At 64.9% G+C, this 230686-nt stretch carries 174 protein-coding genes (2 of these 174 only partly in view); 108 read left to right on the top strand and 66 right to left on the bottom strand.

Annotated features, from left to right (window positions below):
• Positions 1-107: the beginning of a glutaminase A gene (gene glsA, locus H292_RS0109620; RefSeq protein WP_020111251.1), read on the bottom strand. 1087 nt of this gene lie to the left of the window's left edge; 107 of the gene's 1194 nt are visible here — the first part of the coding sequence; it begins with the start codon at positions 105-107; its stop codon lies beyond the left edge, outside the window.
• Between the two features lie 83 nt (positions 108-190).
• Here glsA and dapA point away from each other — a divergent pair, with 83 nt between their 5' ends.
• Positions 191-1090 carry a 4-hydroxy-tetrahydrodipicolinate synthase gene (dapA, locus tag H292_RS0109615; RefSeq protein WP_020111250.1) on the top strand — a complete coding sequence of 300 codons (900 nt, stop codon included), beginning with the start codon at positions 191-193 and terminating at the stop codon, positions 1088-1090.
• A 4-nt stretch (positions 1091-1094) separates the two neighbouring features.
• On the opposite strand, the gene H292_RS0109610 is transcribed toward dapA, so the two are convergent.
• A complete protein-coding gene (locus H292_RS0109610) occupies positions 1095-1778 on the bottom strand; it encodes a DedA family protein (protein ID WP_020111249.1) in 684 nt (227 codons plus the stop codon).
• A gap of 96 nt (positions 1779-1874) precedes the next feature.
• Between H292_RS0109610 and thiD the strand changes: the two genes are divergently transcribed.
• Complete coding sequence (gene thiD, locus H292_RS0109605; protein WP_020111248.1) at positions 1875-2666, top strand: bifunctional hydroxymethylpyrimidine kinase/phosphomethylpyrimidine kinase; 792 nt, start codon at positions 1875-1877, stop codon at positions 2664-2666.
• Positions 2667-2677: 11 nt separating this feature from the next.
• On the opposite strand, the gene H292_RS26945 is transcribed toward thiD, so the two are convergent.
• Positions 2678-3700 (bottom strand): Rv1355c family protein, encoded by a 1023-nt coding sequence (locus H292_RS26945; protein WP_020111247.1) that lies wholly within the window; start codon positions 3698-3700, stop codon positions 2678-2680.
• A 320-nt stretch (positions 3701-4020) separates the two neighbouring features.
• Here H292_RS26945 and H292_RS0109595 point away from each other — a divergent pair, with 320 nt between their 5' ends.
• Positions 4021-4827: a hypothetical protein gene (locus H292_RS0109595; protein WP_020111246.1), complete on the top strand. Its 807-nt coding sequence runs from the start codon at positions 4021-4023 to the stop codon at positions 4825-4827.
• Between the two features lie 11 nt (positions 4828-4838).
• Here H292_RS0109595 and H292_RS0109590 read toward each other — a convergent pair whose 3' ends face one another.
• Both H292_RS0109590 and H292_RS0109585 read right to left on the bottom strand, forming a co-directional pair.
• A complete protein-coding gene (locus H292_RS0109590) occupies positions 4839-6011 on the bottom strand; it encodes a GGDEF domain-containing protein (protein ID WP_020111245.1) in 1173 nt (390 codons plus the stop codon).
• A gap of 166 nt (positions 6012-6177) precedes the next feature.
• Entirely contained in the window at positions 6178-6969 is a 792-nt protein-coding gene (locus H292_RS0109585; RefSeq protein WP_019663423.1) for a sugar phosphate isomerase/epimerase family protein, read from the bottom strand.
• A gap of 96 nt (positions 6970-7065) precedes the next feature.
• Here H292_RS0109585 and H292_RS0109580 point away from each other — a divergent pair, with 96 nt between their 5' ends.
• The 3 genes from H292_RS0109580 to H292_RS0109570 are packed head-to-tail and all read left to right on the top strand — an operon-like array spanning position 7066 to position 10100.
• Entirely contained in the window at positions 7066-7803 is a 738-nt protein-coding gene (locus H292_RS0109580; protein WP_020111244.1) for a GntR family transcriptional regulator, read from the top strand.
• Between the two features lie 17 nt (positions 7804-7820).
• The gene (locus H292_RS0109575) at positions 7821-8879 is read left to right on the top strand and encodes an FUSC family protein (protein ID WP_231383801.1); all 1059 of its coding nucleotides are present in this window, start codon (positions 7821-7823) and stop codon (positions 8877-8879) included.
• Positions 8880-8924: 45 nt separating this feature from the next.
• Complete coding sequence (locus H292_RS0109570; protein WP_027498712.1) at positions 8925-10100, top strand: 4-hydroxybenzoate 3-monooxygenase; 1176 nt, start codon at positions 8925-8927, stop codon at positions 10098-10100.
• Between the two features lie 23 nt (positions 10101-10123).
• On the opposite strand, the gene H292_RS0109565 is transcribed toward H292_RS0109570, so the two are convergent.
• The gene (locus tag H292_RS0109565; RefSeq protein WP_020111241.1) at positions 10124-11578 is read right to left on the bottom strand and encodes a GAF domain-containing protein; all 1455 of its coding nucleotides are present in this window, start codon (positions 11576-11578) and stop codon (positions 10124-10126) included.
• Between the two features lie 176 nt (positions 11579-11754).
• Here H292_RS0109565 and H292_RS0109560 point away from each other — a divergent pair, with 176 nt between their 5' ends.
• Genes H292_RS0109560 through H292_RS0109545 form a run of 4 tightly spaced genes read left to right on the top strand, consistent with a single transcriptional unit; the run spans position 11755 to position 14921 of the window.
• Positions 11755-12807, top strand: coding sequence for an amidohydrolase family protein (locus tag H292_RS0109560; protein WP_020111240.1), 1053 nt, complete (start codon positions 11755-11757; stop codon positions 12805-12807).
• A gap of 2 nt (positions 12808-12809) precedes the next feature.
• Positions 12810-13517, top strand: coding sequence for an iron-sulfur cluster assembly protein (locus tag H292_RS0109555; RefSeq protein WP_019663429.1), 708 nt, complete (start codon positions 12810-12812; stop codon positions 13515-13517).
• Between the two features lie 30 nt (positions 13518-13547).
• Positions 13548-14573 carry an NAD(P)-dependent alcohol dehydrogenase gene (locus tag H292_RS0109550; RefSeq protein ID WP_026347489.1) on the top strand — a complete coding sequence of 342 codons (1026 nt, stop codon included), beginning with the start codon at positions 13548-13550 and terminating at the stop codon, positions 14571-14573.
• 24 nt (positions 14574-14597) lie between these two features.
• Entirely contained in the window at positions 14598-14921 is a 324-nt protein-coding gene (locus tag H292_RS0109545; RefSeq protein ID WP_019663431.1) for a putative quinol monooxygenase, read from the top strand.
• A gap of 56 nt (positions 14922-14977) precedes the next feature.
• Here H292_RS0109545 and H292_RS0109540 read toward each other — a convergent pair whose 3' ends face one another.
• The 8 genes from H292_RS0109540 to H292_RS0109505 all read right to left on the bottom strand — a co-directional run bounded on the left by H292_RS0109540 (position 14978) and on the right by H292_RS0109505 (position 22384).
• Positions 14978-15466 (bottom strand): flavin reductase family protein, encoded by a 489-nt coding sequence (locus H292_RS0109540; protein ID WP_020111239.1) that lies wholly within the window; start codon positions 15464-15466, stop codon positions 14978-14980.
• Positions 15463-15810: a hypothetical protein gene (locus H292_RS0109535; protein ID WP_020111238.1), complete on the bottom strand. Its 348-nt coding sequence runs from the start codon at positions 15808-15810 to the stop codon at positions 15463-15465. Before H292_RS0109535 ends, H292_RS0109540 begins: the two co-directional genes overlap by 4 nt.
• Positions 15807-16223: an SRPBCC family protein gene (locus H292_RS0109530; protein WP_019663434.1), complete on the bottom strand. Its 417-nt coding sequence runs from the start codon at positions 16221-16223 to the stop codon at positions 15807-15809. The genes H292_RS0109535 and H292_RS0109530 overlap by 4 nt, the downstream gene beginning before the upstream one ends.
• Before the next feature lie 6 nt (positions 16224-16229).
• Positions 16230-17396: an LLM class flavin-dependent oxidoreductase gene (locus tag H292_RS0109525; RefSeq protein ID WP_027498711.1), complete on the bottom strand. Its 1167-nt coding sequence runs from the start codon at positions 17394-17396 to the stop codon at positions 16230-16232.
• An 85-nt stretch (positions 17397-17481) separates the two neighbouring features.
• The gene (locus H292_RS0109520; protein ID WP_020111236.1) at positions 17482-18261 is read right to left on the bottom strand and encodes a helix-turn-helix transcriptional regulator; all 780 of its coding nucleotides are present in this window, start codon (positions 18259-18261) and stop codon (positions 17482-17484) included.
• Between the two features lie 83 nt (positions 18262-18344).
• Complete coding sequence (locus tag H292_RS0109515; protein WP_027498710.1) at positions 18345-19601, bottom strand: acyl-CoA dehydrogenase family protein; 1257 nt, start codon at positions 19599-19601, stop codon at positions 18345-18347.
• 19 nt (positions 19602-19620) lie between these two features.
• On the bottom strand, positions 19621-20670 hold the full coding sequence (locus H292_RS0109510) for a phosphotransferase family protein (protein WP_019663438.1): 1050 nt from the start codon (positions 20668-20670) through the stop codon (positions 19621-19623).
• Between the two features lie 34 nt (positions 20671-20704).
• Positions 20705-22384 carry an AMP-binding protein gene (locus H292_RS0109505; RefSeq protein WP_020111234.1) on the bottom strand — a complete coding sequence of 560 codons (1680 nt, stop codon included), beginning with the start codon at positions 22382-22384 and terminating at the stop codon, positions 20705-20707.
• Positions 22385-22606: 222 nt separating this feature from the next.
• On the opposite strand from H292_RS0109505, the gene H292_RS0109500 reads away from it, so the two are divergent.
• Positions 22607-23962 (top strand): MFS transporter, encoded by a 1356-nt coding sequence (locus tag H292_RS0109500; RefSeq protein ID WP_231383800.1) that lies wholly within the window; start codon positions 22607-22609, stop codon positions 23960-23962.
• Here the strand turns inward: H292_RS0109500 and H292_RS0109495 are convergent.
• Entirely contained in the window at positions 23920-25008 is a 1089-nt protein-coding gene (locus tag H292_RS0109495) for an NAD(P)-dependent alcohol dehydrogenase (protein ID WP_027498709.1), read from the bottom strand. The genes H292_RS0109500 and H292_RS0109495 overlap by 43 nt on opposite strands.
• Positions 25009-25010: 2 nt before the next feature.
• Positions 25011-25484, bottom strand: a complete 474-nt coding sequence (locus H292_RS0109490) for a DUF4334 domain-containing protein (protein WP_020111231.1) — start codon at positions 25482-25484, stop codon at positions 25011-25013.
• Positions 25485-25593: 109 nt separating this feature from the next.
• On the opposite strand from H292_RS0109490, the gene H292_RS0109485 reads away from it, so the two are divergent.
• Positions 25594-26157: a TetR family transcriptional regulator gene (locus H292_RS0109485; protein WP_020111230.1), complete on the top strand. Its 564-nt coding sequence runs from the start codon at positions 25594-25596 to the stop codon at positions 26155-26157.
• A gap of 11 nt (positions 26158-26168) precedes the next feature.
• Here the strand turns inward: H292_RS0109485 and H292_RS0109480 are convergent, their stop codons facing one another.
• A complete protein-coding gene (locus H292_RS0109480; protein WP_020111229.1) occupies positions 26169-27491 on the bottom strand; it encodes a glycosyltransferase family protein in 1323 nt (440 codons plus the stop codon).
• A gap of 172 nt (positions 27492-27663) precedes the next feature.
• Here H292_RS0109480 and H292_RS0109475 point away from each other — a divergent pair, with 172 nt between their 5' ends.
• From H292_RS0109475 to H292_RS0109460, 4 genes are all read left to right on the top strand, one after another.
• The gene (locus H292_RS0109475) at positions 27664-28059 is read left to right on the top strand and encodes an acyl-CoA thioesterase (RefSeq protein WP_231383799.1); all 396 of its coding nucleotides are present in this window, start codon (positions 27664-27666) and stop codon (positions 28057-28059) included.
• Positions 28060-28138: 79 nt separating this feature from the next.
• Positions 28139-28825, top strand: coding sequence for an isopentenyl-diphosphate Delta-isomerase (idi, locus tag H292_RS0109470; RefSeq protein WP_020111227.1), 687 nt, complete (start codon positions 28139-28141; stop codon positions 28823-28825).
• 64 nt (positions 28826-28889) lie between these two features.
• Positions 28890-29555, top strand: a complete 666-nt coding sequence (locus H292_RS0109465; protein ID WP_080734070.1) for a ScbR family autoregulator-binding transcription factor — start codon at positions 28890-28892, stop codon at positions 29553-29555.
• Positions 29556-29612: 57 nt separating this feature from the next.
• Positions 29613-31388 (top strand): acyl-CoA dehydrogenase, encoded by a 1776-nt coding sequence (locus H292_RS0109460; protein ID WP_020111225.1) that lies wholly within the window; start codon positions 29613-29615, stop codon positions 31386-31388.
• A gap of 50 nt (positions 31389-31438) precedes the next feature.
• On the opposite strand, the gene glgX is transcribed toward H292_RS0109460, so the two are convergent.
• The gene (gene glgX, locus H292_RS0109455) at positions 31439-33466 is read right to left on the bottom strand and encodes a glycogen debranching protein GlgX (protein ID WP_020111224.1); all 2028 of its coding nucleotides are present in this window, start codon (positions 33464-33466) and stop codon (positions 31439-31441) included.
• 73 nt (positions 33467-33539) lie between these two features.
• Here glgX and H292_RS0109450 point away from each other — a divergent pair, with 73 nt between their 5' ends.
• A complete protein-coding gene (locus H292_RS0109450; protein WP_019663450.1) occupies positions 33540-33734 on the top strand; it encodes a hypothetical protein in 195 nt (64 codons plus the stop codon).
• A gap of 6 nt (positions 33735-33740) precedes the next feature.
• On the opposite strand, the gene H292_RS0109445 is transcribed toward H292_RS0109450, so the two are convergent.
• From H292_RS0109445 to H292_RS0109430, 4 genes are read right to left on the bottom strand one after another with little or no spacing between them, the layout of a single operon-like run.
• Entirely contained in the window at positions 33741-34583 is an 843-nt protein-coding gene (locus tag H292_RS0109445) for a glycosyltransferase family 2 protein (RefSeq protein WP_020111223.1), read from the bottom strand.
• Positions 34580-35584 (bottom strand): glycosyltransferase, encoded by a 1005-nt coding sequence (locus H292_RS0109440; RefSeq protein ID WP_020111222.1) that lies wholly within the window; start codon positions 35582-35584, stop codon positions 34580-34582. Before H292_RS0109440 ends, H292_RS0109445 begins: the two co-directional genes overlap by 4 nt.
• Positions 35581-36660 (bottom strand): glycosyltransferase, encoded by a 1080-nt coding sequence (locus tag H292_RS0109435; RefSeq protein WP_020111221.1) that lies wholly within the window; start codon positions 36658-36660, stop codon positions 35581-35583. The genes H292_RS0109440 and H292_RS0109435 overlap by 4 nt, the downstream gene beginning before the upstream one ends.
• Positions 36657-37766 carry a glycosyltransferase gene (locus H292_RS0109430; RefSeq protein WP_020111220.1) on the bottom strand — a complete coding sequence of 370 codons (1110 nt, stop codon included), beginning with the start codon at positions 37764-37766 and terminating at the stop codon, positions 36657-36659. Before H292_RS0109430 ends, H292_RS0109435 begins: the two co-directional genes overlap by 4 nt.
• Positions 37767-37874: 108 nt before the next feature.
• Here H292_RS0109430 and H292_RS0109425 point away from each other — a divergent pair, with 108 nt between their 5' ends.
• The 3 genes from H292_RS0109425 to H292_RS0109415 are packed head-to-tail and all read left to right on the top strand — an operon-like array spanning position 37875 to position 41175.
• A complete protein-coding gene (locus H292_RS0109425; RefSeq protein ID WP_020111219.1) occupies positions 37875-38810 on the top strand; it encodes a WcbI family polysaccharide biosynthesis putative acetyltransferase in 936 nt (311 codons plus the stop codon).
• Positions 38807-39826, top strand: coding sequence for a hypothetical protein (locus H292_RS0109420; protein WP_027498707.1), 1020 nt, complete (start codon positions 38807-38809; stop codon positions 39824-39826). The genes H292_RS0109425 and H292_RS0109420 overlap by 4 nt, the downstream gene beginning before the upstream one ends.
• Complete coding sequence (locus tag H292_RS0109415) at positions 39823-41175, top strand: glycosyltransferase (RefSeq protein WP_020111217.1); 1353 nt, start codon at positions 39823-39825, stop codon at positions 41173-41175. The genes H292_RS0109420 and H292_RS0109415 overlap by 4 nt, the downstream gene beginning before the upstream one ends.
• A gap of 61 nt (positions 41176-41236) precedes the next feature.
• On the opposite strand, the gene H292_RS0109410 is transcribed toward H292_RS0109415, so the two are convergent.
• Complete coding sequence (locus H292_RS0109410; protein WP_020111216.1) at positions 41237-42229, bottom strand: sugar phosphate isomerase/epimerase family protein; 993 nt, start codon at positions 42227-42229, stop codon at positions 41237-41239.
• 29 nt (positions 42230-42258) lie between these two features.
• Complete coding sequence (locus H292_RS0109405) at positions 42259-43434, bottom strand: Gfo/Idh/MocA family protein (RefSeq protein ID WP_019663459.1); 1176 nt, start codon at positions 43432-43434, stop codon at positions 42259-42261.
• A 154-nt stretch (positions 43435-43588) separates the two neighbouring features.
• On the opposite strand from H292_RS0109405, the gene H292_RS0109400 reads away from it, so the two are divergent.
• The 5 genes from H292_RS0109400 to H292_RS0109380 all read left to right on the top strand — a co-directional run bounded on the left by H292_RS0109400 (position 43589) and on the right by H292_RS0109380 (position 49990).
• A complete protein-coding gene (locus tag H292_RS0109400; RefSeq protein WP_020111215.1) occupies positions 43589-44590 on the top strand; it encodes a LacI family DNA-binding transcriptional regulator in 1002 nt (333 codons plus the stop codon).
• Positions 44591-44594: 4 nt separating this feature from the next.
• Positions 44595-45509 carry a LysR family transcriptional regulator gene (locus H292_RS0109395; protein WP_020111214.1) on the top strand — a complete coding sequence of 305 codons (915 nt, stop codon included), beginning with the start codon at positions 44595-44597 and terminating at the stop codon, positions 45507-45509.
• A 29-nt stretch (positions 45510-45538) separates the two neighbouring features.
• Entirely contained in the window at positions 45539-47863 is a 2325-nt protein-coding gene (locus tag H292_RS0109390; protein WP_037188164.1) for an FdhF/YdeP family oxidoreductase, read from the top strand.
• A gap of 9 nt (positions 47864-47872) precedes the next feature.
• Entirely contained in the window at positions 47873-48505 is a 633-nt protein-coding gene (locus H292_RS0109385) for a TetR/AcrR family transcriptional regulator (protein ID WP_020111212.1), read from the top strand.
• 123 nt (positions 48506-48628) lie between these two features.
• Positions 48629-49990 carry a lipase family protein gene (locus H292_RS0109380; RefSeq protein WP_170947556.1) on the top strand — a complete coding sequence of 454 codons (1362 nt, stop codon included), beginning with the start codon at positions 48629-48631 and terminating at the stop codon, positions 49988-49990.
• A gap of 22 nt (positions 49991-50012) precedes the next feature.
• On the opposite strand, the gene H292_RS0109375 is transcribed toward H292_RS0109380, so the two are convergent.
• Positions 50013-50978, bottom strand: a complete 966-nt coding sequence (locus tag H292_RS0109375) for a DICT sensory domain-containing protein (RefSeq protein ID WP_230593808.1) — start codon at positions 50976-50978, stop codon at positions 50013-50015.
• Positions 50979-51012: 34 nt separating this feature from the next.
• Entirely contained in the window at positions 51013-51342 is a 330-nt protein-coding gene (locus H292_RS0109370) for an STAS domain-containing protein (protein WP_019663466.1), read from the bottom strand.
• Between the two features lie 257 nt (positions 51343-51599).
• Between H292_RS0109370 and H292_RS0109365 the strand changes: the two genes are divergently transcribed.
• Together H292_RS0109365 and H292_RS0109360 are read left to right on the top strand one after the other, a co-directional pair.
• The gene (locus H292_RS0109365) at positions 51600-52184 is read left to right on the top strand and encodes a DinB family protein (RefSeq protein ID WP_020111210.1); all 585 of its coding nucleotides are present in this window, start codon (positions 51600-51602) and stop codon (positions 52182-52184) included.
• 21 nt (positions 52185-52205) lie between these two features.
• Positions 52206-52958, top strand: coding sequence for an SIR2 family NAD-dependent protein deacylase (locus tag H292_RS0109360; RefSeq protein WP_020111209.1), 753 nt, complete (start codon positions 52206-52208; stop codon positions 52956-52958).
• A gap of 10 nt (positions 52959-52968) precedes the next feature.
• Here H292_RS0109360 and H292_RS0109355 read toward each other — a convergent pair whose 3' ends face one another.
• Entirely contained in the window at positions 52969-53553 is a 585-nt protein-coding gene (locus H292_RS0109355; RefSeq protein ID WP_019663469.1) for a hypothetical protein, read from the bottom strand.
• A 217-nt stretch (positions 53554-53770) separates the two neighbouring features.
• Between H292_RS0109355 and H292_RS0109350 the strand changes: the two genes are divergently transcribed.
• The 4 genes from H292_RS0109350 (at position 53771) to H292_RS0109335 (ending at position 57097) form a co-directional block, all read left to right on the top strand.
• Complete coding sequence (locus H292_RS0109350) at positions 53771-54490, top strand: SDR family oxidoreductase (protein WP_027498706.1); 720 nt, start codon at positions 53771-53773, stop codon at positions 54488-54490.
• 39 nt (positions 54491-54529) lie between these two features.
• Positions 54530-55552, top strand: a complete 1023-nt coding sequence (locus H292_RS0109345) for a Gfo/Idh/MocA family protein (protein WP_020111207.1) — start codon at positions 54530-54532, stop codon at positions 55550-55552.
• 10 nt (positions 55553-55562) lie between these two features.
• The gene (locus tag H292_RS0109340) at positions 55563-56585 is read left to right on the top strand and encodes an LLM class flavin-dependent oxidoreductase (protein ID WP_020111206.1); all 1023 of its coding nucleotides are present in this window, start codon (positions 55563-55565) and stop codon (positions 56583-56585) included.
• A gap of 77 nt (positions 56586-56662) precedes the next feature.
• Complete coding sequence (locus tag H292_RS0109335) at positions 56663-57097, top strand: SRPBCC family protein (protein WP_026347496.1); 435 nt, start codon at positions 56663-56665, stop codon at positions 57095-57097.
• A gap of 64 nt (positions 57098-57161) precedes the next feature.
• Here the strand turns inward: H292_RS0109335 and H292_RS28385 are convergent, their stop codons facing one another.
• From H292_RS28385 to speB, 6 genes are all read right to left on the bottom strand, one after another.
• Positions 57162-57317 carry a DUF6131 family protein gene (locus tag H292_RS28385; protein ID WP_094653298.1) on the bottom strand — a complete coding sequence of 52 codons (156 nt, stop codon included), beginning with the start codon at positions 57315-57317 and terminating at the stop codon, positions 57162-57164.
• Positions 57318-57597: 280 nt separating this feature from the next.
• Positions 57598-58146 carry a Dps family protein gene (locus tag H292_RS0109325; RefSeq protein WP_019663475.1) on the bottom strand — a complete coding sequence of 183 codons (549 nt, stop codon included), beginning with the start codon at positions 58144-58146 and terminating at the stop codon, positions 57598-57600.
• A gap of 60 nt (positions 58147-58206) precedes the next feature.
• On the bottom strand, positions 58207-59277 hold the full coding sequence (locus H292_RS0109320; RefSeq protein WP_020111203.1) for a TerC family protein: 1071 nt from the start codon (positions 59275-59277) through the stop codon (positions 58207-58209).
• Complete coding sequence (locus H292_RS28380) at positions 59274-59429, bottom strand: hypothetical protein (RefSeq protein ID WP_019663477.1); 156 nt, start codon at positions 59427-59429, stop codon at positions 59274-59276. Before H292_RS28380 ends, H292_RS0109320 begins: the two co-directional genes overlap by 4 nt.
• A 176-nt stretch (positions 59430-59605) precedes the next feature.
• On the bottom strand, positions 59606-60790 hold the full coding sequence (locus H292_RS0109310; RefSeq protein WP_020111202.1) for a PucR family transcriptional regulator: 1185 nt from the start codon (positions 60788-60790) through the stop codon (positions 59606-59608).
• A 60-nt stretch (positions 60791-60850) separates the two neighbouring features.
• Entirely contained in the window at positions 60851-61810 is a 960-nt protein-coding gene (speB, locus tag H292_RS0109305) for an agmatinase (RefSeq protein ID WP_019663479.1), read from the bottom strand.
• Between the two features lie 107 nt (positions 61811-61917).
• On the opposite strand from speB, the gene H292_RS0109300 reads away from it, so the two are divergent.
• Positions 61918-62733: a carbon-nitrogen hydrolase family protein gene (locus H292_RS0109300; RefSeq protein WP_020111201.1), complete on the top strand. Its 816-nt coding sequence runs from the start codon at positions 61918-61920 to the stop codon at positions 62731-62733.
• Complete coding sequence (locus H292_RS0109295) at positions 62730-64415, top strand: flavin monoamine oxidase family protein (RefSeq protein ID WP_020111200.1); 1686 nt, start codon at positions 62730-62732, stop codon at positions 64413-64415. The genes H292_RS0109300 and H292_RS0109295 overlap by 4 nt, the downstream gene beginning before the upstream one ends.
• A 40-nt stretch (positions 64416-64455) precedes the next feature.
• Here H292_RS0109295 and H292_RS0109290 read toward each other — a convergent pair whose 3' ends face one another.
• On the bottom strand, positions 64456-65019 hold the full coding sequence (locus H292_RS0109290) for an Lrp/AsnC family transcriptional regulator (protein WP_019663482.1): 564 nt from the start codon (positions 65017-65019) through the stop codon (positions 64456-64458).
• 88 nt (positions 65020-65107) lie between these two features.
• On the opposite strand from H292_RS0109290, the gene H292_RS0109285 reads away from it, so the two are divergent.
• The 3 genes from H292_RS0109285 to H292_RS0109270 all read left to right on the top strand — a co-directional run bounded on the left by H292_RS0109285 (position 65108) and on the right by H292_RS0109270 (position 67826).
• The gene (locus H292_RS0109285) at positions 65108-65914 is read left to right on the top strand and encodes a tyrosine-protein phosphatase (RefSeq protein WP_020111199.1); all 807 of its coding nucleotides are present in this window, start codon (positions 65108-65110) and stop codon (positions 65912-65914) included.
• Positions 65915-65937: 23 nt separating this feature from the next.
• Positions 65938-66462, top strand: coding sequence for a peroxiredoxin (locus H292_RS0109280; RefSeq protein WP_026347498.1), 525 nt, complete (start codon positions 65938-65940; stop codon positions 66460-66462).
• A gap of 242 nt (positions 66463-66704) precedes the next feature.
• Positions 66705-67826 carry a class I SAM-dependent methyltransferase gene (locus H292_RS0109270; RefSeq protein WP_019663486.1) on the top strand — a complete coding sequence of 374 codons (1122 nt, stop codon included), beginning with the start codon at positions 66705-66707 and terminating at the stop codon, positions 67824-67826.
• A gap of 9 nt (positions 67827-67835) precedes the next feature.
• Here H292_RS0109270 and H292_RS0109265 read toward each other — a convergent pair whose 3' ends face one another.
• The gene (locus H292_RS0109265; RefSeq protein WP_026347499.1) at positions 67836-68258 is read right to left on the bottom strand and encodes a hypothetical protein; all 423 of its coding nucleotides are present in this window, start codon (positions 68256-68258) and stop codon (positions 67836-67838) included.
• A 233-nt stretch (positions 68259-68491) separates the two neighbouring features.
• On the opposite strand from H292_RS0109265, the gene H292_RS0109260 reads away from it, so the two are divergent.
• Positions 68492-69337, top strand: coding sequence for a Bax inhibitor-1/YccA family protein (locus H292_RS0109260; RefSeq protein ID WP_026347500.1), 846 nt, complete (start codon positions 68492-68494; stop codon positions 69335-69337).
• A 76-nt stretch (positions 69338-69413) separates the two neighbouring features.
• Here the strand turns inward: H292_RS0109260 and H292_RS0109255 are convergent, their stop codons facing one another.
• Entirely contained in the window at positions 69414-70634 is a 1221-nt protein-coding gene (locus tag H292_RS0109255) for an acetyl-CoA C-acetyltransferase (protein WP_019663489.1), read from the bottom strand.
• A 30-nt stretch (positions 70635-70664) separates the two neighbouring features.
• Positions 70665-71645, bottom strand: coding sequence for an SGNH/GDSL hydrolase family protein (locus tag H292_RS0109250; RefSeq protein WP_020111197.1), 981 nt, complete (start codon positions 71643-71645; stop codon positions 70665-70667).
• 139 nt (positions 71646-71784) lie between these two features.
• Here H292_RS0109250 and H292_RS0109245 point away from each other — a divergent pair, with 139 nt between their 5' ends.
• Positions 71785-73170, top strand: coding sequence for a cystathionine beta-synthase (locus H292_RS0109245; RefSeq protein ID WP_027498704.1), 1386 nt, complete (start codon positions 71785-71787; stop codon positions 73168-73170).
• Positions 73171-73225: 55 nt separating this feature from the next.
• Here the strand turns inward: H292_RS0109245 and H292_RS0109240 are convergent, their stop codons facing one another.
• Positions 73226-74398 (bottom strand): acyl-CoA dehydrogenase family protein, encoded by a 1173-nt coding sequence (locus H292_RS0109240; protein ID WP_020111195.1) that lies wholly within the window; start codon positions 74396-74398, stop codon positions 73226-73228.
• A 142-nt stretch (positions 74399-74540) separates the two neighbouring features.
• Here H292_RS0109240 and H292_RS0109235 point away from each other — a divergent pair, with 142 nt between their 5' ends.
• Both H292_RS0109235 and H292_RS0109230 read left to right on the top strand, forming a co-directional pair.
• Positions 74541-75713 (top strand): cystathionine gamma-synthase, encoded by a 1173-nt coding sequence (locus H292_RS0109235; protein ID WP_019663493.1) that lies wholly within the window; start codon positions 74541-74543, stop codon positions 75711-75713.
• A gap of 5 nt (positions 75714-75718) precedes the next feature.
• Entirely contained in the window at positions 75719-76489 is a 771-nt protein-coding gene (locus H292_RS0109230; protein WP_020111194.1) for a glutamate racemase, read from the top strand.
• Here H292_RS0109230 and H292_RS0109225 read toward each other — a convergent pair.
• The gene (locus H292_RS0109225; RefSeq protein ID WP_019663495.1) at positions 76421-77020 is read right to left on the bottom strand and encodes a TetR-like C-terminal domain-containing protein; all 600 of its coding nucleotides are present in this window, start codon (positions 77018-77020) and stop codon (positions 76421-76423) included. The genes H292_RS0109230 and H292_RS0109225 overlap by 69 nt on opposite strands.
• Before the next feature lie 99 nt (positions 77021-77119).
• On the opposite strand from H292_RS0109225, the gene H292_RS0109220 reads away from it, so the two are divergent.
• The 4 genes from H292_RS0109220 to H292_RS0109205 all read left to right on the top strand — a co-directional run bounded on the left by H292_RS0109220 (position 77120) and on the right by H292_RS0109205 (position 81758).
• A complete protein-coding gene (locus tag H292_RS0109220) occupies positions 77120-78370 on the top strand; it encodes an MFS transporter (protein ID WP_020111193.1) in 1251 nt (416 codons plus the stop codon).
• Positions 78371-78549: 179 nt separating this feature from the next.
• On the top strand, positions 78550-79767 hold the full coding sequence (locus tag H292_RS0109215) for an iron-containing alcohol dehydrogenase (protein ID WP_019663497.1): 1218 nt from the start codon (positions 78550-78552) through the stop codon (positions 79765-79767).
• Positions 79764-81101 (top strand): MadS family sensor histidine kinase, encoded by a 1338-nt coding sequence (locus tag H292_RS0109210; protein ID WP_019663498.1) that lies wholly within the window; start codon positions 79764-79766, stop codon positions 81099-81101. Before H292_RS0109215 ends, H292_RS0109210 begins: the two co-directional genes overlap by 4 nt.
• A 6-nt stretch (positions 81102-81107) precedes the next feature.
• A complete protein-coding gene (locus H292_RS0109205; RefSeq protein WP_026347503.1) occupies positions 81108-81758 on the top strand; it encodes a MadR family response regulator transcription factor in 651 nt (216 codons plus the stop codon).
• Here the strand turns inward: H292_RS0109205 and mftM are convergent.
• Both mftM and mftR read right to left on the bottom strand, forming a co-directional pair.
• Positions 81751-82584 (bottom strand): mycofactocin oligosaccharide methyltransferase MftM, encoded by an 834-nt coding sequence (gene mftM / locus H292_RS0109200; RefSeq protein WP_020111192.1) that lies wholly within the window; start codon positions 82582-82584, stop codon positions 81751-81753. The two genes, H292_RS0109205 and mftM, sit on opposite strands and share 8 nt — an antisense overlap.
• A 12-nt stretch (positions 82585-82596) precedes the next feature.
• Complete coding sequence (gene mftR, locus H292_RS0109195) at positions 82597-83226, bottom strand: mycofactocin system transcriptional regulator (protein WP_019663501.1); 630 nt, start codon at positions 83224-83226, stop codon at positions 82597-82599.
• Positions 83227-83341: 115 nt separating this feature from the next.
• Here mftR and mftA point away from each other — a divergent pair, with 115 nt between their 5' ends.
• The 5 genes from mftA to mftD (H292_RS0109170) are packed head-to-tail and all read left to right on the top strand — an operon-like array spanning position 83342 to position 87392.
• Positions 83342-83455 (top strand): mycofactocin precursor MftA, encoded by a 114-nt coding sequence (mftA, locus tag H292_RS27845; RefSeq protein ID WP_019663502.1) that lies wholly within the window; start codon positions 83342-83344, stop codon positions 83453-83455.
• A gap of 1 nt (position 83456) precedes the next feature.
• Positions 83457-83747 carry a mycofactocin biosynthesis chaperone MftB gene (mftB, locus tag H292_RS0109185; protein WP_020111191.1) on the top strand — a complete coding sequence of 97 codons (291 nt, stop codon included), beginning with the start codon at positions 83457-83459 and terminating at the stop codon, positions 83745-83747.
• A 56-nt stretch (positions 83748-83803) separates the two neighbouring features.
• Positions 83804-85036 carry a mycofactocin radical SAM maturase gene (mftC, locus tag H292_RS0109180; RefSeq protein WP_026347504.1) on the top strand — a complete coding sequence of 411 codons (1233 nt, stop codon included), beginning with the start codon at positions 83804-83806 and terminating at the stop codon, positions 85034-85036.
• A 13-nt stretch (positions 85037-85049) separates the two neighbouring features.
• Positions 85050-86228, top strand: a complete 1179-nt coding sequence (gene mftD / locus H292_RS0109175) for a pre-mycofactocin synthase MftD (RefSeq protein WP_020111190.1) — start codon at positions 85050-85052, stop codon at positions 86226-86228.
• 6 nt (positions 86229-86234) lie between these two features.
• Positions 86235-87392, top strand: a complete 1158-nt coding sequence (mftD, locus tag H292_RS0109170) for a pre-mycofactocin synthase MftD (protein WP_019663506.1) — start codon at positions 86235-86237, stop codon at positions 87390-87392.
• On the opposite strand, the gene H292_RS0109165 is transcribed toward mftD (H292_RS0109170), so the two are convergent.
• Together H292_RS0109165 and H292_RS0109160 are read right to left on the bottom strand one after the other, a co-directional pair.
• Entirely contained in the window at positions 87376-88122 is a 747-nt protein-coding gene (locus H292_RS0109165) for an IclR family transcriptional regulator (RefSeq protein WP_019663507.1), read from the bottom strand. The genes mftD (H292_RS0109170) and H292_RS0109165 overlap by 17 nt on opposite strands.
• Positions 88122-89645, bottom strand: a complete 1524-nt coding sequence (locus tag H292_RS0109160; RefSeq protein ID WP_019663508.1) for an APC family permease — start codon at positions 89643-89645, stop codon at positions 88122-88124. Before H292_RS0109160 ends, H292_RS0109165 begins: the two co-directional genes overlap by 1 nt.
• 259 nt (positions 89646-89904) lie before the next feature.
• On the opposite strand from H292_RS0109160, the gene H292_RS0109155 reads away from it, so the two are divergent.
• A complete protein-coding gene (locus tag H292_RS0109155) occupies positions 89905-91482 on the top strand; it encodes a flavin monoamine oxidase family protein (RefSeq protein WP_020111189.1) in 1578 nt (525 codons plus the stop codon).
• Positions 91483-91509: 27 nt separating this feature from the next.
• Entirely contained in the window at positions 91510-92160 is a 651-nt protein-coding gene (locus H292_RS0109150; RefSeq protein WP_019663510.1) for a Rid family hydrolase, read from the top strand.
• 3 nt (positions 92161-92163) lie between these two features.
• On the opposite strand, the gene H292_RS0109145 is transcribed toward H292_RS0109150, so the two are convergent.
• The 4 genes from H292_RS0109145 to H292_RS0109130 all read right to left on the bottom strand — a co-directional run bounded on the left by H292_RS0109145 (position 92164) and on the right by H292_RS0109130 (position 96000).
• Positions 92164-92805 carry a nucleoside/nucleotide kinase family protein gene (locus H292_RS0109145; protein ID WP_254924973.1) on the bottom strand — a complete coding sequence of 214 codons (642 nt, stop codon included), beginning with the start codon at positions 92803-92805 and terminating at the stop codon, positions 92164-92166.
• A gap of 39 nt (positions 92806-92844) precedes the next feature.
• Positions 92845-93576, bottom strand: coding sequence for an aspartate/glutamate racemase family protein (locus H292_RS0109140; protein ID WP_020111188.1), 732 nt, complete (start codon positions 93574-93576; stop codon positions 92845-92847).
• A gap of 10 nt (positions 93577-93586) precedes the next feature.
• A complete protein-coding gene (locus H292_RS0109135) occupies positions 93587-95146 on the bottom strand; it encodes an NCS1 family nucleobase:cation symporter-1 (RefSeq protein WP_027498703.1) in 1560 nt (519 codons plus the stop codon).
• Positions 95147-95283: 137 nt separating this feature from the next.
• Positions 95284-96000: a GntR family transcriptional regulator gene (locus H292_RS0109130; RefSeq protein ID WP_019663514.1), complete on the bottom strand. Its 717-nt coding sequence runs from the start codon at positions 95998-96000 to the stop codon at positions 95284-95286.
• Between the two features lie 113 nt (positions 96001-96113).
• Between H292_RS0109130 and mftE the strand changes: the two genes are divergently transcribed.
• From mftE to H292_RS0109070, 12 genes are all read left to right on the top strand, one after another.
• Complete coding sequence (gene mftE, locus H292_RS0109125) at positions 96114-96824, top strand: mycofactocin biosynthesis peptidyl-dipeptidase MftE (protein ID WP_020111186.1); 711 nt, start codon at positions 96114-96116, stop codon at positions 96822-96824.
• Between the two features lie 103 nt (positions 96825-96927).
• Positions 96928-98325 carry a mycofactocin biosynthesis glycosyltransferase MftF gene (gene mftF, locus H292_RS0109120; RefSeq protein WP_027498702.1) on the top strand — a complete coding sequence of 466 codons (1398 nt, stop codon included), beginning with the start codon at positions 96928-96930 and terminating at the stop codon, positions 98323-98325.
• Positions 98322-99770 (top strand): mycofactocin dehydrogenase MftG, encoded by a 1449-nt coding sequence (gene mftG / locus H292_RS0109115; protein ID WP_020111184.1) that lies wholly within the window; start codon positions 98322-98324, stop codon positions 99768-99770. The genes mftF and mftG overlap by 4 nt, the downstream gene beginning before the upstream one ends.
• A 52-nt stretch (positions 99771-99822) precedes the next feature.
• A complete protein-coding gene (locus H292_RS28730) occupies positions 99823-99957 on the top strand; it encodes a hypothetical protein (protein ID WP_019663518.1) in 135 nt (44 codons plus the stop codon).
• 162 nt (positions 99958-100119) lie between these two features.
• Positions 100120-101412 carry a transcriptional regulator gene (locus H292_RS0109105; protein ID WP_026347506.1) on the top strand — a complete coding sequence of 431 codons (1293 nt, stop codon included), beginning with the start codon at positions 100120-100122 and terminating at the stop codon, positions 101410-101412.
• A 115-nt stretch (positions 101413-101527) separates the two neighbouring features.
• Positions 101528-103051, top strand: a complete 1524-nt coding sequence (gene adh / locus H292_RS0109100; RefSeq protein WP_019663520.1) for an aldehyde dehydrogenase — start codon at positions 101528-101530, stop codon at positions 103049-103051.
• 86 nt (positions 103052-103137) lie between these two features.
• Positions 103138-103629: a DUF779 domain-containing protein gene (locus tag H292_RS0109095; protein ID WP_020111182.1), complete on the top strand. Its 492-nt coding sequence runs from the start codon at positions 103138-103140 to the stop codon at positions 103627-103629.
• A 37-nt stretch (positions 103630-103666) separates the two neighbouring features.
• Positions 103667-104638 carry a cation diffusion facilitator family transporter gene (locus tag H292_RS0109090; RefSeq protein WP_020111181.1) on the top strand — a complete coding sequence of 324 codons (972 nt, stop codon included), beginning with the start codon at positions 103667-103669 and terminating at the stop codon, positions 104636-104638.
• Positions 104639-104748: 110 nt separating this feature from the next.
• Positions 104749-106188, top strand: a complete 1440-nt coding sequence (gene eat, locus H292_RS0109085; protein ID WP_019663523.1) for an ethanolamine permease — start codon at positions 104749-104751, stop codon at positions 106186-106188.
• The gene (locus H292_RS0109080) at positions 106185-107597 is read left to right on the top strand and encodes an ethanolamine ammonia-lyase subunit EutB (protein WP_019663524.1); all 1413 of its coding nucleotides are present in this window, start codon (positions 106185-106187) and stop codon (positions 107595-107597) included. Before eat ends, H292_RS0109080 begins: the two co-directional genes overlap by 4 nt.
• Positions 107594-108367, top strand: coding sequence for an ethanolamine ammonia-lyase subunit EutC (gene eutC, locus H292_RS0109075; protein WP_020111180.1), 774 nt, complete (start codon positions 107594-107596; stop codon positions 108365-108367). Before H292_RS0109080 ends, eutC begins: the two co-directional genes overlap by 4 nt.
• A gap of 53 nt (positions 108368-108420) precedes the next feature.
• Positions 108421-110037, top strand: a complete 1617-nt coding sequence (locus H292_RS0109070) for an AMP-binding protein (protein ID WP_037188195.1) — start codon at positions 108421-108423, stop codon at positions 110035-110037.
• 57 nt (positions 110038-110094) lie between these two features.
• Here the strand turns inward: H292_RS0109070 and H292_RS0109065 are convergent, their stop codons facing one another.
• Positions 110095-110988 carry a type IV toxin-antitoxin system AbiEi family antitoxin domain-containing protein gene (locus H292_RS0109065; RefSeq protein ID WP_020111178.1) on the bottom strand — a complete coding sequence of 298 codons (894 nt, stop codon included), beginning with the start codon at positions 110986-110988 and terminating at the stop codon, positions 110095-110097.
• A 206-nt stretch (positions 110989-111194) separates the two neighbouring features.
• Here H292_RS0109065 and H292_RS0109060 point away from each other — a divergent pair, with 206 nt between their 5' ends.
• Positions 111195-113135 (top strand): acetoacetate--CoA ligase, encoded by a 1941-nt coding sequence (locus H292_RS0109060; protein ID WP_019663528.1) that lies wholly within the window; start codon positions 111195-111197, stop codon positions 113133-113135.
• Here H292_RS0109060 and H292_RS0109055 read toward each other — a convergent pair.
• Positions 113126-113593, bottom strand: coding sequence for an acyl-CoA thioesterase (locus H292_RS0109055; RefSeq protein WP_019663529.1), 468 nt, complete (start codon positions 113591-113593; stop codon positions 113126-113128). The genes H292_RS0109060 and H292_RS0109055 overlap by 10 nt on opposite strands.
• Before the next feature lie 42 nt (positions 113594-113635).
• Here H292_RS0109055 and H292_RS0109050 point away from each other — a divergent pair, with 42 nt between their 5' ends.
• The 8 genes from H292_RS0109050 (at position 113636) to H292_RS26930 (ending at position 184588) form a co-directional block, all read left to right on the top strand.
• Complete coding sequence (locus H292_RS0109050; protein WP_020111177.1) at positions 113636-115084, top strand: amidohydrolase; 1449 nt, start codon at positions 113636-113638, stop codon at positions 115082-115084.
• Entirely contained in the window at positions 115081-115698 is a 618-nt protein-coding gene (locus H292_RS0109045; protein ID WP_020111176.1) for a TetR/AcrR family transcriptional regulator, read from the top strand. The genes H292_RS0109050 and H292_RS0109045 overlap by 4 nt, the downstream gene beginning before the upstream one ends.
• A 130-nt stretch (positions 115699-115828) precedes the next feature.
• Complete coding sequence (locus H292_RS0109040; protein ID WP_019663532.1) at positions 115829-116254, top strand: PPOX class F420-dependent oxidoreductase; 426 nt, start codon at positions 115829-115831, stop codon at positions 116252-116254.
• Between the two features lie 422 nt (positions 116255-116676).
• Complete coding sequence (locus H292_RS26935; protein WP_155949781.1) at positions 116677-146754, top strand: non-ribosomal peptide synthase/polyketide synthase; 30078 nt, start codon at positions 116677-116679, stop codon at positions 146752-146754.
• A 145-nt stretch (positions 146755-146899) separates the two neighbouring features.
• Positions 146900-160834 (top strand): non-ribosomal peptide synthetase, encoded by a 13935-nt coding sequence (locus tag H292_RS0109030; RefSeq protein ID WP_020111174.1) that lies wholly within the window; start codon positions 146900-146902, stop codon positions 160832-160834.
• Positions 160835-161097: 263 nt separating this feature from the next.
• Positions 161098-166917, top strand: coding sequence for an amino acid adenylation domain-containing protein (locus H292_RS0109020; RefSeq protein ID WP_081631857.1), 5820 nt, complete (start codon positions 161098-161100; stop codon positions 166915-166917).
• Positions 166918-167221: 304 nt separating this feature from the next.
• Positions 167222-170593 (top strand): non-ribosomal peptide synthetase, encoded by a 3372-nt coding sequence (locus H292_RS0109015; protein ID WP_155949780.1) that lies wholly within the window; start codon positions 167222-167224, stop codon positions 170591-170593.
• Between the two features lie 150 nt (positions 170594-170743).
• On the top strand, positions 170744-184588 hold the full coding sequence (locus H292_RS26930) for a non-ribosomal peptide synthetase (protein WP_020111170.1): 13845 nt from the start codon (positions 170744-170746) through the stop codon (positions 184586-184588).
• Positions 184589-184595: 7 nt separating this feature from the next.
• Here the strand turns inward: H292_RS26930 and H292_RS0109005 are convergent, their stop codons facing one another.
• The 8 genes from H292_RS0109005 to H292_RS0108965 form a co-directional block, all read right to left on the bottom strand.
• Positions 184596-185516, bottom strand: coding sequence for a lipase family alpha/beta hydrolase (locus H292_RS0109005; protein WP_020111169.1), 921 nt, complete (start codon positions 185514-185516; stop codon positions 184596-184598).
• 254 nt (positions 185517-185770) lie between these two features.
• A complete protein-coding gene (locus tag H292_RS26925) occupies positions 185771-186667 on the bottom strand; it encodes a glycosyltransferase (RefSeq protein WP_020111167.1) in 897 nt (298 codons plus the stop codon).
• Positions 186668-186691: 24 nt separating this feature from the next.
• Positions 186692-187540: an ABC transporter permease gene (locus H292_RS0108990; RefSeq protein ID WP_027498700.1), complete on the bottom strand. Its 849-nt coding sequence runs from the start codon at positions 187538-187540 to the stop codon at positions 186692-186694.
• Between the two features lie 2 nt (positions 187541-187542).
• On the bottom strand, positions 187543-188388 hold the full coding sequence (locus H292_RS0108985) for an ABC transporter permease (protein WP_027498699.1): 846 nt from the start codon (positions 188386-188388) through the stop codon (positions 187543-187545).
• Positions 188385-189356 (bottom strand): daunorubicin resistance protein DrrA family ABC transporter ATP-binding protein, encoded by a 972-nt coding sequence (locus H292_RS0108980; protein WP_020111164.1) that lies wholly within the window; start codon positions 189354-189356, stop codon positions 188385-188387. Before H292_RS0108980 ends, H292_RS0108985 begins: the two co-directional genes overlap by 4 nt.
• Before the next feature lie 132 nt (positions 189357-189488).
• The gene (locus H292_RS0108975) at positions 189489-190442 is read right to left on the bottom strand and encodes an AurF N-oxygenase family protein (RefSeq protein ID WP_020111163.1); all 954 of its coding nucleotides are present in this window, start codon (positions 190440-190442) and stop codon (positions 189489-189491) included.
• Positions 190439-191335 carry a prephenate dehydrogenase dimerization domain-containing protein gene (locus tag H292_RS0108970; protein WP_020111162.1) on the bottom strand — a complete coding sequence of 299 codons (897 nt, stop codon included), beginning with the start codon at positions 191333-191335 and terminating at the stop codon, positions 190439-190441. The genes H292_RS0108975 and H292_RS0108970 overlap by 4 nt, the downstream gene beginning before the upstream one ends.
• 10 nt (positions 191336-191345) lie before the next feature.
• Positions 191346-191831, bottom strand: a complete 486-nt coding sequence (locus tag H292_RS0108965; protein ID WP_020111161.1) for a hotdog fold domain-containing protein — start codon at positions 191829-191831, stop codon at positions 191346-191348.
• Positions 191832-192303: 472 nt separating this feature from the next.
• Between H292_RS0108965 and rpsJ the strand changes: the two genes are divergently transcribed.
• The 11 genes from rpsJ to rpsQ are packed head-to-tail and all read left to right on the top strand — an operon-like array spanning position 192304 to position 197587.
• Positions 192304-192609 carry a 30S ribosomal protein S10 gene (gene rpsJ / locus H292_RS0108960; RefSeq protein ID WP_003938093.1) on the top strand — a complete coding sequence of 102 codons (306 nt, stop codon included), beginning with the start codon at positions 192304-192306 and terminating at the stop codon, positions 192607-192609.
• 14 nt (positions 192610-192623) lie between these two features.
• Positions 192624-193289 (top strand): 50S ribosomal protein L3, encoded by a 666-nt coding sequence (gene rplC / locus H292_RS0108955; protein WP_026347512.1) that lies wholly within the window; start codon positions 192624-192626, stop codon positions 193287-193289.
• Positions 193286-193957 (top strand): 50S ribosomal protein L4, encoded by a 672-nt coding sequence (gene rplD, locus H292_RS0108950; protein WP_019663545.1) that lies wholly within the window; start codon positions 193286-193288, stop codon positions 193955-193957. Before rplC ends, rplD begins: the two co-directional genes overlap by 4 nt.
• The gene (gene rplW, locus H292_RS0108945; protein ID WP_019663546.1) at positions 193954-194259 is read left to right on the top strand and encodes a 50S ribosomal protein L23; all 306 of its coding nucleotides are present in this window, start codon (positions 193954-193956) and stop codon (positions 194257-194259) included. The genes rplD and rplW overlap by 4 nt, the downstream gene beginning before the upstream one ends.
• A 38-nt stretch (positions 194260-194297) precedes the next feature.
• On the top strand, positions 194298-195134 hold the full coding sequence (gene rplB / locus H292_RS0108940) for a 50S ribosomal protein L2 (RefSeq protein WP_019663547.1): 837 nt from the start codon (positions 194298-194300) through the stop codon (positions 195132-195134).
• 13 nt (positions 195135-195147) lie between these two features.
• Positions 195148-195429, top strand: a complete 282-nt coding sequence (gene rpsS / locus H292_RS0108935; protein WP_008718309.1) for a 30S ribosomal protein S19 — start codon at positions 195148-195150, stop codon at positions 195427-195429.
• The gene (rplV, locus tag H292_RS0108930) at positions 195426-195845 is read left to right on the top strand and encodes a 50S ribosomal protein L22 (RefSeq protein ID WP_019663548.1); all 420 of its coding nucleotides are present in this window, start codon (positions 195426-195428) and stop codon (positions 195843-195845) included. The genes rpsS and rplV overlap by 4 nt, the downstream gene beginning before the upstream one ends.
• Positions 195845-196648, top strand: coding sequence for a 30S ribosomal protein S3 (gene rpsC, locus H292_RS0108925; protein WP_019663549.1), 804 nt, complete (start codon positions 195845-195847; stop codon positions 196646-196648). The genes rplV and rpsC overlap by 1 nt, the downstream gene beginning before the upstream one ends.
• 2 nt (positions 196649-196650) lie before the next feature.
• On the top strand, positions 196651-197067 hold the full coding sequence (gene rplP, locus H292_RS0108920; RefSeq protein WP_019663550.1) for a 50S ribosomal protein L16: 417 nt from the start codon (positions 196651-196653) through the stop codon (positions 197065-197067).
• Entirely contained in the window at positions 197067-197312 is a 246-nt protein-coding gene (gene rpmC, locus H292_RS0108915) for a 50S ribosomal protein L29 (RefSeq protein WP_019663551.1), read from the top strand. The genes rplP and rpmC overlap by 1 nt, the downstream gene beginning before the upstream one ends.
• The gene (rpsQ, locus tag H292_RS0108910; RefSeq protein ID WP_019663552.1) at positions 197309-197587 is read left to right on the top strand and encodes a 30S ribosomal protein S17; all 279 of its coding nucleotides are present in this window, start codon (positions 197309-197311) and stop codon (positions 197585-197587) included. The genes rpmC and rpsQ overlap by 4 nt, the downstream gene beginning before the upstream one ends.
• A gap of 75 nt (positions 197588-197662) precedes the next feature.
• Here rpsQ and H292_RS0108905 read toward each other — a convergent pair whose 3' ends face one another.
• From H292_RS0108905 to H292_RS0108890, 4 genes are all read right to left on the bottom strand, one after another.
• Complete coding sequence (locus H292_RS0108905; protein ID WP_020111160.1) at positions 197663-200827, bottom strand: helicase HerA domain-containing protein; 3165 nt, start codon at positions 200825-200827, stop codon at positions 197663-197665.
• Positions 200824-201471 (bottom strand): hypothetical protein, encoded by a 648-nt coding sequence (locus H292_RS0108900; RefSeq protein WP_020111159.1) that lies wholly within the window; start codon positions 201469-201471, stop codon positions 200824-200826. Before H292_RS0108900 ends, H292_RS0108905 begins: the two co-directional genes overlap by 4 nt.
• Before the next feature lie 3 nt (positions 201472-201474).
• Positions 201475-202521, bottom strand: coding sequence for an endonuclease domain-containing protein (locus H292_RS0108895; RefSeq protein ID WP_020111158.1), 1047 nt, complete (start codon positions 202519-202521; stop codon positions 201475-201477).
• 82 nt (positions 202522-202603) lie between these two features.
• A complete protein-coding gene (locus H292_RS0108890) occupies positions 202604-203935 on the bottom strand; it encodes an AIM24 family protein (protein ID WP_027498698.1) in 1332 nt (443 codons plus the stop codon).
• Between the two features lie 248 nt (positions 203936-204183).
• Between H292_RS0108890 and rplN the strand changes: the two genes are divergently transcribed.
• The 14 genes from rplN (at position 204184) to map (ending at position 213308) form a co-directional block, all read left to right on the top strand.
• A complete protein-coding gene (gene rplN / locus H292_RS0108885) occupies positions 204184-204552 on the top strand; it encodes a 50S ribosomal protein L14 (protein ID WP_008718280.1) in 369 nt (122 codons plus the stop codon).
• Complete coding sequence (rplX, locus tag H292_RS0108880; RefSeq protein WP_019663557.1) at positions 204553-204870, top strand: 50S ribosomal protein L24; 318 nt, start codon at positions 204553-204555, stop codon at positions 204868-204870.
• A 1-nt stretch (position 204871) separates the two neighbouring features.
• The gene (rplE, locus tag H292_RS0108875) at positions 204872-205435 is read left to right on the top strand and encodes a 50S ribosomal protein L5 (RefSeq protein WP_019663558.1); all 564 of its coding nucleotides are present in this window, start codon (positions 204872-204874) and stop codon (positions 205433-205435) included.
• 4 nt (positions 205436-205439) lie between these two features.
• Positions 205440-205625: a type Z 30S ribosomal protein S14 gene (locus tag H292_RS0108870; RefSeq protein WP_019663559.1), complete on the top strand. Its 186-nt coding sequence runs from the start codon at positions 205440-205442 to the stop codon at positions 205623-205625.
• Positions 205626-205854: 229 nt separating this feature from the next.
• Complete coding sequence (locus H292_RS0108865) at positions 205855-207321, top strand: APC family permease (RefSeq protein WP_019663560.1); 1467 nt, start codon at positions 205855-205857, stop codon at positions 207319-207321.
• A gap of 330 nt (positions 207322-207651) precedes the next feature.
• Positions 207652-208050, top strand: a complete 399-nt coding sequence (gene rpsH / locus H292_RS0108860; RefSeq protein WP_019663561.1) for a 30S ribosomal protein S8 — start codon at positions 207652-207654, stop codon at positions 208048-208050.
• Positions 208051-208064: 14 nt separating this feature from the next.
• Positions 208065-208604, top strand: a complete 540-nt coding sequence (gene rplF, locus H292_RS0108855; protein ID WP_026347514.1) for a 50S ribosomal protein L6 — start codon at positions 208065-208067, stop codon at positions 208602-208604.
• Between the two features lies 1 nt (position 208605).
• The gene (rplR, locus tag H292_RS0108850) at positions 208606-209019 is read left to right on the top strand and encodes a 50S ribosomal protein L18 (protein WP_020111156.1); all 414 of its coding nucleotides are present in this window, start codon (positions 208606-208608) and stop codon (positions 209017-209019) included.
• 34 nt (positions 209020-209053) lie between these two features.
• A complete protein-coding gene (gene rpsE, locus H292_RS0108845; protein WP_019663564.1) occupies positions 209054-209716 on the top strand; it encodes a 30S ribosomal protein S5 in 663 nt (220 codons plus the stop codon).
• Complete coding sequence (rpmD, locus tag H292_RS0108840; protein ID WP_019663565.1) at positions 209716-209895, top strand: 50S ribosomal protein L30; 180 nt, start codon at positions 209716-209718, stop codon at positions 209893-209895. Before rpsE ends, rpmD begins: the two co-directional genes overlap by 1 nt.
• A gap of 2 nt (positions 209896-209897) precedes the next feature.
• A complete protein-coding gene (gene rplO, locus H292_RS0108835; protein WP_019663566.1) occupies positions 209898-210341 on the top strand; it encodes a 50S ribosomal protein L15 in 444 nt (147 codons plus the stop codon).
• Between the two features lie 296 nt (positions 210342-210637).
• Positions 210638-211960: a preprotein translocase subunit SecY gene (secY, locus tag H292_RS0108830; protein ID WP_019663567.1), complete on the top strand. Its 1323-nt coding sequence runs from the start codon at positions 210638-210640 to the stop codon at positions 211958-211960.
• Complete coding sequence (locus tag H292_RS0108825; RefSeq protein WP_019663568.1) at positions 211957-212511, top strand: adenylate kinase; 555 nt, start codon at positions 211957-211959, stop codon at positions 212509-212511. Before secY ends, H292_RS0108825 begins: the two co-directional genes overlap by 4 nt.
• Positions 212511-213308 (top strand): type I methionyl aminopeptidase, encoded by a 798-nt coding sequence (gene map / locus H292_RS0108820; protein WP_020111155.1) that lies wholly within the window; start codon positions 212511-212513, stop codon positions 213306-213308. The genes H292_RS0108825 and map overlap by 1 nt, the downstream gene beginning before the upstream one ends.
• Before the next feature lie 65 nt (positions 213309-213373).
• Here the strand turns inward: map and dtd are convergent, their stop codons facing one another.
• Positions 213374-213811 carry a D-aminoacyl-tRNA deacylase gene (gene dtd, locus H292_RS0108815; protein WP_020111154.1) on the bottom strand — a complete coding sequence of 146 codons (438 nt, stop codon included), beginning with the start codon at positions 213809-213811 and terminating at the stop codon, positions 213374-213376.
• Positions 213812-214033: 222 nt separating this feature from the next.
• Here dtd and infA point away from each other — a divergent pair, with 222 nt between their 5' ends.
• The 9 genes from infA (at position 214034) to H292_RS0108770 (ending at position 219365) form a co-directional block, all read left to right on the top strand.
• Positions 214034-214255 carry a translation initiation factor IF-1 gene (gene infA / locus H292_RS0108810; protein WP_005140011.1) on the top strand — a complete coding sequence of 74 codons (222 nt, stop codon included), beginning with the start codon at positions 214034-214036 and terminating at the stop codon, positions 214253-214255.
• 92 nt (positions 214256-214347) lie between these two features.
• Positions 214348-214461 (top strand): 50S ribosomal protein L36, encoded by a 114-nt coding sequence (gene rpmJ / locus H292_RS0108805; RefSeq protein ID WP_025347279.1) that lies wholly within the window; start codon positions 214348-214350, stop codon positions 214459-214461.
• 200 nt (positions 214462-214661) lie between these two features.
• The gene (gene rpsM / locus H292_RS0108800; protein WP_019663573.1) at positions 214662-215036 is read left to right on the top strand and encodes a 30S ribosomal protein S13; all 375 of its coding nucleotides are present in this window, start codon (positions 214662-214664) and stop codon (positions 215034-215036) included.
• A complete protein-coding gene (gene rpsK, locus H292_RS0108795) occupies positions 215036-215449 on the top strand; it encodes a 30S ribosomal protein S11 (protein WP_019663574.1) in 414 nt (137 codons plus the stop codon). The genes rpsM and rpsK overlap by 1 nt, the downstream gene beginning before the upstream one ends.
• A 20-nt stretch (positions 215450-215469) precedes the next feature.
• A complete protein-coding gene (rpsD, locus tag H292_RS0108790; protein ID WP_019663575.1) occupies positions 215470-216075 on the top strand; it encodes a 30S ribosomal protein S4 in 606 nt (201 codons plus the stop codon).
• Positions 216076-216172: 97 nt separating this feature from the next.
• Entirely contained in the window at positions 216173-217237 is a 1065-nt protein-coding gene (locus H292_RS0108785) for a DNA-directed RNA polymerase subunit alpha (RefSeq protein ID WP_019663576.1), read from the top strand.
• Positions 217238-217272: 35 nt separating this feature from the next.
• Positions 217273-217881, top strand: a complete 609-nt coding sequence (rplQ, locus tag H292_RS0108780; RefSeq protein WP_019663577.1) for a 50S ribosomal protein L17 — start codon at positions 217273-217275, stop codon at positions 217879-217881.
• Positions 217882-217887: 6 nt separating this feature from the next.
• Positions 217888-218775 (top strand): tRNA pseudouridine(38-40) synthase TruA, encoded by an 888-nt coding sequence (truA, locus tag H292_RS0108775; protein ID WP_019663578.1) that lies wholly within the window; start codon positions 217888-217890, stop codon positions 218773-218775.
• A gap of 23 nt (positions 218776-218798) precedes the next feature.
• The gene (locus H292_RS0108770; protein ID WP_020111153.1) at positions 218799-219365 is read left to right on the top strand and encodes an NADPH-dependent FMN reductase; all 567 of its coding nucleotides are present in this window, start codon (positions 218799-218801) and stop codon (positions 219363-219365) included.
• 7 nt (positions 219366-219372) lie between these two features.
• Here the strand turns inward: H292_RS0108770 and eccE are convergent, their stop codons facing one another.
• Positions 219373-221043: a type VII secretion protein EccE gene (gene eccE / locus H292_RS0108765; protein WP_231383798.1), complete on the bottom strand. Its 1671-nt coding sequence runs from the start codon at positions 221041-221043 to the stop codon at positions 219373-219375.
• A gap of 213 nt (positions 221044-221256) precedes the next feature.
• On the opposite strand from eccE, the gene eccB reads away from it, so the two are divergent.
• A complete protein-coding gene (gene eccB / locus H292_RS0108760; protein WP_020111151.1) occupies positions 221257-222708 on the top strand; it encodes a type VII secretion protein EccB in 1452 nt (483 codons plus the stop codon).
• On the opposite strand, the gene mycP is transcribed toward eccB, so the two are convergent.
• From mycP to H292_RS0108745, 3 genes are all read right to left on the bottom strand, one after another.
• Complete coding sequence (gene mycP / locus H292_RS0108755; protein ID WP_020111150.1) at positions 222657-224153, bottom strand: type VII secretion-associated serine protease mycosin; 1497 nt, start codon at positions 224151-224153, stop codon at positions 222657-222659. The two genes, eccB and mycP, sit on opposite strands and share 52 nt — an antisense overlap.
• Positions 224111-225658 carry a type VII secretion integral membrane protein EccD gene (gene eccD, locus H292_RS0108750; RefSeq protein ID WP_231383797.1) on the bottom strand — a complete coding sequence of 516 codons (1548 nt, stop codon included), beginning with the start codon at positions 225656-225658 and terminating at the stop codon, positions 224111-224113. Before eccD ends, mycP begins: the two co-directional genes overlap by 43 nt.
• A gap of 125 nt (positions 225659-225783) precedes the next feature.
• Complete coding sequence (locus H292_RS0108745; protein WP_020111148.1) at positions 225784-226818, bottom strand: LLM class flavin-dependent oxidoreductase; 1035 nt, start codon at positions 226816-226818, stop codon at positions 225784-225786.
• Between the two features lie 220 nt (positions 226819-227038).
• Here H292_RS0108745 and eccCa point away from each other — a divergent pair, with 220 nt between their 5' ends.
• Positions 227039-230686: the 5' portion of a type VII secretion protein EccCa gene (eccCa, locus tag H292_RS0108740; RefSeq protein ID WP_027498696.1), read on the top strand. The gene runs 372 nt beyond the window's last position; only the first 3648 of its 4020 coding nucleotides appear in the window; it begins with the start codon at positions 227039-227041; its stop codon lies beyond the right edge, outside the window.

Here is a 230686-nt window from a genome sequence, read left to right as displayed (position 1 = left end):
GTGTCCGCCCGTGCCAGTTCCGCATTGCCCTGCGGGATGGATCCGCCGTCGGACCCGCGACACTCGTCGAGCACAGTGCGGAGATAGATCGAGATCGGAGATTCCACACCTAACCGTAGACGACCCATCACTGTGCCTGTTCTCGGCTATTCACCACGTTCGTCTACGATTCCGAGCGGAATTCGAACACATGACGGAAGGCGTCAGAAGCGTGATCACCGGCAGCGTCGTTGCAATTGTCACCCCGATGAAGACCTCGGGCGAAGTCGACTTCTCCGCGCTCGACGCACTGGTGGAACGGCAGGTGGCGGAAGGCACGTCCGCGATCGTGTCCGTCGGCACCAGCGGCGAGGCATCGACGCTGTCGGTGTCCGAGCACACCGAGGTGATCAGGCGGACAATCGGCGTCGTGGCAGGCCGGGTGCCCGTCATCGCCGGTACCGGCGCGAACTCGACGTCCGAGGCCATCCACCTGACCAAGTCCGCGCTCGCCGCGGGTGCCGACGGTGCCCTGCTGGTGACGCCTTACTACGTCAAGCCGCCGCAGGAAGGCCTGTACCGGCACTTCCGCGCGATCGCCGAGGCCGTGGACATCCCGCAGTACCTCTACAACGTGCCGTCTCGTACGGGGTGCGACATGCTGCCGTCCACCGTCGCGCGGCTCGCCGAGATCCCGAACATCGTGGGTTTGAAGGAAGCCGCCGGTGACCTGGACCGGGTCCGCGATCTCGTCGCGCTCGAGTTGGACGATTTCGCGCTGTACTCCGGTGACGACGGCACCGCCCGCGCCAGCATGCTCGCAGGATTCCACGGCAACATCTCCGTGACCGCCAACGTCGCACCGGCGGCGATGGCCCGGATGTGTGCTGCCGCGCTCGCAGGTGACGCCGAGTCGGCGTCGGAGATCGACGCGATGCTCGCGGGTCTGCACAGCGCCCTGTTCGCCGAGCCCAACCCGATCCCGGTCAAGTGGGCGCTGGCGGAGATGGGTCTGATGGCCGGCGGTATTCGCCTCCCGCTCGTCGAACTCGACGAGTGGCATCACGAGGACGTGCGCGCGGCGCTGCGCACCGCCGAGCTGCTGGACTGAGCGCTCATCCCTCGGGTCGATCGGTGCCCGAACCGGTCGACTGCTCGGTGGACTTACGTGCCCGGATCTTCTTCGTCACGAACCATCCGACGAGGAGGACTGCGGCGCCGATTGCGACGTACTGGAAGATCGACGCGTAGGTCTCGACATAGTGCCAGTTCTCACCGAGGAAGAATCCGGCGAGGACGAAGATCGAGTTCCAGAGCAGGCTTCCGAGCGTCGTGTACAGGGTGAACTGGGCCAGCGGCATTCGTGACACGCCAGCCGGTATGGAGATGCCGGATCTGACGACGGGGATCATCCGGCCGAAGAACACCGCCGAGCGGCCGTGCCGAGTGAACCAGTCCTCGGCCTTGGCGAGGTCGCCGGTGTCGACGAACGGGATTCGGTCGACGATCGCGTACATCCGATCCCGGCCCAGTTTCATACCGAGCCAGTACAGGACCAGTGCGCCGACGACGGATCCCGCGGTGGTCCAGAACAAGGCTTCGGCGAGCGACATTCCGCCGCGCGACGCGGTGAAGCCGGCCAGCGGAAGAATGATCTCACTGGGCAACGGTGGAAAGAAGTTCTCGGCGGCGACGGCGATGCCTGCCCCCGGTCCGCCGATGGTCTCCATCAGGCCGACTGCCCACCCGGCGATTCCGCCGAGTTCGGTGCTGGTTGCGGCAAGGTACGCGTCGTTCATTGCATCGACTGTATCGAATCGGACAAAAGGAAGACGGTGACCACGAGGGCAGCGTCCGATTCGAGTGGGCATCGGGTACTCCGCAATAATGGCCGCATGTCGAAGATCGCGTACGTCATCGCAGGCTCGGAAGGGACCGGAGGTGCCGGCTTGCAGGCCGACCTCAAGACGTTCGAGAAACTGGGTGTCTACGGCGTCGGCACCATCACATGCATCGTGTCGTTCGACCCCAAGTCGGGCTGGGGTCACCGATTCGTCCCGATCGCCGGCCAGGTCATCGCCGACCAGATCGAGGCAGCCACGTCCGCGCACGCTCTCGACGTCGTCAAGATCGGGATGCTCGGAACTCCGGAAACCGTGGAGACCGTCGCGACCTCGCTCAGGCAGCAGCCGTGGCGGCACGTCGTCGTCGACCCGGTTCTGATCTGCAAGGGGCAGGAGCCTGGCGCCGCCCTGGACACCGACAATGCGCTGCGCAGCGACATACTTCCACTCGCGACCGTCGTCACCCCCAACCTCTTCGAAGCGCAGACGCTGTCCGGCATGGAGTCGCTCGAGACGGTCGACGACCTCGCGGAGGCAGCCCGGCGCATCGCCGATCTCGGCCCGCGCTACGTCGCGGTCAAGGGCGGCGCCGGTCTGCCCGGTGACGAAGCCGTCGACGTGTTCTTCGACGGAACCGACGTCACGGTGCTACGCGCGCCGAAGATCGGTAACGAGCGGGTGTCCGGCGCGGGATGTGTGTTCGCCGCCGCGATCACCGCGGAACTCGCCAAGGGCACCGACGTCGCCGACGCAGTGTCCGTGGCCAAGGAGTTCGCTCACGCGGGCATCGCAGGCCGAATCACCACCGAGGCGCCGTTCACCGCTGTGGACTGGCACAGCTGAGGGGCGCGCTCTCACGCTTCGGTGCGTAGGTCCTCGATCGCCGCGATGTGCGCATCGAGGTTGATGCGGACTCGGCCCGAGCTCGGTGGGTTTCCGAGGCCGAAGGATCGGACGACGGCCGCGACGGATGCTCCACCGAGCGCGACGTCGCTGCCGAGCTGAGGCCACGTCGACAACGTCTTGCCGATCTCCGGCACCGATGCGAGCATCCGCGGAGTGAGCTTGGCGGGATCGAGAATTCGTGCCGCCAGCGGCGCCTTCTGCGCCGGTGTGATGTCGCGGAGCGCCGAGGCGTCGAGGTCGCCCAGCAGCCCGTGCAGCAGGGGACGATCCGGCTCCACGTCGAACCTCTCGACGTCGAGTATTCCGCCGTCGCTGGTCTCCATGATCACCGGTATGCCCCGGCGGCGTGCGTTCTCGCGAAGCGTCAATTTCGCGTCGAGTGAATCGCATTCGTCGATGACGATGTCGAGACCGTCCAGAAACGAGTCGATCGTCTCGGGCGTCAACCCGTCCTGGAACTCGACCACCGACAGGTACGGGTCGAGCTCTGCGATTCGACGGGATGCGACGACACTCTTGTTGACGTCCAGATCGAAGAGCGACGCCGGGACTCGGTTGAGGTTGGACAGGTCGAGCTCGTCGAAGTCCGCGAGACGTAGTTCACCGCACAGGCCTTCGATGGCCAGAGTGTGCGCGACGGCGTGTCCGACGCTCAGCCCGACCACGCCTACGCGCAGATCGGACAGGGCGTTCTGCTCCGACGCGGTGATCTTGTTTCGGTTCCGATCCAACCGGAGCAACCGAAATGCAGCGGGACCGAGGACCCGAAGCAGCGCGTGGCGCCACGGGTAGTGCACCCACCGCAGAGGTTCCTCGAGCACGTCCGCCGCCGGTGCCGGACGAAGCTCGCGGAGCGATTCACGTTGTGTGCCAGTGGTGTCGAAGACATGGATTCCGCTTCGCGCGGCAATCTCGTCGTACAGTTCGCGGTCGTCCGTCTCGGCCACATTCAACACAACGTGCTCTGCCACGTCACCCTCGTTCTTCGCTGCTTAGTCCGATGCGGCCGGAAGTCGTGCCGCTGCCGTCAAGGTAGCGGAACACTGCCCCGGACGCTGTGGCGAGCGGCATCGGTGGTGGTCGTGACCTGACACAAAGATTCAACCGCAAATCTGGAAAGCGGCCTGCTCGCGTGTGTGCGATCTCATCACCTGCGGGCTTTCTGCAGGTCATCGGAGTGGCTAGCTGGGCAAACGACCCCAACTACCAGGAAGAATGAGTGGACTGCCGTCCGGCAGTGCCCTCGTCCGGTTCCATTCGGGGATCTGGACCGTTCTCAAGGAGTCAAGACGTGGTTGCACACACCTCAGGATCAGCGCGCACTTCGGCCGTCCACCACTCGGCCGTTCAGTACAAGGGCCGGGACATCCGCGGCATCAGGCCTCGCCTCACCTCGGTGAACAGCCTGCTCGGATCGTCCTTCGGACCGCGATCGAGCGTGACGACAGATGGCACGATGGAACTCGTGGTCGCAACACCCGCGGCCGCACCCGAACTGTGGGATCGATACGTCGACGGTGCCTGGTCGTCGTACTCGCGGCACGGGGTGACCCGGGCGCTGGACATCGACGAGGTCGCGTCCGGTGCGACGACCACTCTCTTCTACGTGGTTCTCGACTCGTCCGGAGAGATGCTCGGGGGAGTGCGCGCGCAGGGACCGTACACCCTCGTCGAACAGTCGCATGTCCTCGTCGAGTGGGAGAACTCGCCCGGACTCGACGTGGTCACCGGGCAACTCCGAGCGCGGTTGCCCTACGGCATCGTGGAGATGAAGAGCGCCTGGGTGGGCAAGGGAAGCCCGGGTCGCGAGGTCTCGGCCCTGTTGGCGCGTACGGCACTGCCGACCATCGAGCTGACCGGAAGTCGCTACTTGTTCGCCAGCGCCGCCGACCACGTTCTCCGTCAGTGGGAGTCGTCGGGTGGTCGTATCGACGTCGACGTGCCTGCGGCGGCGTACCCCAGCGATCAGTACCGGACTCGGCTGATGTGGTGGGACCGCGAGACGTTCTCGCGCGAGGCTCAGCCCGCGGTGTGGGAGGACATGGTTCGGGACGCGCACGCTCTGTGCGGTTCCAGCTCGTCTTCGGCCGTGGCCTGAGGACGTTCTTCTCACGGCATCGCGCGCCGCGCGACCTCGGCTGCCAGGTCACTTCGTTGTTCGGGAGTGTGCGCTTCCCAGGTGACCAGGACAGCACCTGCATGCGCGGACTGGTCACGCCCGCTGGACTTCGCGTCGTACAGCGCGTTGTCCGCGGCGTGCATGATGGTGTCGACGACGTGCTCGACGTGCGAACTCTCACTCGCGGCACCGAAGTTGAGCCGGGGATCGAGCGCAGCTCGGACGTCCACCGTCACCGAGCCCACGCTGACGGTGACCTCGCATTCCGCGCGAACACTGTCCAGGATTGCGTTCTCGAGTGGAGTGCGTGGCTGAAGTTCGGTGAGGATCAGAAATTCTTCGCCGCCGATGCGCGAGACGATTGCTTCCTGCGATCCGGTTCGAGCGGTTGCGTGGCGGAGCGCTTCGGCGATGGTGACGAGCACTCGGTCTCCGGCCGCGTGACCGAGCGTGTCGTTGACGGACTTGAAGTGGTCGATGTCCACCACGTACGCCCACAACCTGCCGCGGCTGATGCACGCCTTGTCCAGGAGGGCCTCGACCTGGGACAACATTCCCCGTCGGTTCAGCAAGCGGGTGAGCGGGTCGGTGTTGGCCAGCACACTCAAGCGTCCGTTGACCGCTAGGAGCGAGCGACGCAATGCCGCGATCAGCACGACGGGCACCAGGACAGTGGTTGCCGCTGCACCGACGGCGACGACGGTGACGGCCAGTCCGGAATCGGACAGTGTGATCGACGACAGCCACGTCGCGAGAATTACGGATCCAGCGGTGACGGCGGCGGTGATCTTCGGCGGCGACCCAGCAGCGGCGATGGCGGGAACGACTGCCAACATCGACGTGACTGCGCGTGTGCCCGACGGATCGGCGATGAGATAGGCGGAGATCGCGACTCCGACCATGCCGCCACTGCCGAGTATCGCGAATTGCAGGTCGGTCAGGCGGCCGATCTTCAGTGCGAACACCACGGTGAGTGCCGTGAAGCCCACGATCGCGCACAGAAGAGGGAACGCTCCGGGCTTGAGGAACGTGGGCGAGATCATCGCGATGGCGAGCAGAGGCAGCGCGCCGGTAGCGCTGGCGATCACCATCGCCGTGCGCGTGTCGAACCGCGCAGTCGAGCGCTGCGGCTCCACACCGGATCGACGCGTCAACACGCTCATAGGTCAGTGCCTCGGGTCGAGTAGGGACAGGTCCCGGCCAGCATAGCGCCCATGATGGTCGAAGTTGGCGATCCAGAGTCCAACTGGAACCGACCTTCCGGTCGGAAAGTTGGTGGTCGGGACGTCTTTCGATAGTTCGGGTCCGTTTGCCGGGAGGTTGCTGTGGTCAGGTCAGTCCGATCGACCGTAGGTATCGGAGGCTGTCCATTCGGTCGGTGGGGTCGTGCAGTTCGATGCCGATCAATCCGTCGTATCCGGCTCGGCCGAGGACGTCGAATGTAGCCGCGACATCCAGGGTTCCTCGTCCGAGCGCCAGGTGATCGTCCACGACCCCGTCGTTGTCGGTGAGTTGTACATAGGCGATGCGTGGTCCGAGTACCTCGACGAACTCGGACACTCCACCCGGGAGCAGATGGGCGTGGCCCACATCGAGGCACGCCTCGAGTGCCGGTGAATCGACGGAATCGAGAATTGCCAGAACCTCCGCGGCCGTGCATCCGAGGTAGCGAATCTCGGCCTCGACGGGAAGAACGTTCATGTTCTCGAGAACCATCGTGATACCACGGTCGTGCGCCCGGACCGCGACCTCACCGAGAGTTCGCGCGAGGGCGTCGAGCGGTTCGTCGAGACCGAGTCCGAAGTGATAGCCCGCATGAACGATCAGAGTGTCGAGGCCGAGGCGATCGGTGAGATCGACGTACTCGAGCAAATGCGCGACGACGGCGGGCCGGACCGTCGGATCGGTCTCCGCGCAGTTGACCGCGGACGCGGAGTGCACCACGCACGTCATTCCGAAGTGCTCGACGAGTCCACGGACGGTCGCGATACGCGTGTCGTCGAACGAGCCCGGCCTGTTCTCCGGCTCTTGGCACGCGAGTTCCAAAGCCGAGACGCCCGCGGCGGCCGCGAACTCGAAACCTGGTTCGAGCCGTCCGCGTCCGGTGGACAGTGCAATCATCGGTCAACCTCCGGGCTATTGTAGACAACAAGAGGTTAACCTAATTATTAGGGCAGAACGGCGTCGCGTCATGTGGGCGGTACCGTAACGGCTGATATGAGCAAACCACTCCCACGTGCAGGCAGACTCATTACTGACCCGCCCAGCCTCACCGCTCTGGCTGCGGACGCACTGCGGTCGAAGATTCTCCGCGGCGAGCTGCGTCCGGGCGATCGCGTCGTCGAGAACAGGTTGACGGGCGAGCTCGGAGTCAGTCGGCCACCGCTCAGGGAAGCAATGCGCATCCTCGAGCAGGAGGGGTTGCTGGTCCAGACTCCGCGCGTGGGTGCGGTGGTGACTCCCCTCACGATGCAGGACGTCTACGAAATCGTCACTCTGCGAGAGAATTTGGAGGCGATGGCTGTACGTCTGGGTGTACCGGTGAAGTCGGAGTCCGCACTCGCGGCGTTGCGCGAGACGCTCGAACTCATGACGTCGCACGCGGCCTCGGGTCGAGAAGACGTGGCCGTCGAGGATTCCTACCGGTTCCACGCCGCGCTGGTGGCGCTCGCAGATCATCGTCGACTGGAAGAGTCCTATCGTTCGTTGTCCATCCAGCTGCAGTTGTGCATGAGCATGAACCGCTCGGCCCGGGCAGCCGAGGAGACTCTCGTCGAACGAGCGGAACGGCACCGACGGTTGTTCGATCTCGTTGTCGCCGGCGATCCGGACGCTGTCCTGCGCGCGATGCACGACGAGAACTCGCGCAGCTTCGTGCGAACGATCGAGACCGAACTCGCCGACGGGTCGCCGTCTGCGCAGGCATGGGCGGCGGAGTTTCGGGGTCCCGCGTAGCGGGGTAGCACCCGAATGTGTCGGGTACAGCAATTTTCCGTTCCATAGGGCGGCCGTGGATCGTCGCGGCCACGAAGTCGACGATTGCAGCGATGGCCGCGTGGTGGTTGGCCGATCGCGTCATCGGTAGTCCGCAGAGCTTCCTCGCGCCGTACACCGCGCTGTTCATGATCGGTGTGACCGTGCGTGCGAGTGGGACTGCGGCCCTTCGTCAAGTCGCCGTCGTCACCGTCGGCGTCGCGATTGCAGCCATAGCGGGCAGCGTAGCGCCGGTGGTGCCGGCTCTGGCTGCGGCGGTTGCCGTCGGGACGGTCGTCGGCAGAATGAAAGTGTTTGCGCCGGATGGTATGTGGGTGGCCATCACCGCGCTCCTGGTGCTGCTGTACGGAACTGCGACCGACGAGGTGATGGTGCTCTACCGCATCGGGGACGTCGCGCTCGGTGCCGTCGTCGGGCTTGCTGTCAACGCCGTCGTGGTGCCCCCCGAATTCCTCTCCGAGGCACGTGACCTCATCGTCGTACGATCCAGAGGCCAGGCCGAGCTGCTGCGTAACCTGGCCCGCGCGGTGCGGGACGGGACTCAGGTGCATCGGGAACGTCGGACCGAGCTGTGGGAGTTGTTCAAAGCCTCCGGTGTCACGGCAGCGCTCGATCGAGGCAGAGACAGCTTGCGGGGCAATGTGCGACGCCGCGCGTGGAGCCGGGTCGGCGGCGATCGTATCTATCGGCCCGCGGCGAGCACACTCGATCGAACGCTGATTTCGCTGGCAGCCGTGGTTGTCGGAGTGGAAGGGCTGTCGAGCAGGTCCGAGGACTCGAGTGACGGACTGCGCGACGATGTCGCGGACCTACTCGACACCGTCGCCGACGCGTTGGACGAACTGGGTCACGACCCCGCGCGTCACCACAGTCCTTACTCGCGCATGCTCGGCAAACACCTGCCGGAAGCCATGCGATTGAGCGAAGTTGTGCACGAGGGACTTTCCGACGCAGGCGCCGACGCGGCCGCGATATCCACCATCGTCGTCGCCGTGGACGCCATCGACGCCACGCTGTATCGACTCGGTGAGCAGTGAGGGGGCTACTTGTTGCGGTGCCGAGCACGTTGTCTACTGAACGGTATGCGTATGGAGGTAGCCATCATCGGCGCAGGCCCGGCCGGTCTGCTCTTGTCCCACTTGCTCGCCGAGCAGGGCGTGGAGTCCATCATCGTCGAGACGCGGAGTCAGGAGTACGTGCTCTCGCGTATTCGCGCCGGAATTCTCGAGCACTCGACGGTTCAGCTGCTCGACGACATCGGCCTCGGCGCTCGGTTGCACGCCGAAGGCCAGGAACATCGGGGCATCTATCTTCAGTGGCCGGAGGAGCGTCACCACATCGACTTCACCGATCTCGTGGGCCGTAGCGTCTGGGTGTACGGCCAGACCGAGGTGACGAAGGATCTGGTCGCGGCCCGCGAAGCAGCGGGTCAGCAGATCTACTACGAGGTGTCAGACACTGCACTGCACGACATCGAATCCGACTCTCCCTACGTCACGTTCACCGATGCTTCCGGCGCGGAGGTGCGCGTCGACGTCGCAGTGATCGCCGGATGCGACGGGTCGTTCGGCCCGAGTCGCGCGGCAATGCCGGGCCGGGTTCGGCAGACCTGGGAACGGACGTATCCGTACTCGTGGCTCGGTGTCCTGGCCGACGTCGCCCCGTCGACCGACGAACTGATCTACGCCTGGCACCAGGACGGATTTGCGATGCACTCGATGCGCTCGGACACCGTCAGCCGGTTGTACCTGCAGGTTCCCAATGGAACCGATGTGAACACCTGGTCCGACGATCGGATATGGGATTCGTTGGCCGCCAGGCTCGGTCACGGCCAGAACGGGTGGGAGCTGACGCCGGGTCCGATCACGGAGAAGAGCGTGCTGCCGATGCGTAGCTACGTTCAGACTCCGATGCGGCACGGCAACCTCTTCCTCGCCGGCGATGCGGCGCACATCGTCCCACCGACCGGTGCCAAAGGCCTCAACCTTGCCGTCGCCGACGTCGCACTGCTCGCACCGGCCCTCGTGGCACTGGTGCGTAGGAACAACGAAGAGGCAGCAGCGGAGTACAGCGACAACGCTTTACGCAGAGTCTGGCGCTGCACCCACTTTTCGTGGTGGATGACCACGATGCTGCACACCAGCGCAGATCCGTTCGACGCTCAACTTCAGCTGTCCCAGCTGCGCTGGGTGGCGTCGAGCGAAGCCGGCGCCACCGGCTTGGCGGAGAACTACGCCGGACTGCCCATCGGGTTCTGACTCGCGGCGACAACGAATGCCGATCAGCGAGAACTCTTCATGTCGATTTTGTAGTAGGCAATTTTGCGATACAGAGTTGCCCTGCTCATTCCGAGGCGTTCGGCGGCGTGCTGCATCGTCATCGGGCCGGTGGAGAGAAGGCGCACGATTTCGCCGCGCTCGAAGGCCTCGATGCTGGACAGTCGACGGGTGGGGCCGGCCAGGATTTCGGTGGGTAGTACGTGTGTGTCGACCACATCGGAACGCCCGACCGCCCGAGTGATCGTCGACTTCAGTTCGGCGACGTCGTGCGGCCAGTCGTAGTTGCGTAAAGCGCGTTCCGCTGCGTCCGTGAACTGGACGTCGCGGCCGCGCATCTCGCGGGCGAAGTGCCGGGCGAGGGGGAGGACGTCGTCGGGACGGTCCTGAAGGGCCGCGACGGAGACGACCGATCGGACGCGCCTGCGGAGAGCCGTCGGCACCGACTCGAGCCGTTCGGCCGTCATCGAAACAGGCATGCGCAGTATGTCGGATGCGAACAGCAGGCCGTCGAGATGCTCGGCGGCGTATGCGGGCAGGGCGTCGACGTCCCGGACGACGATTGCGGTGTCCGGTCGACCGGCTTCGAACGACCACAGGTCGAGCCAGGTCTGCAGATCGTTCGGTTCCGGCGCGGATGCGATGAGGATGCGGTGCCGAGGAAACGCTGCTCGAGCGGATTGTTCGAGCAGCGTCGAACGTCCGCTGCTCGCACTGCCGATCGCGGCGACGGCCATGCCGTCGTCCATCGCGGATCGTGCCTCGGCCACTGCCGTGGTCCACTCGGAACCGAGATCTGCGACGGCGCGGCCCGCGGCGTGCACGATCCTGAAGAGGCCGCGCCGCGTCGTCGGACGCGGCGTGTTCCCCGAACCGCGTGCCAGCATCGACGTGCGGATGGTGCTGGCCGCCGACCTGGCGAGCGTCAGCAGCAGATCACTCGACGTTCGCGCCCACGTCGTCAGGTTCACTGCGCCTTCCAGCCTGCCCGTGGCAGGGTCGACGACCGGTGCAGCGGCACAGGTGAAACCGGTCAGACTGTGCGAGTAGTGCTGCTCGGCTCTGACGAGGGTGGGTGCGATGTCCGCGAGCGCCAGACCGAGGCCGTTGGTGCCCACCTCCCGCTCGGAGTAACCGAAGCCGGGAGCAAGATGCACTGCGTCGAGTGCACGCAGCAGAGAGTGGTCGCCGCTGACCCTGCTCAGGACAACACCGTCGGCGTCCGTCAGCATCATGCCGACGGGTTCGCTGGACAACGTTCGGTGCAGATCGGCGAGTACCTCGTTGCCGCACTCGTGGAACAGGGACTCCGGCGGTTCGGTGCCCGCGAACACCGGCTCCACGGCGTCGATCGAGATGCCGTACCGCTCACTACGCAACCACGACGCACGTAGACGACCGGGCACCAGGGTGCCTGGTACGTCGTCGCGGCGGTTCAGGGCGGGGTGGTCGTCGATCACCGAAGTCCTCGTGGTCGGGAGTGCGCACCGTCTCCGATGCATGTGATCCAGATTACATAACAGAATGACGATGCGACGTCTCAGATTGAGACAGCCAGGGCCTCGGCAGCCGGGGCGAGCGGACCTACCGTCGAACTACGAACTGTGGCGCCAGTCACACGACGGAAGGGATCGACATGTACAAAAAGGGTGACGACAGCTTCTTCATCGTCGACGCGCACGTGGCGTTGTGGGATGCGCGCAAGGAGAACCAGCGCAACATCCACGGCAAGCAGTTCATCGACTGCTTCTACGACTACCACCGCAACCTGTCACCGGAATCCGAGCTCTGGACGTACGACGAGTACCTCTACCAGGGCGGTGAACGCCTGATCAAAGACCTGTTCATCGACGGTTACGTCGACCACGCGATCTTTCAGCCGGCTCATCTGGGCGAGTTCTACGTGAACGGATTCGGCCAGACCGAGGAAGCGTGGGCGCTGACCCAGAAGCATTCCGACATCTTGACGTACAACCACAATTTCGATCCTCGCAACGGCGAGGCGGGTCTCGATCAGCTACGGGCCGATGCCGAGCGATTCGGCCTCAAAGGCGTGAAGCTCTACACCGCCGAGTGGAACGGTGATTCCCGCGGATACAAGCTCGACGACGACTGGACGCGCCGCTACCTCGAGGTGTGCCGTGAACTCGGAATCACCAACATCCACGTCCACAAAGGTCCGACGATCAGGCCGCTCGACCGCGACGCCTTCGATGTCGCCGATGTCGACCACATCGCGACCGACTTCACCGATCTGAACTTCGTCGTCGAACACTGCGGGCTTCCGCGGCTGGAGGACTTCTGCTGGATCGCGACCCAGGAACCGAACGTGCATGCCGGACTCGCCGTCGCCATGCCCTTCATGCACACCAGGCCGAAGTACTTCGCTCAGATCATCGGAGAACTTCTGTACTGGCTCGGCGAAGATCGCATCCAGTTCTCCTCCGACTACGCCTTGTGGACCCCGAGGTGGCTGATCGAGGCATTCGTCGAATTCCAGATCCCCGACGAGTTGAGCGAGTATCCGCAGATCACCCTGGACCAGAAGAAGAAGATCCTCGGCCTGAACGCCGCGAAGATGTACGACATTCCGGTCCCGGAGGATCTCCGTCTAGCCGACGCCGATGAGACGGAGACTGGACCCCGCGGCGCAGAACAAGCCGCCGACGAGCATCTGGTGGGTGCGTAGCCGTGCCGGACATCAGAGAAGCTGCGGCGCTGGAGGCACTCGGGGCGGTCGTCGATCCCGAGCTCGACCAGCCCATCACCGATCTCGATTTCGTACAGTCCGTCACCGTGTCGGGCGAGGGTGACGTAGTGGTGCACTTGCGGCTTCCGACGTCGTTCTGCGCGCCCAACTTCGCGTATCTGATGGCCTCGGATGCGAAAGACGTTCTGACGACGCTCGAGTGGACCGCGCAGGTCACCGTCGAACTCGACGATCACCATGATTCGGCGATCATCAACGCCGGTCTCGCCGCCGATGCGGGCTATCGCGGTACGTTCGCCCACGAAGCCGAGGACGATCTGGAAGAGCTCCGGACGACCTTTCAGCGGAAGGCCCACGTCGCGGCGATGGAGCGGTGCCTGACGGCGCTTCTGCGGAGGGATCCGTCACGCGACATGCGTGAGATGGGCACTGTTCTGCTGGGTGAGCTGCCCGAAGACGAGACGACCCATGCATTGCTGCGGCGACGAAGCACCATCGGACTGCCGACGACTCCGGACAGCCTGGTGATGGTCGATCACGAGGGAAACGACTATGCCCAGATCGACGTACCGCTTGCCTTGCGACGTGCACGGTCGACGCGCATCTCGATCGACGGCAATGCGCACTTCTGCCGAGGGTTGCTTCGGACCCGCTACGACGACCCCGATCGCACCACTGTCAACGCTTGAAACCCCGTTAAGGACGAGAACATGAGCACGATGAGAGCTGTACAGGTTGTGGGATACCACGACAAACTGCAGATGACGGAGCTCCCGATTCCAACGCCCACAGGACCTTTCGACGTCATCGTGAAGATCGGCGGCGCCGGGGTGTGCCGAACCGACCTGCACATCCTCGAAGGGCAGTGGGCAGAGAAATCGAACGTACAGCTGCCGTACACGATCGGTCACGAGAACGCGGGATGGGTGCACGCGGTCGGGTCCGCCGTCACCAACGTCGCCGAAGGCGACAAGGTGATCGTCCACCCGCTGATCACGTGCGGACTGTGCCGCGCCTGCCGATCCGGGGACGACGTGCACTGCGAATTCAATCAGTTCCCCGGAATCGACACCAACGGTGGATACGCCGAGTACCTGAAGACGTCCGCGCGAAGCGTCGTCAAGATCGACGACTCTCTCGAACCCGCCGACGTCGCGGCCCTCGCCGACGCAGGCCTGACGGCATATCACGCGGCAGCCAAGGCGTCGAAGCACCTGACGCCACGTGACAAGGTGGTTGTCATCGGTGCAGGAGGCCTGGGGCACATCGGTATTCAGGTACTGAAATCGCTGACGGCCGCGGAGATCGTCGTCGTCGACCGCAACCAGGCGGCAGTCGGACTGGCCACATCTATCGGGGCCGATCACGGCATCGTCGCCGACGGCACCCATATCGAGCAGGTGCTGGACCTGACGAACGGCAACGGCGGAGAAGCCGTCATCGACTTCGTCGGCGAAGGCGGCGCGACGAAGGAAGGCGTGGCGATGCTGCGCGGCGCCGGCAACTACTACGTCGTCGGATACGGCGAGAACATCGACGTCCCCACCATCGACATCGTGTCCTCCGAGATCAACATCATCGGTAACCTGGTGGGGTCCTACAACGACCTGTGCGACCTGATGGCCTTGGCTGCTCGGGGATCGGTGGTGTTGCACACCGCGAAGTACACGCTCGACGACTTCCAAAGTGCCATCGACGATCTCGATGCCGGTGCCATCCGCGGCCGTGCGATCCTCACCCCCTGACCTCGTCAACGCATAGGAGCTTTCATGATCTTCATCGTCGTCAAGTTCGAGACCAAGCCCGATTGGACCGAGCGCTGGCCGGAGCACGTGGCCGAGTTCACCGCAGCAACACGCGCCGAGGAAGGCAATCTGTGGTTCGAATGGTCACGCAGCCTGGAAGAGCCGAACGTCTACGTCCTCGTCGAGGCATTCCGCGACGGTGACGCAGGTGGAGCGCACGTGAACAGCGATCACTTCAAGAAGGCCGTCGAAGAACTGCCGAAGGGACTCGCCTCCACTCCGAAGATCATCAGCGAAACCATCGGCGCCACCGGCTGGGGCGAGATGGGTGAAATGAAGGTCGGCTGACCGAGACCCTCGGTGGTGCACACGGTCGTGCATCACCGAGGGGTGGTCGTACCGAATCAGCGCAGCGCGTGAAACCCGGAGCGGTAGAACACCAACGGCGAGCGATCACCGACCGCTGCGTCGAGCTGGTGAACCTCTCCGACCACCAGATCATGATCGCCCAGCCGCTGCACCGATGTGATCGTGCAGTCGATCCATCCGTGCACCCCGTCGAGAACGGGACTTCCACTCGGCGACGGTTCCCATGCGACTCCGTCGAACTTGTCGCCTCCGGAACGGGAGAACGCCCGGCACACATCGACTTGATCGTGGGACAGGATGTTCGCGCAGAATCGTCCTGTAGCAGCGATTCTCGGGAATGTCGTGGAGGTGTGCGCGACGAAGAACGCCACCAGTGGTGGGTCCAGCGACACCGAAGCGAACGATCCGACGGCCAGCCCGATGGGAGTGTTCTCGGACTCGAGCGAGGTCACGACCACCACCCCGGTGCTGAATTCGCCGAGCACCGTGCGGAAGTGGGTGGGGTCGACAGCGGTGTCGTTCATGAGAGTCCCTGGCTGGTAGAGGAATATGCGACGACGGTGAGGCCCGCCGGCGTGGTCAACGGAAGGCGCGCCTCGTGCCCGCCGACCGTGGGTTCGCCGACCGCCCACCCCAGACGTGCCGCCTCCCGTGCGACGGCGTCGAGATCGCCGGTCTTGGCGAGCAGGGACCACGAAGGCCCCTGCTCGTCGGACAGACTGAGTCCGGGAAACACCGCCCACGCAGCGCCGTCGGAGAACGAGGCCGGGCCGAAGATGTCGGTCAGGTCGCGGTGAGCATCTGCCCAGTGATCGGCCGAGTGCATCACCGTGACCTTCTCGAACAAATTCGTCAACGATTTGCTCACGGTGCGGCCACGCGAGCGACTTCGTCGAGTGCGCCCTGGTAGATCTCGCCGATTCCGGTCTCGAGCTGCGATTCGAGGGCAGCCGGATCGTCACCGGCAGCGGTGAACTCGGCGTCCCACGAGACGACGGATCCGTTCGCGGTGGCGTCGACGCGGATGGTGGAGGTGTACTTCGCGAGCGGAAGTGGCCCGTCGATGTATTCGTAGGTGTACGTACGGGAGTCGTCGTCGTGGGACACGATCCGCTCCCGGGCGGGATTACCGTCGGTGAAGACGACGTGTCGTACCTCGCCGTCGAGCCTCGACGTGTCCAGTGACGGAATCCAGTTCGCGGCGCCGGCCGGGTCACCGACCACGGCCCACACCGATTCCGCGGACTGCGAGTACTCCTGGCGCACAGACACCGATGCCATGTCCGATCACCGCCCGAGTTCTGCGTTGTACTTCTTGGTCATGTGGTCGACGGCCTTGCGGTGCTCGTCGGCCTGCCCTTCTCGGACGGCCTGCGCACGCTCGGCGGCGTCGAGCATCGGCTGCGCCTGGCCCTGGAAATACGGCATGACGTCCTGGGCGAACAGTTCGTAGGAACGCTTGGTGGCCTGTGGATTCGCCCAGTCGTGGCCCTGGACCAGCAGAGTCCCGAAACCGCCCGACTGATCGATAAGGCGCTGTACCTGAGCGCGGGCCTGCTCGGCGGTACCGATGACGCCGATGCCGGAGGTGTTGATGAAGTCGATCATTTCCTTCTTGTTGGTACCGCGAACATCCATCTGCGGGAACGCAGCAACATGCTGAAGGTAGTTGAACCAGTATTCGATTCCGTGTTCGACGTCCTCGTAGGCCTGCTCGACGGTCTCGGCGATGTGGAACGGTCCGACGAGACGCCACGTCGAACGATCCACCTCGTCGGCGCGGCCTGCCTGCTCGGCGAATTCTTCGAGCATCCCCCAGTGATGCTGCAGCGCGCTGAACCCGTCGGGCGTCAGAGTCGCTGCGATGGAGAGTAATCCGATGCCGTGCTTCCCGGCCAGACGAGCGCCGGTGGGCGACGCGATGGCCGCCACGACGACGTCGAACAGTGGGTCGGAGTACGGCGCCATCTGGATCTTGGCGTCGAACAGTTCATGGGTGCGAGTCTTGGCGGTGACGGTCTCTCCGCGCAGCAGACGCATGATGATGTCGGCGTTCTCGGCGAGCAGTTCCCTCGTGTCGATCTGGGACAGGCCGAGCATCGCGGCGTCGGTGGGAAGCGAGCCCGGTCCGAGCCCGAACAGGACGCGGCCGTGCGTGAGGTGATCGAGCATCACCATCCGCTCGGCCGCCCACAGTGGGTTGTGGTAGCTCACGGACGTGACGCCGGTGCCCAGCTTGATGCGGCTCGTACGCTCACCCGCCGCGGCGATCATGATCTCGGGAGAGGCATAGATCTCGGCGCCCGCCGAGTGGTGCTCGCCGAACCATGCCTCGTCGTACCCCAGTTTCTCCAAGTACTCCACGAGTTCGAGATCGCGCTGCAGAAGCAGCGTCGGATTCTGACCGGGGGTGTGGATCGGGGCGAGGAACGTTCCGAACTTCAGGCGCGTCATGTCATCTCCAGGTGTGACGGGCAACATTGTCACGATCACCGTATGACCCACGCCACAGCGTGAAACAGTCCTCGAAAGAGGACAGTTACAGGCTGACCCGCCGAGACACCGACGCCGCGAGAGCAGCGCGATTGCGGAAACCGGTCGTGTCGAAGATGCGGCTGACGTACTTCTTGACCGTCATCTCCGTCAGGTTCAGCTCGAGCGCGATCTCTGCATTGGTCAGACCGTCGCCGATCAGCTCCGCGACATCCCACTGCCGCGGACTGAGCCCGACGAACGGATCCGCCTCGGGGGGCGCTTCTCCGATGGCGACGGACCTCGCACTCGCACGCAGATGACCGGCCAGGAACTTCATCGCGGTGATGTCGCTCCGATCCCAGTACCGTTCACGGTCGAACATGCCCACCAACGCCTCACCGTCGGCGAACCGCAGATGAATCGCCGACGCCGTGCCCATCCCGTGCGGCGCAAGGTAATCCTCGACGTAGGAACGTTGAGGCACGGGAAGTCTCGCCAGATCGTCGAGCGTCGCGAAGCCGTCGTCGGTGAGTACGCGTCGTGCCCGGGGGAGCGCGAACACGTCCTTGTCCCGCCACCTTTCCTGATACTCACGCAGCAACGGCTCGGCGGCACCGGTGAGCAGAGGAGCGGGATCCGCGAACACCGTCGGATAGGTCGTGCCGAAGAAGAACGTCACGTCGCGGACGTCGAACACCGTCGCGATGGCATCCACCAAGGCTTCCTTGTATCGAGTCCCACCTGCCGACGACCGCGCCACTTCCAGGACTTCGAGAATTCGACGCATGTGCTCGGCGGACAACACGTCCTGCCACGACCGCGTGTGCTCCACCTGCGACTGCATGACCGAAATGCTATCGATACGTCCACACTCCCCGAGTGCAAATTCCAGGTGAAACGACTACGTAGCGTCCGAGGTCGCGCTGCTCACCGCGCATGACGGCGCAGTTCGGACTTCGCGATGGTGCGCACGTGGACTTCGTCCGGGCCGTCGAAGATGCGCATGGCCCGATGCCAGCCGTACATCGCGGCGAGTGGCACGTCGTCGCTGACGCCTGCGCCGCCGTGAACCTGGATGGCGCGGTCGATGACGTCGAGCGCCACCCGGGGGACCGACACCTTGGCGGCCGAGACGTACGGTGCCGCGGCTTTGTTGCCGTGCACGTCGGTGATCTTCGATGCGTACTGACACAGCAGGCGTGCTTGATCGATCGCGATGCGCGACTCGGCGATCTGGGCCTGCACCACACCCTGTTCCGCGAGCGGCTTGCCGAACGCGACGCGGGACTGCGCCCGCGACACCATCAACGACAGTGCTCGCTCGGAAGCACCGAGTGCGCGCATGCAGTGGTGGATACGGCCGGGGCCCAGGCGTGCCTGCGCGATCGCGAAACCGGCGCCCTCCTCGCCGAGAATGTTGGCGACGGGTACTTGGACGTCGTCGTAGACCACCTCGCAGTGCCCGTGCTGATCCAGCCGGCCGAACACCGGAACATCGCGTACGACGGTCACACCCGGAGTATCGATCGGTACGAGCACCATCGACTGTTGACGATGCGTCGGAGCGTCGGGGTCGGTCTTGCCCATGACGACGAGCAACCGGCACCGCGGGTCGGCTGCACCGCTGGTCCACCACTTCCGGCCGTTGATCACGTAGTGGTCGCCGTCGCGGACGATTCGGGTCTGGATATTGGTGGCGTCGGAGCTTGCAACCTCGACCTCGGTCATGGAGAACGCGGACCGAATCTCACCTTCCTTCAACGGCTCCAGCCACGTCCGCTGCTGCTCCTCCGTGCCGAACAGATGAAGCAATTCCATGTTGCCGGTGTCCGGAGCCTGGCCGTTGGTGGCCTCGGGCGCCAGATGCAAACTCCACCCGGTGATTTCGGCGAGTCCTGCGTAGTCGAGCTGGCTGATCCCGGAATAGGCGGGGAGGAACAAGTTCCAGAGACCGCGTGCGCGCGCTTCCTTCTTCAACGTCTCGACGACGGGAGGAAGCGAGCTGTCCTCGGGGCCCACCGAGGCGCGGTAGCGCTCGTACTCGGCCTCGGCGGGAAAGACGTGCGTGTGCATGAACTCGACCAAGCTCTCGCGCAAACGCAGCGCGGTCTCGGACGGACGAAGATCCAGAGATGCGACGTCGACGGCAGCGGGCATGGCGGAAGTGTTCACGGCGTGCGTCATGGCGATGTCCTTTGACTGTTCAGCCGGCAAGGCCGGTGACTGAGGAAGCAGATGCGCGATCGAGCGCGCGGCCGAGCAGCGGCCCGACCATGTCGCCGACGCGTGAGAAATCCTCGCCGTCGGTGTGACCCTGGGCGTGACGCGCGTGGATGCCTTCGAGAATGACCGCAATCTTGAAGTCGGCGAACACGAGGTACCAGTCGATGTCGGGCACGTCGATACCGCGTGTCGTGAGGTACCGCTGCACCATCTCGTCGCGGGTGGGAAAACCGGGCAGTGCGGTGGCACCTGCGGTGATCGGATTGTGGAACTCACCGGCATGGTCCCAGAACGAGCACAGTATTCCGAGGTCCGTGAGGGTGTCTCCGAGCGTGGACATCTCCCAGTCGAGCACACCCAGAATCTTCGTCGGATCGGAACGGTCGACCATCATGTTGTCGATCTTGAAGTCGCCGTGCACGATTCCCGGATAGCTCCGCGGCGGAAGGCCTGAGCGTAGTCGGCGGTGCAGTTCGGCGACCTCGGGCCGTTCCGAGGTCGCGGATGCGTCCCACTGCCGAAGCCAGCGGGCGAGTTGCCGCTCGAGGAACCCGTCGGGCTTGCCCCAGTTCGCCAGGCCCACCGCGGCGGGGTCGATGGAGTGCAGATCAGCGAGCACGGTGGACATCGACTCCGCGAGCGTGCGGCGCTGCGACTCGCTGAGTGTCGCAGTGTCCTCCTGGGTGCGGAGAGTGACGCCGTCGAGCTTGTCCATCACGTAGAAGGTCGTACCGATCACCGTCGTGTCCTCGCAGAGTCCGACGGTTCTCGGCACGGGTACTGCGCTGTCTCTCAGCGCCGTCAGCGCTCGATACTCTCGGCCCATGTCGTGGGCGGTCGGAAGGACGTGTCCCCGAGGAGGGCGACGCAGAATCCAGTTTCTGCTGCCATCACCCAGTTCGTAGGTGGGATTGGAACGCCCCCCGGCGATGAGGCGAGCGGTCAGCTCGTTCACGGGCGAGGACTCCACGCGGGCCAACCACTCGCGCACTGCAACCACGTCCAGCTCGTCCACCGTCGTGGTGTCCATTACCAGTCCCTTTCGAAGGTTTCGAGCAGCGCCGTCAGGAGTTCCGAAGTTCGCGGCGGAGCAACTTTCCGCTCGTGGTCTTCGGAAGTTCCTCCAGCACAACCAGTTCCCTGGGGTACTTGTAGGCTGCCATTCGGGTCTTGCAGAATTCGATGAGCTCCTCGGGTGTCACCGACGCCCCCGCCGTCAGCGAGACGAACGCCTTCACGGTCTCGCCGCGATAGTCGTCGGGGACTCCGACGACGGAAGCTTCGCGCACCGCCGGATGCTGGTACAGCACGTCTTCGACGTCGCGGGGAAACACCTTGTAGCCGCCTGCGTTGATCATGTCCTTCAGCCGGTCCACGACGAAGAGCCAGCCGTCCTCGGTGACCTTGCCGACGTCGCCGGTGTGCAGCCACCCGTCGCGAATCGCGTGAGCGGATTCCTCCGGCATCTGCCAGTAACCCGGCACCACCATGGGGCCCGACACGACGATTTCCCCGACCTCGCCGGGCCCGAGGTCATGTCCGTCGCTCAGGTCGACGATACGAACGTTCGCCTCCGGCACCGGGATTCCCACGGACAGCGCGCCGCTGTCGGGATCGACCGGCGGATCGGTCTCGGGCGGCCCGAGGTGTGTCGGCGACGTCGTCTCGGTCATTCCGTACGCGCCGCGCAACACCCACCCCGTCGCCTCTCGGACGCGATCCACGAGCGCGGGCGACACGGGTGCCCCTCCGGACGGGGTCTTGGTGAGCGAACCGAGGGCCAATTCGTCCTTCGCCGGATGATTGCTGAGGGCGATGAACAAGGTGCTCGCCCCGATCATGAACGTGCCGCGCCACTCATCGATCGCCCGGAGGGTCTCCTCGGCGTCGAAGCGGTGCAGAAGAACTAGGGGCGCACCGCTGACGATGTGAATCCCGAGGCACGCGACGATGCCGGTGATATGGAATACGGGGGCGACACCGATGATCACGTCACGATCTGCGCGCAGGTCCCACCACTGGGTGTAGACCGTGGAATTGTGCACGAGCGAACCGTGCAGGTTCATCGCTCCCTTGGAACGGCCCGTCGTGCCCGACGTGTAGGTGAGAATGCCGATGTCGTCGGCACCAGCCGGGTGGGTGGACGGCGCACCGCGTCCGGTGACCGCTGTTGTCCATGCGATGGTGTCCGAGAACGACTGTGGCGCAGGGATGTGTGCACGCAACGACGCAGGCACCGACGCGTCGGGGGTCATGTCCAGCGGATGCGTGGTGACGACGATGTCGAGTGCCGTCCTCTCCCGAATCGGGGCGACGGACTCGGTGTACAGGCTGTCGAGGCAGATCAGCGCGGTAGCGCCGCTGTCGACGAGGTGATGTTCCAGCTCACCTGCCCGCAGCATCGGGTTGACGGCCACTGGAATCGCACCGATCTTCCAGGCGGCGAGGACTGCGACGAGCCAGTGCGGATCGTTCTGCAGGTACACCGCGATGCGATCCTTCGGTGCTACGCCTGCATCGTGCACCGTCTGCGCGAGCGCGTCGGCAGCGGCGTCGATCTCCCCGAACGTGAGGGTGGCACCGAAGTAGTGCACCGAAGGACCGTCGGGCGTCGCCGACACGTGTGCGTTCCACGCATCCAGCAGGGTCGGGAAAGCCGACGCCGCGTCAGGCGTGACCGTGCTCGGATACAGGTCGGTCCACGGGCGATCGTCGGTTCGGAGGGTGTCGTCGAGCTGCTTCACTGTTCCGCCTCGTCCTAGGTCCTGCGATCGTCGTGCAGTGATCGATTTCTCACCATCGTTGGGGCCGAGCGATCGCTTGTCAAGTTTCTCGACCTGAGTCGACAGAACGCTATCTGTGCACTTGAACGCGGAAATATAGTGTTCAGTAGTTGACAATCGATCGTTCGGTGCCCATCATTCCGAATGACGCAGGTCACACTCATGACGAGAAAGTCGATACACATGACCGCACAGAATCTCAGCTCGACGACCGCCGACTCGTGGACGCCGGCCAAGCGGAGAACCGCCCGCCGCGCCGCGCTGGCCGGTGGCGTGGGCACGCTGATCGAGTACTACGACTTCAGCCTGTACGGCTACCTGGCGGTGGTGATCGCGCCGATCTACTTCCCGAGCGACGAGCCTGTCGTGTCGCTGCTGTCCGCCTTGGCGGTCTTCGGGACCGCGTACCTGGTCCGGCCGCTGGGCGGCATCGTGTTCGGCCATGTCGGTGACCGGTTGGGACGTAAGAAAGCATTGATGGCGACTCTCGTGTGCATGGGAGTCGGCAGCACAGCGATGGGCCTTCTGCCCACGCCCGCGCAGATCGGCGTCTGGGCGACGGTTCTGCTCGTCCTCGTACGCTTGCTGCAGGGATTCTCGGCAGGTGGTGAGGTCGGAGGATCGGCCACCTTCATCTCGGAATCGGCGCCCTCGCATCTGAAGGCCACGTACGGCGCGTTCACCCCGATGGGATCGACCGGCGGGTTCGCACTGGCAGCTGCCGTCGCGGGCGCAGTGTCGGCGCTGACGACGGACGCATCGATGGACAGCTGGGGGTGGAGAGTCCCGTTCCTGCTTGCCCTTCCATTGACGGTCTTCTGCCTGTGGATCCGCACCCGCGTCGAGGAGACGCACGATGCAGACGGAGGGCTGGGCAAGTCGGCGTCCGGAGCCTCCGACGCCCACGAGTCGAGCGCCCCGCTCAGCGCAGTGTTCCTGAAACAGCCTCGCGCACTTGCTCAGGCAACGGCCTTGAGTGCTGCAGTGAACGGAACCGCGTACATCGGACTGACCTACATGGCCATCCACCTCACCAAGCAACTCGGTTACGACTCCACCTCGGTGTTCTGGGTTGCAACACTCGCGATCGGAATCGCCGCTCTGGCAATGCCTCTCGCTGGTGTACTGGGAGACCGGATCGGCACCGTCAGGCTGATGACCATCGGTTTCGTCGGATTCGTGGCGCTGACCTATCCGATGATGGGTCTGATGCACCACGGCATCGTCGTCGCGACACTCGCGTTCGTCGTCATCATGCTCAACAGCACGGCCACGCAGGTGGGTGTCTACACGATCATTCCGCAGTTCTTCGACAAGCGCTCGCGTTACACCGGAGTCGCGATGGGATGGAACTTGGGAGTCATCATCGCCGGTGGCACAGCCCCGTTCGTCGCGGTGTGGTTGGTCGAAAGGACCGGAAACATCCTGTCACCTGCGTTCTTCGTGATGGTGCTCGCGGTGGCCGGGCTCCTTGCGCTGGCGACGGTCAGGGCTCGTCACCACACGAGCACGGGTTTGACCACGGAGCCCGCACGCTGATCGGCGATCGCGCGTTCCAGGTCCGAGAAGGGGTACTCGGTCGTGAGGCGATCCACCGGGAAGTCGCCACGGGCGTACAGGTCGGTCAGCTGTGGGATGAACTCCCTCGCGACCGAGTCGCCTTCGATGCACCCTCTGATGCTCTTGCCGCTCAGCATCAGATCCTGAACGTCGATGGTCAGCTCGCGGTCACCGAGTCCGAGAACGACGAGGTCCCCGCGAGCTCGCAGGGTCGACAGAGCGGTGAGTACGACGGCGGGAATGCCGGTGGTGTCGAGCCCGTGCGTCGCGCCGCCTCCGGTGACGTCGCGCACCTGTTCCACGACGTTTCCGGCAGCGGAATCGACTGCCTCGAAACCGAACGACCGCGCAAGATCACGACGGGTGTCGTTTGGATCCACCGCGACGATCGCCTGGACACCGGCCGATTTCGCCGCGAGCATCGCCGAGAATCCGACGCTGCCTGCACCGAACACCACGACCGACGAATCCGATTCGGGTCGAAGGACATTGAGAATCGCACCGGCGCCGGTTTGAAATCCACACCCCAGCGGAGCGATCACATTCAAGTCCAGAGTGCGGTCCACCACCACCACGTTGTCTGCATGCGCGATCGCGTACTCGGCGAAACTCGACTGACCGAAGAACCGGGTGTTCACTCCAGCTCCGTCCGACGTCACCACATGGGTGCCGTCCGGCCTCGGCCCGAGGCGGTTGAGGGAGTACGAACGCAGGCAGTAAGCGGGGTTGCCCCGTAGACACTGGTCGCACCGAGCACAATGCCGGTAGGTCAGCACGACGTGATCGCCCGGTGCAACACCCTCGATCTCGCGCCCGACCTCCACGACCACTCCCGCGCCCTCGTGGCCGAGGATCGCGGGCCCGGACTTCGCGGGCGTCGCTGCTCTGGTGAACAGGTCCGTGTGGCACAGTCCGGTTGCGGCGACACGCACCAGTATCTCGTCCGGGCGCGGATTGTCGATGTTCACCTGCTCGAGCGTGAACGGAGTGTTCGGTCCCCGCGACACGGCAGCGGACATGCGCATGGTCACTCGCGTTCGAGGGCGAAGTAGTAGTGGTGGCCGCCGTCGAGAACGAGCGCGGGCTTCCCGTTCATGATGCCCATCAACGTGTTCGAGTCGACGCGCTTGAAATGGTCGAAGATGGGTGCGCCGTCGTAGACCATGGTGGCCGTCACTTCCCCGCGGAACTCGATGTTCCACAGGCTCGCTTCGCCGCCTCCGGTCTCGATGTCCGAATACAGCTCACCGTTGTCGTTTCTGCAGATCAGAGGTTGTGCCCGCTCGAGTGATTCGAAATTCTTCCCATGCCAGTTGCCGGCGGTGAGCTTGCGGCACAGGCGATGTCCGGTGAAGAACTGCGATCCTTTCCACGCACCGAGCACGTCTTCCGCGCGGACCGGCTCGAGTGCGGACCACACTGCGTCGAGGTCGGCGGGAAGCACACCGTCGGTCTTCTTCGCGAGCTCGGTGAACCTCGAGCGTGCGTCGGCGATATCCACGGGATCTCCTTCTAGTTGCCGAACCATTTGGTTCGGAACTTACGCCGAACCGATTGGTTCGGCAAGGCTCCCGACTCGACGATGTTGCCGCAGGAATTAGGATCAGGGCGTGAGGTCAGCAGGCGAAGCCACTCGCGAACGCATTCTCGATGCGGCACAGGCGGAGTTCGCCCGTCACGGCATCGCCGGGGCGCGGATCAATCGCATCGCTTCCGAGGCGAAAGCCAGCAAGGAGCGGTTGTACGCGTACTTCGCCGGCAAGGAAGAACTCTTCGCCGCGGTGTCGGAGAGATGGGTCGCGTCGACGACGGCTCACACCGCCCTCCGAGGCGACGACCTGCCGGGGTACGCAGGGCGACTGTTCGACGAGTTCGTGGCGTTCCCTGATCATGTGCGTCTCCAGAGGTGGGCCGACCTTGAGGAGTCGCACCGGCCGACGGACGATTCCCGGGCGGCGGCGATCTCCGCGAAGATCGGTCACATCCGTTCCGGCCAGCGAGACGGACACATCGACGACTCCTGGGACAGTGTCGAACTGCTCATGGTGGTGACGGACGTGGTCATGTCGTTCGCCGTCGGGCACTACGGCGCGGGGGACCGTCGCAGACCGAACGAAGCGCGCCGCGCGGCTGCGGTGGAGGCGGTGCGCAGAATCGCAGCCCCGCGCGGTTGATGCGGCGGCGGCTACCGACGGCGGTCGACGTGCGGCGCCCGGGATCGGCCCGGATGACGAGTGTCACCGAAATCGGTTGCACCGGCGGGGGCTTCGCGATAGATGGACATCAGGCGTAGGACGAGGGTCGCCCGCGCGGACCAAGTGTGGAGTGACGCGAGTTCGCGGCGAGAGGCCACAGCCTCCGGGTCAGCGGTGGCGCGTGCGAGTGCCGAGACGGCAGCAGCGAACTCGTCCGGAGTGTGGGCAATAGTGACGTGCTCGGAGTCCAGCCACCGCGTCGACGGTAGTTCGGTGGTGACGACCGGTAGGCCGGCAGCCAAGTAGTCGAGGGTGTGCGTCGGGAACCGCGCCCGAGTGCCCGCGTCGAGGGTGTGCGGAGCGAGCCCGACTGCGGCTGCCGCCATGTACGTCGCCGCCTCGTGCTTCGCAGCCGGATGCCCATCCGTCGATGCGCCGGTGCGGGAGCCGAGCAACTGGACGTTCGGCCTGGACAACAACGCGTCGACACGCGCGGATCCCGCCGAGGACAGCCGAGGCGAGCGGTCACCGATCACTGCGATGTTCAGCGATGTGGCGGCTACCGCGTCGAGCATGTCGTAATCGATGCTGTCGTCGAGGTCGCCGACGAACACTGCCGGGCAGGTGTGACGCGGCGATCCGGAACCACTGCTCGGTGCGTCCGTGCCCGTCTCGAAGGCCGTCTCCGGGAGCGTGCACCCTGCGTGCACGACGCGCACCGCGTCGAAGGTCTTGGAGTACAGGTGAAGCCGTAGCGCCAGCGTCTGAGAGACCGCAGCGACGGTGTCGGCGCGACTGCAGTTGACCTCGATGGACCGAAGGACAGCGCGCCGTGACAGGCCGCGGCTCGGCGCCGAGCTCACCCAGTCGTCGGTGACGTACAGCAAACGGTGTCCGCCCACGTCGACGGGGAATCTGCCGACGGGATCGGTCAGAACGACGGCATCCGACGTGGTTCCGAGCTCGGTCAGTGCCGACGCGATCGCGCGATCGGTGGCGCGCCGTGCCAGCGCGCGCGTCAAAGCGGACCGGGGGCGGGTGCCCACGAACGTCCTGACCCGGGAGAAGCGTGGTGACATGCGGACGAATTCCGACCTCGTGGTCCTGCGTCGACGACGCGGGCCGCGCTCGGACCCCGCGGCAGATCCCGGCGTGTCCCACGAGGTCGGCTCGACCCAGACGACGTGCGCGAACTCGGCAAGAGCCTTCGCGAGTGCCGCGTCGTCGGTCGCCGACTCCATCGGTGCACCGGCCATGAAGATCAGCGTGGGTGCGGTGGAGTTCGTTCGAGAGAGCGTGGGCAGGGACTTCATTGTTGGCAGCGATCTGTGAGAGTGAAACCGACTCGAAGAACAATTGTAGCTCAGAAAAAGTCGAGAGGTTTGTTATGGATGGTAGAACCGCGCTTCGGGACGGGGAAGAGAAAGGCTCACCGATGCCTCGGCGCTGACGAACGGTAGCGTCCCGGCCATGTACCGAGCGTCGATGCCGTTGACTCACAGGCCTGCGCGGGACGGGGCGAGCGTCGATGGCGCGCATGTGCCCGCGTACCTCGCCCTGGAACTGGCGAGCCAGGCGTGGGCCGATGCGTTGAGCCACGTCAGCGACGGTCGGCTGACGGCCCTGGACGTCATGGTCGCGAACGTGACCGCGGACTTCTCGCGGGAACTGTTCACCGGCGTCGCCGAGGTCGACGTCGTCGCGACGAAGGTCGGCCGTACGTCCATCACCGTACGAGTCGCCATCGAACAGGGTGGTGAGCGTGCGGCCGTGTCCACGTTCGTACTGGTGCACGTCGTCGACGGACGGGCCGAGCGACTGTCGGACGAGCAGCGCGCGTTCCTCACGCCCTCGGACTCGCACCCGACGCGGGGTGCATGAATACTCGGCATCCAGCCGCCGGAGAACGATGTGTGAACGCTGACGTTCGAACTCGCCTTCGGTCTGGGAACATGGGCACATGACCTCGACGTCGCACCCCGAGTCCTCGACTTCGCACGAGGTGACCACCGAGTACGTGGTTCTGGTCGACGAGGACGGGCGGGCCATCGGCACCCACCCCAAATCGACCGTGCACACGACGGCCACACCGTTGCATCTCGCGTTCTCGTCCTACGTCTTCAATTCGCGGGGCGAGGTGCTGATCACGCAGCGCGCGCTGCACAAGAAGACGTGGCCGGGTGTGACCACCAACAGCTGCTGCGGCCATCCCGCGCCGGGCGAGGATCTCGGCGGCGCGGTCGTTCGGCGCCTGCGGCAGGAGTTGGGCATCGAGGTCGGAAGCCCCTTCCTGTTGCTACCTCGTTTCCGCTACCGGGCGGTCATGGACGACGGAATCGTCGAGTACGAGATCTGCCCCGTGTTCGGCGTCGAATACGACGGTCCGGACCCGGTGGTCGATCCCGACGAGGTCGCCGACGCCACGTGGGTGCCGTGGGTGCAGTTCGTCGACGACGTGGCCCGGGGGCGTGCGGTGTCGCCGTGGTGCGTGGAGCAGATCGACCAGCTGCGGGAGCTGGGCGACGAGCCCTCGGCCTGGCCGGTGGGGGAGGCCTCGGAGCTTCCCGAGGCGGCTGTCTACGACTTCGGTGCACGCCAAGGAATGGCTGGGTCATTCGAACAACCGACCCCGACCCGATATAGTTGACCAGTGCACTACATGTCGGCTGCCTCGCGTACACGCGAGCGAGTTTCAGGATCGGTTGGTGCTCGTGCAGCAAAGAGCTGAGAACACACGTCAAGCAGTGCTGCTCGGTGCAGCGGTGAGCTTCGAGAAGCACGGGTACGGAACCGCCAGTCTGTCGACCATCCTGGCGCACGCCGGAGTCACCAAAGGCGCGATGTACTTCCACTTCTCCTCGAAGGAGGAGCTCGCCCATGCGGTCATCGACGCCCAACATCAGCTTGCGATGGATGGTGTACGTGCGATCACTGCAGAGGTTCCGCGCGCGCTGGACAGCATGATCTGCGTCAGCCAGGAGATGGCACGCCAACTCCTGGAAGAGCCGATGGCCCGCGGCGGGATGCGGTTGACGCTCGAGATCGGCAGCATGCAAGGACCGGTTCAGCGCCCGTACCGCGACTGGATCGACTCGATCCAACTGCTCGCGGACAGGGCAGCCGAGGAGGGCGACCTCGCCGACGGAGTCGACACCGAGGCGCTGGCCAAGTTCGTGGTCGGTGCGTTCACCGGTGTTCAGACCCTGTCGGAGGTGCTCAGCGGGAGGGCGGATCTCTACGCCCGATTGTCGGACATGTGGCAGCTGCTGCTCCCCTCGATCACGGATCCCGCGGCGTTGGAACGGACGCGTGCACTCGCGCTCAGCGAGCCGCGGGACTGGTCCGTCTCGACGTCGGACGTCGGCGTAAGCGCCTGACCGGCGTTCGCCGGCGGGCTAGCCTGTAGGTATTTCCCTGCGCGAACGGAATCTCTCATGACCGACGTACTGTCCCGCCGTGATCTCGACTTTCTCCTCTACGAGTGGCTCGACGTCGAGTCTCTGACGACCCGAAAGCGATTCGCCGAACACTCCAAGGACACGTTCGACGCCGTCCTCGACCTGTGTGCGGACATCGCGCGCAAGCACTTCGAGCCGCACAACAAGCTGTCCGACGCCACCGAGCCGCGGATGCGCACCGACGGTACCGTCGAGATGATCCCCGACGTCAAGGCTGCGTTGGACATTTACGCGGCGTCCGGTCTGATTGCCGGACAGTTCGACGAATCGCTCGGCGGGATGCAGCTTCCCACCACCGTCGCGCGGGCTGCGATGGCCTGGTTCCAGGCGGCGAACGCGTCCACCTCGTCGTATCCGTTCCTGACCATGGCGAACGCCAACCTGATCGCCACGTACGGCACGTCGGAACAGATCGATCAGTACGTCCGCCCGATGCTCGAGGGCAAGTCCTTCGGGACGATGTGCTTGTCCGAACCGCAGGCCGGGTCGTCGCTCGCCGACATCACCACGCGTGCGGTCGAGCAGGACGACGGTAGTTACCGCCTCACCGGCACCAAGATGTGGATCTCCGCAGGAGATCACGAGCTCACCGAGAACATCGTGCACCTCGTCCTGGCGAAAGCCGCGGGCGGCGGCGCCGGAGTGAAGGGCATCTCACTGTTCGTCGTGCCCAAGGTGCTGCCGGACGGTACACGCAACGACGTCACACTTGTCGGTCTCAATCACAAGATGGGCAACCGGGGTACGACGAACACGCTGCTGAATTTCGGCGACGGAACGCATGCCGTGCACGGTGGCCCCGGCGCGGTCGGTTACCTCGTCGGCGAGGAGCATCGTGGTTTGAGCTACATGTTCCACATGATGAACGAGGCCAGAATCGGTGTCGGCTTCCTGGCGATCTCGCTGGGGTACGTCGGCTACCTCAAGTCAGTCGAGTACGCGAAGGTCCGAACACAGGGTCGTGCTCTCGGCGTGAAGGATCCGTCCTCACCGCCCGTTGCGCTGATCGAGCACGCGGATGTCCGACGGATGCTGTTGGCGCAGAAGTCCTACGTGGAGGGTGCTTTGGCCCTCGGTCTCTACTGCTCCAAGCTCGTGGACGAGCAGGACACCACCGAGGACGAGTCGGTGCGCAGCGAGACGACGCTCCTCCTGGACCTGCTGACACCGATAGCCAAGAGTTGGCCGTCGCAGTGGTGCCTCGAAGCGAACAGTCTGGCCATCCAGGTGCACGGCGGATACGGCTACACCCGTGACTACGACGTGGAACAGTACTACCGAGACAACAGGCTCAACCCCATTCACGAAGGCACACACGGCATTCAGGGGCTTGACCTGCTCGGCCGCAAGGTGACGATGCAGGGTGGGGCAGCCCTGCCGTTGCTCGGAACAAGAATCGACGGAACCATCCGTCGTGCCCGTGAACTCGGCACCGACGAGTACGCGTCGGCGCTCGAGTCCGCATGTGGGAGCGTCCTCGAGGTCACGGCAACTCTGTGGGGCACCGGCGATCCCGAGGTGGCACTCGCGAATTCGTCGGTGTACCTCGAGGCCGTCGGCCACGTCGTCATTGCGTGGATGTGGCTGGAACAGCACAACGCGGCCGACGGCAAGACCGGCGACTTCTACGACGGCAAACGTCAGGCCGCCCGATACTTCTTCCGCCACGAACTGCCCAGGACCGGACCCCAGTTCGCACTGTTGTCCAGCCTGGACCTCACCACCCTCGAGACGGACCCGGCCTGGTTCTGACCCCTGGCTGTGCGCGGAAATGTAGGCCAGGGCCTACATTTCCGCGCACGTCAGCGGGCGAGCAGCGTGAACGAATGATCCGCGATCAGGATCGATGGTCCCGACTCCTCGTACGCCTGCTGCGGGTCGCTCGACAGGACCTGGCGCCAACTGCCGGACGGTAGGCCGAACTCCACCGTCTCGCTCGACGCATTCACCGCCCACCCGAACACTTCGTCGTCTTCGGCCGACGCGAGAACCACCAGCATCGACAGCGCCGACCCGTCGGACCAGTCCTCGTCCGTGAGCTTCTCGCCGTCGGCGCGGTAGAAATCGACGTAGGTGTCCGCATCGGACTCGCTGTCGTGGCGGAACCACCTCGGACGCAACGCTGCGTGCGATTTTCTCAGCTCGATCAGCTCACGAGTGAAGGCCTGCAGATCGGTGTCCGCAGAGTCCCAGTCGAACCACGACAGTTCGTTGTCCTGGCAGTACGCGTTGTTGTTGCCCTGCTGGGTTCGTCCGATCTCGTCGCCGCCGAGAATCATCGGTACACCGGCGGACAGAAGCAGTGTCGCCAGATGGTTGCGTTGCTGCCGGGCACGGAGAGCCAACACGCCCTCGTCGTCGGTCGGGCCTTCGGCGCCGCAGCCCCACGACCGGTTGTCCGATTCACCGTCTTGGTTGTCCTCGCCGTTGGCGTCGTTGTGCTTGTCGTCGTACGCATTCAGGTCGGCGAGAGTGAACCCGTCGTGCGCGGTGACGAAATTGACGCTGGCGAGCGTCGGGCGCCGCGTGCTCTCGTACACGTCGGGGCTGCCGGTGATGCGCTGCGCGAACGCCCCGAGACTGCCTGGCTCCGAACGCCAGAAGTCACGAACGTCGTCACGGAACTTCCCGTTCCACTCCGACCATCGCGCCGGAAAGCCGCCGACCTGGTAGCCCTGCGTGTCCCAGGGTTCGGCGATCAGCTTGACCGACGCCAGCGTCGGGTCCTGATGAACCAGATCGAGGAAGGCGCTGTGCTTGTCCAGATCGGAATCCTGGCGAGTCAACGTACTCGCGAGGTCGAAGCGGAATCCGTCGACATGCATCTCGGTCACCCAGTAGCGCAACGAGTCCATGATCAGGGCCAGCGCGGCAGGATGGCCGACGTTCAGACTGTTGCCCGTGCCGGTCGTGTCGAAGTACGAGCCGCGATCTTCCTCGACCAGACGATAGTAGGAACGGTTGTCGATCCCCTTGAGCGACAACGTAGGACCGAGGTGATTGCCCTCGGCGGTGTGGTTGTACACGACGTCGAGAATCACTTCGATTCCCGCGGCGTGCAGCGCCTTGACCATGGACTTGAACTCGTTGACCTGGCCGCCGGTGTCACCCGCATGGCTGTACTCGTTGTGCGGAGCGAGGAAGCCGATGGAGTTGTACCCCCAATAGTTGCGCCGCCCTTCTTCCAGGAGGTGCGAGTCCTGGACGAATTGATGAATCGGGAGCAATTCGACGGCGGTGACCCCGAGATCGACGAGCGCTTGGACCGCAGCCGGGTGGGCAAGACCCGCATAGGTACCGCGAATGTCCTCGTCGACGCCCGGATGGCGCGCGGTGAAACCCTTGACGTGCACTTCGTAGACGACACTTTCGGACAGAGGGATCCGCGGAGGTGCATCGTCACCCCAGTCGAAGTCGTCGCCTACGACGATCGAATGAATCATCGACGACGCCGAGTCCTCGTCGTTTCGCGTCTCGGGCTCGTCGTGCAGGTGCGAGAACACCGACTCGTTCCAGTCCACACTGCCCGCAATGGCTCGGGCATACGGGTCCACCAGCAGCTTGTGCACGTTGTGACGAAGACCGTCCGCGGGACTCCACGGCCCGTCCACCCGCAATCCGTACCGCGACCCGACCGTCAGGCCGTCGACGACACCGTGGAACACGTGCCCGGTCCGCGTGTCGAGAGTGGTCGAGGAAAGTTCGGCGCCGGATGCGTCGACCACGACGACAGCGATGGAATCCGCGGTCTCCGAGTAGACCGCGACATCGGCCGTGCCGTCGGGTAGCAGGGTCACGCCGAGGGGATGAGGGGAGCTGACTTCGGTCATTGCAGCCCAGTACCCCGGCAAGGATCGAGCAAACCGAGTTTTGAATCGACGGCCCGAGGGGTACGACACACTCATGGCTGATTACAGAGTGCTCGATCCGACAGGCGACGTCGTCGCGACCAAGAACATCGAGAGCGCCGATGACGCGTACAACTGGTTCATCGAGGAGAAGGCGGACAACAGCGAACTCGGGTGGCGTCTCGAAGTCGACCATGACGGCGACTGGGCCTTCGTGGACGATTCCGAAGGCACCTCGCCCGGTAACTGACGACGCTCAGAGGGGTTCGCCGAGGCGCTGAATGCGTCCGGCCGCGGTGCGGGCAACGAGCCCGCGCCGCTCGAACTCCGCCAACCATCCTTCCATCGGCCACCTGTTCCACCGATGGTGGAACAGGCGAGCGTTGCGCACGATGTCGTCGACGTGCTCGACCGGAGGCGAGGACACCGCATGATGCTGGTGATAGGCGTGGGCGCCGCCCACCCACCGTAGACCGATTCCCGACGCTCGGGCCGTGGCTGCGAGGTCGGTGTCCTCACCGCCGTAACCCGTGTAGCCCTCGAAGAATCCGCCCAGCCGTGCCCACGTCGGAGCGGTGACCGCGAACGACAGTGACCAGAACAAGTCGTAGTTCGATCCCGATTCGACGGCTCCGACGGCCGGATTCGGCCGCGCACCATGGGGATTCGTGTGCGCGATCAACTCTTCCTCCGACCACCGCTCCGGGTGTGGGGGTAGATAGGTGACCGGTCCGCAGAGCAGGGACATGGTGTTCGCGGAGTCCGTGCAGGCGCGCTCGTAGGTCGCCGCCATCTCCGGGCCCGGTATGCAGTCGACATCCAGGAACAGCAGGATGTCCGCGCCCTGTGTAACTGCCACCTGTGCTCCGAGATTGCGCGCGTGAGCCAGAGGTAGGCGCCCGTCGACCGTATCGATGTACCGCACTGTCGCGGTGCCGGTGTCGGCCACGACGTCGGCCACAACGTCGACGATCCGGTGATCGCCCATCGCGATCACGACGTGACGGTCCGGAGGCCGCGTCGACCGTGCCAACCCGCGGATCTGCTCGCGGAGGTGTTCGTGACGGCCCGAGACGACCGTCACCACAGTCAGATTCATCGGACGACCGCTCCGGCGTCGAGCACACGGGCGGCACGGCCGGCCGCCCCGCGCTGCTCCACGCGATCCCACCCCGACGCGCCGAGCTCGGTCGCGCGGTTCAGCAGCGCTGTCCAGCCGTCCGGATCAGGCCATGCATCGGTCACGACCGCCACGGATGCCGAACCGAGGGCACGCGCGCTGGCGATCTGCTCGTCGAACGGCCGATCCTGTGGAATGACGATTGCCGGCGACCCCGCGGCCGCGACGTCGGCCAACGCGTTCTGCCCGGCGTGGGTCACCACGACCGTGGCCGAACACAGCAGTGGCCAGACGTCCGCTCTCCACGACGAGGCATCGATTCCTGCTGCGATCCAGCGAAATTCGGGGTTGGCCGCACCGGCGAGCTCGATATCGGACGCGACGAGCGTCGTACCACCCGCACCGCCGAGAACGACCACGGAGGCGTCGTCGCCGACCGTCTCCCGGGCGCGGCCGTCGAACCTGCTGATCGCACCGACGTACGTGGTCTTGTCCGCATACGGCCGAAGCCACTGCGGGTCGTAGACCGATCGCGACCACGGCGCGACGATCGCCGACGCTGCTCGGTACGCGAGGGTGTGGGGAGTGTCCGTCCGCTCGCCTGGCATGGCCATGACGACGACGTCCACCCCGAGCAAGCGGACCAGCAGGGTCACTTCCACCGACACGTCGACGACGACGAGCCGTGGGCGCACGCGGGCCACCCACTCGGCGATCAGCGCCATGCGATCGGTCAGGCCGCGCACGCCCGTCGGGGCCCAGTGGAGGATTCCTCCGGCAGTCTCGTCGGCCGGGTACTCGGGGTCGCCGGTGTCGCTGGGTTGTGGGGTGTCGAGCGGGAGCTGCAACCATTCGATGTCGCTGTGCGGGAACGGTTGTCGCGAGGACAGCACTGTGACGTGCTCGTCGGTCGCCGCAGCGATGGAGGTCGCACGTGTCATGTGGCCGGTGCCGTGATGGTGTGCGTAGTAGCCGATCACAGCGCGGCGCCGGACATCATGGTGTCGTACAGGCTCAGGTACTGATCTACCATGCGGCGCTCGGAGCATGCCGACTCGGCGCGTGCCCGAGCGTCGTGCCGCGACAGGGTGCGGGCTTCGATCATCGCCCGTGCGAGATCCTCGACCGAGTCCGGACGAGCCAGTCGTCCTGACGTCGGATCCAGAATCTCGGGAATACCACCGCGATCGAACGCAGCGACGGGAGTTCCGCACGCAAGCGCTTCGGCCACGACCAGACCGTAGGGCTCCTCCCAGACCGGCGTCGCCAATGCGACAGCGGAGGAGCCGACGAGCGTCGCGAGTTCACGTTGACGCAGGTGGCCCGCGTACGTGACGTCTCCACCGAGTCTGGGCGCCACTTCCGCCTCGAAGTACGCCGTGTTCGACGCCGGGCCCGCGAGGGTGAGCGAGAATCCGGCTGCGCGTGCGGCGTCGATGGCCAGATGAGGCCCCTTCTCGGGTACCAATCGGCCCGACCACACTGCGCCGGCGCCTCCCGGACCTTCCGGCCATCGCTCCAGCGAGATCCCGTTCGCCACGACGTTGACGGGGCCGGTGACAGGGAACCATTGGCGCGCAGCGTGTTCGCTGACGGCTGCGAATTCGACGCCGGTGCTTCCGGACAGTGCCACCGCAGATTCGAGCCACGCGAACGGGGGAGTGTGCAGGGTGGTGAGCATAGGAGTGCGCACCGTGCGCGACATCGCGATGGGCAGGTAATGCAGGCTGTGATTGTGGATCACGTCGAACGCGTCGGACAGCTCGCCGGCCAGTTGCATCATCACCGACAGGTACGCGTGGTGCTCGCTGACGGCACGTGCGGGAGTGGTGATGTCGGCCTTGGAGATGTCGGACAGCTCCAACCGCGCAACGCTCAGAAGATCGTCCGCGACATCGAGGGTCGAGCCTTCCGCCGCGAACAGGGTCACCGAGTGTCCGCGCTCGGTCAATGCACGAGACAGCTGACCGATGTGCGCTTCCATTCCACCCGCGTACGGCTCGGCGATCGGAAAGTTCGACGAGCCGAGCAGTGCTACGCGCAGGCTGTCGGTCATCGTCGTGTCCCGGTGGTCACAGGGCGCTCGGACAGTGCACGGCGATAGATGCGTGCATGCGTGCGTGCGGCCTCCTCCCGGTCGACTTCCCGGCTCGTACGCAGGAATTCGCCGGTGTCGGACTGTGAGGTTCGCCGCGCCACGACGTCGTCGTACGTGGAGTGCAGCGCATCGGCCAGCCCGATGTCGTCGAAACGGTCGAGGCCGAAACCGAAGACGCGGCAGGGGGTTTGCTCCGCGAAGTAGCCACAATCGGGAACCACGACCGCAGTCCCCATGTCGACACACGCCTCCAACCATCCCGAATGCGTGCCGAATCGGTACGGCAGAACCGACACGTCGATCTCGGTCAGGTACGTCCACAGTTCTTCGTCGTCGAACCGAGGGTGAACTCGAACGTCGACGCCCTCGTGTGTCCCGAAGGCGGCGATCGCGGCAGCGTCCTCCGGGTGCGAGTCGAATGCCTGGTCGTCGATGTCGATTCGGACTGTTGCACCCGGCAATTGGGCAGCTGTGTCGACGATAGTCCCCAGGACGGCCAACGGATCGAGGTTGGTGCGCAGGCTCTTCGCGTGCACTCCGATCACGAACGACTCGGTGTGCGGTCGACGTCGACCGATCAGCTCCATCGGGGCGACGTGCGGATGCGGCACGACGGTTGCGCGACGTCCCCAACGGGATTCGATTTCCCGCGCAGCGCCCGGCGTGAGGGTGATCACCTCGTCGGCCGCTTCGATCAGCATGTCGAGGTGAGCCTCGTGGAGAGAGTTGTCCACGAAATGTGGGTTGTGGAGGTCGTGCACCGTGTAGACCAGAGGCTTGCCCGCCGATCGCACCGTGCGTATCACCTCGCCGAGCTGCTCGGGTGGCAACGAATCGAAACCGAAATGCACGTGCAGCACGTCGAACGACGACAGATGACGCTTCGTCCACTCCGGTTCGAGCCAACGCGGCGGCCACCAACGACCGGTTCCCTCGGCGCCCGGCGGGACCGGGTCGGGAAGTCGACGGACTCCGTCGGAACCCAGATGCGCGACATAGGTGTGGCCGGTGGGTACGGAAGCCACGGTGATCGACGCTGGATCGATCGGGGTGGGGTTGATCAAATGAGGGTTCCTTCGCGACAGAACGGTTATACGGGACGTGTGATGAGCCCGGACCCGACTGCTCGAGAGGGAGTGTCTCCTGCGACAACCGAATACTACAGGGAGCCCGTGACGTCGAACGATCCCGACGAGGGGCGTCGCATTCACTACGGAGATTTCTACGGAGTCTCCGACACGACGGGCGACGAACGGCCGCTATTGGTCGTGTGGGGGAACTGCCAGGCCGAGGCCCTGCGGATCGTGGTCTCGAGCGCGGCGGACCTTCCTTACCGTACGGTGCGGGTTCCTCCGGTCCACGAGCTCACCGAGAGCGACCTACCGCACGTTCGTGACCTGATGGCGCGCTGTGCGGTGCTGCTGGCCCAACCCGTGCGTTCCGGCTACCGCGGGTTGCCGATCGGGACGGACGACGTGGACGCACTCCGATCGACTCGAGCGGAGAAGATCGTGTGGCCGGTCCTGCGATACAGCGGGTTGTATCCGTTCCAGGTTATCGTGCGGCACCCCAGCGCCCCGTCCGCGACGCCCGCAGGCGTTCCCTACCACGACCTCAGGACGGTGATCGCCGCCCGCGACGGTGACTCGGCCGGGTGGGACGTCCCGCTGAGTGCTCGTCAGGTGACAGACGTCGCAGCGTGGAGCATCGCGGAACTCGCCCGGCGCGAACGCGCCCAGTGCGACGTCGGTGTGTCCGATCTTCTGCTTCCAGCGGGCGCCGGCGCCGCGAACACCGTCAACCACCCGGGAAACTCGGTGTTGACGGCGCTCGGATCCCGCATTCTCGACGCGCTGGGTTGTGGCCCGCCCGCCGAGCCCGATCGAGAATTGCTGGGCAACATCGTCTCTCCGCTCGACGAGCGCGTCGTACGAGCTCTCGACCTGCAGGCTCGGCCCAGGCCGTCATGGCTCGTCGACGGATCGTCCGTGTCCCAGGACGAGATCCGGCGGGTTCAGTTGCAGTGGTATCGAGACAATCCGCCGTTCGTCGACGCGGCAATTCAGCGCTACGCCGATCTCCTCGACATTCTGGACATGGCTGCATGATGCCCCAGATCGGCCATGTCCTGGTAGGGCCACCGGCACACGGCGTCGTCGAGTACGGCGCGTCCGTTGCACGAGAGTTGGGGGAACCGACGCACCGGGCAGTGCGCCTGGACGGACCGGAGTCCGAACTCCCTGCCTGGATCGGGGAGTGCTCACTCGTACACCTGCATGTCACCGACCGACTCTTCGGCGACCGTGTATCAGCAGCGCCCAACTACGCGGCACTGTGCGCCAGGCTGCCCGCGCGGCACTCGGTGACCGTGCACGACGTGCCACAACCGTCCGACGGATCGGGGTTCGAGACGCGAGTTCGGTTCTACCGGACAGTGATCGACCAGGCGGCCGGGGTGATCGTGTCGAGCGACCACGAGGCATCGCTGCTCCGAGAGTTCACCGACGCGTCCGTCGATCCACAGGTGATTCCGCTGATGATGCCGAGGCCGAGAGCGGAGCCTGCAGGGCCTGAAGGGATGGAGGGCGGATCGTCGGGTGCGCGTGTTGCCGTGCTGGGTTTCCTGTATCCGGGGAAGGGGCACATCGAGACGCTCCGGGCGATGGCCGACTTACCGCGGTCCGTGGGTTTCGTCGCGTTGGGGACTGCGTCGCCAGGGCACGAGGATCTGATCGATCAGTTGCGGTGCACGGCAGCCGAAGCCGGAAGGCCCTGCGAAATCACCGGATTCCTCCCGGAACTCGATATGTATCGACGCTTGGCGGCTGCGACCGTTCCTGTCGCCTTCCATCGGCACCTGTCGGCGTCGGGGTCGATCAACACGTGGATTGCAGCGAGACGCCGCCCGCTCGTCCCTCGCAACGCGTACACCGAGGAACTGGACAAGCGATCGCCCGGTGTGGTTCGTGTGCACGGAGACGACGAGGATTCGTTGCGGGACGCGATCGCCGAGGCGGTTCGCCATCCGTCGTCGACCTGGATCGAACCGCACGTGGTGCCGCGGCCCACTCCGAACGATGTGGCCCGGGAGTACGACTCGATTCTGACGGGCTGGCGCGGATGACGCGGGCTCTCGAGATCCAGGGTCGGTACGTCGTGCCGGACAATCGCTGGGATCTGACGCCGGACATGGTGGAGTTGCCGAGCGTCACCGTCGTGGTCCCGTATTACGATCAGCCGCACCAATTGTCGCTCGTACTCGAAGCCCTGGCTCAGCAGCGCTACCCGTCCGACAGGATGCAGGTGGTCATCGCCGACGACGGTTCACCGACGCCGCCTGTCGTCGACGACTGGCGCGACAGGCTGGCGGTGACGGTGGTGCGCCAGGAGGACAAGGGGTTTCGGGCCGCCGCGGCCCGCAACCTCGGTGCGCGTGCGGGGACGGGCGAGGTTCTGTGTTTTCTCGACGCCGACACCGTCCCGACGCCCGGGTACCTCGAGACCGCTGTGGCTCTGCCTGCAGTGGCTCCGGACACGGTCGTCGTCGGGCGGCGAGGACACGCCGATCTGAGTGATGTGAGCGTATCGGAACTGTCGGACTGGCTTCGTACTCCACGGGAACTCGGCGAACCCGATTGGTTGTCCGGCGCTTACGGCCGGACGGACAACCTTCTCCGACCGGGTTGGGACGGATACAAATTCGTCATCAGTGCAGTGTTGACCTGCAGCCGTGAACTGTTCGAGGAGATCGGAGGCTTCGACGAGACCTTCGTCCAGTACGGCGGCGAGGACTGGGAATTCGCCAATCGTGCGTTCATGGCGGGAGCAGTGTTCGCCCACGAACCCGACGCAGTTGCGTGGCACGACGGGCCGGACTGGGCGGGGCGAGACGTCACGGACCGTACCGACGAGAAGAACACCGAGGCCGTGGCTCTCGCACCGCTGATCACCGATCCCAGCGCCCGACGACATGGACTGGCCTATCGGATCCCGGACGCTGCGGTGATCCTCGACGTGGCGGAGGCATCACCGGCATCGGTGATGGTCACTGTCGCCGGCATCGTGCGTGGCGTCGACTGCGCGGTGTGGCTGACGGGAGAAGGTGCTCCCGCAGTGTACGACGCGTTGGCACTGGATGATTCACGTGTGCGCGTCGGGACCCCCGACCGATCTGTGGGGCTTCGCTGCCGATTCGTCGTGCACGTTCGAGGCCCGGTGCAGTTCTCGTCGGCGACGTGGGGTGCCCTGACCGGATGCATCGGACCCGGACTGGCAGGCAGGGTGACCGTCGACTGCGACGGTGCCTCGGTCTCGGCGACGGCGTCCAGGGCACTGAACCGTGCACGGCGTTGGGCCGCGCGGACCGGCGAGTCCGAATCGGAGCTGCTGAACGCGTTGTTCACGACCGAGCGTCGGAGCGCCGAGGAGGTCGGCATCTCACTGATCGACGGCGAACCGTGGCTGGCCTGGTGACCACGAACGCTGGACACCACCGAGGTGATGTCCAGCGCCGGCGGGTAATGCGGTGAGAAAGCTACAGGTTCGCTTTGGCTTTGTTGAGGGTGTCGACGGCGATCTGTAGCCCTTCGAGGGGGCCGTAGGCGGTGTCCTCGTGTTCGATGTTCACGGCGATGTCGGGGTCCACGGAGTGCAGGGCGCGCAGGAACCGGGTCCAGAAGTCGACGTCGTGTCCGTTGCCGACGGCGACGAAGTCCCACGCGGAGTCCTGCGGCCAGACATTGACGAAGTGCTTGCCGCCGAGGCTGGTGCGTGGTCCGTCCTGCGGTGCGCGGGTGAATCGGTCGTCGAGGACTCCGTAGATCTCGCAGTCGGGGTTGATTCGGGTGTCCTTGGCTGCGGCGTGGAAGACCAGGGGGCCGAGCCATTCGATGGCTTTGACCGGGTCGATGCCCTGCCAGAACAGGTGCGAGGGGTCCATTTCGGCGCCGACGTTGCTCAGGCCGCCTTTGTCGACGAGGCGCTTGAGCGTCGGTGGGTTGAACACCAGGTTCTGCGGGTGCATCTCGATGGCGACCTTGACTGAGTGCTCACGGGCGAGCGCGTCGATCTCTTTCCAGAACGGCACCGCGACCTGATCCCACTGGTAATCGGAGGAGTCGAGGTATCCCGAATCCCAGGTGTTGACATGCCATGCCGGCCACGTCCCACCCTCGTGGGCTGCGGGCAGACCGGACATCGTCACCACCCGGTCGATGCCGAGCAGACCGGCGACACGGATGGACTTGCGCAGGTCCTCGGCGTCCTCGGGGCCGACCTCCGGGTCGGGGTGCAGTGGGTTGCCGTTGCAGTTCAGGCCGGCGATCGAGACGCCCGTGCCCTCGAACACCGCGAGGTAGTCCGCTGGGCTGATGGTGCCGGCGAGCAGGTCGTCGACCGGAATGTGCACCGGTGGCAGGAATCCACCGGAGTTGATCTCGATGCCTTCGAGACCGAGTGAGGCCACCGTCGCGATGGCGTCGGGCAGGGACTTGTCGTGCAGGATCGCGTTGTAGACGCCGAGTTTCATCGTGAGCTTCCTTGCAAGTAGAGGGTGGGTCAGATCTTGACTGCGGTGCCGTTCGCGGCAGCGGATTCGGCGATGGCGGCGACGATCTGCATGCCGCGCAGTCCGTGCGCGAAGTCCGGGAGCGGGGGCAGGCCGGTCAGTCCGGCGACCTGGTCGAGGAATGCCCGTGCCTGGTAGGCGAAGAATTCGGCTTTGCCGTGCCCGACGCCGCCGGCGTCCATCGGCAGCCCGCCCTGGATGTAGGGGTGCTGGGGTCCGATGATGACCTGACGGCGGCCGTTGACCGTCTCGTCGATGTCGGTGGTGGAGATGTGGAACTCCGCGGCTCGCTCGAGCGCCCACGACGCCGACCCGCGCGTGCCGAACACATCGAAGGACAGTCCGTCGGGATTGGCGTGCGAGACCCGCGAGGCGGAGAAGGTTCCGACGAATCCGCCGGCGAACTGCGCGGTGAAGGTGGCGATATCCTCGTTCTCCACCGGCGCCGTCTCCCCGGTGGTTTCGGCTTTGGTGTGACCGTAGGTGACCCCGACCGGGACGGGGCGTTCGGTGACGACGGTGGAGAACTGCGCCCCGCGGACCTCGACGATCGGTCCGGCGACGTACTCGGCGAGATCGATCAGATGACTGCCGACATCGGCGAGTGCACCGGTTCCCTGCCCACCGCGGTACCGCCAGGTGATCGGCCCGCTCGGATCGAGGGAGTAATCGGCGCGGTAGCGGCCGTCGAAGTGCACGATCTCACCGAGGCGACCGGCGGCGAGCTCGTCGGCGATGGCCTGCACGGCCGGGGACCGGCGGTAGGTGTAGCCCACCGAGGCGATACCGCTCGATGCGGCGGCCGCGGCGACCATCGACTCCGCATCGGCCAGCGACCCTGCCAGCGGCTTCTCGCACAGCACGTTCTTGCCTGCAGCGAGCAGACCCTCGACGATCTCACGGTGCAGGTGATTGGCGACGACGACGGACACGACATCGATGTCCTGTGCCTCGGCGATCGCCTGCCAGCTGTACTCGGCGCGCTCGTAGCCGTACCGCTTGGCGGTATCGTCCGCGACACCCTTGTTGGTGTCCGCGATGGCCACCAAACGTACATCCGGGCGGTCGGTGCCGAACAGCGTCGACGCCATCCGGTACCCGGCGGCATGGGCGCGTCCGGCCATACCGCCACCGATGACGGCTACACCGAGCGAGTTCTCTGTCATGAACGTGCTGCTTTCTTTCGGAGTGTCGCGGGATTAGTTCGGTCTATTTGACCGGTCTAGTAGGGATACTATGGGTCACCGATCGCGCGGATGTCAAGGACGGCGTTGCCGCAGTTCGACACGCTCTCACGGGCGGGAACGGAGACGAGAAGACATGAACGCCGGAAGATCGGTGACCATGCAGGACATCGCCGACAAGGTAGGGGTGTCCAAGGCCCTGGTGTCCATGATCTTTCGTGGAGTTCCGGGTCCCAGCGCGGAGACGAAGGCCCGGGTCCTCGCCGTTGCGGAGGAGATGGACTACCGACCGAATCGAACCGCAGCTCTGCTGTCCCTCCGGCGCACACACCTCATCGGCGTCATGACCGACATCAGGAATGCGTTCCACGCGGAGATGGTCGAGCACATGGTGGCCGAGGCGGACAAGGTCGGGTACGAGGTGGTGCTCGGTGCCGTCACGCCGACGCATGCCGAAGCCGCCGTCATGGAGACACTCCTCGACTTCCGCTGTGAGGCAGTGGTTCTGCTCGGGCCCGCCGCGTCGGATGTCGACCTCAGAGCGTGGGCAGGGCGGGTGCCGATCGTCGCGGTGGGTCGACGAATCAGCGGAGTCGACGCCGTGCGGGCGGGGGACTCGCGGGGAATGAGCGACGTCGTCGATCACCTGGTGTCGCTGGGGCACAACAGAATTGCGCATTTCAGTGGGTACGGGTCGATCGGCAAGGACCGCCAGGCCGGCTACCGCCGCGCGATGCACCGTCACGGGCTGGACGAACACATGGCCGTTGTCGAGGGCGACTTCACCGAGAACTACGCGCCCGCCGCCGTCGACGCGTTCCTCGACGGAGACATCGAGCCTCCCACCGCGATCGTCGCTGCCAACGACCGCAGTGCAGTCGGCCTGCTCGACGCGCTGCAGAGACGAGGAGTCTCCGTTCCCGGCGACATCTCGGTGACCGGGTACGACGACAGCACGCTGGCGAGAATGGCCCACATCGACCTGACCACCGTCAGTCAGGAACCCAAGGAGCAGGCGCGCCGCGCGATCAGCGCAGCAACCTCACGCCTCGACGACGACCGCACCGAGGTGTCGTCGAGCGTTCTCCGGCCGCGCCTGGTGGTCCGAGGGACGACCGGTCCCGCCGAACGGGGGTGACGGCGTGCTCTTCCGGCAACTCGAATACCTCGTGGCGCTGTCGCGTGAACGTCACTTCACACGCGCGGCTCAGGCATGCCACGTCTCGCAACCGGCGCTGTCCGAAGCGATCCGGAAGCTCGAAGTCGAGCTCGACCTTCCGCTGATCGTCCGGGGCCACAAGTTCGAGGGACTCACCCCCGAGGGTGAACAGATCGTCCGGTGGGCGCGCCGTATCGTCGCCGACCAGAAGTCCCTTCAGGAGGAAGCGGCAACTCTGCGGTCCGGCGTCACCGGCGCGGTACGTCTGGGCGTGGTGCCCACGGCGTCGGCGACAGTGGCCGACCTGACCGGACCACTGTGTCTGCACCATCCGTTGGTGACCGTCTCACTGTCGGAGGATCTCCCGTCCGACGAGATCACCGGCCGCATCGACCGTTTCGAGCTCGACGGGGGTATCACCTACCTGGACGACGATGTCCACGAACGGTACCGGACCTTTCCCCTCTACCGCGAGTACTACGACCTGTTGACCGCGGCCGACTTCGGTCCGTTTCGGGAGGACGGTGTCACCTGGCGCGACGCCGCACAGTTTCCGATGTGCACGCTGCCGTCGATGATGCGTGGACGCAGAATCCTCGACGAGTTCTTCGCCTACGACGGTGCCGCCAGTACGCCGCAGATCGAGACCGACTCCATCGCCTCGCTGTACGCGCACGTGAAGACCGGGCAGTGGGCGTCCGTCGTTCCGCGCGTGTGGCGTCAGGTGTTCGGAGAACCACCGGGGCTTCGGTGTACCCCGTTGACGAGCGCGCTGGACGCGCCGGTCATCGGACTGGTGACGGCCAGGGACAGTCAGGGATCCAGCTTGATCCGGGCGTTGGAGAACACCGCTCGCGGGCTCGACCGGGCTTCATCGGCGTCGCCTATCGCTCGGTAGGAGCCACGTCTTGGACGTGTGCGGTCGCGATGGTGCACCGTCGTAGAGTGTCAGCCCACGAGTACGAGTACGACGAGAAGTCCATCGTCGTCACCGAAGCCAAGTCCTACGCAGCGGGCGTTCCGGCCGTGCTCGTGTCCCTGCAGCGAGGCGTCGAGCAGATGGGCCCCGGCCGCACCGCGTATTCGCTGGCAAAACTCAATCAGCGCAAGGGTTTCGATTGCCCGGGGTGCGCATGGCCGGAGACTCCCGGACACCGCAAGCACGCCGAGTTCTGCGAGAACGGCGCGAAAGCGGTCGCCGAAGAAGCGACCAGGAGAACGGTCGGACCGGACTTCTTCGCGACGCACTCGATCGACGACCTGCTCGGGCGGACCGAGTACTGGCTCGGCCAGCAAGGTCGCATCACGCACCCGATGGTGCTGCGGCCGGGAGCGACCCACTACGAGGAGATCGACTGGGACAGCGCCGAGCGCATGATCGCCGACGAGCTCAGGCAACTCGCCACCCCGGAACAGGCGATCTTCTACACCTCCGGACGCACGTCGAACGAGGCTGCCTTCCTGTACCAGCTACTGATCAGGTCCTTCGGTACCAACAACATGCCGGACTGCTCCAACATGTGCCACGAATCCTCGGGGAGTGCGCTCAGCGCGTCGATCGGAATCGGCAAAGGCTCGGTGTCGGTTCCGGACATCGAGAACGCCGACCTCATCCTCATCGCAGGCCAGAATCCCGGCACGAACCATCCCCGCATGCTGTCCACCCTGGAGAAGGCAAAAAGCAACGGAGCGAAGGTCATCGCGATCAATCCGTTGGTCGAGGCCGGGCTGAGGCGGTTCAAGGATCCGCAGAAGGTCGGCGGTGTGGTCGGGGACGGCGTCGCCATCGCCGACGAGTACCTGCAGATCCGGCTGGGCGGGGACATGGCGCTGTTTCAGGGCCTGGGAAAGATGCTCGTCGACGCAGACGACGAGGCGCCGGGCACCGTGATCGACCGGGCCTTCGTCGAGACCTACACGGCGGGATTCGACGACTGGATCGACCATATCCGCGGTGTGGACATGGACGTCGTGCTGGAGGCCACCGGGCTGTCGATGCGCGAGATCCGCGACACCGCGGAGGCTCTCGTCCACTCGGAGAAGACGATCGTCTGCTGGGCGATGGGGCTGACGCAACAGACCCACGGCGTCGCGACCATCGAGGAAGCAGTGAACCTGCTGTTGCTGCGGGGGATGATCGGAAAGCCAGGGGCCGGTGTCTGCCCCGTGCGTGGACATTCGAACGTCCAGGGTGATCGCACCATGGGCATCTGGGAAAAGATGCCCGAGTCGTTTCTCGCGGCACTCGACGACGAGTTCGGCATCCACTCTCCCCGCGACCATGGACTCGACGCCGTCGACTCGATCCGAGCGATGCGCGACGGCCGCGGCACCTTCTTCATGGGCATGGGCGGCAACTTCGTCTCGGCGACACCGGACACCGCCGTCACCGAAGCGGCGCTCCGCAACTGCTCCCTGACCGTTCAGGTCTCGACCAAGCTGAACCGCAGCCATCTGGTCCACGGACGAAGCGCTCTGATCCTGCCGTCGCTCGGACGGACCGACCGCGACGTGCAGGCGTCGGGCAAGCAGTTCGTGACCGTCGAGGACTCGATGTCGATGGTGCATGCCTCGCGCGGTGGCCTTCGGCCGTCGAGCGCATTCATGCGATCCGAGGTGTCCATTGTGTGCGGAATCGCCGAAAAGCTGTTCGGGCCGGGGCATTCGGTGCCGTGGGGGAGCTTCCGTGACGACTACGACAGGATTCGGGACTCCATTTCCCGGGTCGTCCCCGGGTTCGAGGACTTCAATCGCAAGGTCCGGCAGAAGGAAGGGTTCGGGCTTCCGCACCCTCCCCGCGACAGTCGTACCTTCCACACCTCCACCGGCAAGGCCAACTTCGCGGTCAACGAGTTGACGTGGTTGCCGGTCCCCGAGGGGCGGCTGATGCTGCAGACCATGCGGAGCCACGACCAGTACAACACCACCATCTACGGCCTCGACGATCGCTATCGCGGCGTGAAAGGTGGCAGAAGGGTGGTGTTCGTCCATCCCGACGACATCGCGTCGATGGGATTCGTCGACGGGGAGGTGGTGGACCTCGTCTCCGAGTGGCCACTTCCCGACGGCACCGTCGCCGAGCGTCGTGCCGACCGGTTCAGAATCGTCGCCTACTCCACGCCTCGCGGAAACGCGGCAGCGTACTACCCGGAGACCAACCCGTTGATTCCTCTCGACCACGTCGCGCGCAAATCCAACACTCCGGTGTCCAAGGCCGTCGTCGTCCGGTTGGAACGCCGCCGTCACGGCTAAACTCGTCCGGTGAGCACCGCGGACGGCGACAATCGAACCTATGGCGGCATCGCCGTCGAGGATCGTCGTTCCCGGAGACGGTCGCAGTTTCTCGCCGCCGCGCTCGACGTGTTCTCCGAGAAGGGATACACAGCCAGTTCCGTTGCGGACCTGTGTCGTTCGGCCGGGTTGGCGCGCAGGCAGTTCTACGACGAGTTCGCGAGCCGAGAGGACGCGCTCATCGCGCTGTACGACTCGATCCAGGCGGACGCCAAGGCAGCAACGACGCAGGCGGTCGCGCGGTGTACGACCTCCGACACGCACGAGCTTGCTACGGCGGCGATGGGGGCGTACGTCGAGTCGATCGGCAAAGATCCACGCAGGGCCCGTATCTCGTTCGTGGACAGTGTCGGCGTCAGTCGTCGCATGGACGAGCATCGGTTGGCCGAGCGCGCGGTGTGGCGCGAGTTCTTCGCGCTGACCGTCCGGTCGGCGGTGGGTGAGGATTACGTGCCGCCGGGCGGTTACGAGATGGCGTCGACGGCGTTCATCGGGGCCCTCATCGCGCTCGTGCAGCAATGGAGCACGGCGGATCCGCGACCCGATGTCGAGGACCTCACTAACATCATGGTCGGGTTCCTCGACTCGCTGCTCCTGCACTAGGGCAAGAGCCGAGCCTGCGAGCGGCCACGGGATCAGGTGGTTGTAATCCACGTCACTTCTGATCTAGTCTCCACGGAGTCGAAGTTAGACAAATACATCTAACTTGTTTTTCGGGGAGGCTGAATGTCCGTTCGAAGAGTGGTTCTCGGTGTGGTTGCGGCTGCGAGCGTCGCCGTCGCGGTGACCGCCACCGCGCCGCCAGTGGTAGCGCAGCCGGCGTTCCCGGCGATTCCGGAGTTCGACACGGGGTTCTACTCGCCGGAGCAGTCGATCGTCTCCGCTGCCGATCCCGGCCAGATCATTGCGTCTCGGCCGGTGAACGTGGCCAACCTCGGTGTCCTCCCGGTCAACGTCGACGCCTGGCAACTGTCGTACCGGTCCAACGACAGTCGCGACGAAGCGATCCCGGCGGTGGCCACCGTGCTCAAGCCCCGTGGATACGTTCCGGGCAGGCCACTGCTGTCCTTCCAGATCGCCGAGGACTCACTGGGTGCCTACTGTGCGTCGTCGTACGTGCTGCAGCAAGGCTCCATTCCCTGGCCGCTGACCGGAGCGATCACCGGGGGAGCGCAGTTCCTCGAGATCCAGGCCGCCCTGGCCCAGGGCTGGGCCGTCGTGGTGCCCGACCACCAAGGGCCGAACTCGGCCTTCGCGGCAGGCCCACTCGCCGGGCGGATCACACTCGACGGAATCCGTGCCGCCGAGAACTTCGACCCGCTCGGGCTGGACGGACGCGCGACGAAGGTCGGAATGATGGGGTACTCCGGCGGATCCATCGCGACAGGTCATGCCGCCGAGCTGCACGAAAGCTACGCCCCCGACCTGAACATCGTCGGGGCCGCCGAAGGCGGAATCGTGGCCGATGTGGGTGCGCTCGTCGACAACTCGAACAATGCGCTCGGTGCAGGAATCGTGGCATCCGGCATCATCGGAGTCTCCCGTGAGGATCCCGAGCTCGCGCAGTTCATCGACCAGAAGCTCAACCCCTTGGGCAAAGCGATGTTCGGCGCGAAGCAGAACCTGTGCATCGGATGGAACTCGGCCATCGCACCGTTCGTGAACCTCAAAGGGCTGTTCGACACTCCCGGCGATCCGCTTCGCGAGCCGGTAGCGCAGAGCGCGCTCGCCAAGCTGCAGATGGGCAAGTCCGTCCCTCGATTCCCCATGTACATGTACCAATCCAACCCGGACTGGCTGGTACCCGTCGGGCCGGTGAACACGCTCGTCGACACGTACTGCGCCGACCCGAACGCGAGCGTCACCTACACGCGTGACCACTTCAGCGAACACCTCACCCTCGAAGTGGTTGCTGCGCCGAGTGCGTTGCTGTGGCTCCGCGACCGGTTTGCCGGAGTGCCGGCCGAGCCGGGCTGCCGCACCACCGACGTCGGCTCGATGGCTCTGGACTCACGGACCTGGCCGGTGTGGCAGGACGTCGTCGGCGATCTGGTTGCCGGCCTCTTCGGTCAACCGATCGGATCCTGACCGGTCGGCCGAACCACGAGAGTCAGCGGGGCTCGGACCGTGACAACACGGTCCGAGCGCACCGCACGACCGTCGCCCGGTCGTGCGTGATGGCGTACTCGAACTCGCGGTCCGGATCGTCCTCGCCTCGGTGCAGGTCCCGGGCCGACAGTACGCAGCAGAAGAACTGCCCGAGCACCACGACATTCCATTCGTCGACCAGGTCGTCCGAGGCGTCGAGAGACGACCCGACGATGCCGGGCACTGCCAGCTCTCCGAGGCCGATGCCGTAGACGCCGGTGTACGCGGTCCGGCCCGCGAGGGTGCGCCATCTGCGCCTCGTGCGCGCAGTGAAGTGCCGGGAATGCTGAAATGTCCCCAGCACCAGGGTGTCCGGACCTGCGTCGGAAGCCTGTGCCTCGATGTGCATGCTCATCTGCACGAGCAGTTTCTTCGTGCTGACCGTCGTCGTCTGGTCGGTCGACGCGATGACGAACGCGGACGTGTGATCGCTGGACGGGGTGTTCCACGTAGGTGGTGTCACCGCGTCCGGGCGCACGTCGCCACCGTCGGCACGGAAGAGATCGCCCAGGCCGAACGTGGCTCCGAGCGCCAGTGCTCTGTCCCGGTCTCGATCGGAATCCACGCCCCGTGCCACCACGACAGCACCGGTGCGCTCGGCCTGGGCAGCCAGGACGTGCAGTGCTCTGGCCGCGGCGACGTCGGTCGCGCTACCGGTCATCTCGGGCGCGAGGATGATGACATCCGGCTCGATCAGCGGAAGCAGGGCAAGTGACTCCGGTCCCGTGCCGACACCGTCGAGCGCGACCGGCCGCGCTTGCGCACGCGCCGATTCGACGGTGCTGAGAACCGATGCCGGATTGCGCGAGAACGCGACGTGGTCGATCACGACTGCGTCGGCGAGAACCCCCGTCGAGCGAGAGGTGGTGTGCCCCGGGTCGAGCTCGACCGGGATCACGTCACCAGGAGCGAACCGAGGGGAGCTCACCGTGTACCTGCTGTTCTCGTGTGGGGCGAAAGGATCACGCGTGTGATGCGCTCGCGAGGAGACGAAGATGAGACGGCCATCCGAGCACGTCCAGCGTTCGCCCGACCGCGAGGGGGCAGGAGGTGATCGTCAGCGTCCGGCCCCCAGCCGTGTCGACCGACGCGAGCACGTCGACTCCTGCGCTGCTGAAGAACGTGACACCGGACATGTCCAGCTCGACGTGTGGATTCTGCTCGAGGGCCTCGCTCAGACGACGAGCGAAGGACGGTGCAGTGATCAGATCGATGTCACCGGACACGACCAGTGTCGATGCCGACGCCGAGCTCTGTACCTCGGTCTCCTGGTCGAGCAGAACGTGCGTCATCTGTTCCTCCCGAGTCGATAGTTGTTCGCTGCAATCATCGTGACGGAACAAGGTATCCGTAGGGATGCACGAACAATAACGAATTCATAACAAACATAACGGCAGAGTAACGAGTCGCCTCGAATCGCCTTGTGATGTACTGTCTCCCAAAGAAATTCGACGGAGTCCGTAGTGTCCGTTTCGGGTCTCCGGGTCTCGAAACGGTAATGAAACGCGACGAGCTGCACGTGTCGGACGGGTCTGCGAGGCTGTGAAGCATGACGGAATCGGCCAAGGAAGATCTGCAGAGGTACCTGCAGGCAGGACGCACTGCACTCCTCTGGAAACTGGACGGCTTGTCCGAGTACGACATGCGTCGTCCGATGACACCCACCGGCACCAACCTGCTCGGTCTGATCAAGCATCTCACCGCCGTCGAACTCGGATACTTCGGCTGGACGTTCGACCGGCCCTTCCACGGAGCGGTGCCGTGGGCAGAGGAGGACGAGGACCCGCACGCAGACCTGTGGGCCAAGGCCGACGAATCCACGGAGTACATCGTCGGGCTGTACCGACAGATCTGGGAACACTCGGACCGCACCATCGCCGAGCTTCCGCTCGACGCCACCGGCGTGGTCCCGCATTGGCCTCGTGAACGGGCCACCGTCACCTTGCATCGCATCGTCGTACACGTCATCGCGGACATGGACCGACATGCAGGGCACGCCGACATCCTTCGAGAGCTGATCGACGGATCGGTCGGCCTCACGCTCGGCAACGAGAACATGCCGTCGGACGAAACTGCGTTCTGGGCCGATCACCGCGCACGCGTCGAGGAGCACGCACGTCGGTTCCAGCCCTGATCTCGTGCGAGACTGGCTCGCGTGAACGCGGAGCTTCCCGGTGCAGTGATCGACCTCGCGCGCACGGCAACCCGTGTCGCTGTTCTGACGGGCGCAGGAATGTCGGCGGAGTCGGGAATCGCGACGTTCCGTGACGCCCACACCGGCCTGTGGTCGCAGTTCGATCCCGCCGATCTCGCCAGCCCCGAGGGCTGGGCGCGTGACAGCGACCTCGTGTGGGGGTGGTACCGCTGGCGGGCCGAACTGGTCCGGCGGTCCGCGCCCAATGCGGGGCACCTGGCCCTGGCGGAGTGGCAACAACGCACACATCTCGACATTGCCACGCAGAACGTGGACGACCTGCACGAGCGAGCGGGCTCGCACGTGATCGCTCACGTGCACGGAAGTCTGTTCGATCCCCGGTGCTCGGAGTGCGGAGTGCACTCGCAGCCGGAGGCGGACGTGGTCGACGAGGAGATCGAACGCGTCGTTCCTCCCGAGTGCCCGTTCTGCGGCGGGCCGATGAGGCCGGGGGCGGTCTGGTTCGGAGAACCGCTCCCTCAGGATCAGTGGACGGCAGCGGTCTCCGCGGTGGAACACGCGGACCTCGTGCTCGTCGTCGGCACGTCCGGTGTCGTGTTTCCGTTCGCCGGCCTGCCAGCGATGGCTCGCAGCACGGGTGCCGTCGTCGTCGAGATCAATCCGGTGGAAACCGAGATTTCCGACATGGCCGACCACCGCCTACGCACGACGGCGGCACTCGGCCTGCCTGCGTTGGTCGCGGCGCTCGACTGAGCTGGTGGGCTCACTCGAATTCGAGCCGCATCGATCGCGCTGCGAAGTGCAGTAGAAGTACGAAGCCGCCGATGGAGACCACCACGGGAGACCAGACGACAAAGGACATCAAGACCGCCACGTCCTTGTAGGCGACGACGTACACGGCGATGAAGGTGGTGGCGGCAACGCACAACAGAATGTGCGCGGCGAGCATCCACTTCTCGAAGAAGAATCCGACGAACATCCCGATCTCGATGAAGAACGCTGTCTTTCCGAGGGTGATCTCCGGCGGAAAGTCGGCAACGATCGTCGCGGAGAAGATGGCGATGTTGGCAATCGTGACGAACGCGAATGCCTGGTTCAGCGTTGGCCACGGGCCGAACAGCCAGAACAGCCCCATCGCATAGGCCGTCATCATCGATATCCACTGGACTGCGGAGGGGATGGGTGTCGTTGCGCCGTAGCCGAACACCATTTCCAGCGTGACCACAACTGCCATGGCAAGTGTCGCGAACGCGATCACGACCTTGACGATGCCCTTGACGGCGAGTGATTCCATCGCGTCGACGGCCCACTCGTAGTGCACCTCGGACGATGTCAGCGCACTGGTCATCGTGTTCCACCCCTCCGATCGATACCGCGAGTCGATTGAAACACATACTTTGGGACCGCAGAGTGGATATCGCCTGGAACAACCGTCGCAAGGCCCAGACATAAAAATCAACTCGAGTTCAGCCCTCCCCTTCGATCGCCTGCTCTGTTAGACCTCCGATCGTGCTGTGTCGAAAACAGGTTCGGTGCAGTCGAAGAACACGAGGAGAGATGGCGACGTGAGTGACCTGACGGGTAGAACGGTCGTGTTGATCGGTGGCGCAACCGGAATCGGCTATGCGGTGGCCGAGAAAGTCGTCGGGGCAGGCGGATCGGTCGTCCTCGGCGGCCGTACATCGTCGACCCTCGAGAAGGCGGCGGACGCACTGGGCGAACGCGCGAGGTGGCAAGTGGTCGACACGTCGTCACCCGCATCGGTGGAGGACTTCTTCGCCGAGCTCGACTCGGTGCACGGTTTGTTCACCACTGCCGCGACCTATGTGACGGGTTCGCTTCGCGAGCTGTCGGAAGCGGACGCGGCGTCGGCGTTCGAATCCAAATTCTGGGGTCAGTACCGCGTGGTCAAAGCTGCGGTGAACACGCTGACCAGTGACGCATCGATAGTGTTGATGGCCGGTGCTGCCAGTGTCAGGCCACCGGGAGCGGCTCCTGCGTACGTCGCGGCCAATGCTGCGATCGAAGGCCTCGGTAGGGGATTGGCGGTAGAGCTCGCGCCCATTCGAGTGAACTCGGTGTCGCCGGGAACGATCGACGGACATCTGTGGCGGAGCAGACCCGACGACGTCCGCATCCCCGCGTTCGAACAGTTCGCGTCCGCGACCACACTGGGGCGGGTCGGGGTGGAATCCGAGGTTGCCGATGCCGTCGTCTACCTCCTCACCAGTGGGTACACGACAGGCTCCACGTTGTATCCCGACGGTGGTTACGCACTTCGCTGACGCGTAATGTGTACGGTTGTCCTAACAAAAGGAGATCTCATGCGTCTGGGAGTTGTCGGATACGGCGTCGGGGGGCGGTACTTTCACGTGCCGTTCGTACAAGCGGCAGAAGGGGTCGAACTCGTCGGCATCGTCACGCGTTCTCCCGAACGTGCGGCTCAGGCCGAACTCGATGCGCCGGGCACGCCGGTGTACGGCAGCCTGACCGAACTGATCGATGCGGGCGTGGACGCCGTCACCATCACGACCCCACCCGAGACGCGTCGGGAGCTGGTTCTCGAGGCCGTCGCGCGCGGTGTGCACGTCATCGCCGACAAACCTTTTGCGCCCGACCCCCGGGGCGGACAGGACCTCGTGGATGCCGCGGCCGACGCCGGAGTACTTCTCAGTGTTTTCCAGAACCGGCGGTGGGACGCCGACATCCTGACTCTGCGCGGCGTGATCGACAGCGGCAAGCTCGGCCGGATCTGGCGAGTGGAGTCGAGGTTCGATCTCGACGAACCCGCCACGCTCGAACTCGGACCGACCGGTGGACTGCTGCGAGACCTCGGAGCCCACCTGGTCGATCAGGCGCTGTGGTTGTTCGGTCGCGCCACCAGCGTGTACGCGCGCATGGATTGGGCCGGCGAGGGCGACGATCGAACTGACAGCGCGTTCGTCGTCGATCTCGACCACGAGAGCGGTGTTCACTCGACCCTGTCCGCCACCAAGGTCAACCACTTCCAGGCGCGCCAGCTTCGGGTGTACGGAACGGACGGCAGTTACTACTCCGACGGAACCGACGTCCAGGCGCAGGCCGTCTTCGCCGGCCGTCGCCCGGTGGACGAGCCGGACACGTTCGGCTACGAGCTCGAAGAGCGCTGGGGCACACTGCATACGGACGCGGGTGCAGAGAAGGTTCCGTCCGCGCAGGGGAGTTACAAGAACTACTACCGCGACTTCGCCGCCGCTGTGCGCGGCGAGGGCCCGCAACCGGTCCCTGCGTCCGAGGTCATCCACACTCTCGAGGTGCTCGACGCCGCACGCCGCGCCGCGGAAACAGGTGAGGTCATCCGGTTGTAGGCTTTTTCTCATGCCTGCACGCTCGGTCGAACTGCGAAAACTCGGATTTCTGACGATCGGATTGCTCGACGAGCACAACCCCGCGCTCGGCCACGAATCGACACTGCAGATCATCGAACTCGGCGAGCAACTGGGATTCGACAGCGCGTGGCTGCGTCACCGCCACCTGCAGTACGGGATCTCGTCCCCGATCGCGATCATGGCTGCGGCGTCGCAGCGCACCAGCAGAATCGAGCTGGGAACGGCGGTGACTCCACTCGGGTGGGAGAACCCGCTTCGACTCGCCGAGGACCTCGCGACGGTCGACGTGCTCTCCGGCGGTCGTATCAACCCGGGTGTCAGTGTCGGACCACCCATGCAATTCGACCGAGTGAAGAACGCGCTGTATCCGGACACCGCCGACGTCGAGGATTTCAGCTACGCCAGAGTGAACCGCCTTCTGTCGCTGGTTTCCGGTCAGCCCGCGTCGAACTGGAGTGGCACGGTCGGGATCGAGCAGTTCTCCGACCGTGTTCAACCCCATTCGCCAGGCCTGCGGGACCGAATGTGGTACGGGGGCGCCAGTCTTCGATCTGCTCGGTGGGCAGGCGAGACAGGAATGAACCTGCTCGTCAGCAGTGTGGTGAAAGCCGAGGAGTCGGAGAACTTCGACGAGATCCAGCACTCGCACATCACGACGTTCCGCGAGCATCACCCGCAGAAGAGCGCGGCGCGTGTGTCACAAGGACTCGTGGTGATCCCGACCGATTCTGCGTCCACCGACCAAGTGGAGAAGTACCGTGCGTACGCGGAGTCCAGACGGGCACGCACGGCAACCCCGCAGGGGCCGGCGAGGATGATGTTCGCAGCCGACCTGGTCGGAACCTCGCGTGAGATCGCCGACCGGTTGTACGACAACGCGGCCTTCCGCGAGGTGGACGAAGTGGCGTTCGCACTACCGTTCAGCTTCGATCACTCGGATTACGTGCAGATTCTGACCGACATGGCAACGGTTCTCGGTCCCGAACTGGGATGGCGACCGTCACACGGCTGAACCTGCCGACACAGCGTGTGGGATGCCGTGAGCGTGGGTAGCCGAAAGTCACGCTTTCGGCATTGGAGGACAACACCATGGTTCACGTGGAACGCACATTCACCGTCCGGCGCCCACGCAAGGTCGTCGTCGACTACCTTCGGGATTTCGCACACGCGGAAGCATGGGACCCGGGCACGCAACGGTGTGTCCGATCGACACCGGGACCGATCGGTGTCGGTACCGAATGGCACAACGAATCCAAGCTCGCCGGGATCAGCACCGAATTGACGTACCGGTTGGTCGAGGACAGGCAGGACGTCGTCGAGTTCGAAGGTAGGAACAAGACGGCGACGACAGTGGACCACATCGCGTTCGAGGACGCAGGCGACGACTCCACTCGAATCACCTACGTCGCAACCATCACGTTCAACGGACTCGCGAAACTGTCGGACCCGGTGTTCAAGCTGATCTTCGAACGTATCGGCGACAAGACCGTCGACGCCATGACGCGCACCCTCGAAGGGCTGTGAAGACAGACGAACGGGGCCCGAACCGATTCGGTTCGGGCCCCGCACGTGTGAGTGGGAGTGAGAATCAATAGAAGGTCTTGCGCCCACCGACTGCGCGGCCGGTGGCACCGAGAATGGTCAGGACTGCTCCGACGACGACAAGGATGATGCCGATCGTGGTCAGAATGCTGATCTTGGCGAAAATGCCGATCAGCGCGAGGATGATTCCCAGGACGATCACTGTCTTACCTTCTTTCGAGTTCGGTGCCGCTCGTGCGACAACCGCCGACCTTCGTTCGTTGATCGTCGAACAGGAGGTGAGTACCCGAACTCCTGCCGAATATGCGGGCGGGACGGATGTTTCGAACATTTCACAGGCGACCGTCTCCGGAGTTCGTATTTCACGTGGCGACGCGACCCGACCGGATGGCCCGTTTTTGTGATCGGTGCCGGTTTCGGGTGACAGAAATGACAACGCCCCGACCGAAGTCGGGGCGTTGCGGCGTGAAGTGAGCGGGATATCAGCCGGCGTTCGACGCCGCTTCGGTCTCGCTCGACGCGCCCGCGGTCGAGAGCTGACCGCCGGAGTTCTCCAGGTGCGCACGAACGAACCAGTGGAAGAGCTCGAGCTGGCCGCTCTGCCCGATCAGCAGATCCTCGGTGACGGGATCGATCTCGCCGATCTCCGCAATGGCCTTCCGAGTGTCACCGATGACGCCTACGTAGACCAAGTCGAGGGCTCCGAGGTGCTCGATGGCCGTTGCGCGGCCGATCGAGTAGTCGTCCCACGAACGCTCCTTGACGATGGTGCCGGGCGTTCCGAGTGCGGCTGAACCCAGCGTCGCAATACGCTCCGCCACGTCGTCGGCGAACCCACGAACCGCTTCGACCTGAGGGTCGAGCATCTCGTGCACGGAGATGAAGTTGGGTCCCACGACATTCCAGTGAATGTGCTTGAGGGTGAGATGGAGATCGTTGTAGGCGTTGAGGCGGTCCTGCAGCAGTGCAGCGACGCGCGCGCCCTGGTCGGTGCTCAATCCGGGAACTGTGTAGGAATTCGAATTGGTCATGAAACGCACGTACCCGGGGTGCTTCGCGTCGAAACACCCCGGGTACGTATGTGGGGAAGACTACTTCGGTTCCGACCCTCCACCGAGGTCGGACTCGGTCTTCAGGTCCGTCGACCGATCCTTGGTCAGGCTCGCCGACGTGCTGCCTGCGGGGCCGGCCGGATCGTCCGCCTCGATCGAATCTGCTGAATCTGCCGACTCCTTCGGCGGATTCTTCAGGCTCAGGATTATCGAACCTGCGAGGACCACGATGATGACCACCAGGCTCACCATGGACGGGATCTCGGGGATCGACGTGCTGATCACCTTGTGGCTTGCCTGCAGAACCAGCTTGACGCCGATGAATCCGAGGATGATCGCGAGGCCCTTGGACAGGTAGTGGAACTTCTCGAGAAGACCCGAGAGCAGGAAGTACAGGGCGCGCAGGCCGAGGATCGCGAACGCGTTGGACGAGTACACGATGAACGGGTCGTCACTGACCGCGAGAACAGCGGGCACACTGTCGACCGCGAACACGAGGTCTGCTGCCTCGATGGCGACGACGACGGCGAGCAGCGGGGTGGCAACGCGCTTGCCGGCTTCCTTGACGAAGAACTTCGTGCCGTCGTACTCGTCGCGAACCGGGATGACCTTACGCAGCAACCTCACTGCGATGGACTGGCTCGGATCGTACGAGTCCTCCTCGTCCTTCATCAGCTTCCATGCGCTGTACAGCAGGATGGCGGCGAAGACGAACAGAACGACGGTGAACTTGCTGACGATCGCGACACCCGCGGCGAGGAAGATTCCGCGGAACACGAGGGCGCCGACGACGCCGAAGAACAGAACGCGGTGCTGGTACTCACGGGGGACCTTGAAGTATCCGAAGATCAGCGCGAAGACGAAGAGGTTGTCCACCGACAAACTCTTCTCCAACAACCAGGCCGTCGTGTATTCGACACCTGCCGTGGTACCGAGAGTGGCGAACACGACGCCACCGAAGATGAGAGCGACGCCGACCCAGAGCGCACTCCACCAAGCTGCTTCCCGGAAGCCGATGATGTGTGCGCCGCGGTGGGCAAGTAGGTCGATGGCCAACAGAATGACGACAACGGCTGCGAAAGCCGCCCACGCCCATACGGGGACGTTCATCGGCGAGTGTCCTTACTGGTGAATCGAGATCCGAGGCTCTTCAGCTTGGCCTGGTTCTCGGGTTTGGTGGCGAAAGCGCGCCCTTGCGCAATGAGCTTCTTACCCTGAGGGCTACGGGCGAACACCTGCAGTTTCTGAATCAGTGATGCCATGAAACGGTGCTCCTTGTCGATAGAAGGTTCTCGGCGGCCGCTTGCGACCGCGACTCCTCAAGTGTGCCTGTATCGATTGCGGCAGTCATCGTCCGAACGCGGACATGTTTGACCGATTTCGGTTGCCGTATCCCGGCAACAAGAGGCGCTGACTCGGCTCAAACGTGACCCGGAGCTCAGCTCCCCGTCGGCCACCCGAGCAATCTGGCGCCGTACACGGCCGTCTGCAGGGTGAATCGTTCGGCTGGATCGCCGACGTCGTGGCCGGTCAGTTCGGCCACTCGGGCCAGACGGTAGGTCACGGCACGAACGGACAAATGCATCGCCCGGGCTGTCGAGGCAGAATTTCCGCCTGTTCCGAAGAAGGCGAACAACGTGTCGAGCAAGGGGCCTGCGCCGCCACGTGCAGTCAGCAACGGAGTCAGAACCGTGTGCACCAGATCCGTGATTGCGGCCTTGTCGTCCAACAGCACCCGGTACACCAGCAGGTCACGTGCATCCACCACCACAGTGCCCAGGCCCAGCTTCGCGCCGAGGTCGAGCGAATCGACTGCTTCACGATACGACGACACGACACCGGCCACGCTGGGCCCCGTCCGCCCCACTCCGATCCGCCGGGTCCATGTCCCCGAGACATCGACCCTCTCGGTGGCCTCGCGAACACGGTCGACGACGTACTCCACCGCTGCGTGATCCGGGGCAGCGAACACCACGACAAGGCGGCCTTCCTTGCTCGCGACGAGAACCTCCGAGTCCGCTTTGCTTCCTTCCACCGCGCGTTCCACCTCGGTGATGACCCGGCCACCGTCGGTGAACGGCGTACTGGCCGCGACGACCACGACCGCATGAGGCCCGGTCAGATCCAGACCGAACGTCTCCGCCCTGCCCATCACTCCCGCGATGTCCGCGCTACCGGACAGCAGGTCGTCGACGAATTCACGCCGGGCCGACTCCTCCGCACGTACCAGCACTCGCCTGGCGAGTTGGAATCCTTCGGCGAGCTCGGCGACCGCGTCGTCGACGGCGTGCAGCATCACCTCACCGGCCGTCACGACGGCCTGTGGGTCTCGGTCGGCGTCGACGATCGCAGGAAGCTCCCGCCACAGGCGCCAGGCGGAGGACAGGTACAGATCGAGCAGTGCCCGGAGGGCGACGCCCTGCCGCGCCGCGGTGTCCCCGTGGGTGCGCAGAGTCCGCAGCTGTCGACGCGACAACGTGCGACCCTCGGACACCGCAGAGGTCAGGACCTCCAGAAAATCCCCGAGCAACTCCGTGGACAGCCCGCCGGCATCCTCGGCCGCGAGGTCGGCGACGCTGCGTCGTCGGTCTTGGCTCGTCGGGATCGCGCGATCGTGTGCCACCTGGTCATCGTATTGGTCGAGGTGGCAACGCAGCCCGGGCCGACCGTCCGGGTGATCCGATCACGCGTTCGCCGCGAGGACCGACAACAGCTCGTACGCGACGTGGGCAGCGGCGATTCCGGTGATCTCGGCGTGGTCGTATGCGGGTGCCACCTCGACGATGTCCGCACCGACCACGTCTACTCCGACCAGTCCGCGCAGGGTGTTCAGCAACTCGCGCGACGTGAGCCCGCCCGCCTCCGGTGTCCCCGTCCCCGGCGCGTGTGCAGGATCGAGCACGTCGATGTCCACGGACACGTAGACCGGGCCGGTGTCCAGGCGAGCACGCATGCGTTCGACGATGCTCGCGACGCCGTCGGTTTCGTAGTCGTCGGACCGAACGACCTGGAAACCGAGGATGCGGTCGTTCTCCAGATCCTGCTCGCTGTAGAGCGGCCCTCGGATCCCGATGTGCTGTGAGCGCTCGAGGTCGATCAAGCCTTCCTCGCTGGCCCGACGGAACGGGGTCCCATGCGTGAACGGCGCCCCGAAATACGTGTCCCATGTGTCGAGGTGCGCGTCGAAATGCAGCACCGCCAACGGACCGTGGTCACGCGCGAGCGAACGCAGGATCGGCAGCGCGATCGTGTGGTCACCGCCGATCGTCAGCACCGACGAACCGTCCTGTCGCAGTCCGGTCACCGCGGACTCGACGGTGGCAAGGGCTTCGGTGATGTCGAACGGATTGACCCCGATGTCACCGAAATCCGCGACCTGACGATCTGCGAACGGGGAGACCTTCAACGCGGGGTTGTAGGGACGAAGCAACTTCGAGGATGCTCGGATGTGACCGGGACCGAACCGAGCGCCCGGCCGATAACTGACGCCGGAATCGAACGGCACACCGAGAATCGTGACGTCGGCACGCGACACCTCGTCGAGCCGCGGTAACCGCGCGAACGTCGTCGGCTCGGCATACCGGGGTACCACGGTTGCATCGACCGGACCGATGGGACCGACAGGTGGTCGTTCGGGGCTCATGACGCTGACGATGCCAGACTTCGGATCGTCCCACCGGATGTTTCCCGGGGGCGCCGGACTTCCGTACGCTCTCGGGCAGGACGACAGCACCTCGGGGAGGAGAATTCATGAGCAAGACCGCCCTGCGTGCCTCGCTCTATCAAGGCCCCGAGTTCTCGGGTGACGTCGAAGCGAACCTCGCCGCCGTCGGCCGGGCAGCGGACAGTGCGTCACGTGCAGGGGCCGACATCCTCGTCACGCCCGAGATGTCGATCAGCGGATACGACATCGGGGAGCTCGTCGCGGCCCGGGCCGAACCTGCCGACGGCCCGATCTTCGACGCCGTCGCCCGCATCACGTCCGAGACGGGCGTGGCCGTCGTCTACGGATATCCCGAACGAGACGGATCCGTCGTGTACAACTCCGTTCAGGTGGTCGGCGCCGACGGTTCGCTCGTGGCGCGCTACCGCAAGACCCATCTCTTCGGGGACCTGGACCGCGGCCACTTCGTCCCCGGTGATCGACTCGTCGCGCAGTTCGACCTGGACGGAGTGAGGTGCGGTCTGCTGATCTGCTACGACGTCGAGTTCCCGGAAGCCGTTCGAGCACATGCCGATTCCGGCACCGAATTCCTGATCGTGCCGACGGGGCTCATGACGCCGTTCGACGTCGTCGCCACCCACGTCGTCCCCGCGCGGGCGTACGAGAGTCAGATGTTCCTGGCCTACGTGAACCGATGCGGCCGCGAAAGCGAACTGCAGTACTGCGGCCTGACGTGTGCCATCGCTCCCGACGGGAGCGAACTCGCTCGCGCGGGCCGCGGCGAGGAGTCCCTGGTGGTCGACATCGATACGGAGATGCTCGCCCGGTCCCGGTCGATCAACACTCATCTTGCCGACCGTCGACCGGACCTGTATCTACATGCCAGAAAGGGAATTTCATGACCACGCCGGTGACGCCGGACAGTACGTCCGCCGACTCGGACGAGCGTCCGTTGACGATGTTCGGTCCCGACTTTCCCTTTGCCTACGACGACTACGTCGCGCATGCGGACGGGCTGGGCGAGGTGCCCGCCTCGGCGCTCGGCAGCGAGGTCGCCGTCATCGGCGGGGGACTGGCCGGCATGGTGGCGGCGTACGAGCTCACCAAGTTGGGCTTGAAGCCGGTTGTCTACGAATCGGATCGAATCGGTGGACGCATGCGGTCCATTCCGTTCGACGGCCATCCCGGGGTGGTGGCCGAGATGGGCGCCATGAGATTCCCGCCGTCGTCCACGACGCTGTTTCATTACCTCGACGTGCTCGGACTGCAGACCGAGCCGTTTCCCAACCCACTTGCCGAGGCTACGCCGAGTACGGTCATCGACCTCAAGGGAACCAGTCACTACGCGCAGAGCCTCGACGATCTGCCCGATGTCTTCGGCGAGGTGGCGCGGGCATGGCAGCGCACGCTCGAGGACCACGCGGATCTCGTTCCGCTGCAACGGGCGATCCGCGCTCGCGACACCGGTGAGATCAAGACCTTGTGGAACGAGCTGGTGCAGCGCTTCGACGACCAGACGTTCTACGGATTCCTCGCGTCCTCCGAACACTTCAGGTCCTTCGAGTTGCGAGAAGTGTTCGGGCAAGTCGGTTTCGGGACAGGTGGCTGGGACACCGACTACCCCAATTCCATTCTCGAGATACTGAGAGTCGTGGTCACCGCTGCCGACGATCACCACCGAGGCATCGTCGGTGGATCGCAACAACTTCCGGTCGGTCTCTGGCGCGCGTCGACGACGTCCGATCACTGGCCGGGCGGGACGTCGGTGGAGTCGCTCAACAACGGCAGCACCTCACCGCGCGTGGTGCGGTTACGCCGCACGGGGTCTGAAATAGTCGTCGGTGACGCGGACGGCGGCGAGCGCACCTATCCCGCTGCCATCGTGACCGCACAGAGCTGGATGTTGCTGTCCACCATCGAATGTGACGACGACCTGTTACCGATCGACCACTGGACCGCGATCGAACGCACCCACTACATGGGGTCGACCAAGGTGTTCGTGCTCGTCGACCGACCGTTCTGGAAGGACAAGGACCCGAACACCGGGCGCGACGTCGTCAGCATGACATTGACCGACCGCATGAGCCGAGGTACGTACCTGCTCGATCAAGGAGAGGGAAAGCCCGGTCTGATCTGCCTGTCCTACACCTGGTCCGACGATTCCCTCAAGCTACTGGCGCTCGGCCCGACCGAACGAATGAACCTCGTGCTCAGATCGTTGGAAGGGATCTACCCGGGGGTCGACTTCCGCTCCCACATCGTCGGCGATCCGGTGACCGTGTCGTGGGAAACCGAACGCGACTTCCTGGGCGCGTTCAAAGCGAACCTCCCCGGTCACTACCGATACCAGGAGCGCCTGTTCGGTCATTTCGTGCAGGACTCCTTCGACGAGCGTCATCGCGGACTGTTCCTTGCCGGCGACGACATCTCGTGGACGGCAGGCTGGGCGGAAGGCGCGATCCAAACGGCCCTCAACGCGGTGTGGGGCGTCGTGCACCATCTCGGCGGATCTTCCCGCGCGACCAATCCCGGACCAGGCGACGTCTTCGAACAGCTTGCCCCGCTGCGGCTCGGTGACCACTGAGGTTGCGCGTTCGGCGCTACCTGACTGTGCCCGTGATGAGCTACGGTCGAGGTCGGTCGGCGTCGCGTCGGGGGCGGCGCCGATTCCGACTGTCCGGGCTCTCGGCGTCCCGGCTGCGCACGCCCGCAGTAGGTTCGAGGCCGGAAGCCCGCTCGAGCAGCGGCTTGGTCCGGTAGGGGATGAGCTCGCTCATCGCGATCGACATGTTGGTGCGTTCCACACCCGGGATCTTCAGGATCAGACCCGCCACCCGGTAGAGGTCGTCGGCGTCGACGGCCGCGATCCGGATGTGCATGTCGGAGGCACCGGAGAGTCCGAACACCTCGAGCACCTCCGGAATGGTTCCCAGATGGTCGGTGACTTCTGCGAGTCGATGCTGATCGACCCTCGTGGTGACGAAGGCCTGCAAGGCGTAGCCGAGACTGCGCGGCCGAACTCGGTGATCGATGGGCGTCAGGGCCTCCTTGTCCTCCCACCGAGTGAGTCGAGCTTGCACGGTGTTGCGAGAAAGACCGAGATCTCCGGCGAGTTCGACGCCGGTAGCACGCGGTTTCGCGCACAGGGCGAGCAAGAGGCGGGCGTCGGTGCGGTCGAAATCGGTCATGGATTCACGGTAGTGGCGACGACCGTTCCGTGCGTGCGAAGGCGCCCCGGCAGATCGCGGATCATCGCCTCGTGGCTAGTGTGCGTTCATGGCCAGTATCGAATCGACCGACCAGTTCCGACTGTCCGGAGCGTGGAACTTCCGCGATGTCGGGGGCGCTCGGACGGCCGACGGTCGCGAGGTTCGGCGAGGCCGGTTGTTTCGATCCTCCGAGCTGAGCCGGCTGGATTCCGAGGGCGAGAACATGCTCGTCCGTACCGGAGTGCGCCACGTGGTGGATCTTCGTGGGCAGTCCGAGATCGACCGCGCCGGTCGTGATCGCGTGCCGTCCTCGGTCCGGGTGCACAGCACTCCGTACGAGAACCACAAGGGTGAACGCGCCCCGCACGAGCTCGGCAACGTCGTCGACGCCGATGCGCAGTTGCAGTACATGATGCGCGCCTACACGTCGTTTCCCTCGCTCGCCGGGGCGAAGGTGGCCATCCGTCGCGTCGTCGACGCGGTCTCGGACGGCAGTGGTGGCGTTCTCGTGCACTGCGCTGCGGGCAAGGATCGCGCCGGATGGACGATAGCGACGGTCCTGCGCGCGGCGGGGGTGCTCGAACAGGACATCCTGACCGACTACCTGGCCAGCAATGCGGCAATCGCTCCGCTGCGCGCGCACCTGTCCGACATCTGGTCGGACGGTGACGGGCAGGGCCGCGAGAGCACGAGCGATGGCAGCTCGGTGTTTCTGTCCAACGCCGTCCTCGGTGTCACCGAGGAGTACTACCGACACGGGCTGAGCGTCGTCGACGAGCTCTACGGATCGTTCGACGGATATCTGAGCGAGCTCGGAATAGGCGTCGACCAGGTCGAACGGTTGAAATCTTCACTGCTCGTCCCGACAGACTGAATCGGACACGTACCCTGTCCAGCATGCGTACTGGACAAACGGCGCCGGATTTTCGGCTACCGGATCACGAGGGGAATGTGCGGTCCCTCGGTGAGTTGCTGGCCAGGGGCCCGGTGGTGCTGTTCTTCTATCCTGCGGCGTCCAGTCCGGTCTGCACGGCCGAGGCCTGCCACTTCCGGGATCTGGGCCGGTCGTTCGAGGCCCTGGGGGCTCAACGAGTCGGGATCAGCACCGACACCACCGACAAACAGTCGCACTTCGCGTTGCAGCGTTCCTTCGACTATCCGCTGCTCGCCGACTCGGACGCCTCGGTGGCGGGCCAGTTCGGAGTCAGGCGTGGCGGGTGGCTCATGCGCCGCCGACGCCGGCAGGAAATTTCCAACCGTTCGTCTCACGCTGCGAAGCGTGGAATCCTCCGTCAGCTCCTGTCGGTGAAGCGAACGACGTTCGTCATCGATCGCGACAGGGTGGTGCGGCTGGTGGTGACGAGCGAGCGTGCTCACGTGCACGCGGACAAGGCGTTGGACTACCTACGCTATCTGGCCTGACCCGGCTTCTCCGCTGAACAGAGGCGTGTACACGGCGGGCTTGCTGTTCTCGGACGTGGATTCGGCGGCAGTCTTGTCAGCGTGGCTGAAAAGAGCCTCGATCTTGATATTCGGTTCCATCTTATGAAGCATGCCCCCGTTCGAGGGAAAACGCCACCTGGACGCGCTGAGCAGCACGCGAGAAAAATATTGACCGCCAACGTTTTTGGAAAGCGACGTCGAGGGGTGGGAGACTGGGCGTCGTGCCCGATCTCGAAACTGTCCTGTCCGGACTCCGTCGCCGCCCCGACGCGGAGGCCGTCAACCTCTTTGCCGTCGACGCCGCGGACCGGCTTCTGCTCGACACGGTAGGCGAATCGGTTTCGGACGTGGCCGCCCGACGGATCACGGTGATCGGTGATCGCTACGGCGCGCTCACGCTCGGACTGCAGGTGCAGTACGGCGTGACCGGCATTCGCGTCCACCAGGATTCGTACACGGGCGAACTCGCACTCGATCGCAATGCGACCTCGGCGGGCATGTCCGGGGCGCACACTCACCACGCGTTGGACCAGTCGTTGCTCAGCGGCGCGGACCTGGTGCTGATGCAGTTGCCGCGCAGCCTCGCAGAACTGACCGAGATCGCCGAGGCGATCGCCGCCCACGCCGATCCGGGGGTGGTCGTGCTCGCGGGTGGCCGGGACAAGCACATGGCGCCGGCGATGAACGCCGTGCTCCGATCGTCCTTCGAGACGGTCACCGCGGGCCGGGGCAGACAGAAAGCTCGCGTCCTGACGGCGTCGAAACCCGTCCCTTCCGAGACTCGAAGTTATCCCGTGACCGCGGTGCTCGACGACCTCGATCTCACCGTCGTCGCGCACGGTGCGGTGTTCGCCGGGGCGAAGCTCGACGTCGGAACCCGGTTCCTGACCGAATTCACGGACCGGATGTTGCCCGGTGCTCGTCAGATCGTCGACCTCGGCTGCGGAACCGGGATACTCGCCTGCCTGCTGGCCCGTGCGCGGAGCGAGGCTCGGGTCCACGCAAGCGACAGATCCGCCGCGGCGGTGGCGTCGGCGACTGCGACCGCGAGGGCGAACGGTCTGGACATCGACGTCGTGCGGGACGACGCACTTTCCACGTTCCCCGACTCCTCCGTCGATCTGATCGTATGCAACCCGCCGTTCCACGAAGGGGCGTCCCTGCACACCGGCAGCGCCCAGAAGTTGTTCGAGGCAGCAGGGCGGGTGTTACGTCCGAACGGCGAGATGTGGACCGTCTACAACACTCACCTCAACTACCGGCGTGCACTGGCCGACGCGGTGGGACCGACCGCGGTGGCGGGGAAGAACGCAAAATTCACCGTCACCCGGTCGGTCGTCTGACCAGCTCGTCTACTCGACCGGGCCGCCGTCTTCCGGCGTGCCGTCGATCTGGCCGCGATCGCGGCCCCGGTCCTCGACGAGTGTCCCCTCCACGATCTCGGCCTGACGCTGGCCGTCCGCGTAATCGATGTCCGGGTCCTCGTCCGAACCGACGATCTCGTGGTCCACGATCTCCTCGGTCAGCTCGTCGTCCGGAGTTTCCGCCACCGACCGTTCCTCGTCTTCGAGGGCGGTGTCGGGCTCTTCCTCGCTCAGCTTCTCGTCCAGGCTCTCGCCTTCGAGCGCTTCGTTCGGCGTCGTTCCGAACCGGTCGGCCTCGCTGTAATGGTCCGGTGCATCGACGATGTCGTCGCCGTCGTCGTTGCGCACCTCGTCCGAGTCGAGGCTTTCGCTCTGGTCCAAAGTGTCGCCTGGTCCGTCTTCGATACTCATGTGATCCATAGTGCCCGCCGAGGCGCCGCGGGAAACTGCCGGTGTCTGCGCGGTTCGTCACGAAGGAAGGTAGAGTCCGAATTGTCGGAAGTCGTGTGGTCCGACTGGGAACTTTTGTCCGTATGTGGGAGTTTTACGTACAGCTGCCGGTTCACTACCGGTTGTCGGGCTCGGCGCGACGCGACGGGCTCGAACTCGAAGAAGGATTCACCCTTCAGAAAGGACGCGACACGGTGCGCACCTCCAGCAACCCGGTGTTCCGCAACCTGCCCAAGCAAGAGGGCGGCGGATACGCCACGTTCGGCTCTGCGACGGCAGGTGCCTCGCAGGCTGCTCAGCAGTTCGGTCAGCCGCAGGCCTACGGCGATCCCTACCAGACAGGCCCCACGTCGCGGGCGATGACGATCGACGACGTCGTGACCAAGACGGGCATCACGCTCGGTGTGCTCGCGCTCACTGCAATCGTCTCGTTCATCCTCGTCGACGGTAACCCCGGCCTCGCAGCTCCCTTCGTCATCGGTGGCGGTCTGGTCGGTCTCGGCCTGGTCCTGTTCGCGACGTTCGGCCGCAAGATGGACAGCAAGGCAGTCGTGCTTGCCTACGCGGTCGCCGAAGGCATCTTCCTCGGTGCTCTGTCGTTCCTGTTCACGTTCCCGATCCAGGGTGCGTCGGCCGGAACGCTGATCTCGCAGGCCGTGCTCGGTACGTTCGGTGTGTTCTTCGGAATGCTCGTCGTCTACAAGACCGGTGCCATCCGCGTCACCCCGCGCCTGACCCGCATGATCGTCGGTGCACTCATCGGCGTCGTCGTGCTGGCGCTCGGTAACCTCGTCGCCAGCTTCTTCATGGACGGCGGCCTCGGCCTCCGCGACGGCGGACCCATCGCCATCATCTTCAGCCTCGTCTGCATCGGCATCGCCGCGTTCAGCTTCCTGCTGGACTTCGATCAGGCGGACCAGCTCATCCGCGCGCAGGCGCCGGAAAAGGCTGCCTGGGGTGTGGCCCTCGGCCTGACCATCACGCTGGTGTGGCTGTACGTCGAGATCCTGCGACTGCTCAGCTACTTCAACAACGACTAGTAGTCACCGCGAAAGGCCCCGCACTCCTCGTGAGTGCGGGGCCTTTCGCGTTCCTGCGGGTGGCTCGAAGGACGCGTCAGCTGAGACGCTCGAGCACCATGGCCATTCCCATGCCGCCGCCGACGCACATGGTCTCCACGCCGAACGTCTTGTCCTGTGTCTTCAGGTTGTTCAGCAAGGTCGTGGTGATGCGCGCGCCGGTCATGCCGAACGGGTGACCGACGGCGATTGCGCCACCGGAGATGTTCAGCTTGTCGTGATCGATGCCGAGATCACGTGCCGAACCGAGGACCTGCACCGCGAACGCCTCGTTGATCTCGAACAGGTCGATGTCGGAGATGGAGAGATTCGCGATCTTCAGCGCCCGCTTGGTGGCCTCGATCGGTCCGAGTCCCATGATCTCGGGGGAGGTTCCGGTGACGCCGGTGGACACGATGCGGGCCAGCGGCGTCAGGCCGAGCGCCTTGGCCTTGGTGTCACTCATGATGACGAGTGCGGCCGCTCCGTCGTTCAGCGGGCACGCGTTGCCTGCCGTGACCGTTCCGTTGGGGCGGAAGACCGGCTTGAGCTCGCTGATCTTCTCGTAGGTCGTGCCCGCACGGGGGCCGTCGTCCGTGGACACGACGGTGCCGTCCGGGAGTGTGACCGGGGTGATCTCGCGCTCGAAGAAGCCGGAGTTGATAGCTTCCTCGGCCCGGTTCTGGCTGCGGACGGCCCAGTGGTCCTGATCCTCGCGGCTGATGCCGGTCAACAGCGAGACGTTCTCGGCGGTCTGACCCATGGCGATGTACGCGTCGGGCAGCTCGCCGCTCTCGCGGGGATCGGTCCAGCTGTCCGCGCCCTCTTCCTGCGCCTTCTTGGTGCGTGCCTCGGCGTCGGCGAACAGCGGGTTGTGACTCTGCGGCAGGGAGTCGGAGCTGCCGTGAATGAAGTTGGAGACGCTCTCGACGCCTGCGGAAATGAACACGTCGCCCTCGCCTGCCTTGATGGCGTGCAAGGCCATGCGCGTGGTCTGCAGCGAGGAGGAACAGTAGCGGGTGATGGTGGTGCCGGGAAGCGAGTCGTAGCCGAGCAGGACTGCCACGATGCGAGCGAGGTTGTTGCCCTGCATGCCTCCGGGAAGGCCGCATCCCAGAAGGAGGTCGTCGATGTCGGTCGGGTCGAGCTCGGGAACCTTCGCGAGCGCGGCGGCGACCATCTGCACGGTGAGGTCGTCGGGACGGATGTCTTTCAGCGAGCCCTTCATCGCGCGGCCGATGGGTGAACGAGCGGTACTGACGATCACTGCTTCTGGCATGAACTCTCCTAGGGTTGATTACCGTGGATACTAAGTTACCGGCGGGTAGGGCTGGTTGTGCGCCTCCGTTTCGCTTCGTCGGCGACGTAGGAAACTCTCCAACGATGCCGCCGCGCGCGGCACGAAACGGCGGGATTCGGCCGCGGCGGACACGTCGGGGAGCTCGGGGAGCGGACCACCGTGCCACTCGCCCAACGCCGCAGCCAGGACAGGAAGCAACTGGCGAGCGGCGAGTTCGTAGCCGGCAGCCGACGGATGGAACCGGTCCGCGGAGAACATCGTGTCCGGGGCTGCGAGAAACTCGGGAGACAGCAAGTCCGCCAACGCCACGGGGTGCCCGCCTGCTTTCAGGGTCGCGTCGGACTGTGCGCGTGCCAGCCGAAGACCCCAGTTTCGGACGATCGTTCGCAGAGGTTGGGGTATCGCGGTCACGACGCCGAGATCGGGGCACGTTCCCACGACGACGACCGTGCCCTTCGCCGTCAAGCGTTCCACTGCGTTGCCCAGTCGCGCGGCCGACGCCGCGATGGAGAACTTCTTGGTGACATCGTTCGCGCCGATCAGAATGACCGCGGCGTCCGGTGGCGGGCCGGCGACGAACATCGCGTCGACCTGGCCCTCCAGGCCTTTCGACGTCGCGCCGCCGATTGCTTTGGTGCTCAGCCGGACCCGCTTCTCGGTTTCGTCGGCGAGCCCACGGGCAACCAGGACTCCCGGTACTTCGTCGGCGACAGTGCAGCCGACGCCCGCGGCAGTCGAGTCGCCGAAGATCATCAGATGAATATCTGCCGAACTCCCGATTCGCCACCGTTCCGGCGTGCGATCACCGGGCCCGTAGACGCCGTCGGCCTCCGGAGGTTTTGCCGTCGAGCGTCCGATCACCCCGCGAGCAGACGTCGCTTGGGCCATCAGATGCTTGTACGCAGCCCACGACGCTGTCCCAGCTGACGAGCCTGCAATCACCGTCGCGGCGCCCGCCTTGGCTGCGCCCTTCCACCGACTCACCGACACGTTCTCTTTCCCACGGTCTGCGCCACACGTCCATCGTAAGCATCCGTTCGCGGTGTCTCGGGGGTACCAAGAAGCGCGTCGGGTGCGATCGAGTCGTTCCGAGGACTCCGCTCCGAGCGCGATCTGGGAAGATGAAGTCATGCGCATCGCTCAGCACGTCACCGAACTCATCGGCAACACCCCGTTGGTCAAGCTCTCCTCTGTTGTCGGCGACAACGCGGGGTCGGTTGTGGCCAAGGTCGAATACCTCAACCCGGGCGGGTCCAGCAAGGACCGCATCGCCATCAAGATGATCGACGCTGCCGAGGCGTCGGGCGAGTTGAAGCCGGGCGGGACCATCGTGGAACCGACCTCGGGCAACACCGGGGTCGGGTTGGCCCTCGTCGCGCAGCAGCGTGGCTACAAGTGCGTCTTCGTGTGCCCGGACAAGGTGGGCGAGGACAAGCGCAACGTGCTGCGCGCCTATGGAGCCGAGGTGGTCGTCTGCCCGACGGCTGTCGCTCCCGAGGACCCCAACAGCTACTACAGCGTGTCCGATCGCCTGGTGCGCGAGATCGACGGTGCGTGGAAGCCCAATCAGTACGCCAACCCGGCAGGCCCGCAGAGCCACTACGAAACCACCGGACCCGAGATCTGGGCCGACACCGACGGCAAGATCACCCACTTCGTCGCGGGCGTCGGAACGGGTGGAACCATCTCCGGAACAGGCAAGTACCTCAAGGAGATCTCCGGCGGCAAGGTCAAGGTCATCGGCGTCGACCCCGAAGGCTCGGTCTACTCGGGTGGCACCGGCCGTCCGTACCTCGTCGAGGGCGTCGGTGAGGACTTCTGGCCGTCGGCCTACGACCCGTCCATTCCCGACGAGATCATCGCCGTGTCCGACGCCGACTCCTTCGACATGACGCGACGCCTCGCACGCGAAGAAGGGCTCCTGGTCGGCGGATCGTGCGGTATGGCTGCCGTCGGTGCCCTGCGTGTCGCCGAGCGTGAAGGCCCCGACGCTCTCGTCGTCGTGTTGCTGCCCGACGGCGGTCGTGGCTACCTCGCGAAGATCTTCAACGACGACTGGATGTCGTCCTACGGCTTCCTTCGCTCGCGCCTGGACGGCAAGACCGACGAGCCGTCGGTGGGCGACGTGCTCCGCGGCAAGTCCGGCGCCCTTCCCGACCTGGTGCACACGCACCCGTCGGAAACCGTGCGTGACGCCATCGAGATCCTGCGCGAGTACGGCGTCTCGCAGATGCCGGTCGTCGGCGCGGAGCCTCCCGTGATGGCGGGCGAGGTCGCGGGCAGCGTCACCGAGCGCGAACTGCTGAGCGCGGTCTTCGAGGGCCGTGCGTCACTGGCGGACCCGGTCGCCAAGCACATGAGCGAGCCGTTCCCCCTCATCGGTGCAGGCGAGAACGTCTCCGACGCCACCAAGGCTCTCGGGGAGACCGACGCCCTGATGGTCGTGGAGGAGGGCAAGCCCGTCGGCGTCATCACCCGACACGACCTGCTCGGATTCCTGTCCAAGGGCGCCTGACCCCCTACGTGAGTGGTTGTGTATGGCGGGCCGTACACAACCGCTCACAGCGGAATCAGCGAACCGCGCTGGTGCCGGTGAGTGCCTGCCCCACCACCAACTGGTGTACCTCGGACGTTCCCTCGTACGTGAGGACGGACTCCAGGTTGTTGGCGTGACGAAGCACCGGGTACTCCAGGGTGATGCCGTTGGCACCGAGAATCGTCCGGCACTCGCGGGCAATCGCGATCGCTTCGCGCACGTTGTTGAGCTTGCCGACGGACACCTGCTCTCCCCGCAGCTCGCCCTTGTCCTTCAGTCGGCCGAGGTGCAGCGCGAGCAGTTGACCTTTGCCGAGTTCGAGTGCCATGTTCGCGAGCTTGGCCTGCGTCAGCTGGTAACCGCCGAGTGGCTTGTCGAACACCTCCCGTGTCTTCGAGTACTCGATGGCCGACTCGATGCAGTCACGTGCCGCACCCATCGCGCCGAAGATGATGCCGAAGCGGGCTTCGTTGAGACAGCTGAGCGGGCCACGTAGTCCATGAGCGTCGGGGAGCACGGCATCACTGGGCAGCCGGACGTCCTCCAGCACCAGTTCGCCGGTGATCGACGCACGAAGCGAGAGCTTCTTCTTGACGGTGTTCGCCGTGAATCCCGGCGTGTCCGTCGGGACGACGAACCCTCGTATTTTCTCGTCGGTCTGAGCCCAGACGACGGCGACATCGGCGACCGGGCCGTTCGTGATCCACATCTTGGAGCCGTTGAGGACCCAGTCGCTGCCGTCCTTCCTGGCCCGCGTCCGCATTCCGCCCGGGTTGGATCCGTAGTCGGCCTCGGTCAGCCCGAAGCAACCGATGAGCGATCCCTCGGCCATACCGGGCAGCCACTGCTGCTTCTGCTCCTCGGAGCCGTACTTCCAGATCGCGAACATCGCCAGCGAACCCTGGACGGAGACAAGGCTACGAATGCCGGAATCCATGGCCTCGAGCTCCAGGCAGGCGAGGCCGTAGGCAGTGGCAGACGTGCCCGCGCACCCGTAACCCTCGAGATGCATCCCCAACAGTCCGAGTGCGCCCAGTTCCTTAGCCAGCTCCCTCGCGGGGACGGTGCCGTCCTCGAACCAGTCCGCGAGGTGGGGCCGGATACGTTCGCGGCCGAACTTTCGAACGGTGTCGCGGATGTCCTTCTCCTCGGAATCCAGAAGGGAGTCGATGGAGAACAGCTCGTCGACGGTCTGTGAATCAGCCACGGTCAAACGCCTCGTTTCGCTTTGCAGTGTCTCCCGAAGGCTACCGAGAACTCTCGCCTATCAGGCGGGAGTGGAGCCTGCAGTAATGACCCAACCAGGCGGGAGTGGAGCCTGCAGTAATGACCCTATTAGGCTGAAAGTCATGAGTGAGCAGCGCAGCAAGGCAGACAGCAGTTCGTGGCAGGGGTTCTCGACCAAAGCGGTTCATGCCGGTTACGAGCCGGACTCGCTGACCGGCGCGGTCAATGTCCCGATCTACGCGAGTTCGACGTTTGCTCAGGACGGCGTCGGCGGTATGCGCAGTGGCTTCGAGTACGCCCGCACCGGTAATCCGACGCGTCGGCCGCTCGAAGCGAATCTTGCCGCGATCGAGTCGGGCACGTACGGCCGTGCGTTCTCGTCGGGCATGGCGGCGACGGATGCGCTGCTCCGCGCGACGTTGCGTCCCGGTGATCACCTCGTCATTCCCAACGATGCCTACGGCGGCACGTTCAGGCTGATCGACAAGGTGTTCACTCAGTGGGGGATCGAGTACTCGGTGGCCGCGGTGTCCGACGTCGACGCAGTGCGTGACGCGATCCGCCCCAACACCAAGCTCGTGTGGGTCGAGACTCCGACGAACCCGCTTCTGAACGTCGGTGACATCGAGGCGCTTGCCGGTGTCGCCCACGAGAAGAACGCCAAGCTGGTCGTCGACAACACGTTCGCGTCGCCGTACCTGCAACAGCCGCTACAGCTCGGTGCCGATGTCGTACTGCATTCGACCACCAAGTACATCGGCGGGCACTCCGACGTCGTGGGTGGTGCTCTTGTCACCGACGACGAGGAGGTCGACGCGGCGTTCGCCTTCCTGCAGAACGGTGCAGGCGGTGTGCCCGGCCCGTTCGATGCATTCCTGACTCTTCGGGGTATCAAGACCTTGGCGCTGCGCATGGAACGGCACAGCGACAACGCGGAGAAGCTGGTCGAGCTGCTGAGCGGCCACTCCGCTATCTCCCAGGTCATCTACCCGGGTTTGGCGTCGCATCCGTCGCACGAGGTTGCGGCGAAGCAGATGCGGCGTTTCGGCGGCATGATCTCGGTGCGCTTGAACGGTGGCAAGCAAGCCGCTCTCGACTTCTGCGCACGGACCGAGATCTTCACTCTCGCCGAATCGCTCGGAGGTGTCGAGTCGCTGATCGAGCATCCGGGCGCCATGACGCACGCGTCGACAGCCGGGTCGTTGCTGGAGGTCCCCGACGACTTGGTTCGTCTGTCGGTCGGCATCGAGGACGCAGCCGATCTCGTCGGCGACGTCGAGCAGGCACTGGGCTGAATCGGATGCTTGTCGGATTGATCGACTCGGGGCTCGGCCTGTTGCCGACGTCGGCGTGGCTGAAGCAGCTGCGTCCCGAGCTCGATCTGATCCTGTTGATGGATCCCGACAATGCGCCGTGGGGTCCGAAGCCGGACGATGTGGTGATCGAGCGTGTGCTGGCGGCCGCGGATCGTGGGATCGAGGCTGGCGCGGAGGCTCTGGTACTGCCGTGCAACACCGCGAGCGTGACGGCGTTGGCGGACCTGCGTGCGCACGTGGGATCCGTTCCGGTGATCGGCACCGTTCCGGCGATCAAACCTGCTGCGGCACAGAGTGATCGCTTCGCGGTGTGGGCGACGGCAGCGACGACGGCCAGTGCGTATCAAGCGCGACTGATCGAGGAGTTCGCGGCCGGCCGCACGGTCACCGCCGTTGCGTGCCATTCGCTGGCGGAGTCGATCGACCGCGGAGATTCCTCCGCTGTGTCCGCAGCGATTCGCGAGGCCGCCGACCGCACGCCCGCCGACGTGGATGTGGTCGTGCTGGGGTGTACGCACTACCCGTTGGTGGCGGCCGAGATCGCCGCGGCTCTGCCCCCTGGAACTCGGTTGTTCGACAGTGCGGAAGCTGTTGCGCGGCAGGCACTTCGGAGGATCGACGAGCTCGGGAAGTCGACCGGCGGCGGCGGAACGGTCACGGTGTCGATGAGTGGACGAGCAGGGTCGCTACCGGCCAGTGCTCTCGCCCATCGAGAGGGCCGATTGCTGGCGGGCGAGCACATCGTTCACCAGTGACCGCGCGAAGGCTGCGTCTGTTCCGCCGAGTCCGAACACGACTCTGAAGTAGAGCGGGGCCACGACGTGGTCCATGACGGTGCGGTGCGACGGCGCGTCGTCTCCGCGCTCCGTGGCACGCCGCAGGATCGTGTCGATCTGGTCTTCGCGTTTGTCGAGACAACGGCTCCTGTCGGCGTCGCGCATGGCCCCGATCAGGGAGCGAAGCAACGCTGTTTTCTCCGGCCGCGTGATGTCCGTGACGAGGAACTCACACCACACGTGTAGATCACGACGGAGGTCGCCGGTGTCCGGTACGTCGGCATCCGCAGAGAGAACCTCCAGTGCCACTTCGGTTCGGAGAGTGTCGATATCACCCCACCGACGGTAGACGGTGGTCGCGGCGACGCCGGCACGTTGGGCGACGAGCGGCACAGTCAACGGCTCGGCGTTGTCGTCGATCAAATCGGTCACGGCCCGGTGGACGAGGGTGCGTATCCGGGCGCTCCTGCCCCCGGGGCGGCGGACGCTGGACGGCTCGACTTCGGACATTCCACCATTATTGCAAACCGATTGGCTTTAAGCGGCGCCTCGGTCTATCGTGAGTAAAAGCAATGATCTTGGCTTTAGCGACCCGCCCGGAGGCTACGAATGGTCAACACCGATCTCGATTCGACGATTCCCGTCGCATCCTCGCGGAGGATGTCCGCGTCGCTGGCCTTCTGGACCGTCGGCGTCACCTATCTGGTCGTCATGGCGTCGTCCGCCGCCCCGTCACCGCTCTACCCCGTGTACCAAGCGTCGTGGGGATTTTCCTCGACGATGCTGACCGTCGTGTTCGCGGTGTACGCCCTCGCGCTGCTCCTGGCTCTGCTCACGGTCGGAAGTCTGTCGGATCACGTCGGCCGGAAACCGATCCTGATCGGCGCGCTGGTACTGCTGGCGATCAGTCTCGTGCTGTTCATCGCCGCAGACGGGGTCGGCGGTCTGATCGCCGCGAGAGTGGTGCAAGGCCTTGCCGCGGGTACCGCCACCGGTGCGCTGAGCGCGGCCGTCATCGATCTGCAGCCGAACAGTACGGCGGGGCCCCTGGTCAACAGCGTCGCACCGTCGGTGGGGCTTGCCACCGGTGCGCTGGGGTCGGGGCTGCTCGTACAGTTGGCGCCCGCTCCGACCGTCCTGGTCTACGCGCTGTTGATCGCGGCGGTGGTTCTGCTCGCGGCGGCGGTGGTCTTCGTTCCCGAGACATCGTCGCTTCGCACCATCGAATCGAAACGCCACCTCGCTCGGCTGCTGCTGCCGAGAGCGGCGTTCCCCACCGGAGCGCGCGTTCCGTTCCTCATGATCGTGCCCGCGCTGATAGCGACGTGGTCGCTCGGCGGGTTCCACCTGTCTCTGGGACCGTCGATCATCGGCACCATCTTCGGCATCGACAACCACATCATCGGCGGTGTCGAGATATTCGCGCTGTTCTTCTCCGGCGCGGTGTCCGCTGCCGTGGTGCGGACTCTGCCGCCGCGCACGGTGATGATCGTGGGAACGCTCGTGCTGGCGCTGGGTGTCGCCGCCTCGCTGGTCTCCGTTGCGACGGAGACGGTCCCGCTGTACTTCGTCGGGTCCGTCGTCGCCGGTGCCGGATGGGGAGCGACGTTCCTCGGCGCCATGCGCACACTCGGCGGCCTCGTTCCAGCGGACGAGCGCGGAAGCGTCTTCGCTACGACCTTCGTCCTCAGCTACCTGGCCTTCAGTGTTCCGGCCGTCGTCGGCGGGATCGCGGTGCACACGTTCGGTCTCGAGCCGACGACGCTGGTCTACGGCGCTTTCGTGATCGTTCTCGCGGTCCTCTCGTCGACCGGGTTCGTTCTCGCGTCCCGCAGTGAGAGCGCGAGCTCGGTCGGGTGACACCGAGCACGATCAGCAGGTGCCGCGGTGGCGACGGCGGCCGCGTTCGCGGCCGCCGTACCTACCCGATCGGGCAGGCACCCACCTGGACGTCGGCTGGTGGGGATGCCTGGCGTGGAGCTGTAACCTTGATCACACGGTAGGGGGATACTCCGCTACCGGAACGTACAGGGGCCCCGATGATCGAGACTGCCGAGACCGGACAGGCGCTGCACGATCTGCACTCGCACCGCAGTTCGGTCGAGGCGCCACGCGTGCTCAAATTCCATGCGCCGGAGATAGTGTTCGGCCAGGATTCGCTCGGCGAAGTTGCGCACGCAGCTCTGCGCCTCGGGGCGCAGCGCCCGCTGGTCGTGACCGACGCGGGCCTCATCGACACAGGCTGGGTCGCACAGCTCGGTCATCACCTCGAAGCACAGGGCCTGTCCCCGACGTCGTGGAGCGGGCTGACCCCCAACCCCAAGGATGTCGAGATCGAGGCGGGCCACGAGATCTATCAGGAATCGGGCTGCGACGTCATCGTCGCCATCGGCGGGGGGTCGGTGATGGACGCTGCCAAGGGCATCGCGGTCCTGGCCGGCAACGGCGGCTCGATACTGGACTACGAGGGAGTCGACCGCGCGACGCGGCCGATTCCGCCGCTCGTGATGGTGCCGACGACGTCCGGGACCGGGGCCGACGTGTCGCAGTTCTGCATCGTCACCGACACCACCCGCTCGACCAAGATCACCATCCTCGGGCGCGCACTCGTCCCGGACATCACCGTCATCGATCCTCGGTTGCTCACCACGATGCCGGAATGGCTCAACGCTGCAACGGGTCTCGACGCGCTCACTCACGGGATCGAAGCGTTCGTCTCGCTCGGCCACAACCAGCTCACCGATCACCACGCGCTTCGTGCCGTGACGATGGTGACCTCGCACCTTGCGCAGACGATGGACGTACCGACCGACATGACGGCGCGAACCTCCATGGCGCAGGCAAGCCTCGAGGCGGGCCTGGCCTTCACCAACGCAATTCTCGGTGCCACGCACGCGATGAGTCATCAGGTCGGGGGACTGCTCGACCTGCCCCACGGGGTCATCAACGGTGTGTTGCTGCCTCACGTCATTCGATTCAACGCCGCAGCCGACCCGCTGCCCTACGTGGCAATCGCGACCAGCCTCGGGCTGCCGGAGGGTCGTGGACCGGCCGAGGAAGCAGCGCTTGCCGTCGCCGCACGGGTCGAAGAGCTGGCACGCCAGGTCGGAGTTCCGAAGGGGCTCGCCGAGATCGGCGTCAGCGACGCCGACATCGAGGTCCTCGCCACCAACGCGCTGCGCGACGCATGCATGTCCACCAATCCCCGCCACGCGTCCCACGAGGAGATGGCGGCGTTGTTCAGGACCGCACTGTGACCGCCCAGCAGCCGGACCTGTCGCTACTGACTGGGCTGCGGTCGGGGAAGAGCACGTTCTATCCGCAGTATCGGGGCGCCGCCGAGCGGCTCGAACGCGTCGTACACGCACTCGAACTGATCTCCAGGGCGTTGGTGCGTACGGTCGACGGGCCGGAGACGCTGATCTGCGCGGTCGCCGAAGCCGCGCGGGCGCATCTGAGTGCACAGTGGGTGGTTTTCGCCCTCGCCGACGGCGCACTGCCGGACGCCGGACCCCGACGTCTGGTCCTCGGGCCGGACGCCACGCCGTTCCTGGTCGACAACGTCGTCGGTCCTCCCTTACCGGACGACGTCGTGGAGTGCCTGGAGTCGATCCGGCTGGCGAGGATCGGCGACGGACGGGAGCCACAGATCGAATCCCACCACGCCTTCGTTCCGATCGCGCTGGACGGCGGTGTGGTCGGAGCGTTCGCTGCATGGACCTCGACGCATCGAGTGCTCGACGCGACCGACTCCGCCGTCCTCAGCATTCTGGCCAGTCAAACCGCTGTGGCGCTGCAGAACTCCGCTCTGTACCAGAGCAGGCGAGTCCTGCTCGAACGTGCGGAGAGTGCCTACTCCGAAGCACACCGCACCGCCGCGGATCTCGCTGTCCGCAACGCCGAACTCGAAGCCACCCAGCGGCAGTTGGGCGCTGCGCATCGTCACCAGGTACTCGACGAGGAACGCCACCGAATCGCACGCGAGTTGCACGACAGCGTGACCCAAGCAGTGCTGTCCGCGGGCATGCAGATCGAGGTGTGCCTCGGCGACATCCCAGCCGGCGAGCGGGCCGAAAGACTGGATCTGGCCAAGGATCTCACCCGACGTGCCGTCGAGCAGCTGCGGTCGGCCATCTACGCGCTCAATCACGCGCAGGACGCGGATCGCACATCTCTGCCCGAGATGCTCGAACAACTGTCGGTGGTGCATATGCCCGACGAGCTACAGGTCTCGCTTCGCGTGGAGGGAACGCCGGTGGAATTGGGCAGCGACTGCGAACACGATCTGCTGCGGATCGCTGGAGAAGCGTTGTTCAACACTGCCGTTCACGCGGGCGCGCACCGAGCCGTCATCCGGCTCGCCTACCGCGAGGGTGGCGTCTCGCTCTCGATCGCCGACGACGGCACCGGTGACCCCGCGCATCTACGCCTGATGCAGCGGCTGGCGGAGAACAACGATGTCGACGGCCGGCACCGCGGACTCGCGAACATGGCAGCACGAGCACGTGAGCACGGCGGTGTTCTCGAAATCCGCCGGGCCCGAATCGGAGGTGTGCGCATCTCGGTACGCATTCCTTCTCGAGGAGAGTGAGCAATCATGACAGTATCGACGACAGTGGTCAGAATCGTGCTGGTCGACGATCACGCCATCCTCCGTGACGGACTCAGATCCGTCCTCGAACGTGAAGCGGACCTGTCCGTCGTCGGTGAAGCGTCGTCGCGAGCGGAAGGCCTCGCCGTCGTCGAACGCGTGAAACCGGACATCGTGCTCATGGACCTCAAGCTTTCGGCGAGTACCGATTACGAGGGCTTGGCTCTGTGTGCGCAGCTGTCCGGTGCGCACCCGACCATCGGTTTGTTGGTGTTGACGACGTTCCTCGACGACCGACTCGTGGTGGAGGCCGTGCACGCGGGGGCGCGCGGATACGTCGTCAAGGACGTCGACACCACCGAGTTGGTTCGAGCGATTCGGGCCGTGTCTCGTGGTGAGAGTGCTTTCGACTCGCGCAGTGCGTCAGCGGTCATCCGATCGCTCAACGGTCAGGGATCTGCCGTGGAGCGTCTCACCGACCGTGAACTGGAAGTGCTACGCCTACTGGCAACAGGGTTGTCCAACAACAGCATCGGCACCCGTTTGTTCATCTCCGCGACGACGGTCAAGTTCCACGTCAGCAACATCATGCGCAAGCTCGGGGTGAGCCGGCGGGCGGAAGCCGTCTATGCGGCAAGCAAGCAAGGTCTCATCTGATCGACACCACCCGTGCATCGGCGGGCGTGGTGTCGAGAACCAGCCAGCCGCCGTGGAATTCGTCCACCTCGTAGGGCAGGGTTGTGCTCAGCCCCAACGCCGTCAGTGCGGCAGCGTCGAACGTCCTGACGTGTCCGTGGCAGGCTGTTGCCTCGGCCTCGAACGGGACCGCGATCACGACGCGTCGGCGGGCGATTCGGATGGCCTCGGCGACGATTCGTCCGCCCAGTTCCTCGTCCACGTGCTCGAGCAGATGAAGCGCAGTGACGGTGTCCGCGCTGTTCGGCGCTACCGGAATCCCCGACGCGTCGCAGGTGAGAACGTCGAGCGTGGCGCCCAGGTGCGGGGCGACGGTGCGCAGCAGAGTCATCGTCCCGGCGGACAGGTCCGTGGCGGTGACGTCGACGCCGTCGAGGGCGAGCCGGAGCGGGAAGAAGCCGAAGCAGGATCCGAGATCCAGAACTGACCCCGTGACAAGGGTCTCGGCACGTGCATGAACAGGCGCGAATTCGGCTGCACCCGAGAGGAGGTCGTCGAGCGAGTTTCGATAGTAGGTCGTCCACGCCTGCAGTGGATCGGCCACCGTGGTCAGTACCAGCCCCACCATGACGAGTTCGAACTCGCGCTGCGACAGAGTCAGATCCGTGATGCGGTGCACCAGACTCTCGCCGATGTGCGTGGACGTCAACGCGTGCTCGACGCGCAGTGGCGCGGAGCACCGCACCTCGACTGCGCCAGGCGGGAGGGACTCGGAGTATTCGACGGTCACGCTGTCGTGAGTCCATCGCCTCTGGTGGGCTGGGGCCAGAGCGTCGAGTTCGGTCATGTCGGATCTTTCCTAGGGGGTGCGCGGGCTCGGTGCGCCGGCATCGGCGTCGAGACCTCCGTACAGGGTGCGAGCGCCATCGGAGAGCAACGAAGCGAGGTCCAACTCGTCGTCCGTCAACCACTGCTCGTACGCCGAGATTGCCACACCGAGGACCATCCAGCCAACGGTTCGCGGAAAATGGTCGGTGGGCTCGGAATCGGTTCGGGCCGCCACGTATTGGGCGATCACCTCACGCCACCCCTCGTACATCAGCATCGAATAGCCCTGCAGTGCTGGATTGCGGAGGATGAGTTCCATTCGCTGGCGATGAACGGGCGTCTCGTCGTCGGGAAAAGTATTGAACTTCAGGAGTGCCGACCGAATGCCGTCGGCGAGCGAAATGTCGTCGGGAAGCGAATCGAGCAGGCTGCGTAACGCCGTCAACTGCTCGTCGAAATCACCCCACGGCACCGCGTTCTTGGATGCGAAATATCGGAAGAACGTACGACGGGCGATCCCCGCGGCGTCGGCGATGTCGTCGACGCTCGTGGTGTCGAAACCGTTCTTGGCGAACAGTTCGATCGCGATATCGCTGATCTGCCCCCGCGTCGTGGACGGGCGACGACCTACCCGGCTGGACGGTTTCTTGCGACTGACCACTTTTTTCTCTCCGATAGGTGTCTTTGTGCACTCGATGCCATTATGGTGGTGAACCAAGTCACTGTCACCGATGACTGTGACCCATCCGATAAGTCTCGCCGATGGAGGTACACCGATGTCTCAGAACCCGAAGACCGATGTGACGAACGCAGCCGTGGTCGAATCCGACCTGATCGAAGAATCGCTGGTGGAAGAAGTGTCCATCGACGGCATGTGCGGCGTCTACTGACATGTCGGCACCCGTGAAGGCACTCCCAGCCGTGGACCTCGACGCTCGGTGGGCTCTTCACCCGCAGGTGGCGCTGCGCCCCGAATCCTTCGGGGCGCTGCTCTACCACTTCGGGACACGGAAGCTCTCCTTTCTGAAGAATCGCACGATCGTAGCGATCGTCGAATCCTTCCCGCAGCATCCGGACATGAAGTCTGCGATCTCCGCAGCCGGAATCGACCAGTCAGCCCGCGCGCCGTACGTCAGAGCGCTTGCCACTCTGGCCGATTCGAAGATGATCACCAAGCTCTGACGCCCGAACCAGCCCTTCGGGCGCCGGACACCCCTCAACTCCAAGAGGACAGCGAAATGACCTCCATGCTCGAAAGACCGGCACCACCACCCGCGGTGGGCAAGCTGGTCGACCAATTCGAACTCGGCCTCGACGCGCCGATCTGCCTGACCTGGGAACTGACCTATGCCTGCAACCTCTCCTGCGTGCATTGCCTGTCGTCCTCGGGTCGACGAGATCCCCGTGAACTGAGCACCGAACAGTGCAAATCGATCATCGACGAGCTGCAGAAAATGCAGGTGTTCTACGTCAACATCGGTGGTGGTGAGCCGACGGTTCGATCCGACTTCTGGGAGCTCGTCGACTATGCGACGGCCCATCAGGTCGGTGTGAAGTTCTCGACCAACGGAGTCAAGATCGACAAGGACGTGGCTGCTCGTCTGGCTGCCTCCGACTACGTCGACGTACAGATCTCGATCGACGGTGCCACCGCCGAGGTCAACGATGCGGTACGCGGACCCGGTTCGTTCGACATGGCCTGCCGTGCACTGGAGAACCTGCGTGAAGCCGGGTTCGAGGACGCCAAGATCTCCGTCGTCGTCACTCGCCACAACGTGAGTCAGCTCGACGACTTCAAAGCGCTTGCCGACAAGTACGGTGCGACACTGCGTATCACGCGACTTCGGCCCTCGGGACGCGGAGCCGACGTCTGGGACGATCTGCATCCGACGGCGGGACAGCAGCGCGAGCTGTACAACTGGCTCGTCGCCAACGGCGAAGGTGTGCTCACCGGAGACTCCTTCTTTCACCTGTCCGCGTTCGGTGACGCACTGCCCGGTTTGAATCTGTGCGGCGCCGGCCGTGTCGTCTGCTTGATCGACCCGATCGGAGACGTCTACGCCTGCCCCTTCGCCATCCACGAGCAGTTCCTCGCCGGCAACATCGTCCGTGATGCGAAAGACGGTATGGGCGGGTTCCAATCCGTCTGGCAGACATCGGAGTTGTTCCAGGAACTGCGGTCGCCGCAAACGTCGGGGGCGTGCACCAAGTGCTCGTTCTTCGACTCGTGCCGCGGCGGTTGCATGGCTGCGAAATTCTTCACCGGCCTCCCCATGGACGGTCCGGATCCCGAATGCGTCATCGGTAACGGCGAACTCGCGTTGGCTGCGGCGGGGGAGATCCCCAAGTCCAGCGTCGATCATTCTCGGTCCGGTGAACGTAAGACACCCCGCAAATCGGTTCCGCTCACGTTGATGATGCGGCCCCCGGCAAAGATCTGCGACGAGAATCCCCTCGCAGGAATGGAATAGGAAGAAATCAGTCATGGCCAAGAGTGCGTGGTTCGAAACCGTTGCCGAGGCGCAGCGGCGTGCCAAGAAGCGTCTACCCAAGTCCGTGTACGCCGCCCTGGTGGCGGGCTCGGAACGGGGTATCACCGTCGACGACAACACCGCGGCGTTCGGCGAGCTCGGTTTCGCGCCCCACGTGGCAGGTCTGTCGGACAAGCGTGACCTGGCGACGACAGTCATGGGGCAGCCACTCTCCTTCCCGGTCATGATCTCGCCGACGGGTGTGCAGGCGGTGCACCCCGACGGCGAGGTCGCCGTGGCCAGGGCGGCGGCGGCACGCGGAATTCCGATCGGCCTGTCCTCGTTCGCGAGCAAGTCCGTGGAGGAAGTCACGGCGGCCAACCCGCAGACGTTCTTCCAGATGTACTGGGTCGGTTCGCGAGAAGTGCTGCTGCAGCGCATGGAACGTGCACGCGCAGCGGGCGCGGTGGGTCTGATCATGACGCTCGACTGGTCGTTCTCCAACGGTCGCGACTGGGGTAGCCCGTCGATTCCGGAGAAGATGGACCTGAAGGCGATGTGGCAGTTCGCGCCGGAGGGCATCACCCGCCCGAAGTGGCTGTGGGAGTTCGCGAAGACCGGGAAGATTCCCGATCTGACCACCCCGAATCTCACCCCGCCCGACGGTGGTGCGGCGCCGACGTTCTTCGGTGCCTACGGCGAATGGATGGGTACCCCACTTCCGACGTGGGAGGACGTCGCCTGGCTGCGCGAGCAGTGGGGTGGTCCGTTCATGCTGAAGGGAGTCATGCGCGTCGACGACGCCAAGAAGGCCGTGGACGCGGGGGTCAGCGCGATCTCCGTGTCGAACCACGGCGGAAACAACCTCGATGGAACCCCGGCACCGATCCGAGCGTTGCCCGCAATCGCCGATGCCGTCGGCGACCAGATCGAGATCACCCTCGACGGTGGAATCAGGAGGGGGAGCGACGTCGTCAAGGCCCTCGCCCTCGGCGCCAAGGCTGTGTTGATCGGCCGAGGTTACCTGTGGGGTCTGGCCGCCAACGGCCAGGCCGGTGTGGAGAATGTTCTCGACATCCTGCGCGGTGGTGTCGATTCGGCAGTTCTCGGTCTCGGTCATTCTTCGGTGCACGACCTGTCGCCGTCGGATGTCGTGATGCCGCTCGGATTCGACCGGAAGCTCGGCGTCTGACCGAGAGTGTCCAACGACAAGGAGTGGTTCGAGACTGTCGCGGAGGCACAGCGGCGCGCGAAGAAGCGGCTTCCCCGATCCGTGTATTCGGCGTTGCTGGCCGGTTCCGAAGAGGGCATCACGGTCGCGGACAACACGGCTGCATTCGCCGAATTGGGATTTGCACCCCGAGTCGCGGGATTGTCCGATGCACGCGATCTGTCGACGACGTTGATGGGTCAGCCGATGTCGTTCCCGGTCGTGATCTCGCCGACGGGTGTGCAGGCGGTACATCCGGACGGTGAAGTCGCGGTGGCCAGAGCTGCTGCCGCGCAGGGTGTTCCGATGGGGTTGTCGTTGTTCGCGAGCAAGTCCATCGAGGACGTCGTCGCGGCGAACCCGCAGACGTTCTTCCAACTGCACTGGGTGGGGTCGAGGGACTTCCTGTCTCACCTGGTCGAACGAGCGCGTGCAGCGGGCGCGGTCGGGCTGATACTGACGATGGACTGGTCGTTCTCGGAGGGCAGGGACTGGGGGAGCCCGGCCATTCCGGAGCGGGTCGATCTACGCACCATGGCTCGGTTCGCGCCGGAGGCCGTCTTGCATCCTCGGTGGCTGGGACAGTGGGTGCGCTCGGGGGCGATCCCTGATCTGACGGCTCCGAATCTGACCCCTCCCGGCGGCGCTCCACCGACGTTCTTCGGCGCGTACCGCGAGTGGACGAGGACACCGCTCCCGACGTGGGAGGACATTGCGTGGCTGCGTGAGCAGTGGGGTGGACCGTTCATGCTCAAGGGAATCGCACGCGTCGACGACGCGGAGCGAGCCGTCGACATCGGTTGCACGGCGCTGTCGGTGTCCAACCACGGCGGAAACAACCTCGACGGAACACCTGCGTCGATCCGCCTGCTGCCCAGCATCGTCGACGCTGTGGGGGAGCGGGTCGAGATCACCCTCGACGGTGGGGTCCGCCGGGGCAGCGACGTCGCGAAAGCCGTCGCCCTCGGTGCACGCGCGGTGTTGATCGGTCGTGCGTACCTGTGGGGGCTGGCGGCCGCAGGTCAGCCGGGGGTCGAGAACGTTCTCGACATTCTGCGCGGAGGCCTCGACTCCGCGGTCCTCGGCCTCGGGTGTTCCTCGGTGCAGGACCTGTCACCGTCGGACATCGTCACCCGCACAGGGTGATCTGGCTCGCACTGGATCTCAGGAGGTCGAGCAGCTCGGGATCCTCCGGATCGAGCCGTCCGGTGCGGCCGATCACGGCGATGCACCCGGAGACCCCACCCGTGTCGTCGCGGACCGGCACCGCCACGGCGGACCTGCCCATCTTGATCTCGTCGCGTTCCGTGGCGACGTCGGTGGCACGGATTCGACTGAGCTCGATCGCGAGGTCCGCGAGGTCGACGATGGTGTGGGATGTGAACTTACGCAGATCCGCCAACGAGTTTCCGTCGGCCCGATTGGCCAACAACAATTTTCCGATCGCCGACGCGTGCACGTGTGTCGTCAGGGCCGTCTCGCCGGTGAGCTCGTGGTCCGGGTCCCGATCGAGAAGCCGGATGCGGTCGCCGGCGTACGTCGCCAGATAGACCCCGAAGCGGGTCCGACCTCGTACCGTGTCGATCACCTGTGAATAGTCCACCTCCGTCGACGGTGCGGCTCCGGCGAGCTCCCGCGTTCGACGACCCAGAGCGAAGCCCGACAGATCGTCGATCCGTACGAGAAAGCCGTCGGCCACCAGGATGTTGAGCAATCGGTACGCCGTTGCCGGCGGCGTCGACGTCGCGTGGGCGATTTCCTTGGCCGTCGCACCCGAACCGAGACGGGCAACGGCTTCGAGCAGCGCAAGTGCCTTCTGGACTGCGCGGGGTTCGTGTCCTCCGAGCTCGTGGGTTCGTGCGGTGCGAAGAGCCATCAGCGCGATTCGGACGCAGGAGATTTCACCAGGGCAACGGCTCCGCGCGAATTCTCACCGTACGTCACCGCTCCGGGCAGTACGTCGTGACTTTCCGCGCTGTCGAAGACGCCGACGGCGTCGAGCGACCGGGGCCGTCTGTGGTGGAGAACCGCGCGCCACGCCAGTCCGGACGCGCCGAGCAGACCGAGCATGACGAGCAGCGTGATGTTCTGCTGCACACCGACCGTGAACAGAAGATTCGCGAGAATCGCCGTGCCGGAGGCACATGCCAGCACTCCGGCGCACACGACGGGTGTCGTCAGCTCGCCGATGCGTCGCAGGAACGCCACTGCAGCTACGGAGGCGACGGCGTATCCGACGATGACGGCCGCACGGGCGAGCAAGCGAACGTCGTCCAGGAACCGGAAGTTGTCGAAGATCGGGATGCCGGCGGCGATCGCGAGCAGCGAACCGAGCCCGACGACGAGTCCGACGACGATCCAGAGAGCAACGTGCGGGGTTCGGAACACTCGGTGCACGCGGGCGACTCGGCGCGTGACCACGTTCTCGACGCCCATCGTGTACAGCAGGCGCGACGCCGCATTCGACGATGCCATGGCCGAGGCCAACCACGAGAAACTCAGGCCGAGATTCAATGCCACGACGAGCCACGCGTCGATACCCGTCGACGTCCCGTGCTGGTAGGCATCGACAAGCACGCCGCCGCGGCCGGACCAGACAGCCCACGCGGCGAACGTGAACAGCGCACCGCAGATGATCGGGGTGAGGAGGACGGTTCTGGTGACGTTGACGAGAGGCCGCTTCGCCTCCGGGGCGAAGAAGGTGGCGCTCTCGAAACCGGCCAACGAGAACATGGCGCCGAGCGCGACGATCATGAGTCCGTTCGGCGCCCCGGACGGTTCGATCTCGACCGGGCCGCTGCTGGGAAACACGAGAAGGGCGGTTATGAACAGCAGCGAGCAGACTTCCACTACGAGGATGGCCGTCGCGGCGAATCTGACTCCGCGGAGCAGACATCCGAGCATCGCCGCTGCGATCACACCGTGCACCGCGGCGATACCCAGGATTCCGCCGGTGGGCACGCCCAGCTCGTGCAGAACCGTTCGGACGGCCTGTCCTCCGAAGTACAGGGTCATTGCGCCACTCGCGCAGTATTTGCACAGCATCGCTGCGCCCACGGTCAGTGCGCCCCTCGGTCCCGACCCCTTGACCGCGAAGCTGTACAGACCTCCGGACGAGGAGAACCTCCGGGTGAACTGGGAGACACAGAAGGCGATCAACGACACCACGATCGTCGCCGCCAGTATCGTCAGAACACCGGCGAGCATGGTCTCGTGGGTGAGCATCGTGAGCGGCAGAATCACCATCGATGCGGCGGGCGCCGTCGTGGCCACCGACTGCGCGAACACTTCGACTCCCGACAGCTGCCGACGGCCGAGGGCGCGCAACGGTGACAGTGCAGGGCGCTCGGGCTCCCGCGCTGCGAAGGACGCGGTGATGGCGTGTTCCAGTGCAGACATGATGGCCGAAAAATAGCCGTGAATTGTTGCGCCCCGATTTCGTGAATGCTTCACCTGTTCGCACGCGAGTGATAAGCCTCGGCGAATCCGCTACCGCTTCTCACTGCATCTGTCGCAAGACGTTTCCTGCGCTACGCATTCCGGAATTGTGTGCGTTCCACGATTGCCCTGACTCGAAACCAGTGATTTCGACGGCCAGGGCTACCTGGGGTGGGCAGAAGGAGTGGAAGAGCACATGGGAGTTACACGGAGATCGTTCATGCGGGGACTCGGAGTCACCGGCGGTGCGGGTCTCGCTTACGGAGCGATGTCGACGCTGGGGTTGGCGCCCTCGGCGGCAGCAGCCCCCTCACGATTCCAGGCACCGGCGATGGCCGATCTGATCGGGCGAGTCGACGGCAGCCCCACCGTGGTGGTGCTGGGCGGTGGGCCCGCGGGACTGTGCGCCACGTACGAGTTGCAGAAGGCCGGGTACTCCGTGACCGTCCTCGAGGCTCGGCAGCGTCCGGGTGGACGCGTGTGGTCGATCCGAGGCGGAGCGGAGGAAACGGATCTCAACGGAGAAACGCAGAAGTGCACCTTCTCCGAGGGGCACTTCTACAACATCGGAGCAACCCGAATTCCGCAGAGCCACATCACGATGGACTACTGCAGGGAACTCGGCGTCGAACTCCAGACATTCGGAAACCAGAATGCCAACACCGTAGTCAACTACAAGAGCGACACGTCTCTGAATCAGAAGTCCGTGTCCTACCGTGCAGCGAAAGCCGACACCTACGGGTACATGTCGGAGTTGCTGCAGAAGGCCGCGAGCCGCGGTGCCCTCGACGACGTGCTCACCGCGGACGACAAGGACGCCCTGTCGGAGTTTCTCTCCGATTTCGGAGACCTGTCCGACGACGGAAGATACGTAGGCTCGTCGCGGCGCGGGTACTCCTCGGAACCGGGCGCCGGCCTGGACTTCGGTACCGAGACCGAGCCGTTCGGCATGTCGGAAGTCATCCGCAGCGGCATCGGGCGTAACTTCAGTTTCGAGTTCGGGTACGACCAGGCCATGCTGATGTTCACCCCCGTGGGAGGCATGGACCGCATCTACTACGCGTTCGCCGAGTCCATCGGCGAGGACAACATCGTCTACGGCGCCGAAGTCACGTCCATGAAGAACACCTCCGGTGGCGCGACGGTCGACTACGTGAAGGACGGATCCGCACAGTCGATCTCGGCGGACTACGTGATCTGCACGATTCCCCCGAACCTCATCGGGAGGCTGGACACCAACCTCCCTGCGGACGTACTCGCCGCCAATCTCGCGGCGAAGGCGTCGTCGTCGGGCAAGCTGGGCATCGAGTACTCGCGTCGGTGGTGGGAGACCGACGAGCGGATCTACGGCGGTGCCAGCAACACCGATCTGGACATCTCGCAGATCATGTTCCCCTACGACCACTACAACTCCGATCGCGGCGTGGTCGTCGGCTACTACAACTCCGGCAAACGGCACGTGGCATTCGAATCGCTCACGCACAAACAGCGTCTGGCGAAAGCTCTCGCCGAAGGCTCGCTGCTCCACGGTGAGAAGTACACCAAGGACATCTCCAGTTCGTTCTCGGGAAGTTGGCGCCGAACCAAGTATTCCGAGAGCGCGTGGGCGAACTGGGCAGGGTCGGGCGGATCGCACGGCGGCACGGCCACGGCCGAGTACGAGTTGCTGTTGAAGCCGGTCGATCGCATCTACTTCGCCGGGGACCACCTGTCCAATGCCATCGCGTGGCAGCACGGCGCCTTCACCTCCGCACGCGACGTCGTCACTGCGCTCCACGAGCGCGTCGTCGCGTCCTGACCTCTCACTTCCACGAAAGGAAATCTCTTGTCCAAGGTCACACGTTCCTTCTTCGCCGCGCTCGCTGCCGGTGCCGTCGTGTTCACGGCGGCGTGCTCGTCGGACTCCTCGGCCGCCGACACCTCGACCGACACGGCGCCGGGCGCCAGGTCGGTCCTCGAAGCGGGGGAGTCGAATCCGATGATCGCCCAGGGAGTCGAGATCGCAGGGGATGCAACGGTGTACAAGACGAGCGGTATCGGCCCCACTGCGATGAACGACGCCGCTCCGACCGGCACTCCCGAGTCCTTCGTCGACACCGACGAGTTCTCCGGCGGCACGCTCCCCGACGGTGTCACCGTCACCGAAGCGCAAGGCATCAACGTCCTGAAGAAAATCAGGGACAACCTCGAAGCCGAAGGCTATTCGCTCGAGGACGTGGTGACCATGCGTGTGTTCCTCGACAACGCACCCGGTGCCGCGGTCGCGGACTTCGCCGGCTGGAACCGGGCGTACCGGCAGTTCTTCGCCAACACCAACCTGGACTCGGACGAGACGGAACTGGTACCGATGGGTACCGCGGAGCCTGCGGCACCCATGGAGCGCAACTCGGCACGACCGACCCGCTTCGCCCTCGAAGTCGCCACCCTCCCCGTTCCCGGCTGGCTCGTGGAGGTGGAGGTCGACGCGGTCAAGTAACCCTCACAGACGAACGCGGCGGTCCGCACGAGATGCGGTGGAGGCGACGAGGACAGCGTTGTCCTCGTCGCTTCCAAGCGTCCACGCTCGTGCTTCGAAATCCGTTTTACCGAACATGCTGTGCCGCTCCACGAGTCGGGTGCGACGCAGTTCGTCGTCGATGTCGATGAACCAGACTTCGTCGATCTCGGCACGTGCCAGTGGCCAGTCCCCCTCGTCGAGCAGAAGATAGTTTCCCTCGGTGATCACCAACGGCACGTCCGGGGCGACCGCAATGCTGCCTGCGATGGGCTCTTCGAGGGTTCTGTCGAAGCGCGGCGCGTAGACGATCCCGGCGTCGTACTCGTGTCGGAGGCGACGCAACAGATGCGCGTAACCCGCGGCATCGAACGTGTCGGGCGCGCCCTTCCTGGCCCGACGCCCGAGTGCGTCGAGGGTGGCGTCGGCGAGATGGAACCCGTCCATGGGCACCAGCACTGCGCGGTCGGATCCGAGCCCGTCGACCAGGCGTCCACCGAGCGTCGACTTGCCCGCGCCGGGCGCCCCGGCTATCCCGAGAATTCTTCGGCCCGGTCCGGCCGCGAGGTCGTTCGCCCACGCGATCAACTCGTCCATGCTTCGACGATAGGCCGACGGGCGGCACATGTCGTCCACGCCGCAACGGGCACAGTCCTGCGCCGGACGTCACGAACTCCCGAAGCCGGACAGCAAACCCGAGTATGCCTTGGGTGGAGGTGGTGCGAATTCGCTGCGCTTTCCTGTGCGTAGGCCCATGGTGACGAGCGACTGAACGGCGAGTGTTGCCGCGGCGACACCGTCGACGACCGGCACCCCGATCTCCGACGAGATGTGCTCGCACAGGTCGGCCATGCCGGCGCAGCCGAGCACGATGGCGTCGCTTCCGTCGGATTCCAGAGCGTCACGACATGCTTCGGTGACGATCTTGCGAGCGTCGGGGTCGGTCTCGAGGTCGAGGACAGGAATGTCGCATGCGTGGACCGCGAGGCATGTGCGGGTGAAACCGTAGTGGTCGGCGAGGTCCTGTGCTCTGCCCGTGGTGCGTTGCAGAGTGGTGACCACCGAGAACCCTCGACCGAGGAAGCTCGCAGCATGCATCGCAGCCTCGGCGATCCCGACGACGGGGCCTGCGGCAGCTTCACGGGCGGCGTCCATGCCCGGATCGCCGAAGCAGGCGATGACGTAACCGTCGGCGCCCTGCTGTTCGCCGATCGCGATCTGTTCGAGAATGCCTGGCACGCTGAGTGCTTCGTCGACGTGCGATTCGATGGAGGCGGGCCCCATCGTCGGATTGACCGCGTCGACGAGCGTGCCCGGACCGGCTACGGCCCGGGCACGCCTGCCGATCGTGTCGGTCATCGACGATGTGGTGTTGGGATTGATGACCTTGATGAGCACCTGCAGAATCCTATGCGCTCACGGAATCGTCGAGATGGTTCGTCACGGCGAGCTTGGTCCTGGTTGCGAGAACGTAGTACAGCCCGAACCCGATTCCACATCCGATGAACCAGCTGTACTTGGACGCGGTCGCCATCCCGGCGATCTCCATTCCCTCGATGGCGCCGTTGAACAGCACCGGGAACATGGCGATCAGTGCACCGACTGTCGTGGCGTACACGGCAGCGGGGTTGTAACCCTTGGAGTACCAGTACTTCCCGGCAGGAGACATGGTGAACAATTCGTCGACGACGACCTTCTGCTTGCGCACCAGGTAGTAGTCCGCGATCAGGACGCCGAACAGTGGGCCGATGAATGCGCCGAGCGTCTCGAGCGTGAGGTGGATGACCTCGGGGTTGTTGTAGAGGTTCCACGGGGTGATCAGGACCGAGCCGACGGCGGCGATCATGCCGCCTGCCCGCCAACTGATCTTCTGCGGGCTGACGTTGGAGAAGTCGAAGGCGGGGGAGATGAAGTTCGCGACGATGTTGATGCCGATCGTCGCGATGGTGAACGTCAACGCACCGAGAACGATGGCGAAGGTGCTGTCGATCCGGGCTACCGTCTCCACCGGGTCGGTGATGAGTTCACCGAACACGGGCAGCGTCAGGGACGCGGTGACCACGACCAGGATGGAGAAGACCAGGAAGTTGACCGGCAGACCGAGGAAGTTCCCTTTCTTCACTGCGGCGTAGGACTTTCCGTAACGGGAGAAGTCGCCGAAGTTGAGCATGGGGCCGGAGAAGTACGAGACGACGAGAGCGATGGCGCCGAGCATGACCGGAACGGAACTGAGTCCTGTGTACTCGACTTCGCCCAGGTTCAGATCGATTGCACCCCAACCGGCCTTCCAGATGAGGTAGCCGCACAGCGCGAACATGACCACGTAGACGGCAGGCCCGCAGAAGTCGATGAACTTACGAATCGACTCCATGCCGCGCCAGAAGACAGCCGCCTGCAGTACCCACAGGAACAGGAAGCTCGCCCATCCGAGAGCGGAGAGGCCTGCGAAGCCGTAATCGGCGGTGACGGCGTACGGAGCAAGCGACGGGAACAGTTTGATCAGGACGATGTCGAGCGCTGCCGACGCCAGAAATGTCTGAATTCCGTACCAGGCCACCGCGATCAGACCGCGGATGATCGCCGGGATGTTGGCGCCCAGGACACCGAACGACGCCCGGCACATCACCGGGTAGGGAACGCCCGCCACCTGGCTGGGCTTGGCGACGAGATTGCAGAAGAAGTAGACGATGGTGATGCCGACGAGCAGGGACACCAGGACCTGCCAACTGGCCAGCCCGAGCGCGAAAAGGCTACCTGCGGTGACGTATCCGCCGACGGAGTGCACGTCGGACATCCAGAACGCGAACAGGTTGTACGACGTCCACGACTGCTTCTTCAGCGGCGCCAGGTCTTCGTTGGTCAGTCTCGGGTCGTAACTGTCCTTGATCAGTCCACCGCCGACGGGATGGCCTGCTGCCTCGATCATGTCGCCGACAGGCGATATCGAGCTGTTCGCTGTGTCTGTCATCGATGCTCCTGGTACGTCGTGCGAAAGAGCGCTTCGGGTGTGATCGGCCTCTGCCTTCGGTGGCCCGAGTCCGGTGAAGAAAAAGTAGCGACGAAGTGTTGCCCCTGCGTGACGGCAGGAATATATCTTTCGAGACGTCAGTCTCCGGGCGAATCGGCCAGCAACCCGGTATCGCTCGTGATGGACGAGATGACGGTGTTGAGGCGGGCGGAGTGCGACTGCGAAATGGCCAGCAGGGTTGCCGCGTCGCGGTCGAGGAACGCGTCGAGCATCGACCGGTGATCCGCATGCAGGGACGCGCGGTCCGACCCCGCGACCTGCACCATCGGCTGTATCGGCTCGGTGATGTTCCATGCGGACTCGAGCATGTGCAGTAATCGTTTCATTCGAGACGGCCTGGTCAGTGCCATGTGGAACTCGCGACTGCGGCGGTGGTATTCGCGGGGATCATCGGCGGAAATGGATTCCTCGAGAAGTCGATCGGCCTCGATAGCTCGCTCCCGATCCTGCTCGTCGGCCAGTGCGACTGCGGTGGCGAGCGCCGCCGACTCCAGTACCTCACGAACGATGTACATCTCGCGGAGCTCGGCCGAGGTCAACTGTGCGACGGTGTATCCGAGGTTGGGGCGGTGGTCCACCAGACCTTCGCCGATCAGTGTTTTCAGCGATTCACGCACGGGGATTCGGCTCACGCCGAACAGTTCGGCCACATCGCCGAGAGGGATGGGAGTGTTGGGCGGCGCGTCCCCGGACAGGATCACTCGTCGGAGCTCGTCGAGAATGGCGGGTTGTGCACCGCCCGGTTCGGCAATGCTCAACTGCGCCAGCAGTACCGATCGCCGACGTGGGGGCATGGTGCTCCTTTCGTGCCTCTGGTGCGCACGCTAATGGCGGATTGTTTCCTGTGTGTGACGTGCGGAGTGGAAACGAATCGAGGCAGATCGGCGCAAGCGGATACCATTCGACAGTGGCCGAGACCGAGCAACCGTCCTCCTCGTATCGACGCTTGGCCGACGATCGATGGCCGGCGGTCGACGGTCGACGCACTGTGGCGGTGCCGGTCGGTGCAGTCGAGCAGCACGGGCCTCATCTACCTCTCGACACCGATACTCGGGTCGCCCAGGCCGTGGCGGAGCGATTGCCCGGCGTGGTCGTCGCGCCGTCGATCGCGTACGGGGCGAGCGGAGAGCACGAGGGCTTCCCCGGCACCATCTCTATCGGTGCGGACGCGCTGGAGGCGATCCTCGTCGAGTACGGCAGGTCGGCGTGCCGGTGGGCGGACCGTCTGGTGTTCGTCAACGGGCACGGCGGCAACGTCGGTGCGCTGGCCGCGGCGGTTCGGCTGCTGCGGTACGAGGGGCGCGACGTGGCGTGGTTGCCCTGTGTCGTTCCGGGTGCCGACGCACACGCCGGCCGTACCGAAACTTCACTGCTGCTGCATCTTTGCCCGGAGGTGGTGGACAAGTCGCGTATCGAGGTCGGGAACACGGACTCGCTCGCGGACCTTCTGCCTCTGCTGCGTTCCGGTGGTGTCCGAGCGGTTACCCCGAACGGAGTGCTGGGTGACCCCCGTGGGTCGTCGGCGGCCGAAGGCGAGACCGTCCTGGGGCAGATGTGCGCCCTCGCGGCGGATGCGTTGCAGCGATGGGGACCGTCGGAGCGGGGCATGTTGACGTGAACCTGCGGTCCGAAAAACCGCGTTCGAACAGGCCGTGGGTATGTTTCCGAATTTCTGCGTCCACGGATACCACTTCGCGGCAATGTCCGCTTACGATCACCTGATGGGTCAAGGACGATTGCCTGATGGATTCGGGGTGCGCGTCGATCCTCGTGTACGCACATACTCGGAGGGGCGCGTTCTGATCGGGGGTTCCCCGACTCGGATGCTGAAACTGGCACCCACCGCTGCGGCGATGATCGGCGACGGATTCCTCGAGGTGACCGATTCGCAGTCCGCGCTCGTGGCGCGGAAACTGCTGGACTCCGGTGTCGCGAATCCGCGACCGATGTCCATTCCGTCTCCGCAGGACGTCACCGTGGTGATCCCGTTGAAGAACAACGCGGCAGGGCTGTCCCGCCTCCTTCCTGCGTTGCACGGACTGAAGGTCATCGTCGTCGACGACGGATCCGACGAGCCGGTCACGGTGCCGCCGGTTGCGTGGAGCATCGGCGGGGTGACGACGCTGCGGCACGAGAGTTCTCGGGGGCCCGCTGCAGCGCGCAATACCGGGCTTCGGTCCGCAACAACTGATTTCGTGGCATTCCTGGATTCGGATGTGGTGCCGCGCAAGGGCTGGCTCGAGGTCATGCTCGGGCATTTCTCCGACCCTGCGGTCGCACTGGTCGCGCCGAGGATCGTGGCTCTCGAACCCGAAGGCAACGCTCTGGCCCGGTACGAGCACGCCCGGTCGTCGCTGGACCTGGGTCGCAAGGAAGCCGCGGTTCGAGCGGGCAGCTCTGTCTCCTACGTCCCGAGCGCCGCAATGCTCATCCGTCGCCACGTCGCCGAGGAGTGCAACGGATTCGACGAATCCATGCACGTCGCCGAGGACGTCGATCTCTGCTGGCGGTTGCAGGAGGCGGGGTGGCGGCTGCGCTACGAGCCCGTTGCCAACGTCGCGCACGATCATCGCGTCACGTTCGGTCGGTGGTTCGGCCGCAAGCTGTTCTACGGCACCGGAGCAAGTCCACTCGCGGACCGGCATCCGGGCATGGTGCCCCCGCTCTCGATGTCACCGTGGACTCTGATCTCCTGCCTGTTCGCGATCAGTTTCACCAAGTTCGGCCTACTGGGCGCGTTGCTGACGCTCGGGGCGACGACAGGCAGGCTCCGCAGGATGTTCCTCGGGCTCGACCAACCGACCCGCATCGCGGCGATCCTGGCAACGGAAGGGTTCATCGGCGGGCTCTGGCAACTCGCGTCGGCGATGTGTCGACATTATTGGCCCATCACACTTCTGGCGGTCGTGCTGTCGAGTCGAATTCGCAGGATTGCGCTGGGAATCGCTGTCGCAGATGCGATGACGGACTGGTACAAGCATCGCGAGCTCGGTGGGCTCGACCCCATTCGATACGCGTTCTTCAAGCGCGTCGACGATGTCGCGTACGGAGCCGGACTGTGGACCGGGGCGGCACGGTCTCGCAGCCTGAAAGCCTTGACACCCCGAATGGACACATGAGCCCCAGCCGCACGGTCGACGTGATCGTCGTCGGCGGCGGATCGTGCGGCGCCGTCGTCGCGTCGAGGCTCAGCGAGGATCCGTCGTGCTCGGTCCTGCTCCTCGAAGCAGGGCCCGGATTCCGGACCGTCGACGAGGTTCCGCCGGATGTGCTCGACGCACGTGTACTTCCCCTGGGGGCCGACAGTCCGTGGCTCGACACGTACTCCGCCGATCTGGCGGACGGTATCGCCGCTCGGGTCTCGCGGGGGCGAGTGCTCGGTGGGTCGGGCGCGGTCAACGGTGGATACTTCGTGCGCGCCCGGCCGGACGACTTCGATGCGTGGCCTGCATCGTGGTCTTTCGCGGATGTACTCCCGTACTTCTCGGCGCTGGAACACGACCTCGACTTCACCGGGCCCTATCACGGCAGCGAGGGGCTGATGCCCGTGTCGCGGGTGCTGCCCGGAGCGGGAAGCCCCATGACAGAGGCCTTCGTTGCTGCGGCCGAACGCGCCGGGTTCGCGTTCGACGAGGACAAGAACTCGCCGTACTCGTCGGACGGCGTAGGTCCTGTGCCGCGCAACATCTTCCGAGGAGTGCGAACGAATGCCGCTCTGGCGTATCTTCTTCCGGCGTCGGATCGTCCCAACCTTCAGGTGTGCAGCGACGCAACCGTTCTCGGCATCGTCGTCGATCGGATGCACGCGGTCGGGGTCGCCGTCGACCGCGGCGGTACGAGGGAGATGCTAAGGGCGGAGCGAATCATACTGTGTGCGGGAGCAGTTCGGACCCCGCAGCTGCTGATGCTCTCCGGTATCGGGCCTGCGGGCCGGCTGGGCGCGCTCGACATCCGGACCGTCGTGGATCAACCGAACGTGGGACGTGGTTTCAGTGATCATCCGGAAGTAACTCTGCCGTACAGTGTTTCGTCGACCGGTCCCGCATCGTCGCCCATGGAGGCGGTGCTGCACGTCGGAGACCTCGAGATCCGCCCCTACTCGGCTCCGTTCGACCGCATGATCGCAGGCCTCCCGGCCGGGGATCCGCTGATCGGAGTCGGCCTGATGCGACCCGAGTCGAGAGGGGACATCGAGCTGGTGTCCTCGGACCCGGCGATCGCGCCCCGGGTTCGGTACCGATACCTGGAATCCGTCGCCGACCGGCGGGCGTTGACGTCCGGACTGGAACTCGTCGCCGAGCTCGTCGAGAACACCGAATCCGTCGAGGGCGACCTCGACGGGTTCGTGCGCGCCAGGCTGGGGACATCGCTTCACCTCTCGGGAAGCTGCGCGATGGGCGGGGAGGACGCCGTCCTGGACGACACGTGCGCGGTGCGCGGCGTCGACGGGTTGTACGTGGTCGACACGTCTGCCTTCCCCGTCGTTCCTTCGCGAGGGCCCCACGCGACGGCGATCATGCTCGCCGAACGCGCCTGCCACCTCATCCGTGGCTCGGTGGCGTAAGTTCGTGGTCTGTGGACCATTCTCGGTTCCGCAGAGAATGGGGCACCCCGCCATGTCTGACAAATCTCCTCGCAGTTCGATGTCCAAGAAACAAGGAAAGTCGTTGAAGGAGAAGCGCGCGGACAAGAAAATGAAGGCCTCGGGCGACACCGGCATCGACATCTCGGCGACCGTCAAGAAGCGCTGACCGCGCCGGGCACCCAGCTCGGTCCGGTAACCCCCGCGACGCAGGTCGAGAATGCACGGGCCCTCCGGCCTCGGCGATCCCCGCTGGGCTCGGTGGGCCTGTATTCTGCGTGTGTGAGCTGCGTTACAGTAGTGTGACCGCGCCAGAAGAGGTACTTGTGTGATGACTGGAAGAACGCCAGGACAGGGGAACCCCTGGGTTGCCCTTCGCCCTGGTGAGGACATCGACGTGCTCGCACGTCGGGTGACCACGGCGCACCGCTCTTTCGTGGAGGACTCCTCGTCCACCGCCAGTGTTCGTTCCGTGGTCCTCGATTCCTGGATGCGCAGCCGCACCAAAGGTGTCGACCCCGACGGTGGAAACGACTCGATCGTGTTGTCCGGTGCGGAACTGGAGCGCTATCGCTCCGAGCACCCCATGTCCATCATCAGGCCGGTCATCCGCAAGCTGCTGGTCGAGGATGCCGCGGACACCGGCTTGCTCGTCGCGATCTCCGACGCCGAGGGCCGGCTGCTGTGGGTCGAGGGAGATTCGGCTGCGAAGGATCGCGCGATGTCGATGAACTTCGCCGAAGGCGTCGACTGGAGCGAAGAAAGCAAAGGGACCAACGCTCCCGGCACGGCGCTCGCGGTCGACCACTGCGTCCAGATCTTCGCCGCCGAGCACTTCAGCAGGACCGTGCACGAGTGGAGTTGTTCCGCGGCGCCCGTCCATCACCCGACGAGCGGACAGATCCTCGGCGCGATCGATATCACCGGCGGTCCTCGCGTTGCGGTTCCCGAGGTGTTGTCTCTGATTCGCGCCACTGTCGCCGCCGCCGAGTCGGAATTGCGTGTGCATCTGATGAATTCGCCGAAGTCGTTGGGTGACAGTGCTCCTCGGTTGGAGGTGCTCGGTTCGGGCCGGCCCGGGTTGACGAAAGGAAGCGGTCGCAGCGCGCTGTCGCAGCGGCATGCGGAGATCCTGTTGCTCCTGGCCGATCACCCGGAGGGTCTCAGTTCCGATCATCTCGCCGTACTGCTCGACGAGCAGGAATTGGACTCGGTGACCATCCGCGCCGAGATGTCGCGACTACGCAAAGCATTCGGAAGTGCAGGTCTGGCGTCGAGGCCGTATCGGCTCGTAGGCGAACTGACCACCGATGTCTCCGACATCCGGCGCGCCCTCGACCGCGGCGACATCGAGGGGGCGTTGCGCATCTACACCGGTCCCGTTCTTCCTGGGTCCACGGCACCCGGCATCGAGGACATCAGAGAAGAACTTCGCTCCCGGGTCCAAGCCGCGCTGCTGCGGGCAGGGGATCCGGTGTTGCTGGCCCAGTGGACGTCGTCGATCCACGGGCGCACCGATGTGTACGCGTGGGAAGCGTACCGGGCCACGCTCAGTCAGGACTCCGCACTGTACGGGCAGGTCAGCGCCAGAATCGAGCATCTCGACCGCCAGCTCGGCGTCTGATCCGTCGGGCCGGGCGCCCAGCAGAAATTGCACGCAGTGCAGCAACGTAGTTGCAACGTTGCGCACTCTAGTGTCTGGAATCACATCAGTTGATGAACGACGAAGGAGTCACTAGATGTCCGTCTATGCCCGTCCAGGTACCGCCGATGCAAAGATGTCGTTCCAGCCGCGCTACGACAACTGGATCGGTGGCGAGTGGGTACCACCAGTCAAGGGCCAGTACTTCGAGAACCCGACTCCCGTCACCGGTGAGAACTTCTGCGAGGTCGCCCGCTCCACGTCCGAGGACATCGAACTCGCCCTCGATGCTGCACACGCCGCCGCACCCGCCTGGGGCAAGACCTCCGCAGCCGAGCGCGCCGTGGTCCTCAACAAGATCGCCGACCGCATCGCGGAGAACCTCGAGTCCATTGCGCTCGCCGAGTCCTGGGACAACGGCAAGCCGATCCGTGAGACCCTCAACGCCGACATTCCGCTCGCCGTCGACCACTTCCGTTACTTCGCCGGATGCATTCGGGCACAGGAAGGTTCGTTGTCGGAGATCGACGACGACACGGTGGCCTACCACTTCCACGAGCCGCTCGGTGTCGTCGGGCAGATCATTCCCTGGAACTTCCCGATCCTCATGGCCGTGTGGAAACTCGCGCCGGCACTTGCCGCAGGCAACGCCGTCGTGCTCAAGCCGGCCGAGCAGACGCCCGCGTCCATCCTGCACCTGATCTCCATCATCGGTGACCTGTTGCCTCCGGGCGTCGTCAACATCGTCAACGGCTTCGGCACCGAGGCGGGCAAGCCTCTCGCGTCGAGCCCGCGTATCGCGAAGATCGCGTTCACCGGCGAGACCACCACCGGCCGCCTGATCATGCAGTACGCCTCGCAGAACCTGATCCCCGTCACCCTCGAACTGGGCGGCAAGAGCCCCAACGTGTTCTTCTCCGACGTCCTGTCCTCCAACGACGACTACCAGGACAAGGCGCTCGAGGGCTTCACGATGTTCGCCCTCAACCAGGGCGAGGTCTGCACCTGCCCGTCCCGCTCGCTCATCCAGGCGGACATCTACGACGAGTTCCTGGCGCTCGCCGCGATTCGTACCAAGGCAGTGCGCCAAGGTGATCCGCTGGACACCGAGACGATGATCGGTGCGCAGGCATCCAACGATCAGCTCGAGAAGATCCTCTCCTACATCGAGATCGGCAAGGGCGAAGGCGCTCAGGTCGTCACCGGCGGAGAGCGCGCACAGCTCGGCGGAGATCTCAACGGCGGCTACTACGTCCAGCCGACCATCTTCACCGGCAAGAACAACATGCGTATCTTCCAGGAGGAGATCTTCGGACCGGTCGTCTCGGTCACGTCCTTCAAGGACTACGACGAAGCGATCTCCATCGCCAACGACACCCTCTACGGCCTCGGCGCCGGCGTGTGGTCTCGTGACGGTGGCGTCGCCTACCGCGCCGGCCGCGACATCAAGGCCGGGCGAGTGTGGACCAACACCTACCACCAGTACCCGGCGCACGCTGCCTTCGGCGGGTACAAGCAGTCCGGCATCGGTCGTGAAAACCACAAGATGATGCTCGACCACTACCAGCAGACGAAGAACCTCCTGGTCAGCTACGCCCAGAAGGCTCAGGGCTTCTTCTGATGTCCGACGCGCGACCTCCAGCGCGTCTCAGCGCATCGGGTCCGGCTCCGGCTCCGCCTGCGCGTCTCAGAGCCACCGCCGGGGCGATGGAGCTTCTCCGTCGCCTCGGCGGGATCCACGGCGCGTTGATGATGCATCAGTCCGGAGGGTGCTGCGACGGCTCGTCGCCGATGTGTTATCCAGCAGGGGAATTCATCGTCGGCGATCGGGATGTGCTGCTCGGTCTGTTGGATCTGCGGCTCGGCGTCGGCGACATCCCGGACGATCTCCCCGAGGGCGACGACGCAGTGCCCGTGTGGATTTCAGGTTCACAGTTCGAGGCGTGGAAGCACACCCAGATGGTGCTCGACGTGGTGCCCGGGCGTGGTTCCGGGTTCTCGTTGGAAACGCCTGAGGGGCTTCGATTTCTCAGCCGCGGACGGGCGTTCACTCAGGAGGAGTTCGACGTACTGAAGGAGCTGACACCGTTCGTCGGAGTCGACTGGGAAGAGGGGCGCAGGCCTCCCGTTCCCGACGACGTCATCGTCGTCGCCGAAGCGGTCGACGCCTGCCCGGTCCCGGGCATGCTGCAGGGCTGACCACTCACAAGGGAGGTGGGCGCCTACAGTCGAACGCGTGAAATCTTCCAATACGACGCCTGCCGGTGCGGAGACCGAGAGCCTCCGCACCGTCGTCATCGCCTTCGGCGCCAATCTGGGTGTCGCGATTGCCAAGACAGTCGCTGCGGTGATCACGGGTTCGGCGTCGATGGTCGCCGAGGCGTCGCATTCGTGGGCGGACACCGGCAACGAGATATTCCTGCTCGTCGCCAACAAACGAGGCTCCCGCGGCCCCGACGACCGGAGACCGCTGGGATACGGCAGGGAAGCGTATTTCTGGTCGACACTCGCCGCGGTCGGTTTGTTCGTCGCGGGCGCCGCGGTGTCGATCTGGCACGGCATCACCTCGCTCCTCGCGGGCGAATCCAGCAGCGAGAACTACACCGTCGCGTACGTCGTGCTCGCGCTGGCGTTCGTGCTGGAGGGAATCTCGTTCCTTCAATCGGTTCGGCAGATCCGCGGTGAAGCAGCCGAGTACGAGAAGGACTTCTTCGACTACGCACTCGAGACGTCCGATCCGACACTGCGTGCCGTGTTCGCCGAGGACAGCGCGGCCCTCATCGGCATCGTCATTGCCGCTGCAGGCATCGGACTGCATCAGCTCACCGGGTCCAGTGCCTACGACGCCGTCGGTTCGATTCTCGTCGGTGTTCTGCTCGCCGTCGTCGCCTTCGTGCTCATCGACCGAAATCGACGTTTTCTCACCGGCGAACCGGGTTCGCGAGCATTATGGAACGCAGTGGTGGAGCGAATCGAACAGCTTCCGGAGGTGGCGTCCGTTCGGTTCGTTCGCATCGAATTCGTCGGTCCGAAGCAGATCCTTCTGGTCGCGAGCGTCGACCTCGTCGGCGACTCGGTCGAATCCTCGATCGCGCACACACTCCGGCGGCTGGAGCGTGAGCTCGAGACCAACAAGGCTGTGGTGGACGCAGTACTGACAGTCGCAGAACCCGACGAGGGAGACGTCGGTCCGACACCGAACCACTGACGTAATTCGCTCGTCATATTGCGATGACTCGGTGCTTACACCGCGGGCATATCTTGATTCGGATTCGCTCACCCGCGAAAGAAGTCGCATCGCTTCGAGAGAGGCCGGCCATGTCCGTCACAGAACCAACACCCACCCATCACGACGGGACCGAGTCGCACGTAGAGGGCAGCGACTATCTGGCCAAACGCCAGCTGAAGAAGGGCACGGCGGGATGGGTCCTCCTCGCTGGACTCGGCGTCAGCTACGTCATCTCCGGTGACTACTCGGGCTGGAACTTCGGTCTCGAACAGGGTGGCTTCGGTGGCTTGCTCATCGCAGGCATCCTCATCGCAGGCATGTACCTGGCCATGGTCCTCGGCATGGCCGAGATGTCGTCGGCGTTACCGGCGGCGGGCGGTGGGTACACGTTCGCTCGTCGCGCACTCGGACCGTGGGGTGGATTCGCAACCGGCACCGCCATTCTCATCGAATACGCCATCGCTCCGGCAGCCATCGCCACCTTCATCGGTGCGTACGTCGAGTCTCTTGGATTGTTCGGCATCACCGACGGTTGGTGGGTGTATCTCGCGGTGTATGCCATCTTCATCGGCATCCACCTCGCAGGTGCCGGTGAGGCACTCAAGATCATGTTCGTCATCACCGCCATCGCCCTCGTCGGTCTGGTGATCTTCGCGGTATCGGCACTGGGACAATTCGACTCGGCCAACCTCACCGACATCGCGCCGACGGACGCCGCGGGCGCGTCGAGCTTCCTTCCGTTCGGCTATCTCGGAATCTGGGCGGCGGTTCCGTTCGCGATCTGGTTCTTCCTCGCCATCGAAGGGGTTCCGCTCGCCGCAGAAGAAGCGAAGGATCCCACCAAGAACGTGCCGCGCGGCATCATCGCGGCCATGGGCGTCCTGCTGCTGACCGGCGCCGGGGTTCTGCTCCTGGTGACCGGTGCGGGCGGCGCCGACGCCATGCAGGCGTCGGGCAACCCGCTTGTCGAAGCCCTCGGCGACGGCACGGCCGCCAAGGTGGTCAACTACATCGGGCTCGCCGGCCTCGTCGCCAGCTTCTTCTCCATCATGTACGCCTACTCGCGTCAGCTCTTCGCGCTGTCGCGGGCCGGGTACCTGCCGAAGACCCTGTCGGTGACCAACTCTCGCAAAGCGCCGACGCTCGCGCTGATCGTCCCCGGCATCATCGGTTTCCTCCTCTCGCTCACGGGTCAGGGAGCGATGTTGCTCAACATGGCCGTGTTCGGTGCCGCGCTCAGTTACGTTCTGATGATGGTCAGTCACATCGTTCTGCGACGTAAAGAACCGACCATGCCGCGGCCGTACCGGACCCCGGGCGGCATCGTCACCACGGGCTTCGCACTCGTCGTCGCAGCGCTGGCTGTGGTCGCCACGTTCCTCGTCGACAGCACGGCAGCGCTGTGGTGCCTCGGGGTCTTCGCTGCGTTCATGCTGTACTTCGGGCTCTACAGCCGTCATCATCTCGTGGCGAACTCGCCGGACGAAGAATTCGCAGCCCTCGCGAAAGCAGAAGCCGAACTCGAATGAGCACGTACTCACACCAGGTATCCGGTGCCAACTTCTCGTTCGACGGCCTCGTCGAGCTGATGGCGAAGGCAACACCGTTGCGGTCGGGCGACGAATTGGCCGGGTGCGCGGCACAGTCCGACGCCGAACGAGCTGCCGCGCAATGGGCACTGTCCGACGTCTCGCTCGACGTGTTCCTCGAAGATCTTCTGGTTCCGTACGAGAGCGACGAAGTCACCCGGCTCATCATCGACTCGCACGACCGCACCGCCTTCGGTGCGATCTCGCATCTGACGGTCGGTGGGCTCCGGGACTGGCTGCTCGACGCCGCCGCCTCGAAGGATTCGGCGTCGACTCTGCGATCCGTCGCACCGGGGTTGACTCCGGAAATGGTTGCGGCCGTCAGCAAGATCATGCGCAATCAGGATCTGATCTCGGTGGCGCGGGCTGCCGAGGTGACATCGGCGTTCAGGACAACCGTCGGACTCCCTGGGACGTTGAGCACGCGATTGCAGCCCAATCACCCGACCGACGATCCACGCGGAATCGCCGCCGCGACTCTCGACGGTCTGCTGCTCGGATCGGGTGACGCAGTGATCGGCATCAACCCGGCGACGGACTCGCCGCACGCGACGTCCGATCTGCTCTTTCTGCTGGACGAGATCCGGCAACGGTTCGAGATCCCCACACAGTCGTGTGTGCTCTCGCACGTCACGACGACGATGGAACTCATCTCCAAGGGCGTTCCGGTGGATCTGGTGTTCCAGTCCGTGGCAGGGACCGAAGGGGCCAATTCAGGCTTCGGTGTCAACGTCTCATTGCTGCGAGAGGCCAACGAGGCAGGCCGGTCGCTGCACCGGGGAACCGTCGGGAACAACGTCATGTATCTGGAGACGGGGCAGGGTTCGGCGCTCAGTGCAGGCGCCCACCTCGGCGCCGGGGGACGCCCGGTCGACCAGCAGACCCTGGAGGCACGCGCATACGCCGTGTGCCGTGATCTCGAACCGTTACTGGTCAACACCGTCGTCGGATTCATCGGACCGGAGTACCTGTACGACGGCAAGCAGATCGTCCGTGCCGGGCTGGAGGATCACTTCTGCGGCAAGCTCCTGGGCCTGCCGATGGGCGTCGACGTCTGCTACACCAACCACGCCGAAGCGGACCAGGACGACATGGACACCCTTCTCACGCTGCTCGGTGCAGCCGGAGTCGCGTTCGTGATCGCAGTCCCCGGAGCCGACGACGTGATGCTCGGTTACCAGAGTCTGAGCTTCCACGACGTTCTGTACGTGCGGCAGGTGCTCGGGCTGAAGCCCGCACCGGAATTCGCAGCATGGCTGGACCGGCTCGGCATGGTCGACGGCAGCGGTCGAATCCTCGACGTCGACGCACTGAGGTCGCCGTTGCGTTCGCTGACGAGTGCACGATGAGCGCCGTAGAACGCGCCGACGACGGATTCTGGCAGGAGCTGCGTCTGAGCACGCAGGCGCGAATCGGACTGGGGCGTACCGGAGACTCGCTGCCCACCCGCCGAGTGCTCGAGTTCCGATCGGCACACGCGGCTGCGCGGGATGCCGTGCACATGCCACTGGACGTCGACGACACAGCGGCGGCCGTGGAGAAGATCGGCATCGGGGTACCGGCGGTCGTGACGTCCAAGGCGACCTCTCGCGCGGAGTATCTGCGACGGCCCGATCTCGGACGGACCCCCGACGACCTGTCCTCCATCACCCCAGGTGACTTCGACCTCGGATTCGTCCTCGGTGACGGGCTGTCACCCCGGGCCCTGATGGATCACGGACCGTCGATGCTCGCGGCGCTGGTCGAAGAACTGTCCGATGTGTACAGCCTTGCCCCGCCCGTCATCGCCACCGAGGCCCGCGTCGCGTTGGGTGATCACATCGCGGAGGCAATGGGTGTTCGCACCGTCGTCGTACTCATCGGTGAGCGGCCAGGGCTGTCGGTAGCGGACAGCTTGGGGATCTACCTGACGCATCTGCCTGCACCCGGAAAGTCCGACGCCGACCGCAACTGCATCTCCAACATTCATCCGCCGGAAGGGTTGGGGTACGAGCAATCCGCCAGGATCGTTGCCAGTCTCGTCGCCGGCGCTCGCAGGCTCGGCAGGTCCGGTGTTGCGTTGAAGGACACCTCGCGCGCGGACGCACTCGAGAACTCCGAAGTGCTGACCATCGAGTAGTACACCCTTTCGGGGGTAGGCGACTTGTGACGGCAATCACTACTGTGGTCGACATGGAAAGTCGTAGTTATTCGTCCGGGCCGTCGTCGACAGCGTTGCTCGAGGAGACCATCGGCCAGAACCTCGACCGAACCGTAGCCGAGTACGCCGGTCACGATGCACTGGTCGACGTCCCCTCCGGCAGACGGTGGACGTACTCCGAGTTCCTCGCCGACGTCGAACTGCTCGCCGCGGGCCTGCTGGTCAAAGGCGTGACGACAGGTGATCGAGTGGGAATCTGGGCGCCCAACTGTCCCGAATGGGTGCTCGCGCAATACGCGACCGCCAAGATCGGCGCAATTCTGGTCAACATCAATCCCGCGTATCGCACGCACGAGTTGAAATTCGTCCTGAATCAGGCCGGAGTGTCGGTTCTGTTGTCCGCGCAGGAATTCAAGGGCTCGGACTACGGCGCGATGATCGAGGACGCACGCGAGGAGACCGTGCGGGAGGTCGTTTTCATCGGGAGCTTCGGCTGGGAACTGATGACCGACCGCGGACACCGGGCACTCGCCGAAAACCCTTCCCTGGTCGCGGACGTGCAGAGCTCGTTGGCGCCGAAGGATCCGATCAACATTCAATACACCTCGGGCACAACAGGGTTTCCCAAGGGCGCGACCCTGAGTCACCGAAACATCTTGAACAACGGGTACTTCGTCGGTGAGTTGTGCCATTACACCGAACACGATCGCGTGTGCATTCCGGTGCCGTTCTATCACTGCTTCGGGATGGTGATGGGAAACCTGGCCTGTACGTCGCACGGTGCGGCGATGGTCGTTCCCGGACTCTCGTTCGATCCGGCGTCCACGTTGGCCGCCGTGGAGCAGGAGAAGTGCACGTCCCTGTACGGGGTACCCACCATGTTCATCGCCGAACTCGCTCTACCGGAATTCGATTCGTACGACCTGTCCTCGCTCCGCACCGGCATCATGGCCGGCTCGCCGTGCCCCACCGAGGTGATGAAGCAGGTCATCGAAAGGATGGGCATGGCCGAAGTGTCCATCTGCTACGGCATGACCGAGACTTCCCCCGTGTCGCTGCAGACACGCAGCGACGACACCATCGAACAACGCGTCTCCACCGTCGGCGCCGTCGGGCCGCACCTCGAAGTACAGATCGTCGACCCCGTCGACGGATCGACCGTCGCCCATGGGGAGTCCGGTGAACTGTGCACCCGCGGATACTCGGTCATGCTGGGCTACTGGAACCAGCCGGAGAAAACAGCCGAGGCCATCGACGCCGACGGATGGATGCACACCGGCGACATCGGTGTCATGGACTCCGACGGCTACGTTTCCATCACCGGCCGCATCAAGGACATGGTCATCCGCGGTGGCGAGAACGTCTACCCCCGAGAGATCGAGGAATTTCTGTACACCCACCCCGACATCCTCGACGCCCAGGTCATCGGGGTTCCCGACGCCAAATACGGTGAGGAACTGATGGTCTGGATACGGATGCAGGACGGAGCAACCCCGCTGGACGCGGATTCGATCCACGCCTTCTGTGCGGGCAAACTGGCGCACTACAAAATTCCGCGCTACGTGCACATCGTCGACGAGTTTCCCATGACCGTCACAGGCAAGGTCCGCAAAGTCGAAATGCGCGAGCGGTCGCTGGATCTGATCTAGTTCTCGACGACAGGTGTCCGTGCTCCGAGGACAGTCAGCGCGGTTGTGAACGCACATTCAGCTCATGAGTGCACGGGCCCTGGCTCGTTCGAATCGCATGAACACCTCCGCGAAATTCCACAGGTCCCTCCAGACCCGGCGGATGACCTGGTAGCCCTCGTCTCGCAGAGCGTCCTCCCTGGCCTTCTCGCGAGCTAGGTTCCGGGAGTCGCCGCCGTACTTGCCCAGCCCGTCGAACTCGCCGATGATTCGTAACTTCGGCCAGAAGAAGTCCACCCGGAAATCGAGCAAGGGGACTCTGTACTGCAGAGTGGGAGTGGGTATTCCGTGCTCCTCCATCCGCAGTCGACTGAGGGATTCGCCTGCGCTTTCGCTGAGTCCGTTCATCCGGTGAGCCGCCCGCCGCGCTGCGGCTATGTTGTGCAGCCTCGAACTCCGCTCGAGGGCGTCGGCGAGCTCGTCCGGCGTGATCGCGAACTTGCGCAGTGCCGAGTCGCCGATCACCACTGCATGATCCAGGTCGAGCACGCGCGCGGTGTCGACGATCGTGCGCGCCGGGGAGGTAACCGGTACCGGCCCGAGTTCGACAGTGGTGGACGGCGTCAGACGGCCCGTATGCACGTGAAGGCTCGAGGTCCTCCTGGCCCCTGTCGCACGATCGGCCGTGAGGTGCACGCGCCCGAGGTCGGTGTTCCACATCGTCAAGCCGTGCAGCACCGCAGCGGAGACGTGGCTCACCGCATGTCCCCGCTTGCCTCGAACTGCGGCGACGGCTCTGAGTCGATGAACGCCCGTCGGTGTCAGAGCATCGAATCGATCTGCTGGACAGTAGATCCCGGTGGCGACCTTTCTGATCTCACCGGAGGCGATCATTCGACGGAACTCGTCGTCGCTGTATCCGGCGGCGGATGCTGCTGCACGGGTGAGGAAGCCATCGGCGTCGGGATGCATGCGGTGATCGTGCAGTTGATGAGGCGTCGAAACCACCCCCTCGCGTCCGATTGTGGACGAACGAGGGGGTTGTGGATGAATTCTGGTTCGCTCGTACCATTCCGTCCGGTGTCCTCACAACCTCGATGGTGTTTTCACAACACGCATCAGCGTTGTGAACGCACATCCTCGTTGTGAGAAGCGACGCTCGGGGGATACTGGAACGCATGACCGAACCGCAGTGGACACCGTCGACGGAGGACGTCGAGAGCGCTCGCATCACCGACTTCACGCGGGAGGTGGAGCGCAGGCACGGCGTCTCGCTGCCGGATTACACGGCGCTGTGGCGATGGTCGACGCAGAATCTGGATGAGTTCTGGCGTCAGGTCTGGGATTACTTCGACGTCGTTGCCTCCCAGCCCGCGACCTCGGTGCTCGGCTCGTCCGATATGCCGGGGGCGCAGTGGTTTCCAGGCGCCGAGCTCAACTACGTCGACCAGGTGAGACGCCACGTGCGAGACGATCGTCCGGCCATCGTCCACGTCGGTGAGGACGGTGCCCGATCCGAGCTTTCCTGGGCCGAACTCGCGCGTCAGTGTGCTGCGTTGGCGGACGCTCTGCGCCGCGAGGGCGTCGTGCCAGGGGACCGTGTCGTCGGATACCTACCGAACATCCCGGAGGCGGTGGTCGCATTCCTCGCAGCGGCCGGCATCGGGGCGGTGTGGTCGGCCTGTGGACAGGACTACTCACCGTCGGCGGCGATCGATCGTCTCGGGCAGTTGGACCCGAAGGTCCTCGTCGTCGCCGACGGGTATTCCTACGGCGGCAAGTTCCACGACAAGAGTGCCGACGCGGCAGAACTACGCGACGGCCTCCCGACGGTTCGGACGGTCGTCCAGGTCGGAAGCAATGTCGCCGAAGGAGCGATGTCGTGGGAGGAGTGCACGGCAGGCGAGCACGAGTGGGTCACGACGCCCGTTCCGTTCGACCACCCGTTGTGGGTGGTGTTCTCGTCCGGCACGACAGGTCTGCCGAAGGGGATCGTCCACGGGCACGGGGGAGTCCTGCTCGAGCATCTGAAGGCCGTTGCGCTGCAATCGGATATCGGTGCCGACGACGTCTTCTTCTGGTACACGAGCCCGAGTTGGATGATGTGGAACTTCCAGGTCGCCGGCTTGCTCGTCGGGGCGACCATCGTGTGCAGCGACGGGAGCCCGTCCTATCCCGCGCCCGACGGGTTGTGGTCGATCGCGGCGGCGGAGTCGGTGACGTTCCTCGGCACCAGCCCTGGTTACGTTCTGTCCTGCATCAAAGCGGACTCCGTTCCGTCTCGTGATCACGATCTGAGTGCGCTTCGCGCGATCGGGATCACCGGGTCCAGCATGCCTGCGTCGTCGTCGGAGTGGTTGGCGCGGAGCGTCGGTGAGCGGGTTCCGGTCTTCTCCATTTCGGGTGGAACCGATGTCGTGTCCGCATTTGCCGGCGGTGTTCGCACTGTTCCGGTGTGGCCGGGGGAGTTGTCGGCGCCGTTTCTCGGAGTTGCGCTCGACGCGTTCGACGAGGACGGACACTCCGTGACCGGGGAGGTCGGGGAACTGGTGGTCACGAAGCCGATGCCGTCGATGCCGGTGCGGTTCTGGAACGACACCGACGGAGAGCGATACCGAGACGCGTACTTCGACACCTATCCCGGCGTGTGGAGGCACGGGGACTGGATCACGCGCACCGACCACGGGAGCGTCGTCGTGCACGGCCGGTCCGACTCGACGTTGAACCGCAACGGTATTCGTATGGGCAGCGCCGACATCTACCAGGCCGTGGAATCCCTGCCGGAAATCGTCGAAGCTCTGGTCCTGGGAGTCGAATCCGAGGACGGTGGTTACTGGATGCCGCTGTTCGTCGTGCTGGCGGACGGCGAGGAGCTGAGCGATGTGTTGCAGGACAAGATCAAGGACTCGATTCGTCGACACGCATCGCCTCGGCACGTACCGGACGTGATCATCGCTGCGCCCGGTATTCCGCACACCCGGACCGGCAAGAAGCTCGAAGTGCCGCTGAAGAAGATCTTTCAGGGGCGAGACGCCGCGCGTTCCCTCGACCGATCGGCCGTCGACGCACCTGACCTCATCGACTGGTACACGGATGTCGGTCGGAATCGTCAGGGCTGACGAGTCCACTTCGCCAGGTACTCCTTCTCCGCTGGACTGATCCGCCGCAGGCGCTCCGATCCGACGTCGACCATCGCCATTCGTGTCGTGGCCAGCACGGCCGGAGCGGAGTCCGCCGCAGCGCCCGCTGCGCGCACCTCGTAACCGATCGTGAAATCGACCGAACGCACCTGCTCGAACCAGAGCGTGACATCGAGCGGACTGTCCGAGTGGCGCAGGGGCTTCTTGTACGCGATGTTCACGTTCGCGATCAACGCGCTCTTGATCAAGGACTCGTTGGCCTGTGCGGCCCGATCTTCCGGACGTTCCCCTGGCGCGTCTCCCGTGCTGAGCAGCCACTCGATTCTGGCTTCCTCCAGCAAAGTGACCATCCGCGCATGATTGATGTGCGCGAAAGCGTCCATGTCCGACCAGCGGACGGTGATCGTGGCGTGGTAGCCGGGCTTCGAGTTCGTCACCGCATCACGGTCTCACGTCCCTCGGTGTTCTAGAGTCCGGGTGTGTTGATCAAGAACGTGGTCCTGACTGCAGGCGGCGGCGCGGTGGACGTACAGACGGTCGACGGCCGGATCGCCGACATCAGCGCAACCACGGCGTCGGGCAGCGCGATCGAGGGCGATACTCTCGACGGGCGCGGCGCGGCTCTGCTTCCGTCCTTCGTCGACAACCACGTTCATCTGACGCAGTGGGCGACGTCGCTGACGCGCATCGACGTCTCCGGTGCCGATTCCGCTGCGGATCTCGCGGACATCCTGGCCCGCTCGAACGAGCGGCACGGCTCGGGGATTCTCCGAGCGCAGGGATTCCGCGACGCCCTGTGGCCGGACGCCCCGCACAAGGACATCCTGCAGAACGCGTTGCCCGGCCGTCGAGCGGCGATCACGAGCATGGATCTGCACACTCTGTGGCTCAGCCCTGCGCTCCTGGACGACCTCGGGATCGATCATCCGACGGGTGTGCTTCGAGATCACGACTGCATGGAGGGCCTCGGCGCTCTCGATCGGCTGGCCGACCCCGTGGACAGTGATCGCGGTGCCCTCGCCGCGACACGAGAACTCGCACGACGAGGTATCACCGCCGTCACCGACTTCGAGTACGCGGACAATCGAGCCGTGTGGACCCGACGGTCGGCGCTGGGGCGCGCCGATGTCCGCGTCGACTTCACGGTCTGGCCCGAGTGGCTCGACCACGAACTGGAACGCGGCGCAGCCACCGGCGACATCGTCGCCGACGGTGTCGCGCTCGGACCGCTGAAGGTCATGTTCGACGGTTCGCTCAACACGAGGACGGCCTGCTGCCACGACCCGTATCCCGGCGGCACGTCGAGCGGGGTGCTGCTCGAGACGCCCGAGGACCTCGTGGCCGTCATGAGGCGGGCCAGGGCGGGCGGAATCACTCCGGCGATCCACGCCATAGGGGACCGCGCCAACTCGCTCGCACTGGACGCATTCGAGACTGTCGGCGGGGGAGGCCGCATCGAGCACGCTCAGCAGATCCGCCCCGGGGACATCCCGCGATTCGCCGCCACAGGCGTCGCAGCGTCGATTCAGCCGCAACATGCGATGAGCGATCGGGATGTGGCCGACGAGCTGTGGGCGGGACGGAGCTCGATCGCGTACCCCTACCTGTCCCTGCACCGGGCGGGAGCGCGGCTGCTGTTCGGGTCCGACGCCCCCGTCAGTCCTCCCAGCCCGCTCGACGCGGTCGCCGACGCTGTCTGGCGCACCGACGACGAGCGACCACCGTGGCAACCGTCGGAAGCACTGCCGCTGGGCGTCGCGCTCGCCGCGGCGTCCGGGGGGCGACACTCCGTCGAACTCGGGTCGAAGGCGGACCTGGTGCTGCTCGCCGAGCATCCTGCACAGCTCGGCAACCGCGATCTCCGTGCCGTCCCCATTCTCGCCACCGTGCTCGGCGGCAGGCTGACGTTCGACAGTGCCTTCGCATGAACGACACCGGTTCCTGGCGCCGATACGAGGCGTCGACGCTGCCCGCGCCGTTGGCCGCAGCTCTGTCGGCTTTCGTCGACCAGGGATATCACGGCACCTCCGTACGAGAAATCGCCGGACGAGCAGGGTTGTCCGTCCCTGGCCTGTACCACCACTACCCGTCCAAGCAGGCCCTGCTCGTCGGACTGATGACAGCAGCGATGGACGAGCTGCTGGAGAGATCGAGATCAGCAGAGACCGAGGCCGGGCCGTCGCCACGAAAACGATTCGACGCCGTGGTCGAGTCGTTGCTGCTGTTCCACATGCACCGGCGTGAGCAGGCATTCCTCGGGTCGACGGAGATCCGAAGCCTCGACGAGGTGAACCGCATCGACTACGTCGGTAGGCGCGACGAGCAGCAGCGCATGGTCGACGCCATCGTCGCCGACGGGATCGCATCCGGAGACTTCGGCCTCGATCACGCCGAGGACGCCTCGCGAGCAGTCACGACGATGTGCATCGGAGTCGCCGGCTGGTACCGGCCGGACGGGCCCCTGGCGCCGTCGGAACTGGTCGAGACCTACCTCGCCATCGCGCGGCGAATCGTGGGGGCGCGAGTGGAGCCTGCGGAATGAGCCGGGAGGCGCGAGTGGAGCCTGCGGAATGAGCCGGGAGGCGCGAGTGGAGCCTGCGGAATGAGCCAACAGAGCGCGAGTGGAGCCTGCGGAATGAGGCGTGTCGGAGTGCGGCGGTAGCGTTGCCAACATGGCATCTCTTGCGGATCTCCAGGTCAGGAATTTTCTGCTGACGGGGACACGAACCGGAAAGCTCGGCTTCGTGGCGTCGGACGGTCGGCCGTTGGTGGCGCCGGTGTGGTTCGTGCTCGAGGACGACGCCGTCGTGTTCAACACGGGCGCGGACACGGCGAAGGGTAAGGCGATCGCCAGGGATCCGCGGCTGGTGTTGTCGGTCGACCTGGAGGAGCCGCCGTACGGGTTCGTACAGGTCCAGGGTGTGGCGGAGACATCGGAGGATCCCGACGACCTGCTCAGGACAGCCACGGCCATCGGTGGTCGGTACATGGGCTCGGACCGTGCCGAGGAATTCGGTCGACGCAACGGCGTGCCCGGAGAGCTGGTCGTGAGGATCAAGCCGACGAAAGTGATCGCGTCCATGAACGCGACTGCGTGAGTGGACCGCGAGTGGAGGGGATTCGTTGGTGTGCCGGGCTCGGTCCGCTCTCCGCGATGCCCTGTAGATTGGACAAGTGATGTGCACAGGCGCAAACGTCGCCGGCAGACGTAGATCCGGTCCTCGTCGTTTCGGGTCCCACGGAGCGCTGTCCGAATCGATATCCCACGTGATGGGACCGAGTCAGATGGCCGTGTAACGGCTGATCCCATGTGCGCAGATGTACCCATGAGTAACATCGGCGACTGTTGGGGCGTCGATTAGTTCTCGTTGCAGATACCAATTAGATTTGTGAGTTCGGTGTTCGGAAGTGTCGGAGCTGTCGACGCGGACCGAAGGCGTGTGATTGTGGGAAAGAGAGGATTCGATTGGACCCGCTAGGTTGGGACGAATCAGTCGGAGGAGCACAGGCGCATCAGGAAGTGCCGGACTCGTCTTTCCCGCTTTCTCCCGCACAGCTGGGCATGTGGTTCGCCCAGCACGTGGATCCGTCGGTGCCCGCCAACATCGCTCAGTACGTCGAGCTGCGCGGGGATCTCGATCTGGATGCACTGCGCACAGCGCAGTCTCGCGCGGCGTTGGAGCTGCAGTCCGGTTTCGTCCGCATCGTGGAGGTCGATTCCGAGCCACGCCAGTTCGTCGACTCCACCCTCGAGGATCCACTCGGCTACATCGATCTGCGGGGTGAACCGGACCCGGTCAGTGCAGCTCAGGACTGGATGCGCGCAGATTACAGCGCGCCCATCGACATTCTCCGGGATCGACTGATCGCGGCAACCGTTCTGCACCTCGAGGACGACAGGTACTTCTGGTTCAACCGAGTCCACCACGTCGTGCTCGACGGCTTCGGCGCGGTCACGTTCATGAATCGTGCTGCCGAGCTGTACACGGCATCCGTGGAGGGGCACGAGCCACCGCCGAGCAAGGCCTCCGATCTCAGCAAGGTGTACGAGGCCGAGGTTGCGTACCGTGAGTCGAGCCGGTTCGAGAACGACAAGACGTACTGGGCCGATCGGGTCGCGGGTATCGAGGCCCCCACGAGCCTCGGTGGCCGTACTGCCGCCCCCGCACCTGTCAGTCAGATCGACAGTCGATCGTTGTCCGCGGGGACGACCGCGGACCTCGCTGCACTGGTCGAGTCTGCCGACACCACGACTGCGACGGTGGTCATCGCTGCGTTCGCGAGCTACCTGGCTCAGATGACCGGCACGCAGGATGTCGTCCTCAGTTTGCCGGTGACCGCTCGCACGACGGCAGTCCTGCGTAGGTCCGGTGGCATGGTGTCCAACGTGGTGCCGTTGCGTCTGACGGTGACGACGGACATGTCCATCGAGGAGCTGCTGTCCAAGGTCACCACCGAGGTGTCCGGTGCGCTCAGGCATCAGCGTTACCGCCACGAGGACATCCGACGCGATGCGGGCAGCACCACCGGGCAGGCGTCCTTCTTCGGCCCTTGGGTCAACATCATGCTGTTCTTCAGCGAGGTACGTCTCGGGTCCATGGTCGGGACACTGAACGTTCTGTCGACGGGTCTCATCGAGGATTTCGGTCTGAACCTGTATCAGAGCGTGGGTGGAAAGCAGACCCACATCGACTTCGAGTCGAACCCCAACGTGTACTCGGCAACGGAATCCGAACGTAACCACGCTCGTTTCGTGGAATTCCTCGATCGATTCGTCGCCGCGGCACCCACCGACCGTGTGTGGGATCTGGAGTTGCTCACCACGACCGAGCAGGAGCTTGTCGTCGGTGGTTTCAACGAGACCGACCACGAGGTTTCCCAGCGGACGTTGCTGTCGGATTTCCACGCACGCGTGGACCTCGATCCTTCCGCAACGGCCTTGGTCTACGAGGGAACAACGCTCAGCTACGGTGAACTGGCCTCCCGCGTCAGCGGTCTCGCGCGACTTCTCGTGAGCAAGGGGGTCGGGCCGGAAGCGCTGGTGGGTCTGTCGATCAGGCGGTCACTCGATCTGATCGTCGGGATGTACGCCATCGTCGAGGCCGGCGGCGGATGGGTTCCCATCGATCCCGACCATCCCGCCGAGCGCACCAGGTACATCCTGGAGTCCGCCGATCCGCTGTGCGTCCTCACCGTGGCCCGCGACGAGGTCGACCTGCCCGACGGTGTCGAGGCGGTGGAGATCGACCTCCTCGATGTCGACTCGATGGACTGCACGCGCGTCGAGGACCGAGATCGCGTCGCTCCGTTGCGCCTGGACAACACGGCCTACGTCATCTACACGTCCGGTTCGACGGGGCGCCCCAAGGGTGTTGCCGTGTCGCACGCGGCAATCGACAACCAGTTGCAGTGGATGCGCGCGGAATACGGCCTCGACGCCTCCGATGTCTACCTGCAGAAAACGGCGACGACGTTCGACGTGTCCTTGTGGGGCTTCTTCCTGCCGCTGCAGGTGGGTGCAACGATGGTGCTGGCGACCCCTGACGGGCATCGAGACTCGATCTACGTCGCGGACAGGATTGCCGAACACGGCGTGACGGTCACGGACTTCGTGCCGTCGATGCTGACAGTGTTCGTCGCCAATGCCCCTGTCGGAACCTGTGATTCGCTCCGCCACGTCTTCGTCATCGGCGAAGCGCTCCCTGCCGAGACCGCGGCAGCATTCCGCGAACTGTGCGGGGCGGGTCTGCACAATCTGTACGGCCCGACCGAGGCCGCGGTGTCGGTTACCTACTACGAGAGCGGGATTCAGGACGTCAGAACCGTCCCGATCGGTGTCCCGGAATGGAACACCCGTGCGTTCGTGCTCGACGGCAGGCTCAGGCCGTCGCCGATCGGAGAAGCCGGCGAGCTCTACCTCGCGGGCGTCCAACTCGCACGTGGTTACGTCGGTCGCCCCGACCTGAGTTCGGATCGCTTCGTCGCGAGCCCCTTCGGTGCGGGCGGGGACCGCATGTATCGCACGGGCGACCTCGTGAAGTGGCGCGCCGACGGCAATCTGGACTACATCGGACGAACCGATTTCCAGGTCAAGTTCCGCGGCCAGAGAATCGAACTCGGTGAGATCGAGACGGTGCTACTGGCCGACGAGACGATCTCGCAGACCGTGGTTCTCGTGGTGGAGACGGCTACTGGTGAACAGATCGTCGCGTACGTCGTTCCATCATCCCGCGAGTCGATCGACGTCGCGGCCGTGGTGGAGCGAGCGGGCCGGTCGCTACCGTCGTACATGGTGCCTGCATCCGTCATGGTGTTGGATGCGTTCCCGCTGAACACGAGCGGCAAGCTCGACCGAAAGGCATTGCCGGAGCCCGTCTTCAGCAGTGCGCGTGAATACCGCGCGCCCCAGACCCACGCGGAGCAGGTCGTCGCGAGCGTGTTCGAGGACGTACTCGGCGCGACCCGTGTCGGACTCGACGAGGACTTCTTCGAGCTCGGCGGAAACTCCTTGGTTGCAACGCAACTCGTGACCCGCGTCGGGGCTGCACTCGGTGTGCGCCTGGGCGTACGTGAACTGTTCGAGGCGCCCTCGGTCGGTGCTCTGGCAGCGCGTGCGACGAGCGCTCTCGCGCAGGGCTCGGTGGGGCCCGAGCTCGTGGCAGGGCCCAGGCCGGATGTGGTGCCGCTGTCATTGGCTCAGCAGCGCATGTGGTTCCTGAACAGGTTCGATCCGGATACCGCTGCGTACAACCTTCCGTTCATGGTGCGACTTCGCGGCGACGTCGACAGATCGGCCGTGGAGCGCGCATTCGAAGACGTCGTCGAGCGCCACGAGACGTTGCGTACGGTCTACCCTCAGATCGACGACGCTCCACAACAGGTCGTTCTGCGGGCACAGGACGTGTTCGACGGATTGAACGTGACGGACGTCGACGAGGCCCAGCTCGTGGACAGTCTGATCGATCTCGCGCGGGGTGGATTCGACGTCTCCGTTCAGGCTCCGTTCCGAATCGAGCTGTTCAAGCTGTCCGACACCGACTACGTGTTGGCGATGGTGCTGCACCACATCGCGGCCGACGGTTCGTCGTTCGGGCCCCTCGCACGTGACATCATGGTCGCCTACGAAGCGCGTACCGACGGGCGGTCGCCGAGCTGGACGCCGCTTCAAGTCCAGTACGCCGACTATGCACTCTGGCAGCGCCGGGTCCTGGGCGCCGAATCCGACGAGAACTCGCTGTCGGCACGGCAGATCGCGTTCTGGTTGCGCACACTCGACGAACTCCCCGATCAGCTCGACCTCCCTTCGGACCGACCTCGCCCGGCCGTTGCGACCAACGGGGGCGCCAAGAGCCGCTTCGTGATCGAACCGGATGTGCATCGTGGTTTGAGCTCCGTGGCTCGCTCGCATCAGGCGTCGCTGTTCATGGTGGTTCAGGCTGCGTACGCAGTTCTGCTGTCGCGCTTGAGCGGAACGACGGACATCTCCATCGGCGCGCCGATTGCCGGTCGAGCAGACCAGAAGCTCGACGACATCATCGGCATGTTCGTCAACACCCTCGTGCTCCGCGCGCGGGTCGACCCGCACTCGTCGTTCGACGTCCTGCTGGATCAGGTCAGGAACACCAACTTGTCGGCGTTCGCGCACGCCGACATCCCGTTCGAACGGCTCGTCGAAGTACTCAATCCGGCGCGTTCGACCGCACGACACCCGCTGTTCCAGGTCGCTCTGTCACTCGAGTCCGCCCGCCAGCGTGAGCTCAGCTTCGCGGGCCTCGAGGTGGCCGCGGAGGAACTCGACGTTCCCATTGCGAAGTTCGACCTGCAGTTGTGGTTGACCGAGCATCAGGACGAGAACGGACGCCCTGGCCGGATCGAAGCAGTCTTCGAGTACGCCACAGATCTGTTCGACGAGGCCACGATCGAGAGTTTCTCGAAACGGTTCGTGCGGATCCTGGACGCCATCGTGGCCGATCCGTCGATTCCGGTGGGTGCGATCGACATTCTCGCGGCCGACGAAGCCTCGACGCTGACGTCGGTGCACGGTGGCACCGTCGACTCGCAGCGACTGTTGCACGAGTTCCTCGACGCCGGTGTTGCGGCCAACCCCGACGGCGCGGCTGTACGCGCATCCGGAGCGGATCTGACCTACAGCGAGCTCGACGTACTCACCAACCGCTACGCGCGGTACTTGATCGAGCGTGGAATCGGCCCGGAAACCGTGGTCGCTCTTGCGTTTCCGCGATCGCTCGAGATGGTTCTGTCCATCTGGGCAGTCGCGAAAACCGGCGCAGCATGGGTGCCGGTGGACCCCGAGTACCCCGTGGATCGGGTGCGCCACATGTTGTCGGACTCGGGTGCGGTTGTCGGCATCACCACCTCGGCGCGAGTCGACGCCCTGCCCGCTACGTGCGAATGGTGGCCGATCGACGCGCAGGAGTTCGAGTCGTCCGTCGAAGGCCGTTCGGGCGCAGCGCTTTCCGACGCGGACCGCCTGTCCTCGGTGACTCTCGACTCCGTCGCCTACGTCATCTACACCTCCGGTTCGACAGGCCTGCCCAAGGGTGTGAGTGTCACTCATCGTGGCCTGTCCGGACTGATCGATTCCTCGCGTGAGCTGTACCGTGTCACGCCTGAATCGCGCTTCCTGCACGTGATCTCACCGTCTTTCGACCCGTCTGTCCTGGAATGGGCACTTGCTGCTTCCGCCGGTGCGACACTGGTCGTGGTGCCGCCGACGATCATCGGCGGCCCCGAGCTCCACACGCTCTTCGCCCACGAGTCCGTCACGCACGCCGTCATCACACCTGCCGTACTCGGCTCGATGGATTCCGCCGGCCTCGACGATCTCGAACTGCTGTCCGTCGGCGGCGAGGCGTCGGCTGCAGATCTGGTCGGCCGCTGGGCCAGGGGACGCCGGTACTTCAATGCCTATGGTCCTACCGAGACGACCATCGTCTCGACGCGCGGTGAGCTCTTCGTCGGTGAGCGAATCACCGTCGGTGGCCCCGTACCCGGAGTCGGGGCACTGATCCTCGACACCCGGTTGAACCCCGTCCCCGTGGGTGTCGCAGGTGAGCTCTATCTATCGGGCGAAGCCGTGGCGCGTGGGTACTACCGTCGTCCGGGACTGTCCTCGGAACGATTCGTCGCCGATCCCTTCGGTGGGTCGGGTACGCGTATGTACCGGACTGGCGACGTCGTGCGGTGGACCAACGACTTCGACATCGAGTACGTCGGACGATCCGATTTCCAGGTCAAGGTCCGAGGGTTCCGCATCGAACTGGGCGAGATCGACGCGGCGCTCGAGAGTTTCCCCGCGGTGACGTTCGCTGCCACCCTGGGCCGGGAAACCGCGTCGGGGCAGACGGCACTGGTGTCCTACGTGCACGGTTCGTCCGGCATCGACAGTGACGAGTTGGCGAGATACGTGTCGCGGCTGCTGCCGAACTACATGGTGCCGTCGGCGATCGTCGTGCTCGACGAGGTCCCGTTGACACCGATCGGAAAGCTCGACCGCCGGGCACTCCCCGAGCCGGAGTTGGGAATCAGTTTTCGAAAGTTCCGCGCCCCCACGACACCGATCGAAGAGACCGTGGCAACGGTGTTCAGCGACGTCCTCGGGGCACCCGTCGTCGGCCTCGACGACGACTTCTTCGAACTCGGTGGAAACTCGCTGGTCGCGACTCAGGTCGTCGCCAGGCTGGGTGCTGCGCTCGACGCGCAGGTGCCGGTCAGGGCGATCTTCGAGTCACCGACGGTAGCCCAGCTGGCGATCAGGGTCGAGCAGGAAGCTGGACGAGGCGCTCGCATCGAGCTCTCCAGAGGTGTTCGGCCGGAACGTATTCCGCTGTCGCTGGCGCAGCAGCGTATGTGGTTCCTCAACCGTTTCGACACCGAGTCGGCCACCTACAACCTGCCCATCGCGCTCCGTCTGTCCGGAGCTCTCGACGTGCCGGCGTTGCAGGTCGCGATCATGGACGTGATCGACCGCCACGAATCGCTGCGGACGGTGTTCCCCAACTCGGCGGACGGTCCGCATCAGGTTGTTCAGGACGCGGCACAGATCGTTCCCAACCTGATGCCGGTATCGACCACTGCGACTGATCTACAACGATCCATCGCGCACTTGGCCGCCACGGGTTTCGACGTCACCGCGGACGTTCCGGTGCGCGCGCAGCTGTTCGAGATCACCCCGACCGAGCACGTTCTGACGATCGTCGTCCACCACATCTCGGCCGACGGTTGGTCGCTCGGTCCGCTCGCGCGCGACGTGATGATCGCGTACGCCGCACGGACGGAATGGGAGTCGCCGGCATGGGTTCCGCTTCCGGTCCAGTATGCCGATTACACCCTGTGGCAGCGCGCGGTCCTCGGATCGGAGGACGACGCGTCCTCGCTGATCTCCCAGCAGGTCGCGTATTGGAAGTCGACGCTCGACGGGCTCCCTGATCAACTGGACCTCCCGACGGATCGTCCGCGCCCCGCGCGTCAGTCGTTCGGCGGTGGGACGGTGGAATTCGAGATCGAGCCGCGAATCCATGCGGGGCTTCTCGATCTCGGTAGAGAGCGCAATGCGTCGCTGTTCATGGTGGTCCACGCAGCGCTGGCGGTGCTCCTGGCACGCCTGTCGGGAACCGAGGACATAGTCGTCGGAACTCCGGTGGCGGGGCGCGGCGAGCAGGCTCTCGACGACGTCGTGGGCATGTTCGTCAACACCCTCGTGTTGCGGACCGACGTCGACGGCCACGAGAGCTTCAACGACCTGCTGGCTCACGCACGCGAAGCTGCGCTCGGGGCATTCGCGCACTCGGACATTCCGTTCGAGCGCCTCGTCGAGGTGTTGAACCCGTCGAGGTCGACGGCACGGCACCCTCTGTTCCAGGTGATGCTGTCGTTCGAGAACCTCGGGCCGACTCATCTCGACCTCCCCGCTCTGAGCATCGACAGCCTCGATCTGGATGTCGCCGTCGCGAAGTTCGATCTGCAGCTGACCCTCACCGAGCGACTGACATCGGATGGCGACGCGGACGGTCTCGCGGCCGAATTCACCTACGCGACAGATCTGTTCGACGAATCGACGATTCAGGCGTTCGCAGACCGCTTCCTGCACGTGCTCGGCGCCGTCATCTCAGACAGTTCCGTTCCCGTTGGTGACATAGAGTTGTACGACGCCGTCGAGCGTGGGTTGATTCTGAAATCCTGGAACAACACCGAGCACGAACTCGGCGTCGACGCAACACTTCTCGATGCCTTCGACGCGCAGGTGGCCGCACGCCCCGATTCGGTTGCCGTCGTGTTCGACGGGCAGGGCGTCACCTACGCAGACCTCGACGCACGTGTCAATCGCCTCGCACGCGAACTCGTCGCCCGTGGCGCGCGACCGGACGAGTCGGTCGCCGTTGCGATGCGTCGATCGTTGTCGATGATCGTCGCTCTCTATGCAGTACTGCGATCGGGAGCGGGCTACGTCCCGGTCGACCCGGACCAGCCGGCCGAGCGCAACGGGTACATTCTCGAGGTCGCATCGCCGATCGCCGTGTTGACGACCTCACACGACGACCTGGACATCCGAGTCGACGTACCGATCGTCGTGGTCGACTCGCTCGACACGAGCACTCACTCGGCGGCGACGATCACCGATGCGGATCGCCTCGCGCCGCTCCGCGCGGACAACGTCGCCTACGTGATCTTCACGTCCGGATCCACGGGTAAGCCCAAGGGCGTCGCTGTCTCGCACTCCGCCGTGGTGAACCAGATCTCGTGGCTGGTTGCCGAGTACGGTCTGAGCACCGAAGACGTTGTTCTGCAGAAAACTCCGTTCACGTTCGACGTGTCGGTGTGGGAACTGTTCGGATCGCTCGCTGCCGGTGGCCGTCTGATCGTCGCCGAGCCGGACGGTCATCGCGACCCGGCGTATCTGGTGTCCGTCATCGAGTCGGAGGGCGTCACCGCGACGTCGTTCGTGCCGTCCGTCCTGTCCGCATTCGTCTCGGCCGTCGGTCCCGACGGATGTCCTTCACTGCGGACGGTTCTGGTTGCAGGTGAGGCTCTTCCGACATCGGTGGTCCGATCCGCTGCGTCGGCGCTTCCTTCCGCACGGATCCACAATCTGTACGGTCCGACCGAGTTCGCGGTTCACGCGACCGCGCGTGCCGTGGCAGGGACTCCGGGCGTGTCCGTCCCCGGCGCCTCGGCGCCCATGGGGTCGCCGGTCTGGAACGCACGGGTGCTCGTGCTCGATTCTCGGTTGCGTCCGGTTCCGATCGGCGTCGCGGGAGAGCTCTATCTGACGGGCGCACAGGTTGCACGCGGTTACTTCGGTCGTCCCGACCTGTCGGCAGATCGCTTCGTTGCCTCGACTTTCGGCGACGGCACTCGGATGTACCGCACCGGCGACCTCGTTCGATGGTCTGCTGCCGGGGAACTCGACTACCTCGGACGCACGGACTTCCAGGTCAAGCTGCGCGGTCTTCGCATCGAGCTCGGCGAGATCGAATCCGCGTTGCTCGGACACGAGTTGGTGGCTCAGACGGTCGTTCTGGTTCGTTCCGATCAGCTCGTCGCTTACGTCGTTCCCGTCCCGGGTGCAACGGTGGACACCGGGGCATTGCAATCCGCCGTCTCCACGGTGCTGCCGACCTACATGGTGCCGTCCACCTTCGTCGTGCTCGATGCTCTCCCGTTGAACGCGTCCGGCAAGCTCGATCGCCGGGCTCTGCCCGATCCGGTGTTCGAAGCGCGAGTGTTCCGTGCGCCCCGCACACCGGTCGAGGAAATCGTGGCCGGTGTGTTCGCCGAGGTCCTCGGTGTGCCGCGCGTGGGTCTCGACGACGACTTCTTCGAGTTGGGCGGAAACTCGCTCGTCGCGACGCAGGTCGTGTCGAGAGTCGGTGCTGCTCTCGGAGCCCGCGTGCCCGTACGGACGCTGTTCGAGGCCTCGACCGTCGAAAGTCTCGCTGCCCGTGCGGAATCGCACGTCGGTGGTGGTCGCGTCGCACTCGTCGCAGGCCCACGTCCGGATCACATTCCGCTGTCGCTCGCGCAGCAGCGAATGTGGTTCCTCAACCGCTTCGACACCGAGTCCGCTGTGAACAACCTCCCGGTGGCAATCCGGCTCTCGGGAAGCCTCGACGTGTCGGCGCTCCAGGCCGCCATCGCCGACGTGCTCGAGCGTCACGAAGCGCTGCGCACGGTCTATCCGGAGACCGACGGAGTCGCCTCACAGGTCATTCTGCCGACGTCGTCGGCTGTTCCCGTGTTGGTGCCGGTCACCGTTGCCGAGGACGACCTTCCGGGACGAATCGCGTCGGTGGTCTCGACAGGGTTCGACGTGACGCGGGAAGTACCGCTCCACGCCGAGCTGTTCGCTGTGACCGACACCGAGCACGTGCTCGTGTTCGTCGCGCACCACATCAGCGCCGACGGTTGGTCGATGGGCCCGTTGACGCGCGACGTGATGATCGCCTACGCCGCCAGAACGGTGGGCGAGGAGCCTGGGTGGGCTCCGCTCGCGGTCCAGTACGCGGACTTCACTCTGTGGCAGCGTGAAGCACTCGGAGACGAATCCGACCCTCGGTCGTTGATCTCGACGCAGGCGGATTTCTGGAAGTCGACGCTCGCGGGTCTGCCCGAGGAACTCGTTCTGCCGTTCGATCGTCCGCGTCCCGGCGTACAGTCCTTCGTCGGTGGCACCAGCAGTTTCCGTATCGAACCGGAATTGCACCGAGACCTCGTCGAACTGGCTCGCCGTACCGGCACGACACTGTTCATGGTCGTTCACTCGGCGCTTGCAGTTCTGTTGGCCCGCTTGTCCGGAACGTCGGACATCGCAATCGGCACGCCGATCGCCGGGCGTGGTGAAGCGGAACTCGACGACGTGATCGGCATGTTCGTCAACACGCTCGTTCTGCGCTCCGACGTGGAACCGAGTCGTTCGTTCGAGAACCTCCTCGAGGCGACTCGCGAGGGCGACCTCAAGGCATTCGGAAATGCCGACGTGCCGTTCGAGCGACTCGTGGAGATCCTGAATCCGGAACGCTCCACAGTACGCCACCCGCTGTTCCAGGTCGCGTTGTCGTTCCAGAATCTGCCGCAGACCAGCTTCGAACTGCCGGGGCTCAAGGTCAGCGCGGTCGATTTCGACATCGACGTCGCCAAGTTCGATCTGTCGTTGTTGTTGTCCGAGCACACCGATCAATCGGGTGCGCAGACCGGTATCTCCGCCGAATTCACCTATGCGACAGCTCTGTTCGACCGCTCGACGGTCGAGGTGTTCGCTCGCCGGTTCGTTCGAATTCTCGAAGGTGTCGTCGCGCGACCCGATCGTCCGGTCGGTGACCTCACCATTCTCGAGAACGACGAGTACCAGTGGCTGACTCACGTCCACGGCGACGAGGTGACGCACGGCGGTACTCTGCCGGAGATCTTCCAGCGCGGTGTCGACATCGATCCCGACGGTGTGGCAGTGCGCGCGGACGGCCGCTCCATCACCTATCGAGAACTCGACGAGACGTCCACGCGTGTCGCGCGCGCGTTGATCGAACGTGGCGCCGGCCCGGATCGCATCGTCGCACTCGCCTTCCCGCGCTCGTACGACATGGTCGCCGCGGTCTGGGCGGTGGCCAAGTCAGGCGCTGCACACCTTCCGGTCGATCCCAACTACCCGTCCGGACGCATCGAGCACATGGTCGGCGACTCGGGCGCACTGTTCGGCCTGACGTCGAGCGACCACGTCGAGGAACTGCCTTCGGCGATCGAGTGGCTCGTGACCGACGGCGCCGATTTCGCAGCGGCGGTCTCTCGGCAGTCCGACACTCCGATCACCGACGCGGATCGCACGTCGCCGCTGTCCATCGATCACGCCGCGTACGTGATCTACACCTCCGGCTCGACGGGACTCCCCAAGGGCGTCGTCGTCACGCACAGTGGTCTGGGCGGCGTGCTCGACGCGGCGACCGACCTGTATCACCTGGACCGAACATCCAAGTTCCTGCACATCTGTTCGCCGAGCTTCGACCCGTCGGTTCTCGAATGGATGGCCGCGTTCTCCGAAGGCGCGACCCTCGTCGTCGTGCCGTCGACCATCATCGGCGGCGAGGACCTCGCGGAGTTGCTCGTGACCGAGCAGGTGACCCACACGATCATCACCCCCGCCGTGCTCGGAACAGTGGACGCCGCGGGGATCGACAGTCTCCGGGTCGTCTCCGTCGGCGGCGACGTCACCACCCCCGATCTCCTCGCTCGGTGGGCGCCGGGCCGTACGTACTTCAACGGGTACGGTCCGACCGAGACAACGATCATCTCCACGTTCGCCGAGCTTCGGCCGGGCATGCCCATCACCGTGGGCCGACCGATCCACGGAATGTCGGCGCTCGTTCTCGACGCGCGTCTGCACCCGGTTCCCGTCGGTGCCGCAGGTGAGCTCTATCTCGCGGGCGGCGCTCTCGCCCGGGGCTATCACGAGCGCGAGGATCTGACGTCGTCGCGTTTCGTCGCCAATCCGTACGGTGCTCCCGGTGCGCGCATGTACCGCACCGGCGACGTCGTCCGTTGGACCTTCGGATCGGACGCCGTGATCGCCGACCCGAACGCCGTGACCATCGAGTTCGTCGGGCGATCGGACTTCCAGATCAAGGTCCGCGGATTCCGTGTCGAACTCGGCGAGGTCGACGCAGCACTGACCGAACACGACAGCGTGTCCTTCGCGGCCACGCTCGGACGTGAACTTCCCAGCGGCGCAACCGGTCTGGTTGCCTATGTGCTCCCGGCGCGTGGGGCGACAGTGGACGTCGAGGGTCTCACCGAGTTCGTGGCGAAAACTCTTCCTGCGCACATGGTCCCGGCGTCGATCATCGTCCTCGACAGTGTTCCGTTGACCCCGGTGGGCAAGCTGGACCGTGCGGCGCTACCGGAACCGGTGTTCGCCGAACAGGAATTCCGCGGTGCGACCGGAGAAATAGAGACGATCATCGCCGAAGTCTTCGCCGATGTGCTGAACATGGAGCGTGTGAGCGTCGACGAGTCGTTCTTCGCTCTCGGCGGCGACAGCATCGTGTCGATTCAACTGGTCTCGCGGGCGCGCGCACGGGGTATCTCGTTCACCCCTCGGGACGTGTTCGAGCGCAAGTCCGTTGCCGCGCTTGCCGAGGTCGCCACCGTGATGAGCGAGACCACGGACGTCCCGGTGGTGGAAGAGCTGCCCGGCGGCGGACTGGGTCCGCTGGCACTGACGCCGATCATGAAATCCATCCTCGAAGGTCCGGGTGGATTCGCGAGGTTCGCGCAGTCGGTGGCGGTTACGCTGCCCACCGGCATCGACCACGGGCTGCTGAGCAGGACCATCGGCGCGGTCGTCGATCACCACGACGTGCTTCGGTCCGTCGTCGAGCGTGCCGAAGGCGGCGAGTGGACGTTCTACGTCCGGGATCACGGCACCGTCGACGTCGAGGATCTGCTGGTTCGCGTCGAGCTCGACTCCGGGCTCGACGACGCAGAGGTTCGCGCGCGTGCCGAGTCCGCACTCGACGAGGCAAAGGACCGCCTCGATCCCGAGCGTGGTCGGATGTTGGAAGTCGTCTGGTTCGACTTCGTCGGTGACGGGCCTGCGCGGGCAGGCATCCTCCTCCTGGTTGCACACCACTTCGTGGTCGACGGCGTGTCGTGGCGAATCCTGCTGCCCGACCTCGCCGTGGCATGGGGGCAGGGAGCGGCCGAGCAGCCGATCACACTTCCTGCCGTCGGTACGTCGATGCGTCGGTGGGCCCACGGTTTGGTCGACGCCGCTCACGACAGCGAGCGTGAAGCTGAAATCGGTTGGTGGACAGACGTTCTGACAGGTACCGATCCGCGAATCGGTTCTCGCGCGTTCGACGCGCGAGTCGACACGCTGTCGTCGACCGACCGCGTCGACATCGAACTGTCCGCGGCGGTCACCGACGCCGTGCTCACCCGAGTACCGAGCGCGTTCAACGGTGGTGTCAACGACGGACTTCTGGCCACCCTGGCGTTGGCTCTCGGCGAATGGCGTTCCCGAACCGGCGCTGTGACCTCCGAGAGCCTGGTCAAGCTCGAGGGCCACGGTCGCGAGGAAGACATCGTGCCGGGTGCGGACCTCTCCCGCACCGTCGGATGGTTCACCAGTGCGTTCCCGGTCCGGCTCGATTTGAACGGGATCGACGTCGACGACGCTCTGGCCGGTGGCACAGCGGTCGGCGACGCGGTCAAGGCCGTGAAGGAACAGCTCCTCGCTGTGCCGGACAAGGGAATGGGCTACGGTCTGCTCCGCTACTTGAACGGTGAGACGGCCAAGGTTCTGCAGTCCAGCGCGAGCACTCCGCAGGTCAGCTTCAACTACCTGGGACGCGTGTCCACCGAGGGCATCTCGGCGGAACTGACCGGCGGCGCCTGGCTCCCGTCCGCGGTGTTGGCGGACGTCGGTGCACCGGGTGATCCGGACATGCCGGCCAATGCCGCGGTGGACATCAACTCTGCCGTTGTCGACACTGTCGACGGACCCCGTCTGACCGCAAGTTTCACGTTCGCGACAGGGATGCTCACCCGCACCCAGGTGTCCGAACTGGTCGAGCTGTGGGATCGTGCGCTGACCGCGCTGACCGAACACGTGGCAGGAGACAACGCAGGGGGACTGACTCCGTCGGACGTTCCGCTCGTGTCCGTGTCGCAGGCCGACATCGATCGATGGGAGGCGACGTACCCTGCGGCGGCGGACATCTGGTCGCTCGCCCCGTTGCAGTCTGGCCTGCTGTTCCATGCGTTGATCGCCCAGTCGACCGACGCACGGGCTGGGTCGGTCGACGTCTACACGATGCGGGTCGTGCTACGGCTGAGCGGAAACGTCGAGCGTGAGCGTCTTCACGGTGCTGCTCAGGCGCTGCTCGACCGGTACGAGAACCTACGGACGGCATTCGTACAGAATGTGGACGGTACGTCGGTTCAGTTGGTGCTGGATCGAGTCGACGTGCCGTGGAGGGACGTCGACCTGACGTCGCTGCCGGAATCGGAGCGCGAGGCGGCCTTCGACGAGCTCCGTGCGGCCGACAAGATCGAGCCGTTCGATCTGACGTCGGCTCCGCTGATGCGGTTCACGTTCGTGACCGTGTCGGCCACCGACGTACGGTTCCTCGTGTCGAGTCACCACCTTCTTCTCGACGGATGGTCGACGCCGCTGTTGATGCGAGATCTCTTGGCTCTGTACGCGCTCGAAGGTGACGTGTCGTTGCTGCCTCGCGTGCGTTCCTACCGGTCGTTCCTCGGCTGGGTCGCGGAGCAGGACGCACGCGTCTCGGTCGACAAGTGGATCGAGGCCTTGGCAGGTGTCGAGGAACCGACGATGCTCACGTCGGCCGAGCGTGCCGGAGAGGCGTCCACCGATATCGGTGAGGTGATTCTGGATCTGAGCCCGGCGTTGTCGTCGGCGCTTCACTCGGTCGGAGCGCAACTCGGTGTCACGCTGAACACGATGGTTCAGGCAGCGTGGGGTCTGCTCCTCGGTCGGTCCGTGGGAAGCAACGACGTGTTGTTCGGCGCCACGGTGTCCGGACGCCCGGCGGGTCTGGCAGGCGTCGAATCCATGGTGGGTCTGTTCATCAACACCCTCCCTGTCCGTGTCCGGTTCGACGGCCACGAATCGGTCGAGTCCGTACTGGTGCGGCTGCAGGGTGAACAAGCCGATCTGCTCGATCATCATTACCTGGGGCTCAACGAGATTCAGCGAGCTGTGAATCTGGGAGCGTTGTTCGACACCCTGACGGTGTTCGAGTCGTATCCAGTCGACGAGGCCGGTCTCGCCGAACAGGCGAAGAACATCGACGGCATGTCGGTGTCCGGGGTCGAGCTGGAGGACGCGACCCATTACCCGCTCACGCTGCTCATCGCGGTGGATTCACAGGTGCATCTGAAGCTGAAGTACCTGACCGATGTTCTGGACGGCGCGGCCGTGGCCACCATGATGGGCCGGTTGGAACGCATTTTCGAGGCTTTCGCGGCGGATCGAACGGTCGCTATCGGCGACGTCGACCTGTCCGACCCGAGCGAACGCGCACTGATCGCTGCCGCGAACGACACCGCTCACGATGTCGACGAGTCGGCAACGCTCGTCTCGATGTTCGACGCCCAGGTGGCGAGGACACCCGACGCCGTGGCGCTGAGGTTCGATGGCGAATCACTGACGTACGCCGAGTTCCATCGCCGGGTCAATCGACTCGCCCGTGCCCTCGTCGAGCGCGGTGTCGGCGCGGAATCGCTTGTCGCGGTTGCCTTCAAGCGCTCGCTCGATCTGATGGTCGGCGTGTACGCCGTGCTGGAAACCGGTGCAGGCTACGTGCCGATCGATCCGGATCAGCCTGCCGATCGCGTCGAGTACATCCTGAACACCTCCGCGGCGGCGACGGTTCTGACCACGTCGCGAGAACGGTTCCGGGCGGACGACGCGGTGGTGCTCGAGATCGACCGTCTGGGGCTCGACGAGTACTCGGATGCGCCGCTCGTCGACGCGGACCGCATCGGTGTTCTGCGTCCGTCGAATGCGGCATACGTGCTGTTCACCTCGGGCTCGACAGGTCGGCCGAAGGGCGTGACGATCACTCACGCCGCCATCGTGAACCGCCTTGTCTGGATGCAGGACCAGTACGGTCTACGGGCCGATGACGTGGTGGTGCAGAAGACACCGGTGACGTTCGACGTGTCGGTGTGGGAACTCTTCTGGCCGCTGCAGATCGGCGCCCGTTTGGTGATCGCGAGGCCGGACGGACACCGCGACCCGGTCTATCTGGCGGAGTTGATGCGCGGCGAGCGGGTTTCGGTCGCACACTTCGTGCCGTCGATGCTTGCCGTGTTCGCCGCGGAGCCCACAGCGAACGGTGCCGACGCGCTTCGATGGATCTTCGCGTCCGGTGAGGCGTTGCCGCCGGCCACTGCGCGGACGATAGGGTCGGTTCTGCCGGCCGCTCGGTTGGTCAACCTGTACGGCCCCACCGAAGCGGCCGTCGACGTGACCTACCACGACGTCGTCGACGCGGACGTCGCGTCGGTGCCGATCGGGCGTCCGGTGTACAACACCCGAGTTCACGTGCTGGACGATCGACTTCGCTCGGTGCCGGTCGGGATGGTGGGGGAGCTCTATCTCGCCGGTGTGCAGCTCGCTCGCGGTTACCATTCGCGTCCCGATCTGACGGCCGACAGGTTCGTCGCCGATCCGGCGGACAGGCACGGTGGCCGCCTCTACCGCACCGGCGACCTGGTTCGCTGGACGTCGAACGGCGAGCTCGAGTACATCGGTCGCTCGGACTTCCAGGTCAAGCTTCGTGGTCTGCGAATCGAGCTGGGAGAAATCGAGTCCGCTCTTCTGCGTGCCGATTCGGTGGCTCAGGCCGTCGTACTGGTCGTACGCGATCAGCTGGTCGCCTACGTCGTGCCCACTGCAGGCGCGTCGGTGGACGTCGATGCTGTAGTCGCGTCGGCGGCGACCACGCTTCCGGAGTACATGGTTCCGGTGTCGGTTCTCGTTCTCGACGAACTTCCGGTGGGACCGTCGGGCAAGCTCGACCGTAGAGCGCTGCCGGAGCACACGTTCGAGAGCTCGGCCGAGTTCCGCGGTGCCGAAACCGATGTCGAGCGAGTACTCAGCGAGGTCTTCGCGGACGTCCTCGGTCTCGACGCGGTCGGCATCGACGACTCGTTCTTCGCGCTCGGCGGCGACAGTATCGTGTCGATCCAGCTCGTTGCACGCTCTCGGGCGAGAGGTGTCGTGATCACCCCACGCGACGTCTTCGAGCTGAAGACCGTCGCGGGTCTCGCTTCGGTGGCCGCCGCTGCCGAGAACCTCGTCGACGAGGTCGTTCTCGGTGAGCTCGACGGTGGCGGAATCGGTTGGGCACCACTGCTTCCGTTCGCTCGGTCGATGACCGATCGGGGTGGGTCGTTCGATCGCTTCGTGCAGTCGGTGACCCTCGAGTTGCCCGTCGGTATCGACCGTCAGGGAATCGTGTCGACCATCCTCGCCGTGGTGGACCGCCACGACGGACTCCGGGCGCGCCTGGTGAACGAGTCCCAGGGGTGGGGTCTCGAGACTTCCGCACCCGGTTCGGTGTCGATCGATCGTCTCGTCGACCGCATCGAAGTGGGCGCAGAGCTCGACCTCGACGAGGTTCTGGCTCGTACCGCAGCGGCCGTCGACGATTCGATGTCGCATCTCGACCCGTTCGCAGGCGACATGCTCCGCTTCGTCTGGGTCGATTTCGGTTCGTCGAGGAGCGGCCGTCTCGTCGTCGTGGCACACCACCTCGTCGTCGACGGCGTGTCCTGGCGAATCCTCGTGCCGGACTTCGTCTCCGCCTGGGCGCAGACGGCGGCGGGTGCAGTCCCCGCTCTGCCCGAGGTCGGCACGTCGGAGCGTCGCTGGGCGCACGCCCTCGCGGACGAAGCGCGTTCGCCTCGTCGTCTCTCGGAGATGGATCTGTGGCGCAGCGTCGCGGGAACTCCGGATCCGGTCCTCGGTACGCGCGCGTTCGACCCTGCCCGTGACGTCACGTCGACGGTGGAACGTTGTGCGATCGAGTTGTCGCCGAGCGTGACTCGCGCCCTGCTGACCGCAGTGCCCGATGCCTTCCACGGTGGAGTGTCGGACGGGCTGTTGGCCGGTCTTGCCCTTGCCGTACGAGAGTTCCGTGCGCGTCGCGGAGTGGATGCGCCTGCGACATTGGTTCAACTCGAAGGGCATGGCCGCGAAGAAGAACTGATTCCAGGTGCGGATCTCTCGCGCACCGTCGGATGGTTCACCAGCATGTACCCGGTCCGTCTCGACCTCACCGGAGTCGACCTCGCCGACGCACTCGACGGTGGCCCCTCCATCGGTGCCGCGGTCAAGCTGGTCAAGGAACAATTGCTCGGCATTCCGGACAAGGGCATGGGATACGGGCTGTTGCGGTACCTCAACGAGGACACCGCGAACGAGCTCGGCTCGCTGTCGACCGGTCAGATCAGTTTCAACTACCTCGGTCGTGGTAGCACCGGTGAGGTTCCGGAAGGAATCGAAGGGTGGCTTCCCGCAACCGATTTCGACGATCTGACCATCAGCGGTGACGCCGACATGGCGGCGAACAAGACCGTCGACATCAATGCGATCGTCCGCGGAGCCGGGGACGATTCGGCGCTCGCTGCGACGTTCGCATTCCCCGTCGGTGCCATCGATGCAGACGACGTTCGGGAACTGGCCGATCTCTGGGTGGGCGCGCTGACCGCTCTGGCCGCTCACGTGGCGGACGGTACCGCAGGCGGTCTGACACCGTCGGATGTCCCGCTGGTCCGTATCGGTCAGCGCGAGATCGACGTTGTCGAACAGCGCTACCCGTCGACGCGTGACATCTGGTCGCTCGCGCCGCTGCAATCGGGCTTGTTGTTCCACGCACTGCTCGCGGAGTCGTCCGTCGACGTGTACACGATGCAGATGGTTCTGCGCTTGACCGGCGACGTCGATGCCGGTCGTCTTCGTACCGCTGCGGCGTCGCTCGTCGACCGGTACGACAACCTGCGGACCGCGTTCGTGACGGTCGCCGACGGCTCCACCGTTCAGGTGGTCCAGGACGACGTCGAACTCCCGTGGGCCGAGCACGACTTGTCCGGACTCCCGTCGGGAGATCGTGAGCGTGCGTACGAGGAGCTGCGTGCGGGGGAGCAGGAAGCTCGATTCGACACCGCCACGGCACCTCTCGTGCGTTTCACCCTGGTGAAGATCACCGAGGACGACAGTCGGCTGCTGTTCGCGAACCACCACGTCCTGCTCGACGGATGGTCCATGCCGTTACTGATGCGGGACCTGTTGGTTCTGTACGCCGCACACGGCGACGCGTCCGGTCTGCCGCGTGTGTCGTCCTACCGAACGTTCCTGTCCTGGATCGCACGTCAGGATCGAGCACGGTCCGAAGGCGTGTGGGCCCGAGCGTTCGAGGACGCTCCGGAGCCGACGATTCTCGCTCCCGGTGCCGTGGGACGTGAGATCACGTCACGGTCGGGTGCCGTGGAGACAGTCCTGTCGGCAGAGTTGTCCTCGTCGCTGACGCACTTGGGCGCCCGCCTCGGAGTCACCGTGAACACGCTGGTTCAGGCCGCGTGGGGAATCCTGCTGTCGGCATCGACCGGACGGGACGACGTCGTCTTCGGCGCGACGGTATCCGGCAGGCCTGCAGGACTTCCCGGCGTCGAGTCGATGGTCGGCCTGTTCATCAACACACTCCCGATCCGTGTTCGCCTCAACGCAGCCGAGTCCGTCGAGTCGGCGCTCACGAGGCTCCAGGCCGAGCAAGCCGATCTGCTCGATCACCACTACCTCGGGCTCACCGACATCCAGCGCGCAGCCGGTGTCGGTGCCCTCTTCGACACACTGACCGTGTTCGAGTCCTACCCCGTCGACGAAGAAGGGCTCGCGGCCCAGGCGTCGAACATCGACGGCATGGCCGTGTCCGGTGTGGAGTCGAACGACAGCACGCACTACCCGCTGACGTTGCTCATCGTCGCGAACGACCGAATTCGGTTGACACTGAAGTACTTCGAGGACCTGTTCGACGAAGATCACGTGGCAGCACTGATCGGCCGGATGGAGCGCATTCTCACCGCCGTGGCCGTCGATCCGAGCGTCAGGGTCGGCGACCTCGACCTTCTCGGCGACGACGAACGTCATGCCCTGGTCGTCGATCGCAACCAGACCGATCATGCCGTCGACGAGGCGTTGCTCCTGGACGCCTTCTTCTCCCGCGCAGAATCGACTCCCGACGCACCTGCCTTGACGTTCGAAGGCGACACGATCAGCTACCGCGAGTTCGCCGACCGCGTCCATCGGCTGGCGCGCTACCTGGCCGGCCACGGTGTCGGGCCGGAGATCGCGGTGGCAGTCGGCATGCGCCGGTCGATCGATCTGATGGTCGGCATCTACGCCGTCGTGGAGGCAGGCGGAGCGTACGTTCCTCTCGATCCGGAACAGCCTGTCGATCGTCTCGAGTACATCGTGGACGTGGCGAACGCGGTGCTCGTGCTCTCGACCGAGCGCGACGCGGTGGAGCTGGGTGCAGGTTCACCCCCGGTGATGGACATCGACACGCTGTCGCTGTCGGAGTATCCGGCGGTTGCGCTCGGTCCGTCGGACCGGACCGTCGGGCCGGACAACAGTGCATACGTGCTGTTCACCTCGGGTTCGACGGGTCGGCCCAAGGGTGTCACGATCACTCATCGCGCCATCGTCAATCGCCTCGAGTGGATGCAGGCCGAGTACGGACTGCACGACGCCGACACCGTCGTACAGAAGACACCGGTGACGTTCGACGTGTCGGTGTGGGAACTGTTCTGGCCCATGCGTGTCGGCGCGAGAACCGTCGTTGCGCGGCCGGACGGTCACCGCGATCCCGCATATCTCGCACAGCTGTTCGCGCGGGAGTCGGTCTCGGTGGCGCACTTCGTGCCGTCGATGCTCGGTGTGTTCTCGGCAGAACCAGGTGCAGCCGATGCTCGCGACCTTCGGTGGGTGTTCGCGTCCGGTGAGGCATTGCCGGAATCGACTGCGGCAAAGATCGTGTCGCTGCTTCCGTCGGCGCGGCTGGTCAACCTCTACGGGCCGACCGAAGCCGCAGTCGACGTGACGTATCACGAGTTCGTCGCCGCGGACACCCGCGGTGTCCCGATCGGTCGACCGGTCTGGAACACGCAGGTGTACGTGCTCGACAACGCTCTTCGGCCCGCTCCCGACGGCTCCGAGGGAGAGCTGTATCTCGGTGGCGTTCAATTGGCACGCGGCTACAGCTCACGACCTGATCTGACCGCGGACCGATTCGTCGCGAACCCCTTCGGACTCGGGCGGCTGTACCGCACGGGTGATGTCGTGCGGTGGAACACAGCCGGCGAACTCGAGTACGTCGGCCGCTCCGATTTCCAGGTCAAGCTGCGCGGACAACGAATCGAGCTCGGTGAGATCGAGGCCGCCCTCGTCGCAGACCCTGCGGTCGCACAGGCTGTGGTGGCCGTACGCGACGATCGTTTGGTGGCATGGGTCGTTCCGTGGACGGCACGCACGACAGTCGCGGACATCTCGTCGGAAGCCGAGACTCGACTGCCTGCGTTCATGGTTCCGTCGGCTGTCGTGCTGCTGGACGGTCTTCCGCTGACGAGCTCGGGCAAGCTGGATCGCAGGGCACTTCCCGATCCGGAGGTCTCGGCCGCGGAATTCCGTGCGCCCTCGACTCCGATCGAACAGGCCGTTGCGACGGTGTTCTCCGACGTGCTCGGCGTGGAGTCCGTCGGCCTGGACGACGACTTCTTCTCCCTGGGCGGCAACTCACTGGTGGCGACGCAGGTCGTCGCCAGGCTCGGCGCTGCCCTGGATACGACGGTCCCGATCCGGGTTCTCTTCGACGCCACCACGGTCGGCGGTCTCGCACGTGCAGTGGAAGCACACGTGGGGGCCGAAGGAACGGGCTCGCAGGGCCGTGTCGCACTGGCGGCTCAGGACCGCCCGGAACGGATTCCGCTGTCGCTCGCTCAGCAGCGGATGTGGTTCCTCAACCGTTTCGACTCTGCCTCCGCGGTCAACAACATCCCCGTCGCGATACGACTGACGGGCGAGTTGAACACCGAGGCGCTGCGCGACGCGGTGACCGACGTCCTCAGCCGACACGAGACGATGCGGACGGTCTACCCCGAGGTCGACGGTGTCGGGCATCAGGTGATCCTCGAGCCGTCCCAGGTCTCCATCGATCTGGCGCCGCACGCTGTGTCCGAATCGGACGTGGTGAACGAGGTCGTGTCGATCGTCTCGATCGGGTTCGACGTCACTCGAGACGTCCCCGTGCGCATTCGGTTGCTGGAAGTGAGCCCCGAGTCGCACGTTCTGGTGTTCGTCGTGCATCACATTGCTGCAGACGGGTTCTCGATGGGCCCTCTGACGCGCGACGTGATGACGGCCTACGCGGCACGCACTGCCGGCGATCGACCGCAGTGGCAACCGATGGACGTGCAGTACGCGGATTACACGCTGTGGCAACGCAGCGTTCTGGGCAGTGAGGACGACGCGTCGTCGCTCGTGTCGGCGCAGATCGACTACTGGAGGTCTCAGCTGTCCGGGTTGCCGGATCAGATCGACCTACCGTTCGACCACGCTCGACCCGACGTGGCGAGTTACCGCGGGCGAACCACACAGTTCTCCGTCTCACCGTCTCTGCACCGCAGTCTCGAAGAGCTTGCGCGGGCACACGATTCGACCGTGTTCATGGTCGTGCACGCAGCGTTGGCCGTGCTGATGGCGCGGTTGTCCGCGTCCGAGGACGTGGCGATCGGTACGCCCGTCGCAGGACGCGGTGATGCGCGCTTGGACGACTTGATCGGCATGTTCGTGAACACGCTGGTACTGCGCACCGAGGTGTCGCCTGCAGTTGCGTTCGACGCGGTGCTGGCACAGGCGCGTGAAGTCGATCTGCAGGCGTTCGGCAACGCCGACGTTCCCTTCGAGCGCTTGGTGGAGATCCTGGACCCGCAGCGGTCGCAGGCTCGTCATCCGCTCGTGCAGGTGGTGCTCGCATTCCAGAACCTCGGTCGCACGGCCCTGGAACTGCCGAACCTGTCCGCGGAGGCGGTGCAGTTCGATGCGGAGATCGCGAAGTTCGACCTGCAGTTCACCTTCGAGGAGGAGACCGGCGGCGGTTACACCTGCTACGTCTCGTACTCGACCGATCTGTTCGACGAGTCGACGGTCGTGTCGATGGGGGAGCAGTTCCTCGCTGTTCTCGGTGGTGTCGTGACCGATTCGTCTCGGGCGGTCGGTGACATCGAGATCGTCGATGCGCTGACGCGTGATCGTGTTCTCACTCAGTGGAGTTCGTCGGGTTCGGACGTGTCGGTGAGCGAGGCGACGCTGATCGATCGGTTCGAGGCAGCTGTGTCCGCGCATCCGGGTGGTGTGGCCGTCCGTTTCGGAGACGAGTCGGTGACGTACGCGGAACTCGACGGCCGGGCCGATCGTGTCGCGCGAGCTCTGATCGAGGTCGGAGCACGTCCGGATGCGCTCGTTGCGGTGGCGCTCCCGCGGTCGGTCGAGTTGATCGTGGGCTTGTTGGCGGTGCTGAAGGCCGGCGCAGGCTACCTGCCGATCGACCCGTCGTACCCGTCCGAGCGGATCGCGTTCATGGTCGACGATGCGAGTCCGGTTGCGGTCCTCACCGATTCGGCCGTGCTGGAGGGCGAGTCGATGGCACCGGTGCGCGCCGGTTCCCTCCCGGTCGTGGACTTGTCTCTTCTCGAAGGCGAGGGGCGCATCGACGACGGCCGTGAGGATGCGGACAGGGTGTCCGATGCGGATCGACGCGCTCCGTTGCGTCCCGAGCACTTGGCGTACGTCATCTACACGTCGGGTTCGACGGGTCGTCCCAAGGGTGTGCTGATTCCGCATCGTACGGTCGTCCGACTTCTCGACAACACGGACGCATCGTACGGTTTCGGGCCGGACGACGTGTGGACGATGTTCCACTCCTACGCGTTCGACTTCTCGGTGTGGGAGCTGTGGGGTCCGTTGGCTTTCGGCGGCACGCTGGTGATGGTGGACTACTTCACGTCCCGGTCACCGGAAGCGTTCCGCGAGCTTCTCGCCGCCGAACGTGTCACGGTGTTGAATCAGACGCCGTCGGCGTTCTACCAACTTGCCGAACTCGACCGGGTGCAGGCCGCGGATGCGGGTGAGCTGTCTCTGCGGTACGTGATCTTCGGTGGTGAGGCTCTCGAGCCTCGTCGTCTCGCTGGATGGTTCGATCGCCACGGCGACGGCAGCACGGCGGGGCCGCGACTGGTGAACATGTACGGCATCACCGAGACGACGGTCCACGTGTCCTACCGCCCGTTGACGGCGGAGTCCATCGGCTCGGCGTCGGTGATCGGTGCACCCATCACAGGGTTGGGTGTCTACGTGCTCGACACTCGGTTGAACCCGGTGCCCGTGGGAGTGGCGGGCGAGCTGTACGTCTCCGGTGGGCAGTTGGCTCGTGGCTACCTCGGACGCGCCGACCTGTCGTCGGTGCGGTTCGTGGCCAATCCCTTCGGCGAGGGTCGGCTCTACCGCACAGGCGACGTTGCTCGATGGACGCGGCGTGAGGACGGTAGCGGCGAGCTGGTGTACCTCGGCCGTGCGGACGATCAGGTCAAGGTGCGAGGATTCCGCATCGAGCTCGGCGAGATCGAGGCTGCCGTCTCGGCTCAGAACGGCGTGACAGCGGCGGCGGTCGTGGTGCGTGAGGACTCGCCGGGTGCGGTTCGTCTCGTTGCCTACGTGGTGGGTTCTGCCGACCTGGACGCGGTGCGAGCGGGAACGGCGCAGTCCGTTCCGGAGTACATGGTTCCCTCCGCGTTCGTGCAGATGGACGAGATTCCGTTGACGGTCAACGGCAAGCTCGATCGGCGTGCTCTGCCGGAGCCCGCGGCGGTGGCCACGGCGTTCCGTGCGCCGTCGACACCGATCGAGGAGATCGTCGCGGGAGTGTTCGCAGACGTGCTCGGTGTCGCGCGCGTCGGTGTCGACGACGACTTCTTCTCGCTCGGCGGAAACTCGTTGCTCGCAACGCAGGTGGTGTCTCGGCTCGGTAGTGCCTTGGATGCGTCGGTGCCGGTGCGGCTGTTGTTCGAAGCCTCGTCGGTCGGCGACCTGGCTGCACGCGTCGAGTCCGCCGTCGGAGGTGGGCGCACCGAACTGGTCGCCCGCGAACGGCCGGCGAACGTGCCGTTGTCCTTGGCGCAGCAGCGCATGTGGTTCCTCAACCGCTTCGACAGTGCGTCGACGGCGTACAACATCCCGATGGCACTTCGCCTGTCGGGCCGCCTCGACGAGGACGCGTTCTCCGCGGCCATCGGTGACCTCGTGGCACGCCACGAGACGCTCCGAACGGTCTACCCGGAAACGGACGGTGGTGCCGTACAGCGGGTGCTCTCGTCCGAGCGTGCCGGGATCTCGTTGCACATCGAGGATGCCGATCCGGCGTCGGTGACCGAGAAGGTGATGGCGCTGGCCGCCACCCGATTCGACGTCACGACCGAAGTTCCGGTACGCGTCACCCTGTTCCGGGTCGGTGCCGACGAGTACGTCGTGGCGATGGTGGTTCACCACATCTCCGCCGACGGTTCGTCGATGGTTCCGATGACGACCGACCTGATGACCGCGTACGCGGCGAGGACGACGGGCACCGAACCGCAGTGGACACCACTGCCGGTCCAATACGCCGATTACGCGCTGTGGCAACGCGAGGTTCTCGGCCGAGAAGACGATCCGACGTCGGTCGGCGCGCAACAGTTGGACTACTGGAAGACTGCACTCGCAGACCTGCCGGACCAGCTGACCCTGCCGATCGACAAGCCGCGTCCTGCAGACCAGAGTTTCCGGGGCGGCCGCGTCGAGTTCACGGTTCCGGCCGGTACACACGCCGCACTGCAGGAGCTCGCTCGCGCACACAATGCGACCGTGTTCATGGCCGTGCACGCGGCGTTCTCGGTACTCCTCGCGCGCCTGTCGGGCATGAACGACATCGCCGTCGGTACGCCCATCGCAGGACGCGGAGAAGCGGCGCTGGACAATCTCGTCGGCATGTTCGTCAACACTCTGGTCTTCCGACTCGACGTGGACGGCGGCCGGGACTTCGTGGACCTGCTCGCGCAGGCACGCGAGACGGATCTACGGGCGTTCGCCAACGCTGATGTTCCGTTCGAACGCCTCGTGGAGGTCCTCAACCCCACGCGGTCGACGGCACGGCACCCGCTGTTCCAGGTCGGTTTCTCGTTCCAGAACGTGGCGCAGACGGCCCTCGAGCTCGGTGATCTGACGGTGTCGGCGGTGGACGCGGACTCGGGTAACTCGCAGTTCGATCTGCACCTGATCCTGGCGGACAAGTACGACGACTCGGGTGCGCCTGCGGGCTTCGAGGCGCTGATGACCTACGCGACCGATCTCTTCGAGCCAGAGACGGTCGACGCCGTCGTCGCACGCTTCGTCCGCGTCCTGGAGGAGGTCGTGGCGCGGCCGGACGTTCCGGTCGGAGACATCGACATCACCTCGCCCGGCGAACGCGTCGAGCTGGTGTCGACGTGGAACGACACCGCTCGCGACCTCGGGGCGGACCGAACTCTCGTCGATCTGTACGACGCGCAGGTACGGCGCAGCCCGGACGCGACCGCGGTCGTGTTCGACGGTGTCTCGCTCACCTACGCCGAGTTCGACGCTCGCGTCGAGCGCGTCGCGCGGTCGCTCGTCGAGCGCGGCGTCGGACCCGAAAGTCTGGTGGGACTTGCCATTCGACGGTCCACCGACCTCGTGGTCGCGATGTACGCGATCGCCAAGGCCGGGGGTGCGTACGTTCCTCTCGATCCAGATCAGCCGATCGAACGCACCGAGTACATCCTGTCCGTGGCGGCACCGGTCTGCGTGATCACCACGGCTCGCGATAACGTCGTCATCGACGGCTCCGTCGATCTGGCGGATCTCGAGAAGGACGCGGATGCAGTCCGGACGACGGACGCGCGCGCGCTTCGCAGTGACAACCGCGCGCTTCGCGCCGACAACACGGCGTACGTGATCTTCACCTCCGGGTCGACCGGTAAGCCGAAGGGCGTCGCGGTTTCGCACGGCGCCATCGTCAACCAGTTGGTGTGGAAACACGCGGAATTCGGGATGAACTCGTCGGATTCGGTGCTGCTGAAAACCGTTGCGACGTTCGACCTCTCGGTGTGGGAGTTCTGGTCCGCCCTCACCGTCGGTGCATCCATGGTGATCGCCTCGGCCGACGGTCACCGTGATCCGGACTACCTGCTGGGTCTGCTCCGTGACCACGAGGTGACGACACTGCACGTGGTGCCGTCGATGTTGTCGATGCTGACCACGGTGTCCGACGGTGCACTGCCACCGACGCTGCGGCGAGTCCTGGCGATCGGTGAAGCACTGCCCGCGGCGACCGCGTCGGCGCTGAAGAAGGCGAGTTCCGCGGAGCTGTACAACCTGTACGGGCCCACCGAGGCGGCGGTGTCGATCACCTCGCACCGCGTCGTCGACGGTGACACCACGACGGTTCCGATCGGAAAACCGGAGTGGAACAGTCGGGTTCACGTTCTCGATGCGCGTCTGCAGCCCGTTCCCGTCGGCGTCAGCGGTGAGCTCTACCTGGCGGGATCTCAGCTGGCGCGTGGCTACCACGGTCGGGTCGATCTGACAGCCGATCGATTCGTCGCAAATCCGTATGCGAGCTCGGAACGTATGTACCGAACGGGCGACATCGTGCGGTGGACGCGCTCGGGTGAGCTGGAGTACATCGAGCGTGCGGACTTCCAGGTCAAGGTTCGCGGATACCGCATCGAACTCGGTGAAATCGAATCTGCCTTGCGCGGACTCGATTCCGTTCGCGACACCGCCGTGACCGTCTACAACGACGGACGCACCGGTGACCAGCTGGTGGCGTACGTCGTGCCGAACCTCGCCGGGGGCGAAGACGGCACAGATGCCGAGACGATTCGGATCGAGCTGACCCGAATCCTCCCGTCGTACATGGTTCCGTCGGTGTACGTGATGCTGGATGCGTTGCCGCTGAACGCCAACGGCAAGCTCGATCGCGCAGCACTGCCGGAGCCGGAGACGACCGTCGGGGAGTTCAGGGCCCCGACCAATCCCATCGAGGAAGTCGTCGCACGAACGCTGTCCGACGTGCTCGGTCTCGCTCGTGTCGGGTTGGACGACGACTTCTTCGCACTGGGCGGAAACTCCCTGATCGCGACGCAGGTGGTGTCCAGACTGGGCGCAGCCCTCGATACCCGCATTCCGGTGCGGACGATCTTCGAAGCGTCGTCGGTGGAGGCGCTGGCCGCACGGGTTCAGCCACTCGTCGGTGGCGGGGCGCGGGTTCCGCTCGCTCCGCGCATCCGGCCGGACGCGGTTCCGCTGTCGCTTGCGCAGCAACGGATGTGGACCATCAATCAGGTGGACACCTCGTCGGCTGCGTACAACATCCCGGCAGCCGTGCGGTTCACCGGTGCGCTGAACACGGCAGCGTTCGCAGCCGCCATGGCCGATGTGATCGAACGTCACGAAGTGCTCCGGACGCGGTACCCGGACAGTGAGGACGGACCGATCCAGCTGATCGGCTCGGTGTCGGACGCTCTGCCGGATCTGACGCCGATTCCCGTCACTGAGAGCGACGTCTTCGGCCGCGTCGGCGCGATCCTCGGTGAAGGCTTCGACGTGACGAGCGAGGTGCCGGTTCGTGCGGCTCTGTTCGCCTTGTCCGACACCGATCACGTGTTCGCGCTCGTTGCGCATCACATCACGGCAGACGGGTTCTCGATGCGCCCGCTCATCCGCGACGTGATGCTCGCGTACACCTCTCGTGCCGCGGGGGATGCTCCGCAGTGGGCACCGTTGCCGGTGCAGTACGCGGACTTCAGCCTGTGGCAGCGCGAGGTGCTCGGTAGTGAGGACGACCCGGACAGTGCACTCGGTGGGCAGCTCGCGTTCTGGACTCGTGAGTTGGCCGGGCTTCCGGACTTGTTGCCCTTGCCGACCGATCATCCGCGACCGGCGCGGCAGTCGACGATCGGTGAGGCGTACGAGTTCACGCTCGGTGCCGATATCGCGGGGCGTATCGAGAAGACCGCTCGCGAGCACAACGCGACCGTCTTCATGGTGGTCCACAGTGCGTTGGCGGTGCTGCTGGCCAGGCTCAGCGGCACCGACGACATCGCTGTCGGAACGCCGACGGCGGGCCGAGGCGAGGAAGCCCTCGACGATCTGGTCGGCATGTTCGTCAACACCTTGGTGTTGCGTTCGTCCGTGCAGGGAGGGTCGACGTTCTCCGAGTTGTTGGCGGACACGCGTGACCGCGACCTGGCGGCCTTCGGCAACGCCGACGTGCCGTTCGAGCGGCTCGTCGAGCAGATGGGTAGAACGCGATCCAGTGCGTATTCGCCGCTTTTCCAGGTGATGCTGACGTTCCAGAACGCTGTCAGCGGCACGTTCGAGCTTCCCGGGCTCGAGGTGTCGACCCTGGCGGCAGACGAGGATCAAGCCAAGTTCGACCTGCAGTTGACTGCGATCGAGCAGTTCGACGAGTTCGGTGCGCTCACCGACGTCCGGGCGCTGCTGAACTACGCGACCTCGATCTTCACGAGATCGACCGTCGAGAAGATCGCGGACAGGTTCCGGCGCATCCTCGACACGGTCACCCAGGATCCGTCCGTGACGCTTCGATCGATCGACATCCTGACGGAGTCGGAACGTGCGGCGCTGACACCGAAACGAGCTCCGCGGACAGTGGACGACCTTCCGTCGCTGGTGTCGGAGGCTGCGTCGGTGAGCCCTGCGGCGACCGTTCTGGCGCACGAGGGGCGTGAGATCTCGTTCGAGGAGTTGTCGGACAAGCTCGCGTCGGTGTCCAAGGCGATGGGTACGACCCTCAAGCCCGAGGCGTTGGTCACCGTTGCTCTGTCGCAGTTGGTGCCTGGAATCCTCCCTGCGCTCGGTGCTCAGGGGTACGCGGAAGCGGTAGCGACGATGATTTCCGCGGCCGAGGACGTAGTCGGCCCCTGACCCACGACGACAGCTGACCCACGACGACAGCTGACGTCCCCACCGAGTAATTCCTCGGCGGGAGAGGGGGACGTCGGCTGCTGTCGTGGGAGTAGGGATAATCGACCGGGTATTCGACGCGTGTCGTGATCAGGAGGAGAAGTAGATGGTGTCTGGTGGATCCGGTTCGCACTCGACGGCGATCGAAGATCTACCTGGGCTCGTCGACCGTGTCGTCGCGGCCGAGCCCGACAGGACCGTCGACATCGGCGGCAATGTCGTGTCCTACGGTGCCGTCCAACTGGAGCTGACGAATCTGGATGCTGCCATGGGCGGGGTTCTCGGCGCCGACGCCCTCGTTCCGCTTGCGCTGTCGACGCTCGCTCCGGGAGCCGTCGAGTCGGCCGACGGTGGTCTGGAGTCCGTCGTCGCCGCAATCGTGAGCGACGTGCGTTCGGTTCTCGGCTCGGACTCCCTACAGACGGGTGTGGGGGAACACGTCACCTTGGCCACCCGTTTCCGCGATCGCGCGGACCGCACTCCGGACTCCGTTGCCCTCGAATTCGACGGCCGGACCCTGACGTACGGCGAATTCTCCTCTCGCGTCGATCGCCTGGCTCGCCGACTCGTCGAACTGGGGGTCGGCCCCGATGTTCGAGTCGGCCTGTCCATCTCCCGCTCCGTGGACCTTGTGGTCGCGATGTACGCGATCGTCGAGGCGGGCGGAGCCTACGTCCCCATCGATCCGGGTCACCCTGCGGAGAGAATCGCCTACGTCGTCGGCATCGCCGAGCCGCTGCTCGTGCTCACCTCGTCGGGGGAGCACGTGGCGCTGCCGGACGGCATCCCGGTTCTGTCGGTAGACACCGAGCCGCTCGACGACTACTCGTCCGACCCGTTGACCGACGCCGAGCGGCCGTTCGGCCCGGCACGTCCGAGCAACACCGCCTACGTCATCTTCACCTCCGGCTCCACGGGACGACCCAAAGGTGTCGCCGTCTCGCACGAAGCAATCGTGGCGAACCTCGATTGGCGACAGGCAGCGTACCCGTTGTCCGACGCCGACGTCGTTCTGCAGAAGACACCGTTCACGTTCGACGTATCGGTGTGGGAGTTCTTCTGGCCGCTGCAGGCAGGGGCACGGTTGGTGATCGCGGCGCCGGACGGTCATCGCGACCCCGCCTACATCGCCGACACGATGCGTGCGCACGGGGTGACCACGACTCACTTCGTGCCCTCGATGTTGACGGTCTTTCTCGGCCAGTTCGACGGTTCGGACGAGCGAGACAGCCTGCCGGCACTGAAGCAGGTGTTCGCGTCCGGCGAGGCACTTCCGGCCAGCTCCGCTCGCCGGTTCCACGAGCTGTTCGACGCGGAACTGCACAACCTCTACGGCCCGACCGAGGCCGCCGTCGACGTGACCTTCCACCGGACCGACAGTGCCGACGCGGTGTCCGTTCCGATCGGATCGGCGGTGCCGCGCACCGAACTGCACGTACTCGACGAAGGCTTGAACCCGACGCCGCCCGGGGTACCGGGTGAGCTCTATCTGTCGGGTGTGCAATTGGCGCGTGGGTACCTGGGCCGCCCGGATCTGACGGCCGACCGCTTCGTCGCGAACGTGAACTCCTCGTCCGGCGAGCGGATGTACCGCACCGGCGACCTCGTGCGGTGGAACAACGACGGGGTGCTGGATTACCTCGGACGCACCGACTTCCAGGTCAAACTTCGCGGTCTGCGTATCGAGCTCGGCGAGATCGAGGCAGCGCTGCTCACGCTGGGCGAGGTTCGCCAGGCCGTGGTGGTCGTCGTCTCCGACGAGTCCGACAACGGAGTCGACGACAGATTGGTGGCGTACGTCGTCACCTCGACGGGCACGGCGGATTCCGAGCAGTTGGCGGCCGGAATTCGCGGCACGTTGCCGGACTACATGGTGCCGGCCGTGTTCGTCGCGCTCGACGAGTTTCCGCTGAACGCCAGCGGAAAGCTCGATCGTAAGGCACTTCCCGTGCCCGGCTCCGCGGACCTGGCGACCGAGTACCGCGCCCCCGATAACGACGTCGAGCGCGCGATCGTCGCCGTGTTCGAGGACGTTCTCGGTGTCGACCGAGTAGGCGTCGACGACGATTTCTTCGCTCTGGGCGGCAACTCCCTGAGCGCGACGCGCGCGGTCGCTCGCGTCAACGCGGACTCGAAGGTCAAGGTCGACGTCCGCGGTTTCTTCGACACTCCGACGGCTGCGGGACTCGCCGCGTCGGTGGAGAGTGCACTGGCGTCGGGAACATCGGCCACCTCCGTGCCCCTGACTCGGCGTGAACGCCCCGACGTCGTCCCCCTGTCGATGGCACAGCAGCGCATGTGGTTTCTCAATCGACTGGACCCGACGTCGGCCGTCGACAACATCCCCGTCGCGATCCGGTTGTCCGGCGAATTGGACAAGGATGCGCTGACCACGGCAGTCGAGGACGTGGTCCAACGCCACGAGGTGCTTCGAACGCTGTACCCCGACACCGACGGTGTGGGCCGGCAGGTCGTCGCGGACATGGGTGACCGCACTCCGGAACTCGAGACCGTCGTCGTGAGTGAGCAGACCGTTCTGGACCGAGTCGTCGAGCTGGTGTCGGCAGGCTTCGACGTGACGTCCGAGGTTCCCGTCCGGTTGACACTGTTGGAACTGGAGCCGAGCGAACACGTACTCGTCGTGGTCGCGCATCACATTGCAGCAGACGGTTTTTCGATGGTTCCGCTCACCCGGGACATCGTGTCCGCATACGTGGCACGCACAGCAGGGGCGGCGCCGGAATGGGCGCCACTCGAGGTGCAGTACGCCGATTATTCGCTGTGGCAGCGAGAGGTACTCGGATCGGACGACGATCCGAACTCGCTCATCGCCGAACAGGAACGATTCTGGATCGGCGCACTCGCCGATAGTCCGGTCCAACTCGATCTGCCCTCGGACCGACGTCGACCGGCCGTGGCGTCGGGCCGCGGCGCGAACTACTCGGCCTTCGTCGACGCCGAGATGCGGCGCAGGGTCGAGACTTTGGCCTCGGGCCGAGGCGCTACCCCGTTCATGGTGGTGCACGCCGCACTCTCGGTGTTGCTGGCGAAGCTGTCGGGCACGTCGGACATCGTGGTCGGGACCCCGGTGGCGGGACGAGGGGAGCAGGTACTCGACGAGTTGGTCGGCATGTTCGTCAACACGTTGGTGTTGCGAGCCGACGTTCAGGACCGCCGGAGCTTCACCGAGTTGTTGAATTCCGTCCGAGACACCGATCTCGACGCCTTCGCGCACGCGGACGTACCGTTCGAGCGACTCGTCGAGGTTCTGGACCCGGCTCGGTCGCAGGCCCGTCATCCGCTCTTCCAGGTTCTCCTGGTGTTCCAGAACGTCGGATCGACGGATCTTCGGCTCCCCGGTCTCACGGTGTCGGGCGTGGAGTTCGACACCGCTGTCGCGAAGACGGACCTGCAGGTGACCGTGTCCGATCATGGGGACGGGTGGTCGCTCGATCTGACCTACGCCACCGATCTCTTCGACGAAGCAACGGTCGCGGACATGGCGCGACGGTTCCTCCTCGTGCTGGACTCGGCCGTTTCGACGCCCGATCTGCCGGTGGCATCCGTGGACATCGTCGACGAGTCCGAGCGGACTCGGGTGCTGCACGAGTGGAATGCGACCGACCACGTCGTCGCCGACGTCACCCTGCTGGACGGGTTCCATCGGGCAGTAGCGGAGTCTCCGCACGCGCAGGCACTGCAGTTCGGTGACGAATCGCTGACGTACGCCGAGTTCGCCTCCCGTGTCGCTCGGCTCGCGCGGTACCTGCTCGGACGGGGCGTCGGTCCGGAAGTATTGGTCGCGGTTGCGATTCCACGCTCGCTCGACATGATGGTCGCGGTGTACGCGGCACTCGAGGCCGGCGGTGGGTACGTACCGATCGACCCGAGCCAGCCGGCCGAACGGAACCGGTACATTCTCGAGACCTCGCGTGCCTCCGTCGTACTGACGACGTCCGACGCCGATGTGGCCGGTGGAGTCGCCGAGACCGTTCGCCTCGACGGACTGGATCTGTCCGAGTTGTCGGGCGCCCCGCTGTCCGACGTCGATCGCCGAGCGCCCCGAGGCGACAACGTCGCCTACGTCGTGTTCACCTCCGGTTCGACCGGCAGGCCGAAGGGCGTCGCCGTATCGCATTCGGCCGCAGCGAACCAGACAGCGTGGTTCGCGGCCGAATACGGGATCAGCAGTCAGGACTCGGTGCTTCAGAAGACGCCGTTCACCTTCGACGTCTCGGTGTGGGAGTTGTTCGTGCCGCTCGCATCCGGGGCGCGACTCGTCGTCGCGATTCCGGACGGTCACCGTGATCCGGCCTATCTGGTGGATGTGGTCGAATCGGAGGGAATCACCGCGCTGTCCTTCGTGCCGTCGATGGTCGGTGCGTTCCTGGGAGAGTCGGTCGGCCGCGACCTCTCGGCTCTCCGCCTGATCCAACTGGCCGGGGAGGCCTTGCCGACCTCGACGGTGACCGCACTGTCGAAAGCGACCGACGCATCGGTGCACAACCTCTACGGCCCAACGGAATTCACTGTTCACGCGACGGCCCGTTCGGTCTCCGGCGCGGAAGCTCCAGCTGACGCATCCGTACCCATCGGCACCCCGGTGTGGAACACGGCTGCGTACGTACTCGACGGCAGTCTTCATCCGGTACCGGTAGGTGTCGCAGGTGAGCTGTATCTGTCCGGACGGCAGATCGCGCGCGGGTACTACGGTCGACCCGATCTGACCGCCGACCGGTTCCTCGCCGATCCGTTCGGCGGCGGGAGGATGTATCGCACCGGCGACCTCGTGCGCTGGAACCAACGAGGCGACCTCGAGTACATCGGCCGAACCGATTTCCAGGTGAAGCTGCGAGGACTGCGTATCGAACTGGGCGAGATCGACGCTGTCGCCCGTACCGTTCCCGGCGTCGCGGATGCAGTTGCCGTCGTGCGCAACGACCGGATAGCGCTCTACGTCGCGTCGCCGGCGAGCGACCGTGTGGACGCGGCCGAACTGCGAGAGACGCTACGACGTGAACTGCCGTCGTACATGGTGCCGGCCGCGATCGTCGAACTCGACGAGTTCCCGGTCAATTCCGCCGGAAAGCTGGATCGTGGAGCACTACCCGAACCGCAGGTGGAAGCGGCAGAATTCCGCGCGCCGTCGACCCCCGTCGAGGAGATCGTCGCGAGCGTGTTCGGTGAGGTGCTGGGGGCCGAACGGGTAGGAGTCGACGACGATTTCTTCGCGCTCGGCGGAAACTCGTTGATCGCCACACGAGTCGTGTCACGGCTGGGTGCTGCGCTGAACACGACGGTTCCGGTTCGACTGATGTTCGAAACCTCGACCGTCGCAGCCCTGGCGACACGAATCGAGAGCGAGGCAAGCGGTGGGGCACGGGTACCTCTCGTCCCGCGTCCGCGGCCCGATCGTGTGCCACTGTCCCTCGCGCAGCAGCGCATGTGGTTTCTCAACCGACTGGACACGGAGTCGGCGGTCAACAACATCCCGGTCGCGATCCGGTTGTCCGGCCTGCTAGACAGACATGCACTGCACGTCGCGGTCGCCGACGTACTGGCCCGCCACGAATCTCTGCGGACGGTGTACCCAGAGGTGGACGGGGTGGGCAGCCAGGAAGTCGTGCCGACCCGCGCTGTCATCCCCGACCTCGCCCCCATCCCGATAGACGCCGACGAGCTTCCGGCAGCGATCGAGGAGACCGTGCTCGCCGGTTTCGACGTCACCGGGCGAGCGCCGTTCCGCGCGAGCCTGTTCGAGGTGTCGTCGACCGAGCACGTTCTGGTGTTCGTCGTCCATCACATCGCCGCGGACGGGTACTCGCTCGGTCCGCTGACGCGAGACGTCGTCCGGGCCTACACCGCACGCGCGGCAGGGCTGGACACCGATTGGGAACCACTTGCCGTCCAGTACGCCGACTACACGCTCTGGCAGCGGGAAGTGCTCGGCTCCGAGGACGATCCGAATTCGATCATCTCCGCGCAGAAGGATTACTGGCAGAGCGCGCTCGCCGGGCTCCCTGCTCAGTTGGATCTGCCGTTCGACCGTCGCCGTCCGGCCGTGGCGAGCAATCGCGGTCGAACCCACCGATTCGAGGTCTCCGGCGAGCTTCGCGCGTCCGTGGAACGGACCGCGCAGGAGCACCGAGCCACTCCGTTCATGGTGGTGCACGCTGCGTTGTCCGTCCTGCTCGCACGACTGTCGGCAACGTCGGACATCGCCATCGGTGCGCCCATCGCCGGCCGCGGCGACGCAGCGCTGGACGACATGATCGGTATGTTCGTCAACACCCTCGTCCTGAGAACGGACGTGGATACCGCGGCATCCTTCGAGGACCTGCTCGACACGGTGCGCCGCACGGATCTCGCGGCATTCGCCAACGCCGATTTACCGTTCGAACGCCTCGTGGAGATACTCGATCCGGCTCGGTCCGCAGCGCGTCACCCACTCTTCCAGGTAGCGCTCTTCTTCCAGAATCTCGGCCGATCCTCGTTGGAGTTGCCGAATCTGTCCGTGTCGGCAGTCGACTTCGACGCCGGGATCGCCAAGTTCGATCTGCAGGTCGCGGTCAGTGAGCCGGTCGACGGCAATGGATGGTCCGTCGAATTCGCTTACGCAACCGACCTTTTCGATCCGGCGTCCGTCGAGACGCTCGAACGGCGATTCCTCCGCGTTCTCGAGCAGATCACCGACGAGCCGACGGTGATCGTCGGCGATATCGAACTGGTCGCTGCGGACGAGGCGGAGCTGCTCGTTGCCGGATGGAACGAGACCGGACGAACCGTCGACGATGCGATGCTGCTCGACCGGTTCGCCGACGCCGCGCGCGAGACACCGAACGCCGTCGCGGTGGTGTACGAGGACGACTCTCTGACGTACGGCGAATTCGCCGCGAGGGTGTACGAACTCGCGCGCGTGCTGGTGGACGCAGGCGCGGGGCCCGACGCTTTGGTCGCCATCGCGATGCGCCGATCGATCGACCTGGTCGTCGGAATGTATGCGGTGCTGCGTGCGGGCGCAGGCTTCGTCCCCATCGACCCCGATCACCCGGTGGAGCGAATCGACTACATACTCGGTGCCGCACAACCGGTCTGCGTCCTCGTGCGCGGTCGGGACCTGTTCACACCTCCCGGGGCCGTCCGAGTGATCGACGTGGACTCCGCGCCGGCCGAGTTCCGGGGCGGCAAGGACGTGGTCCTGCCGCGTTCTCGTGCGTCTGCCGAGTCCGTCGCATACGTGATCTTCACGTCCGGGTCCACCGGCCGTCCCAAGGGCGTAGCAGTGAGTCACCGCGCGATCGTGAACCAGATGGAATGGATGCAGTCCGAGTACTCGCTCGACGCGTCGGACGTGTATCTGCAGAAGACCGCGACGACGTTCGACGTCTCGCTCTGGGGATTCTTCCTTCCGCTGAGAGTGGGAGCACAACTGGTGCTCGCCACCCCCGATGGTCATCGCGACCCCCGCTACCTCGCCGAGTTGATCTCGCAGCGACACGTGACGGTCACGGACTTCGTTCCCACGATGCTGTCGGTGTTCGCATCGGCGGTAGGACGTGCGGCGCTTCGGTCCGTGCAGCAGATCTTCGTCATCGGTGAAGCTCTTCCCGGAGAAGCGGTCCGTGACTTCGCGCGAGTCTCGGACGCGCGGGTGCACAACCTGTACGGCCCCACCGAGGCGGCCGTGTCGATCACGTACGCGGACGTGACCGACACCGCGATCGGCTCGGCTGTCACCATCGGGCGACCCGAGTGGAATTCCGCTGTCTACGTGCTCGATTCACGACTCCGGCCGGTCCCGGTCGGAGTTCCGGGCGAGCTCTACCTTGCCGGCGTCCAGCTTGCGCGTGGCTACCACGGTCGAGTCGACCTGACGGTCGATCGATTCGTGGCCAATCCGTTCGTGTCCCGCTCGTCCTCGGCCAGCAGCCGGATGTACCGGACGGGCGACCTCGTGGTGTGGCAATCCGACGGCACGCTCGAGTACATCGGTCGCACCGATTTCCAGGTCAAGTTCCGTGGGCAACGTATCGAGTTGGGTGAAATCGAGGCCGCGCTCGCTGCCCACCCGCGGGTGGGCTTGTCCGCCGCTGCGGTGGTGCAGACGAACACCGGTGACCGACTCGTCGGATACGTCGTTCCTGCGTCCGCCGAGGACACCGACATCGACATCGACGAACTGCGCGATTCGCTTGCCGAGGCGCTGCCTCGCTACATGATTCCCGGTGCGATCCTCACGCTCGACGAGTTCCCGTTGAACACCTCCGGCAAGCTGGACCGGAAGGCGCTTCCCGCCCCGACGGTCCATGCCACGCAGTTCCGAGCACCTCGCACACCGATCGAGGAGATCGTCGCAGACGTCTTCGCGGACGTACTCGGTCTCGAACGGGTCGGTCTCGACGACGACTTCTTCGAATTGGGCGGCAACTCGCTCGTTGCGACTCAGCTCGTGTCCCGACTCGGAGTCGCCCTCGACAGTCGAGTTCCGGTACGCATGGTCTTCGATGCGTCTTCGGTCGAATCCCTTGCGGCACGCGTGGAGTCGGGCTCCGGCGCCCGCCCCGCTCTGACCCCCCGCCCGCGACCGGACCGCATTCCACTGTCGCCTGCGCAGCAGCGCATGTGGTTCCTGAACCGTCTGGAGCCCGAGTCGGCGGTGAACAACATCCCGGCGGCGGTGCGATTGAGCGGTGCACTCGACGTCGATGTGTTGCGTGCAGCGATCGACGATGTCGTCGCTCGTCACGAAAGTCTGCGCACGGTGTACCCGGAATCTTCCGGAACCGGAATCCAGATGGTCCTTCCTGCCACGGCTGTTCGACCGGACTTCCGGGTGGAGCAGGTCTCCGAGGCCGACGTGGTCTCTGCGGTGACCACGATCGTGTCCGAAGGATTCGACGTCACCCGGTCGGTGCCGGTTCGAATTCGGCTGCTGGACCTCGGCAATGACGAGTACGTGCTGGTCGTCGTCGCCTATCACATTGCTGCCGACGGCTTCTCGATGATGCCGTTGATCCGAGACGTGGTGACGGCCTACGTGGCGCGCGGAGCAGGCGACGAGCCGGGATGGTCGCCCCTGCCGGTGCAGTACGCGGACTACACGTTGTGGCAGCGCGAAGTACTGGGGTCCTCGGACGATCCGACGTCACCCATGGCTGCCCAGGAACGATACTGGCTCGAACGGTTGCGTGATGCTCCGGACGAGCCGGCACTACCGGTCGATCGTTCCCGTCCCGCCGTGGCCAGTGGGCGGGGTGCCGCCCACCGCTTCACCATCGACGCGAAGACGGTGGCAGCCATCGATTCCGTGGCAACCCGTGCCGGCGTGACTCCGTTCATGGTGGTGCACGGTGCGCTGGCCGTGTTGTTGTCGCGGGTGTCCGGTGAATCCGACGTGGTGGTGGGCACTCCGATCGCCGGTCGCGGTGAAGCCGAGCTCGACGACGTGATCGGAATGTTCGTCAACACGTTGGTGCTTCGAACGCCGGTGGCAGGAACCTCGACGTTCGTCGACCTGTTGAAGGTCGTCCGCGAAACGGACCTGTCTGCCTTTGCACACGCGGACGTTCCCTTCGAGCGTGTCGTCGAGGTTCTCGATCCACCGCGAGTCGGTGGACGACACCCGTTGACCCAGGTGCTGCTCACGTTCCAGAACTTCGCATCCACCTCGTTCTCGCTACCCGGTCTGAAGGCATCGTCGATCGACTTCGACGCCGCGGTGGCCAAGATGGACCTTCAGGTAACTGTCGGGGAGCCCACTGCAGGCCTCGACGGCGCACCGGTCCGTGAGGCCGAAATCGTCTACGCCACCGACTTGTTCGACGCGTCGACGATCGAACTACTCACCGCGCAGTTCGTCACGGTGCTCGGTGCGGTCGCGGCTGATCCTTCGGTCGTCGTCGGTGATATCGACCTCGTCGACGACGCGGAGCGAAGCCGATTGCTGGTGGAGCTGAACTCGACCGATCACGATCTGGATCCGTCGGCGACGCTGGTCTCGATGTTCGAGTCACGCGTGTCGATCTCGCCGAATGCAGTGGCGTTGACCTACGAAGGCGAGGCCGTCGCATACGGAGAACTCGACTCGCGTGCCAACCGCCTCGCGCGGTACCTCGTCGAGCGCGGCGTCGGTCCGGGCGGAACGGTGGCAGTAGCGGTCGGCCGGTCGATCGAGCTCATGGTCGGCGTCTACGCGGTGCTGAAGGCAGGGGCCGCGTACGTTCCGGTCGATCCGTCGCAGCCGACCGAGCGAATCTCCTACATCCTCGACGCTGCGGCCACCGCGCTGACCCTGACGACGACGCGTGATCGCGGAGAACTCGCGGGCGACGACGTGGTCGTGCTGGACGACGTGGACACGACCGTCCACCCCGACCGTCCCCTCACCGACGCCGAGCGCACGGGAGCACTCACGCCTCGGGATCCCGCGTACGTTCTGTTCACCTCCGGTTCCACCGGAAAGCCCAAGGGCGTCGTCGTCGAGCACCGTTCGATCGTCAACCGTCTGGTGTGGATGCAGGACGAGTACGAGCTGACGGTGGACGACACCGTGGTGCAGAAGACGCCGACGACGTTCGACGTGTCCGTGTGGGAACTGTTCTGGCCGTTGCAGATCGGCGCTCGACTGGTGATCGCACGGCCGGACGGGCACCGTGATCCGAAGTACGTCGCAGAGCTGATCGCCGCGGAACGCGTGAGCGTGGCGCACTTCGTTCCGTCGATGCTCGGGGTGTTCGCCGCCGAGCCGTCTGCGGCGTCGGACAGGTCTCTGCGGATCGTGTTCTCGTCAGGTGAAGCCTTGCCGACGTCGACGGCGCGTGCTCTCGCCGAGGTTCTTCCGTCCACCCGATTGGTGAACCTGTACGGACCGACGGAAGCGGCTGTCGACGTCACCTTCCACGAGGTCTCCGAAGCTGATATCGCCGCCGTCCCGATCGGTCGACCGGTCCACAACACGCAGGTGTACGTTCTCGACGCGCGACTGAACGCGGTCGGCGTCGGCGCGGTCGGCGAGTTGTATCTCGGTGGCGTGCAACTGGCGCGCGGATACTCGTCCCGCCCCGATCTCACCGCGGACCGATTCGTCGCGAACCCGTTCGGCGTCGACGGCGCGCGGCTCTACCGCACCGGCGACCTCGTGCGGTGGAACTCCGCCGGCGAGATCGAGTACATCGGACGGTCGGACTTCCAGGTCAAACTGCGCGGATTGCGCATCGAACTCGGAGAGATCGAATCCTCTGTGCTGCAATCGGATTCGGCTGGACAGGCGGTCGTTCTGGTCCGTGGTGACCGGCTGGTCGCCTACGTCGTTCCCGCAGCAGGTCGAGTCGTCGACGTGGACGCGATCCGGCGCACCGTCGCGGAGTCGCTGCCCGAGTACATGGTGCCCGCGGCGTTCGTCGTGCTCGACGAGTTCCCCCTCGGCTCAGCGGGCAAGCTCGACCGCAAGGCGCTGCCGGACCCGGCGCCCCAGCTGTCGGAGTTCCGTGAACCGACGTCCGAGGCTCAGGTCACGGTTGCCAGTGTCTTCACCGAGGTCCTGGGGCTCGAACGGGTCGGTCTCGACGACAACTTCTTCGACCTCGGCGGCAACTCGCTCATCGCTACCCAGGTCGTGTCCCGCGTCGGCGCGGCGCTCGATGCGTCGATTCCGGTCAGAACACTGTTCGATTTCTCGACGGTCGAATCCTTCGCCGCCGCAGTCGAGAGTCTGGCCGGCACGGGTAGCCGGGCACCTCTGGTCGCGACCGAGCGTCCGGCGAGGCTGCCGCTGTCGCTGGCGCAGCAGCGGATGTGGGTGCTGAGCACCATCGACCCGGAGTCGAGCGCGTACAACATCCCCCTCGCGGTGCGTTTGACCGGCGAGCTGAACCAGGATGCGCTCGCCGCGGCGATCGGCGATGTCGTCGCTCGCCACGAAACGCTGCGTACGACCTACCCGTCGGACACCGACGGTCCGGAGCAGAAGATCCTGTCACCGCAGGAGGTCGTGTTCGACCTGCGTCCCACAGTCGTCGACGGTGAAGAAGAGGCGTTCGAGGCAGTCGCCCAGCTGGTTCTCGGAGGATTCGACGTCGCGGCGACGGTACCGGTTCGTGTGGGGTTGGTTCAGCTGAGCCCGACCGAGCACGTGCTTGCCCTCGTCGTCCATCACATCTCCGCCGACGGCGCCTCGATTGCGCCGCTCGCCCGGGATGTCATGGTGGCCTACTCGGCCCGGACGCAGGGCACCCCACCGATGTGGACTGCGCTCCCCGTGCAGTACGCGGACTTCGCACTGTGGCAACGCCAGGTGCTCGGCGACACGACCGTTGGGGGATCGCCGGCGTCGACACAGCTCGACTACTGGAAGCAGACCCTCTCGGGAATTCCGGAGGCTGTCGATCTACCGACCGACCGTCCGCGTCCGCCGACCCAGTCGATGCGAGGGCACTCGACGCAGTTCCATGTCGACCCCGCGGCGCAAGCAGGATTGATCGACTTCGCGCGCGATCGTGGCACCTCGCTGTTCATGATCGTGCACGCTGGTCTGGCTGTTCTTCTCGGCCGTCTCAGCGGCAGCAGCGACATCGTCGTCGGAACCCCGGTGGCGGGACGCGGAGCCGCCGAACTCGACGATCTCGTGGGCATGTTCGTCAACACCCTCGCGCTGCGCACCCACGTCGACTTCGGTGGAACGTTCTCCGGTCTGGTCGACGACGTGCGGACGGTCGACCTCGGTGCATTCGGCAACGCCGACCTGCCGTTCGAGGAGATCGTCGACGCCGTCGTCCCCGCACGGTCTCAGGCACGCCACCCGATCTTCCAGGTTGCCTTGTCGTTCCAAAATCTCGAACGGGTGAAGTTGGAACTGCCGGGACTCTCGGTGGAAGGCCTGGAAGCGGGGGAGCTCGGCGCGAAGTTCGACCTGCAGTTCACCGTCGAGTCCAGGATGGACGACGCCGGCGAACCTGCCGGACTGTTCGGCTCGCTGCTGTACGCCACCGACCTGTTCGACGAGCAGACTGCGGCGTCGTTCGCAGACCGGCTGACGCGCATCCTCAAGGCTGTCGCGTCGGATCCGTTCGTGATCGTCGGTGATATCGAGATCATGTCCGACGAGGAAAGAGCTCGAACCGACGCGCAGACGACCTCGGCTGGGGCGAACGACGCCACGGCCGTCGCCGTCGAACGGTCGCTGCCGCAGGTGATCGGATCCGTGGTCGAGCTCGATCCGGAGGCTCCCGCGGTCGTGGACAACGGTGACGAGATGCCCTACATCGACATCGAAGGACGGTCGTCCGCGCTGGCGCGTGTCCTGGTCGACCGCGGTGTCGGGCCCGGTGATCGCGTGGTCGTCGACGTCGCGATGTCGGTGGACTGGGTAGTGACCGTGCTTGCGGTCGTGTTCGCGGGTGCCGCCGTGGTGGTGTCGGAGGCGGACACACCCGCTTCGGTACTCGGCACGAGCGCGGATGCGACGTGGGTGATCGGCACCTCGGCGTCGGACATGGCAGTGTCCCAGAAGAGTGACGGTGCGCAGCTCGTTGCGCTCGACGATTCCGCAGTGTCCGAGGCCGTGCAGTCCGCATCGCGTCGACCGATTGCGTACTCTGCGCGCACTCGACTGCTCGCCGTCGACGACGCGGCTGTCGTCGTGGTCGACGATCGAGCGACCGAGCCGTTCGTGATCGCCCAGAGTGAGTTGGTGGCGTCGTTGCTCGCCGCGGATGCACGACTGTCGATGACGTTCGAGTCACGGGTGCTCGCGGATGTCGCTGCGGGACCGCTCTGGCATCTGTCCACGCTGCTGTCGTCCGCTCTCGTCGGAGCGGCGTGGGTGGTACCTGCGGCCGACGTCTCGCTGAGCGATGCGGTCCTGGACGACTGGGTCACGCATGCGTTCGTCACCGCGGATCGAGTCGAGGAGCTGGCCGAGGAAGAGTCCGAGGACCTCCAGTTCGTCGTTCTCGTCGACGCACCGACAGAGAACGAAACCTCGGCCCGTGCGATCGGAGAGGCTCGGGTGACTGCAGGCGAACGAGCTTTCGGGCGCCACTAGGGAGCGGTCTCGGCCCGGCCGGGCGGACCTTACCGCGCAGTAACGTCGTCCGCTCGGCAATCGATGAACGGTGGGGTACGCAATCTGCGGTGCCGAGTGCATCGAACCACCTGTAGTTCGCATACCGGTGTGGATGTAACCGAGCTTCGGCCCCAGGGCCGAGCGTCGATCGAAGGGGCGAAACGGAACGTGTACGTGCAGTCAGCAAAAATGGACATCGTGTACTGCATGGACTGCACCGGCTACCGCACGGACCGCGACGTATGAACGACGACCGACCCTCGGATGTCAACCGTGCACGGTCGACGCGCAGACCCAGGCCTCCACGACCCCGCAGGGTACGGAACACGTCTCCGCTGCTGCCTCAGTTGCTCGCGGCGGCCGTCGAACTGGACCCGTCGCACACCGCGTTGGTAGCAGGAGACATCGAGCTGTCCTACGCCGAGCTCGATCGTCGATCGTCCCGGATCGCGCGCGTGCTGATCTCGTCCGGAATCGGGCCGGAATCGGTCGTCGCGATCGGGATGACTCGATCGATCGAATCGGTGCTGTCGGTGTGGTCCGTCGCCAAGACCGGAGCCGCGTTCCTACCCGTCGACCCCACGTATCCAGCGGACCGAGTGCAGCACATGATCTCGGACTCCGGCGCGCGAGTCGGCCTGACCACCAGCAAATTTCGGGACTCTCTGCCCGACGAGTGTGTGTGGACGGTCCTCGACGACGCAAGATTCCAGACCGAACTGGACCGCGTCTCCGACGAGCGAATCTCGGTGTCGGATCGGACCGCAGTACTCCGTAGCGACAATCCGGCGTACCTGATCTACACGTCGGGCTCGACGGGTCTGCCCAAGGGCGTCGTCGTGACCCATCGTGGACTCGCCGACCTCACGGCAGCTCAGAAGGCCGATTACGGGCTCACCAGCCAGGCACGCACACTGCACTTCGCATCACCGAGCTTCGACGCGTCGGTGCTGGAACTGTCGATGGCCGTTGCCGCCGGTTCCACGATGGTCGTGGCACCGACCGACATCTACGGTGGAGCGGAACTGGGTGCCTTCCTACGGCGGAACCGCATCACCCACGCGTTCGTCACACCCGCAGCCCTGGCGTCGGTGGAACCGGTCGACCTGGACGACTTGGTGGCCGTCGTGGTCGGCGGTGAAAGTTGTCCACCCGAACTCGTCGAGGCGTGGGCGCCCGGCCGCTCCTTCTTCAACGCGTACGGGCCGACCGAATCCACCGTCGCCAGCACCATCTCGCCGGCACTGAGGCCCGGAGATCCCGTGGTCATCGGTAAGGCGATCGTCGGTACGACAGCGCACGTTCTGGATCGCCGGCTGCGCCCCGTTCCTACCGGCGTCGCCGGTGAGCTGTATCTGGACGGCGCCGGTCTGGCGCGCGGGTACGAGTCACGTCCGGGCTTGACCTCGTCTCGCTTCGTCGCGAATCCGTCGGCCGATCAGGGAACACGGATGTACCGAACGGGGGACGTCGTTCGTGTCACGGCCTCCGGTGCTCTCGAATATCTCGCGCGGAACGACTTCCAGGTCAAGGTCCGCGGGTTCCGTATCGAACTCGGCGAGATCGACACCGCGTTGTGCTCGCACGACGCCGTGGCGTTCGCGGTGACCGTCGGAGTTCCTGGACCGACCGGAGACACTGCGCTCGTCTCCTACGTCCGTCCGGTCGTAGGCCACGAGATCGATGCCGCCGAGCTCACGGCATTCGCCGGCGGTGTGCTGCCCAAACACATGGTGCCCGCGTCGATCATGCAGATCGACACCGTTCCGCTCACCCCGTCGGGCAAGCTCGACCGTGACGCGCTTCCCGAACCGGTGTTCGCGAGTCGTGAATATCGTTCTCCCGAAACGGCGTCCGAGCGCGCGGTGGCAGCGGTGTTCTCGACGATTCTCGGGATCGAACAGGTCGGGCTCGACGACGACTTCTTCGAACTGGGCGGCAATTCCCTGTCCGCGACCAGACTCGCGGCGAGAATCGGCGCTGCCACGGACGTCAACATCGCTGCAGGTGAGGTGTTCCAGGATTCCACGGTCGCCGGCCTGGCTCGGGCTGTGGACGCAAAGGCAGGAGCTGCTCGCCGCATCGCGTTGGGAGAGCTGCCGCGTCCTGATCGTATTCCGGTTTCGTTGGCGCAGCAGCGCATGTGGTTCTTGAATCGGTTCGACGCGGAATCTGCCGCGTACAACATTCCCGTCGCGATCCGGTTGTCCGGCGCTCTGGACGTCGATGCGTTACGGGCTGCGATCGACGACGTGGTGGGACGGCACGAGCCGTTACGGACGTTGTATCCCGAGGACGAGTCGGGGCCGGTGCAGAAGATTCTGCCCGCCGCCCAGGCAGGTGTCGATCTCGAGGTCGTCGATGTCGATCCTGGTGAGATCGTGTCTGTAGTGCGAGCATTGGCGGCCACATCCTTCGATGTCACCGCCCAGGTGCCGGTTCGGGTGCGGTTGTACCGGTTGTCGGAGACCGAGTACGTGTTGGCGTTGGTGGTTCAGCACATCTCCGCCGACGGTGGATCGATGGGTCCGTTGACCCGCGATGTGATGGTTGCGTACGGTGCCCGGTCTGCCGGTGGGGTTCCGGGGTGGGCGCCGCTGGAGGTTCAATACGCAGATTTCGCGATCTGGCAGCGTGAAGTTCTCGGTTCCGAAGACGATCCGAGATCGATTGCGTTCGAACAGTTGTCGTTCTGGAAGCAGGAGCTCGCCGGGCTTCCGGATCAGCTGGAGTTGCCGACGGATCGGCCGCGACCTGCTGTGCAGTCCTTTGCCGGCGGGAAGATCGATTTCTCGATGAACGCCTCGGTCCAGGAGTCGTTGTCGGCGGCGGCACGGTCGAGCAACGCGACGTTGTTCATGGCGGTGCACGCAGCGTGGGCGAGTGTGTTGGCGCGGCTGTCCGGTTCGGTGGACATCGCAGTCGGGTCGCCGATCGCAGGTCGCGGTGAAGCTGCCTTGGACGATCTGATCGGAATGTTCGCGAACACGTTGGTCTTTCGGACCGAGGTGGATCCGTCGGCGAGCTTCGAGCGGACGTTGGCTGCTGTGCGCGAGGTGGACGTGCGTGCACTGGCGCACGCGGACGTTCCGTTCGAGCGGCTCGTCGAGGTGCTCAACCCCGCGCGGTCCACTGCACGTCATCCGCTGTTCCAGGTCGGTCTGTCGTTTCAGAACATCGAGAAGGCGGTGCTCGAACTGCCAGGGCTGTCGGTGTCCGCGGTCGATGCGGACGCCGAGGTCGCGCAGTTCGATCTGCATCTGATCGTCTCCGACCAGTACGACGAGGACGGTAATGCGACAGGGATGGGCGCCACCCTGAAGTACGCGACGGCGTTGTTCGACGAGGACACCGCCCGGTCGATCGTGGATCGGTTCGTCGCGTTCGTGACTGCGGTGGCGTCGGACCCCTCCGTCGTCGTGGGTGATGTGGACATCATGGGCGCGAGTGAGCGCGAGCTCACGGTGGTGACGTGGAACGAGACGGCGCACGAGATCGATTCGGGGGCGACTCTGGTGGCCGCTGTCGACTCGGCAGTGTCCGGTCGTCAGGATGCGATCGCGTTGACGTTCGGGGATCGATCGTGGTCCTACCGGGAGTTCGACGAACGCGTGAACCGTCTTGCTCGATATTTGATTTCGTGTGGTGTCGGGCCCGAATCCACGGTCGCGGTCGCCATCCGGCGGTCGGAGGTGATGGTGTGGGCGATGTTCGCGGTGGTCAAGGCGGGCGGTGCGTACGTGCCCGTCGATCCGGATCAACCCGCGGACCGTGTCGGATACATCGTCGGGTCCGCCGCGCCCGTGGTGGTGTTGATCGCCGGTGGAGACGGTGCCGAGTTCGCCGGCGCGTCGATTCCGGCCGGGCAGCGGGTCGTCGACATCGAGGATCTGGACCTCGGCGGCGTCGACGGTACGGCGGTGACGGATGAAGATCGGGCGGTGCCGTTGCGCCCGGACAACACCGCGTACGTGATCTTCACGTCCGGCTCGACCGGTCGCCCCAAGGGGGTCGCGGTGTCGCATCGTTCGGTGATCAATCAGCTCGAATGGATGCGCGCCGAGTACGAATTGGACGAGTCCGACGTCTTCCTGCTCAAGACTGCTGCGACGTTCGACCTGTCGGTGTGGGAGTTGTGGTCGTGGGTGGTCGTGGGTGGTCGCCTGGTGATCGCCACTGCGGACGGGCACCGCGATCCGGTGTATCTGTCGACGCTCGTGCAGCACGAAGCAGTGACGACATTGCACGTCGTGCCATCGGTGCTCGCGGCGATGGTGGAGGCATCGGGTGGGGCGTTGCCGTCGTCGATTCGTCGGGTACTGGCCATCGGTGAGGCGTTGCCTGCGTCGACTGCGCGGACGGTGCTCGGCGGCGGAAACCTCCGCCTCGACAATGTGTACGGTCCTACCGAGGCCGCGGTGTCGGTCACGTCGATCCAGCTCGAGCTTCCGATCGACTCCGTCGTACCGATCGGCCGGCCGGAGTGGAATTGTCGTGTGGCCGTGTTGGATTCGCGTCTGCATCCGGTTCCTGTCGGCGTCGTGGGCGAGCTGTACCTGTCCGGAGTGCAATTGGCTCGGGGATATCAGGGTCGGTTCGACCTGACCGCGGATCGGTTCGTCGCCGACCCTGCCGGGAGTGGTGAGAGGATGTACCGCACCGGTGATCTGGTCCGGTGGCGAGCCGACGGAGTACTCGACTACATCGGACGCAGTGACTTCCAGGTCAAGATCCGTGGATTTCGAATCGAACTGGGCGAGATCGAGTCCGTGGTCGCCGGTGTGCCCGGAGTTCGTGACGTCGCCGTTCTGGCGCGGTCGGACGAGCGGCTGGGGGACCGCCTGGTCGCGTACGTCGTGGGATCGTCGGGTGACGTCGATCCAGGTGCGGTGAAAGCGGCGGTGGCCGAACGGCTTCCGTCGTACATGATCCCGGCCGCGTTCGTCGTGCTGGACGAGTTGCCTCGGAACGTCAACGGAAAGCTCGACCGTGCTGCGTTGCCCGAGCCCGAGATGGAGGTGCGGGAGTTCCGTGCACCGACATCGCCGACAGCGCAGACGGTGGCCGACGTGTTCGCGGACGTGCTCGGAGTCGAGCAGGTCGGCCTCGACGACGACTTCTTCGAACTGGGTGGCAATTCGTTGGTGGCCACCCAGATCGTGGCTAGGTTGAGCACGGCGGTCGGCTTCCAGGTCCCGTTGCTGTGGATGTTCTCGGGATCGACCGTCGACGCGTTGGCGCGCAGAATCGACGAAGGACCTGCGGTCACGGACGCCCGGACAGCATTGGACGTCGTGTTGCCGATACGACCCTCGTCGTCCGGTCGTCGACTGTGGTGTTTCCATCCGATAGTGGGCGTGTCGTGGTCGTTCGGAGGGTTGGCGCAGACGCTGGCGTCCGACATCGGCATCACCGCACTGCAGTCACCGGCACTGACGGAGCCCGAGTGGGCTCCGAGATCCATAGCGGACTGGGCCGACAGGTACGTCGACGAAATTCGACGCGTTCAACCGGAGGGTCCGTACGAACTCCTGGGATGGTCGCTCGGGGGTGTCCTGGCTCATGCCGTCGCAGTGCGGTTGCAGAAACAGGGGAGCACCGTTCGACTTCTGGCGATGATGGACAGCGCGCTGGGCGGATCGGAGGAAGCAGCCGACGTCGCCGCGCGTGCCACCCCCGTGACGATGTCGCACCTGTTCGGCGCACTCTTACCGGATGCCACGTTCGACGGTTCGGACGTCACCGCGGAGTCCATAGCTGCCGCCGTTGCCACTCTCCCCGCTCCGTTCTCCGAGATCTCGGCGGAGCGAATAGCCGACGTGGTCTCCGGCGCAGAGGAGGCACGCTCCCTGCTGGCCGGGCACGTGCCCGAGGTCTTCGACGGTGACGTGGTGTACTTCACCGCCGGAGTAGACGATCCGACGGGCAGAGTCGGCGCAGATGGATGGCAACCCTTCCTCACCGGTCGGGTGGACAATCAGGTGGTCGAAGAAACTCACTGGAGAATGGCATCTGCTCGCGCATTGGCCATTGTCTCGAAAGTGGTGAACTCGTCGAAATAGTGCATAACAATCGAAAGTATTGTTATGCACTTTTCGATTCGACTTCGATCCTGTTATTTCGGACATTCGACCGTATGCGGCTTGTTCGGGCGACTGTCTCAGAATCCAAAACCTCAGTGTGACTTGGCTGATGCGCTGTTCGCCGCGCGGTCGGCGGGTGTTCGCCGAACCTTTTCGTAATCGTGTTGTAATAGTTCGTCGAGTCCGGGTGAGCATGTTTCCAACGAAGCCTGCCCACGACGAACGGCGGGCGACCTGGCCACGAGGCGGCGTCCAACGAGCACGGTCGAGGGGTTGTTCACGTATGAGTTCGCGGTCCACGTCGTCGAGTGACCGAGTGAAGGGTGAACGAAAGGATCGCGGGCAACGGGGACGTAGACCGGCCCGTAGTCGGGTCACGCTGCTACCGGCGTTGCTGAGTACCGCGGTCGAACGAGATCCGAGCGCCGTCGCGATCGTCGACGGCGAGCGGACGGTCACGTACGCCGAACTCGACGCCCGGTCGTCCAGGCTGGCTCGGTACCTCATCTCCGGCGGAGTCGGCCCCGAAGTCGTGGTCGCACTCGCTCTGACTCGATCGATCGAGTCGATCGTCGCGGTGTGGGCCGTCGTCAAATCGGGAGGCGCCTTCCTTCCGGTCGACCCGTCCTACCCGGCCGAACGCATCCGCCACATGGTGACCGACTCGGGCGCGAGCCGAGGGCTCACCCTCACCGAGCATCTGTCGTCGTCCACCATGCACCCGGCCGGGCTACCGAATGCGTGCGCATGGACCGCGCTCGACGACACCGAGACGGGGGCGCGCCTGGGCGAACTGTCCGACGAGCCGGTGTCCACGAGCGAACGAACCGGTACCCTGCGTGCCGAGAACCCCGCTTATCTCATCTACACCTCCGGCTCGACGGGCACGCCGAAAGGGGTGGTGGTGACGCATGCGGGGCTGGCAGCCCTGTGCGCTCAGGCAGTGCGGACGCTCGACCTGACCCATCGTTCCCGGACACTGCATTTCACCTCACCCAGCTTCGACGTGTCGGTGTTCGACTATCTGATCGCGATCGGCTCGTCCGCAGCGATGGTGATCGCGCCTCCGGACAACTACGGCGGCGAAGAACTCGTCGAGCTGCTTCGCCGAGAACGCGTCACGCATGGCTTCTCGACCCCTGCGGCCCTGACATCGGTGGACGGTAACGGACTCGACGACCTGGAGGTTCTGGTCGTGGGAGGCGAGGACTTCGGGGCCGATCTGGTCGCACGGTGGGCACCCGGCAGGTCGCTGATCAACGGGTACGGACCCACCGAGGCCACGATCTTCGCGACGATGTCCGATCCGATCCGGGACGGTTCCCCGGTGACGATGGGCCGCCCTGTCGACGGAATGCGCGCTCACGTTCTCGACGCGCGTCTCGCGCCTGTTCCACCGGGGGTCGCTGGGGAGTTGTACCTTGCCGGACCCGGTGTGGCCAGGGGATATCACGGTCGCTCGTCGTTGACCGCGGCGCGATTCGTGGCCGACCCCCGCGATTCCGCCGGTGGACGTATGTACCGGACGGGCGACCTTGTTCGCAGTACGTCGTCCGGCGGTCTGGAGTACCTCGGCCGCAACGACTTCCAGGTGAAGATTCGCGGATTCAGAATAGAGCTCGGTGAAATAGACGCTGTCCTTCGATCTCACCCGGACGTCGATTTCTCCCTCACGACAGGCGTCGACGCCGGTGCCGGAACCACTGCGCTGGCGTCCTACGTTCTGCCCTCGAAATCCGCAGCACCCGACGCCGCTGGATTGAAGGAGTGGGCGGGCCGGTCTCTGCCGTCGCACATGGTTCCGTCGGCTGTCGTGCTGATCGATCACGTGCCGCTCACCGGTGCAGGCAAAGTGGATCGTTCTGCATTGCCGCAGCCGGAGTTCACCGCGCGTGAGTTCCGTGAACCGTCGACGTTCGCCGAGAAAGCAGTTGCCGCCGTGTATGCGGAACTGCTCGGCCGCGACCGGGTGGGCGCGGACGACAACTTCTTCGAACTCGGTGGGAACTCGCTGATCGGAACCCAGGTTGCAGCACGTGTCGGATCACGGCTCGACTGCTGCGTGCCCGCCCGGTTGTTGTTCGACGCGCCGACGGTCGCAGGTTTGGCTCGCGAAATCGCAGCGATGATCGAGAGATACGGGGAGGGCACTCGCCTGTCGGGCCACCTGGATGCGGACGCTGTCGATCTGGCTGTCTTCGACCTGGTTGCCCGCGAAAAGTCTCGTCGGACATATCACCTGGCGGACGATCCGAGACCGGATCCGGTGACCTTCGATGCTGCCGGTGCGCCGTCCACGACGACACTGCGGGCCACCCTGGTCCCGTTGTCCCCCAATCAGGAGCGGCTGTGGGAGGACAACCGTCTTTCGCAGACCCACGCGCGCAACATTCCTGTGGCCGTACGGATGCAGGGAGAACTGGACGTCTCCGCGTTGCGTGCGGCGGCACTCGATGTCGTCGACAGGCACGAGGTACTTCGAACCGTCTATCCGGATGTCGACGGTGTCGGACACCAGAAGGCAGTCGCAGCCCACGACGTTCGGCTCGACCTCGAACCGATCGACGTCGACGAGAACGACATCGCCTCCGCGGTGGAGAAGGTAGCGGCGACCCGCTTCGACGTGACCGCCGAGGTCCCTGTGCGAACCGCGGTGTTGAGGGTATCGCCGGTCGACCACGTTCTCGTTTTCGTCTTGCACCACATCGCCGGTGACGGATTCTCGATGCGTCCACTCACCACGGACGTGCTGACCGCGTACGTCTCGCGAACAGACGGCCGTACGCCCGAGTGGGAGCCGCTGCCGATCCAGTACGCCGACCATGCCCTGTGGCTTCGAAGCGTCCTGGGTGACCCCGATGATCCAGAGTCGCTGGCACACCGACAGGTCGAGTACTGGCGGTCGCGATTGGACGGCCTCGCGTCGGCCGGACGTGTCCCGACCGATCACGCACGTCCGGCGACGGTGACGACGTCGGGTGCGAATGTCGGCTTCCTGATTTCCGCGGACGTTCGTCGAACCGTGGAAACGTTGGCCGTGGAGAACAACGCATCGCTGTTCATGGCCGTACACGCTGCAGTGGCAGCAGTGCTCGGTCACGAATCGGGATCCGACGACATCGCCGTTCGAATTCCCACGGCCGGTCGAGGGCTCGCAGAACTCGACGGGCTCATCGGGAAGTTCAACAACTCGGTGGTGCTGCGAACGCGTGTCGACCCGGATACCGCGTTCACGGACCTGCTCGCGCACAGTCGCGTCGTCGACCTGAGTGCTCTGGAGCATGCAGACGTGCCCATCGACGACGTGCTGAGCCGAGTCGACACCGGTGAACTGCCCGTTCAGACGACGGTCAGTTTCCAGAACCTCGGGTGGCCCGGCTTGGAACTGCCTGGCTTGCGGATCACACCGGTCGATTTCGATTACGGGGTCAGCAAATACGAGCTTCAGCTGGTGTTTCAGGACGTGACGGGTGACGCGGGCGACGTCGCGCTGGCAGGAACCGTGCTCTATGCGACCGACCTGTTTCGCGAAGAAACGGCGGAACGACTGGCAGCCGGCGTCTCACGTCTTCTCGACGCCGTGTCGATCGACCCGTCCGTGACCATCGGCGAGGCCCTCGCACCGTCGGTTCCCGGTGCGACCAGAGGAGACTGACGGTCAGGGAAGTTTCACAAAACGCCCAGCCCCGACCGGAGACGACGCGTTCGTCACAGTATCGTGGGCAAGGTAGACCGCTCTTGATTGTTCGGCACGCGAACACCGCGGTACCGAACATTCGATCGAGGGTGGGGAGGATTGCACCACATGGTTGTCGATCCCGACCACAGCCTGCCCCTCTCGGTCACCGACGTTCGCAGGCTCGTCACGTCCGTCGCGCACGCGGAGGCCGATCGTCCCGCCCTCGTGTTCGACGGTGTGACCGTCCGATTCGGTCAGCTGGCCGAGGCAGTGGACCGGCTGGACTCCAGCATGGGTGGAGTCCTCGGACCGGACGCGCTGTTCGCTCTGGTCCTGGGAGACCTGCTTCCCGCGACCTTCCAGTCCGACGAGGGTGCGTTCGACCGCGTTCTCACCGAGCTCGCCGCCTCGCTGTCCCGTCTCGTCGCCGCCCCCGAGTTCGACGGCGACGATGTCCGGCCGTCCGGCACGTTGCTCGACGAATTCGACGCTGTCGTGGAGAGCACACCGGACAGCCCTGCGGTGCGGTTTCGAGACCAGGTGTTGAGCTACGGAGAGCTGGATCGGAGAGCCGAGCAGGTGGCACGTCACCTCGTGTCGCTGGGTGCCGGGCCCGACCGAACCGTGGGCGTGGCCATGCATCGGTCGGTCGAGTTGATCGTGGCAATGTACGGAATCGTCAAGTCCGGCGCCGCCTATCTACCGTTGGACCCCGATCATCCGCGCGAGCGGCTCGACTACATCGTCGACGTCGCCGAGCCGGTACTGATCGTCACCGAGGACACCATCGCCCACCGGCTGCCGTCCGAAGTGCCCGTCGTCGATGTTCGAACCCTCCTGACCCACGGTTCCGACGCCCGTGACGGGGATCTGTCGGGACCGGCGCCGGACGACCTGGCCTATGTGATCTTCACGTCCGGATCGACCGGTCGGCCGAAAGGCGTCGGGGTCTCGCACCGCGCAATCGCCGCGAACCTGCACTGGCGACAGCGCCTGTACCGGCTGAACGCGCGGGACGTCGTCCTGCAGAAGACACCGTTCACCTTCGACGTGTCGGTATGGGAGTTCTTCTGGCCGCTGCAAGTGGGTGCGACGCTCGTCGTCGCGGAGCCGGGTGGGCACACCGACCCCGAATACCTTGCGAAGACCATCCGGTCCACCGACGTGACCGTCGCGCATTTCGTCCCGTCGATGCTGGCGGTGTTCGTCGATGTCGTCGGCGTAGAGGATATTTCGAGTCTCAGATACCTCTTCGCGTCGGGCGAAGAGCTCGGTGCCGCCACCGCAGCACGGTTCGCATCGCTGTCGGCTGCCGAGCTGCACAACCTGTACGGGCCGACCGAGGCCGCCGTCGACGTGACCGCGCACCACGTGACGGGGGCAGGCGACGGACCTGTACCCATCGGCGTAGCTGCCGACGACACCGAGCTGTATGTACTCGACGGTGCACTCGGCCCCGTGCCCGATGGGACGGTCGGAGAGTTGTACCTCGCCGGTATTCAACTGGCACGCGGATACGTCGGAAAATCGCAGCTCACTGCGGATCGGTTCGTGGCCGACCCATTCGGTTCAGGTCGACGCATGTATCGCACCGGGGACCTGGTCAAGTGGACCGACGGCGGGGTTCTGGTCTACCTCGGCCGCAGTGACTCCCAGGTCAAACTCAGCGGACTGCGGATCGAGCTCGGCGAAGTGGAAACCGTTCTGCAGCAGGATCCCTCCGTGCTTCAATGCGCGGTGATCGTGCGCGGCGACCGCCTGGTCGGATACGTGGTGCCGACGAGATCGTCCGAATTCGACGAGGAGGCGGCGACGGCCAGGCTGAAGGCGGTGCTTCCGGCGTACATGGTGCCGAGTGCCCTGGTGGAACTGGACGCGATGCCACTCGGACACTCCGGCAAACTCGATCGGCGAAGCCTTCCTGACCCCCCGGCCGAACGAACCGCCTTCCGCGCACCGGAATCCGACACGGAAATCGGTGTCGCGGAGGAGTTCGAGGTGCTCCTCGGTGTATCCGGCGTCGGGCTGGACGACGACTTCTTCGCCCTCGGTGGGAACTCGTTGGCGGCGACGCGTGCGGTGTCCCGTGTGAATTCTCGATTCGGCGTACGCACCGCCGTCCGTGACTTCTTCGACAACGCGACCGTGGAACAGTGGGCGACGGTCGTCGAGTTCGCCGCCGGTTCCGGGCCCGACGGCACCGCCGTGCTCGGGCGTCTGCCGGTGACCTACCCCGTCCCGCTCTCGGCTGCCCAACAACGAATGTGGTTCTCGGCCAGGCTCGACAGCGAGTCCGCCGCCGACAACATCGTGCTGGCGCTCGAACTGCGCGGGCCGCTGGATCCGACTGCTCTGACGGCAGCTGTCGGTGACGTGGTCGCTCGCCAGGCGGTACTGCGGACCACCTACCCGGAGGTCGACGGGACAGGCACCCAATCGGTGGCCGATCCAGGGCATGCCCCGATCGATCTGAGCGTCGTCGACGCGGATCCGTCGTCGGTGATGCGTCACCTGGAGCGGGCCGCCACGACGCCGTTCGACGTCACGGCCGCGCCGCCGTTCCGAGTCAGGTTACTGCGCACGGCATCCGAGCATCACGTCTTGATCTTCGTGGTCCATCACATCGCAGCCGACGGCTTCTCCATGCGCCCTCTTGCGTCGGATGTCACGGAAGCGTACGTCTCGCGCCTCGCTGGGCACGCGCCCGAGTGGATACCGCTACCGGTGCAGTACACGGACTACACGGTGTGGCAGCGAGCGCTGCTCGGGGCATCCGACGATCCGACGTCACTGGCTGCGGCTCAGGAAAGGTTCTGGTCGACGACACTCGCCGGTGCGCCGGAGGAGACGATCGTCCCGACGGACAGGCCGCGAGGGCCAGTTCGGTCGGGATCGGGTGGACGTAGTTCCCGACGTCTCGATGCAGCCGTCCATCGGCGAATCGTCGAACTCGCCGGACGCCGGGGCGTCACTCCGTTCATGGTGGTGCACGCCTGCATCGCAGTGTTGTTGGCGCGGATGTCCGGTGAATCGGATGTCGTCGTGGGTACACCGGTTGCCGGCCGCGGTGAGACCGATCTCGACGCAGTCGTCGGCATGTTCGTGAACACGCTGGTGCTGCGGACGCCGGTGGACTCGTCGGCGACCTTCGACGACGTGTTGGCCCGAGTACGCGAGGTGGACCTGTCCGCGTTCGCTCACGCGGACCTTCCGTTCGACCGTGTGGTGGAGATACTGGACCCACCTCGTTTCTCTGGACGTCACCCGTTGTTCCAGGTGTTGTTGACCTTCCAGGACGGAGGCCGCGCGACCGTACAGGCGTCCGGACTTGCGTTGTCGCCCGTGGAGGTCGCCGTCCATGCCGCCAGATTCGACCTCGAACTGGTCTTCTCCGAAAGCTACTCCAGCTCCGGTGACCCGAACGGCATCGAATTCTCCATCACGTACGCGCGCGACATCTTCGATACGTCGACCGTCGACGCGCTGGCCGCTCGCGTTCGTCTTCTCCTCGACGTGGTGTCCGAGGATTCGACGGCGGTCGTCGGCGACATCGCTCTGATCGATGCCGCCGAGCGCCGCTGGTTGATCGACGAGATCAATTCGACCCATCACGAGTTCGACGAGACGTCGACGTTGGTGTCGATGTACGCTGCGCGCGCGGCAGCGTCGCCCGATGCCGACGCTCTGACGTGCGACGACGTCACTCTGACCTATCGGGAGTTCGACGCACGCGTGAACACGCTTGCGCGGTACCTGATCTCGCGAGGCGTCGGTCCGGAAACGAGAGTCGCGGTCTCGATGCATCGCTCCTTCGACCTCTTCGTGGCCATTTACGCCGTGCAGGCAGCTGGTGCTGCATACGTCCCGATGGATCCGGATCAGCCTGGAGAGCGGCAGCGGCACATCGTCACGGCGTCGAACGCTGTGCTGGTGCTGTCGAGGAACGAGGACCTTGTCGGCGCGTCGATCTCGAGCCAGGCGCTCGAAGCATCGAGTGTCCCGGTGGTGTCCGTGGACGAGATCGACCTGCGCGCCTTCTCGCCCGGACCGCTGACCGACGCCGATCGTCTCGGTACGCTCACCGCGGCGAACACTGCCTACGTTCTCTTCACGTCGGGATCGACGGGTGCCCCCAAGGGGGTGTCGGTCGACCACCGCGCCATCGTGAATCGGCTCGTCTGGATGCAGGAACAATACGGGTTGACCCGAGAGGACGTCGTCCTGCACAAGACTCCGGTGACGTTCGACGTGTCGGTGTGGGAGTTGTTCTGGCCGTTGCACATCGGTGCTCGAACGGTGATCGCGCGTCCGCACGGCCACCGTGATCCGAACTACCTGGCCTCGCTCCTGTCGTCCCAGCAAGTAACGGTCCTGCACTTCGTACCGTCGATGGCCGCCGTGTACGCCTCCGATAGGGCACCGGCGAACGTCGCGCCGCGATGGGTGTTCTGCTCGGGAGAAGCCCTGCCGTCCGCAACGGCATCGTCGCTGCAGACGGCACTGCCGGGTGCACGCGTGGTCAACCTGTACGGCCCCACGGAGGCTGCCGTCGACGTGACCCACCACGAGTTCTCCGACACCGACACCGACGGCGTACCGATCGGACGTCCCGTGTTCAACACTCGTGTGCACGTGCTCGATCCGAGGTTGCACCCGGTCCCCGTGGGTGGGCAAGGGGAGTTGTACCTCGGCGGCGTGCAACTCGCGCGCGGATACTCGAATCAGCCGGACCTGACGGCTGACCGGTTCGTCGCCGACCCGTTCTCGATCGACGGGGCGAGGCTCTATCGCACGGGTGACGTCGTACGGATGCGCACCGACGGCGAGCTGGAATACCTCGGCCGCTCGGACTTTCAAGTCAAGCTGCGAGGGTTGCGCATCGAACTCGGGGAGATCGAGAACGTTCTTCTCCGCGACGGCTCGGTCCACCACGCCGTGGTGGATGTGCGAGGTGACAGGCTCGTTGCCTACATCGTCCCCTCGCACGGGTCGTCCGTGGACACCGAACGGCTGCGGGATGTGGCCGGGCGGGTACTGCCCGAATACATGGTTCCGTCGGCGTTCCTCGTGATCGGCGAGCTCCCGCTCGGACCGTCGGGCAAACTGAACAGGCGAGCGCTGCCGGAGCCGATGTTCGAGCGCACAGAGTTCACCGAGCCGCGTACTCGCGCCGAGCACGTAGTCGCCGAGGTCTACAGCAGCCTCCTGCGTGTCGATCGAGTCGGGCGCGACGACGAATTCTTCTCTCTCGGTGGCAACTCGCTTCTCGCCACTCAGGTGACCGCCCGGGTCGGCGTAGAACTCGACGTCGACCTCGATGTCCGCGCCGTGTTCGACGCACCGTCGGTGGCTGCCCTGGCAGCAGTGATCGATCGCAGCGTCGGGAAGAAGCGGCGCGCACCCCTGACGGCGCGCACACGTCCGGAACGAATACCGCTGTCCCTTGCGCAGCAACGAATGTGGTTCCTGGATCAGTTCGAACCGGACTCCGCCGCCTACAACATTCCCATCGTCGTCCGTCTCACCGGTGAGCTGAACGAGACAGCCCTCCGAACGGCCATCGACGACATCCGTGAACGCCACGAAACGCTACGCACCGTGTATCCGGATGTGGACGGTGTCGGCCACCAACGAATTCTGCGTATCGACGAGAGCCCGTTCGAGCTCGGTGTGGACACCTGCACCGAGAACGACGCGCTCGGACGCATCCGCGTGCTGGTGAACACGAGTTTCGCGCTGTCCGAAGCTCCGCCGTTCCGTGCCCATCTGTTCCGAGTCGGCGATACCGAAGGAATCCTCGCGGTCGTCGTCCACCACATCGCCGCCGACGGTTTCTCCATCGGTCCCCTCATGCGAGACATCGTGTACGCATACGCGGCACGAGTCGGAGGTCGGACACCGATGTGGGAGCCGATGAAGGTGCAGTACGCCGACTTCTCGGTGTGGCAGCGCGAGGTCCTCGGGGAGGAGAACGATCCGGAATCTCTGGTTCGCACGCAGATCGACTACTGGAAGCGGCGTCTCGCAGGGAGCCCCGAGCAGCTGGACCTACCGACCGACCGTCCTCGCCCGGTCGTGCAGTCCGAGCGCGGTGCCGTTCACCGCTTCGCGATCGGCGGTGCATTGCATCGCGCCGTCGTCGCGCTGGGCCTCGACGTGGGATGCACGCCGTTCATGGTCGTGCACGCAGCGTTCGCGATTCTGTTGGCACGTGCGGCGGCAACGGAAGACGTCACGATCGGAACGCCGATCGCAGGCCGTGGTGAGCGTGCGCTGGACGATGTGATCGGCATGTTCGTCAACACGCTCGTGCTCAGATCCGAGATCCGTCCCTCGGACACCGTGAGGCACGTGCTCGCGTCGACGCGCGAATCCGACCTCGACGCGTTCGCGAACTCGGACCTTCCGTTCGAGCGGCTGGTGGAGATACTCGATCCGACGAGGTCGACGGCGAGACAACCTCTGTTCCAGGTGATGCTCGCGTTCCAGAATCTCGAACGCACAAGCGTCGAGCTCCCGGAGATCCGCGCCGCGGGCGTCGAACTGGAAACCGGGCTGTCGAAGTTCGATCTGTACCTGACCATGTCGGAGGATTTCGACCGTTCCGGCGAACCCGCAGGAATGTCGGCTCAGTTCCTCTACCTGACCGAGCTGTTCGACGAAGACACCATCGCCGCAGCCGGACGGCGATTCGTCCGAATACTCGAGGCCATGGTCACCGATCGGTTCGCGGTCGTCGGTGACATCGACCTTCTCGACGACCACGAGACGACATCGGTTCTCACCGAATGGAACCGAACCGCGGTCGCTGCCCGCGAGGACATGCTCCTCGATCGATTCCGCCGGGTTGCCCAGAGGTCTCCCGATTCGATTGCGATTCGCCACGGTGACCACGAGATCTCCTACGCACAGTTCTCCGATCAGGTGAAGGCGCTGTCTCGGACGCTGCAACACGCAGGTGTCGGACCGGAGACCACCGTCGGTGTGGCAGTGTCACGGTCTTTCGAGTCGGTCCTCGCGGTGTACGCCGTGCTCGATGCCGGCGGTGCCTACGTACCGATCGATCCGCAGCAACCGATCGAGCGCCTGCACTACGTTCTGGAGGCGTCCGAAGCCGCAGTCGTTCTCGTCGACGGTGCTGCGTCGAGCGTGGAGTTGTCGAAGGCGACAACCGGGGTCGTCACCATCGACGTGCACCACACGGTCGAGAGCGAACCGAACGCGACTGTGTCGGTCCATCGACACCATCCGGACGTCGCGGCGTACGTGATCTTCACGTCCGGGTCGACCGGCAGGCCGAAGGGTGTGGTGGTCAGCCACCGCGCCGTCGTCAATCGGCTGGACTGGATGCAGCAGTGCTATCCACTGGGCACCGACGATGTCGTGGTCCACAAGACTCCGCTGACGTTCGACGTGTCTGTGTGGGAGCTGTTCTGGCCGCTCGGGATCGGGGCGACGCTGGTGATCGCGGATGCGGACGGTCACCGCGACCCCACCTATCTTGCACGGCTGATCGAGACGCACTCCGTCACCGTCGCGCACTTCGTACCGTCGATGCTCGCGGTGTTCACCGCTCATCCGGACGCGCGGTCGGCGCGAAGGCTGCGGCGGATCTTCGCATCCGGAGAAGCGCTCCCCGCTGCCACAGTGCGTGCGACATCGGAAATTCTGGCTGGAACCGACCTCGTCAACCTGTACGGACCCACCGAGGCCGCCGTCGATGTCACCCGGTACGACATCGTCGACTCCGCTGCGCCGACCGTACCCATCGGCCGGCCGGTCTCGAACACCCGTGTGTACGTGCTCGATTCGCGCTTGAACCCGGTATGGCCCGGTGTCGTGGGGGAGTTGTATCTGGCAGGGGTACAACTCGCCAGAGGCTATGCGACGAGACCGACACTGACTTCCGAGAGGTTCGTCGCCGACCCGTTCGATTCGACGGGCGGACGACTCTATCGGACTGGAGATCTGGTGCGGTGGAACCCCGTCGGTGAACTCGACTACGTGGGCCGCAGCGATTTCCAGGTGAAACTTCGAGGCCAGCGCATCGAATGCGGTGAGGTCGAGGCTGCAGTGCTCACTCATCCCAACGCTCGCCAGGCCGTCGTGGTACTGCACACCGACGCAATCGTCGGTGACTCCTTGGTGGCGTACGTCGTACCCGAGGACGGGGCGAGCATCGACGCAGCGGACATCCGTGCGGCTACTGCGCGCTTCGTCCCCGACTACATGGTTCCGACGTCGATCGTCGTCGTCGACCGGCTGCCGGTCGGTCCGAACGGCAAGCTCGACCGTCGGGCGCTGCCCGCGCCCGCGGTCCAGGTGCGGACGCACAGGGCGCCGTCGACTCCCGTCGAGGAGATCGTCGCCTCGACCTACTCGGACATGCTCGGCGCACCCCGAGTGGGTCTGGACGACGATTTCTTCGCCCTGGGCGGGAACTCGCTGATCGCAACCCAGGTGGTGGCGCGGTTGGGAGCAGAGCTGTCCACCGACGTTCCCCTTCGGATGTTGTTCGACGCTCCGGGAGTCGAGGTCCTCGCAGGACGAATCGAGCGGGAGACCACGCGGTCGGTCCGAGGCGTTCTGGCGCGACGACCGGACCACGACACCCCGGCTCCGCTGTCCCTACCGCAGCAACGCATGTGGTTCCTCAACCGACTCGATCCTCGTTCGGCAGCGAACAACGTGCCCGCGCTGATCCGGATAACAGGAAACCTCGACGTCGGAGCCCTGGTCGAGGCCTTTCACGACGTCACGACCCGACACGAGATCCTACGGACGCGCTACCCCGACGTCGACGGGGTCGGCTTCCAGTTCGTCGAACCCCACCGTTCGGTTGCACTACGTGTGGAGGACAGTGACTCCGCGTCGACTACCGCGCGAGTCCTCGAGATGGTGTCTCGTGGATTCGACGTGACCGAGACGGTTCCCGTACGCGCGGTTCTGCTGCGGGAGTCCGCAGACGAGCACGTCCTCGTCGTCGTCGCCCACCACATCTCCGTGGACGGATTCTCGGTAGGTCCGCTCACCCGGGACCTGGCGCGCGCGTACGCAGCTCGGGCGACCGGCAACGAACCCGCATGGGATCCTCAGCCCCTGCAGTATGCGGACTTCGCAGTCTGGCAGCGCAATTTCGTCGGCTCCGAAAACGATCCCGCATCGCCCGCGTCGCGTCAGATCGACTACTGGGTCCGGCAGCTGTCGGACGTGCCTGCCGAAATCGAGTTGCCGCGCAGCAGTTCTCGCGCGACGACGACGGCCGCTGCCGAGGAACGGGCAGGCGCCGTCGTCGTGTCCATCGATCGGTCGACGCGAGATGCGGTGGCAACGTACGCCAGAGGCGTCGGGGCAACTCCGTTCATGGTCATGCACGCCGCCCTCGCCGTGGTGTTGTCGCGAATGTCCGCCAACGAGGACATCACCGTCGGAACCGTTGTCGCGGGTCGTGGGGACAGTCGCCTCGACGAGATGATCGGTATGTTCGTCAACACTCTCGTTCTGCGCACCCGGGTCGATCCGGCCGCGAACTTCGACCGGTTCGTGGCCGACGTACGTGAAACCGATCTGTCCGCGTTCGCCAACGCCGACGTGCCGTTCGAGCGAATCGTCGATGTGACGGATCCGCACCGAATCCGCGGCAGACACCCGCTCTTCCAGGTGATGTTCGTGTTCCAGAACCTCGCTCGGATCGACTTGGAGTTGCCCGACCTGACCATCAGCGGGGTGGAATTCGATTCCGTCGAGGCGAAATTCGATCTGCAGGTGACGGTGGCCGACGCCTACGACGCCGGTGACGTGGCCGGGTGGGACGTCGAATTCGTGTACGCCGCGGATGCACTGGATCGAGCCACGGTGCAGCGCATCGCCGACGCCTACGCACGTGCTGCGTCCGCGCTCGTGGAGCAGGCGCACGAGCCGCTGGGGGACGTGACGCTGCTTCCGGCTGCGGAGCTGGAGCTCGCACTCGTCACCGAGACAACCGACGACCCGATGCCGTCCGCATTCTCCACGTTGGTCGACCGGTTCCATGCCATGGCCGGAGAGGTACCCGATCGCGTTGCACTGCGTGACGGGGGCAGATCCTGGACTTACCGAGATGTCGCGGCGAAAGCGAACGTGATCGCTCGCGAACTGATCGCGCTGGGTGCACGCCCGGAAGCTACGGTCGCTGTGTCGCTGCCCCGATCGGCGGACCTCGTGGTCGCGCTGCTCGCCGTGGTCACCTCGGGCGCCGCGTACCTCCCCATCGATCCGGACCACCCGGACGATCGGGTTCGTTTCGTCCTCGACGATTGCGCCCCGGTCGCGGCCGTGTACCAGGGCGTCGACTCACGCTTCGGTGGACTGCCTGCCGTCGACATGGCGGCTGTCGCTCCTACCGCGGCCGAGGTGGATCGGCGCTCCGAGGCGACAGTGACCGATGCAGAACGGCATTCGTCGTTGCGTCGTTGGTCGCTCGCGTACGTCATCTACACGTCGGGATCGACGGGGCAGCCGAAAGGCGTCGGAGTCACCCATGACAACGTGCTGACCCTCTTCGAGAAGACGAACGACGTCTTCGAGTTCGGAGCGACCGACGTCTGGACGATGTTCCACTCGTTCGCATTCGATTTCTCCGTGTGGGAGATGTGGGGAGCCCTCCTTCACGGCGGCACGCTCGTCGTGGTCGATCACTACACCGCTCGTTCTCCCGAGGTGTTTCGGGAACTACTCGCCTCCGAGCGTGTCACAGTTCTCAATCAGACGCCGTCGGCGTTTCAACGGTTGGTCGACGTGGACACCGAGTCGTCGACGGAACTCGTTCTCCGGCACGTGTTGTTCGGGGGAGAAGCGCTCGAACCGAGGCGTCTGCGCACGTGGTTCGGCAGGCACGGCGACGGCGAAGCCCGTGGTCCTGCACTGTTCAACCTGTACGGAATCACGGAGACGACGGTGCATGTCACTGTCCGGCGAATCGCTGCATCCGACGTCGAGTCCGGCTCGATAATCGGGATGCCGATTGCGGGCCTGTCCGTACACGTACTCGATCGTCGCCTGCATCCCGTGCCGGTAGGCGTCGAAGGCGAACTCTACGTGGGTGGCTCTCAAGTGACCCGCGGCTATCTGGAACGACCGGGCTTGACAGCGACGCGTTTCGTAGCAAACCCCTTCGGGGACAACGGCGAACCTCTCTATCGCACCGGTGACCGGGTCCGATGGGTGGTCTCCGGGAAGACCGGCGAGCTCGAATTCTCGGGTCGAGCCGATCAACAGGTCAAGGTCCGTGGTTACCGTATCGAACTCGGTGAGGTGGAAGCAGCGACTGCGGCCCATCCCTCGGTAGCCACAGCGGTTGCCGTCGTGCGGGAGGACCCACCGCTCGGGCCTCGGGTCGTCGCGTACTTCGTACGTGCGGCCGGTGCGTCTCGCGACCTCGACTCGATCCGTCGAACCGTAGGAGAACGACTGCCCGACTACATGATTCCGTCCGGTTTCGTCGAACTCGAAGATCTGCCCCTCACCGTCAACGGCAAGCTCGACCGGCGCGCACTGCCTGCACCGACCGTCGTCGACACGGCGTACCGCGCCCCGTCCACCGCCGTGGAAGAAGCGGTGGCGGAGGCATTCTCGGCCGTCCTCGGTAACGACCGGGTCGGCTCGGACGACGACTTCTTCGCGCTGGGCGGCAACTCGTTGGTCGCGACCCAGGTCACCGCCCGACTGGGCGCGGCTCTGGACACCGAGGTCGACCTACGAGCGCTGTTCGAAGCGCCCACGGTGTCGGCTCTCGCGGCGAGGATCGCGTCCCAGGTCGGGACGGGCAGGCGTCGAACACTGGTGTCTCTCGGTAGACCCGACACGCTTCCGCTCTCCCCGGCGCAGCAACGCATGTGGCTGCTCGCTCGACTCGACCCGACGTCCACGGACTACAACATCGCGTTCGCGCTGCGAGCGAGCGGCACCCTCGACGTCCACGTCCTGCGTCGGGCCGCAGACGACGTCGTCGGTCGCCACGAAACCCTGCGAACGTACTATCCCGACATCGACGGCGTCGGCACGCAGGTCGTTCTTCCACGCGCGGATGCAGCAATCGACTTCGTGTTCGAAGAGATCTCGGGTGACGACGTCGTCGATCGTGTACGCGAGATACTCGCGACCCCGTTCGACGTCACCGCGTCGGTCCCGGTGCTCCTGCGTGTTCTCGAGGTGACGCCCACCGAGCACGTCATGGTGTTCGTCACCCACCACGTCGCAGCTGACGGTTTCTCGATGGCACCGCTGACGCGCGATCTGCTGATCGCGTACAACGCACGCATTCGCGGCACGGAGCCGTCGTGGACACCGCTCGACGTTCAGTATGCGGACTACGCGCTGTGGCAGCTCGAGGCGCTGGGGTCGACCGACGACCCGGACTCGCTGGTGTCACGGCAGGAGTCGTACTGGAGGACTGCACTGGACGGACTGCCCGAGCAGCGGGGTGTGCCCGTCGACCGAGCACGGGGCGTGGGCGTCGGTCGAGTCGGTGCCGAGTACCGCTTCGTCGTCGACGCGGACTTGCGGTCGGCCCTCGACACGCTGGCTCGTCGTCATGGCGTGACGCTGTTCATGACACTGCACGCTGCCCTCGCCGTTGTTGTGGCCAGACTGTCCGGCGATGCCGACATCGCCGTGGGGACACCGGTTGCGGGACGCGGGGACTCGGCCCTCGACGACATGGTGGGGATGTTCGTCAACACCGTGGTCCTGCGAACACCGCTCGACGGATCCGAGACCGTCGGCGACGTGCTTGCCCTGGTGCGCGAGACCGACCTGAATGCGTTCTCGCACGCCGATGTGCCGTTCGATCGCATCGTCGACATGCTCGACCCACCGCGATCGAGGTCTCGATCGCCGTTCTTCCAGGTGCTGCTCGCACTACAGAATCACGCGACCACCGTTCTCGAACTTCCGAATCTGGCCGTGTCCGCACTCGAGGCGGAAGAACACGTCGCGAGATACGACCTTCAGTTCGTGTTCTCGGATGCGGTTGCATCCGATGGGCGAGCCGAATCCGCGTGCTCGTTGATCTATGCGACCGACCTGTACGACGAGTCCACGGTGGTCCACGTCGCCGAGGTGTTGTTGTCGGTTCTGCGTTCGTTCGGGATCGCCGACGACGCCGTCGTCGGCGACATCGAGATCGCCCAGCCCGCCCCGCCTCCACCCGAGCCCCGCGATGCCGACTCGAGCCTGGCCGCCCAGCGCACGATGGCGGCGATGTTCGACGCAGCGGTCGAAGCGGAACCGGGTGCGCCGATGATCGTCGACATAGACGGCGAGCAGTCCTACGTCCGGACTTCGGACCACGTCGCGCAGTTGGCCCGCTTGCTGATGTCCGAGGGCGTCGGCCGGGGGACACCCGTGACGATCCATCTCCCGTTCTCCGAGCAGGGCGTCTGCGCAATCCTTGCTGTCTGGTCAGCCGGAGGCGCGGTGTCTCTCGACGCCGGCGAGGTCGCGGTCGGTGTAGGTTTCTCGGATCCGTCCGGCTCGGCGCTTCCCTGGATCTCCGTCGACGACGCGAGCCTGTCCGGCCGATCGACGCGGCCGGTCGACCGGGGCGTACGAGGCTTCGGTATCGACCCCGACGACACGGCCGTCATCTCCGGCGGGGAAGTGGTCACGCACCATCGGCTGGCGCAGTCGGCGTCGACGTCAGGGCGAACCTTCGCCGTCGACCACGAGGCACGCCTGCTGACCGTCGATCGTGACGCACGCTCGGTGACTCGGCCAGATCGACGACACTTCCTCGGGGATCGCGACGTCCTGACGGTGGCCGTCGCGGCCGCGACGGGAGCTGCGCTCGTGATGGACGACCGGAGTGCCCAGGTGCCCGACCTCATCGACGACACTTGGGCAACGCACGTCGTTCACGGCAGTGGCGCCGACGTGGACCTCGGTGGGACGGATGTCGTGGACGTGGTCATCGACCACCCGTGGGCGCAGTAGCGGCGGGTCAGGACTGTGGAGCGCACTCCAAGGGGTGCGAGTCCGGGTACGTGGGATCCAACGCGCGACTGATCATGTAGAACACATCCGGATCACGCGTCAGACCCATGTGCGACGCCGTGTTGCCGGGGCAGATGTCCTGGACCCACTCGTTCTTCACCTGGCCGGTACCGCCGTCGTTCAGGAAGGTTCGCTCCGGAGGCGTCACGACCTCGTCCTTGCGGGTTGCGATCACGGTGTACTCGACACCGGGCATGACTTCGCTACCGGCGTTGAGCTTCTTCAACAAGGGCGAACCGATGAGCTGTTGTGTGCCCGCGATTCCGAACACCAGTTGCGACGTCAGATCGCGGGGAAGCCCGAACGATGCCGCGAGGAGGTACAGCTGCTGCAGCCCGTTGAAGCTGGTTCCGTGGTTGGTGGCGCCGAGAGTGATGACCTGGTTCACCTTGCTGCGCGACGCGTCGGATGCATCGGCACCACCGTTGAACTTGAGGTACTGCCGCGAGACCGTGCCTCCCTGCGAATGTCCGACGAGATCGACCTGGGAAGCGCCGGTGCTCGACAGGACCAAGTCGACGAATTGGCCGAGCTCGCTCGCTGACTGCTCGATGTCGTCGATTCCCCAGACGAGGCGACTGTGGTCCCACATCACCGGCATCGCGCCGTAGTTGAGAGCGAACACGCAGTAGCCCTGACCAGCGAGCTCGGGCGAAAGTTTCGGCCAGCTCTCCTGCATGTCGGTGTCGGTTCCGTGGACCAGGATGACCGGGCGAGGATGCGCTTCGGAGGGCTTGCACGAGAAGTCGTTCGCGCCTTCGGGAGGCGTACCCATGCGCTCCAGGGACAACGGCTCCGGTTCGACTCCCGGCTGCGCGGACGCAGTCGGTGCGCCGATCACAGCAGCGAGTCCGACCAGGGCACACATTGAAACGAGTGCACGTAGTGACCGCGTCGTGAAGAAAGCTCGGCCGCGTCGTACGCATGCGTTCAACTGCTTGCTCCTTGTTGGTTGGTCCACTGCGGTTCGTCCATCCCCTGCAGTTTGCTTCAGGTCGCTTCGACCAGTTCTGTGTCCAGCAGAAGCGCGTCCGATGCCGTCATCGGAGAGAGCGACAATTGTCGCCCGTCGGATCGGCACATCTACCCAGCATTACGAGACATGCGGGTAAATGCAAATGGCTACCAGCCGAAAGTGTGATATTTCAAGCCTCCACGCACCTCACCGGCATGCGCGGCAACCGCTCGTGCCCATTGGCCGCGTGAAACTTTGGTGACGAATGAGGGAACCAGAGGATTTCCCAGTATCAGTAGCGTCCACCAGTAAGCGACCCGCCGAACGCTGACCGGAGGGCAGCCTCGGGCGCGGTATTCGCCCTGCAGCCTCGCGAATCCGTACCCCAGCTTGTAGGACTGCCGAAGCAATGGCCGCAACTCTTCGCGCAGCCTGTAGGCGACCTCGGCCACCGGTAGGAATCCGAAGGTGTACCCGGCCAATTGTGCTCGCCAGCAGAACTCGACGTCCTCGCTGGCGTGATAGGAGGTGTCCATCCCTCCCAGGTCACGCCACACGCCCGTCCAGGCCCCCATGCTGGCGCCGATGGCGTGAGGCAGAAACGTGGTCCGTCCCTGCCGCTCGGCGGGCATGGACGGCGTCCAGGACATTGCCTTCGCGGTGTTGATTCCCGCGGTCTCCACAGCCGTTCCGACGACGTCAAAATCCTGCGCGAAGCCGACAAGTGAACTGATCCAGTTCTCGTGGACTATGTCGTCCGCATCACAGAAGGCGAGAAATTCGCCCGACGCGTGCCGTGCGCCGCAGTTTCGGGCGAACGACACACCTGCCTGCTCGGAAGCGTCGATGTACTGAATTTTCATACGAGTATTGAGCGAATGGTCGGATATGTGGCGCCTCAGTAAATCGCCGACTCCGTTGTCGGCTACTACGACTTCGAATTCCCCCGAATAATTTTGCTGTGCCAATCCGTCGAGTTGTTCGTCGAGTTGGCTGATAATTCCATTCATCGGAATTACGACGGAAACAGTCGGGCGAACAGTTCGGTGCGCGTCGATTGTCATATCGACAGCATAAAAGAAAACTGCTCAGGCGGAACTGGACGCCTGACGGTAACCGCGGATGGCCGGGTAGAGGAACACGATCACCAGACCGAAGGACCACGCGAGAGTCTGCAGGACGGGCGTCAGTGTCGGTCCGCCCAGAGCGAAGGCACGCATCGCATCCACCGCACACGACATGGGCTGCGCTGCAACCACAGGCTGCAGCCAAGTCGGGTACGCCGCCACCGGCACGAACCCGGAGTTGAAGAAGAGCAGCAGAGTGCACAGAATCGAGACCAACTCGACCAGCGGCGCGTCTCGTGACACGGTGGCCAGAAACGTCACCAGGACCGCGAACCCGATCCCGAACGCGATGGGTAGAAGCACGAGGCCCAGTCCGGCCAGCAAGCCCTGGTTGAGCCGGAATCCGAGCGCGAACCCCATGGCGATGATCACCAGCGTGGTCACGAACACACGCACGGCCTCGGCCATCATCCGACCCACCAATCCGGCTGCACGGTGGGTGGGCAGAGTCCAGAAACGCGGCAGCAACCCGTTCATGCGTTCTTGCTTGAGGCCCACTGCACTGACGATGGAGCCGAACATTGCGCCGATGAGCACGATGAGAGGCACCTGGCCGTACACGGCGGGCTGCCCGGTGGCCATCGAAATCGAGTCCCCGAGTACCACTCGGAACATCAGAAGCATCAATGCCGGGTAGAGCATGGCCTGAATCATGGTCGTAGGGTCTCTCGACCAACGCTTGAGCAAGCGAGTGCACTGGATGGTGCTGTGGACGAACAGAGCACGTGCCGACGACTCCGGCAGCATCGTCGTGGGCTCCGGAAACCCGAACGTCTCACGGGTAGCGGCGCGCGGCTGAATGTCGGTCATGATCAGTCTCTCCGTCGCAGGCTCGCCCACAGGGCAAGTGGAACGAGCACAAGGGTAAGGCCGACGATCCAGAGAACGGCGGGGAGCACGACCGACAGCTGGACTGTCCCGTCGGCCATGTCCCTCATCGCTGCCGCGAACTGTGAAATCGGCTGATTACGCACGAACGGGCGAATCCACTCGGGAAAGCCGGACTCCGGAACGAACCCTGTCGACGCCATACCCAGGATCAACTGCGGCAACGTCAGCGCCTGACTGGTGGCTTCCGGGCTCTTCGAGAGAGTTCCGATCGCATCGGCGCCGAAGGACAGCACGGTACTGATTGCCAGCGCCATGGCGCCGAACATGACGGCCTGGTCGAACCCCGCGCTGAATCGAAACCCGATGACGTGCCCGTAGATCAGAGCGGCAGTCAGAGTCACCGTCGACCGGAGGAACGCACTCGTCATTCGTGCCATGAGAGGAGCGCCGATGACGACCGGCATGGTCTTCAGGCGGGTGGACAGACCCGTCAGGGTCTCCGTCGAGGCTCGCTGCGCCGAGGAAATCGCAGTGAACGCCATTGCCTGCAGAACGATGATCGGCATGAGGAACTGCGCGTAGTCGATCCCCTGGAACTGCATGACGAACTTCAGCGGCAGGAAGAAGCCCAGCGTGAAGATCAGGGGTGCGAGGACTGCGATGAACAGCTCACCTTTGCGGACCATGGTTCGGACTGTCCGCGCGGTGAGGACTTTCCACTGTACGAACCCCGAGGGCTCGAAACGAGCCTTGGCACGGGTGCGGCCGGTCGGCGTTGCCGAGGTCGAGGCAGCAGCCACTGTCGAGTCTCGAGAAGTCGTGGTCACTGCGTGGCGGCGGTGTTGGAGTGGCCGGTCAGGGAGAGAAAGACGTCGTCCAGAGACGGCCGGCGCAGTGCGATGTCCGCCAAGGGAATGCCTGCATGGTCGATTCGACGAAGAACCTCGGACAAAGTGGCAGCACCGTCCGGAGCAGGGATGGAGACGCGGTCTGCGCCGGGCGCGAGTTCCCGTGCCACGACGCCGGGCACCAATTCGCCCAGAATCCTCACAACCTCCGGCAGGCGATTCGGATCGACCGGGACAACTTCACAGAAGTTGCCTCCCGTCATCGCCTTGAGCTGATCCGACGTTCCCTCCGCGATCACCGTTCCCTTGTCGATGACGATGATGTTGTCGCTCAGAACGTCGGCTTCCTCCAGGTACTGCGTGGTGAGCAGCACGGTGATGCCCTGCGCTTTGAGTGCCTCGACCAGTGACCAGACGCCCTGACGGCTGCGCGGATCCAGCCCCGTCGTCGGTTCGTCGAGAAACACGACCTCCGGACGAACGACCAGACCACATGCGATGTCGATGCGGCGGCGCATTCCACCGGAGTATCCGCGCACCGGTCGTTTGCCGGTGTCCGCCAGGTCGAATTCCTCGAGCAACGCGTGGGCGCGGGCCTTCGACGCCTTCTTGTCCAGGCCCATCAGTCGACCGAACAGCTCGATGTTCTCCCGTCCGGACAGAGTGTCGTCGAGGGCGGCGTACTGGCCCGTCATCATGATGGACCTGCGGACCGCAGGTGCATCGGTCACGACGTCGTGGCCCGCGACGAGTGCCCTGCCGGTGTCCGGTTTGATCAGTGTCGCCAGAACTTTGACCGTGGTCGTCTTACCAGCGCCGTTGGGGCCGAGTATTCCGAGAACGGTCCCCTTGGGAGCCGAGAAGCTGATGCCTCGGAGGGCGTGCACGTCGTCGAAAGATTTGTGGACGTCTTCGACCAGTACAGCTACGTCCTCGGGAAAGGGCATCGATACTCCGTGCGGTCGGTGGTGCAGTCGGATTCTTCGGAAGGCGAGATTCGGTGAGCGCGTACCCGTCAGTTCAATCCAGGCACCGGACCGAAATGTTACCTGCCGGGAAAGATGGCGATTTCACATCGCTCACGACCACTCGATTCCTATTTCGTCCTCGACGTCCAGTTCGCGGCACAGTGATCGAATGCCGCTGTAGTCCTGGACGAGGTGATCCCGGCTCCCGTCGTCGACGATGTCTCGAAGCATTGTCTCGAAGCCGTCGACCTTCTCGGCTCGAAGAATAGCTTCCCACGTCGAGAAGTCCGTGCCCGAGAACGCTCTCATGCCCTGGGCGAGGCCGTCGAGGAACACTCTCCGATCGCCGTCGTCCAGTGTGCCGAAGACGATCTTGGCCATCTCGTCGGCGATCGAGGCATGGCAGTACTCGTCGCGATTGTGGAGCTTCACCGTTGCGCGATTCACCGGTTGGATGATGTCGTCGTCCTCGATCAAGTCCAGGTAGGAGGTTATCGAGATCTCCGCGACAGTCGTGTACGCGAGGGCGCTCAATGCAGCAGCTCCGGAGTTCGCCGCACCGAGCTGCGCGGCGCGTTGGGCACGGACTGTCGCGCTGAACGGGAGTTGTCGCTCGGGCATCGCCCATCCGCGCTGACGACGGGTGAGCGCGCTCGCGTTCAGGTGCATGAGGGTGTGGTACTGCTCGTCGACCATCGCCTGCGTGACAGCGATCGCGAGGACGTCACCCATTCCGGTGTCGAACACGTCCTGGGCAAGGAGTGAGAAGCCCGGATTGACCACGTGCTGTTCCACGTCCATGACGTTCTTGTTGAACGCGATCCAGCCCCAGGCCCGGATCCGTTTCCGCTTCTCGTCCGGCAGCGAGAGGTACACGTCGTGTTCCGCAAACGGGATCAGAGCTTCCGGGAAGTCGTGCTTGGCATGATCGAACAGGTCGTCCAGATCGGGTTCGGGCTTCTTGACCGTGGCCCGATTGGCCCAGTTGCCGGCCAGCCTCGACACGATCGCGCTCTCCACTGGATCATCCGGGTCGAACTCGGGCAGTGATGGATTGTCGATCATGACCGGTTCTCCTCACGTCCTTGTTCTCGCACGATACCGAAGAGTGCAGCGCAGAGAGCCGCGTATCCGGCGGGATCGGGTAGGCCCGACTCGGCGCGATCGAGGAACTTCTCGAAGTCAGGCACTACGCCGTCCTCGACGACCGAATTCAACTCGGACATCGCCGACGCCAGCGCGGACCGCGCGGTCACCGCATGGGGGTTTCCGGATTGCACATCCCAGTAGACCTCCGGTTCACCGCCCGTCACCCGAGCCAGTAATGCCAAGGCGGTACGAGCAGGGGGAGGGGCGAGAGCGTGCACGAGCGCCGGGTCGACGTCGAGCGAGGCGAGAGCAGATCCGAACGCCAGCACAGCAGCGTGGGTCAGAGCCTGCGTTGCGGCAGCCACCCGGTCGTGCTCGTCGGCGTTCACTCGCACGATCAGCCCGCCCCACGTTTCGAGACGAGCAAGAAATTCGCCGACGCGGGGGCCGTCCCGGTGGACGACCGCCGCGACAGGGCGTCCGTCCATCCCGAGGGACGGAGCGAACATCGGATTGATACCGAGCACGGAGGCCTGCGTCCACCGAGCCTCGACCGAGGAGGCGAATCGGGACTTCACCGACAGTGTTTCGACCAGCAGTATGTCCCGGCCGGAATCCGGTACCTGCGCGGCAAGAGCTACCGATTCCGGGACCGCCAGGACGACGACGGTCGTCGACGCCAACAACTCGCGGAGAGTGTCGTCCGGATCGACGATGTTGCCCTGCACATGGTCACAGCCGTGCTGCGGATCGCCGGTTGCGTCGACATCCACGGTGACGACGGACAGCCCGTCGGAGACGAGGAGCCCGGCCAGAAGGGTGCCGACGGCTCCACGGCCACCGACCACGACAGCGTCATACGACTTCATTCGTCGAGTATCACCGCTGTCGGCTCGCGGCGGAGATCCAGATGGTGATGTTCGCGTGGACGACCTCGACTCCGGCGCTGTCGCGAATCGACACGGGCACGACGACGTCCGAACCCTCCGTGACGGTTGCCCAATCGGGTGAATCGAGCAGGGCTACCGCGGTCAGTGATGTGGTGGCCTTGGTCAGATAGCGCACCGTCATCTCCTTCGGGATCCAGCGATGCGTCGGTGGCACCGTCGCTTCGGCGAGCATGCCCATGGCCACCTCGGCGAGATTGCACGCGGCGATCGCGTGAAATGTGCCCAAGTGGTTCCTGATTCCCCACCACTTCGGGGCAGTCACCTCGCAACGACCTGGCTCGAGGGACTTCACGCGGGGGAGGACGGATCCGAAGTACGGGACCCTGAGACACATGCCGATCGAGAAGATCGTCTGCCCGACGACGTTGTCGGGGAGCTTCTTCCACAGGCCGTAGGTAGTACTGGTGGCGGTCATACTCGCATCTTACTGCCGAGTAAGGTGCGAGCGGCGAATGCGCATAGGGAGGGATTTGTGCTCCGGCGCGGTCTACGGCATACTGGTCGGGTTGCCTGGACACGGGACGCGCTTTCGTGCGGCCTGCGCCAGGTAAGAGCAGAACAGGACCAGCACTCCGCGTGAGTGCGTTCGGTTTGCCGGCTCGGAGATGAAGGAACGCCTCGCGCACCCGGTCATCGAAGAAGAGCAAGCGGAAAGAAGTGTCAGTAGAAATACGACACGCCCGACCGCGTGGACCGGAGAACCATGACAGATGAACAGCGGCAACGGATCGGGTCTTTCCTGATCGCCAACGTTCGGTTCGTCGTGTGAGCACGAGGGCAGTTCGAGTCTCTTCGGTTTTCGCCGAGCGGCTCGGGGACTGTGCAGACGAGGTGGAGCAGGCCACAAGGCCGGCTTCACGACAAGCGGCAAGAAAAGGACACTAAGCGTGGCGGGACAAAAGATCCGCATCAGGCTCAAGGCCTACGACCACGAGGCGATCGACGCGTCAGCGCGCAAGATCGTCGAGACGGTCACCCGTACGGGTGCCCGCGTCGTCGGACCGGTGCCGTTGCCGACCGAAAAGAACGTGTACTGCGTCATCCGTTCGCCCCATAAGTACAAGGATTCGCGCGAACACTTCGAGATGCGTACTCACAAGCGGCTCATTGACATCCTCGACCCGACGCCGAAGACGGTCGACGCGCTCATGCGCATCGATCTGCCTGCCAGTGTCGACGTCAACATCCAGTGAGCGCGGAGACAACGATGACTGATAACAAGAATCGGCCTGCCACAGGCATTCTGGGCACCAAGCTCGGAATGACTCAGGTCTTCGACGAGAACAACCGCGTCGTTCCCGTGACCGTGATCAAGGCCGGACCCAACGTGGTCACCCAGATCCGCACGCAGGAGCGCGACGGCTACAGCGCCGTCCAGGTCGCCTTCGGCGCGATCGATCCCCGCAAGGTGAACAAGCCGACCACCGGCCAGTTCGAGAAGGCAGGCGTCACGCCTCGCCGCCATGTCGTGGAGATCCGCGTCGCCGACGCCTCGCAGTTCGAGGTCGGCCAGGAGCTCACCGCTGCAGTGTTCGAGGACGGCGCTTTCGTCGACGTCACCGGCACCAGCAAGGGCAAGGGCTTCGCAGGCACCATGAAGCGCCACGGATTCAAGGGCCAGGGCGCAAGCCACGGCGCCCAGGCCGTGCACCGTCGTCCGGGATCCATCGGCGGTTGCGCCACTCCCGGTCGCGTCTTCAAGGGAATGCGTATGTCCGGCCGCATGGGTGGCGACCGCGTTACCACGCAGAACCTCTCGGTCCACAAGGTGGACAGCGAGAACGGTCTGCTCTTGATCAAGGGAGCAATCCCGGGCCGTCGCGGCAATGTCGTGATCGTCAAGTCTGCATTGAAGGGTGGTGCTCGGGCATGACCAGCCTCGAGAAGAAGACCAACCTGACGCTCGACGTCAAGGAAGCCGGCGGCAAGACCAACGGCACCGTCGATCTCCCCGCCGAGATCTTCGATGCGCCTGCCAACATCGCGCTTCTGCACCAGGTCGTCGTGGCTCAGCTCGCTGCTGCTCGTCAGGGAACTCACTCCACGAAGACTCGTGGCGAGGTTCGCGGTGGCGGCAAGAAGCCGTACCGGCAGAAGGGCACCGGCCGGGCTCGTCAGGGCTCGACTCGCGCTCCCCAGTTCGTCGGCGGAGGCACGGTCCACGGACCGCAGCCGCGCGACTACAGCCAGCGCACCCCGAAGAAGATGAAGGCAGCTGCACTGCGCGGCGCCCTCTCCGATCGGGTTCGCAGCGAGCGTCTGCACGTGATCACCGAACTGGTTGCCGGACAGACTCCGTCGACCAAGGTCGCGAAGTCCTTCCTCGGTGAGATCTCCGATCGCAAGAAGCTTCTTCTTGTTGTCGGCCGCGAGGACGTTGCAGCGTGGAAGAGCGTTCAGAACCTGGACGGCGTGCACCCCATCGCACCCGATCAGCTCAACACGTACGACGTGCTCGAAGCCGATGACGTCGTCTTCAGCGTGGAAGCGCTGAACACGTTCATCGCAGGGCCTGCGAAGAACGAGGAGGGAAGCAAGTGACCACCATCGCCGATCCCCGCGACATCCTGCTTGCACCGGTCATCTCCGAGAAGTCCTACGGACTGATCGAGGAAGGCACCTACACCTTCCTGGTGCACCCGGATTCGAACAAGACGCAGATCAAGATTGCCGTCGAGAAGATCTTCGACGTCACCGTGACCAGCGTCAACACGCAGAACCGTCAGGGCAAGCGCAAGCGGACCCGCACCGGTTACGGCAAGCGCAAGGACACCAAGCGCGCGCTCGTGACGCTCTCCGCCGACAGCAAGCCCATCGAGATCTTCGGAGGTCCGGTCGCGTAAGCGACTGGGACTCTTCGGATATAAGGACGAGAAGACTCATGGCAATCCGTAAGTACAAGCCGACCACTCCGGGCCGCCGCGGCGCCAGTGTCTCCGATTTCGCGGAGATCACTCGCAGCACGCCCGAGAAGTCGCTGATTCGCCCCCTGCACGGTCGCGGTGGACGTAACGCACACGGTCGTATCACCACCCGGCACAAGGGTGGCGGTCACAAGCGTGCATACCGTCTGATCGATTTCCGTCGCAACGACAAGGACGGCGTGCCGGCCAAGGTCGCTCACATCGAGTACGACCCCAACCGCACCGCCAACATCGCACTGCTGCATTACGCAGACGGCGAGAAGCGCTACATCGTCGCCCCCAAGGGCATCGCTCAGGGTTCGCCCATCGAGCAGGGTGCAGGCGCCGACATCAAGCCGGGCAACAACCTGCCGCTGCGCAACATCCCGACGGGTACGACCGTTCACGCGGTCGAGCTTCGTCCGGGCGGCGGCGCGAAGATGGCACGTTCGGCCGGCGCGAGCATCCAGCTCCTCGGTAAGGAAGGCCCCTACGCGACGCTGCGTATGCCGTCCGGCGAGATCCGTCGCGTCGATGTGCGCTGCCGCGCAACCGTCGGCGAGGTCGGCAACGCCGAGCAGTCGAACATCAACTGGGGTAAAGCCGGCCGTATGCGTTGGAAGGGCAAGCGCCCGACCGTTCGTGGTGTCGTGATGAACCCGGTCGACCACCCGCACGGTGGTGGCGAGGGCAAGACCTCCGGTGGACGCCACCCGGTCAGCCCCTGGGGACAGCCTGAAGGCCGTACCCGCAAGAACAAGGCGAGCGACAAGCTGATCGTCCGTCGTCGTCGTACCGGCAAGAACAAGCGCTAGGAGGGAGTTCAGAATGCCACGCAGCCTGAAGAAAGGCCCGTTCGTAGACGATCACCTCCTCGCGAAGGTTGACGTCCAGAACGACAAGGGAACCAAGCAGGTCATCAAGACCTGGTCCCGTCGATCGACAATTCTCCCCGACTTCATCGGTCACACCTTCGCCGTCCACGACGGTCGCAAGCACGTGCCGGTGTTCGTGTCCGACTCGATGGTCGGCCACAAGCTCGGAGAGTTCGCACCGACCCGCACGTTCAAGGGTCACATCAAGGACGACCGGAAGGCGAAGAGGCGATGAGCAACACCGAAACCGCCAACCCGACTGCCAAGGCCGTCGCGAAGCACGTCAGCGTCACGCCCATGAAGGCTCGTCGCGTCGTGGATCTGGTTCGCGGGCGCTCCGTCGAGGACGCGCTCAACATCCTGAAGTTCGCGCCGCAGGCAGCCAGCGAGCCGGTCGCCAAGGTGATCGCCTCCGCAGCGGCCAACGCAGAGAACAACCTGGATCTCGACCCCAGCACGCTGATCGTCGCGACCGCGTTCGTCGACGAGGGCAAGACGGGCAAGCGTTTCCAGCCGCGCGCTCAGGGTCGTGCTTTCCGGATCCGCAAGCGCACCAGCCACATCACGGTGATCGTCGAGAGCCTGCCCAAGACCGGCGGAACAAGTCGTAACCGTCGTAAGGGCCAGGCGTCCAAGGAAGGGGCTCAGTAGTGGGTCAGAAAATCAACCCGCACGGCTTCCGCTTGGGTATCACCACTGACTGGAAGTCGCGCTGGTACGCAGACAAGCAGTACTCGGAGTACGTCAAGGAAGACGTCGCCATCCGCAAGCTCCTCGCCACCGGCATGGAGCGCGCAGGTATCGCGAAGGTCGAGATCGAGCGCACCCGTGACCGTGTTCGCGTGGACATCCACACGGCACGTCCGGGCATCGTCATCGGTCGTCGTGGCGCCGAGGCCGACCGCATCCGCGGAGCTCTCGAGAAGCTGACCGGCAAGCAGGTCCAGCTGAACATCCTCGAGGTCAAGAACGCCGAGTCCGAGGCTCAGCTCGTGGCCCAGGGTGTAGCAGAGCAGCTCAGCAACCGCGTCGCTTTCCGTCGTGCAATGCGTAAGGCCATCCAGTCGGCCATGCGTCAGCCGAACGTCAAGGGCATCCGTGTCCAGTGCTCCGGCCGTCTCGGCGGCGCCGAGATGTCTCGCTCGGAGTTCTACCGCGAAGGCCGTGTGCCCCTGCACACCCTCCGTGCGGACATCGACTACGGCTTGTACGAGGCAAAGACCACCTTCGGCCGTATCGGCGTGAAGGTCTGGATCTACAAGGGCGACATCGTCGGTGGCCGTCGTGAACTGGCCGCTGCTGCACCTGCTGCAGGCAACGATCGCCCGCGCCGTGAGCGTCCCTCGCGTCCGCGTCGTTCCGGTGCTTCGGGCACCACCGCGACGAGCACCGAGGCAGGCCGTGCGGCATCCGCAGAGGCTCCGGCCTCGACCGAGCCGAATCAGGAGGGCTGACGATGTTGATCCCACGCCGGGTCAAGCACCGGAAGCAGCACCACCCGAAGCGATCGGGTGCGTCCAAGGGCGGCAACCACGTGACGTTCGGTGACTACGGCATCCAGGCTCTCGAGCCCGCCTACATCACCAACCGTCAGATCGAGGCCTCCCGTATCGCGATCACCCGCCACATCAAGCGTGGCGGCAAGGTCTGGATCAACATCTTCCCGGACCGTCCGCTCACCAAGAAGCCTGCCGAGACCCGAATGGGTTCCGGTAAGGGTTCGCCCGAGTGGTGGGTCGCGAACGTCAAGCCGGGTCGCGTGCTCTTCGAGCTCTCGTTCCCCGACGAGGCCGTCGCACGTCAGGCCCTGACGCGCGCAATCCACAAGCTGCCGATGAAGGCACGCATCATCACCAGGGAGGAGCAGTTCTGATGGCTACCGGAACCCCAGCCGCAGAGCTCCGCGAGCTCACCGGTGAAGAGCTGGTCACCAAGCTGCGTGAGTCGAAGGAAGAGCTGTTCAACCTTCGCTTCCAGATGGCTACCGGCCAGCTGGACAACAACCGTCGACTGCGCACCGTTCGTCACGAGATCGCGCGCATCTACACCGTCCTGCGTGAGCGTGAGCTCGGTCTGGCCACAGGTCCTGCCGACGACACTGCAGGTGACGCGGCATGAGCGAGGAAAAGACTGTGACTGAAGGACGCAACAACCGCAAGACCCGCATCGGATACGTCGTATCCGACAAGATGGAGAAGACGATCGTGGTCGAGCTGGAAGACAGGGTCAAGCACCCTCTCTACAGCAAGGTCATCCGTCGGACCACCAAGGTCAAGGCACATGACGAGAAGGGCGACGCCGGCGTAGGCGATCGCGTTCAGCTCATGGAGACCCGCCCGCTGTCCGCCACGAAGCACTGGCGACTGGTCGAGGTCCTCGAAAAGGCCAAGTAAGCATTCACTGCTGCGAAAAAGCCCACTTCCCTTCGGAAGTGGGCTTTTTCGTGTTTCGCTGCTTCGGACTCCGCATCAGCCCCGCGCGATGAGCAGAACCTCTTCTTCGGTCGGCGGACTCTTCGGGTGGTATGTCAGGCAGAGGGGAGTGGCGGTGCGACGGAACTCCGTCCCTTCGATCGCGGCGTAGAACTGCCCTGCGGGCAGGCGCCCGACATCGGGAACATGTCCTCCCTTCACCCGCGCCATCTCCTTGGCGGCCTCCACGTGGGACGGGCTGTTGAGCAACCCGTAGAACTGGGTCGACGCGTTGCCGGCTATGCGGTTGTGCAGCCCCTTCGGAGACTGAGTGGCGTACACGAGCCCCAATCCGTACTTCCGCGCCTGCGACGCGAGGGCCAAGGTGCTCTGCGTTGCCGGGGTCGATCGATCCGATGGCGCGAAGTTCTGAGCCTCGTCCATGACGAACAACCCGCCCAGGGGGCGATCGCCTGCCGGATTTTTCTTGATCCACGCGAACAGCCCCATTTGAAGCTGGTTGACGAAGCTGTGCTTTTGTTCGTCGGTCGTCAAACCCGAGAGGTTGATGACCGAGACCCGAGCCTTCTTGCCGTCGGCTGGTGTCAGTAACACTGCCGGGTCGATCGGCGTTCCCGAGCCCGCGAACATCGGATCGTTGGCCGACGCAGCCTTCAGGTTCTCCGCGAGGCCTGCGGCGATGCGCACCGCGTCGCGCATCTCGCTCGCGTCCTCGGGAAACTCTTCGAGCAGGTCGATGAAGTCCCCGAGTGTGCCTCCTCGAGAACGCCTTCCGAAACCATCCAGCGCTTGGCGCAGTACGGCTCGTCCGTGCCTCGCCTTCTGTGAGGAACCAATGACCCCCGCGGCGGGTTCGAGCGCAGCCAGCGCAGACTCGACGGAGGCATCGAATTCGTCCGCGTCACCGACAACGCTGGCGAAGTCGGGGAGCGGCTGAAAACTCAACGGGCGACCCGCTGACTTGCGAGGCGTCCACACCACGATGTCGGTGTTGCGTAGGTAGGCGTCGGCCTTGTTCTCGTCACCGGGCGGCCAGGTTCGTTCATCCGAGGGCCAGGGCATACCGAGCCGGGCCAAGTCGTTGTTCACGTCGAGAACGATTGCCGAGACACCCTGCAGGGCACATTCTTCGATCAGTCTCCGTATCAGCACCGTTTTTCCCGATCCGGAGCCGGCGAAGATCGCGGTGTGCTTGCGTAGCGCTTCGAGTGGGACCGTGACGTCGGCATTGGTACTGGTTTCCTGGCCGATGACGATCTTGTTCGGTTCGGTTGCAGAGCGGTCTCGAGGAGGAACAGCGTCGGCCGCCGCTGTATCGACAACGGCCGTTCCGTTTCCGTCAGCGGCGGCGGGCGGTGCGATCAGTGCAGTCTCGTCGTCGACGACACTCACTTCGGGGAGAACCGTCCGGAACAGATCTATGGAGTGCGCCGGTTTCCGGGCGAGGAGCCACGACGTCAGGGCAGGCGCGTTTTCCGCAAGCAGGACGCCCAACGCGGTCAGCGCACGTCGATCGTCGTCGCCGAGTCGAACTTCGACTCCACCGGCGCGTCGGAGCGCAGCGATGGTTTGCGCGGTTTTCGCCCCGGACGGCCACGGCTCGTTACGAATCAGGATCAGCCGTCTCCGCGGCATGTCGATGTGAAGTCCTGCCGTGGTGACGGCGCGTTCGACGCGAGCGAGTGCAGCCCGAGCGTTGGGAGACGTGACGGCGCGGAAGCACCAGTGCTCCTCGTCGTCGGTGTCGGTGTCGACGGTATGACGAAGGCGAGCGTGCAGGGCGGGCTTGCCACTGGGCGGAGGATCCTGAGCGAGACTGTCGTCGGAGCTCTGATGTTCGTGAATCCACGCGGTCAAACCGGAGGTCAGCAGGGCGGGTACGACTGAATCTTCGCTGTCGGGCGACAACGGCACGGACACGTCGGCGTTGTTCACCAGGTCCGCATAGTGCTCGTCGAGAGCCAGGAGCTCACTCGCAGGAGCGACCAACGTGGTTGCCGTCGCCCCGCTCCGGTCCGCAAAGCTGGTCAGTTCCGACGCCGTGGCTGTGTCGAGGCAGTGGCGAATGTGCCGATCCACCGCGATCAGAAGTTGGCGCGGCGTGAAGTCCGGGGCCTGTTCGAATGCCTCGGGAGCGACCGGCCACGTCGGATGAGGAGGCGCGAAGCCCGCCTCGTCGAAGCACGCCGCGAGACGTCGGCCCAGAAGCAGACGGCCGACCTCCGACGACGGAATCGGCTTGAGCGGTTGCATGACCCGGAAGCGATCCTGCACCGGCGCCACGCCGCGCGCCGCGATCAGCTCCCACGCACTGGACAGCGCCGACAAGATCGACGCCGTTCGAGGCAGGGTCTCGCGTAGGGACATCAGGCCGTGAGCGAGGTGCTCGACGACCTTGTCCTCCTGTGCTTCGGCGAATGCCTGATCGGTTCCGGTCCTGGCCTGCGCAACGAGCGTGTCGATCTGGTCGATCGCCAACACCGTGGGTCCGGTGATCGCAAGCAAACGCGAGATGTTCTCCGCAATACCCTGGTGGCCGAGCTCGGCCCGGCGAATACCCCACTCGGAGAATTCTTCGGGATCGACGTCGTCGATGGACTGCAGGTACGCATCGCCCAGATCCTGGACGGACGAGTCGGGTGCGATGGACAACACGAGCGCTCGCAGCGTGTGCTGCGAAGTACGACGATGCCGAGGATGCGCCTTGTACAACGCAGTCACGAACGCGTTCAACGTATCTGCGTCGATCATCGACTCGCCCATGACCTTGCTGCGCTCTGAATCGGCCAGTCCGGCGATGGCGGTCAATCGCCTCAACAGAAGTGCGAGCTGGCTGTCCGACCCATCGCCCGACGGCCGCATCAGGTCGTCCAACATGCCCATGAGCGTCGACCGCCAGAATGCTGCGGCGTCGAGGAGCCGGATGAGGAAGAAATACCCGCCCTTCGCCTGAACTTCCTCCCGCACCTGACCGAGGAGATGAGTCTTACCGGAGCCGGCAGGACCGCGAACCACGACGCCGAGCGGGCTGGCATCGTCCGAGTGCACGGCATCGTCGTAGGCACGCATGACTTCGGCGAACACCCGCTCGTGCATGCCAGGGACATGAACGTTGGACTGCGATCGCCAGACATCGTCCGGTGTGGGCGCCCAGCTCAGCCTGACCGACTCGAGCGCTCGGATCTGTTGGTCGGCGGTCACAGCTCGATCTCGATCAGGTGATTGCGCTGGTTGCCGACGACGACGGCTGCGGCGTGATCTTCTGCGGTCAACGTTTTCTGATTCTCCTCGGGAATGAGCGATACATCGGGGGCTCGGCGAAGCCGCGCCAGGGCCGCGTCGAGCGCGTCTCGGGGGATGTCGGACAGCTCCGGTCGAAGGCGCGACAAGCGGACCGCGGTGCCAGGTTCCCTGACCAGCCGCGCATACACCTCCCGGATCCGTGTTTCGACCTCGTGATCCGTCGGTGCGTCGCTCGCCGTCGTCGATGCAGCCGCGGCACGAGGCGAGAAGATCTCGGCGGGCCGGGTGTCGGATTCGTCGAACCAGCGACGCAGGCCTGCGAGAACGGTGAAGAGTGCCTTTCCCGGCCCCGACGAACGAGCGGGAGGCGCAGTGCCCATCAGATCAGCACACGCCTTCCAACCCTTGTCGGTCAACTCGAGCGTCATCGACCTCCCGGCACGGCCCACTTCGATGAGGCCCGACTTCGTCAACTTGTCGCGAGAGGCCTTCTTCAGCTCGGGCCCGAGATTGTTCAGCTGTGGATTGGGTACCGCGGTGGCTTCGGCCATGAGAACGAGGAGTACGGCTGCCTCGGTGCCAGTCAGGTCGGCGGTGCTCATCGGTCAATTCCCTCTCGATCGTCGTGCTGTCACTACTCGGCGGATGGCCGCCACCACTTGTTGTGGGTCGGATACGACATGAGCATTGGTGAAACGCAACACGACGTACCCGTGAGTCTGAAGTTGATTGTCGCGCAAGCGGTCCTGCGAGAATCGAACTGCCGCACGGTGTTCGTCACCATCGATCTCGGCCACGACCTTTTCGGCACGCCAGAGTACGTCGACGGTGAACGGTTGCGACAGATCGGAGAGTTTGACCGAACGATTGTGTTCGCGACCTGTAGCCCAGTCGGAGGCGTCGAGCATCCGGTACAGCGTCGTCTCGGGCACGCTGCCCGGGTGCGGGCTTCCTTCGACTGGGGGATAGCCGAGCGGCCGGATTCGATCCACGACGGTGGACACGGTGTCCGAGACCGCGGGCGCCGCCACTCGAACGGTGGGGAATCGGTCGACGGTGTGTGAGCCGGTGCCCGTGAGCCAGACCCCGAGTCGTCCGTGGGCGCACAGCCATTCGGCGGCGGTGGCGACCTCGGTGGGGTCGTGAGAGTCCGTCACGTCGACCACCAAGGCGCATGCATCACGACCATGGGCGGCAGCGATGATTCCTGCCGCTCCCTCGGCCCGTGTCTCGATCGGAAACGCGAGCGGCCGCGGTGGACTCCCGACGACGGCGGCGTCGGCGAGAGCTGCCAGGTACGGTCCGAAATGTGGCCCCGACGCAGCGACTCTGCGTGCAGCGAGTCGCGCGGCGTGCCGGTCGAGGAGCGACGAACCCGAACTCGAGCCTGCGTCGGGAAGCCAAAGCGACGTCAGCTGTACCGCAGCCGATTCCAGCGCGTCGACTACCTCGCCGACGATCGAGGGCGCGGAGGAAACACGGACGGACGACAACGAATAGAACGTCACCGCAGGCGCGGGCGGCGGAAGCGGATCCACCGACTCTGCGAGGCTCCGGTACGTCGAGCCGTGGAGCCGAGTGACCCTGTCCAGCGGTAGAGTCCGCCACCAGTCAGTGTCGTTGTCGCGCGCTGCAGCCGGCAATTCGATCAAGCACGACCCCCTGGTGCTTCGGACTTTTTCCCCACTCCGTGAACCGTACCGAGATATCGGTTTCGGTGCCCACCGCCACCGGTCACCGACCGAGCAGACCACCCAACGCCCCGCCGACCCCCGCCTGCTCTCCGCTTCCGCTGCCACCGATCAAACCGCCCGGAGGCTGTTCCGACGGTTGAACCACGACGAAACCCTGGCCGCCGAACTCCAGGGTGAACCGCTCGCCGGTGCTGCGCCCGATCAATGTCCCAAGCCCGAAAGAATCGTTCTTCTTCACACGGGTGGACAAGCTCGACGACCAGGCAACCGCGGCTTGCGGGTCCGCGAAAGTGGGCTGATCCACCTGGAGAACCACCGGCACACCGTCGGTCGTGATCGCTATCCGCCCACGCCCGGTGAACACACAGTTGAAGAAGCCGGCGTTACCGCCGGACGCAGCACCTTGAACGCGTTTGACGTCGTAGGACAGGCTGGATTCGAACGCCAGCACGTTGGCGCCGTTGATCGTGAGGCCGTCGGTACCGTCGAGGTCGATCAGATGGACGTCCTGAGCCGCGTTGGCGAGAAACAGATCCCCGCGGCCCGAGACTTTCATCAGTGGTACGCCCTCTCCGGACAGCGCCTGCTTCAGCGCACGGCCGAGCCCGCCGGATCCTTTGGCCTCGAACTGAAGATCGCCTTGGTAGGCGACCATCGAACCAGCCCTGGCCATGATCTCGCCGTTCATGCCGACGCGACACATCTTGCTGCCTTGCTTCTGGATACCCGCCCCTGGCACTTCCGCGTGGGCGGGTGCGAACAATTCGCTTCTCATGGGGAGGTGTCCTCCTGATGTCGGGGTCGGGGTCGGGGTCGGGGTCGGTGTCGGAACTGTGATCGGGGCGGGACTCGGGGGGTCGGGCGGCGCGCTGTCGTCGTCGATGGTGATCCCGAACGCGGTCGCGACACCGGCCAAGCCGTCGGTAAAGCCTTGCCCGACGGCACGGATCTTCCAGGCGTCACCGCGTCGGTAGATCTCGAGGCACACGAGTGCATTCTCGGCGCCCAATGCGTCGGCCGGGTACGTGACGACGGTGGTCCCGGTGGAGTCGACGACACTTGTCTCGACGGGCCCGGAGGCAGCAAACGTCGGTGCACCGGTGCCGTCGAGCGAGGCAGTGATGGCCACTGTGTCGACACCTGCGGGAATTCGTTCGGGTTCGACGGTGATCCGGTGCCCGCTCGGATCCCGGTGGTACTGCACTCCGGCGCCGGAAGGCTGGTTGTAGAAGATCAGGTCGTCGTCCGAGCGCACTCTTCCGCCAGCGCCGAGCAGCAGTGCCGATACGTCGACTGTCGCTGAAGTTCGGAGCGTGACAGTCAACGTCCCAGGGGGAGCGGGGCAATTCTCCCCGCGGGCGAGGGTCTTCACGTGTTCCAGTGTGCACGACGTGCGGCGCGGCCCACAGGCGCAGGCCGCCACGCGTCGGGTTACCCGGAGACGTAGTGGATGCGTACGTGTCGACCAGCCACGATTTGGATTCGATCCGGTGCGTCCCCTACACTTGACGGGTTGCCTGTGGCAGCGGTGTGTCTTCGTGCGCCCGCTCCGCGGTAGCCGACCGCGCGTGTCGGGACGGAAATCCGGCACGTATGCACATCCAGGTCTAGGAGAAGTTTGTGATTCAGCAGGAGTCGCGAGTACGCGTTGCTGATAACACGGGCGCGAAGGAAATCCTTTGCATCCGCGTTCTCGGTGGCTCGTCACGTCGCTACGCCGGAATCGGCGACATCATCGTAGCTACGGTGAAGGACGCCATCCCCGGTGGAAACATCAAGAAGGGCGAGGTCGTCAAGGCCGTCATCGTCCGCACCGTCAAGGAGCGTCGTCGCCCGGACGGTTCCTACATCCGTTTCGACGAGAACGCTGCCGTGCTGATCAAGCCGGACAACGACCCTCGCGGAACCCGCATCTTCGGCCCGGTCGGCCGCGAGCTGCGTGAGAAGAAGTTCATGAAGATCGTCTCGCTCGCCCCGGAGGTGCTGTAAATGAAGGTGCACAAGGGCGACACCGTTCTCGTGATCGCCGGCAAGGACAAGGGCGCCAAGGGCAAGGTCATTCAGGCTTACCCCGCTGACTCCAAGGTCCTCGTCGAGGGCGTGAACCGGATCAAGAAGCACACCGCGGTTTCCGCGAACCAGCGTGGCGCATCCTCGGGCGGAATCGTCACGCAGGAAGCCCCGATCCACGTATCGAACGTTGCAGTCATCGACTCGGACGGAAACCCAACTCGCGTGGGCTACCGGACCGACGAAGAGACCGGCAAGCGCGTTCGTGTTTCCCGGAAGAACGGGAAGGACATCTGAGATGACTACCACTGAGAACACGCAGCCCCGGCTGAAGGCGCGCTACCGCGCCGAGATCAAGGACGCCCTGAACACCGAGTTCGCATACGACAACGTCATGCAGATCCCCGGTGTCGTCAAGGTCGTCGTCAACATGGGTGTCGGCGACGCCGCCCGTGACGCGAAGCTGATCAACGGTGCAGTTGCCGACCTGGCAGCGATCACCGGCCAGAAGCCGGAGATCCGCAAGGCCCGCAAGTCCATCGCACAGTTCAAGCTTCGCGAAGGAATGCCCATCGGTGCCCGCGTCACGCTTCGCGGCGACCGCATGTGGGAGTTCCTGGACCGCCTGACTTCCATTGCCCTTCCCCGAATCAGGGACTTCCGCGGCCTGAGCGGCACGCAGTTCGACGGCAACGGCAACTACACGTTCGGCCTCAACGAGCAGTCGATGTTCCACGAGATCGACGTGGACAAGATCGATCGTCCGCGCGGCATGGACATCACCGTGGTGACCACCGCAACCAACAACGAAGAAGGCCGCGCGCTGCTCAAGCACCTCGGCTTCCCGTTCAAGGAGAACTGAGTCCATGGCGAAGAAGGCATTGGTCAACAAGGCCAACAAGAAGCCGAAGTTCGCAGTGCGTGGTTACACGCGTTGCAACCGCTGCGGCCGTCCCCACTCCGTGTTCCGCAAGTTCGGCCTGTGCCGTATCTGCGTTCGCGAAATGGCGCACCGCGGAGAACTCCCCGGCGTTCACAAGAGCTCCTGGTGACCTCCAGGCCCTGAAACGGCGATGTCTCAGGGCCTCGCGTAGTTACCACGCTGACGCATCACGCTGACGGGCGTGGGTTCCGACAGGAACCCACGCCCGTTTTTCGTGTGCGCCCTCTACCTGCACTATCGACCTCGATCGACCCGGCTGCAACGGGTGGACGTTTCGAGTATCCAGACCACGCCTGCAGGTCTATCGTGAACCGAACCGACGCTTTCGGAGGTTCGCCATGGCAACACTGAAGCACGACGAAGCGCAAGAAGAACAAGGCGAACTGAAACGCGTCCTCGGGCCAGGGCTACTGCTTCTGTTCATCGTCGGCGACATCCTCGGTGCAGGTGTGTACGCCGTCACGGGCGACATGATCTCCAACGTCGGTGGTATCGCGTGGGTACCGTTCGTGCTCGCATTCGTCGTCGCGACTCTGACGGCCTTTTCCTACCTGGAATTGGTGACGAAATACCCGCAGGCTGCGGGTGCGGCTCTGTACACCCACAAAGCTTTCGGAATTCATTTCGCGACATTCATCGTGGCTTTCGCCGTCATCTGTTCCGGCATCACCAGCGCGGCGACGTCGTCGAACGTCGTGGCCGGTAATTTGCTCGCCGGGCTACACGAAACATTCAGCACCACAGACGGACTCGGTTGGTTCGACATACCAACAGGCTCGACGGCTCAGCTCGTCGTCGCGCTGCTGTTCATGGGCTTTCTCGCAGCGATCAACCTCAGGGGCGTCGGAGAATCCGTGAAATTCAACGTTGTCCTGACCGGAATCGAAATGGCTGCGTTGGCAATCGTCATCGTGATCGGATTCGTCGCGGTGGGCCGGGGGAGTGCCGAGGGCGATATCGCCAACCTCGTGGTGTTCGAGGACCAGAACGAGAAAGGCATGTTTCTCGCGGTGACGGTCGCCACGACGATCGCGTTCTTCGCCATGGTCGGTTTCGAGGATTCCGTGAACATGGTCGAGGAGACGAAAGAGCCGCAGAAGATCTTCCCGAAGATGATGTTGTCCGGTCTCGGCATCGCCTGCCTGATCTACGTGCTGGTCGTCGTCGCGGTCATCGCCGTTCTACCGCTGAACTACGATTCGGGAAGCGAAGGAATTCTGTTGCACGTCGTGCGCGTCGGTGCACCGAGTCTCCCCATCGACGAGATATTCCCCTACATGACGGTGTTCGCCGTGGCCAACACTGCACTCATCAACATGCTGATGGCCAGCAGATGCATTTACGGTCTCGCCCGGCAGCGAGTCCTGCCGACGGCACTCGGAGCAGTACTTCCGAAACGTCGATCGCCCTGGACCGCAATCCTTTTTACGACTGTTCTTGCGGTGGTGCTGATCGTCGTGGTCAATCGGCTGTCCGGCAATTCGGTGGTCAGCGCCCTGTCGGGAACCACCGGCTTGTTGCTGCTCGGAGTGTTCGCCGTGGTCAACGTCGCCTGCCTGGTGTTGAAGCAACGGGCGGACAAGACCTTCTTCCGAGCGCCGTTCTGGGTACCGGTCGCCGGAGCAGTGCTGTGCCTGTTCCTGGTGGGCCCGTGGGCTCGAACCGATGCACAGATGATTCAGTACAAGATCGCCGGTGCCATGCTGCTGCTCGGCGTCGTCCTGTGGGCGGTCACCTACGTCGTCAACCGAGCGACGGGGCAGGGTGCGCCGCGTATCGACGTCGACAGGCTGGATCAGGACTGAGGGCGAACGATTTGGAGTTTGCCCACCGGTTGCCTACACTAGTGCGGTTGCCCGGGCTTCGTCGTGCCTGCACACGAGTCCTTGCAATACAGACGCAACCTCGAGTTCTCCGCACGCGGCATCACCACGCGGAAGCTCGAAACACCTGGCAGTGCAGAGATGCATTGCTTGGAGCGCAACCCCTGACCGGCAACAGTCGGTCAGGACATGTTCACTTCGTTGTAGGCCCACGATGTGACGAGCCAGGCCCGGGTTGTTCGCCAACCCAGGGGGCACCAGTTCGCACGTGTTGCATGGGAACCGCTGCGAGAAAGGTGCACAGGTCACACCATGACGATGACCGATCCAATTGCAGACTTCTTGACCCGTCTGCGCAACGCCAACTCGGCGTACCACGACCAGGTGAAGCTTCCCCACTCGAAGCTGAAGGCGAACATCGCCGACATCCTGAAGCGTGAGGGCTACATCGCTGATTTCCGCACCGAAGACGCCGAGGTCGGCAAGACCCTCATCGTCGATCTGAAGTACGGGCCCAGCCGTGAGCGCAGCCTCGCGGGCGTGCGTCGTATCTCGAAGCCTGGTCTTCGCGTATACGCAAAATCCACCAATCTGCCCAAGGTTCTCGGCGGCCTGGGCGTGGCGATCATCTCCACGTCCACCGGTCTGCTCACAGAACGTCAGGCGGCCAAGCAGGGTGTGGGCGGAGAAGTCCTCGCCTACGTCTGGTAGGGGAGGCCACCACCATGTCACGTATTGGAAAATTGCCGGTCGCGGTCCCCGCGGGCGTCGACATCACGATCGACGGCCAGAACGTCGCGGTCAAGGGCCCCAAGGGTGCCCTGAGCCTGACGATCGCCGAGCCCATCCAGATCGCACGTGCGGATGACGGCAGCATCGCCGTGACCCGCCCCGACGACGAGCGTCGTAGCCGTGCATTGCACGGTCTCTCGCGCACCCTGGTCGCGAACCTCATCACCGGTGTCACCAACGGTTACACCACCAAGATGGAGATTCACGGCGTCGGTTACCGAACGGTGCTGAAGGGCAAGGATCTCGAATTCGCACTCGGGTACAGCCACCCTGTGCTGATCGAGGCGCCGGAAGGCATCACCTTCACGGTCGAGTCGCCCACGCGTTTCACCATCACCGGTATCGACAAGCAGGCAGTCGGCCAGATCGCTGCCAACATTCGTCGTCTGCGGCGTCCGGACCCGTACAAGGGCAAGGGCATCCGCTACGAGGGTGAAGTTATCCGCCGCAAGGTCGGAAAGACGGGTAAGTGATATGAGCCAGCAAACAGCAGACAAGGCGAAGGTCGACCGCACGCCTCGCGGCACGGACATCTCGACGAAGCGTCGCCTCTCGAAGGCGCGTCGCCACTTCCGTCTCCGCAAGAAGATCTCCGGAACGCCCGAGCGTCCTCGCTTGGTCGTCAACCGCTCTTCGCGCCACATCCACGTTCAGCTCGTCGACGATCTGGCAGGCCACACCCTGGCTTCCGCATCGACGATCGAAGCCGACGTGCGTGCGCTCGACGGAGACAAGAAGGCGCAGAGCGCAAAGGTCGGCGAGCTCATCGCCAGCCGCGCCAAGGCAGCTGGAATCGACGCGGTCGTCTTCGACCGTGGCGGCAACAGCTACAGCGGCCGCATCGCGGCTCTGGCCGATGCCGCTCGTGAAGGCGGGTTGGCATTCTGATGATGACTGCAACTGACAACGGAAGGACAGCCTGATGCCGGGACGTCAACGGCGTGACGGCGGAAATGGCCCCGCCGGACAGAACAGTGGACCCAACAGTGGTGGCGACAACCGCGGTGACAACCGTGGTGGACGCGACCGCCGTGACAACTCGCGTGGCGGAAACGCTGCCGAGAAGTCGAACTTCATCGAGCGCGTAGTCGCGATCAACCGCGTCTCCAAGGTCGTCAAGGGTGGTCGTCGCTTCAGCTTCACCGCCCTCGTCATCGTCGGAGACGGCAACGGCTTGGTCGGCGTCGGCTACGGCAAGGCCAAGGAAGTTCCCGCAGCCATCCAGAAGGGTGTCGAAGAGGCCCGCAAGAGCTTCTTCCGCGTCCCGATGATCGGCGGCACCATCACGCACCCCGTCCAGGGTGAAGCAGCAGCAGGCGTCGTCATGCTCCGCCCGGCCAGCGCCGGTACCGGTGTCATCGCCGGTGGTGCTGTTCGCGCCGTGCTGGAGTGCGCAGGCATCCACGACGTGCTGTCGAAGTCGCTCGGTAGCGACAACGCCATCAACGTCGTTCACGCCACCGTCGCAGCCCTCAAGGATCTGCAGCGTCCCGAGGAAGTCGCGGCTCGCCGTGGACTCACCCTCGAAGAGGTTGCACCTGCCGGAATGCTGCGTGCGCGTGCACAGGCAGGAGCGGTGAAGTAATGGCACAGCTGAAGGTCACTCAGATCAAGAGCACCATCGGCCAGAAGTCGAACCAGCGGGACAGTCTGCGGACCCTCGGACTCAAAGGCATCCGCCAGTCCGTCGTCCGCGAGGACACCCCGCAGACTCGCGGACTGGTCAACGTGGTGCGCCACCTCGTAACAGTTGAGGAGGTCTAACCATGACCATCAAACTGCACCACCTGCGCCCCGCACCCGGATCCAAGTCGGCGAAGATTCGCGTCGGCCGCGGTGAAGGTGGCAAGCGTGGCAAGACCGCAGGTCGCGGTACCAAGGGAACCGGCGCACGCAAGAACGTGCCGGCACGCTTCGAGGGTGGCCAGATGCCCCTTCACATGCGTCTCCCGAAGCTCAAGGGCTTCACCAACCCGAACCGTGTCGAGTTCCAGGTCGTGAACCTTCGCGACATCGAGCGCCTGTTCCCCGAGGGTGGCCAGATCAGCATCGCTGACCTGATTGCCAAGGGCGCAGTCCGCAAGAACGAGCCCGTCAAGGTTCTGGGCGACGGCAAGCTGACCGTGAAGGTCGACATCTCCGTCAACAAGTTCACCGGTTCCGCCAAGGAAAAGATCGCCGCTGCCGGCGGTTCTGCAACCGAGGTATAGCCGCGAACTCGACTCCGGTCGAGTGAGCACACAGTGTGACGATGGCCGCAGCGGCAACCCCTTTCGAGGGCAACGCTGCGGCCATCGCTGCAGTGCAGTAGCTCGCCCGCCGACCGGTCGGGTGGTGCGCGGACTGTCCGTCCGGCGGTTCGTCGCGCACTGTTAGAGTTCTAGAGTTACGTGAACATGCGTTTCATGCGGACGACCCGTGTCGTGCGCAATCCAAGATCGAACAGCCGAGAGCCTGGTGGCTCGATGCAAGTTTCGATGCCATCGCAGTCGTGCCAGGAGGATCTTTGCTTTCCGCCTTCGTGTCGGCCCTCAGGACCCCTGACCTGAGACGGAAGATCCTGTTCACACTCGGTCTGGTCGCCCTGTACCGCTTCGGCGCTACGCTTCCGTCGCCGGGTGTGGATTACGCCAACGTCCGAGCCTGCATCGACCAGGTCTCCGGTGGTGACCAAGCGGGTATCTACTCGCTTATCAACCTTTTCTCCGGTGGTGCGCTGCTGCAGTTGTCGGTCTTCGCGATCGGCATCATGCCGTACATCACTGCGAGCATCATCGTTCAGCTCCTGACGGTCGTCATCCCGAAGTTCGAGCAACTCCGCAAGGAGGGCCAGTCCGGCCAGGCGAAAATGACGCAGTACACCCGTTACCTGTCGATCGCGCTCGCGATCCTGCAGGCGACCGGCCTCGTCGCTCTCGCTTCACGCGGACAGCTCCTTCAGGGATGCCAGCAGGACATCATCGCCGACCAGTCGATCTTCGGACTCGTCATCATCGTTCTCGTCATGACCGCAGGTGCGGCCGTGGTGATGTGGTTCGGTGAGGTCATCACCGAACGTGGTGTGGGCAACGGTATGTCGCTGCTGATCTTCGCCGGAATCGCGTCGCGTATCCCGTCCGAGGGCAAGTCCATCCTCGACAGCCGCGGAGGCCTCGTCTTCGCGCTCGTCTGCGTCGCTGCGTTCCTCATCATCGCCGGCGTCGTGTTCGTCGAGCAGGGCCAGCGCCGAATCCCTGTCCAGTACGCCAAGCGCATGGTGGGCCGGAAGATGTACGGCGGCTCGTCGACGTACCTCCCTCTGAAGGTCAACCAGGCCGGAGTCATCCCGGTGATCTTCGCGTCCTCGCTTCTGTACCTACCGAACTTGATCGCCCAGCTCACGTCCGCAAGCACCGCCGTGGACCCCAGTTGGTGGCAGCGAATCATCAACGAGTACCTGGTGAATCCGGCGAACCCGGTCTACATCGCCATCTACTTCGGCCTCATCGTCTTCTTCACGTACTTCTACGTCGCCATCACCTTCAATCCAGAAGAACGCGCCGACGAGATGAAGAAGTTCGGAGGCTTCATCCCCGGAATCCGTCCGGGCAGGCCGACCGCCGATTATCTGAACTACGTCCTCAGCCGCATCACCCTGCCGGGCGCTATCTACCTGGGCACCATCGCCGTGCTGCCCAACCTGTTCCTCGACATCGGAAGCTCCGGCGGCGCGCAGAACCTGCCGTTCGGTGGCACCGCCGTGCTGATCATGGTCAGCGTCGGCCTCGATACCGTGAAGCAGATCGAAAGTCAGTTGATGCAGCGTAACTACGAAGGGTTCCTCAAGTGAGACTCGTTCTTCTTGGTCCTCCCGGTGCAGGCAAAGGCACCCAAGCAGCAGTCCTGTCGGAGAAGCTGGGCGTTCCCCACATCTCGACCGGCGATCTGTTTCGCGCCAACATCGGTGAGAAGACTCCACTGGGAATCGAAGCGAAGAAGTACCTCGACGCCGGTGATCTCGTCCCGAGCGAGCTGACCGTCGACATGGTCCGCAGCCGCCTCGCAGAGCCGGATGCCGTCAACGGCTTCCTGCTCGACGGGTTCCCCCGATCCGTCGGCCAGGCGGAAGCACTCGTCGGAATCCTCGCCGATCTCGGCGCCAAGCTCGACGCCGTCCTGTCCTTCGTCGTGGACGAGGACGTCGTGGTCGAGCGCATGCTCGCTCGCGGACGTGAGGACGACAAGGAAGACGTCATCCGCAATCGCCTCAAGGTCTACCGCGACGAGACCGCACCGTTGCTGGACTACTACACGGACCAGATCGTCACCGTCGACGCGATCGGCGACGTGGAAGAAGTCAGTGCTCGCGCACTGAAGGCGATCGAGGGCACCGACAAGTAATGGCGTTCGGTCGTAAGCGCAAGGTAGTGCCGTTTCGCAGCCCTGGCGAACTCGACGCCATGGCTGCGGCCGGCGCCGTGGTCGGCGCCGCACTGGTTGCCGTGCGCGACGCGGCCAAGCCGGGTGTCTCGACGTTGGAGCTCGACCGCGTCGCGGAAGCGGTCATCCGTGACGCGGGCGCAGTTCCGTCGTTTCTGGGTTACCACGGGTTCACCGGCAGCATCTGCTCGTCGGTGAACGACCGTGTGGTTCACGGAATCCCTTCCGCGTCGGATGTTCTCGTTGCCGGTGACCTGATCTCCATCGACTGCGGCGCAATTCTCGACGGCTGGCACGGCGACTCCGCCTGGACGTTCGGCGTCGGAGACATCATCGAAGCCGACGAGTTGCTCAGTGAGGCCACGAGGTTGTCGATGGAGGCAGGAATCGCTGCCATGCTGCCGGGCAACCGGCTGACCGACGTCTCACACGCCATCGAGAACGGAACGTACGCCGCCGAGAAGTTGCACGGCCGCAAGTACGGAATCGTCGACGGCTACGGTGGCCACGGCATCGGCCGCGAGATGCACATGGAACCGTTTCTGGCCAACGAAGGCGCTCCGGGCAAAGGTCCCGAACTCGTGGTCGGGTCCACTCTCGCGATCGAACCGATGCTGACACTCGGTACGTACGAAACCGAGATTCTCGACGACGAATGGACTGTCGTCACCACCGATGGCTCTCGTGCCGCGCACTGGGAGCACACTGTCGCCGTGACCGAGGACGGCCCCCGCATTCTGACATTGCGGCCGGAGTAGTTCGACGTACGAGTAGTCCGAGGTTCGAGTAGTTCGACGCACGAGTAGTTCGGCGCTCGAGTAATTCATAGTTCGACGGTGATGGTGACCGGTCCGTCGTTGACCAGTGACACTTTCATGTGCGCTCCGAATTGCCCGGTCTCGACGGTGGCGCCGAGGTCGCGTAGTCGATGTACGACGTGGTCGACCAACGGCTCGGCCGCGGCGCCGGGCGCAGCGCGGTTCCAGGATGGTCGACGTCCTTTCGAGATGTCGGCGTACAGCGTGAACTGACTGATCACCAGGATCGGCGCGAGTTCGTCGGCTGCAGACTTCTCGCCGTCGAGGATTCGCATCCGCCATATCTTGTCCGCCAGCGCGTCGGCGATCCGTGCGTCGTCGGACTGGGTGACGCCGACGAGGACGACCAGGCCCTGGCCTCCGGGGGCCGGTATCAGGGAGCCGACGACGTGGCCGTCGACCGTGACGGATGCTTCCGAAACCCGTTGGATCACCGCGCGCATCAGTTCAGCTTGCCATGGGTCGATCATGCATTTGGCCTGGTGCGACTTTGCCGGTAGCATAGGTCGGCGGTGCGCTCTGCGTTCCGGTTGTTCGCATGCCTGCGCAAGCCGGCGGTTGTTCGACCGGTTGCTTCCCCCGGCCTTCGGTCGGTGGCCAGTGAGCATCACGGTAACGCAAAACAGATGCAATCAACCAGGTGTTAAGCCAGGGACGCGGAGGATATGGCTAAGAAAGACGGTGCCATCGAGGTCGAGGGCCGGGTAGTCGAACCCTTGCCCAATGCGATGTTTCGCATTGAGCTCGAGAACGGCCACAAGGTGCTCGCACACATCAGTGGAAAGATGCGCCAGCACTACATTCGCATCCTCCCCGAGGATCGCGTCGTAGTGGAGCTCTCTCCGTACGACCTCACGCGTGGACGCATCGTTTACCGCTACAAGTAACAAGCTTCTCCGGCCAGGTCCGGTCGGAGAGAACCATGCTCGCGACGTACCGCTGTGCGGTGCGCGAGGGCTACACACAGGAGATCAACGACGTGAAGGTTCAGCCGAGCGTCAAGAAGATCTGCGAGAAGTGCAAGGTGATTCGTCGTAACGGACGAGTCATGGTCATCTGCGACAACCTGCGTCACAAGCAGCGTCAGGGATAACCACCGAGCATTCGCGTTTCTGCTTGGCACATAGCTAGAAGAAGACCTCCCAGCACCAACCGCAACATTCGAGTTGCGGCACACCCCCGGCACGGAGGCCGGGGCCCCACTGAGTTTTGGAGAGCCGCAAGGTTCTCGGCAGTACAGAGGCACAGGGGACGGACTGGGAGCAGACCTCCGGACATGAAAAGGAATGCCACATGGCACGTCTCGCAGGTGTGGATCTGCCGCGCGAAAAGCGCATGGAGATCGCACTGACTTACATCTACGGCGTCGGCCGTACCCGCTCGAAGGAGATTCTCGACGCAACCGGCGTGAGCCCGGATCTGCGTTCGAAGGATCTGTCCGACGAAGATCTGACCAAGCTCCGCGAGTACATCGAGGAGTCCCTCAAGGTCGAGGGCGACCTGCGCCGCGAGGTGCAGGCCGACATCCGTCGCAAGATCGAAATCGGCTGCTACCAGGGCCTTCGCCACCGTCGTGGTCTGCCCGTACGTGGACAGCGCACCAAGACCAATGCGCGCACCCGTAAGGGCCCCAAGCGCACCATTGCCGGCAAGAAGAAGGCGAAGTAATGCCCCCTAAAGCACGCGGTACAGGCCCGAAGAAGACGCAGAAGACGCGTCGCAGGGACAAGAAGAACGTCCCGCACGGATCTGCGCACATCAAGAGCACGTTCAACAACACGATCGTGTCGATCACCGACCCGGCAGGCAACGTCATCTCGTGGGCGTCGTCGGGACACGTGGGCTTCAAGGGCTCGCGTAAGTCGACTCCGTTCGCCGCGCAGCTCGCAGCCGAGAACGCTGCCCGCAAGGCGCAGGAGCACGGCGTCAAGAAGGTCGACGTGTTCGTCAAGGGTCCCGGCTCCGGCCGTGAGACCGCTATCCGTTCGCTCCAGGCTGCTGGCCTGGAGGTCGGCACCATCTCCGATGTCACCCCTCAGCCGCACAACGGCTGCCGTCCGCCCAAGCGGCGTCGGGTCTAGCGGGAAGGAAGGTTTAGAAAATGGCACGTTATACCGGTCCCGCTACCCGCAAGTCGCGTCGTCTGCGCGTCGACCTCGTCGGAGGCGACCAGGCGTTCGAGCGTCGCCCCTACCCGCCCGGCCAGCACGGTCGCGCGCGGATCAAGGAGAGCGAGTACCTGCTCCAGCTGCAGGAGAAGCAGAAGGCACGCTTCACCTACGGCGTCATGGAGAAGCAGTTCCGTCTCTACTACAAGGAAGCCAACAAGCGCCCCGGCAAGACCGGTGAGAACCTGTTGACGATCCTCGAGACGCGACTCGACAACGTCATCTACCGTGCGGGCCTCGCTCGCACGCGTCGTCAGGCACGCCAGCTGGTCACGCACGGACACTTCCTGGTCAACAACCAGCGAGTGGACATCCCCAGCTACCGCGTCTCGCAGTACGACATCATCGATGTCCGCGAGAAGTCCGCACAGACTCTCCCGATCCAGGTTGCACGCGAGAGCTACGGCGATCGTCCGGTTGCCCCGTGGCTGCAGGTCGTTCCCAACCGCCTTCGCATCCTGGTTCACCGGGTACCGGAGCGCGCACAGATCGATGTGCCGCTCCAGGAGCAGCTCATCGTCGAGTACTACTCGAAGTAAGGCGCAGCACGCCTGCGGGTGTCATCGATACCCGCAGGCGTTCTCGCCTCCACACGTGGACGTCAAATAGCGGACGTCCGTACAGGAGGAATACACAATGCTCATTTCACAGCGCCCGACGTTGACCGAAGAGGTCATCGCCGACAACCGCTCGAAATTCGTCATCGAGCCGCTCGAGCCTGGCTTCGGTTACACCCTCGGCAACTCGCTCCGCCGTACCCTGCTGTCGTCGATCCCCGGCGCTGCTGTCACCAGCATCCGCATCGACGGCGTTCTCCACGAGTTCACCACTGTCCCCGGAGTCAAGGAAGATGTCACCGACATCATCCTGAACCTCAAGGGTCTCGTCGTGAGCTCCGAAGAGGACGAGCCGGTCACCATGTACGTCCGCAAGCAGGGCCCCGGCTCTGTCACCGCAGGCGACATCGTTCCCCCGGCCGGCGTCACGGTGAACAACCCGGATCTGCACATCGCGACCTTGAACGACAAGGGCAAGCTGGAGATCGAGCTCGTCGTAGAGCGCGGTCGCGGTTACGTCCCCGCCGTTCAGAACAAGGCTTCGGGCGCAGAGATCGGCCGTATCCCGGTCGACTCGATCTACTCGCCCGTGCTCAAGGTCACCTACAAGGTGGAGGCCACTCGCGTCGAACAGCGCACCGACTTCGATCGGCTCGTTCTCGACGTGGAGACCAAGAACTCCATCACCGCGCGGGACGCGCTCGCATCTGCGGGCAAGACCCTGGTTGAGCTCTTCGGCCTCGCCCGTGAGCTGAACGTCGAAGCAGAAGGAATCGAGATCGGACCCTCGCCCGCCGAGGCCGACCACATCGCTTCCTTCGGACTCCCCATCGAGGACCTGGACCTCACCGTCCGTTCCTACAACTGCCTCAAGCGCGAGGGTGTTCACACCGTCGGCGAGCTGGTTGGCCGTACCGAGTCCGATCTGCTGGACATCCGTAACTTCGGACAGAAGTCCATCGACGAGGTGAAGGTCAAGCTGCACTCGCTCGGCCTCTCGCTCAAGGACAGCCCCGCGTCCTTCGATCCGACCACCGTGCCCGGATACGACGCCACCACGGGAACGTGGAGCGACACCGATGCTGGATCCTTCGCGGACAGCGAAGGCGCCGAGCAGGACTACGCCGAGACAGAACAGCTGTAATCAGCTCGCTTTGAGCTCTTACTAGGAGATTCATCATGCCCAAGCCCACCAAGGGCCGCCGTCTCGGCGGGTCGGCGTCGCACCAGAAGGCCATCCTGGCCAACCTGGCGACGGCACTCTTCGAGCACGGCCGCATCACCACCACCGAGTCGAAGGCCAAGCGCCTTCGTCCGCACGCCGAGAAGCTTGTCACCCACGCCAAGAAGGGTGATCTCGCTCATCGTCGTGAGGTTCTCAAGACGATCAACAACAAAGATGTCGTGCACAAGCTGTTCGCCGAGATCGGGCCGTTCTTCGCCGATCGCGACGGTGGCTACACACGCATCATCAAGACCGTCCCCCGCAAGGGCGACAATGCACCGATGGCCATCATCGAACTCGTCAACGAGCAGACGGTGTCCAACGAGGCAGATCGCGCTCGTCGCGTGAAGGCGTCGCAGACCGCACCGGCTGCTGCAGAGGCTCCCGCCGCTGCAGAGTCGGCCGAGGAGAACGTCGTCGAGGCTGTCGAAGCCGACGCGACCGACGCTCAGGTCGAGAACGCCGACGCCGTCGTCGAGGGCATCGAGGACAAGGACGCCCACGCGTCGGACGCGTCCGAGGCCGAAGCTGTGTCCACCGAAGACCAGGGCAAGAAGGACTAGTCCACTTTGGTCTCGGAGTTCAGCGCAAGCGGACCCGTCGTTCCCACCGGGAACGGCGGGTCCGCTTTTTCGGCGTCCCGGAGACTGCGCCTCGACATCTCCTACGACGGAACCGACTTCTCCGGCTGGGCACGTCAGCCAGGGATCCGCACGGTGTGTGGTGTTCTCGAGGAAGCCTTCTCGACAGTGCTACGTCAGCCCGTCGAGTTGACCGTCGCCGGCCGCACCGATGCGGGCGTCCACGCACGCGGACAGGTCGCGCATGCCGACGTCGTCGGTGGAGTCGACGAACCGGATCGACTGATACGACGAATGGCCAGGTTTCTACCGACCGACGTGCGTGTCACGGCATTGACGACGGTCAGCAAGGACTTCGACGCACGCTTCTCGGCGCTGCGACGACATTACGAGTACCGGTTCAGCGTGGCACGCTACGGAGTCGACCCGTTGGACCGTCGATCAATCGTGTCGTGGCCGCGGGAGATCGACCTCGACGCGATGCGCGACGCATCGGCGAGGCTCGTCGGGCTCCACGATTTCGCCGCATTCTGCAAGCGCCGCGAGGGTGCAACCACGGTCCGGGAGCTTCAACGGTTCGACTGGAAGCGGGACGGCGACCACGTCACGGCCTACGTGAGCGCCGACGCGTTCTGCTGGTCGATGGTCAGGAGCTTGGTGGGCGCTCTCCAGGCGGTGGGGGAGGGACGACGAAGTCCGGAGTGGACAGCGTCGTTGCTCGAGACCCGCTCGAGGTCCAGCGCGGTGACGGTCGCTCCGGCACACGGTCTTTCCCTGGTGGGTGTCGACTATCCACGGGACGAGGAACTCGCCGAACGTAATGCAGCAACCCGCGAAGTCCGTCCGGAGATTCCGGCCTCCGGATTCTGTTGTTGACCGGTCGCCGTTAGGCTCGACCGATGAGCAGTGGTCGCATCGAACTCGCGGTGATCGTCGGGAGCGTCAGGCCGCAGCGGTTGGGGCCTTCGGTGGCCCAGTGGTTCGTGGATGTCGCCGGGCAGCGGGCGGAGTTCTCCGTGTCGCTGCTCGATCTGCTGGAATTGGAGCTGCAGTCGGATCTGTCGCCGTCGGCGGGTGCCGAGAGACTGGCCGAGACGATCTCGTCGGCCGCCGCGGTCGTCGTCGTGACGCCCGAATACAACCACGGTTACCCGGCGTCGGTGAAGACCGCCCTCGACACGTTGAAGTACGAATGGCGAGGCAAGCCGATCGGGTTCGTGTCCTACGGTGGCATGTTCGGAGGTGCGCGAGCGGTGGAGCAGTTGCGTTCGGTTGCAACCGAACTGCACATGGTGACGGTGCGAGACAGCGTCGGATTCGCACGTGCGCGAAAGGTGTTCGGCGGCAATCGGATTCCTGAGACCGGCCCCGAGTTGGATTCAGCGAACCGAATGCTCGATCAGCTGTGGTGGTGGGCGTCGGCTGCAGCGGCACGAGTCGCTGTCGACCCGTATCCGCATTCCTAGGAGCCGGTCAGTAGGTCGAGTTCGAACGTCGCAGACTGCGCGGTCGGCCGATGAAGGCTGTCTCCTGTGGGATGGTGACCAGGACCAGTTCCACCTCGCTCGTGGACGTTCGAACCCGGATGCGATCACCGGCCGCGCCCGGCTGGTGAATGGACACCGTCGGGTCCGGCATCGGTGTTCGTGAAATCTGCTCGGTGAGTGTCAGCACGGTGACCCCGTCGTTGCGGACCTGACCCGGTGTGCTCATCGTGTCGGAGAAGTCGTGCACCACCAGATCCACCCGTGTACCGGTTCGGTGTGGGCCTCCGTCGATTCTCAACCGCTCCGGAGTTGCGAGCGAGTCGACGAGTGGACCCCACGCGTGGGGTCTGTCGGTACGGATCAGAATACGTGCACCCGTGGCGACAGCCCTGAAGACCAGCTGCTGGGCGAGATACAGCTCGCCGGCGACGTGAACCGATCCGATGTCCGTGCCGTGGATCCGCGCCGCGACTCCGTGGCCGGATGCGTCCGAACCGAGAAGTTGCCCACATCCCGACGTCGGCAACCGGAGCTGTGCTGCGTGATCCTGGTCGATGGATCTGACGGGATCGGCGTACCCGCGGGCGGTGATCGCGAGTGGCAGTGACGTGAGCAGGGCTTCCCGTTGGCGACCACGCATCGACACCGGACGCGGAATGGACGGCGTCGGGACTGCCGACCTGGTGACGAATCCGCAGGATCCGGAGAGCAACACCACGCCGACACCCGAACTCGGCTGGATGCGGAGGACGACGGTCGACGTGGACGCGGGCACCGACCACAGATCTTCGAGAGTTTCGGTGTCCAGCCCTCGGCAATCGATCCCGAAACCGGTCCTGATCACTCCCGGCAGAGGAGCGATCGACCAACGCTGGGTGAGGGATTCGAACGACGTCCCGCGGCACATGCGTGAGGCGGCGGCGTGAATCTCCGAGCGTGTGAGCGTCCGAGTACGTACGCGACCGGCCTCCAACGCCCGCGCAACTCGCCGGGTAGCGATCGCGATCGTCCGGTCCAGACCGTCGCGGCCGCCGCCACGGGCGTCGACTGCTTCACGGTTCTTCCGCTCGTCCAGCGTCACGGTGACCCACACCGACCGAGCCGAGACGGCGGGGAGCGGGCCGATCAGGTTCTCGTACACGTCCGTCGCAGGTGATCCCGGTGCCGTTCTCGACCCGTGCGAGACGATGTCGATTCGGCTCAGAGAAATGTCGTGTTGGACAAGAGATTCAGTGAGGTCGCCGAGGCCGAACGCAGAGTCGGTCATGGCGGTCGACCGTCCGAGCCTGGTGGTGGCTCCAGGTGTCGGGAGAAGTTCCAACACACACGAGACCATGGTCCCTCGCCGGTGCACTCCGACGGCGGTTCCGTCGCCGTCGATGTACTCGGTGGTGACGCCTGTCGAGGGGACGGTCCCCGCCAGATATCGAGCCGACGTGAACCCCCAGTCGAGGAGGGGGCGTCCGCCCACGACGACGAACGGAAGCAGCGCGAACGGCAGTGCACACAGCACGACGGTGAGGGGCGGAAGCTCGGCAAGCACCGCCGAGAGGCAGACCAGGACCGCGAATACTTCGACTCCCAGAGCTCGACGCAGGGTCGGTGCTCGAAATACCGACGTGCGGGCCGGGCGACGGCGCCCCGGTAGCGCGGCCATCATGAAATCCTCCCCCCGAAGGCTGTCCGTGTGACGAGCCGGACCCCCATCGCGGCTCAGCGGCGACTCTACGCTGTGCGCAACGATGTTGAAACCTCGTGCTCGCCGTCCCCGAGCGGTCGTCGACGGCGGTCGTGGCCGGGTGGGTAGTAGGGTGTGCGCCGGGGACGGACCCGAGGGTGTGTCGGGTCCGAAGAAACGGTAGGGGGCACCGTGGCGGCGACGCCGACAACGAAATGGCAGGTCGGCGGATACAGATTCCTCGTTCGCCGAATGGAACACGCATTGGTTCGGCGGGACGTGCGAATGCTGCACGACCCCATGCGCTCTCAATCCCGTGCACTCGCAGTCGGTCTCGTGATCGCGTGCATCGGACTTGCCGGGTGCGCAGCGCTCGCTCTGCTGCGGCCCCAGGACAAGATCGGCGACTCGGCGATCGTAGTCGGCAAGGAATCCGGCGCGATGTTCGTCCGCGTCGACGAAACCTTCCATCCCGTGCTGAATCTCGCGTCGGCACGCCTCGTCGTCGGGCAGGCGGACGATCCGACGATCGTCAAGGACAGCGAGCTCGCGAACAGGCCGCGAGGGGCGTTGGTGGGCATACCCGGTGCGCCGTCGTCGCTGCCGTACGACGTCGACGGTACGTCGGTCGCGTGGAGCGTCTGCGACACCGTTGGCGCGGCGGGGTCCGTGGCGGGCACGACCGTGATCGCAGGCGATCCCCGACACGGTGACGGCATCGAACAATTGCAGGACACCCAGGCTTTCCTGTGGGAGACCGGAGACGGGGTCTTTCTCGTCTACGACGGTGTACGCGCCGCGATCGATCTGAACGACAGGTCGGTCGTTCGAGCGCTCGGGCTAGAGAACACCGTGCCCTCCGGAGTCAGCGAGGCACTGGCCAACACCGTGCCCGTGGTTCCTCCGATCACACCGCCGCTGATTCCGCGGGCGGGCGAGTCACCCGCCTACTCGCTCGCGGGGAAGACCGTCGGCTCGGTGGTGAAAGTGGTCGACACCGAGGATCGTTACTACGTGGTCCTCTCCGAGGGGATTCAGGAGGTCAGCGTTGCCACCGCGCAGCTGATCACGTTCGCCGACTCGCAGGGGAGTCCGGAGATCGACTCGTTGACTCCCGACGCACTCAGCGATGCACCGTCGGCCGACTCGCTCGGGGTGAAGACTTTTCCGCGGTCCCGGCCGTCGATCGTCGATCGTCGGTCCGAGCCGGTGGCCTGCGTGGCCTGGCTCCCACAGGACGCGCCCGACGGCGGCCCCACCGCACGTCTCGAATTCTCCTCGGGCAGAGTGCTTCCGCTGCCGGACTCTGCTCGACCCGTTGCGTTGGCCCAGGCCGACGGTGGGGGACCTGCGGCCGACGAAGTGTTCGTGCAGCCGGGTAGCGGAGGTTTCGTGCAGACCACGGGGATCTCGCCGACGAGCGTGCGACGAGACGGATACTTCTTCGTGGCCGACACCGGCGTGCGGTACGGGGTCGCGGATGCGGACGCGGCCAAGGCACTCGGCTTCGGAGCGGCTGCGTCCGCACCCTGGCAGATAGTCGAATTGCTCGGCGTGGGGCCGGCTTTGAGTCGAGACGCAGCCTTGACCGCTCACGACGGTGTCGGACCAGATCCGGACGCAGCCCTGCTTCCATCCGAATGAGGGAGGACTCGGCGCCGCAGGGGCAGTGACAATCCGAGACCGAGAACGAGGACGACACCGACCGCCGCCGCGCCGGTCAGAGCCACCGTCCGCGGCTGGGTGTCGGGCGGCTCCGGCACGAGTGGCGCGGCGATGTCGACCGGCGAGGCAGGGAAATGCGCAGAGTCGTCGAGTACCTGCCCGGTAACCGCGGCCAGCGGATCGACGACGCCGTGACCGACGAAAGGATTCCAGCCCTCGGCGGGTGCGTGCGCTGTGGCCTCGATGCGTTCGATGACCTGGGCGGCGCGAAGGTCGGGCCGGTGCGCCCTGATCAGTGCAGCAACCGCGGCGACCAGGGGAGCCGAGAAACTCGTTCCTTGAATCGGAGTCACACCGCCCTGATTGTCGATGGTGCCGCCGGCGAGTCCGGTGCCCGTCGGCGACAGAGACGTCATCGCCGTGCCCGGTGCCGCGACGTCGACCCACGGGCCCGCGAGGGTGAACGCCGCCGGTGATCCGTCGGGGTTCACCGACCCGACGGTGAGAACCTGATCGTCGAACCATGCCGGTGTTGCGATCGTGGCGACGCGATCCCATTGATCGGCGAACGGATCGGTCGGGTCGGGTAGGGGGTTCTGCGTGGCGCACGCGGACCCGCCGCCTCCGGTGTTGCCTGCGGCTGCGACCACGACGACGTCCTTGACCGTGGCGGCGTACTCGACGGCCGCGCCCAGGGGGCCGTCGACAGGACCCGTCCCACCCGGTACGCACGCCACCTCGGAGATGTTGATGACGGTCGCGCCGAGGTCCGCGGCAGTGCGTACGGCCATCGCCATCGTCATCACGTTGCCGTAGCCCGACGCGTTCGCTGCAGCAGGATCCTCGGAGTCGGGCTCACCGCCTTCGCGGACGATCCGAAACGCGTTGCTCGACTGACGGATCGACAGAATCTGTGCTTCCGGAGCGCCGCCGGCGAAGCCGCTGCCCTCCACCCGTGACCCGGCGATGAGACCGGCGACGAGAGTTCCGTGGGCGTCGCAATCGGACAGTCCGTCGCCCGTGTGAACGTAGTCGCCTCCCGGCCGCAGACCAGGCAGTCGCGGGTGCGGTGAGACGCCCGTGTCGATAACGGCGACGACCTGCCCGGCGCCTCGGGTGATGGGCCACACGGACGCGAAGTCCAGAGCCTGAAGCTCGGCGGGAATCGCGCTGCCGTCCGGGATCTCCGAGACAGGAACACAGGCGTTTCGTTGCTCGGTGGGATCGAGAGGGGCGGCAGGCCCCGGTTCGGGCAGCAGCCCCGGATCGACGACGGGCCGGTCCGCGCTCGCGACTCCGGCTCCGACGGTTGCCGAGATCATCGCGGCAGCGATCGGAACCGTCAGTGTTCGTGCCCGGGCGCGCCGACTCGATCGGACCGTCACAGCGCGCGCATGGCCGTGTACAAGCCACACACCCAGCACGCCAGTGGGATCACGGTGGCGATCGCCGCGTACTCGATCAGTTCTGCAGTGCGCCGAAGGACCGGGGAGTACTCCCGGGTGGGCACGGCCGAACCGAAGAACAGCGCCACGAGCGCCACAGCGACGCATGCGACGAAGACTGCCGGCTGGATCGCGTCCGAATCGGATACGGCCGGCGTGAACACGACGGCCGCGAGCAAAGTCAGAAGGATCGAAGCACCGCCGAGGACGAGAGGAAGCGCGTGGGTCACCTGCGCGAAGGTTCGCCCGCGCAACAGCAGGAGCAAGGCCGTCGCGAGTGCAAGGGACACGCCCGGCCGATAGATGGCGTCGCTCGATCCGAGCGCAGCCAGAAGGGCGCCACCCGTGGCCGCCGCGCCGCCGGCACACACGAGACCGGTCAGGTGACTACGGGCTCGCCGCGCCCGATCGGCGAGTTCGGCCGCGCCGGTGGGGTCTTCGTCGCCTGCGTCGTCGAGCGGAGCTCCTGCCGTCGGTACGGGAGGTAGTGGAAGTCCTGCCTGCATCATCGACACACGAGGTGCGGCCGCCAAGGCGGCCAACGCAACCACGGTGGTCCCCGCTCCGATGGTGCTCACCGGAAGATCGGTGAACATCGACACCGTTGCGCCTGCGCACACGGTGACTGCTGCGGCACTCGCCGCGGTGAACACTGCGGATCCGTGGCCGCCGGTACGCAGTGCAAGAACGGCTGAGGCGCCGACCAGAGCCCCGCCGAGCAGGAGGTGTGGTGCCCCGAATTCTCCTGGAACGAACCGAGATCCGGCCACGAACATAAGTGGGAGCGCGCATGCGGACAGAAAAACACCGGTGCTGTCGTCCCGATAGAATCTCCCGACGACGGTTCCCGCGACGATCATCAGCACTGCGGTCGTCGCCGCGGCCACGGCTGCAGTGACGCTCCGGGCGCCGACCTCACCGGCGTCGACGCGACCGCCGAGTTGCAGCAGTGGAAGCATCACGGCGATGCAGGCGAGCAACACCGCCGACGCACTTGTCACGAAACCCACTCGCCGCGCGGTGGCGGCTGTCCAGAGGCCGTCCCTCGAGCCATCCCCCGAGCTGTCGACGGACGCCACCGCGAACATCAGATCGTCGTGAAGGGGAGGTAGCGCCGGGGCGTCGGCGGTACCGAGAACGAGCAGCTCACCGTCGCGAACCGATGCCTCGTTGAGCGTTGCCGTGCCCGAGATCGGCGGCATCCCCACTTTCGACAGCACCCAGTCTCGGCCGTGTCTGTCGTTGGCAGCTGTTGCACGGGAGTCGACGATGTCCACGATGCCGGGGATCAACAGCGAGATCGGCACGTCGGTGGGTAGAGCCATGTCCACCTGTGCGGATTTGCCGAGCACCGTCAGTCGACACAGGTCGAGCGGCGCTGCAGCGCCACGATCCCGCACGTCGCTCCTGGTGCTCGGTTCCACCGAGTTCGGCTGCAACCGCGCGCCGTGTCCGTTCACGGCCTGCGAAACATCCCCCGTCACTGCTCGTCCCTCGTCACTGATGTTCCCCCGTCGTGCACAGTCACCCCGCTCGTGCCCCCCTGGCTACGAGCGTGGCCCACGATACTCGGAAGCAGGGGCCTGCGGCGACGTGCCGGACGGTTCGATCAGACTGCGCTGGTCGCAGGTTCCTCGCTCCGCAGATTCGTCGCCTCGGCAAGGAGTTCGTAGGACCGCAGCCACGACGCTCGGTCGACGACCCCGGACGCCACGATCAACTCGTCGGCGTCGGCGTGGCGTACGAACCGATCGAGGTAATCCCGGACCGTTGCCGGTGTTCCCACCGCCGAATACTTGGTCATCTGCATGATCTGTCGGCCCTGCGGCGCGTCGAGAAGCATGTCCGCTTCCTCGTCGGTGAAGGTTCGCCCACGGCCGAGCAGCAGGCTGACGCGACTGCGTTTGGTCGCGAGGAACTGTTGCTGCGCATCGGCTTCGGTGTCGGCCGCGATCACGTTGACACCTGCGATGACGTAGGGGGCGTCCAGCTGGTCCGACGGGCGGAACTCACGGCGATAGATCGATACGGCCTGCTCGAGCGCATCGGGTGCGAAGTGCGACGCGAAAGCGAACGGCAGACCGAGCGCGGCCGCGAGCTGCGCGCCGAACAACGACGACCCCAGAATGTACAGCGGTACCCCCGTGCCTGCTCCCGGCGTTGCCACCACGCCCGGCACGAGAGAATTGTCGGAGAGGAACCCCTGCAATTCCTGAACTTCCTGCGGGAAGCGGTCCGCCGACGACGGGTCTCGGCGCATCGCACGCATGGTCTGTTGGTCGCTGCCCGGTGCTCGGCCGAGGCCCAGATCGATGCGTCCCGGGTGCAGCGTGGCCAGGGTGCCGAACTGCTCTGCGATCGTCAGCGGCGCGTGGTTGGGCAACATCACTCCGCCCGACCCGAGCCGGATGGTGGTTGTGTTCGCGGCGACGTGACCGATCAGCACACTGGTCGCCGACGACGCGATGGTGCGCATGTTGTGGTGCTCGGCGTACCAGATTCGCCGGTAACCCCATTTCTCCGCGTGTCGAGCGAGTTCGACGCTCGCATCGAAGCTGTCCCTGACGCTTTCACCTGGACCTATGTGTGCCAGATCGAGGATCGACACCGGTACGGAGAACGGTTGCGACGGGGATGAGGACATGCGCGCTGCCAGCCTTTCGACGAGAAATATCGTGTTCGAGAGCGACCGAACGCTCTTCGTGAAGACAACCAGCGAGGACTGCGAGCTATTCCGACGCTCGACGCGAGGGCTGGCTCACCGTGCGCGCATGCGTTAGCCTTCGGGCCGGAGTCGCTCTCGCCTGGGAACGAGCGCGGTCTTCGTGTCGGGGGGGACAGCGCGAGACGGTGGGGGCAGCAGCGTGAGTACGGTTCGTTTCGTTCGTGGTGCCCGCCGTCCGGTGCCCAGAACCCCTGGTGGCGAGGTCACCCTTCAGGCGCCGCCGGAAATTCCTCGGATCGTGCCGGGAAATCTGCTGATGAAGCTCATGCCGGTGGTCATGGTGGCGGCGATGGTCGGCATGGTCGCGTTGATGTTCACCTCCGGCATGGCCGCGAACCCCATGATGCTGATGTTCCCGGCGATGATGCTGGTATCGATGCTGGGGATGGTCGCGGGCGGAGGAAAAGGCGGCGGCGCGCGGACCGCCGAGGCGAACGAGGACCGCAAGGACTACCTTCGTTACCTGGACCAATTGCGCAAGGACGTGCGCGTCACGGCCGACGCACAGCGCACAGCCCTCGAATGGTCGCATCCGGATCCGGCCGTCCTCTGGTCGTTCGCCGGAACCCACCGAATGTGGGAACGACGCACCGCGGACCCCGATTTCTGCCACGTGCGGATCGGCCGTGGCACGCAGAGATTGGCCACCCGGCTCGTGCCACCGGAAACCGGCCCGGTCGAGGAATTGGAGCCGGTGTCGGCGGTATCCCTCAGGCGCTTCGTGCGTGCGCATTCGGTCGTGAACGACCTGCCGACCGCGCTGTCGCTGCGCGGATTCGCGGCGATCGCCCTCACCGGGGACCGTTCCGCTGCGAGGGCGACGGTGCGTGCGATGATCGCGTCGCTGTGCACCTTCCACGACCCGGATCAGGTGCGCATCGCAGTGGTGTGCGGGCCGGACACGGTGATGCACTGGGACTGGATCAAGTGGCTCCCGCACGCGCAGCACGAGCTTCTCGAAGACGGAGTCGGCAGTGCTCGGATGATCTACGGCTCGTTCCTCGAACTCGAAGGTGCTCTGGGCGAGCAACTTTCACTGCGCAACAGGTTCACGCGCGGCGCGCCGGCAACAGCCGGTGTCGCGCACATCGTGATCGTCGTCGACGGGGGATTGCTGGACAACAGTGGCACCGACGTGACACGAACCGGGTTGGAGGCGGTCACGGTGCTGGATCTCTCCGGATTCGCGACGTCGCTCGCGTCCAGTCGAGGGCTGCGACTCGTCACCGAGAACGGAACGGTGGGTGCGGTCAGCGGCCCCGGCGTCGAGATCTTCGGGCAGGCGGACACGCTGAGTGTCGCAGCAGCGGAAACGGTGGCGCGCCGGCTGTCTCCCTTCCGTACGACCACCGCTCGGCACAGCGACGTCACCGTCGACGAGGGTGAGTCGATATCGACATGGAACCGACTGCTCGCGATCCCCGATGTCGGTGACCTCGATCCGATGCGTGTGTGGACGCCGAGGCGTGGGCGCGACCGGCTGCGAGTACCGATAGGCGTCGCGCCCGACGGAAGCGCGGTCGAGATCGACCTGAAGGAATCCGCGGAGAACGGCATGGGTCCGCACGGACTGTGCATCGGTGCAACGGGATCGGGAAAATCGGAGTTTCTCCGGACATTGGTTCTGGGGTTGGTGGCGACCCACTCCCCGGATCAGTTGAACCTGGTCCTCGTGGACTTCAAGGGTGGCGCGACGTTCGCCGGGCTCGAGGACGCGCCGCACGTCGCCGCCGTGATCACCAACCTGTCCGACGACCTCGCACTCGTGGACCGGATGAAGGATGCGCTGGCCGGTGAGATGAACCGCCGTCAGGAACTCCTCCGAGACGCCGGTAACTTCGCCAACGTCACGGACTACGAGAAAGCCCGATCGTCCGGCGCGGCCTTGGCGCCGATGCCCGCACTGTTCATCGTCGTCGACGAATTCTCGGAGTTGCTCAGTCAGCAGCCGGAATTCGCCGATCTCTTCGTTGCCATCGGACGTCTCGGACGATCGCTGCACATGCACCTGCTGCTGGCCAGTCAGCGACTCGAGGAAGGCAAGCTTCGCGGGCTGGACAGCCACCTGTCGTACCGGATCGGATTGAAGACGTTCTCGGCGAACGAGTCTCGGACGGTCCTGGGGGTTCCCGACGCCTACCACCTGCCGGCGCAACCCGGCGCGGGCTACCTCAAGTGCGACTCTGCCGAGATCATGCGGTTCGCGGCGTCCTACGTGTCGGGTCCGTACGTTCGTCCGCGTACGGCACGTCAGGTGAACGGACGTACGGACGTCGACATCGTTCCGAAGCTGTTCGGTGCGTTCCCCGTACCGGTTTCGCCCGGCGACCGGGCGCGCGAGGTGGAGGAAACGCACCCGGTCGACACCGCGGACCTCCTGGCGGACGGCGCCACGAGCGTGGACGACACTCAGGACGTCCGTACGGTTCTGGACGTCGTCGTCGAACGTGTTCGTGGGCACGGTAACCCGGCTCACGACGTCTGGCTCCCTCCGCTCGACCGGTCGCCGGCGCTCGACAGCCTGGTCGGAGCCACGGATCCGGCGGCGCTCGCCCAGCGACCGGCGACGCTGCGGGCACCGATCGGCATCGTCGACAGACCGTTCGATCAGCGCCGAGATCTCCTGCAGGTCGATCTGTCCGGCGCACAGGGGCATCTGGCGATAGTCGGTGGTCCCCAGACCGGAAAGTCGACTGCCGTGCGCACTCTGATCATGTCCATGGCGTCGACGCACACGCCGGAGCAAGTGCAGTTCTACTGCCTCGATTTCGGCGGTGGAACCCTCAACGCATTGATCGACCTCCCTCACGTGGGCTCGACGGCGAGCAGGCTCGACGTCGATCGTGTTCGTCGCACGGTCGCCGAGGTGACGTCGGTGATCAGTCGCCGTGAGCGTCTCTTCCGCCAACGGGGTATCGATTCGATGGCCGAATTCAGACGCCGACGGACCGAGCATCCCGTCGATCCCGAGGATTCGTTCGGAGACGTGTTCCTGGTCATCGACGGGTGGGGGAGCATCAGAACGGATTTCGAGCCGCTGGAGCAGCAGCTCGCCGCCGTCGCCGCGCAGGGGCTGTCGTACGGCGTCCATCTCGTCGTCACTGCGACGCGGTGGGCCGAGATCCGGCCCGCGACGAAGGACCTGATCGGTACTCGAATCGAGCTCCGTCTCGGTGACGCATCGGACTCGGAGTTCGGACGGGTCAAGGCGGCCAGGGTGCCGGAGAACAGGCCCGGCCGCGGAATCACGAAGGACGGGCTGCACCTGCTGGTCGGCCTACCGCGCCTCGACGGTGCGTCGTCGACCACGGATTTGGGCGCAGGAATCACCGCTGCGCTGCGCAGTGTTTCGGCTCGATACGGCGACAGAGCCGCTCCTGCCGTACGCATGCTTCCGGACAGCTTGCCCCTCGCGGACCTCAGGCGGGTACTGGTCGGTCGATGGCCGCGGGTGCGCGGAGACGTCGCGGAGCTGTGGGTTCCGCTCGGCATCGACGAGGCCGAACTGAAACCCGTCGCGATCGACTTCGCCGAGCAAGCCCACTTCCTCGTGTTCGGAGACACCGAATGCGGAAAGACGTCGTTGCTGAAGTCCATCAGCTCCTCACTCGTGGAAGCGAACACGCCTCAGCAGGTCAAGATCATCTTCGCGGACTATCGACGGACGATGCTCGGTCTGGTGGACACCGATCATCTGGCCGGATACGCCGCGTCGCAGCCGGTTCTGACCACCATGATGACCGAGCTGGCGTCCAAACTGGCCGAACGCATGCCAGGCCCGGACGTC

The organism is Rhodococcus sp. 114MFTsu3.1, from assembly GCF_000383555.1.
GTDB classification, from domain to species: domain Bacteria; phylum Actinomycetota; class Actinomycetes; order Mycobacteriales; family Mycobacteriaceae; genus Rhodococcoides; species Rhodococcoides fascians_E.
Note: the sequence above shows the minus strand (reverse complement) of the source record. Positions and strands in the feature narration are given on the sequence as shown.

Coding starts and splice junctions, on each gene's coding strand:
- H292_RS0109450 (WP_019663450.1), top strand. CDS start 33,540: ATGGCTGATTACAGAGTGCTCGATCCGACAGGCGACGTCGTCGCGACC.
- H292_RS0109160 (WP_019663508.1), bottom strand. CDS start 89,645: ATGTCTGCACTGGAACACGCCATCACCGCGTCCTTCGCAGCGCGGGAG.
- H292_RS0109300 (WP_020111201.1), top strand. CDS start 61,918: ATGAGCAAGACCGCCCTGCGTGCCTCGCTCTATCAAGGCCCCGAGTTC.
- H292_RS0109510 (WP_019663438.1), bottom strand. CDS start 20,670: ATGGACACCACGACGGTGGACGAGCTGGACGTGGTTGCAGTGCGCGAG.
- H292_RS0109380 (WP_170947556.1), top strand. CDS start 48,629: ATGTCCGTTCGAAGAGTGGTTCTCGGTGTGGTTGCGGCTGCGAGCGTC.
- rpsM (WP_019663573.1), top strand. CDS start 214,662: ATGGCACGTCTCGCAGGTGTGGATCTGCCGCGCGAAAAGCGCATGGAG.
- H292_RS0109400 (WP_020111215.1), top strand. CDS start 43,589: ATGAACGCCGGAAGATCGGTGACCATGCAGGACATCGCCGACAAGGTA.
- H292_RS0109420 (WP_027498707.1), top strand. CDS start 38,807: ATGATGCCCCAGATCGGCCATGTCCTGGTAGGGCCACCGGCACACGGC.
- mftF (WP_027498702.1), top strand. CDS start 96,928: ATGGGTCAAGGACGATTGCCTGATGGATTCGGGGTGCGCGTCGATCCT.
- H292_RS0109355 (WP_019663469.1), bottom strand. CDS start 53,553: ATGACCAGTGCGCTGACATCGTCCGAGGTGCACTACGAGTGGGCCGTC.
- H292_RS0109610 (WP_020111249.1), bottom strand. CDS start 1,778: ATGAACGACGCGTACCTTGCCGCAACCAGCACCGAACTCGGCGGAATC.
- H292_RS0109230 (WP_020111194.1), top strand. CDS start 75,719: ATGCTTGTCGGATTGATCGACTCGGGGCTCGGCCTGTTGCCGACGTCG.
- rpsH (WP_019663561.1), top strand. CDS start 207,652: ATGACGATGACCGATCCAATTGCAGACTTCTTGACCCGTCTGCGCAAC.
- H292_RS28730 (WP_019663518.1), top strand. CDS start 99,823: ATGTCTGACAAATCTCCTCGCAGTTCGATGTCCAAGAAACAAGGAAAG.
- H292_RS0109345 (WP_020111207.1), top strand. CDS start 54,530: ATGCGTCTGGGAGTTGTCGGATACGGCGTCGGGGGGCGGTACTTTCAC.
- dapA (WP_020111250.1), top strand. CDS start 191: ATGACGGAAGGCGTCAGAAGCGTGATCACCGGCAGCGTCGTTGCAATT.
- H292_RS0109590 (WP_020111245.1), bottom strand. CDS start 6,011: ATGAGCGTGTTGACGCGTCGATCCGGTGTGGAGCCGCAGCGCTCGACT.
- eutC (WP_020111180.1), top strand. CDS start 107,594: ATGAGCGCCGTAGAACGCGCCGACGACGGATTCTGGCAGGAGCTGCGT.
- H292_RS0109005 (WP_020111169.1), bottom strand. CDS start 185,516: ATGTGTGCCCTGGTCGGACTCGCTGCTGTGATCGGCGCACCGACTGCG.
- H292_RS0108785 (WP_019663576.1), top strand. CDS start 216,173: ATGCTCATTTCACAGCGCCCGACGTTGACCGAAGAGGTCATCGCCGAC.
- mftG (WP_020111184.1), top strand. CDS start 98,322: ATGAGCCCCAGCCGCACGGTCGACGTGATCGTCGTCGGCGGCGGATCG.
- H292_RS0109165 (WP_019663507.1), bottom strand. CDS start 88,122: ATGGCTCTTCGCACCGCACGAACCCACGAGCTCGGAGGACACGAACCC.
- H292_RS26925 (WP_020111167.1), bottom strand. CDS start 186,667: ATGACAATCGACGCGCACCGAACTGTTCGCCCGACTGTTTCCGTCGTA.
- H292_RS0109290 (WP_019663482.1), bottom strand. CDS start 65,019: ATGACCGATTTCGACCGCACCGACGCCCGCCTCTTGCTCGCCCTGTGC.
- H292_RS0109530 (WP_019663434.1), bottom strand. CDS start 16,223: ATGGCATCGGTGTCTGTGCGCCAGGAGTACTCGCAGTCCGCGGAATCG.
- H292_RS0109500 (WP_231383800.1), top strand. CDS start 22,607: ATGACCGCACAGAATCTCAGCTCGACGACCGCCGACTCGTGGACGCCG.
- H292_RS0109080 (WP_019663524.1), top strand. CDS start 106,185: ATGAGCACGTACTCACACCAGGTATCCGGTGCCAACTTCTCGTTCGAC.
- H292_RS0108900 (WP_020111159.1), bottom strand. CDS start 201,471: ATGAGCACCGCCGACCTGACTGGCACCGAGGCAGCCGTACTCCTCGTT.
- rplX (WP_019663557.1), top strand. CDS start 204,553: ATGAAGGTGCACAAGGGCGACACCGTTCTCGTGATCGCCGGCAAGGAC.
- H292_RS0109155 (WP_020111189.1), top strand. CDS start 89,905: ATGCGGGGACTCGGAGTCACCGGCGGTGCGGGTCTCGCTTACGGAGCG.
- H292_RS0109585 (WP_019663423.1), bottom strand. CDS start 6,969: ATGATTGCACTGTCCACCGGACGCGGACGGCTCGAACCAGGTTTCGAG.
- H292_RS0109205 (WP_026347503.1), top strand. CDS start 81,108: ATGACAGTATCGACGACAGTGGTCAGAATCGTGCTGGTCGACGATCAC.
- H292_RS0109460 (WP_020111225.1), top strand. CDS start 29,613: ATGACCGACGTACTGTCCCGCCGTGATCTCGACTTTCTCCTCTACGAG.
- H292_RS0108865 (WP_019663560.1), top strand. CDS start 205,855: ATGGCAACACTGAAGCACGACGAAGCGCAAGAAGAACAAGGCGAACTG.
- rpmC (WP_019663551.1), top strand. CDS start 197,067: ATGGCTACCGGAACCCCAGCCGCAGAGCTCCGCGAGCTCACCGGTGAA.
- H292_RS0109365 (WP_020111210.1), top strand. CDS start 51,600: ATGACGGAATCGGCCAAGGAAGATCTGCAGAGGTACCTGCAGGCAGGA.
- H292_RS0109435 (WP_020111221.1), bottom strand. CDS start 36,660: ATGACCGACAGCCTGCGCGTAGCACTGCTCGGCTCGTCGAACTTTCCG.
- H292_RS0109295 (WP_020111200.1), top strand. CDS start 62,730: ATGACCACGCCGGTGACGCCGGACAGTACGTCCGCCGACTCGGACGAG.
- H292_RS0109030 (WP_020111174.1), top strand. CDS start 146,900: ATGGTGTCTGGTGGATCCGGTTCGCACTCGACGGCGATCGAAGATCTA.
- H292_RS0109045 (WP_020111176.1), top strand. CDS start 115,081: ATGAACGACACCGGTTCCTGGCGCCGATACGAGGCGTCGACGCTGCCC.
- H292_RS0108965 (WP_020111161.1), bottom strand. CDS start 191,831: ATGACCGCCACCAGTACTACCTACGGCCTGTGGAAGAAGCTCCCCGAC.
- H292_RS0109285 (WP_020111199.1), top strand. CDS start 65,108: ATGGCCAGTATCGAATCGACCGACCAGTTCCGACTGTCCGGAGCGTGG.
- H292_RS0108770 (WP_020111153.1), top strand. CDS start 218,799: ATGAGCAGTGGTCGCATCGAACTCGCGGTGATCGTCGGGAGCGTCAGG.
- rplR (WP_020111156.1), top strand. CDS start 208,606: ATGAGCCAGCAAACAGCAGACAAGGCGAAGGTCGACCGCACGCCTCGC.
- H292_RS0109015 (WP_155949780.1), top strand. CDS start 167,222: ATGAGTTCGCGGTCCACGTCGTCGAGTGACCGAGTGAAGGGTGAACGA.
- H292_RS0109445 (WP_020111223.1), bottom strand. CDS start 34,583: ATGAATCTGACTGTGGTGACGGTCGTCTCGGGCCGTCACGAACACCTC.
- rplE (WP_019663558.1), top strand. CDS start 204,872: ATGACTACCACTGAGAACACGCAGCCCCGGCTGAAGGCGCGCTACCGC.
- H292_RS0108975 (WP_020111163.1), bottom strand. CDS start 190,442: ATGATCGACAATCCATCACTGCCCGAGTTCGACCCGGATGATCCAGTG.
- H292_RS0109320 (WP_020111203.1), bottom strand. CDS start 59,277: ATGAACGTCCCCGTATGGGCGTGGGCGGCTTTCGCAGCCGTTGTCGTC.
- H292_RS0109145 (WP_254924973.1), bottom strand. CDS start 92,805: ATGTGCCGCCCGTCGGCCTATCGTCGAAGCATGGACGAGTTGATCGCG.
- mftA (WP_019663502.1), top strand. CDS start 83,342: ATGTCTCAGAACCCGAAGACCGATGTGACGAACGCAGCCGTGGTCGAA.
- H292_RS0109405 (WP_019663459.1), bottom strand. CDS start 43,434: ATGACAGAGAACTCGCTCGGTGTAGCCGTCATCGGTGGCGGTATGGCC.
- mftB (WP_020111191.1), top strand. CDS start 83,457: ATGTCGGCACCCGTGAAGGCACTCCCAGCCGTGGACCTCGACGCTCGG.
- adh (WP_019663520.1), top strand. CDS start 101,528: ATGTCCGTCTATGCCCGTCCAGGTACCGCCGATGCAAAGATGTCGTTC.
- rplO (WP_019663566.1), top strand. CDS start 209,898: ATGACCATCAAACTGCACCACCTGCGCCCCGCACCCGGATCCAAGTCG.
- H292_RS0109060 (WP_019663528.1), top strand. CDS start 111,195: ATGACCGAACCGCAGTGGACACCGTCGACGGAGGACGTCGAGAGCGCT.
- H292_RS0109570 (WP_027498712.1), top strand. CDS start 8,925: ATGCGTATGGAGGTAGCCATCATCGGCGCAGGCCCGGCCGGTCTGCTC.
- dtd (WP_020111154.1), bottom strand. CDS start 213,811: ATGCGCGCGGTGATCCAACGGGTTTCGGAAGCATCCGTCACGGTCGAC.
- H292_RS0109265 (WP_026347499.1), bottom strand. CDS start 68,258: ATGAGTATCGAAGACGGACCAGGCGACACTTTGGACCAGAGCGAAAGC.
- H292_RS28380 (WP_019663477.1), bottom strand. CDS start 59,429: ATGGCATCACTGATTCAGAAACTGCAGGTGTTCGCCCGTAGCCCTCAG.
- rpsE (WP_019663564.1), top strand. CDS start 209,054: ATGCCGGGACGTCAACGGCGTGACGGCGGAAATGGCCCCGCCGGACAG.
- H292_RS0109235 (WP_019663493.1), top strand. CDS start 74,541: ATGAGTGAGCAGCGCAGCAAGGCAGACAGCAGTTCGTGGCAGGGGTTC.
- H292_RS0109480 (WP_020111229.1), bottom strand. CDS start 27,491: ATGAAGTCCCTGCCCACGCTCTCTCGAACGAACTCCACCGCACCCACG.
- H292_RS0108745 (WP_020111148.1), bottom strand. CDS start 226,818: ATGTCCTCATCCCCGTCGCAACCGTTCTCCGTACCGGTGTCGATCCTC.
- H292_RS0109255 (WP_019663489.1), bottom strand. CDS start 70,634: ATGCCAGAAGCAGTGATCGTCAGTACCGCTCGTTCACCCATCGGCCGC.
- H292_RS0109410 (WP_020111216.1), bottom strand. CDS start 42,229: ATGAAACTCGGCGTCTACAACGCGATCCTGCACGACAAGTCCCTGCCC.
- H292_RS0108990 (WP_027498700.1), bottom strand. CDS start 187,540: ATGACCGACATTCAGCCGCGCGCCGCTACCCGTGAGACGTTCGGGTTT.
- infA (WP_005140011.1), top strand. CDS start 214,034: ATGGCTAAGAAAGACGGTGCCATCGAGGTCGAGGGCCGGGTAGTCGAA.
- H292_RS0109095 (WP_020111182.1), top strand. CDS start 103,138: ATGGAGCTTCTCCGTCGCCTCGGCGGGATCCACGGCGCGTTGATGATG.
- glgX (WP_020111224.1), bottom strand. CDS start 33,466: ATGACCGAAGTCAGCTCCCCTCATCCCCTCGGCGTGACCCTGCTACCC.
- eat (WP_019663523.1), top strand. CDS start 104,749: ATGTCCGTCACAGAACCAACACCCACCCATCACGACGGGACCGAGTCG.
- rplC (WP_026347512.1), top strand. CDS start 192,624: ATGACTGATAACAAGAATCGGCCTGCCACAGGCATTCTGGGCACCAAG.
- rpmD (WP_019663565.1), top strand. CDS start 209,716: ATGGCACAGCTGAAGGTCACTCAGATCAAGAGCACCATCGGCCAGAAG.
- H292_RS0108970 (WP_020111162.1), bottom strand. CDS start 191,335: ATGAAGTCGTATGACGCTGTCGTGGTCGGTGGCCGTGGAGCCGTCGGC.
- rplD (WP_019663545.1), top strand. CDS start 193,286: ATGACCAGCCTCGAGAAGAAGACCAACCTGACGCTCGACGTCAAGGAA.
- H292_RS0109390 (WP_037188164.1), top strand. CDS start 45,539: ATGGTGCACCGTCGTAGAGTGTCAGCCCACGAGTACGAGTACGACGAG.
- H292_RS0109580 (WP_020111244.1), top strand. CDS start 7,066: ATGAGCAAACCACTCCCACGTGCAGGCAGACTCATTACTGACCCGCCC.
- H292_RS0109415 (WP_020111217.1), top strand. CDS start 39,823: ATGACGCGGGCTCTCGAGATCCAGGGTCGGTACGTCGTGCCGGACAAT.
- H292_RS0109135 (WP_027498703.1), bottom strand. CDS start 95,146: ATGACAGACACAGCGAACAGCTCGATATCGCCTGTCGGCGACATGATC.
- idi (WP_020111227.1), top strand. CDS start 28,139: ATGACCTCGACGTCGCACCCCGAGTCCTCGACTTCGCACGAGGTGACC.
- H292_RS0109325 (WP_019663475.1), bottom strand. CDS start 58,146: ATGACCAATTCGAATTCCTACACAGTTCCCGGATTGAGCACCGACCAG.
- H292_RS0109065 (WP_020111178.1), bottom strand. CDS start 110,988: ATGCATCCCGACGCCGATGGCTTCCTCACCCGTGCAGCAGCATCCGCC.
- rpsQ (WP_019663552.1), top strand. CDS start 197,309: ATGAGCGAGGAAAAGACTGTGACTGAAGGACGCAACAACCGCAAGACC.
- H292_RS0109220 (WP_020111193.1), top strand. CDS start 77,120: ATGGTCAACACCGATCTCGATTCGACGATTCCCGTCGCATCCTCGCGG.
- H292_RS0109040 (WP_019663532.1), top strand. CDS start 115,829: ATGGCATCTCTTGCGGATCTCCAGGTCAGGAATTTTCTGCTGACGGGG.
- H292_RS0109545 (WP_019663431.1), top strand. CDS start 14,598: ATGATCTTCATCGTCGTCAAGTTCGAGACCAAGCCCGATTGGACCGAG.
- H292_RS0109020 (WP_081631857.1), top strand. CDS start 161,098: ATGAACGACGACCGACCCTCGGATGTCAACCGTGCACGGTCGACGCGC.
- H292_RS0109215 (WP_019663497.1), top strand. CDS start 78,550: ATGATCGAGACTGCCGAGACCGGACAGGCGCTGCACGATCTGCACTCG.
- eccE (WP_231383798.1), bottom strand. CDS start 221,043: ATGGCCGCGCTACCGGGGCGCCGTCGCCCGGCCCGCACGTCGGTATTT.
- H292_RS0109130 (WP_019663514.1), bottom strand. CDS start 96,000: ATGCCCCCACGTCGGCGATCGGTACTGCTGGCGCAGTTGAGCATTGCC.
- H292_RS0109475 (WP_231383799.1), top strand. CDS start 27,664: ATGCCGTTGACTCACAGGCCTGCGCGGGACGGGGCGAGCGTCGATGGC.
- H292_RS0109070 (WP_037188195.1), top strand. CDS start 108,421: ATGGAAAGTCGTAGTTATTCGTCCGGGCCGTCGTCGACAGCGTTGCTC.
- H292_RS26930 (WP_020111170.1), top strand. CDS start 170,744: ATGGTTGTCGATCCCGACCACAGCCTGCCCCTCTCGGTCACCGACGTT.
- mftC (WP_026347504.1), top strand. CDS start 83,804: ATGACCTCCATGCTCGAAAGACCGGCACCACCACCCGCGGTGGGCAAG.
- H292_RS0109105 (WP_026347506.1), top strand. CDS start 100,120: ATGACTGGAAGAACGCCAGGACAGGGGAACCCCTGGGTTGCCCTTCGC.
- H292_RS0109520 (WP_020111236.1), bottom strand. CDS start 18,261: ATGCAGTCGCAGGTGGAGCACACGCGGTCGTGGCAGGACGTGTTGTCC.
- map (WP_020111155.1), top strand. CDS start 212,511: ATGGCGTTCGGTCGTAAGCGCAAGGTAGTGCCGTTTCGCAGCCCTGGC.
- thiD (WP_020111248.1), top strand. CDS start 1,875: ATGTCGAAGATCGCGTACGTCATCGCAGGCTCGGAAGGGACCGGAGGT.
- H292_RS0109515 (WP_027498710.1), bottom strand. CDS start 19,601: ATGACGCACGCCGTGAACACTTCCGCCATGCCCGCTGCCGTCGACGTC.
- rpsS (WP_008718309.1), top strand. CDS start 195,148: ATGCCACGCAGCCTGAAGAAAGGCCCGTTCGTAGACGATCACCTCCTC.
- H292_RS0109550 (WP_026347489.1), top strand. CDS start 13,548: ATGAGAGCTGTACAGGTTGTGGGATACCACGACAAACTGCAGATGACG.
- H292_RS0108980 (WP_020111164.1), bottom strand. CDS start 189,356: ATGCCCTTTCCCGAGGACGTAGCTGTACTGGTCGAAGACGTCCACAAA.
- mftD (WP_020111190.1), top strand. CDS start 85,050: ATGGCCAAGAGTGCGTGGTTCGAAACCGTTGCCGAGGCGCAGCGGCGT.
- mftM (WP_020111192.1), bottom strand. CDS start 82,584: ATGACCGAACTCGACGCTCTGGCCCCAGCCCACCAGAGGCGATGGACT.
- rpsK (WP_019663574.1), top strand. CDS start 215,036: ATGCCCCCTAAAGCACGCGGTACAGGCCCGAAGAAGACGCAGAAGACG.
- H292_RS0109225 (WP_019663495.1), bottom strand. CDS start 77,020: ATGTCCGAAGTCGAGCCGTCCAGCGTCCGCCGCCCCGGGGGCAGGAGC.
- H292_RS0109495 (WP_027498709.1), bottom strand. CDS start 25,008: ATGCGCATGTCCGCTGCCGTGTCGCGGGGACCGAACACTCCGTTCACG.
- H292_RS0108870 (WP_019663559.1), top strand. CDS start 205,440: ATGGCGAAGAAGGCATTGGTCAACAAGGCCAACAAGAAGCCGAAGTTC.
- rplQ (WP_019663577.1), top strand. CDS start 217,273: ATGCCCAAGCCCACCAAGGGCCGCCGTCTCGGCGGGTCGGCGTCGCAC.
- H292_RS0109340 (WP_020111206.1), top strand. CDS start 55,563: ATGCCTGCACGCTCGGTCGAACTGCGAAAACTCGGATTTCTGACGATC.
- H292_RS0109335 (WP_026347496.1), top strand. CDS start 56,663: ATGGTTCACGTGGAACGCACATTCACCGTCCGGCGCCCACGCAAGGTC.
- H292_RS0109245 (WP_027498704.1), top strand. CDS start 71,785: ATGCGCATCGCTCAGCACGTCACCGAACTCATCGGCAACACCCCGTTG.
- H292_RS0109525 (WP_027498711.1), bottom strand. CDS start 17,396: ATGACGCGCCTGAAGTTCGGAACGTTCCTCGCCCCGATCCACACCCCC.
- H292_RS0109280 (WP_026347498.1), top strand. CDS start 65,938: ATGCGTACTGGACAAACGGCGCCGGATTTTCGGCTACCGGATCACGAG.
- H292_RS0109370 (WP_019663466.1), bottom strand. CDS start 51,342: ATGACGCACGTTCTGCTCGACCAGGAGACCGAGGTACAGAGCTCGGCG.
- H292_RS0109540 (WP_020111239.1), bottom strand. CDS start 15,466: ATGAACGACACCGCTGTCGACCCCACCCACTTCCGCACGGTGCTCGGC.
- rplB (WP_019663547.1), top strand. CDS start 194,298: ATGGCAATCCGTAAGTACAAGCCGACCACTCCGGGCCGCCGCGGCGCC.
- speB (WP_019663479.1), bottom strand. CDS start 61,810: ATGAGCCCCGAACGACCACCTGTCGGTCCCATCGGTCCGGTCGATGCA.
- rplP (WP_019663550.1), top strand. CDS start 196,651: ATGTTGATCCCACGCCGGGTCAAGCACCGGAAGCAGCACCACCCGAAG.
- H292_RS0109560 (WP_020111240.1), top strand. CDS start 11,755: ATGTACAAAAAGGGTGACGACAGCTTCTTCATCGTCGACGCGCACGTG.
- rplF (WP_026347514.1), top strand. CDS start 208,065: ATGTCACGTATTGGAAAATTGCCGGTCGCGGTCCCCGCGGGCGTCGAC.
- rplV (WP_019663548.1), top strand. CDS start 195,426: ATGAGCAACACCGAAACCGCCAACCCGACTGCCAAGGCCGTCGCGAAG.
- rpsD (WP_019663575.1), top strand. CDS start 215,470: ATGGCACGTTATACCGGTCCCGCTACCCGCAAGTCGCGTCGTCTGCGC.